General features: G+C 71.6%; 158 protein-coding genes, 5 pseudogenes and 1 riboswitch. Of the genes and pseudogenes, 68 read left to right on the top strand and 95 right to left on the bottom strand.

Features of this window, described 5'->3' with window-relative positions; all coding sequences use genetic code 11:
• Positions 1 to 387: 387 nt before the first annotated feature.
• The 3 genes from ACFYVL_RS17090 to thyX all read right to left on the bottom strand — a co-directional run bounded on the left by ACFYVL_RS17090 (position 388) and on the right by thyX (position 4,047).
• Positions 388 to 2,073 carry a ribonuclease J gene (locus ACFYVL_RS17090; protein ID WP_389245379.1) on the bottom strand — a complete coding sequence of 562 codons (1,686 nt, stop codon included), beginning with the start codon at positions 2,071 to 2,073 and terminating at the stop codon, positions 388 to 390.
• 124 nt (positions 2,074 to 2,197) lie between these two features.
• Positions 2,198 to 3,097 carry a 4-hydroxy-tetrahydrodipicolinate synthase gene (gene dapA, locus ACFYVL_RS17085; protein WP_389245377.1) on the bottom strand — a complete coding sequence of 300 codons (900 nt, stop codon included), beginning with the start codon at positions 3,095 to 3,097 and terminating at the stop codon, positions 2,198 to 2,200.
• A 197-nt stretch (positions 3,098 to 3,294) separates the two neighbouring features.
• Complete coding sequence (thyX, locus tag ACFYVL_RS17080) at positions 3,295 to 4,047, bottom strand: FAD-dependent thymidylate synthase (protein WP_389245375.1); 753 nt, start codon at positions 4,045 to 4,047, stop codon at positions 3,295 to 3,297.
• Between the two features lie 348 nt (positions 4,048 to 4,395).
• Between thyX and ACFYVL_RS17075 the strand changes: the two genes are divergently transcribed.
• Both ACFYVL_RS17075 and ACFYVL_RS17070 read left to right on the top strand, forming a co-directional pair.
• A complete protein-coding gene (locus tag ACFYVL_RS17075; RefSeq protein ID WP_389245373.1) occupies positions 4,396 to 4,635 on the top strand; it encodes a hypothetical protein in 240 nt (79 codons plus the stop codon).
• Positions 4,636 to 4,748: 113 nt separating this feature from the next.
• Positions 4,749 to 5,300 carry a hypothetical protein gene (locus ACFYVL_RS17070; RefSeq protein ID WP_389245372.1) on the top strand — a complete coding sequence of 184 codons (552 nt, stop codon included), beginning with the start codon at positions 4,749 to 4,751 and terminating at the stop codon, positions 5,298 to 5,300.
• Positions 5,301 to 5,398: 98 nt separating this feature from the next.
• On the opposite strand, the gene ACFYVL_RS17065 is transcribed toward ACFYVL_RS17070, so the two are convergent.
• The 6 genes from ACFYVL_RS17065 to eccD (ACFYVL_RS17040) form a co-directional block, all read right to left on the bottom strand.
• A complete protein-coding gene (locus ACFYVL_RS17065; RefSeq protein ID WP_389245370.1) occupies positions 5,399 to 5,842 on the bottom strand; it encodes a hypothetical protein in 444 nt (147 codons plus the stop codon).
• Between the two features lie 12 nt (positions 5,843 to 5,854).
• Positions 5,855 to 6,607: a 4-hydroxy-tetrahydrodipicolinate reductase gene (gene dapB / locus ACFYVL_RS17060; protein WP_389245368.1), complete on the bottom strand. Its 753-nt coding sequence runs from the start codon at positions 6,605 to 6,607 to the stop codon at positions 5,855 to 5,857.
• Between the two features lie 23 nt (positions 6,608 to 6,630).
• A complete protein-coding gene (locus ACFYVL_RS17055; protein WP_389245366.1) occupies positions 6,631 to 8,010 on the bottom strand; it encodes a M16 family metallopeptidase in 1,380 nt (459 codons plus the stop codon).
• Positions 8,007 to 10,220: a polyribonucleotide nucleotidyltransferase gene (locus tag ACFYVL_RS17050; protein WP_389245364.1), complete on the bottom strand. Its 2,214-nt coding sequence runs from the start codon at positions 10,218 to 10,220 to the stop codon at positions 8,007 to 8,009. The genes ACFYVL_RS17055 and ACFYVL_RS17050 overlap by 4 nt, the downstream gene beginning before the upstream one ends.
• Before the next feature lie 385 nt (positions 10,221 to 10,605).
• On the bottom strand, positions 10,606 to 10,896 hold the full coding sequence (gene rpsO / locus ACFYVL_RS17045) for a 30S ribosomal protein S15 (protein WP_389245362.1): 291 nt from the start codon (positions 10,894 to 10,896) through the stop codon (positions 10,606 to 10,608).
• Positions 10,897 to 11,094: 198 nt separating this feature from the next.
• A complete protein-coding gene (eccD, locus tag ACFYVL_RS17040; RefSeq protein WP_389245360.1) occupies positions 11,095 to 12,654 on the bottom strand; it encodes a type VII secretion integral membrane protein EccD in 1,560 nt (519 codons plus the stop codon).
• Between the two features lie 197 nt (positions 12,655 to 12,851).
• Between eccD (ACFYVL_RS17040) and eccCa (ACFYVL_RS17035) the strand changes: the two are divergent.
• The 3 genes and pseudogenes from eccCa (ACFYVL_RS17035) to ACFYVL_RS17025 all read left to right on the top strand — a co-directional run bounded on the left by eccCa (ACFYVL_RS17035) (position 12,852) and on the right by ACFYVL_RS17025 (position 19,856).
• Positions 12,852 to 16,857 (top strand): annotated as a pseudogene (gene eccCa / locus ACFYVL_RS17035) (type VII secretion protein EccCa).
• Positions 16,858 to 16,950: 93 nt separating this feature from the next.
• Positions 16,951 to 17,502, top strand: coding sequence for a hypothetical protein (locus tag ACFYVL_RS17030; RefSeq protein ID WP_389245358.1), 552 nt, complete (start codon positions 16,951 to 16,953; stop codon positions 17,500 to 17,502).
• Positions 17,499 to 19,856, top strand: a complete 2,358-nt coding sequence (locus ACFYVL_RS17025; RefSeq protein WP_389245356.1) for a hypothetical protein — start codon at positions 17,499 to 17,501, stop codon at positions 19,854 to 19,856. Before ACFYVL_RS17030 ends, ACFYVL_RS17025 begins: the two co-directional genes overlap by 4 nt.
• Positions 19,857 to 20,509: 653 nt before the next feature.
• Here ACFYVL_RS17025 and ACFYVL_RS17020 read toward each other — a convergent pair.
• The 6 genes from ACFYVL_RS17020 to eccB (ACFYVL_RS16995) form a co-directional block, all read right to left on the bottom strand.
• On the bottom strand, positions 20,510 to 20,809 hold the full coding sequence (locus ACFYVL_RS17020; RefSeq protein ID WP_389245354.1) for a WXG100 family type VII secretion target: 300 nt from the start codon (positions 20,807 to 20,809) through the stop codon (positions 20,510 to 20,512).
• 28 nt (positions 20,810 to 20,837) lie between these two features.
• A complete protein-coding gene (locus ACFYVL_RS17015) occupies positions 20,838 to 21,203 on the bottom strand; it encodes a WXG100 family type VII secretion target (RefSeq protein WP_389245352.1) in 366 nt (121 codons plus the stop codon).
• A gap of 13 nt (positions 21,204 to 21,216) precedes the next feature.
• Positions 21,217 to 22,554, bottom strand: a complete 1,338-nt coding sequence (locus ACFYVL_RS17010) for a WXG100 family type VII secretion target (RefSeq protein ID WP_389245350.1) — start codon at positions 22,552 to 22,554, stop codon at positions 21,217 to 21,219.
• Positions 22,551 to 22,958: a hypothetical protein gene (locus ACFYVL_RS17005; protein ID WP_389245348.1), complete on the bottom strand. Its 408-nt coding sequence runs from the start codon at positions 22,956 to 22,958 to the stop codon at positions 22,551 to 22,553. Before ACFYVL_RS17005 ends, ACFYVL_RS17010 begins: the two co-directional genes overlap by 4 nt.
• Positions 22,959 to 23,068: 110 nt before the next feature.
• Entirely contained in the window at positions 23,069 to 24,652 is a 1,584-nt protein-coding gene (gene mycP / locus ACFYVL_RS17000) for a type VII secretion-associated serine protease mycosin (protein ID WP_389245346.1), read from the bottom strand.
• A 14-nt stretch (positions 24,653 to 24,666) separates the two neighbouring features.
• Complete coding sequence (eccB, locus tag ACFYVL_RS16995; RefSeq protein WP_389245344.1) at positions 24,667 to 26,208, bottom strand: type VII secretion protein EccB; 1,542 nt, start codon at positions 26,206 to 26,208, stop codon at positions 24,667 to 24,669.
• A gap of 168 nt (positions 26,209 to 26,376) precedes the next feature.
• Between eccB (ACFYVL_RS16995) and ACFYVL_RS16990 the strand changes: the two genes are divergently transcribed.
• Positions 26,377 to 27,417 (top strand): type VII secretion protein EccE, encoded by a 1,041-nt coding sequence (locus tag ACFYVL_RS16990; RefSeq protein ID WP_389245342.1) that lies wholly within the window; start codon positions 26,377 to 26,379, stop codon positions 27,415 to 27,417.
• On the top strand, positions 27,390 to 28,100 hold the full coding sequence (locus ACFYVL_RS16985; RefSeq protein ID WP_389245340.1) for a hypothetical protein: 711 nt from the start codon (positions 27,390 to 27,392) through the stop codon (positions 28,098 to 28,100). The genes ACFYVL_RS16990 and ACFYVL_RS16985 overlap by 28 nt, the downstream gene beginning before the upstream one ends.
• 743 nt (positions 28,101 to 28,843) lie before the next feature.
• Here the strand turns inward: ACFYVL_RS16985 and eccD (ACFYVL_RS16980) are convergent.
• On the bottom strand, positions 28,844 to 30,307 hold the full coding sequence (eccD, locus tag ACFYVL_RS16980; RefSeq protein WP_389245411.1) for a type VII secretion integral membrane protein EccD: 1,464 nt from the start codon (positions 30,305 to 30,307) through the stop codon (positions 28,844 to 28,846).
• Between the two features lie 435 nt (positions 30,308 to 30,742).
• On the opposite strand from eccD (ACFYVL_RS16980), the gene eccCa (ACFYVL_RS16975) reads away from it, so the two are divergent.
• The 5 genes and pseudogenes from eccCa (ACFYVL_RS16975) to ACFYVL_RS16955 all read left to right on the top strand — a co-directional run.
• Positions 30,743 to 34,708, top strand: a complete 3,966-nt coding sequence (gene eccCa, locus ACFYVL_RS16975; RefSeq protein ID WP_389245338.1) for a type VII secretion protein EccCa — start codon at positions 30,743 to 30,745, stop codon at positions 34,706 to 34,708.
• Entirely contained in the window at positions 34,705 to 35,115 is a 411-nt protein-coding gene (locus ACFYVL_RS16970) for an SseB family protein (protein ID WP_389245336.1), read from the top strand. Before eccCa (ACFYVL_RS16975) ends, ACFYVL_RS16970 begins: the two co-directional genes overlap by 4 nt.
• Complete coding sequence (locus ACFYVL_RS16965; protein WP_389245334.1) at positions 35,112 to 35,789, top strand: hypothetical protein; 678 nt, start codon at positions 35,112 to 35,114, stop codon at positions 35,787 to 35,789. Before ACFYVL_RS16970 ends, ACFYVL_RS16965 begins: the two co-directional genes overlap by 4 nt.
• Positions 35,789 to 40,492 carry a putative T7SS-secreted protein gene (locus tag ACFYVL_RS16960; protein WP_389245332.1) on the top strand — a complete coding sequence of 1,568 codons (4,704 nt, stop codon included), beginning with the start codon at positions 35,789 to 35,791 and terminating at the stop codon, positions 40,490 to 40,492. The genes ACFYVL_RS16965 and ACFYVL_RS16960 overlap by 1 nt, the downstream gene beginning before the upstream one ends.
• Positions 40,410 to 40,751: pseudogene (locus ACFYVL_RS16955) on the top strand (Imm50 family immunity protein); the annotation flags it as partial. The gene ACFYVL_RS16960 and the pseudogene ACFYVL_RS16955, both read left to right, overlap by 83 nt.
• An 18-nt stretch (positions 40,752 to 40,769) precedes the next feature.
• Here ACFYVL_RS16955 and ACFYVL_RS16950 read toward each other — a convergent pair.
• On the bottom strand, positions 40,770 to 40,940 hold the full coding sequence (locus ACFYVL_RS16950; RefSeq protein WP_389245413.1) for a hypothetical protein: 171 nt from the start codon (positions 40,938 to 40,940) through the stop codon (positions 40,770 to 40,772).
• Positions 40,941 to 40,992: 52 nt separating this feature from the next.
• Here ACFYVL_RS16950 and ACFYVL_RS16945 point away from each other — a divergent pair, with 52 nt between their 5' ends.
• Positions 40,993 to 41,394, top strand: coding sequence for an Imm50 family immunity protein (locus ACFYVL_RS16945; protein WP_389245330.1), 402 nt, complete (start codon positions 40,993 to 40,995; stop codon positions 41,392 to 41,394).
• Positions 41,395 to 41,840: 446 nt separating this feature from the next.
• On the opposite strand, the gene ACFYVL_RS16940 is transcribed toward ACFYVL_RS16945, so the two are convergent.
• From ACFYVL_RS16940 to eccB (ACFYVL_RS16905), 8 genes are all read right to left on the bottom strand, one after another.
• Positions 41,841 to 42,053 (bottom strand): hypothetical protein, encoded by a 213-nt coding sequence (locus ACFYVL_RS16940; protein WP_389245328.1) that lies wholly within the window; start codon positions 42,051 to 42,053, stop codon positions 41,841 to 41,843.
• A gap of 410 nt (positions 42,054 to 42,463) precedes the next feature.
• Positions 42,464 to 42,766, bottom strand: coding sequence for a WXG100 family type VII secretion target (locus ACFYVL_RS16935; RefSeq protein WP_389245326.1), 303 nt, complete (start codon positions 42,764 to 42,766; stop codon positions 42,464 to 42,466).
• A 74-nt stretch (positions 42,767 to 42,840) separates the two neighbouring features.
• Positions 42,841 to 43,203, bottom strand: coding sequence for a WXG100 family type VII secretion target (locus tag ACFYVL_RS16930; RefSeq protein ID WP_389245324.1), 363 nt, complete (start codon positions 43,201 to 43,203; stop codon positions 42,841 to 42,843).
• A gap of 58 nt (positions 43,204 to 43,261) precedes the next feature.
• The gene (locus tag ACFYVL_RS16925) at positions 43,262 to 44,494 is read right to left on the bottom strand and encodes a S8 family serine peptidase (protein WP_389245322.1); all 1,233 of its coding nucleotides are present in this window, start codon (positions 44,492 to 44,494) and stop codon (positions 43,262 to 43,264) included.
• A 26-nt stretch (positions 44,495 to 44,520) separates the two neighbouring features.
• Positions 44,521 to 46,407 carry a hypothetical protein gene (locus tag ACFYVL_RS16920; protein WP_389245320.1) on the bottom strand — a complete coding sequence of 629 codons (1,887 nt, stop codon included), beginning with the start codon at positions 46,405 to 46,407 and terminating at the stop codon, positions 44,521 to 44,523.
• Positions 46,404 to 46,874 carry a hypothetical protein gene (locus tag ACFYVL_RS16915; protein ID WP_389245318.1) on the bottom strand — a complete coding sequence of 157 codons (471 nt, stop codon included), beginning with the start codon at positions 46,872 to 46,874 and terminating at the stop codon, positions 46,404 to 46,406. Before ACFYVL_RS16915 ends, ACFYVL_RS16920 begins: the two co-directional genes overlap by 4 nt.
• A 235-nt stretch (positions 46,875 to 47,109) precedes the next feature.
• The gene (gene mycP / locus ACFYVL_RS16910; protein WP_389245316.1) at positions 47,110 to 48,444 is read right to left on the bottom strand and encodes a type VII secretion-associated serine protease mycosin; all 1,335 of its coding nucleotides are present in this window, start codon (positions 48,442 to 48,444) and stop codon (positions 47,110 to 47,112) included.
• A 107-nt stretch (positions 48,445 to 48,551) separates the two neighbouring features.
• The gene (eccB, locus tag ACFYVL_RS16905) at positions 48,552 to 50,126 is read right to left on the bottom strand and encodes a type VII secretion protein EccB (protein WP_389245314.1); all 1,575 of its coding nucleotides are present in this window, start codon (positions 50,124 to 50,126) and stop codon (positions 48,552 to 48,554) included.
• 181 nt (positions 50,127 to 50,307) lie between these two features.
• On the opposite strand from eccB (ACFYVL_RS16905), the gene eccE reads away from it, so the two are divergent.
• The 10 genes and pseudogenes from eccE to ACFYVL_RS16855 all read left to right on the top strand — a co-directional run bounded on the left by eccE (position 50,308) and on the right by ACFYVL_RS16855 (position 65,316).
• On the top strand, positions 50,308 to 51,762 hold the full coding sequence (gene eccE, locus ACFYVL_RS16900) for a type VII secretion protein EccE (protein ID WP_389245312.1): 1,455 nt from the start codon (positions 50,308 to 50,310) through the stop codon (positions 51,760 to 51,762).
• A gap of 56 nt (positions 51,763 to 51,818) precedes the next feature.
• Positions 51,819 to 52,517 carry a hypothetical protein gene (locus ACFYVL_RS16895; protein WP_389245409.1) on the top strand — a complete coding sequence of 233 codons (699 nt, stop codon included), beginning with the start codon at positions 51,819 to 51,821 and terminating at the stop codon, positions 52,515 to 52,517.
• Positions 52,518 to 52,693: 176 nt separating this feature from the next.
• The gene (locus ACFYVL_RS16890; protein ID WP_389245310.1) at positions 52,694 to 52,927 is read left to right on the top strand and encodes a DUF397 domain-containing protein; all 234 of its coding nucleotides are present in this window, start codon (positions 52,694 to 52,696) and stop codon (positions 52,925 to 52,927) included.
• A gap of 675 nt (positions 52,928 to 53,602) precedes the next feature.
• Positions 53,603 to 53,725, top strand: a pseudogene (locus tag ACFYVL_RS16885) (SCO5717 family growth-regulating ATPase); the annotation flags it as partial.
• Positions 53,726 to 54,961: 1,236 nt separating this feature from the next.
• Positions 54,962 to 58,483, top strand: coding sequence for an AAA family ATPase (locus ACFYVL_RS16880; protein WP_389245408.1), 3,522 nt, complete (start codon positions 54,962 to 54,964; stop codon positions 58,481 to 58,483).
• 323 nt (positions 58,484 to 58,806) lie between these two features.
• Positions 58,807 to 60,744, top strand: a complete 1,938-nt coding sequence (locus ACFYVL_RS16875) for an ABC transporter substrate-binding protein (RefSeq protein ID WP_389245308.1) — start codon at positions 58,807 to 58,809, stop codon at positions 60,742 to 60,744.
• Between the two features lie 127 nt (positions 60,745 to 60,871).
• Positions 60,872 to 61,945: an ABC transporter permease gene (locus ACFYVL_RS16870; protein ID WP_389245306.1), complete on the top strand. Its 1,074-nt coding sequence runs from the start codon at positions 60,872 to 60,874 to the stop codon at positions 61,943 to 61,945.
• Positions 61,942 to 62,928 carry an ABC transporter permease gene (locus ACFYVL_RS16865; protein WP_389245304.1) on the top strand — a complete coding sequence of 329 codons (987 nt, stop codon included), beginning with the start codon at positions 61,942 to 61,944 and terminating at the stop codon, positions 62,926 to 62,928. The genes ACFYVL_RS16870 and ACFYVL_RS16865 overlap by 4 nt, the downstream gene beginning before the upstream one ends.
• Positions 62,925 to 64,016 (top strand): ABC transporter ATP-binding protein, encoded by a 1,092-nt coding sequence (locus ACFYVL_RS16860; RefSeq protein ID WP_389245302.1) that lies wholly within the window; start codon positions 62,925 to 62,927, stop codon positions 64,014 to 64,016. Before ACFYVL_RS16865 ends, ACFYVL_RS16860 begins: the two co-directional genes overlap by 4 nt.
• Positions 64,017 to 64,248: 232 nt before the next feature.
• Positions 64,249 to 65,316 (top strand): oligopeptide/dipeptide ABC transporter ATP-binding protein, encoded by a 1,068-nt coding sequence (locus tag ACFYVL_RS16855; protein ID WP_389245300.1) that lies wholly within the window; start codon positions 64,249 to 64,251, stop codon positions 65,314 to 65,316.
• 147 nt (positions 65,317 to 65,463) lie between these two features.
• Here the strand turns inward: ACFYVL_RS16855 and ACFYVL_RS16850 are convergent, their stop codons facing one another.
• The 10 genes from ACFYVL_RS16850 to rimP all read right to left on the bottom strand — a co-directional run bounded on the left by ACFYVL_RS16850 (position 65,464) and on the right by rimP (position 77,839).
• On the bottom strand, positions 65,464 to 65,670 hold the full coding sequence (locus ACFYVL_RS16850) for a CsbD family protein (protein ID WP_389245298.1): 207 nt from the start codon (positions 65,668 to 65,670) through the stop codon (positions 65,464 to 65,466).
• Positions 65,671 to 65,811: 141 nt separating this feature from the next.
• A complete protein-coding gene (locus tag ACFYVL_RS16845; RefSeq protein WP_389245296.1) occupies positions 65,812 to 66,765 on the bottom strand; it encodes a bifunctional riboflavin kinase/FAD synthetase in 954 nt (317 codons plus the stop codon).
• 85 nt (positions 66,766 to 66,850) lie between these two features.
• Entirely contained in the window at positions 66,851 to 70,453 is a 3,603-nt protein-coding gene (locus ACFYVL_RS16840) for a trypsin-like peptidase domain-containing protein (protein WP_389245294.1), read from the bottom strand.
• A 278-nt stretch (positions 70,454 to 70,731) separates the two neighbouring features.
• The gene (truB, locus tag ACFYVL_RS16835; RefSeq protein WP_389245292.1) at positions 70,732 to 71,637 is read right to left on the bottom strand and encodes a tRNA pseudouridine(55) synthase TruB; all 906 of its coding nucleotides are present in this window, start codon (positions 71,635 to 71,637) and stop codon (positions 70,732 to 70,734) included.
• Positions 71,634 to 72,083: a 30S ribosome-binding factor RbfA gene (rbfA, locus tag ACFYVL_RS16830; protein WP_389245290.1), complete on the bottom strand. Its 450-nt coding sequence runs from the start codon at positions 72,081 to 72,083 to the stop codon at positions 71,634 to 71,636. The genes truB and rbfA overlap by 4 nt, the downstream gene beginning before the upstream one ends.
• Positions 72,084 to 72,121: 38 nt before the next feature.
• Entirely contained in the window at positions 72,122 to 72,415 is a 294-nt protein-coding gene (locus ACFYVL_RS16825) for a DUF503 domain-containing protein (protein ID WP_189825910.1), read from the bottom strand.
• Positions 72,416 to 72,594: 179 nt separating this feature from the next.
• Complete coding sequence (gene infB / locus ACFYVL_RS16820; RefSeq protein WP_389245287.1) at positions 72,595 to 75,705, bottom strand: translation initiation factor IF-2; 3,111 nt, start codon at positions 75,703 to 75,705, stop codon at positions 72,595 to 72,597.
• Positions 75,706 to 75,869: 164 nt separating this feature from the next.
• On the bottom strand, positions 75,870 to 76,160 hold the full coding sequence (locus ACFYVL_RS16815) for a YlxR family protein (RefSeq protein ID WP_389245285.1): 291 nt from the start codon (positions 76,158 to 76,160) through the stop codon (positions 75,870 to 75,872).
• A 120-nt stretch (positions 76,161 to 76,280) separates the two neighbouring features.
• Positions 76,281 to 77,324, bottom strand: a complete 1,044-nt coding sequence (gene nusA / locus ACFYVL_RS16810) for a transcription termination factor NusA (protein WP_389245283.1) — start codon at positions 77,322 to 77,324, stop codon at positions 76,281 to 76,283.
• A gap of 2 nt (positions 77,325 to 77,326) precedes the next feature.
• A complete protein-coding gene (rimP, locus tag ACFYVL_RS16805) occupies positions 77,327 to 77,839 on the bottom strand; it encodes a ribosome maturation factor RimP (protein WP_389245281.1) in 513 nt (170 codons plus the stop codon).
• 153 nt (positions 77,840 to 77,992) lie between these two features.
• Here rimP and ACFYVL_RS16800 point away from each other — a divergent pair, with 153 nt between their 5' ends.
• Genes ACFYVL_RS16800 through ACFYVL_RS16790 form a run of 3 tightly spaced genes read left to right on the top strand, consistent with a single transcriptional unit; the run spans position 77,993 to position 79,897 of the window.
• Positions 77,993 to 78,490, top strand: coding sequence for a hypothetical protein (locus ACFYVL_RS16800; protein WP_389245280.1), 498 nt, complete (start codon positions 77,993 to 77,995; stop codon positions 78,488 to 78,490).
• Positions 78,487 to 78,921, top strand: a complete 435-nt coding sequence (locus ACFYVL_RS16795; protein WP_389245278.1) for a DUF4439 domain-containing protein — start codon at positions 78,487 to 78,489, stop codon at positions 78,919 to 78,921. Before ACFYVL_RS16800 ends, ACFYVL_RS16795 begins: the two co-directional genes overlap by 4 nt.
• Before the next feature lie 31 nt (positions 78,922 to 78,952).
• Positions 78,953 to 79,897, top strand: coding sequence for an aminoglycoside phosphotransferase family protein (locus ACFYVL_RS16790; protein WP_389245276.1), 945 nt, complete (start codon positions 78,953 to 78,955; stop codon positions 79,895 to 79,897).
• Between the two features lie 27 nt (positions 79,898 to 79,924).
• On the opposite strand, the gene ACFYVL_RS16785 is transcribed toward ACFYVL_RS16790, so the two are convergent.
• On the bottom strand, positions 79,925 to 80,836 hold the full coding sequence (locus tag ACFYVL_RS16785; RefSeq protein ID WP_389245274.1) for an NAD(P)-dependent oxidoreductase: 912 nt from the start codon (positions 80,834 to 80,836) through the stop codon (positions 79,925 to 79,927).
• A gap of 90 nt (positions 80,837 to 80,926) precedes the next feature.
• On the opposite strand from ACFYVL_RS16785, the gene ACFYVL_RS16780 reads away from it, so the two are divergent.
• A complete protein-coding gene (locus ACFYVL_RS16780; protein ID WP_389245272.1) occupies positions 80,927 to 81,532 on the top strand; it encodes a TetR/AcrR family transcriptional regulator in 606 nt (201 codons plus the stop codon).
• Between the two features lie 591 nt (positions 81,533 to 82,123).
• Here the strand turns inward: ACFYVL_RS16780 and ACFYVL_RS16775 are convergent.
• The 11 genes from ACFYVL_RS16775 to xylB all read right to left on the bottom strand — a co-directional run bounded on the left by ACFYVL_RS16775 (position 82,124) and on the right by xylB (position 97,254).
• Positions 82,124 to 83,824, bottom strand: coding sequence for a proline--tRNA ligase (locus ACFYVL_RS16775; protein ID WP_389245270.1), 1,701 nt, complete (start codon positions 83,822 to 83,824; stop codon positions 82,124 to 82,126).
• A gap of 144 nt (positions 83,825 to 83,968) precedes the next feature.
• Positions 83,969 to 84,529: a GNAT family N-acetyltransferase gene (locus tag ACFYVL_RS16770; protein ID WP_389245268.1), complete on the bottom strand. Its 561-nt coding sequence runs from the start codon at positions 84,527 to 84,529 to the stop codon at positions 83,969 to 83,971.
• A 91-nt stretch (positions 84,530 to 84,620) separates the two neighbouring features.
• Positions 84,621 to 85,463, bottom strand: coding sequence for a GNAT family N-acetyltransferase (locus tag ACFYVL_RS16765; protein WP_389245406.1), 843 nt, complete (start codon positions 85,461 to 85,463; stop codon positions 84,621 to 84,623).
• 213 nt (positions 85,464 to 85,676) lie between these two features.
• Positions 85,677 to 86,834 carry a flavodoxin-dependent (E)-4-hydroxy-3-methylbut-2-enyl-diphosphate synthase gene (ispG, locus tag ACFYVL_RS16760; RefSeq protein WP_389245266.1) on the bottom strand — a complete coding sequence of 386 codons (1,158 nt, stop codon included), beginning with the start codon at positions 86,832 to 86,834 and terminating at the stop codon, positions 85,677 to 85,679.
• A 140-nt stretch (positions 86,835 to 86,974) separates the two neighbouring features.
• Complete coding sequence (locus ACFYVL_RS16755) at positions 86,975 to 88,279, bottom strand: M50 family metallopeptidase (RefSeq protein WP_389245264.1); 1,305 nt, start codon at positions 88,277 to 88,279, stop codon at positions 86,975 to 86,977.
• Positions 88,276 to 89,550, bottom strand: a complete 1,275-nt coding sequence (gene dxr / locus ACFYVL_RS16750; protein WP_389245262.1) for a 1-deoxy-D-xylulose-5-phosphate reductoisomerase — start codon at positions 89,548 to 89,550, stop codon at positions 88,276 to 88,278. The genes ACFYVL_RS16755 and dxr overlap by 4 nt, the downstream gene beginning before the upstream one ends.
• Before the next feature lie 64 nt (positions 89,551 to 89,614).
• Positions 89,615 to 92,314 (bottom strand): preprotein translocase subunit SecA, encoded by a 2,700-nt coding sequence (gene secA / locus ACFYVL_RS16745; protein ID WP_389245260.1) that lies wholly within the window; start codon positions 92,312 to 92,314, stop codon positions 89,615 to 89,617.
• A gap of 173 nt (positions 92,315 to 92,487) precedes the next feature.
• The gene (locus ACFYVL_RS16740; RefSeq protein ID WP_389245258.1) at positions 92,488 to 93,240 is read right to left on the bottom strand and encodes a hypothetical protein; all 753 of its coding nucleotides are present in this window, start codon (positions 93,238 to 93,240) and stop codon (positions 92,488 to 92,490) included.
• A gap of 75 nt (positions 93,241 to 93,315) precedes the next feature.
• Entirely contained in the window at positions 93,316 to 95,274 is a 1,959-nt protein-coding gene (locus ACFYVL_RS16735; RefSeq protein WP_389245256.1) for an acyl-CoA dehydrogenase family protein, read from the bottom strand.
• 201 nt (positions 95,275 to 95,475) lie between these two features.
• Positions 95,476 to 95,685 carry a hypothetical protein gene (locus tag ACFYVL_RS16730; RefSeq protein WP_389245254.1) on the bottom strand — a complete coding sequence of 70 codons (210 nt, stop codon included), beginning with the start codon at positions 95,683 to 95,685 and terminating at the stop codon, positions 95,476 to 95,478.
• 48 nt (positions 95,686 to 95,733) lie between these two features.
• The gene (xylB, locus tag ACFYVL_RS16725; protein ID WP_389245252.1) at positions 95,734 to 97,254 is read right to left on the bottom strand and encodes a xylulokinase; all 1,521 of its coding nucleotides are present in this window, start codon (positions 97,252 to 97,254) and stop codon (positions 95,734 to 95,736) included.
• Between the two features lie 204 nt (positions 97,255 to 97,458).
• Here xylB and xylA point away from each other — a divergent pair, with 204 nt between their 5' ends.
• Both xylA and ACFYVL_RS16715 read left to right on the top strand, forming a co-directional pair.
• On the top strand, positions 97,459 to 98,628 hold the full coding sequence (gene xylA / locus ACFYVL_RS16720; RefSeq protein ID WP_389245250.1) for a xylose isomerase: 1,170 nt from the start codon (positions 97,459 to 97,461) through the stop codon (positions 98,626 to 98,628).
• 232 nt (positions 98,629 to 98,860) lie between these two features.
• On the top strand, positions 98,861 to 100,120 hold the full coding sequence (locus tag ACFYVL_RS16715) for a MalY/PatB family protein (RefSeq protein ID WP_389245248.1): 1,260 nt from the start codon (positions 98,861 to 98,863) through the stop codon (positions 100,118 to 100,120).
• Here the strand turns inward: ACFYVL_RS16715 and ACFYVL_RS16710 are convergent.
• The 4 genes from ACFYVL_RS16710 to ACFYVL_RS16695 form a co-directional block, all read right to left on the bottom strand.
• On the bottom strand, positions 100,104 to 101,390 hold the full coding sequence (locus ACFYVL_RS16710) for an ROK family protein (protein ID WP_389245246.1): 1,287 nt from the start codon (positions 101,388 to 101,390) through the stop codon (positions 100,104 to 100,106). The two genes, ACFYVL_RS16715 and ACFYVL_RS16710, sit on opposite strands and share 17 nt — an antisense overlap.
• A gap of 54 nt (positions 101,391 to 101,444) precedes the next feature.
• A complete protein-coding gene (locus tag ACFYVL_RS16705) occupies positions 101,445 to 102,890 on the bottom strand; it encodes an aldehyde dehydrogenase family protein (RefSeq protein WP_389245244.1) in 1,446 nt (481 codons plus the stop codon).
• A gap of 276 nt (positions 102,891 to 103,166) precedes the next feature.
• Positions 103,167 to 104,753, bottom strand: a complete 1,587-nt coding sequence (locus tag ACFYVL_RS16700; protein ID WP_389245242.1) for a PucR family transcriptional regulator — start codon at positions 104,751 to 104,753, stop codon at positions 103,167 to 103,169.
• Between the two features lie 113 nt (positions 104,754 to 104,866).
• Positions 104,867 to 107,233 (bottom strand): ATP/GTP-binding protein, encoded by a 2,367-nt coding sequence (locus ACFYVL_RS16695; RefSeq protein ID WP_389245240.1) that lies wholly within the window; start codon positions 107,231 to 107,233, stop codon positions 104,867 to 104,869.
• Positions 107,234 to 107,512: 279 nt separating this feature from the next.
• On the opposite strand from ACFYVL_RS16695, the gene gabT reads away from it, so the two are divergent.
• Positions 107,513 to 108,844 (top strand): 4-aminobutyrate--2-oxoglutarate transaminase, encoded by a 1,332-nt coding sequence (gene gabT, locus ACFYVL_RS16690; RefSeq protein ID WP_389245238.1) that lies wholly within the window; start codon positions 107,513 to 107,515, stop codon positions 108,842 to 108,844.
• 269 nt (positions 108,845 to 109,113) lie between these two features.
• The gene (locus tag ACFYVL_RS16685) at positions 109,114 to 109,803 is read left to right on the top strand and encodes a phosphatase PAP2 family protein (RefSeq protein ID WP_389245236.1); all 690 of its coding nucleotides are present in this window, start codon (positions 109,114 to 109,116) and stop codon (positions 109,801 to 109,803) included.
• 59 nt (positions 109,804 to 109,862) lie between these two features.
• Here ACFYVL_RS16685 and ACFYVL_RS16680 read toward each other — a convergent pair whose 3' ends face one another.
• The 7 genes from ACFYVL_RS16680 to ACFYVL_RS16650 all read right to left on the bottom strand — a co-directional run bounded on the left by ACFYVL_RS16680 (position 109,863) and on the right by ACFYVL_RS16650 (position 117,780).
• Positions 109,863 to 110,348, bottom strand: coding sequence for a hypothetical protein (locus ACFYVL_RS16680; protein ID WP_389245234.1), 486 nt, complete (start codon positions 110,346 to 110,348; stop codon positions 109,863 to 109,865).
• Between the two features lie 178 nt (positions 110,349 to 110,526).
• Positions 110,527 to 111,945, bottom strand: a complete 1,419-nt coding sequence (locus ACFYVL_RS16675; RefSeq protein WP_389245232.1) for an NAD(P)/FAD-dependent oxidoreductase — start codon at positions 111,943 to 111,945, stop codon at positions 110,527 to 110,529.
• A gap of 22 nt (positions 111,946 to 111,967) precedes the next feature.
• Entirely contained in the window at positions 111,968 to 112,771 is an 804-nt protein-coding gene (locus tag ACFYVL_RS16670; RefSeq protein ID WP_389245230.1) for an ABC transporter permease, read from the bottom strand.
• Positions 112,771 to 113,691: an ABC transporter permease gene (locus ACFYVL_RS16665; protein ID WP_389245228.1), complete on the bottom strand. Its 921-nt coding sequence runs from the start codon at positions 113,689 to 113,691 to the stop codon at positions 112,771 to 112,773. The genes ACFYVL_RS16670 and ACFYVL_RS16665 overlap by 1 nt, the downstream gene beginning before the upstream one ends.
• Positions 113,688 to 114,839 carry an ABC transporter ATP-binding protein gene (locus tag ACFYVL_RS16660; protein ID WP_389245226.1) on the bottom strand — a complete coding sequence of 384 codons (1,152 nt, stop codon included), beginning with the start codon at positions 114,837 to 114,839 and terminating at the stop codon, positions 113,688 to 113,690. The genes ACFYVL_RS16665 and ACFYVL_RS16660 overlap by 4 nt, the downstream gene beginning before the upstream one ends.
• Positions 114,840 to 114,941: 102 nt before the next feature.
• Positions 114,942 to 116,219: a spermidine/putrescine ABC transporter substrate-binding protein gene (locus ACFYVL_RS16655; RefSeq protein WP_389245224.1), complete on the bottom strand. Its 1,278-nt coding sequence runs from the start codon at positions 116,217 to 116,219 to the stop codon at positions 114,942 to 114,944.
• Positions 116,220 to 116,265: 46 nt separating this feature from the next.
• The gene (locus ACFYVL_RS16650; RefSeq protein WP_389245222.1) at positions 116,266 to 117,780 is read right to left on the bottom strand and encodes a gamma-aminobutyraldehyde dehydrogenase; all 1,515 of its coding nucleotides are present in this window, start codon (positions 117,778 to 117,780) and stop codon (positions 116,266 to 116,268) included.
• Between the two features lie 206 nt (positions 117,781 to 117,986).
• Here ACFYVL_RS16650 and ACFYVL_RS16645 point away from each other — a divergent pair, with 206 nt between their 5' ends.
• Positions 117,987 to 118,541 carry an NADAR family protein gene (locus ACFYVL_RS16645; RefSeq protein WP_389245220.1) on the top strand — a complete coding sequence of 185 codons (555 nt, stop codon included), beginning with the start codon at positions 117,987 to 117,989 and terminating at the stop codon, positions 118,539 to 118,541.
• A gap of 71 nt (positions 118,542 to 118,612) precedes the next feature.
• On the opposite strand, the gene ACFYVL_RS16640 is transcribed toward ACFYVL_RS16645, so the two are convergent.
• Complete coding sequence (locus tag ACFYVL_RS16640; protein WP_389245218.1) at positions 118,613 to 119,266, bottom strand: DUF4190 domain-containing protein; 654 nt, start codon at positions 119,264 to 119,266, stop codon at positions 118,613 to 118,615.
• 160 nt (positions 119,267 to 119,426) lie between these two features.
• Between ACFYVL_RS16640 and ACFYVL_RS16635 the strand changes: the two genes are divergently transcribed.
• From ACFYVL_RS16635 to ACFYVL_RS16610, 6 genes are all read left to right on the top strand, one after another.
• A complete protein-coding gene (locus ACFYVL_RS16635) occupies positions 119,427 to 120,455 on the top strand; it encodes an adenosine deaminase (protein WP_389245216.1) in 1,029 nt (342 codons plus the stop codon).
• Between the two features lie 26 nt (positions 120,456 to 120,481).
• Positions 120,482 to 121,222: a glycerophosphodiester phosphodiesterase gene (locus tag ACFYVL_RS16630; protein ID WP_389245214.1), complete on the top strand. Its 741-nt coding sequence runs from the start codon at positions 120,482 to 120,484 to the stop codon at positions 121,220 to 121,222.
• A 57-nt stretch (positions 121,223 to 121,279) separates the two neighbouring features.
• Positions 121,280 to 122,053: an SAM-dependent methyltransferase gene (locus ACFYVL_RS16625; protein WP_389245212.1), complete on the top strand. Its 774-nt coding sequence runs from the start codon at positions 121,280 to 121,282 to the stop codon at positions 122,051 to 122,053.
• Between the two features lie 7 nt (positions 122,054 to 122,060).
• Positions 122,061 to 123,359 (top strand): sensor histidine kinase, encoded by a 1,299-nt coding sequence (locus ACFYVL_RS16620; protein WP_389245210.1) that lies wholly within the window; start codon positions 122,061 to 122,063, stop codon positions 123,357 to 123,359.
• Positions 123,356 to 124,015, top strand: a complete 660-nt coding sequence (locus ACFYVL_RS16615) for a response regulator (RefSeq protein WP_389245208.1) — start codon at positions 123,356 to 123,358, stop codon at positions 124,013 to 124,015. Before ACFYVL_RS16620 ends, ACFYVL_RS16615 begins: the two co-directional genes overlap by 4 nt.
• 134 nt (positions 124,016 to 124,149) lie before the next feature.
• The gene (locus ACFYVL_RS16610) at positions 124,150 to 125,322 is read left to right on the top strand and encodes a serine hydrolase domain-containing protein (RefSeq protein ID WP_389245206.1); all 1,173 of its coding nucleotides are present in this window, start codon (positions 124,150 to 124,152) and stop codon (positions 125,320 to 125,322) included.
• Between the two features lie 17 nt (positions 125,323 to 125,339).
• Here ACFYVL_RS16610 and ACFYVL_RS16605 read toward each other — a convergent pair whose 3' ends face one another.
• The 3 genes from ACFYVL_RS16605 to ACFYVL_RS16595 form a co-directional block, all read right to left on the bottom strand.
• Positions 125,340 to 125,876: a hypothetical protein gene (locus ACFYVL_RS16605; protein WP_389245204.1), complete on the bottom strand. Its 537-nt coding sequence runs from the start codon at positions 125,874 to 125,876 to the stop codon at positions 125,340 to 125,342.
• Positions 125,877 to 126,000: 124 nt separating this feature from the next.
• On the bottom strand, positions 126,001 to 127,206 hold the full coding sequence (locus ACFYVL_RS16600) for a PotD/PotF family extracellular solute-binding protein (protein ID WP_389245202.1): 1,206 nt from the start codon (positions 127,204 to 127,206) through the stop codon (positions 126,001 to 126,003).
• A 71-nt stretch (positions 127,207 to 127,277) separates the two neighbouring features.
• Positions 127,278 to 128,717 carry a gamma-aminobutyraldehyde dehydrogenase gene (locus ACFYVL_RS16595; RefSeq protein ID WP_389245200.1) on the bottom strand — a complete coding sequence of 480 codons (1,440 nt, stop codon included), beginning with the start codon at positions 128,715 to 128,717 and terminating at the stop codon, positions 127,278 to 127,280.
• Between the two features lie 176 nt (positions 128,718 to 128,893).
• Between ACFYVL_RS16595 and ACFYVL_RS16590 the strand changes: the two genes are divergently transcribed.
• The 8 genes from ACFYVL_RS16590 to ACFYVL_RS16555 all read left to right on the top strand — a co-directional run bounded on the left by ACFYVL_RS16590 (position 128,894) and on the right by ACFYVL_RS16555 (position 136,577).
• A complete protein-coding gene (locus tag ACFYVL_RS16590) occupies positions 128,894 to 129,385 on the top strand; it encodes an Lrp/AsnC family transcriptional regulator (RefSeq protein WP_389245198.1) in 492 nt (163 codons plus the stop codon).
• A complete protein-coding gene (locus ACFYVL_RS16585) occupies positions 129,370 to 130,773 on the top strand; it encodes an aspartate aminotransferase family protein (protein ID WP_389245196.1) in 1,404 nt (467 codons plus the stop codon). Before ACFYVL_RS16590 ends, ACFYVL_RS16585 begins: the two co-directional genes overlap by 16 nt.
• 241 nt (positions 130,774 to 131,014) lie before the next feature.
• Positions 131,015 to 131,761, top strand: a complete 747-nt coding sequence (locus ACFYVL_RS16580; RefSeq protein WP_389245194.1) for an ABC transporter ATP-binding protein — start codon at positions 131,015 to 131,017, stop codon at positions 131,759 to 131,761.
• Positions 131,743 to 132,912 carry a hypothetical protein gene (locus ACFYVL_RS16575; protein ID WP_389245192.1) on the top strand — a complete coding sequence of 390 codons (1,170 nt, stop codon included), beginning with the start codon at positions 131,743 to 131,745 and terminating at the stop codon, positions 132,910 to 132,912. The genes ACFYVL_RS16580 and ACFYVL_RS16575 overlap by 19 nt, the downstream gene beginning before the upstream one ends.
• A 78-nt stretch (positions 132,913 to 132,990) precedes the next feature.
• Positions 132,991 to 134,115, top strand: a complete 1,125-nt coding sequence (locus ACFYVL_RS16570; protein WP_389245190.1) for an LOG family protein — start codon at positions 132,991 to 132,993, stop codon at positions 134,113 to 134,115.
• A 33-nt stretch (positions 134,116 to 134,148) separates the two neighbouring features.
• Complete coding sequence (locus ACFYVL_RS16565; RefSeq protein ID WP_389245188.1) at positions 134,149 to 134,526, top strand: VOC family protein; 378 nt, start codon at positions 134,149 to 134,151, stop codon at positions 134,524 to 134,526.
• 142 nt (positions 134,527 to 134,668) lie between these two features.
• Positions 134,669 to 135,592, top strand: a complete 924-nt coding sequence (locus ACFYVL_RS16560; RefSeq protein ID WP_389245186.1) for a hypothetical protein — start codon at positions 134,669 to 134,671, stop codon at positions 135,590 to 135,592.
• A 202-nt stretch (positions 135,593 to 135,794) separates the two neighbouring features.
• Complete coding sequence (locus ACFYVL_RS16555; RefSeq protein WP_389245185.1) at positions 135,795 to 136,577, top strand: hypothetical protein; 783 nt, start codon at positions 135,795 to 135,797, stop codon at positions 136,575 to 136,577.
• A 481-nt stretch (positions 136,578 to 137,058) separates the two neighbouring features.
• Here the strand turns inward: ACFYVL_RS16555 and ACFYVL_RS16550 are convergent, their stop codons facing one another.
• From ACFYVL_RS16550 to rlmN, 4 genes are all read right to left on the bottom strand, one after another.
• Positions 137,059 to 138,093: an ABC transporter ATP-binding protein gene (locus ACFYVL_RS16550; protein ID WP_389245183.1), complete on the bottom strand. Its 1,035-nt coding sequence runs from the start codon at positions 138,091 to 138,093 to the stop codon at positions 137,059 to 137,061.
• 1 nt (position 138,094) lies between these two features.
• Complete coding sequence (locus ACFYVL_RS16545; protein ID WP_389245404.1) at positions 138,095 to 139,714, bottom strand: ABC transporter permease; 1,620 nt, start codon at positions 139,712 to 139,714, stop codon at positions 138,095 to 138,097.
• Between the two features lie 125 nt (positions 139,715 to 139,839).
• Positions 139,840 to 140,934 carry a thiamine ABC transporter substrate binding subunit gene (locus ACFYVL_RS16540; RefSeq protein ID WP_389245181.1) on the bottom strand — a complete coding sequence of 365 codons (1,095 nt, stop codon included), beginning with the start codon at positions 140,932 to 140,934 and terminating at the stop codon, positions 139,840 to 139,842.
• An 89-nt stretch (positions 140,935 to 141,023) separates the two neighbouring features.
• Positions 141,024 to 141,128, bottom strand: a riboswitch (TPP riboswitch).
• 39 nt (positions 141,129 to 141,167) lie between these two features.
• A complete protein-coding gene (rlmN, locus tag ACFYVL_RS16535) occupies positions 141,168 to 142,274 on the bottom strand; it encodes a 23S rRNA (adenine(2503)-C(2))-methyltransferase RlmN (RefSeq protein ID WP_389245179.1) in 1,107 nt (368 codons plus the stop codon).
• A gap of 336 nt (positions 142,275 to 142,610) precedes the next feature.
• On the opposite strand from rlmN, the gene ACFYVL_RS16530 reads away from it, so the two are divergent.
• A complete protein-coding gene (locus ACFYVL_RS16530) occupies positions 142,611 to 144,398 on the top strand; it encodes an HNH endonuclease (protein WP_389245177.1) in 1,788 nt (595 codons plus the stop codon).
• A gap of 786 nt (positions 144,399 to 145,184) precedes the next feature.
• Entirely contained in the window at positions 145,185 to 145,973 is a 789-nt protein-coding gene (locus tag ACFYVL_RS16525) for an NUDIX domain-containing protein (RefSeq protein WP_389245402.1), read from the top strand.
• Here ACFYVL_RS16525 and ACFYVL_RS16520 read toward each other — a convergent pair.
• On the bottom strand, positions 145,957 to 146,964 hold the full coding sequence (locus ACFYVL_RS16520) for an XRE family transcriptional regulator (RefSeq protein WP_389245400.1): 1,008 nt from the start codon (positions 146,962 to 146,964) through the stop codon (positions 145,957 to 145,959). The two genes, ACFYVL_RS16525 and ACFYVL_RS16520, sit on opposite strands and share 17 nt — an antisense overlap.
• Positions 146,965 to 147,683: 719 nt before the next feature.
• On the opposite strand from ACFYVL_RS16520, the gene ACFYVL_RS16515 reads away from it, so the two are divergent.
• The 18 genes from ACFYVL_RS16515 to ACFYVL_RS16430 all read left to right on the top strand — a co-directional run bounded on the left by ACFYVL_RS16515 (position 147,684) and on the right by ACFYVL_RS16430 (position 159,842).
• Positions 147,684 to 148,067: an ATPase gene (locus tag ACFYVL_RS16515; RefSeq protein WP_389245175.1), complete on the top strand. Its 384-nt coding sequence runs from the start codon at positions 147,684 to 147,686 to the stop codon at positions 148,065 to 148,067.
• A 104-nt stretch (positions 148,068 to 148,171) separates the two neighbouring features.
• Complete coding sequence (locus tag ACFYVL_RS16510; protein ID WP_389245174.1) at positions 148,172 to 148,357, top strand: hypothetical protein; 186 nt, start codon at positions 148,172 to 148,174, stop codon at positions 148,355 to 148,357.
• Between the two features lie 238 nt (positions 148,358 to 148,595).
• Positions 148,596 to 148,865: a DUF6284 family protein gene (locus ACFYVL_RS16505; RefSeq protein WP_389245172.1), complete on the top strand. Its 270-nt coding sequence runs from the start codon at positions 148,596 to 148,598 to the stop codon at positions 148,863 to 148,865.
• Positions 148,862 to 149,308 (top strand): Pycsar system effector family protein, encoded by a 447-nt coding sequence (locus tag ACFYVL_RS16500; protein WP_389245170.1) that lies wholly within the window; start codon positions 148,862 to 148,864, stop codon positions 149,306 to 149,308. The genes ACFYVL_RS16505 and ACFYVL_RS16500 overlap by 4 nt, the downstream gene beginning before the upstream one ends.
• Positions 149,305 to 150,444: a conjugal transfer protein gene (locus tag ACFYVL_RS16495; protein WP_389245168.1), complete on the top strand. Its 1,140-nt coding sequence runs from the start codon at positions 149,305 to 149,307 to the stop codon at positions 150,442 to 150,444. The genes ACFYVL_RS16500 and ACFYVL_RS16495 overlap by 4 nt, the downstream gene beginning before the upstream one ends.
• A 53-nt stretch (positions 150,445 to 150,497) precedes the next feature.
• Entirely contained in the window at positions 150,498 to 150,839 is a 342-nt protein-coding gene (locus ACFYVL_RS16490) for an RRQRL motif-containing zinc-binding protein (RefSeq protein WP_389245166.1), read from the top strand.
• 29 nt (positions 150,840 to 150,868) lie between these two features.
• Positions 150,869 to 151,327 carry a hypothetical protein gene (locus ACFYVL_RS16485; protein WP_389245164.1) on the top strand — a complete coding sequence of 153 codons (459 nt, stop codon included), beginning with the start codon at positions 150,869 to 150,871 and terminating at the stop codon, positions 151,325 to 151,327.
• 11 nt (positions 151,328 to 151,338) lie between these two features.
• Complete coding sequence (locus ACFYVL_RS16480; protein ID WP_389245163.1) at positions 151,339 to 151,530, top strand: hypothetical protein; 192 nt, start codon at positions 151,339 to 151,341, stop codon at positions 151,528 to 151,530.
• A complete protein-coding gene (locus ACFYVL_RS16475) occupies positions 151,527 to 151,724 on the top strand; it encodes a DUF6257 family protein (RefSeq protein ID WP_389245161.1) in 198 nt (65 codons plus the stop codon). The genes ACFYVL_RS16480 and ACFYVL_RS16475 overlap by 4 nt, the downstream gene beginning before the upstream one ends.
• A 1-nt stretch (position 151,725) precedes the next feature.
• Positions 151,726 to 151,917, top strand: coding sequence for a hypothetical protein (locus ACFYVL_RS16470; protein ID WP_389245159.1), 192 nt, complete (start codon positions 151,726 to 151,728; stop codon positions 151,915 to 151,917).
• Positions 151,918 to 152,004: 87 nt separating this feature from the next.
• Positions 152,005 to 154,146, top strand: coding sequence for an FtsK/SpoIIIE domain-containing protein (locus ACFYVL_RS16465; protein WP_389245157.1), 2,142 nt, complete (start codon positions 152,005 to 152,007; stop codon positions 154,144 to 154,146).
• A gap of 207 nt (positions 154,147 to 154,353) precedes the next feature.
• Positions 154,354 to 154,542: a hypothetical protein gene (locus ACFYVL_RS16460; protein ID WP_389245155.1), complete on the top strand. Its 189-nt coding sequence runs from the start codon at positions 154,354 to 154,356 to the stop codon at positions 154,540 to 154,542.
• 11 nt (positions 154,543 to 154,553) lie between these two features.
• Positions 154,554 to 154,718 carry a hypothetical protein gene (locus tag ACFYVL_RS16455; RefSeq protein WP_389245153.1) on the top strand — a complete coding sequence of 55 codons (165 nt, stop codon included), beginning with the start codon at positions 154,554 to 154,556 and terminating at the stop codon, positions 154,716 to 154,718.
• Between the two features lie 90 nt (positions 154,719 to 154,808).
• A complete protein-coding gene (locus ACFYVL_RS16450; RefSeq protein ID WP_389245151.1) occupies positions 154,809 to 155,525 on the top strand; it encodes a DNA methylase in 717 nt (238 codons plus the stop codon).
• The gene (locus tag ACFYVL_RS16445) at positions 155,522 to 156,352 is read left to right on the top strand and encodes a bifunctional DNA primase/polymerase (protein ID WP_389245148.1); all 831 of its coding nucleotides are present in this window, start codon (positions 155,522 to 155,524) and stop codon (positions 156,350 to 156,352) included. Before ACFYVL_RS16450 ends, ACFYVL_RS16445 begins: the two co-directional genes overlap by 4 nt.
• Before the next feature lie 3 nt (positions 156,353 to 156,355).
• On the top strand, positions 156,356 to 157,831 hold the full coding sequence (locus tag ACFYVL_RS16440) for an ATP-binding protein (RefSeq protein ID WP_389245146.1): 1,476 nt from the start codon (positions 156,356 to 156,358) through the stop codon (positions 157,829 to 157,831).
• Between the two features lie 453 nt (positions 157,832 to 158,284).
• Positions 158,285 to 158,509, top strand: coding sequence for a helix-turn-helix transcriptional regulator (locus tag ACFYVL_RS16435; protein ID WP_389245144.1), 225 nt, complete (start codon positions 158,285 to 158,287; stop codon positions 158,507 to 158,509).
• Between the two features lie 70 nt (positions 158,510 to 158,579).
• Positions 158,580 to 159,842: a tyrosine-type recombinase/integrase gene (locus tag ACFYVL_RS16430; RefSeq protein WP_389245142.1), complete on the top strand. Its 1,263-nt coding sequence runs from the start codon at positions 158,580 to 158,582 to the stop codon at positions 159,840 to 159,842.
• Positions 159,843 to 160,032: 190 nt separating this feature from the next.
• Here the strand turns inward: ACFYVL_RS16430 and ACFYVL_RS16425 are convergent, their stop codons facing one another.
• The 5 genes from ACFYVL_RS16425 to rpsB form a co-directional block, all read right to left on the bottom strand.
• Entirely contained in the window at positions 160,033 to 161,190 is a 1,158-nt protein-coding gene (locus ACFYVL_RS16425) for a phosphatidate cytidylyltransferase (protein ID WP_389245140.1), read from the bottom strand.
• Positions 161,190 to 161,747, bottom strand: coding sequence for a ribosome recycling factor (gene frr / locus ACFYVL_RS16420; RefSeq protein ID WP_389245138.1), 558 nt, complete (start codon positions 161,745 to 161,747; stop codon positions 161,190 to 161,192). Before frr ends, ACFYVL_RS16425 begins: the two co-directional genes overlap by 1 nt.
• Positions 161,748 to 161,923: 176 nt before the next feature.
• Positions 161,924 to 162,691: a UMP kinase gene (pyrH, locus tag ACFYVL_RS16415; protein ID WP_389245136.1), complete on the bottom strand. Its 768-nt coding sequence runs from the start codon at positions 162,689 to 162,691 to the stop codon at positions 161,924 to 161,926.
• A 181-nt stretch (positions 162,692 to 162,872) separates the two neighbouring features.
• Positions 162,873 to 163,709 (bottom strand): translation elongation factor Ts, encoded by an 837-nt coding sequence (tsf, locus tag ACFYVL_RS16410; RefSeq protein WP_389245134.1) that lies wholly within the window; start codon positions 163,707 to 163,709, stop codon positions 162,873 to 162,875.
• A 177-nt stretch (positions 163,710 to 163,886) separates the two neighbouring features.
• Positions 163,887 to 164,789: a 30S ribosomal protein S2 gene (gene rpsB, locus ACFYVL_RS16405; protein WP_389245132.1), complete on the bottom strand. Its 903-nt coding sequence runs from the start codon at positions 164,787 to 164,789 to the stop codon at positions 163,887 to 163,889.
• 292 nt (positions 164,790 to 165,081) lie between these two features.
• Between rpsB and ACFYVL_RS16400 the strand changes: the two are divergent.
• Positions 165,082 to 165,618, top strand: a pseudogene (locus tag ACFYVL_RS16400) (peptidoglycan DD-metalloendopeptidase family protein); the annotation flags it as partial.
• A 437-nt stretch (positions 165,619 to 166,055) separates the two neighbouring features.
• On the opposite strand, the gene ACFYVL_RS16395 reads toward ACFYVL_RS16400, so the two are convergent.
• The 17 genes and pseudogenes from ACFYVL_RS16395 to ACFYVL_RS16315 all read right to left on the bottom strand — a co-directional run bounded on the left by ACFYVL_RS16395 (position 166,056) and on the right by ACFYVL_RS16315 (position 179,300).
• Positions 166,056 to 166,616 carry a TetR/AcrR family transcriptional regulator gene (locus ACFYVL_RS16395; RefSeq protein ID WP_389245398.1) on the bottom strand — a complete coding sequence of 187 codons (561 nt, stop codon included), beginning with the start codon at positions 166,614 to 166,616 and terminating at the stop codon, positions 166,056 to 166,058.
• Between the two features lie 110 nt (positions 166,617 to 166,726).
• Positions 166,727 to 167,563, bottom strand: coding sequence for an RNA polymerase sigma factor WhiG (gene whiG, locus ACFYVL_RS16390; RefSeq protein ID WP_389245130.1), 837 nt, complete (start codon positions 167,561 to 167,563; stop codon positions 166,727 to 166,729).
• A 255-nt stretch (positions 167,564 to 167,818) separates the two neighbouring features.
• Entirely contained in the window at positions 167,819 to 169,018 is a 1,200-nt protein-coding gene (dprA, locus tag ACFYVL_RS16385; RefSeq protein ID WP_389245128.1) for a DNA-processing protein DprA, read from the bottom strand.
• A complete protein-coding gene (locus ACFYVL_RS16380; protein WP_389245126.1) occupies positions 169,015 to 170,658 on the bottom strand; it encodes a YifB family Mg chelatase-like AAA ATPase in 1,644 nt (547 codons plus the stop codon). The genes dprA and ACFYVL_RS16380 overlap by 4 nt, the downstream gene beginning before the upstream one ends.
• Positions 170,658 to 170,963, bottom strand: a complete 306-nt coding sequence (locus ACFYVL_RS16375) for a YraN family protein (protein ID WP_389245396.1) — start codon at positions 170,961 to 170,963, stop codon at positions 170,658 to 170,660. The genes ACFYVL_RS16380 and ACFYVL_RS16375 overlap by 1 nt, the downstream gene beginning before the upstream one ends.
• A gap of 294 nt (positions 170,964 to 171,257) precedes the next feature.
• Positions 171,258 to 171,566 carry a DUF2469 domain-containing protein gene (locus ACFYVL_RS16370; protein ID WP_185034425.1) on the bottom strand — a complete coding sequence of 103 codons (309 nt, stop codon included), beginning with the start codon at positions 171,564 to 171,566 and terminating at the stop codon, positions 171,258 to 171,260.
• Between the two features lie 55 nt (positions 171,567 to 171,621).
• Positions 171,622 to 172,122: an NUDIX hydrolase gene (locus ACFYVL_RS16365; RefSeq protein WP_389245394.1), complete on the bottom strand. Its 501-nt coding sequence runs from the start codon at positions 172,120 to 172,122 to the stop codon at positions 171,622 to 171,624.
• A 65-nt stretch (positions 172,123 to 172,187) separates the two neighbouring features.
• Positions 172,188 to 172,922, bottom strand: coding sequence for a signal peptidase I (lepB, locus tag ACFYVL_RS16360; protein ID WP_389245124.1), 735 nt, complete (start codon positions 172,920 to 172,922; stop codon positions 172,188 to 172,190).
• Positions 172,923 to 172,968: 46 nt separating this feature from the next.
• Positions 172,969 to 173,856 (bottom strand): signal peptidase I, encoded by an 888-nt coding sequence (gene lepB / locus ACFYVL_RS16355; protein WP_389245122.1) that lies wholly within the window; start codon positions 173,854 to 173,856, stop codon positions 172,969 to 172,971.
• Positions 173,837 to 174,995: pseudogene (gene lepB / locus ACFYVL_RS16350) on the bottom strand (signal peptidase I). Before lepB (ACFYVL_RS16350) ends, lepB (ACFYVL_RS16355) begins: the two are co-directional and overlap by 20 nt.
• On the bottom strand, positions 174,988 to 175,755 hold the full coding sequence (gene lepB, locus ACFYVL_RS16345) for a signal peptidase I (protein ID WP_389245120.1): 768 nt from the start codon (positions 175,753 to 175,755) through the stop codon (positions 174,988 to 174,990). Before lepB (ACFYVL_RS16345) ends, lepB (ACFYVL_RS16350) begins: the two are co-directional and overlap by 8 nt.
• Before the next feature lie 44 nt (positions 175,756 to 175,799).
• Positions 175,800 to 176,150, bottom strand: coding sequence for a 50S ribosomal protein L19 (gene rplS, locus ACFYVL_RS16340; RefSeq protein WP_389245118.1), 351 nt, complete (start codon positions 176,148 to 176,150; stop codon positions 175,800 to 175,802).
• A gap of 128 nt (positions 176,151 to 176,278) precedes the next feature.
• A complete protein-coding gene (gene trmD / locus ACFYVL_RS16335) occupies positions 176,279 to 177,100 on the bottom strand; it encodes a tRNA (guanosine(37)-N1)-methyltransferase TrmD (protein ID WP_389245116.1) in 822 nt (273 codons plus the stop codon).
• Positions 177,100 to 177,702: a ribosome maturation factor RimM gene (gene rimM, locus ACFYVL_RS16330; RefSeq protein ID WP_389245114.1), complete on the bottom strand. Its 603-nt coding sequence runs from the start codon at positions 177,700 to 177,702 to the stop codon at positions 177,100 to 177,102. Before rimM ends, trmD begins: the two co-directional genes overlap by 1 nt.
• 127 nt (positions 177,703 to 177,829) lie before the next feature.
• A complete protein-coding gene (locus tag ACFYVL_RS16325; protein ID WP_389245112.1) occupies positions 177,830 to 178,069 on the bottom strand; it encodes an RNA-binding protein in 240 nt (79 codons plus the stop codon).
• 2 nt (positions 178,070 to 178,071) lie between these two features.
• Positions 178,072 to 178,515, bottom strand: coding sequence for a 30S ribosomal protein S16 (gene rpsP / locus ACFYVL_RS16320; protein WP_389245110.1), 444 nt, complete (start codon positions 178,513 to 178,515; stop codon positions 178,072 to 178,074).
• Positions 178,516 to 178,706: 191 nt separating this feature from the next.
• Positions 178,707 to 179,300, bottom strand: a complete 594-nt coding sequence (locus ACFYVL_RS16315) for a hypothetical protein (RefSeq protein ID WP_389245108.1) — start codon at positions 179,298 to 179,300, stop codon at positions 178,707 to 178,709.
• 538 nt (positions 179,301 to 179,838) lie between these two features.
• Between ACFYVL_RS16315 and ACFYVL_RS16310 the strand changes: the two genes are divergently transcribed.
• Entirely contained in the window at positions 179,839 to 180,702 is an 864-nt protein-coding gene (locus ACFYVL_RS16310; protein ID WP_389245106.1) for a methyltransferase domain-containing protein, read from the top strand.
• 60 nt (positions 180,703 to 180,762) lie between these two features.
• On the opposite strand, the gene ftsH is transcribed toward ACFYVL_RS16310, so the two are convergent.
• The 6 genes from ftsH to ACFYVL_RS16280 form a co-directional block, all read right to left on the bottom strand.
• Positions 180,763 to 182,691, bottom strand: a complete 1,929-nt coding sequence (gene ftsH, locus ACFYVL_RS16305; protein ID WP_389245104.1) for an ATP-dependent zinc metalloprotease FtsH — start codon at positions 182,689 to 182,691, stop codon at positions 180,763 to 180,765.
• Positions 182,692 to 182,792: 101 nt separating this feature from the next.
• A complete protein-coding gene (ffh, locus tag ACFYVL_RS16300) occupies positions 182,793 to 184,346 on the bottom strand; it encodes a signal recognition particle protein (protein WP_389245102.1) in 1,554 nt (517 codons plus the stop codon).
• A gap of 187 nt (positions 184,347 to 184,533) precedes the next feature.
• Positions 184,534 to 186,996 (bottom strand): [protein-PII] uridylyltransferase, encoded by a 2,463-nt coding sequence (locus tag ACFYVL_RS16295; RefSeq protein ID WP_389245100.1) that lies wholly within the window; start codon positions 186,994 to 186,996, stop codon positions 184,534 to 184,536.
• A gap of 252 nt (positions 186,997 to 187,248) precedes the next feature.
• The gene (locus ACFYVL_RS16290; protein WP_389245097.1) at positions 187,249 to 187,587 is read right to left on the bottom strand and encodes a P-II family nitrogen regulator; all 339 of its coding nucleotides are present in this window, start codon (positions 187,585 to 187,587) and stop codon (positions 187,249 to 187,251) included.
• Positions 187,584 to 188,969, bottom strand: coding sequence for an ammonium transporter (locus tag ACFYVL_RS16285; protein WP_389245095.1), 1,386 nt, complete (start codon positions 188,967 to 188,969; stop codon positions 187,584 to 187,586). Before ACFYVL_RS16285 ends, ACFYVL_RS16290 begins: the two co-directional genes overlap by 4 nt.
• A gap of 276 nt (positions 188,970 to 189,245) precedes the next feature.
• The gene (locus ACFYVL_RS16280; RefSeq protein WP_389245093.1) at positions 189,246 to 190,721 is read right to left on the bottom strand and encodes a hypothetical protein; all 1,476 of its coding nucleotides are present in this window, start codon (positions 190,719 to 190,721) and stop codon (positions 189,246 to 189,248) included.
• Positions 190,722 to 191,035: the final 314 nt, after the last annotated feature.

The raw sequence follows: 191,035 nt of genomic DNA, 5'->3' as shown, positions 1-191,035 counted from the left end.
GGTATCAACATATCTGGCGTTGACTTTTGGCACGCTGTTGAGTTCTCAAGGAACGGACGCTTCCTTCGTACTCACCCCTGCGGGCTTTCCTCCGGACGTTTTCGTTCGGTGTTTCTTTTGTGTTGTTGCGTTTCCGACTCTATCAGACCGTTTCCGGTGCTGATTTCCTCGACGCTTTCCAGGTTCTTCGCTTTCGAGTTTTCCCTTTCCGGCGGCTCCGACTTTATCAGAAGTTCTGAGTCGGAATTTCCAACCTCCCGCCGGAACTCATGGACGCACGAGTGCGACCGGATTCCCGCTGGGGTGGAGCCGTAAACGTACTGGAGCGGGGTGCCTCGATGCAAATCGAGGTGCCCCGCTCCAGAAGATGAGGTACGGAGACCTCGATCAGACCTCGACGACGACCGGAAGGATCATCGGGCGGCGGCGGTAGGTGTCGGACACCCACTTGCCCACCGAGCGGCGGATGAGCTGCTGGATCTGGTGCGCTTCCATGACTCCGTCGGCCGCCGAGCGTGCGAGGGCGTCCTCGATCTTCGGGGTGACGGCGTTGAACGCCGAGTCCTCGATGCCGGAGCCGCGGGCGTGGAAGGTCGGGCCGCCGACGATCTTGCCGGTGGAGCTGTCGACCACGACGAAGACCGAGATGAAGCCCTCGTCGCCGAGGATGCGGCGGTCCTTGAGGTGGGTCTCGGTGACGTCGCCGACGGACAGGCCGTCGACGTACACGTAACCGGCCTGGACCTTGCCGACGATCTTGGCGCGGCCGTCGATCAGGTCGACGACAACGCCGTCCTCGGCGATGACGATGTGGTCCTTGCGGACGCCGGTGAGGGCGCCCAGCTCGGCGTTGGCGCGCAGGTGGCGCCATTCGCCGTGGACCGGCATCAGGTTCTTGGGCTTGCAGATGTTGTAGAAGTACAGCAGCTCGCCGGCCGAGGCGTGGCCCGAGACGTGCACCTTGGCGTTGCCCTTGTGGACGACGTTGGCGCCCCAGCGGGTCAGGCCGTTGATGACGCGGTAGACCGCGTTCTCGTTGCCCGGGATGAGGGACGAGGCCAGGATGACCGTGTCGCCGGGGACGATGCGGATCTGGTGGTCGCGGTTGGCCATCCGGGACAGGGCGGCCATCGGCTCGCCCTGCGAGCCGGTGCAGACCAGCACGACTTCCTCGTCCGGGAGGTCGTCGAGGGTCTTCACGTCGACGACCAGGCCGCCGGGAACCTTGAGGTAGCCCAGGTCACGGGCGATGCCCATGTTGCGGACCATCGAGCGGCCGACGAAGGCGACGCGGCGGCCGTACTCGTGGGCGGCGTCCAGGATCTGCTGGATGCGGTGCACGTGGCTGGCGAAGCTCGCGACGATGATGCGCTTGTTGGCGCTCGCGAAGACGTTGCGGAGCACGTTGGAGATGTCGCGCTCGGGCGGGACGAAGCCGGGGACCTCGGCGTTCGTGGAGTCCGAGAGGAGAAGGTCGATGCCTTCCTCGCTCAGCCGCGCGAAGGCGTGGAGGTCGGTGAGGCGACCGTCCATCGGGAGCTGGTCCATCTTGAAGTCGCCGGTGGCGACGACCATGCCCGCGGGGGTGCGGATGGCCACGGCCAGCGCGTCCGGGATGGAGTGGTTGACCGCGACGAACTCGCAGTCGAAGGGGCCCAGACCCTCGCGGTCGCCCTCGGCCACCTCAAGGGTGTACGGGCGGATGCGGTGCTCCTGGAGCTTCGCCTCGATGAGGGCGAGCGTCAGCTTGGAGCCGATCAGCGGGATGTCGGGCTTGAGGCGCAGGAGGTACGGGACACCACCGATGTGGTCCTCGTGGCCGTGGGTGAGGACGATGCCCTCGATGTCGTCGAGGCGGTCCTTGATGGACGTGAAGTCCGGCAGGATCAGGTCGATGCCGGGCTGCTCCTCCTCCGGGAAGAGGACGCCGCAGTCGACGATGAGCAGCCGGCCGTCGAATTCGAAGACCGTCATGTTGCGGCCGATCTCGCCGAGACCGCCCAGCGGGGTGACGCGCAGGCCGCCCTTGGCCAGCTTCGGCGGGGCGCCGAGTTCGGGATGCGGATGACTCAAAAGACTCTCCTCACCATGCGCGTGGCGGATCGCTCTGATCTCGGGCGCATGTTGTGTCGTGCACGGGCTGAATGTCTGTGCGAGGTGTTTCCGGGTGGTGCTTGTTCAGTTGTGAAGTCGGTGTTCAGAGCTGTACCCCGCCTGCGGCGAGATCGATCTTGAGCTGGTGGGTTTCGTCCGCGGACAGCTCGACGAGCGGCAGACGCAGCGGGCCGGCGGGCAGGCCCTGGAGGGCGAGCGCGGCCTTCGTGGTGATGACGCCCTGGGTGCGGAACATGCCGGTGAAGACCGGGAGCAGCTTCTGGTGGAGCTCGGTGGCCTTCTGCACGTCGCCCGAGAGGTGGGAGTCCAGCAGGGCGCGCAGTTCGGGGGTGACGACGTGGCCGACGACGGAGACGAAGCCGCAGGCGCCGACGGAGAGCAGGGGCAGGTTCAGCATGTCGTCGCCCGAGTACCAGGCGAGGCCGGAGCGGGCGATGGCCCAGCTGGCGCGGCCGAGGTCGCCCTTGGCGTCCTTGTTGGCGACGATCCGGGGGTGCTCGGCGAGCCGGACGATCGTCTCGGTGTTGATCGGGACACCGCTGCGGCCGGGGATGTCGTACAGCATCACCGGGAGGCCGGTGGCGTCGGCGATGGCGGTGAAGTGCCGGTACAGGCCCTCCTGCGGGGGCTTGTTGTAGTACGGCGTGACCGCGAGGAGGCCGTGGGCGCCCGTCTGCTCCGCGGCGCGGGCCAGCTCAAGGCTGTGGCGGGTGTCGTTGGTGCCGACCCCGGCGACGACGTGGGCGCGGTCGCCGACCGCTTCCAGTACCGCCCGTACCAGGTCGTTTTTCTCCGCGTCGCTGGTGGTCGGGGACTCGCCGGTGGTGCCGTTGACGACGAGGCCGTCGTTGCCGGCGTCCACCAGATGGGTCGCGAGACGCTGTGCGCCGTCGAGGTCGAGTGCGCCGTCCGCCGTGAAGGGCGTGACCATGGCGGTGAGGACCCGCCCGAAGGGGGTCTGCGGAGTGGAGATCGGAGCCATGGGTAACACGCTACTCGCTGCTCAGCGCGGGGTGTCCCCTCGGGGGACCGTGTGCGACGGGGGAAGAGGACACCGGCACTGCCTGCTCGGGGGTTCAAGCAGTGCCGGGTCCGTTTGATCAGCCTAGATGAACTTCTCGAAACGCCGCAATACGGACACCTCGTGCAGCCCATCCGTACATGTGTGCCTGCGTACGGCTACGGGGCGACGCGGCCGTTCTTGTTGAAGGCCGCGTGGGTGAGCGGCATGAGCTGCTCCCAGTGCGCCTCCATCTGCTCGCCGACCATCTCGATCTCGCGCTGCGGGAAGGACGGCACCTTGGCCAGCTCGTGCTGGGTGCGCAGTCCGAGGAAGTGCATCAGGGAGCGCGCGTTGCAGGTGGCGTACATCGAGGAGTACAGGCCGACCGGGAGGGTGGCGCGGGCGACCTCGCGGGCGACGCCCGCGGCGAGCATCTCCTGGTAGGCCTCGTAGGACTGGCGGTACGAGTCCTCCATGACGCGGGCGGTCAGCTCCTGCTGCGCCTCGGTGCCCTCGACGAACTCGTACTTGCCGGGGCGGCCCTGCTGGACCAGCTTGCGGGCGGCGCCGGGAACGTAGAAGACCGGGTCGAGACGGCGGTAGCGGCCCGACTCCTCGTTGTAGGACCAGCCGACGCGGTGCCGCATGAACTCACGGAAGACGAAGATCGGGGCGCTGATGAAGAAGGTCATCGAGTTGTGCTCGAAGGGGCTGCCGTGGCGGTCGCGCATCAGGTAGTTGATGAGGCCCTTGGAGCGCTCGGGGTCCTTGGTGAGCTCCTCCAGGGACTGCTCGCCGGCCGTGGAGACGCGGGCGGCCCACAGGACGTCCGAGTCCTGCGCGGCGTGCTTGACCAGCTCGACAGTGACTTCACTGCGGAAGCTGGGCTTCTGGGTCTCTTCGGGGGTGCTGTCCGGGGTCACGGTCACCGGCGGGTCCTTCCACTTGCGTCGCTCTGGGCGGCGTCCACTCTACGGGCCACGCGGGGCCCGTTACGCCGCTCGTGGGGTCCGACGGGCCGTCAGGACATTCTTTGAGGAAATCGGGGAAATCGGGCACCAAGTGACGGGGTTGTACGTCTCTCTCTGTAGAGGCGCCCGAATGCCGGGTGCGTCGGTGGAGCGGGTCGCCGGAGCCAGACCGCGACCGCGTCCACGGAAGGCGGGCGCGGCACCCGTTTCCGCAAGTACGCAAGACGCTTTCCGCAAGCACACAGCACGTTCGGCAAGCAGTTCCAGCAATCGGGCCCGGCCCGATGATCGAAAGGAGCGACACACATGTTTCGCCGGCGAGAAGCCGTCCCGTTCGCCTTCGTTGCCGAGGCCGACCGCTTCCGCAGTAATGTCACCCCGCCCCCTCCCGAACGCGCCAGCACGGCGCAGCTCCTCGGACGTTCGCTGGTCGGCCTCACCGTGGTCGCCGGGCTGGTCGGTTCCCTGATGTTCGGGCTTCCCGCGCTGGATCCGGGGAACGCGCCGGGCAAGACCCAGCAGTCCGAGGCCTCCGAGAGCCACTGATCCCACGGCCCGTCAGGACTCTTCCGGCCCCCCTGAGGTGGCTAGGGGCGGGACCTCTCGGTAGCCTCACCGGGCACTGCCCAATCGAGCGTGCTTGTGAGTGAGGACCAGTCGTGCCCCTGTCTTTCCTGACGGCCGACCGCGCTTTTGAAGCCGGCGCGGACGATGTTGCACTGCCGTACGACGACCATGACCAGTGGCGACGGCCGTACCGGCCCGGTCCCTACCGGGTCGGGATCGCGGCCCTGTTGCTGCTGCTGGCGTCGTTCGTGCTGCTCTCGGCGATGATCATCGCCTTCGCGGCCGAGCTGACCGGTGCGTTGATCGTGCTCGGTGTCGGCGCCGTCGTGATCGCGTGTGCGCTGCGGATCCTGCGGATGGGGGTCTGGGTCAGCCGGGCGGGGCTGCGGCGGGTGGGGTTCCTCGGGACCGTCACGGTGCCGTGGGGCCAGACCTCGAACGTACGGACCGTGCAGCAGCCGGTGCGGTGGCTCGGGCTGCCGAGGACCGTGCAGGGGCAGGCGTTGGTCATGGAGCGGCAGGGCGGGGCGCAGCTGCCGCCGCTGCTGACGGACCACAACGCGGATTTCCTGTCGCGGCCGGAGGCGTTCGAGCGGGCCACGGACACGGTGGAGGTGTGGGGCGACGAGTACCGGCAGCGGTAGGAGTACCGCGCGCGGCCGGTGTTCGGCCGAGATGCGACAGGGCCCGTCCCGGGTTGGTTCCGGGGCGGGCCCTTTCCGTGGTGCGGGCCGCGGCCGGCTCAGGGGTTGGTGGTGTGCAGGGCGATGGCCTTCTGCATGGCCTTGCGGGCCCTGGGGGTGTCCCGGGCGTCCTGGTAGGCGATGGCCAGGCGGAACCAGGAGCGCCAGTCGCCCGGGGCGTCCTCGGTCTCCGCGCGGCGCCTGGCGAAGACCTCGTCGGCGGAGTCGCGGTCGATGCGGCCGGCCGGGGTGCGCCTGAGCTCGTCGACCGGGAGGGCGCCCTCGGCTTCGAGGATCGCCGCCAGCCTGTTGGCCTTGCGGACGAACTCGGTGTTCTTCCAGAGGAACCAGACGCCGATGAGCGGGATGATCAGCGCGGCCACGCCGAAGCCGATGCCCAGCGCCGTACCCAGTTTGATCATGGCGACGGCACGGCCGCCGACCAGGACGAAGAAGACGACCAGGACGGCTGCCGTGATGATGTAGGTGATCTTTGCGCGCATGGCTGGGTGCCGTCAGTTCAGGTCGAGGAAGTGTTCCAGGCCGAAGGTGAGGCCGGGAGTGCTGACCACGCGGCGGGCGCCGAGCAGGATGCCCGGCATGAAGCTGCTGTGGTGGAGGGAGTCGTGGCGCAGGGTGAGGGTCTCCCCCTCGGTGCCCAGGAGGACCTCCTGGTGGGCCAGCAGGCCGCGCAGACGGACCGAGTGGACGGGGATGCCGTCCACGTCCGCGCCGCGGGCTCCGTCCAGCGCCGTCGCGGTGGCGTCGGGCATCGGGGCGCTGCCGGCCTCCGCGCGGGCTGCCGCGATGAGCTGGGCGGTGCGGGCGGCCGTGCCGGAGGGGGCGTCGGCCTTGTTGGGGTGGTGCAGCTCGATGACCTCGACCGACTCGAAGTACGGCGCGGCGATCTGCGCGAACTTCATGGTGAGGACGGCACCGATGGAGAAGTTGGGGGCGATGAGCACACCGGTGGAGGGGGAAGCCTCCAGCCAGGAGCCCAGCTGCGCGAGGCGGTCGTCGGTCCAGCCCGTGGTGCCGACGACGGCGTGCATTCCGTTGCGTACACAGAATTCGAGGTTGGCCATCACCGAGTCGGGGGTGGTCAGCTCGACGACGACCTGGGCGCCGGAGTCCTTGAGGGTCTCCCGCTCGTCGTCGCGGCCGAGGGCGGCGACCAGTTCCATGTCCTCGGCCGCCGTCACGGCTCGTACGGCCTCGGAACCGATCCGGCCCTTGGCACCCAGGACCGCCACGCGCAGCTTGCTCATGTGTGTTTCCTTCACAAAAGGGGTTAGGCGACCGCTTCGTCGAGGCGGGTGGCCTGCTTGTCCTTGAGCGGGCCGATGACCGACAGGGACGGCCGCTGTCCCAGGATGTCGCGGGCGACCTCGCGCACGTCGTCGGGGGTGACCTCGGAGATGCGGGTGAGCATGTCGGTGACCGACATGTGCTCGCCCCAGGCGAGTTCGCTCTTGCCGATCCGGTTCATGATCGCCCCGGTGTCTTCGAGTCCGAGGACGGTGGAGCCCGACAGCTGGCCGATGGCGCGGCTGATCTCGTCGTCGGTGAGGCCGTCGGCCGCCACCTTGTCGAGTTCGTCGCGGCAGATCTTCAGTACGTCGTGCACCTGGCTCGGGCGGCAGCCCGCGTACACGCCGAACAGGCCGCAGTCGGCGAAGCCGGAGGTGTACGAGTACACGCTGTAGGCCAGCCCGCGCTTCTCACGGACCTCCTGGAAGAGCCGGGAGGACATGCCGCCGCCGAGGGCCGTGCTGAGCACGCTGAGCGCCCAGCGGCGCTCGTCGGCGCGGGCCAGGCCCGGCATCCCGAGGACGACGTGGGCCTGCTCGGTCTTGCGGTTGAGCAGTTCGACGCGGCCCGCGGTGCGGAGCCTGCGGGCTCCGGTGCGCGGGGCGACGGGGACGCTGCCGGGGTCGCCGAGTGCGCCGGCCTTCTCGAAGGCGCGGCGGACCTGGCGCACCACCGTCGCGTGGTCGATGTTGCCGGCGGCCGCGACCACCAGGTGGGTGGGGTCGTAGTGCTTCTTGTAGAAGCGGCGGATGCGGTCGGCGGTGAGCGCGTTGATGGTGTCGACGGTGCCCAGGACCGGGCGGCCGAGGGGGGTGTCGCCGAGCATGGTGTGCGCGAACAGGTCGTGCACGCAGTCGCCCGGGTCGTCCTCGGTCATCGCGATCTCTTCGAGGATGACGCCGCGCTCGGCGTCCACGTCCTCCTGGCGGATCAGCGAGCCGGTCAGCATGTCGCAGACCGTGTCGATCGCGAGCGGGAGGTCGGTGTCGAGGACCCGCGCGTAGTAGCAGGTGTACTCCTTCGCCGTGAAGGCGTTCATCTCGCCGCCGACCGCGTCGATCGCGGCGGAGATGTCGAGGGCGCTGCGCTTGGCGGTGCCCTTGAAGAGGAGGTGTTCGAGGTAGTGCGTCGCGCCGTTGAGGGAGGGGGTCTCGTCGCGGGAGCCGACGTTGACCCAGATCCCGAAGGTGGCGGAGCGGACGGAGGGGAGGGTTTCGGTGACGATGCGCAGGCCGCCGGGGAGGGTGGTCCTGCGGACCGTACCGATGCCGTTCTCACCCTGGAGAAGCGTTTGGGTACGGGCGACGGCCCGCCCCTCCGAGGAGGTGCGGGCCGTCGTCACGGAACTGCGCGACGTCACTTGGCGGCGTCGTCCTTCTTCTCGTCCTCTTCACCCTCGATGACGGGGATCAGGGAGAGCTTGCCGCGGGAGTCGATCTCGGCGATCTCGACCTGCACCTTGGCGCCGACCGCGAGCACGTCCTCGACGTTCTCCACGCGCTTGCCACCGGCGAGCTTGCGGATCTGCGAGATGTGCAGCAGGCCGTCCTTGCCCGGCATGAGCGAGACGAACGCACCGAAGGTGGTGGTCTTGACGACCGTACCCAGGTAGCGCTCGCCGACCTCCGGCATGGTCGGGTTGGCGATGCCGTTGATCGTGGCGCGGGCGGCCTCGGCGGCCGGGCCGTCGGCGGCACCGATGTAGATGGTGCCGTCGTCCTCGATCGTGATGTCGGCGCCGGTGTCCTCCTGGATCTGGTTGATCATCTTGCCCTTGGGGCCGATGACCTCACCGATCTTGTCCACCGGGATCTTGACGGTGATGATGCGCGGCGCGTTCGGGGACATCTCGTCCGGAACGTCGATGGCCTCGTTCATCACGTCGAGGATGTGCAGACGCGCGTCACGGGCCTGCTTCAGCGCGGCGGCCAGGACCGAGGCGGGGATGCCGTCGAGCTTGGTGTCGAGCTGGAGGGCGGTGACGAAGGTCTTCGTACCGGCGACCTTGAAGTCCATGTCGCCGAACGCGTCCTCGGCGCCGAGGATGTCGGTCAGCGCGACGTAGTGCGTCTTGCCGTCGACCTCCTCGGAGATGAGGCCCATGGCGATGCCGGCGACGGGGGCCTTGAGCGGCACACCGGCGTTCAGCAGCGACATGGTGGAGGCGCAGACCGAGCCCATCGAGGTGGAGCCGTTGGAGCCCAGCGCCTCGGAGACCTGGCGGATCGCGTAGGGGAACTCCTCGCGCGTCGGCAGGACCGGCACGATCGCGCGCTCGGCGAGCGCGCCGTGGCCGATCTCGCGGCGCTTGGGGGAGCCGACGCGGCCCGTCTCGCCGACGGAGTACGGCGGGAAGTTGTAGTTGTGCATGTAGCGCTTGCGGGTCACCGGGGAGAGGGTGTCCAGCATCTGCTCCATGCGCAGCATGTTGAGGGTGGTGACGCCCAGGATCTGGGTCTCGCCACGCTCGAACAGGGCGGAGCCGTGCACGCGCGGGATGGCCTCGACCTCGGCGGCCAGCGTACGGATGTCCGTGACGCCGCGGCCGTCGATGCGGACCTTGTCCTTGATGATGCGCTCGCGGACCAGCTTCTTGGTCAGCGCACGGTAGGCACCGGAGATCTCCTTCTCGCGGCCCTCGAAGGCCGGGAGGAGCTTCTCGGCGGCGATCTCCTTGACGCGGTCCAGCTCGGCCTCGCGCTCCTGCTTGCCGGCGATGGTGAGCGCCTGGGCCAGCTCGGTGCGGACGGCCTTGGTGAGGGCCTCCAGGACGTCGTCCTGGTAGTCGAGGAAGACCGGGAACTCGCCGGTGGGCTTGGCGGCCTTGGCGGCGAGGTCGGCCTGCGCCTTGCAGAGGACCTTGATGAAGGGCTTCGCGGCTTCCAGGCCGGCGGCGACGACCTCTTCGGTCGGGGCCTCGGCGCCGTCCTTCACCAGCTGGATGGTCTTCTCGGTGGCCTCGGCCTCGACCATCATGATCGCGACGTCGCCGTCCTCCAGGACGCGACCGGCGACGACCATGTCGAAGACGGCGTCCTCGAGCTCGGTGTGCGTCGGGAACGCGACCCACTGGCCCTTGATCAGGGCGACGCGGGTGGCGCCGATCGGGCCGGAGAAGGGCAGGCCGGCCAGCTGCGTGGAGCAGGAGGCGGCGTTGATCGCGACCACGTCGTACAGGTGGTCGGGGTTGAGAGCCATGATCGTCTCGACGATCTGGATCTCGTTGCGCAGGCCCTTGGCGAAGGACGGGCGCAGCGGCCGGTCGATCAGGCGGCAGGTGAGGATCGCGTCCTCGGAGGGCCGGCCCTCACGGCGGAAGAAGCTGCCGGGGATCTTGCCGGCGGCGTACATGCGCTCTTCGACGTCCACCGTGAGGGGGAAGAAGTCGAGCTGGTCCTTGGGCTTCTTGGAGGCGGTCGTGGCCGACATCACCATGGTGTCGTCGTCCAGGTACGCCACGGCGGAGCCGGCGGCCTGCTTGGCCAGGCGGCCCGTCTCGAAGCGGATGGTGCGGGTGCCGAAGGTGCCGTTGTCGATGACGGCCTCGGCGTAGTGGGTCTCGTTCTCCACTAGCGTTTTCTCCTCGTCTTCGTCCCCAGTCGCCCGTGTGGCGGTGGGACGGTGGCGGAGAAGCGCGCGCTCCGTGGTGCGGGCCGGTCTTCGATCGAAGCACCCGGGGTCATGTTCTCCGGGGGCCACTACCGAGGACCGGCGGGCTGGGCGGCGCCGCTTCTCGCTCTTCGTGTTGTGTCGTGCTCGCACGGGGCTGGTCTCGTACGTCTCGTACGGTGCCCGTGCGTCGTGCTCGTGCGCCCCGCGGTCGGTGCGGGGGGTGCTGCGGGTACCAGCCTAATTGGCGTCCGGTACGTCCCGCACGTACACGGGGCTTCGCGCCTGTCGTACGTACGGCAAAGGGAGCGGCTCCCCAGGCGGGAACCGCTCCCTTAGTGGCGTACTACTTGGCGCCGCCGGCCGCACCGCGGCGGATGCCGAGGCGGTCGACCAGCGCACGGAAGCGCTGGATGTCCTTCTTGGCGAGGTACTGCAGCAGGCGACGACGCTGACCGACCAGGATCAGCAGACCCCGGCGGGAGTGGTGGTCGTGCTTGTGCGTCTTGAGGTGCTCGGTCAGGTCCGAGATGCGACGGGAAAGCATGGCGACCTGGACCTCGGGGGAGCCGGTGTCGCCCTCCTTCTGGCCGAACTCGCTCATGATCTGCTTCTTCGTAGCGGCGTCGAGCGCCATGCGTACTCCTCGTGAGTCATTGACTTGCCACCGAGTGCCCCTGGTCTTGGTCTCAGGGGAGCTTCCGTTACTCGGGAGGCGGGATCCGCTGGGCGCAGCCCGCAGAGGTGGTGACACCTCCGGTGGGCGCGTACACAAACGGCCGTAGGTCAGAGTACCAGGCCCCTGAAGGTGGCCGGTCCGGTGCTCCGCGCCGCCCTAGGCGGACATCGAGCGCAGTGCCCGGTACACGTCGAGGACGGCGAGGCAGAGCGGGACGAGGGTGAGCAGGACGCAGCTCTCGGCGATCTCCAGGAAGCGGCCCCAGAACGGGGTGACCCCCTTGCGGGGGACGACCAGCGCGATCGTACCGAGCACCGCGGCGACGGTCGCGGTGGCCGCCGCGACGACGGTCGTACGCAGGTCCAGGGCGCCCGTGCTGCCGGCGAGGGCGTCGCGGACCGCGGCGGGCGGCGGGCACAGGGCCAGTCCGAGGCCGAGCAGCAGGAGTGTGCCGAGTCCGGCAGCGAGGGTGGCGGCGGCCTGTGCCGCGCAGCGGAAGAGGTGTGCGCGCAGGAGCAGGGCGGCGCCCAGGGCCAGGGCGAGGAGCTGGGCGCGCGGGTTGCCGGAGAAGCCGAGGACGCCGGCGGCGGCGACGGCGGTGAGGGCGCAGCCGCCGACGAGTCCGGTGAGGAGTTCGTGGCCGCGGCGGGTGCGGGCGGCGGTCCGGGCGGCGTCGACGGGCGGCTGCGGGCTCTGCGCCTCTTCCGCGCCGTATCCGCTGGTGGCGGGGGTGGGAGGTGGTGCGAAGCCGACGGGGATGCGGGCGAAGCGGGCGGCGAGGCCGGGGAGGAAGGCGAGGGCGCCGACCAGGAGCGGGGCGGCGAGGGCGGCCGTCCGGGTGGGGTCGAGGTCGGCGACGGTCCCGGTGAAGACGAGCAGGAGGGCGACGGCGGAGGCGGTGGCGGTGGCCACGAAGGGGGCGTCGGTGGGGGCGGGGGTGCCGGGCGGGGCCGGGGCGGGGGCCGCGGAGTCGTGTGCGGCGCGGGAGGGGGAGGCGAGCAGCAGGAGTACGGAGGCGACGAGGACCGCGGCGCAGGCGGTCAGGAGGTGGAGGCGGCCGGGGCCGCCGCCGGGCGGGAGGGGCAGCAGTGCGGTGCCGGCCACGGCGGTGTGGGCGAGGGCCGCCGTGCCGAGGGCGACGGCCGAGCCCTGGTCGTCGTACACCCGGGTGCGGATGGCGGCGAGGGCGAGCAGGAGCAGGGCGGTGAGGGCGGCGAGCGCGCCGGGGAGGCCGTGGGTGTGGTGGTGGGGGCGGGCGTTCCAGAGGGTGAGGGCGAGGAGGGTGAGGAGGGCGGAGGTGGCGAACAGGCCCGTGGTGCGGGTGAGCCGGTCGTTCCAGAGGGTGCGGTCGCGGGCGACGGCGGTGGCGACCGCGTCGGTGACGTCGTCGAAGACGGGTGGGGCGAGGGATTCGGCGAAGGGCCGCATCACCAGGATCTCGCCGTCGAGCACGCGCTGCGCGGTGAGGGTGCGGGAGCCGTCGAGCACACGGCCGTCCCGGCGGACGAGGTGGTGGCCGACGGGGGCATAGGGGGCGGGGCGGTCCCCGGCGAGCCGCAGCAGCTCGGGGTGAAGGTCGGCGAGCGGGAGGTCGCCGGGAAGGCCCACGTCGATGCGGCTGGTGGGGGTGACGACGGTGAGCCGCAGGAAGGGGGCGGGGGTCCGGGGTGCGGCGGGGGCGGGGGCGGCGTCCGCCCGGGGTGCCTGGAGCGTCAACGGGGGTGTTCCTTCGGTCGGTTGGCGGGAGCGCAGGGCGAGGGGGTCTCGTCCGTCAAACGCGACAGGGGCGGGAAGGTGGCGGCGCGCGGGTGGGGCCGAGGGGGTCGGTTCGGGCAGTAGGATCCGTCGGCGGCGAGGTCCGGATCATTGGGATTTGGCAGTAACACGCCTGTTCGGTTGGGGAATTGGGGATCGTGGGGCAGATCGTCGTCAAGCGTCCGGCTCGTGCGGTGCCGCCCGGTTCGGGCGGGGACGAAGTGGTGCTGCCGCCGCCTCCGGAGTTGCCCAGGGGGCAGCAGGAGGGCGTGCTGATGCAGCTCCTGCCGTTGCTCGGGATGGGCGGGTCGGTCGTCTTCCTCTTCATGAGCAAGAACCCGGTCGCCCACGCGATGGGCGGGCTGATGGTGGTCTCCACCCTCGCCATGACCGTCGCCATGCTGGTGCGGCACCGGCGCGGCGCCCAGGGGCAGTTGGCCGATCTGCGGCGGGACTACCTGCGGCAGCTGGCCCAGGCGCGCAGGCGGGTGCTGAGGACCGCCCGCCGCCAGCGGGACGCAGTACTACCTGCACCCCTCCCCCGACCAGCTGTGGGCGCTGGTCGCCGGGGGCAGCCGGGTGTGGGAGCGGCGGCCTGCCGACCCCGACTTCGTACAGGTGCGGGTGGGGCTGGGCGGTCAGGGGCTGGTCACGCCGCTGGTGGCGCCCGAGACCGCGCCGGTGGAGGAGCTGGAGCCGCTGTCGGCGGGGGCCCTGCGGCAGTTCCTGGCGACGCACAGCACGGTGGACGCGCTGCCGATGGCGGTGTCGTTGCGGGCGTTCTACCACCTGGTGGTGAGCGGCGATCCGGAGTGCGTACGGTCCACCGCGCGCGCCGTGGTCGGCTCACTGGCCGCGCTGCACTCCCCCGCCGACCTGGTGGTCGCGGTCGCGGCGGGTGAGCGGGGCGCGCCGGAGTGGGAGTGGGTGAAGTGGCTGCCGCATGTGCGGGGTGCGGGTGCGGCGGACGGGGTGGGCAGTCCGCGGCTGTTCGCGGGCGGGGTGCGGGAACTGGAGGAGCTGCTGGGCGGGTTGCTGGCGGACCGGCCGCGGTTCCGGGCGGAGGGCCCGCCGGTGGCCGACCGGCCGCATGTGGTGGTGCTGCTCGACGGGGTGGGTGTGCCCGCGGGTTCGGTGCTGGCGTCCGGCGACGGGCTCCAGGGGGTGACCGTCGTCGAGGTGGTCCCCGGTGAGCTGGGCGAGGGCGCCAGGGGCGGGCTGTCCGTCGTCGTACGGGACGGGACGCTGCGCCTGGAGTCGGAGCACGGGGTGGCGTACGAGGGGGTGGCCGACCGGCTGAGCAAGGAGTGCGCGGAGGGGCTGGCCCGGCAGCTGGCGCCGCTCGGGGTGGCTTCGGGCCCGGACGCGGGGGAACCGCTCCTCTCCGACCTGGAGTTCACGGAGCTGCTGGACCTGGGGGACGCGGAGAGCGTGGAGGTGGCCCGGACCTGGCGGGCCAGGCCCCGGGCGGACCGGCTGCGGGTGCCGATCGGGGTGGGCGAGGACGGGACGCCCGTACTGCTGGATCTGAAGGAGGCGGCGCAGGAGGGCATGGGCCCGCACGGGCTGTGCGTGGGCGCGACGGGGTCGGGGAAGTCGGAGCTGCTGCGGACGCTGGTGCTGGGCCTCGCGGTCACCCACTCCTCGCAGGCCCTGAACTTCGTCCTCGCGGACTTCAAGGGCGGCGCGACGTTCGCGGGGATGGCGCAGCTGCCGCACGTGGCGGCCGTGATCACCAACCTCGCGGACGACCTGACGCTGGTGGACCGGATGGGCGACTCGATCCGGAGTGAGCTGAACCGCCGCCAGGAGCTGCTGCGGGACGCGGGCAACTACGCGAACGTGCACGACTACGAGCGGGCTCGGCTGGCCGGGGCGACGGCGCACGGAGCAGCTCTGCACCCCGTGCCGTCACTCGTTCTGGTGATTGACGAGTTCAGCGAGCTGCTGACCGCGATGCCCGACTTCATCGAGATGTTCGTCCAGATCGGCCGCATCGGCCGCTCCCTCGGCGTCCACCTGCTGCTCGCCTCACAACGCCTCGAAGAAGGACGACTGCGCGGCCTCGAAACGTACCTCTCCTACCGCATCGGACTGCGCACCTTCTCCGCCGCCGAATCACGCGCGGCGCTGGGGGTGCCGGACGCGTACCAACTGCCCAACGTGCCGGGCTCGGGCTATCTGAAGTACGGGACGGACGACATGGTGCGCTTCAAGGCGGCGTACGTGTCGGGGCCGTGCCGGAGCGCGGAGGTCCGGCGGGACGCGCCGGCCGGGGCGGTACGGGGGGACCGGCGACCGGTGCTGTTCACGGCGGCGCGGGTCCCGTTGCCCACGGAGCGGACGGCACCGGCGGACACGGCGGAGGCTGTGCCGGAGGCGGAGGTGGCGCTTGCGGTGCCCGGGGCTCGGGCCGCCGAGGACGAGGCGCTGGCCGACTCCGTACTGGAGGTGATCGTGCGGCGGCTGGAGGGCCGGGGGCCGGCCGCGCACCGGGTGTGGCTGCCGCCGCTGGACAGCCCGCCGCCGCTGGACGAGCTGGTGGCGTCGGCGGAGGGTCCGGGCGCCGTGTCGGGCGGCGGGCGGGGGCTGCTCCGGGTGCCGCTCGGGTTGGTCGACAAGCCGTTCGAGCAGCGACGGGACACGCTGTGGCGCGACTTCTCGGGCGCGGCCGGCCACATGCAGATCGTCGGCGGCCCGCAGTCCGGCAAGTCGACGCTGCTGCGCACCCTGATCTCGGCGTTCGCGCTGACGCACACGCCGCGCGAGGTGCAGTTCTACGGTCTGGACTTCGGCGGCGGCGGCCTCTCCGCGGTCGCCGGACTGCCGCACGTCGGCGGCATCGCCTCCCGCCTCGACCCCGAACGGGTGCGCCGCACGGTCGCCGAGGTGTACGGGGTGCTGACGGAGCGGGAGGAGTACTTCCGTACCGCGGGCATCGACTCGATCGCCGCGTACCGGACACTGCGCGCCGACGGCGGGATCCCGGACTCCGAGCAGCCGTGGGGGGACGTCTTCCTGGTCGTCGACGGGTGGGGCGGCTTCCGTACCGAGTACGAGGGTCTGGAGTCGGCCGTCGTGGACATCGCGGCGCGCGGCCTGGGCTACGGCATCCACGTCGTCCTGACCGCCTCGCGCGCGATGGAGGTGCGCGCCCAGCTCAAGGACCTTCTGATGAACAGGCTGGAGCTGCGGCTCGGTGACGTCATGGACTCGGAGCTGGACCGGCGGGCCGCAGCGCAGGTGCCGGTCGGGGTGCCGGGCCGGGGGCTGACGCCTCAGAAGCTGCACTTCATGGGGGCGGTGCCGCGGGCCGACGCGTCGGCGTCGGCGGACGGCCTGCCGGAGGCGACGGCCGCTCTGGTGCGGGAGGTACGGGCGCGCTGGGCCGAGACGGCCGGGGCACCGGAGGTACGGCTGCTGCCGCGTCGGCTGGACGTCGCAGAGCTGCCCGCCGGGGACGCGCGGCCGGGCGACGGGGTGGCGTTCGGGCTGGACGAGGACCGGCTGGAGCCGGTGTTCGTGGACTTCGAACGGGACCCGTTCTTCCTGGTCTTCGGGGAGAGCGAGTCCGGCCGGACGAATCTGCTGCGGCTGCTGATCCGGCAGTTGAGCGCGCGGTACCCGGGCGAGGAGTGCAAGTTCTTCGTCATCGACAACCGGCGCGGTCTGCTGGACGCGGCTCCCCCGTCGCACCTCGCGGAGTACGTGCCCATGTCGCACACGATGGAGCACCACGTGGAGGCGCTGGCCGAACTGATGCGGCGGCGGGCCCCGGCGGCGGACGTCACGGCGCGGGAGCTGCGGGAGCGGAGCTGGTGGAAGGGGCCGACGGTGTTCGTGGTGGTCGACGACTACGACCTCGTGTCGACGTCGGGCGGCAATCCGCTGGCGCCGCTGACGGAACTGCTGCCGTTCGCCCGGGACGTGGGGGTGCGTTTCGTGCTGGCGCGGAACACGGCGGGCGCGAGCAGGGCGGCGTACGAGCCCTTCGTGCAGCGGATGGTCGAGCTGGGGGCGCAGGGCGTGGTGCTGTCCGGCGATCCGAACGAGGGCGATGTGTTCGGCGGGGTGCGGCCACGGGCGATGCCGGCCGGACGGGGCGTTCTGGTGGCGCGGCGGCGCGGGAACTCGTTGGTGCAGACGGGGTGGGTGGAGGAGTGAGCGGAGCGGCGGAGCCGCGGAGTGGCGGGATGACGGGATGACGGGCGGGATTCGGGGTCCGCGGGTGGTCGGGACGGGACGGAAGGGCTGCTGATGGTGTGGGACGAGTGGGAGAAGTTGAAGGGCGAGACCGCGGAGAGGAGGGCCGGGGCGGGTGGCGGCATGCAGCTCAACCAGCTGGTGGGCCGGCCGCTCGGCGCGGACGGCGGAGGTGCTCAGGGACGCCTCGCGGTCGACCGCAAGGCGCTGGCCGCCATCGCGCACGACGCGTACGTCCTGTTCGACCGGCTGGGCCGGGAGGGCCGCACGCCGATCGCGGCGAGCGCGAAGGCCGCGGGCGATCTGAAGGGGCAGGGGTTCGCGCTCGGCGGCGGGATGCACCGGGTGCAGGAGAGGTGGGAGCAGCAGGTGAGGTCGCTGGTGGACGCGTGCGCGCACATCTCGCACCACATGAAGTTCACCGCGAAGGTGCACCGGGACGACGAGCACTCGGTGAAACGGGCGGTGAGCAGCATCAAACAGTTGGAGACGAGTTTCGACGAGCGCTCGGAGCGGGGTGGGGTGCGGGGGTCCGTGGAGGGGACGGTGTCGGCCTCGGCGCAGGGGCCGGAGCTGCGCGCGGAGCGGGGTGAGCGGGGCCGATGAAGCTGGACGCTCTCCGTCACGGGAACTTCGCCTCGCTGGACGAGGCCGTACGGGACTGGTCCCGGGTCGTCACCCAGTTGCGGACGCTGGAGAGGGAGGCCCGCGACGGGATGTGCGCGCGGGCGGAACGCGCCAACTGGGAGGGCGCCGCATCGGAGATCTCCCGCGCCTTCGTCACCAAGACGGCGGGCGAGTTCGCCGACGCGGCGACCCAGGCCACGAGCATCCGCAACATTCTGAGCGACGTACGCGGCGAACTCGCCTCTAAGCGGGACGAGTTGAACCGGGCGATCGAACGCGGACGGGCCAAGGACCTGTTGGTGGTCGGGACGGCGGGAGGCGGCTTCGAGGTGAAGTCGGTTGCCCCGTGCGACGCCACGGCGGGTACGGGTACGGGTACGAGTTCTGGTGCTGGTTCCGGTGCCGGGGCAGGGAAGGGTTCGGCGGCGGACGCCAAGGTCGTCGCGGCGGCCGAGGCGGCAGCGGCCCTCCAGCGGGAGCGGATCGTCAACCGGGAGATCCACGCCCTGCGGGACGAGTTGCAGCGCATCCTCAACGCCGCGACCGAGAGCGACACCACGGCGGACCGGGTGCTGCGGACGCTGGTGGCCCAGGCGGAACGCGGCTTCTCCTCCGGCCCTGCGTACCGCGACCGGGACACGGCGGCAGCGGCGCTGCGCAGTGCGGACTCGATGGCCGCGCTGATGAAGAAGGGGCACCTCTCCGAACCCGAACTCGCCTCCCTGAAGGCGGGGTTGAAGAAGTACGCGTCGGACCCGCTGTTCGCGGAACAGTTCGCGGTACGGAGCGGGGCGCGGGGCACGCTGGACTTCTGGGCCGACCGGGCCCGCTTCGAGAAGGACCACGAGCTGCAGAAGTACCTGGGACTCACCCTGGCGGAAGCTACCCGCTCGGACAGTCCTCAGATGCGGGCGTGGGAACGGGGAATGGTCGACCTGGGCGATGAATCGATCTCGGCGGGCCGGCGGGAGGCGAAGGGGTTCCAGGTGATGAGCAACCTGATGCGCTGGGGCCAGTACGACAACGAGTTCCTGAAGGGGTACGGGGCCGAGCTGATCCGGGTCGAGAAGGAGCTGGGCGAGAACGGCCGGGCCTCGGCGGAGGACATCTGGGGCGACTCACTGCCGCTGAACCGCAGCAGGACGGATGCGGGGCACGACCCGATGACGGGATTCATGCAGGCGCTGTCGAAGAGTCCGGACGCGGCTACGGCGTTCTTCAACGGGACGTTCGTCACGGAGAAGGAGGACCACGAGTTCTTCGTCGACCCCGAGAACGAGGACAAGGGGAAGAAGGGGCTCAGTAATTTCGACTACTTGTTCAGCGAGCGGGATTGGCCGGTCACGCATCATCCGGGGGGCGAGGAGAGTTTCGCGGGGCCGGAGTTCATGGCCAGTGCGTTGGAGGCGGCGGCGACGGGGCGCATGGCGGGCGAGGCCCCGGGCCCGCATTCCCTGCCGCACACGGCGGAGCAGGCCAAGATCATGTCGGCTGTTGTGACGGCGGTTAGTGAGAGCGAGGAGCGGCTTACGCATCGCAAGTATCTGGGGGATAATTTGGGGAGAATTGCGGCGGATTATCTTCCGGATATCAATCGGACTTTGGTCGGACCCAGCTTGGGCGAATCGGCCAAGCTTTTTCCGCTGATCGGCACTCAGGCTGAGATCACAAAGAACGACCTCATGCGATTTCTAGTAACCATGGGGCAGACACGTGAGGGAAATGCAGCCCTGGAGTATGGCCACAAGGCCTACATGGCAAGTTTGATGGACTACCATCTCAATCCAAACCTTTCTTCCGAATTGCGTCATTCATCTGACAGCTCAGACACCCTCTCAAAGGTCTCGTTCAGAGCAGGGGAGATTGGTGGAGCCTTGACAATCGGCCGCCAAGAGGCCGCACTGATAGGGCCCACAGAAGAGGATAAAGCCTTCTCAAACGAAGTGAGTCAGGGGAAGAATACTTGGGCCGGATTGGTGGGAGCTGGAGTAGGTGTCGGCGTGAGCTTCATCGGCACTCCAGTATTGGGCGCAGTGGCGGGTGGGGCAGCGACAACGGTAGGCAGCATGGCAATCGAATATGTCTCACAACAGGCTGAAGCTGAAACGACAAGAAAGACTTTCCGCAGCGTCGGGGAAATTTGGGAAGAACAGCAGGCTTCAATCATGATCGCCAGTCAGAACTCTGTACTTAAGCTAGGGGAAGCACACGAATACTCCGACTCCGTAGCGCTTGCTAACACTGCAGGCAGTAGCGCACAGGCAGGATTTACCGCCGCCTCCGCCAACTTTGAAAGAATGTCCAAAGATCTGGAAACCGATGTTCACCGCTGACCTCCAGAAGATTCCAAAATATCGCCGCCACTGGGCTGTGAATTTCGCCGCCACAGCAGCAACGATTGCGGGAGTGCTCTTGCTTTCGTCCTGCGGGACAAAAGAGGAGCGATCTTATCCGGCACCACACACTTTGTGCGGAACGCCGGTATCCCCCACGATAATCGAACCTCTCCTCCCTCCCGGGAAGTCAATTACCGAGGATCTACAAGAATGGAAGAGCCCCTTCGACCGGTATTCATTCTGCCGAATCAATGTCGATGGGCAGAGGATTCTATCGGTCAATAAGCAGTGGTACGCTAGAGGTTTTACATTGACACAGGTAGCCTCAAGCCCACGGGGCGTCAGAGTGGACGACCATTATTCTGAGGACGGTTCGTACGCCTACTCCGACAAAGGAGGAGTCAGCCGCGCGACTTGCCCACGACCAGATACGGTTTGGAAACGAGAACAGGGACAACTCTTTGTCGTCGTACGTTCGAGCGACCCCGTTCAACCCAACAAGTCCGCAATGAAGAACCTGGTTCTCGGGTACGCCAAAGCCGTCGGCGCCTCCAGCGAGTGCAACTGACGTCCAGTGACACGCGGAGCGCCCCTCAGCTGAGGCAGCTGAGGGGCGCTCCGTGTGTGTGGGGGGGCGCAGCCCGTCGGGGCTACATGAAGCCCTGGGCTGCTCTCCTGTCCCCCGCCTGGTAAGCCGGAGCCGCTTCCGCCACCGCCCGGGAGATCTGGAGGAGGGACGTATGGATCGCCCTCGCCTCGTTGTCCCACTGGGCCTGCGCCGTGTTGTACGCGTTGCGTGCGTCGCCCGCCCAGAGTTCCGAGATCGTGGCGATCTTGGCCTTGATCGCTCGCAGGCTCTCGTCCAGGCCGTCCGCCTGGAGCTTGATAGTGCGTGCGGCTTCGTCCAGCGCCGCGTAGGTGACCAGCATGGTGCCGTCGTTGTGGGGCATGGGGTGGTGTCCCGTTCAGGTTGGGGGATCAGTAGCTGCTGAAGCTTGAGGTGGGGGTCTGGGGCGTCGGGGGCGACGCCCCCGCGTAGCCGGGGGTCACGTCGATGCCCCGCATCGCCGCGAGCACCTCGTCCTCCGTGTTGCCGGAGATCGTCCGCGCCGCCTCGATCGCTTCCTGGAACTTCAGGAGGAGCTTGCCGATGCGGACCATGTTGGCGTTGATCTGCGCCTGCTTGGTGTTGAACGCACCCGCCCCGATGCCCTTCCACTGCCCTTCGAGGCTGTCGATCGTGGCGTTGAGGCGGTTCAGCTGTCCCTTCACGCTCTCGAAGCCGCTCGTCAGCTCTACCTGGAGCTGCGCGAGCGCGACTCCGTTGACCTTCTGGACTGCCATGGGTGGGGTCTCCTCAGTGCGGATGCGTGGGTACGTGGGTGACCACGGGCGGGGCCGCGGCCGGTTGGGCGGAGGTCCAGGTCTCCTCGTCCTCCGTGAGCGGGGAGGCCGTAGTGGGGGTGTGGCCGGTGCGGTTCGGGCGCGTGGCGTTGCCCTGGGGCGGGATCGCCGAGGTCATGGCGGGCGCGGCCGGGCGGACCAGGCCCGCGCCGCCCTGCGTGAACGTCCCCCCGCGCGGCGCCGCGGCCGTCCGCGCGGGGGTGCCGCCGGTCACTCCGTACGTACCGGTGGGGGCCGGCCTCCCGCTGCCGCCCGTCACGCCCGAGGCCGAGACCGGGCCCTGGCCCGGGATGCCCGGTGTGCCGCCCAGTGGCGGCGGGGGCAACGGGATGCCGCCCGAGATTCCGCCCGGGACGCCGAACGCGGGGCCCGCCCAGCCGGTGGCCGGGGTGCCGACCGGTGGCTGCGTATGTGCGGCCAGGGCGGCCGGGGCGACTGGTGCGGAGGCCGGGGGTTGGGACGCAACAGTGTTGAGTTCCATGGTGGTTGGGGCGTGGGCGGGGGTGTCCGGCGCGGCCGTACGGGGGCCGAGGGGGGTGGTGGGGTCGGGTGGAGTGGGGAGAGTTTCCGGTGGGCTGGTGGCTGATGGGGGGTGCGGGGGTGGGGGTGGGGGTGGGAGTGTCGTCCCGGTGGGTTCGGTGCCGGGCTCGTGTCCGGTTGCGTACCAGGCTCCGTACCCGGCGCCGGGTCGAGCGCCGTTCGCGGACCCGGGTGCGGGGCGCGAGCCGTCGCCCGGTGAGGTGCCGGAGCCCTCGCCCGGTGCGGCCCGTGTGCCCTCGCCCGGTGTCGTGCCGCCGCCTCCCTCCCCCGAAGGACGCGGCACGTCGGCCGTCAGGTGCTCCTCGAAGACGGGCGGGTGTTCGGCCGCCAGGCGGTCCGTCGAGACCCGGTAGTACGAGGCCAGCCGGTTCAGCTGGTTGACGGCCTCCTGGCGGTGCGGTTCCGACGGCAACGTCCCCGTGGCGGGCGAACCGTCCTTCGGGGGCAGGGAGTTGCGTACCGAAGTGAGGCCCGCGCTCGCCTCCTTCAGTTCCGCGCCGACCCTGAGCGCGTACTCCCCCAGTTCGTCCGCGTGCTCCGCCAGGCGCGCCCCGAACCTGCGGAACCCGTCCGCCGATTCGCCCTTCCACTCCACGCCCGCGAGGTGCCCGCGCAGTTCCCCGGCCGCTCCGTGGAACGCCGCCCGCACCCCCAGCAGCGCCCGCCCGGCCGCCTCCAGGGCCTGCGGATCTCCGGCATCGACCAGGTCGATCATGGTGTTGAGGTCGTGGGACTCGAAGCGGGACGTCATTCCCCGGCCCCCCGCTCCCCCGCGCCGTACCGCTCCTGTTCCGTACGGGAGCGGATGGCCCAGAAGCGGCGGCGGAGGTCCTCCTCCAGGTTGTCGAAGCCGATCTCCGCGCCGTGCACGGCGATGTTCAGGTACTCGATCTGCTCGGAGAGGTTGCGGGACAGTTTCACCAGGCCGGTATGGACGCGGCGGTACTGCGCGTGCAGGTCGTCGGCCTCCGGGAAGGGGATGCCGGGGGCGCCGAAGTGCGCGCGGGTGAGGGTGTGGGTGGCCACCTTCCGCCGCCCGGCATCGCCGTCCTCGAAGTCGGCCAGTATCGCCTGCACCCGGGCGCGGAACTGTTTCAGTGCGCCCACTCCTCGTTCGAGGTCGCTGCCGCCGGTCGGGCCGCCTCCGTCGGGCACGGCACTCCCTTCGTTCTGCTGCCGTCGGCCGGTGCCGGCCCGGCACGCATTGCCGCTGATCACTTGAGCGTGCCATCGGACCGGACCGGTGGAATCGGTCAAGTGGCAGGTCAGAGGCGGTGGTTGCCCGGGGTTCCGGCGATCGGGGGCCGGGCTTCCGACACCCGTTCGGCGGGTGGCATCGGCATCGGCCGTCCCCCGGCGTCCGCCCCGCACTGCCCCTCGGCGTCCGCCCCGAGCCGTCCCTCGACATCCGCCCCGCGCCGTCCTCCGCTGTCCGCCCCGCGCCACCCCCGGCGCCGCCGTGCGTCGCGGGCCGCCACCGCCGACCCGGTGAGTACGGCGACGGCCACGGCGCTGCCGACGAGGACGTACGTGGCGCGGCGTACGTCCCGCTGCTGCGCGGTCTCGCCCCAGCGGGCCCGACTGGCGTCGGGTGCGTCCCCGTCCGGCCGGCCCGCGCGGGACTCCTCGGTGACGGGGCCGGGCGGTGGGCGGGTGTCGTCGGTCAGGGCGCGCAGCGGGTCGGCCACGCCCCAGCCGACCTGGGGGTCGCGGCCGGGAGCGGCGCGCTCGGCGGTCCGCTGGATGTGGTGGACGATCTCCTCGCCGGACCAGTCCGCGTGCTTCTCCTTGAGGAGCGCGGCGATCCCGGCCACGTACGGCGCGGAGAAGCTCGTACCGCTGTCGGCGCAGTGGCCGCTGCCGGGGACCGTGGAGACGATGTCGGTGCCGGGGGCGGCGATGCCGACGAAGGTGCCGGACTGGGAGAAGTAGGCGCGTTCGTTGTCGCGGTCGGAGGCGGCCACGGCGAGGACGCCCGGGTAGGAGGCGGGGTAGGTGGGCCGCGTATTGCCGTCGGCGCCGTTGTTCCCGGCGGAGGCGATGACGATGCGGCCCGCCGCGAGCGCTTCCGCGACCTCGGTCTCCAGCTGCCTCGACGGCCTGATCGACTTCGCCGTGTCCTGGCTGATGTTGATGATGTCGGCACCCTTGTCGACCGCGTGCTGGACGGCCTGGGCGAGCAGTTCGGGGGTGCCGTTGCCCTCGGCGTCGTTCTGGTCGATGGGGATGATCGTGGCGGCCGGGGCAAGACCGACGAAGCCCGTTGCGGGGTCGGGGCGGGCGGCGATGATGCCCGCGACCTTGGTGCCGTGTCCGACGGTGTCGGTGGTGCCGTTGGCGGCTCCCAGCTGCGCGGGCGAGAGACCGGCGTCCCGGGGGAGGAAGTTGTGGCCGAGGCGGACGTCGACCGCGTCCCTGAGCTGCGGGTGGCGGTTGTCCACGCCGGTGTCGATGACCGCCACCCGTACGTCCCTGCCCCGCGCCTGCTCCCAGACCTCGTCGAGCAGCACCCGCTGGAGCGGCCAGGGCCGGCCGGAGTACGGCTTCGAGCCGAAGGTGCACGCACCCGGATCGGCCGTGCCGCTCGCCTGGTTGCGGGCCTGGGCGGCAGGGGCGCAGAGCACGGCCAGTGCGACCGTCGCCGCGCCCCGGGCCAGTCCGGTGCGGATGCGCCGCCACCGGACGGGAATGCCCCGCCACCTGAGGAGCGTGTCTGGGAGGCGGAGGCGGATGTCTCGGAGCCGGGGACGGCTGCCTCGGCCCCGGGTACACATGTATCGCCGCCCGAAGGGCTCGCCGAGGAGCCGGGCGCGCATGTCCCGCAGCCGGGTCCGGTACATCGGCGCCATGGGCCGCACCTCCCTCACGAGCCCTGCATCCGCACGGCGGCGTCCGTCGACAGGCGCGGTCCGGTGGGCAGGAGCGAGGACCAGGCGGCGGGGACAAGGGCGGCCTCGACGTCCTGGTAGCCGAGGAGTTCGCGTGCCGTCTTCAGCGGTTGGCGCCCGCCTCCCCCGCCGTCGCCGGGGCCCGTCGGGTACGGCCCTTCGCCGTGCGCCGCGCCGCCCTCCGCCGGGGACGCGCCGACCTGTACGGAGTGCCGCAGTCCGGCGTCCGTGACCAGGAAGAACGGCCCGGTGTCGGTTCGCGTGCCGGAGATCTGGCGGAAGTACTGGCCCGATCCGGGGGTGACGTACGCGGAGGTGGCCCCGGTCGCCAGCGGCCGGGGGAAGCCGGGGCCCGCCCAGGTGCTCAGGGTGGTGGTGCCGCGCGAGCCGTGCACGGAGCGCAGGACGTTGCACACGGTGTCGCGGTGGCCGCCGCCGGGCACCGGCCGGTTGACCGCCCGGGGGCCTGGCGCCTGCTCGGGCCACTTCGGGTAGGGGCGGAACTCGGCGCGCGGGTCGAACACGATGCCGGTGTCGGCGGGCCTGCCCGCCTGCCCCAGCCCGGCCAGTCGCGGGCTGTTGAGCAGCAGGCTCGCCGTGAAGGGAGACACCCGGGCGACCTTGTCGCGCAGCACCAGGAAGTACGAGCCGCCCGCCCTCAGCACCGATCCCACCCGCTTCCCGTTCGCCGGGAGGCTGGGGACGCGGCTCGGCCCGCCGGGCTTCTCCGGAAGCTCCGGCCGGACGATCTCGTTGCCCTCGTGCAGCGTCTCCAGCCACTCCCGTGACACCCGTTGCGGCACCTGCCCCACCCCGACGACATGGGAGAGCAGCGGGACATCGCGGTCCTTGATGCGGTACTTGGTACCCGTGGCGTCCACCACGTAACGCGCGTGCCCTTCTTCCGCACTCTCCACATAGAGCAACTGGCCCCCACGCAGCCGGTTCCCGCCGCCAAGCGGGGCCCGGTCCCGGCCCGCGAGGACGAAGACGGCCGTCTGCACGGAGCGACCGCCCGGTTCGGCGCGTTCGCAGGCAGCCCAGAGCTTCGGCCTGCCCACCTCCGCCGCCCCGGGGATCCGGTCGGGTGCGTACGGGATGCCGACGGTGGCACCACGCTGGAGTCCGCTGCTGTCCAGGACGTCGTCGGCGACCTTGACGATCTGGCTGTGCCGGTCGTCCACCTCGACGAGGAGGCGCGCCGAGGCCATGTTGAGGACCGGGTGGAGCCTGTGCCGGCCCTTGGTCGTGAGCACCACGTAACGGGTGGTCGACCCGCTCGCCACGATGACGTGCGCGTACGGTTCCTGCCAGCCCGCCGGGGCCGCGGGTCTGAACATCCCCCACGCCCCGAAGCCCGCCAGCAACACCGCTCCCACGAGCATCCCCGGCAGCACCGCGCGCAGTGGTCGCGGTGCTCCCTCCTCGGAACCGGTCGGACTGGGCCGCAGGAACTGTGCGACCAGCCTCCGTTTCGCGAAGGCATAGGCGTTGAGCTCGTCCCGTCGTGATGCCATCGGACCGCCGTCACTTCCCCCGGAGGACCCTGAATTCCGTCACTCACAGCTCGGATAGGGTGAACGCTCGGTCAACTCCCGCGTGGACGCGGTGGTTACGGTCGCGGGAGGCGGGCGACGATGAGGACGTGCACATTCGGCCCCAACAGGCCGACATTTGCTGGCAGGTTGACGGAGCGACTGGTGGTGGGCGAGCTTTCGCTGGCGCTCGTGGCGGCCGGGGCGGTGTGCGGTTCGCCGTGGCTGGCGCCGGCTGCCGTGGTGGCCGCCGCCGGACTGTCCGTGGCCGCCACCGGGGTGCTGCCGCCCCTGCCGCGCGCACGCCGACGGGATTCCGCTTCCGGCTCGGACGGGCCTGCCGGGACCTTTCCGTACGGTCGGGGGCCGACGACGTCGTACCCATACGAGGACCGTGGCCGTCGGATCGTCGGCATGGCCGGCGACGGAACCTCCCTCACCACAGTTGTCCGGGTCGATCCCGCCGACGGTACGGGGCTGCAACCGGCGCACGGGGCAGGGCAGTTGCCCCTCTCCCTGCTCCCGGAGGCGCTCGACGTGGACGGCATCGCGCTCGCCTCCGCGCAGGTGGTGCAGCAGGTACGGGGCGGGGGCCCGGCGGGTGCCCCGGCGGTGCGGCTGACCTGGGTGGCGCTGCGGCTGGAGCCGGGGCTGAGCCCGGTGGCGGTGGCCGCGCGCGGGGGCGGGCTCGGCGGGGCGCAGCGGTGCCTGGTCAGGGCCGCCGACCAGATGGCCGCCTGGATCACGGGGGCGGGACTGCGGGCCGTGGTGCTCGATCAGGAGGACTTCGATACGGCCCTCGGCACGGCGCGCTGCGCTGCCGCCGCTGCGGGGTCGAATGCTTCCGGACAGGCAAGCTCCGGGCAGGTGGGCCCCCCTCCGGGCGAGGGCGGGCACCTGCACGGCACCTACGCGGTGCGCGGGGCGTGCGAGGGGGCGGCGGCGCTGCTCGCCGCACCGCCGGGGCGGGCGACCACCCTCGGGATCACCGTGCGTCGCGGGGCGCTGCGGGGGCCGGTCGAGACGGTCGGGCACGTGCGGATCACGGCAGCGGACGAGCGGGAGCTGGGTGCGGCCCGGCAGGAGCTGGAGCGGGCGGCGCGGGCCGCGCGCATCACGCTCGTACGCACGGACCCTGCCCGGCGGTCCGGGGTGCTCGGCGCGTGGCCGTGGGGCGGTGCGGCCCGGTGAGGGGGTTGCGGCGGGCACGGCGGATTCCGGTGGACGGCGGCGGAGCGGCAGGGGTGGCCGATGGTGCGCCGGTGGCGGGTGTTCCGGTCGGGGGTGACGGGGTGCTCGTCGGGACCGACGCGGCAGGCAGGCCGCTGTTGCTCGGGGTGCACCGGCCGGTGCCGTACGAAGTGCTGCTGATCGGCGGACTGTGGACGGCCCAGCTGTTGGCGGTGCGGGCGGCGGGGGCCGGGGCGGGCGTCCGGGTGGCCGTCGAGACGGCACGGGCACAGGCGTGGGCGGGGGTGAGCGGGGTGGAACTGTTCGAGGTGGGGCGGGTGCCCGCGCTCGGGGCCGCCGAGGGGCGGCCGGTGCTGGTCGTGCGCGACTGCGGGATGCGTCCGCCGCGCGGGCGGGTGGTGCCGGCGCCGTGGCAGACGGTGCTGACGCTGCTGCCGTACCTGAGCGCGGTGGCGCCGGGGCTCGTACGGGGGGCCGCGCTCGTCGGCGTACAACGGGTGTCGCCGGAGGAGGCCCAGCGGCTGGGACGGCTGCTGTGGCTGTCACCGGAGGAAACGGCCGCCCTGCCGGAACTCGGCGACGGGGTCACCCTGTGGTGCGCGGGACCGGATCGGCACTGGGTGACCAGCACGGCCGACGCCCCCGAGACGGAGCTGCTGGGACGGGCGCGGCGGATGGACTGAGGGGGCCGGGGGCGGGGAGGGAGTCTGCCCGGGGCGGGGCGGGGTGTTCCAGCGAGCGTCCGGTGCGGGGCGGGTTGTTCCAGCGTCCGGTGCGGGGCGGGGAGTAGACCTGGGCGGTGCGGGACGGGACGTGCACCTTCCCGGTGCCGGGCGAGGTGTGCGCCTGCTCGGGGCAGCAATTTCCCCTGTCCGGTGCGGGGCGGGGGTGCACCTGCGCGGCGCGGGGCGGGGTCTGCGCCTGACCGGGTGCGGGGCGGGACGTGCACCTGTCTGGTGTGGGCGGGGAGTACACCTGCGCGGGGCGGGACGTGCCCTCGCCTGGTGCGGGACGGGGTGTACGCCTGTCTGTCGCCCGCCGAGTGTCCCGGCCGGCCGGAACCGGCGAGTTCGCCGCAGGTCAGCGGGGCCTACCGAGTGAGCCACGTCCGCCGCGAGTCAGCGGTGCCGCCCGGAATCCACAGGCCGTCCGGGGTCACCAGGCCCCCTCGGGATCCGCGCGGGCCCCTGGCGCCCGCCGGGTCACCGAGGCCCGCCCGCACCGGCCGAGGATCCACCCGAGCAGGTCGGGGATCCGCCCGGACCGGCGAGGATCCGCCCGGACCAGCCGACGATCTGTCCGGACCGGCCAGGATCCACCCGAACCGGCCGAGCATGCACTCCGCCCAGCTGTTGGCCCACCCCGCCCGGCCACGGAGGCACCCCGAACCGGCCACGGCAACACCCCGCCCTCCCCCGGCCCCCCGTTACGACGTCAGTGCCCTGATCGAGTGGTAGACGTCGAAGACCGCCAGGCACAGCGGCAGCAGCGTCAGCAGGACGCAGGTTTCGGCGATTTCCAGGAAGCGGCCCCAGAACGGGGTGACCCCCTTGCTGGAGACGACCAGGCCGGTCGCCGTGAGCACCGTCGCCACCGCGCCGATCGCGGCGGCCAGCCACACGGTGCGGATGTCGAGGCCGGTGGAGTCGCCCGTGAGGGCCTCGATGATCAGGGTGCGGGGCGGGTTCAGGGACAGTCCGAGGCCGAGCAGCACCAGCGCGCCGAGGCCGGCGGACAGGGCGCAGGCGACCTGGGCGGTGTAGCGGAAGAGGTGGGCGCGCATCAGCATGGCGAGCCCGGTGGTGAGGGCGAGGGCCTGGGCCCAGGTGTCGCCGGAGAAGCCGAGTACGGCCGCCGCGCCGACGGTGGCGAGGGAGAAGCCGCCGACCAGACCGAGGAGGAGTTCGTGGCCCCGGCGGGCCTGGGCGGTGATGCGGGCGGCGTCGACGGGCCCCTGTGGGGCGGGCTCGGCGCCGGTGCTGTAGTCGCCGACGGTGGTGCGGGGCGGTTCGAAGCCGACCGGGAGGCGGGCGAAGCGGGTGGAGAGGCCGGGCAGGAAGGCCAGCGCGCCGACCGCGAGCGGCGGCAGCACGGACGCCGTCTCGACCGGCCTCAGGTCGGTGAGGATGGCGGCGAAGGTGACGAGCAGGCCGAGCGCCGAGGCGACGGCGAAGGCGACGAACGGTCCGTCGCCGTACGGGGAGACGAGCACCAGGATCACCGAGACGACGAGCACGGCGGCGCAGGCGAGCAGGAACTGGAGGCGGCCGGTCCCGGTCTGTCCCGCGGCGAACGGCAGCAGTCCCGCTCCGGCGACGGCGGCGTGCACCAGGGCGCCGGTGCCCAGGGCGACGGCCGAGGCCCGGTCGTCGTACACCCGGGCCCGTACGCAGGCCAGGGCGAGCAGCAGGGTGCCGGTGACGGCGGCGAGGATGCCGGGCAGGCCGTGCATGTCGTGGCGGGGGTCGGCGTTCCACAGCACGAACGCGAGGAGCACCAGCAGGACGGCGCCGCCGAGGAGGCCGGCGCCGCGCATCAGGCGGTCGTTCCACAGGGTGCGGTCGGCGGCGACGGCGGTGGCCACGGCGTCGGAGACGTCGTCGAAGACGGCCGGCGGGAGGGACTGGGAGAAGGGGCGCAGCGAGAGGAGCTCGCCGTCCAGGACGCGCTGGGCGGCCAGTGTGCGGGCGCTGTCGAGGACGGTGCCGTCGCGGCGGACCAGGTGGTAGCCGACGGGGGCGCTCGCGGTGGGGCTCTGGCCGGAGAGCCGGAGTATCTCGGGGTGCAGGTCGGCGACGGGGAGGTCGTCGGGGAGGGCCACGTCGATGCGGCCGTCGGGGGCGACGACGGTGACCCGGCAGAATCCGGTGCCGTTCGCGGCGGTGGTGATCGCGGGGGCCGGACGGCCGTTCGCGGGGCCCGGGTGGCCGCCGGTGGGCGGCGGTGCGGAGACCGTCGTACTCAACTTCTGCTCCCGTCGGATGCGTTCGCTCAGATTTCTTCACGAGTCGTTCACCGGTTGCTCACCGCGTGCGTCGCGCGCGCGGCGAACTGCCCCGGTTCCGCCGGATGCGGCGCCGGGGCGCACCGAAATGCCCCCGGGGTCGCCGGATCGGTGGACTAATCACCAGTTGTCCCGAACTCATCCTGAACAACACCGTTTGCTCTGATAGTTCGCGGGTGCATACACCCCTCGTGTCGACCCGTGCGCCACCCTACCTTCGCCGCACCACCCCCCGGTCAAGTTAAGATCCCCGCGGGCGGGGTCGGCCATCAGGAAATGTGCAGGAGGAACGACTCTTCCCGGTAGGGGAATTGAGGAGCTGTGAGCCAGATAGTCGTCAAGCGCCCACCTCGTGCGCTGCCATCCGAAATTCCCGCCGAGCCGGTGCAGTTGCAACCGCCACCGGAATTGCCGCGCGGCCAGCAGGAGGGCGCGCTGATGCAGATCCTGCCCATGCTCGGCATGGGCGGGTCCGTCGTGTTCTTCTTCATGACGCCCAACCCGATCATGCGGATCATGGGCATGGTGATGATCGCCTCGACGGTCGCCATGGCCGTCGCGATGCTGGTGCGCTACCGGCGCGGCACCCAGGGGCAGCTCGCCGACCTGCGGCGCGACTATCTCAAGTACCTCACCAGGACGCGGCGCACGGTCCTGGAGACCGCCCGCCTCCAGCGGGACGCCCAGTACTACCTGCACCCCTCCCCCGAACAGCTCTGGGCGCTGGTCGCCGAGGGCAGCCGGGTGTGGGAGCGGCGCGCCGGCGACGCCGACTTCGGCCAGGTGCGGATCGGTCTGTGCGGCCAGCAGCTCGCCACCCCGCTGATCGCGCCGGAGACCGCGCCGGTCGACGAGCTGGAGCCGCTGACCGCGGGGGCGATGCAGCAGTTCCTCGATGTGCACAGCACGCTGGACGGGCTGCCGATGGCGGTCTCGCTGCGGGCCTTCTACCACCTGACGGTGAGCGGTGATCCGGAGTGCGTACGGTCCACCGCGCGCGCCGTGGTCGGCTCGCTCGCCGCGCTGCACTCGCCCGAGGACCTGGTCGTCGCGGTCGGCGCGGGCGCGTCGAGCGCCGCCGAGTGGGAGTGGACGAAGTGGCTGCCGCACGTGCAGGCCCCCGGCGACGGGGACGGCGCGGGCTCGCGGCGGCTGATCGCGCGCGGCGTCCAGGAGCTGGAGGACCTCGTGGCGGGCCGGCTGGACGGGCGGCCCAGGTTCCAGCCCGGCGGGCAGCCGCTGGTCGAGCAGCCGCACCTGGTCGTGGTGATCGACGGCCTGTCGGTGCCGCCGATGTCGGTGCTGGCCTCCCCCGAGGGTCTCCAGGGCGTGACCGTGATCGAGGTCGTGCCCGGCGAGAACTCGGGTGCGCGGGGCGGCCTGTCCATCGTCGTACGGCCGGACGTCCTGCATCTGGAGTCCGGGGACGGCATGGTCTACGAGGGTGTGCCGGACGGACTGAGCCGGGAGGGCGCCGAGGCGCTGGCCCGGCAGCTGGCGCCGCTGCGGATGGCGTCGGGCGGGGACGACGACGAGCCGCTGCTTGCCAACCTGGAGTTCACCGACCTGCTCGGGCTCGGCGACGCCGCCTCCGTGGACGTCGCCCGCACCTGGCGGCCCCGTTCCCAGGCGGAGCGGCTGCGGGTGCCCATCGGGGTCGGCGAGGACGGCAGCCCGGTGATGCTGGACCTCAAGGAGGCGGCGCAGGAGGGCATGGGCCCGCACGGGCTGTGCGTGGGCGCGACCGGTTCCGGAAAGTCCGAGCTGCTGCGCACCCTCGTGCTCGGTCTCGCGGTCACCCACTCCTCGGAGACCCTGAACTTCGTCCTCGCGGACTTCAAGGGCGGTGCCACCTTCGCCGGAATGTCGCAGATGCCGCACGTGGCGGCCGTGATCACCAACCTCGCGGACGACCTGACGCTGGTCGACCGGATGGGCGACTCGATCCGCGGCGAGCTCAACCGCCGCCAGGAGATGCTGCGCGACGCGGGCAACTACGCCAACATCCACGACTACGAGAAGGCGCGCGCGGCCGGTGCCCCGCTGCAGCCGATCCCCTCGCTCGTGCTGGTCATCGACGAGTTCAGCGAGCTGCTGACCGCGATGCCCGACTTCATCGAGATGTTCGTCCAGATCGGCCGCATCGGCCGCTCCCTCGGCGTCCACCTGCTGCTCGCCTCACAACGCCTCGAAGAAGGACGACTGCGCGGCCTGGAGACCTACCTCTCCTACCGCATCGGACTGCGCACCTTCTCCGCCGCCGAATCACGCGCCGCCCTCGGCGTCCCCGACGCCTACCAACTGCCCAACGTCCCCGGCTCCGGCTACCTCAAGTTCGGCACGGACGAGATGGTGCGCTTCAAGGCGGCGTACGTCTCGGGCGTCTACCGGAGCGGTTCGCAGCGGGCGCTGCCCGGCGGGACGCTGCCGGTGGACCGGACCCCGGCGCTGTTCACGGCCGCCCCGGTGCCGGTGCGCTACCTGGCGCCGGCCGCCGTCGCGCCCGCGGATCCGGCGGCGCCGGGCGCGAAGGACGACGCGCTCGCCGACACCGTCCTCGACGTGATCGTGCGCCGGCTCGAAGGGCGCGGCGCGGAGGCCCACCAGGTGTGGCTGCCGCCGCTGGACAACCCGCCCACCCTGGACGAACTGCTGCCCGGCCTCTCGGAGGTCCCCGGCCGCGGTCTGACCCAGCCCGGTTTCGAGGGCGCGGGTCGTCTGGTGGTCCCCCTGGGCGTCCTGGACAAGCCGTTCGAGCAGCGCCGCGACACCCTGTACCGGGACTTCTCCGGCGCGGCCGGCCACATGCAGATCGTCGGCGGCCCGCAGTCCGGCAAGTCGACGCTGCTGCGCACCCTGATCTCGGCGTTCGCGCTCACCCACACCCCGCAGGAGGTCCAGCTCTACGGTCTGGACTTCGGCGGCGGCGGCCTCTCCGCGGTGGCCGGACTGCCGCACGTCGGCGGCATCGCCTCCCGCCTCGACCCCGAACGGGTGCGCCGCACGGTCGCCGAGGTGTACGGGGTGATGGCCCGCCGCGAGGAGTACTTCCGCTCCGCGGGCATCGACTCCATCGCCACGTACCGCAGGATGCGCGCCCGCGGCGAGATATCGGTGACGGACCAGCCGTGGGGCGACGTCTTCCTGGTCGTCGACGGCTGGGGCACGTTCCGCACCGAGTACGAGGGCCTGGAGCAGCTCGTCGTGGAGATGGCCGCCCGCGGCCTGGGCTACGGCATCCACGTCGTCCTGACCGCCTCGCGCTCGATGGAGGTCCGCGCGAACCTCAAGGACCACCTGATGAACCGGCTGGAGCTGCGGCTCGGCGACGTCATGGACTCCGACATCGACCGCAAGGTGGCGGTGAACGTGCCGCCGGGCGTCCCCGGCCGCGGCATCGCCCCGGAGAAGCTGCACTTCATGGCGGCGGTGCCGCGCATCGACGGCATCAACTCCGACACCGACCTCTCCGAGGCGTCCACCGCGATGGCCCGCGAGGTCACCCGCCACTGGACGGCGCCCGGCGCCCCCGCCGTCCGCCTGCTGCCGCGCGAACTGCCCGCCGTCTCGCTGCCGCACGGCAACGCGCACCCGGAGCAGGGCATCGCCTTCGGCATCGACGAGAACCGCCTCGAACCGGTCTTCCTCGACTTCGACGCGGACCCTTTCCTCCTGGTCTACGGCGAGAGCGAGTCCGGCAAGACGAATCTCCTGCGCCTCCTGATCCGCCAGCTCACCGAGCGGTACGACCCCTCCGCCTGCCAGTTCTTCGTCATCGACAACCGGCGCGGCCTGCTGGACGTGACCCCGCCCTCGCACCTGGCCGAGTACGTGCCCATGTCCAACAACATGGAGCATCACATGGAGGCCCTGGAGGGCCTGATGCGGCGCCGCACCCCGGCGGCCGACGTCACCGCGCAGCAGCTGCGCGACCGCAGCTGGTGGCAGGGCCCGAACGTCTTCGTCGTCGTCGACGACTTCGACCTGGTCTCCACCTCCAGCGGCAACCCCCTCGCCCGTCTCACCGAACTCCTCCCGTTCGCCCGCGACGTGGGCGTCCGCTTCGTGATCGCCCGCAGCACGGCGGGCGCGAGCCGGGCCGCGTACGAACCCTTCCTGCAACGCATGCAGGAACTGGGCGCCCAGGGCCTGGTCCTGTCCGGCGACCCCAACGAGGGCGAGGTCCTGGCAGGCCTGAAGCCGAGGCCGATGCCGACGGGACGGGGAATCTTCGTGTCGCGGAGGCGGGGGAATCCGCTGGTGCAGACGGGGTTGGTGGAGGGGTGAGCGACGGGGCGGACATCCGGTCGGCGAGACGGGAGTTCGCCGCTCTGCTCGGCGAGTTCCGCCGCACCACCGTGCTGGTGCCCCTCGATCCGTACGACAGCCTGTGGACCGCGGAGTGGGGCGGGGTGCGCTGGATCTGCGCGTTCTCCGACGAAGGGGCACTCGCCCGGTTTGCGCACGCCCAGGGCGACAGCGGGCGCGCGTGGACGTACCGGACGGTCTACGGGGCCCGGCTCCTGGACGTGGCGGTGCCCGCCCTGGGGGTGCCCGCCGGGGTGGCGCTGGACGCGGGCAGCGAGGACGGGATGCTCTTCCCGCCCGTCGCCGGTGTCGTACCGGACGAGGCCGCGGTGGACCTCGGCACTGCCGATCAGAGCGGAACCGAGCGACCCGGGGGTGGCGCATGAGCGGGGAACAGCCGGATCTGGCGGCGGCGAGGCCGGCGCTGGCACTGATCGCGTCGGGGATCAACGGCGCGCTGGCAGAACTGCACGAACAGGGCATGACCGGCCGGGCGACCGCGGGCCGCGGCTTCGCCGACCTGGCCCTCTCCGGGCTGGAGCTGGGGCACGCCGGACTGACGAAGGAGTTCGAGACCTTCTGCGACCGCTGGGAGTTCGGCGTCCGGAACCTGATGATGCGCGGCAACGTCTTCGCGCAGGGCGTCGGGCTCTCGGCGGGCTCCTTCCACGAGCAGGAGCAGTACGTGAAGGACTCCTTCAAGGTCGTGGTCAACGGCGTGAACGGGAATCCGCACCTGACCGAGGACCAGGTCAAGGAGAAGAGCTGGGCCGAGATCAGCACTCAGCAGCCGACGGACAACGCCGACTGGAGTGCCGAGTCCTTCCGGCAGGCCGGCACCGAGATCAAGGAGACCTGGCAGAACACCGGGTACGACGTGACGGCCACCAACGCGGACTGGATGGAACGGACCGGAATGATCGACGAGGGGCAGCGCGACGCAGCCCGGTCGAAGCTCCGCGAGTTCTTCGAACCGACGCCGGAGGCGGTGGCGCAGCAGCTCGGCGACGACCCTCCCGCGCAACAGGGCGGGGGCCAAGAGGCTGGGGGTGGCCGCTGATGCCGGACCTCGGGGACATGTTCGGCAAGGCCGTCGGCGCCGGTTACGACAAACTCCGCGAGGGCGTCGACTGGGGCAAGGAGAAGCTCGGCGAGGGCGTCGACTGGGGCACCGAAAAGGCCGGTGACTTCCTGGAGGAGGCCGGTCTCGACAAGGCCGGTGACGTCGTCAAGGACTGGGGCGACGGGGTCGCGTCCGATCTGGGCGCGGAGATCGGCGAGCAGCAGTTGGGGCAGACCGAGGACGCCGACGAGCTGATCCACGGGAAGCCGGCCGAGATCCGGGCGACGGCGAAGAACCTGCGGGACTTCGGGACGGCGTTCGGCCGGGTCGGCGCGGGCATGAAGCAGCTGGACTCCAGCCACTGGAAGGGGCAGGCGGCCGACACGTTCCGGCAGAAGTTCGCGCCGCTGCCGACGGACTGGCTGCACGCCGCGGACGCCTGCGAGGACGCGGCGAAGGCCCTGGAGACGTACGCGACGACCGTGACGTGGGCTCAGGGCAGGGCGAGGGAGGCGGCGGCCCTGTACAGGGAGGGCCGAGAAGCCTCCGAAACGGCGTCCACCGCGTACCAGGAGAAGGCCGCCGCCTACAACGCGGCGCGCACCGGTCCGCATCCGCTGCCCGACCCGGGGCCCTACGTGGACCCGGGCACGGCGATGAGAGCGCGCGCGCAGGAGATACTCACCGCCGCCCGCACCCAGCGCAACACCGCTGCCGAAACGGCCAAGGCGCAGGTCACCGCGGCGCTCGCGCACGCCCCCGAGGAGCCGAAGGGCCTGGACCGGCTGAAGCTGGACGGCGCGGACTGGGCCATCGCCTCGAACGTCGAGGGCACGCACTTCCTCGGCGGCGTCACCAAGGGCGTCATGGGGCTGACCAACTTCGTCCGCAGCGTCAACCCCCTCGACCCGTACAACATCACCCACCCCGCCGAGTACCTCAAGGCCACCAGCACGACCCTGGCCGGCCTGGCCACCACGGCGGCGCACCCGGACCGGGCGCTGAAGAGCATGTGGGAGACGGCCAAGTCGGACCCCAGCGAATTCCTGGGCACGCTGGTGCCGGAACTCATCGGCACGAAGGGCGCGGGGGTGGCGCTGAAAGGGGCCAACACGGCACGGAAGGTGGCGCAGGACCTGAGCCACGTCCCGGACGGCGGCGGAAGACCGGGGACTGCGCGGGGGCCGGTGGAGGCGGACCCCGCCAAGCCGTCCAAGCCCGAGTCCCCCGTCAAGAACGACCCCACGGACCCGATCGACCTCGCCACCGGCGTGATGTACCTCCCCCAGTGGGACATCGCCCTGCCGGGCTCCCTCCCGCTCGTCTTCACCCGCCGGGTGGCCTCGGACTACCGGGTGGGCCGCTGGTTCGGCCCGTCCTGGGCCTCGACCGCCGACCAGCGCCTGGAGATCGACTCCCAGGGCGTCATCCTGGTACGCGAGGACGGGCTCCTCCTCCCCTTCCCGCACCCGGCCCCCGGCGTCCCAGTCCTCGCCACCCACGGCGCGGCGCTCTCCCTGGACACCGACGCCGCCGGCGACTACACGGTCACCGACCCGGAAACCGGCCGGGTCCAGCACTTCACCACCGTCGCCCCCGACCTGGCGCTCCTGACCCAACTGGACGACCGCAACGGCAACTGGATCACCTTCGAGTACGACGATTCGCACGCCCCGACGGCCCTGATCGACCACGCCGGCCGCCACCTGAAGCTCACCACCGACGAGTGCCGCGTCACCGCCCTCCACCTCGCCGGCGCGGCCCCCGACGGCTCGGACCAGGAGATCGTCCGCTACGGCTACACCGACGGCCACCTCACCTCGGTCACCAACTCCTCGGGCCTCCCCCTCGTCTTCACCTACGACGAACGTGCCCGCGTCACTTCCTGGACCGACACCAACGACAGGCGTTACGCGTACGAGTACGACGAGCGGGACCGGTGCATAGCCGAGGGCGGCACCGAGGGCCACGTCGCGCTGCACGTCACGTACGACGACATCGACCCGGAAACGGGCCTGCGCGTCACCACGGCCACCACCGGCTCCGGCGCCGTCCACCGCTACTTCGTCAACGACGCCCATCAGATCGTCACCGAGATCGACCCGCTGGGAGCGGTCACCCGCTACGAACGCGACCGCCGCCACCGGCTCCTCTCCCGCACGGACGCCCTCGGGCGCACGACGCGCTTCGAGTACGACGCGGAAACGGGCGGCGTGACCCGGGCCGTCCGCCCGGACGGCCGCGAGGCCACCGCCGAGCACAACGCACTGGGCCTCCCGGTACGGGTGACCGGCCCCGACCGTCTGACGACCCGCCAGGAGTACGACGCACGCGGAAACCGCACGGCGGTGACCGACGCGTCGGGCGCCACGACCCGCTTCTCGTACGACGAGACGGGGCGCTTGACCTCCGTCACCGACCCGCTGGGCCATACGACCCGGGTTAGTACGGACGCGACAGGCTTGGCTGCGGAGATCATCGACCCCTTGGGCGCGGTGACACGCTACATCCGGGACGCTTTCGGCCGCCCCGTGGAAATCACGGATGCACTCGGCTCGACCACCCGCCTCGAATGGACGGTCGAGGGGCACCTGGCGCGCCGCACCTCCCCGGACGGCTCCACCAGCACCTGGACGTACGACGGGGAAGGCAACTGCACCACCCACACGGACCCGATGGGCGCCGTTGCCCACTTCGAGTACACGCACTTCGACCTGTTGGCGGCCCGCACAGGCCCGGACGGCGTCCGCTACGAGTTCCAGCACGACATGGAACTCCGCCTGACCCAAGTGCGTAACCCTCAGGGCCTGACCTGGGACTACTCGTACGACGCCGCAGGTCGACCGGTCTCGGAATCGGACTTCGACGACCGCACCCTCACCTACACACACGACGCGGTGGGCCACCTCCTGACCCGCACGGATGCTCTGAACCAGACTGTTCGCTTCACCCGCAACGATCTGGGCCGGATCCTCTCCAAGGACGCCGCGGGCGCCATCACCACCTATGCCTACGACCACTTCGACCAACTGGCGGAAGCCTCTGGACCCGACAGCACCCTCATGCTCCTCCGCGACCGCTACGGCCGCCTCAAGTCAGAGACGGTGAACGGCCGCACCCTTGTCTTCGGCCACGACGCGATGGGCCGCCGCACGTCCCGCCGCACGCCCTCGGGTTCAGTCAGCACCTGGACGTACGACGCGATGGGCCGCCGCGACACCCTCACCGCTTCGGGCCGTACCCTCACCTTCGAGCACGATGCGGCAGGGCGTGAACTGACCCGCCACATGGGCGAGGCAGTCACCCTCACCTCTGCGTACGACGCCTTGGGTCGCCTCACCGAGCAGCAGGTCACGCATTCGGGCCGCAGTGTGCAACGCCGCGCGTACGCCTACCGCCCCGACGGCAGCCTCACCAACATCGACGACCAACTGGCCGGCCCGAGCACCTTCACCCTCGACCGCACCGGTCGCGTCACCGCTGTCAGCGCCCACAACTGGACCGAGAACTACACCTACGACGCGGCAGGCAACCAGGCTTCGGCAACCTGGCCCGCCGCCCACCCCGGCCAGGAATCCACCGGCACCCGGGACTACACCGGCACCACTCTCACCCGTGCCGGCACCGTCCGCTACGAACACGACGCCCTCGGCCGCACCACCCTCCGCCAAAAGCCCCGGCTTTCCCGCAAGCCGGACACCTGGCTCTACACCTGGGACGCGGAGAACCACCTCACCGCCGTCACCACCCCCGATGGCACCTGCTGGCGCTACTTCTACGACCCCTTTGGCCGTCGCACCTCGAAGCAGCGCCTTGGCCCGGACGGCGTAACCGTCGCGGAACAAACTGACTTCGTTTGGGACGGGACCACGCTCTGCGAGCAAACGACGACGTCCGCCGATCTCCCCCACCCCGTCACACTCACATGGGACCACCGGGGCCTCCACCCAGTGGCCCAGACCGAGCGGATCTCGGCGGTGGACACGCCGGCAAGCGAGATCGACACCCGCTTCTTCAGCATCATCACCGACCTGGTGGGCACACCACGAGAACTGATAGACGAAGACGGCAACCTCGCCTGGCAGGCACGCAGCACTTTGTGGGGCACGACCACTTGGTCGGCCAACAGCAGCACATACACACCATTGCGCTTCCCAGGTCAGTACTTCGACCCTGAGACCGGGCAGCAGTACAACGTACACCGGTACTACGATCCGGAGACGGCTCGGTACTTGACACCGGACCCGTTGGGATTGGCTCCTGCGTCTAACCCCGCAACGTATGTGGAAAATCCACATACTTGGGCCGACCCGCTCGGACTGGCTCCTACCGAATGTCCAAAACTTCCCAAGGTTGGAATCGATCTTTCAGGAGCCAAAGCAAATGCCCTCCGAGATGCCGGGATCCCGGAAGGTGCAACACCCCTGGACGTCAATGACTACGTACCGGTGACAACGCCCGAATGGGCCGGCTCGAAACAAGTATTGGGTGACGACATGCAGCCCATGTATTTTACGGAAGAGGTGTACGAGCACCCCAACGGGCAAGACCTCATCGTCTTCCAGGACCATTGGATGGGCCATCGGAAGCCCGGAGAAGACGGATATCAGCGCCCCCATGTACATGTACGACCATACGAGAACACTCGAAATGGCCAGATCCCAGGATGCGAGGAACACTACCCATATGACCCCGAGTAGATTTCGCGTAGCGAATGGGCAGTATCTGGCATCACTCTACGGCGAGGAACTTCCCCCGCTGGATCGAGTGAGGTTGCGCTCACTGCAACTGAACTGGCGTGGCCCAGCTCTCACCTTGCGCATTGACCTACCCAGCCCTCCGCCGGCTCTGCCGGAAGAATGGGCTGGCTCCGCAGTTGATACCTTCCAGTGCCACCTCCGGTTCACCGATGTGCAAGACCTCTCTGTGACCAATTGGGAGCCACCGATTACGGCCCGCCTATCCGCTTCCCCTCCTTCAGCGGACAACAGGATCGAGGTGACGGTCGAACAGAACGAGATCACCTTTCTGAAGTTCACGAGCCTGAGTGAAATCATTGCAGGCCATTTGAGCGCGTTTCAGCTGTCTCCGGATGGAACGGATCAGGGTCCACACCTTTTTAAGAACAAGCTCGACAAGTTGATCCACAAATCGAGCATCCCAGAGCCCCACAAGGCGAATTTCTATGAACGTTAAAAATATGCCAGACCCAAGCGACGCTTACAGCGCTCTGACTTCTCCCAAGTTCCTGAGCGAATGCGACCTCTTTTATGTGCAGGTCGACGAACGGCAGACCTCACTGACTCTCGGGTTCGAGGTATCAGATTTCGACATCCCCGAGGGAGGAATCGGTTTCGAAGTTCTGAGAAAATTCAGAAGCGACGAGGGCCACAACGCAATGCGGTTCTTCATCTCGTTCACGGATGTTCTGAACTTTTCTGTGAACGGCTGGGAAAATCCAGGACAGAAGCACATACAAATGGTAGAAGAGCGGGGCCACTTCTCCGTATCAGCAGAATCACCAGGATCGTCCCTCCGATTCGAGGCTTCGTCGTTCTCGATTCCACATATCCATTCGTACCTCGCAGGCCAGTCGTTTTGAGACCCGCCCTCCGACCGCCTGCCCGCGCAATGAACGCCCTCTCGTGCTCCACCGCCACGTCGAACCGCTACAGCATCGGCCCCTACGAAGGTCGGGCGATCCGACGCAGGCGCACGGCCGTGGATTCGATAGGGGTTTGGATGCTGCGAGAGGTGCACCGAAGTGACTCTCCGCGTATTTCGCCTTTGCCGCTCTGATGATTCAGCCACAAGGTTTCGGGGACGAAGAGAAACTGACAGGTATTTAGTTCACCTCGGCTCCGTTGATCACCCTAATAACTCGAAGCGCATACGCAGCAAAGGTCGTGCGGAACTTTGCGAAAATTGAGTGGTTCAGGTCACGAATGCGGTGGTCGAGGCGTGGCACGAGATTCTGGGCGATCACCCTCGGAAAGCTCAGCAGCAGCTGGCGGACCCGCGCGAACCGTTCAAACACCCCCTGGCTTTTCAGGCCGGGGAGTCCACCGTGATCGCGCGGCCGTACTCGGAGGTCTGCGAGAGGCCCAACGGCACCTGGAGAGTTTTGATGCTGCCGCTGATGGCCTCCGTCTCGATGCAGTCCGGGCAGGTAACACCGACCAGCTCGCCGTAGTCGTCCCCCCGCCCGTCCCTGCGCTGGCAGTTCTCCCTGCGCGCAAGGTTGCCCAGCCGTTCACGCAACTCGGGATCGTGCACACGTTGCCCTGGAGAAGTGCGGCAAGGTCGGGCGTTCGGATGAGGGTGTGGCCGTTCTCGATCCGGCTGCTCTTCCCTGAGTGCAGCCGAGGAACTCCCTCGGCGGTCGAGAGGTACCCACCGTCGCGGAAATGCGGGCCGTATTCGGGAGGTACAGGTGTGGGGAACCTGGCACGTGTCGCGCAGTGTGCGGATTTGCCGTGGCCGGGTGGGGTGTCGCTGTCGGGCTGGACGACGGGCCCGTGCTCTGGCTGCGTGGGGCGGAGCCGGTGGCTGTGCGGGGTGGGGAGTGAGTGGTGGGGGCTGGGTGGTGGCCTCTGGGCACGACTGAGGGTGGGCACCTCCCGCGCGTACCCACCCCTGGTCGTGCTCGGTCCGTGGGACCGTTCCGGCTGCTAGAGCGTGAAGTAGCTCGCGGCCTTCGCGTCGCCCGACTTGTAGCGCATGACCGCTTCGTCGATCTGCTTCGATATCTGGGCCAGCGAGTTGTGGATGTTGCGGGCCTGCTGGTCCCACTGCGCCTGCGAGGTGTTGTACTCCTCGCGGGCCTTGCCCACCCAGAGCTCCGAGACGCTGGCGATCTGCGCCTTGATGGCGGCGAGGTCGCCTTCGAGGTTCTTCGCCTGGGCGTGGACCTCGCGCGCGGCGAGCTCCAGGGCGTGGTAGGTGACGAGCATCGAGCCGGGGTCCTGCGGCATGAGTGCCTCCGGTGAGGTGGGTTGGGAAGGGGTGTAAGGGGTGTGGAGAGTGGTGCGCGTGGTGCTGGTCGGGCTCAGAACTTGTTGAGGTTCGAGGTGTTGGCCTCGACCTTCGCGTCGCCCTGGTAGCCGTCCACCACGTCGACGCCGCGCATCGCCTGGAGGATCTCGTCCTCCGTGTTGCCGCCGATGGTGCGGGCGGCCTCGATCGCTTCCTGGAACTTCAGGAGCAGCTTGCCGATGCGCACGATGCTCTGGTTGACCTCGGCCTGCTTCTTGTTGAAGGCGCCGGCGCCGATGCCCTGCCACTGGCCTTCGAGGTTGTCGATGGTCCCGTTCAGGCGGTGCAGCTGGCTCTTCACGCTGTCGAAGCTGTTGGTGAGGGTGGTTTGCAGGCGGGTGAGTCCGTGATCGTCAAGCCTCTGGCGGTCTGACATGGGTGACTTCCTCTCGGGTGGGTGAGTGGTAAGTGGGGTGGTTCTGATGGGGCGGGGGTCAGGGGGTCCGGCGGCGGCGGATTACCACGGCGGCGCCGGCGGCCAGGGCCAGGGCGGCTGCGATGCCGCCGACAAGGAAAGGCGTGTTGGTGCTGTTGCCGGTGTCGGCGACCTGGGAGGAGGTGGCCAGGGCGGGCTTCGTTTGCGCGGGGCTGGGTGAGGCGGTATCAACGGGTTCGTAACGGAACACCGGCCACACGAAGACAGCGTCCGCGTTGGAGTCCGCCTTGCCGGGGTTTCCCTTGCCCTCCAGCACCACTGCGCGCGGACGAATGACACCGAACCCGAAGTTTGGATTGTCCTGCTTCATTCCCCAGCTCCGGTCAGCCGTGTCATAGAGAACACGCAGCACCTGCGCACCGGTCCAGTCCGGGTGCTGGGACCACACCAGGGCAGCCGCTGCCGAGGCCAAAGCGGCTGCGGCGACAGTGCCCTGACCCTCGCAGTACTTCTTGAACGTCGCGTCGCACCAGCGAGGAACCTTCACGCCCGGCGCAGTGAGATTGACGTCCTTCCCCCGATGCGAGAAGTCCGCAACTTTGCCGTCCGGTCCCATCGCGGCGACGCCGACAACACTGCCCCGGGCCGCCGGATACTGCGCCTTGTTGCCCGTCTTGGCGTTGTCTCCCACACCCGCAATCACCAATTTGCCCTTTTTCGCGGCATATTGGTATACGTCTTCTTCCATGACGCTACTGCCCAGAACATGATCACTCACCAATGAGATGTTGATGATCTTGGCATCGCTGTCTGCCGCGGCTTTGATCGCGGCGTGGACCGGGTCGCGCAGAGGGGCGGGTTCCTTCAGGGAGCGAACGGGCACACGGTAGGGAACGATCTTCGAGCCGGGCGCGAGACCACGGATGCCCCCTCCGTTGCCCGTGCCCGCGATGAGTTCTGCAGTGGTAGTTCCTTGGCCGTCGCGGTCGTCGGTCTCCGTCCCCGCTCCGTTCTTGGTGATGTCCTTCCCCGGCAGAACCTGGCCTTGCAGGGAAGGGGTGCTCGCGCTTACGCCAAAGCCGATCACGGCGACCTTGACGCCCTTACCCGTGGACACCTTCCACATGGCCTCCGCCTGCATCGGGTCCAGGTACCACTGCTCCGGCGCCGGTTGGGCGGCAACGGCAGGCGGCGCCGCAGCCGCGAGCCCGATGGCACACGTTCCGATCGCGGCCAGAACGCGCGGCATCCGTCGCCGGTGCCTGCGCTGTTGGCTCGTTCCTGCCGTCATGCTGACTTCCGTGCCTTTCGTCGTACTCAGCCGATGACTGGAGGCGCGGAGTCCCTGCGCCCTGCCGTCCACGTCTCTTCGTCTTCGGTCAGGTGATCAGGCCGCTTCGCGCCCTCCTGATCACCGGATTCTTCGGACTTGCGCGAACCGGACGGGCTCCGGACGAGTCCCGCCCCGCCCTGAGTGAAGCCACCGTTGTCGGGGCGGCCGGGACGGCTTCTCTGCGATGCGGCGTCGCTTCGCGGCATACCGACGACGCCGTTGGTGGCAGGAGTTGTTCGGCCCCGTGACGTCGTACCGGCTGCGGGCTGTGCGCCGATGGCTCCGTTCGTGGGGACACGGGTGCCTGCGGTACGCGGCTGCGAAGTGCTTTCGCTGCCGATGACCGTCCCGCGGGGGATGCGCGAGCCTGATGTACCGGCGGGTGTGCGCTGCGGTTTGCCGCCCGTGATGCCATCGGCACGACCGACCCGACCGGTCGGGGGCTGACCTGTGGTGCCCGCGCGACCCGTCGGCGTCTGACCCGTGGTTCCCGCGCGACCCAACGGCGGCTGCCCCGTGGTACCGGCACGGCCCATGGGCGGCTGACCTGTCGTGCCGGCACGTCCGAGCGGAGGCTGGCCGGTGGTCCCAGCGCGGCCCATCGGGGGCTGCCCCGTGGTTCCCGCGCGGCCCATGGGCGGCTGCCCCGTCGTCCCAGCACGTCCGAGCGGAGGCTGCCCTGTCGTCCCGGCACGGCCCAACGGCGGCTGACCCGTCCGGCCGATCTGGTTGCCCGGCATGCCGGGCGGTCCGCTCCGCACCGGCGGCACGTAGCCGGGGGCCATCGGCGGAGGTGTGCCGAGGACCTGGCCCGGGGGCGCGGTGACCGGTGCCTGCGGAGGTGCTCCCGTGACGGGCGTGGGCGTCGGAGCAGGCGGCACCGCGGTCCTGGCGAGTTCCATCGATGCATCGTCACCGGGCGACGGGGAGACGCCGACCGGAGCACCGATCGTCCCACCGGGCGCCGTAGGAGCCGGGGTACCGAGCGGGTCGACCTGCCGCTCGGTCGAGCCCCGGACGGCATCAGGTCGGGCGGTGGCGGGCGGGGCGGTTGCCCGGGACACACCCATCTCCCTCGGATTGCTCCGGGTAGGAGCCTCGGACGGCCCTCCGCCACCGCTGGGCGGCGGCACGTTCGCCTTGAGGATCTGCTCGAACCGAGGAGGTTCCTGGAGCGCGAGGGTCTGCTGGGACACGGCGTAGAACGACGACAAGCGGTTCATCTGGTTGATGGCCTCTTGGCGGTCCTTCTCGACCTTCACCGCTCCGTCGTAGGACGCGTTGCCCTCGACCTGGCTGACCATGGGAAGGTCTTCAACCTTGCTCTTGACGAATCGGCCATCACGCGGAGGCATCGACTTGTGCACCGAGGCCAGTCCCGTGCCTGCGACCGTGATCTGCGTACCTGCGACGTCGGCGAAGTCGCTCAGGCTCCTGGCGTGAGTGGCGAGCCCTCGCCCGAACTTCTGGAACTCGGTGGCGCCCTGGCCCTTCCAGTCAACCTTGTCGACGTAGTCCTGCAGTTCCTTCGCCGCCGCCCGTAGCGCGTTCCTGGCCTTCCAGAGCGCCGCGCCCGCGTTCTCCAGGTCCGTCGGGCTGGCCTGTTCCACCAGGTCGATCATCGCGTTGAGATCGTGGCCCTCGAAGCTGGTACGGGTGGCGAACCCCGGTATGCCCTGCGGCACGAGCAGCGGAGTGGGCACGGGCGCGGGTCGCGTGCCTGGCGGAGTCAGGAGGGCGCGCATCTCCGAATAATTGCGGTTCCAGTCGGCACCGTCGACGCCGTTCTTGACCCCCTCCAGGTCCCGCGCCCGCTGTTCCTGCTGTTCCTCGGGGCTCTGCTCTCCCAGAACCTTGTCGGGCGTTGTCACAGCGCACCCCCGTCATCCTTGCCGCTGGTGCCGGCTGTGGGCGCCTGACCGGCTCGGTCTCGCTCCCGTATCGCCTCAACACCCCTGCGGTACTCGGCGTACCTCTCCCTGTCCTCGTCCTGCGCCTTCTCAATGCGCTCCTGAATCAACGCGTAGCGCCGCCGCACGTCCTCATCCACGTTGTCGTAACCGACCTCGGCCGCATGCACCCCGATGCTCAGCGCCTCGATCTGGTCCCCCAACGACTTCGACAGCGAAGTCAGCGACTGGTGCACGCGGTTGTACTGCGCGAACAGCCCGTCCGCCTCCGCGAACGTCGCGTTGCCGCCGCTCAGCGACGCCCGTGAGACTCGCTGGGCCGCGAGTTTCGTACGGCCCCCGTCGCTGTTCTCCAGCACAGTCAGCAGGTCATTGACCCGCTTCTGGAAGAGACGCAGCGCGCCCACTCCCTTTTCAAGATCGCTCACGATCCCATGTCCTCCCCGTCCCCGTTTGCACTTCCCACACCGGTTGCGATCGCAGTCGTCGCAAGCCCCACCCGTCACACAAGCATCACTGTATCCAGATACCTGGCTATGCCAACCGCCTTAACTGGACTGGTTGTTTCCGGGATTGCCCGAGTTTCGCAACCCTTGATGACCACTTGTCCCACCCGTCCCGACTTGCGGTGATCCCGGTTCGCTACTGCTACTTCCGGGGGCTTCATCGCGGTTCTCCCGGCCGGCCACGGCGTCGGCGGGCGTCCCGTGTCGCCACCGCCGCTCCTCCGATCGCGGCCACCAGTACGCCGCCGCCCACCACCACGTAGGTCGCCAGCCGTGCGTCGCGTTCCTGGGGGGTTTCGCCCAGGGTCAGGCGGGCCGGTTCGGGGGCGCGGACGTCGGGTGGGCCCGTGTCCGGCGCCGGGGTGGCGGGTGGGGGGTGTTCGTCCTCCGTGAGGGCGCGGACCGGGTCGACCACGCCCCAGCCGACCAGACGGTCGTGGCCGGGGACCGCGCGTTCGGCGGTCTGCTGGATCTGGGTGACGATCTGCTGGCGGGTCCAGTCCGGGTGCTTGGCCCGCAGGAGTGCGGCGACTCCGGACACGTACGGGGCGGAGAAGCTCGTGCCGTTGTCCGCGCAGTGGCCGCCGCCGGGCACCGTGGAGACCATGTCCACGCCCGGCGCCGCGACCCCGACGAAGTCGCCGGACTGGGAGAACGCGGCGCGCTCGTTGTTGCGGTCGGAGGCCGCCACCGCGAGCACGCCCGGGTACGAGGCGGGGTAGGTCGGTTTGACGTTGCCGCCCAGGCCGTCGTTGCCCGCGGAGGCGACGATGACGATGCCCTGGCTGAGGGCCTTGTCGACCGCCCGGCGCAGGATCGGGGTCGGCTCGGTCGCGTTCGCCGTGTCCTGCGAGATGTTGATGATCTGCGCCCTCTTGGCGATGGCGTGCTCGATCGCGGTGGCCAGGGTGATCGCGTTGCCGTGGCCCTCGGCGTCGTTCTGCTGGATCGGGATGATCGTGGCGCCGGGGGCCAGTCCGACGAAGCCCGTGCCGCGTGCCGGGCGGGCGGCGATCAGGCCGGCCACCTTCGTGCCGTGGCCCACGGTGTCCGTGGTGCCGGACTCGTTGCCGCGCGGGATGGGGGTGCCCTGGTCGTCCTTGATGCCCGGGGGCAGTACGTTGCGTCCGCTGGAGACGTCGACGGCGGGCTTGAGCTGCGCGTTCTTGGTGTCTACGCCGCTGTCGATGACGGCGACCCGTACTCCCTTGCCGGTGGACTGCCGCCACAGTTCGTCGAGGAGCACGCGCTGGAGCGCCCAGGGGCGGCCCGCGTACGGCTTGCTCGGGTACGTGCACTGGCCGGTGTCCGCCGGTGGCGGCGGCGCCGCGACGGCGGCCGGGGCGGCCAGGCCCAGCAGCGGTACGGCCACGAGCGCGGCCAGAAGCGGCAGCGCCGGCCGCGCGGAAGACGCCGGCCGTGCGGACAGCACAGGCCGGGCGCGCAGCACCGCCCGAGCGGGCAGCGCGGGCCGTGCCGTCGACGCCCGCATGTTCGTGCGGAAACGTACTCCCGTGCGGATACGCGTGTACGTGCGGAACGCGTCCGCGCGCGAAGCGGCTCTCCGCCGCCAGGTGCCCCTCACCTCCCTCATCCCCCTCACGACCCCTGCGGCTGGCTCGCCGCGCCCGTGGACAGGCGTGGGCCCGTCGGCAGGAACGCCGACCAGGCCATCGGCACCGGCGCGGGCTCGACCGTCTTGTAGCCGAGGCGGTTCTGCGCCTGGGCGGCCTCCTGCTGGCGGACCTGCTGCTGCTCCTTGGTGCCGCTCCTGCCGATGCCGCCCTCCGGGTCGCCGGTCGCGCTGTCGCCGTTGGACTGCATCGCGTACCGCAGCCCGGTGTCGGTGACCAGGAAGACGAAGCCGGTGCTGGTCGTGGAGCCCTGGAACTGGCGGAAGAGCTGGCCCGAGCCCGGGGTGACGTACGCGCTGCTCGCGCCCGTCGGCAGCGGGGCCGGGAAGCCGGTGCCGGCCCAGGTGCTCAGCGTGGTGGCGCCGGTCGACTTGTTGACTCCGCGCAGCACGTTGCAGACGGTGTCGCGGGCGTCGTCGCCGGGGGCCGCGGTGCCGGGCGTCTGCTTCGCGGCCGAGGAGTTGACCGGCTTCGGGGCGGCCTGCGGCCACTTGCGGTCCGAGCCGAAGGGCGCGCCCGGTGCGAAGGCGCCGCCGCTGACCTCGGTCGGGCGGCCCGCCTGCCCGAGCCCGACCATGGGCCGGCTGTTGAGCAGGAGCTTGGCGGTGAAGTCCGAGACGGGGGCGACGCGGCCCTTGAGGACCACGTACTGCTGGCTGCGGGTGCCGTCGGTGGCGCGCAGCACCATGCCCACCTTGTTCTGCTCGGGGCTCAGGGCGCCCGGCGCGCCCGCCGGGGTGTTCGGTACGCCGTCCGCCGCGGAGAGGGTGGGGAAGCCGACCGGGTCGCCGCGGTGCAGGGTGGCCAGCCAGCCCGCCGAGACCCGTTGCGGGACCCGGCCCTGGCCGACGAGCTGGCGCAGCAGGAGTTCGTCACGGCCGACCGGGTACGCGGTTCCGGCCGCGTCCACCAGGTAGCGGGTGCGGGCCGGGCCGGGGCCCTCGACGTACAGCAGGTCGCCGCCGGTGAGCCGGGACGGGCCCTCGGTCCTGGCCGCCTCGCGCTCGGCGAACAGGAACACCGCCTTCTCGATGGCCCGGCCCCCCTCGCCCTGGCGTTCGCAGACCGCCCAGCGCTTGCTCGCGCCCGCTTCCTTCGGGTCGGGCAGCCGGTCGGGGCCGTACGGTATGCCGAGGGTCGCGCCGTGCGGGATCTTGCCGCTGTCCAGCACCGATTCGTCGACGTTGACGACCTTGCCCTTGTCGGGGTCGAGGAGAAGTCGTGCGGAGGACATGTTGAGCACGGGGTGGAGCTGTGTCTTGCCGCCGGTCTTCAACACCACATAGCGAGTGGTCGACTTGCTGGCAATGATGACGTTCTCACCCGGCTTGTCCCATTCCTTCGGGGCGACCGGCTTGAACATCCCCCAGGCGCCGAACCCCGCGAGGACCACCACACCGACGATCACACCCGGCAGGACGGCGCGCAACGGACGGGGCGCACCTTCTTCCGAACCGGTCGAACTGGGCTGGAGGAACTGTGCGATCAGTCTCCGCTTCGCAAATGTGTAGGCGTTGAGTTCGTCCCGACGTGATGCCATCTGTCCGCTGTTCCCTCTCCCCGCTCAAGGCGCGTTTCCCCCGGTCCGCACCGAGCCTCCCGCTGTGGTGCCGGGCCCCACTATGCCTGCCGGTCCCGGTAACTCGCTGCTCCGGTACTGTGATCGCCCGATCCAGTATCCCGGCGGGGACTACTGGCAGAGGCGGGACGGGGAGGCTGCGATGGCGACGACAACGCGCGGGCGCGAGGGGCGGAACGCACCGCAAACACCCGGAATCAGACGAACCACTTCCCGTCGGCAACGAAGCAATGAATCGAACGCGGCAGTACGGGGCGACACTTCGGCGGGCGACGTTGGCCCCCGCGCGGGAGCCGCCGGAGCTGCGGCGGCCGGCTCCGGGAGCACGACGGCCCCGGGAACACCGCCCGCGAAGACCGGACTGCGTCCGCTGTCCCGCACCGGCCGCACCCTCGCGCTGCCGCTGCGCCAGCTGGTGCTGCTGGAACTGGCCCTGGCGGCGGCCGGGCTGGGCTGGCTGGCCGGCGGCGCCTGGCTGATCGTCGGCCCGGTGGTGGCGGTCCTCCTGCTGCTGTTCGCCGTGGTACGCCGCCGGGGCCGCGCCGGACTCGACTGGCTGACCGCGGTGCTGGCCTTCCGGGCCCGCACCCGGCGCGCCGCCGCCTTCGGGGCCCCCGCCCCCGCACCGGGCGCGTCCCCCGAGTCCGCGCCGGACCCGGCGCTCGCCCCGGTCGCCGAGAACGTCCCCGGCTTCGGCCCGTACACCTACGTCGACCGGGACCGGCGCACCGTCGGCATGCTCGGCGACGGCACCTTCCTGACCGCGGTCGTCCGCGTCGAGGCGAGCGGGGAGGCGCTGCGGCCCGCCTCGGGCGCGCGGGCGCTGCCGCTGTCGCTGCTGGGCGACTGCCTGGAGGTGGACGACATCGTGCTGGAGTCGGCCCAGCTGGTCCAGCAGGTCCGGGCGGCTCCCGCCCCGCACCTGCCGGAGCAGTCGGCGGCCCGGCGCACGCACGCCGCCCTCCAGCTCCAGGCCGCGGCACCCGCGCTGCGGATGACCTGGATCGCGCTGAAGCTGGACCCCCGGGCCGCCCACGAGGCGGTCGAGGCGCGCGGCGGCGGTGTGGCGGGCGCGCAGCGCTGTCTGGTGCGGGTGGCCGACCACGTGGCGAGCCGGGTCACCGGTGCCGGGTTCCGGGCGGCCGTGCTGGACCAGGAGGAGCTCAACTCGGCCCTGGCGACCGCGACCTGCGCACGGACCGTGCACGCCCCCGACCCCGCGGGGCGCCCCCGCCGCAGCGCCGAGACGGCCCGCGTGTGGACCTGCGACGACCGCTGGCACACCACGTACGCGGTGGGCCGCTGGCCCGAGCTGGGGCGGGCCGCGACGCCGCTGCCCCGGGTGCTCTCGGCGCTGGCCGAGGTCCCCTCGTACGCCACGACGGTGAGCCTGACCGTGCGGCGCGGTCCGCACCGGGGGGCGACGGCGGTGGCTGGGCACGTCCGGGTGACCGGCGACACCGACACCCAACTGATCTCCGTACGCAAGGAGTTGGAACGCATGGCGGGCTCCGCGAAGGTCGCTCTGGTACGGCTCGACCGGGAACAGCTGCCGGGCGTGCTGGCGACGCTGCCGCTGGGCGGTGCGTCGCGATGAGGCGGACGGGTACGGCACGGCGGACGGGCGGGGCCGGGGTGCGGCTGCGGGACGTCATGCCGCGCGGGCTGCGCGGCCCCCGGCACCCCGGGCACACGGTGGACACGGCGGGGCTCGGCGCGCTCGCCCTGCCGGTCGGCGACGACGGCATCCTGCTCGGCGAGGACACCGGCGGCACCGCGCGCGTGCTGGGGCTGCACCGGCCCGCCCCGTACGAGGTGCTGCTGATCGGCGGTGTCTGGACGGCGCAGGTGCTGGCGCTGCGCACGGCGGGCACCGGTGCGCGGGTGCTGGTGGAGACCGGGCGCGCCCCGATGTGGGAGCAGCTCGCGCAGGCCGCCGGCAGCGGCGGCGGGCTCGACCCGATCGCCCTGCACGGGGTGGGCCGGGTGCCGCCGAGCGGCGCGGTCGGCGGTTCGCCGGTGCTGGTGGTGCGGGACTGCGGAATGCGTCCGCCGCGCGGCCGGGTGCTGGCGTCGCCGTGGCAGGCGGTGCTGACGCTGCTGCCGTACCTGAGCCCGGTGGCGCCCCGGCTGGTGCGGGAGGCCTCGCTCGTCGGGGTGCAGCGGGTGTCGCCGGACGAGGCCCGCCAGATCGGCCGGCTGCTGGGGCTGACACCGGAGGAGACGGCCGCGCTGCCGGGCCTCGGGGACGGGGTCACGCTGTGGGCGGCGGGCCACGAGCGGCACTGGGTGACCACCGCGCCCACCGACGTGGAGGGCGCGCTGCTGGGACCTGCCCGCCGGATGGACTGAGCCCCTGCACCACCTTGGCCCACTGCGTCCGCCCGCCGGTGACACTCCACCCGTACGGGGATCACGATCGTGGCGATGGCGCAACCCCCCGCCTGCCCATCGGGCACGATGGGCTTGGCAACGGCGTTCGCGAGAGCGACGGTTGGGTCGTACGGACAGCGAAGGGGACAGCCGGTATGGGAACTCAGCAGGAGAAGGACGCGCTCTACGCCCTCGACATCTCGGACGTGGAGTGGCTCGGCGCGCCGGGCACCGAGGACGCCGAGGAGCGGGTCGAGATCGCCCGGTTGCCGGAGGGCGCGGTCGCGATGCGGTCGTCCGCGGACCCGGGGACGGTGCTGAGGTACACCGAGGCGGAGTGGACGGCGTTCGTGCTGGGAGCGCGGGACGGCGAGTTCGACCTGACATAGCTTCGGTCGGGCGCAGCTGCGACCGGACATGGCTACGGGGCTACGGGCTTCGGGGCTACGGCCGGACGCGGACCCGGTGCGCCGGCCGCCGGTACGTGGCCGGCGGGTGGCCCCTACGGGGACGACGGGTGACCGGTGCGGGACAGGTTCGTGCGAGCGGTCGTCGGGGCGCGGGACGCCCGGACGGCCGCTCGGTCGTGCGGTGCGCGCGTACGTCCGCGGGGTGCGGCGGCACCGACCATGACGCTCGCCACAGGTGTCGACACCCGATTGTTGACTGGCGCGGGGTCCGGCGGACGAGCGGCTCTCTTTCCGTACGGAGATGTCGAGTTGTGACCGTTTTGACCGTCACACTGGGGTGCGGGGAAGTCACTTCTGGGCAACAAGTGGCGTCGGAGGCACGGTTCGGCGGTTGATCGGGCCTGCCGCAGGGGCAGTACTGACGACTAGGCTGACGCACGGGCGCGGCAGGCGGCGCCGGCGGACCTGCGAACGGGCAGGGAACCGGGCGGGCCGGCGGCCCCGGAGTCATACGCGGGCAGCGGCACGCAAGCGGTCGCGTGCAGGCGGTGACACGGCAGGACACGGGGAAGTGCCGAGCGGATCGGACGACGGAAGCGGTCACCCCACCCACTACGCACGGCACCAGGGTGCTCGACCACAGCAGGAGGCAATGTGAACAGCGAGCGGGACGAGATCCGCGAGGGCTGGAACGTGCCCGTAGACGAGACGCCCGACTCGGAGGCCGACCAGACGGGCGAGTTCACGATCGACTACACGCCGCCCGCTTGGTACACGCAGAACGCGAACCCCGCGGGCCCCCCTCCGGCCCAGGCACCGGCAGCCGCTCCGGGTACGGCACCGGGGGCGGTCGACGCCTCCGGTACGGGCGCAACCGCGAGTGCCGCGAGTGGTGAGCCGGAGGCGTTCGGGGGCGGCGACCTGGAGAGCGGGGCCACGATGCGGTTCTCGCCCGCGGCCCTCAAGCGCGAGTTCGCGAAGATGGCCGCCGAGGAAGAGGCCGCCGCCGGCACGAACACGGCGAAGGACGACAACCCGGGCGGCGACGGGTCCGGTACGGACCTGAATGCGGCGACCGGGGACGGGGACAAGGACAGGAACGCGGCGACCGCCGCCGGTCCGGACGCCTCCGCGGGTCCCGGCACCGCGGCCGGTGAAGCCGCTTCCACGGGCCACGGCTCCTCCGCCGGTCACGAATCCCAGACGGGTCACGACTCCTCGGCCGATCACGACTCCTTGACCGATCACGATTCCCTGACCGGCCACGACAGCTCCGCCGCTCACGACGCCGGGGCCGACGAGGCGCGCGACCCCGCGACTGCGGCCGGGAACTCCGCCGGTTTCGGTACGGAGCCGGAGGCCGCGGCGCCCGGTGCCGGGGAAGCGGCGGAGGGCGCACACGACTCCGCCGACGACTCCGAGGACCGGCCCGGCAACGCCTCCTCCGCCGAGGACCGCCCGCTGGGCCTGAACTGGGGCTCCGACGACCCGGACCGTCCCTCCGGCGAGACCCCGGACCTCACGGACCGGGCCGCCGAAGGCACCGCATCGGACGACCTGCCGTCCGGCGCGGACACCGCCGACGCCGCCGCCCCCTTCGCGGACCGTGCCGGGGACGCGTACGACGGCTTCTCGCCGGACTCGGACAAGACCCCGGCCACGGACCCGGACCCGGCCCCGTTCGCAAGCACTGCCCCCGACCCGGCACCGGCCGCGCACTCGGCCCAGGACGCGGCCTCGGACACGGGCTCGGGCTCGTACGCGGACGAGCCGAGCGACTCCGTCCCGGCCGCCTTCACCTCCGAGCCCGCCACTGCGGGTACGACACCGGACGTCTCCGCGCCGGACGGCTTCACCACCCCCGGCCCGACGGCCGACGCCGCCGCGAGCGCTTTCGCCGCTGACGAGGCCCCCGGGAACGACGGAGAACCGAAGGACCGCCCCTCCGACAACCCCGCGCCGGTCGGCTCGGAACCGAGCGACTCCGTACCGCCCGGCTACCTCGCGGACGCGGTGCCCACGGACGCACCGACGGCGGACGGCACCGCCGGGGACGGCTCCCCCGCCGACACCGCCGATGGCGGTGCCCCGGCCCCGTACGACGGGATCACCGACGCCGTTCCCGGGGACGCGCGGCCCCAGGCTCCGCAGGACTCGCCCCAGGACGCCGTCGCCGCGTCCGCTGCGAGTGACCCGCAGGACGCCCCGGCCGGTACGGCGGCGCCCGCCGCACCGTCCTGGACTCCGCCGGCGCCGCCGCAGGGCAGCCTGCCGCCGCTTCCCCCGTCCTTCCAGCCGGCGGCACCCGCCACGGCACCGCAGTGGCCCACCCCGACCGGCACGCCGTCGTCCTGGAACTCCCCGGCTCCGTCGAGCGAGACGTCCGGTCAGCAGGCGCAGGGCTCCCCCGGGTTCCCGCAGGGCCCGGAGCAGCCGGCCCCGGGCGGCCACGGCTTCCCGCCGCAGCAGAACTACCCCGCACCGCAGGGCAGTTACGAGGTCGCCCAGCCGCAGGCACCGGGCACCCCCGGCACACCACAGGCCGGCTACGGCTTCCCGCAGCCGACCAACACCCCGGCGCCGCAAGACGGTTACGGCTTCCCACAGCCCGCAGGCCAGCCCGCACCCCAGGCCGCCCACCCGGGCGCCCAGCCGCAGGCACCAGGCGCCCCCGGCGCACCACAGGCCGGCTACGGCTTCCCACAGCCGACCAACACCCCGGCACCCCAAGACGGTTACGGCTTCCCACAGCCCGCAGGCCAGCCCGCACCCCAGGCCGGCCACCCGGGCGCCCAGCCGCCCGCGCCGCAGGCGCCCTTCCCCGGTGCTCCGGGCGCGGGCTTCCCGCAGCCGCTCCCCGTACCGGGCGCACCGGCACCTGGCACCCCCGCACCCGGCGCACCGCAGAGCGGCTACGGATTCCCGCAGCCCGGCACCCCGGCACCGGAGGCGTCAGCGGCCCCCGCCGCACCGAGCACCCCGGGCAGTCCCGACGCTCCCGGCGCGCCCCAGGACGGCTACGGATTCCCCCGCCCCGACGGCACCCAGCCCGCGCCGCAGCCGGGCACCGGGCCCGCCGCCCCGCAGGCACCTTTCCCGGGCGCTCCCGCTCCGGGACCGCAGCCGGGCGGGTACGGATTCCCCCAGCCGCCCGCCGCGCCGCAGGCCACCTCGGCCGCACCCGCCGCACCCGCCGCACCCGAGAGCGTGCAGCAGCCGCAGCCCGGTGCGCCCGGCACCCCGGCCGCGCCTCAGCCGCCGTTCGGCGCGCAGGTCCCCGGCCAGCAGGCAGCGTCTCCGGCGCCGGGCGTCCCGCAGCCGAGCGGATACGGGTTCCCGCAGCCGCCCGCCGCGACGCAGGCCCCCTCGGCCGCCGGTCCCGGCGACGCGCAGCCCGGGTACGGCTTCCCGCAGCCCGCCGGGATCGCCAACCCGGCCGCTCCGCAGGGCAGTTCGGCGCCCGACGCCTCCGGCCCCGTACCGCAGGAGGCCGCGAACGCCGCTCCGGCACCGCAGGGTTACGGGTTCCCGCAGCCCGCCGCTCCGGGGCTGCCCGCACAGCAGGACCCGGCCCAGGCCGCACAGGCCGCCCAGGCCGCCCACCCCCAGCCGGGGCAGGCGCCGCACCAGGCCCCCGTACCGCAGCAGCAACAGCCGCACCCGCAGGGGCAGCAGCCCCCGCAGGCACAGCAGGCGCTGCCCGCCCAGCAGCCTCCGCAGGCCCAGCACCCCGAAGCCGCCGGGGCCGCTCCCGGTGCTCCGGTCGACCCCCGTACCGGGGCGGCCTGGCCGTCGCCCGTGGCGCACGACCAGCGGCAGGCCTCGCACGCGGGCGCTCCGCTGGGGTACACCGCCGCCGTCGAGCTGTCCTCCGAGCGCCTGCTGCGCAACAACAAGCAGAAGCCGAAGAGCAGCCGCAACGCCTCCGCCGGGTCCCGCTTCAAGTTCGGCGGGAAGAAGGAGGAGGCCGAGCGGATGCGCAAGCTCGAACTCATCCGCACCCCGGTGCTCTCCTGCTACCGCATCGCGGTGATCTCGCTGAAGGGCGGCGTCGGCAAGACGACGACCACCACCGCCCTCGGCGCGACCCTCGCCACCGAGCGCCAGGACAAGATTCTCGCCATCGACGCCAACCCGGACGCCGGCACGCTCGGCCGCCGGGTGCGGCGCGAGACCGGGGCAACCATCCGCGACCTCGTCCAGGCGATCCCGTACCTCAACTCCTACATGGACATCCGGCGGTTCACCTCACAGGCCCCCTCCGGCCTGGAGATCATCGCCAACGACGTCGACCCGGCCGTGTCCACGGCCTTCAACGACGAGGACTACCGGCGCGCGATCGACGTGCTCGGCAAGCAGTACCCGATCATCCTGACCGACTCGGGCACCGGTCTGCTCTACAGCGCCATGCGCGGGGTGCTGGACCTGGCCGACCAGTTGATCATCATCTCGACGCCGTCCGTGGACGGTGCGAGCAGTGCGTCGACGACGCTGGACTGGCTCTCCGCGCACGGGTACTCGGACCTGGTGCAGCGTTCGCTGACCGTGATCTCCGGGGTGCGCGAGACCGGCAAGATGGTCAAGGTCGACGACATCGTGCAGCACTTCGAGACGCGCTGCCGGGGCGTGGTGGTCGTACCGTTCGACGAGCACCTGTCGGCGGGTGCCGAGGTCGACCTCGACATGATGCGGCCCAAGACGCGCGACGCGTACTTCCACCTGTCGGCGCTGGTCGCCGAGGACTTCGTACGGGCGCAGCAGGCGCAGGGCCTGTGGACGGCGGACGGCAACCCGCCGCCGCACCTCGCCCCGCCGATGCCCGGCCACCAGGGCCACGGGCAGGTGCCGGGCCAGGTGCCGGGCCAGGCCCAGGTACCTGGCCAGTACCCGCAGCAGCCGTACGCTCCCCAGCACCAGGGGCAGCCGGAGCAGCCGGGCCAGCAGTGGCAGCCGCAGCCCGGACAGCCGCAGCCGGGCCAGTTCCAGCCGGGACAGCCGGGACAGCCCGGACAGCAGGGCTACCCCGGCCAGCCGCAGGCGCCCGAGCACGGTCAGCCGCAGCCGGGGCAGTACGCCCCCGGTCAGCAGCCCGTCGGCGGTGCCCCGCAGCCCTACCCGCACCAGCATCCGCACCCGCAGCAGCCCCAGTCCCCCGGCGGCTGGCAGCAGGCCCCCGCACCCCAAGGTCCGCACGCACCCCAGGGTCAGCCCGCACCCCAAGGCCCGCACGCACCACAGGGCCAGCCCGCACCTCAGGGCCAGCCCGCGCCTCAGGACCCGCACGCGTCCCAGGGCCAGCCCGCGCCCCACGCGCAGCCGCTGCCCCCGAGTGTCCCCGGGCAGCTTCCGCACGCGCAGCCCCAGCCCGCCGGTCAGCAGCCGATGCCGATGCCGCTGCCCGCGCAGCAGGGTCAGCCCGGCGGTCAGCCGGGGCAGCCGGAGGCAACCGGTCGGCCGGTCGTGCCGGGGCAGCCCGGCGAGCCGGGCGACGCGGCCCAGCAGCCGCCACAGGCTCCGCCAGCCCCTCAGCAGTAGGGCTTCAGCGGTATATACCAATGAGGGCCCGCACCACGGTCGCAGGAGGACCGGGTGCGGGCCTTCCGCTTGTCCGCCCCTACACCCGGACAGCCTCCCGCCGCGCGTCCGACGCGCCCCGAATCGCGCATTCCCGCAGGACACACGGCAGTTGACACGCCGTTGACACGTCCCGAAGACCGCTGGTAGACCTTCGCCACACCCCTCGGCCGACCCATGATCCAGCTGCTGTCCGGGCATGCATGGCAAACACGGACCAGCAGAAGCAAGCACAGGCAAGTACGAGCAAGTGACGCGCAAGTGACGACGCGAGGTCTTCGACCATGGACACACAGGGCACCACCACCCAGGCTCCGCCGTACGACCCACCACCCCGGCCCGCCCGCACCCGCCGCCTGCTGGCGACCGGCGCCGCCGCCTTCGCCCTGCTGGCCACCGCCGCCGCGCCCCTGAGCCCGGCCGCCGCCCGGGAGGCACGGACCCCCGCGAACCAGAGCCGACCCGAGGCCCAGGGACAGGCACAGGTGCAGGCGCCGGCCGCCCAGGCCAAGGCCGCCGACCAGAACCTCACCGTCGCCGTCTCGCAGAGCGTCGACTCGCTCAGCCCGTTCCTGGCCACCCGTCTCGTCAGTACGACGGTGATGCGGCTGGTGTACGACTTCCTGACGAACTACGACGTCAAGGACGCGCACACCGTTCCGGCGATGGCCACCGAGTGGAAGCCGTCGGACGACAAGCTGACCTGGACGTACAAGATCCGCAAGGATTCCCGGTGGACCGACGGCAAGCAGGTCACCGCCGAGGACGCCGCCTGGACCTTCAACAAGATGATGACGGACGAGAACGCCGCCACCGCCAACGGCAACTTCACCGCCAACTTCAAGAAGGTCACGGCCCCCGACGCCGAGACCCTGGTCGTCGAGCTGAAGAAGCCGCAGGCGACCATGACGGCGCTGGACGTGCCGATCGTGCCCAAGCACATCTGGGAGAAGGTCGGTGACTTCTCCAAGTTCAACAACGACAAGACCTTCCCGATCGTCGGCAACGGCCCGTACTACATCGCCGACTACAAGACCGACCAGTACGTGAAGCTGAAGGCCAACAAGCAGTACTGGCGCGGCGCTCCGCAGTTCGAGGAGCTGACGCTGAAGTACTACAAGGACAACGACGCGGCGGTCGCCGCCCTGCGCACCGGCGAGGTCGGTTTCGTGCAGGGCCTCACCCCGGCCCAGGCCGCCTCCCTGAAGTCCGAGCCCGACATCAAGGTCAACGACGCGCCGGGCCGCCGCTTCTTCGCCCTCGCCACCAACCCGGGCGCCCGCGACAGGACCGGCAAGAAGTTCGGCAACGGCAACCCCGCGCTGCTCGACCCCGCCGTGCGCAAGGCGCTGTTCCAGGCCGTGGACCGCAAGGCGATCGTCGACAAGGTCTACCAGGGGCACGCGGTGGAGGGACAGGGCTACATCCCGCCCAGGTTCGCCGAGTACCAGTGGAAGCCCACCGCCGAGCAGCAGATCGCCTACGACCCGGACCGCGCGTCCAAGACGCTCGACGACGCCGGCTACCGGAAGAACGCGGCGGGCAAGCGGGTCGGCAAGGACGGCAAGCCGCTCGACTTCCGCATCCTGTGCCACGCCACCGACCCCAACGACAAGGCGATCGGCAAGTACCTCCAGGAGTGGTGGGGCGCGCTCGGCATCGGCCTGAAGGTCGAGTGCCTGGACAACGTCAGCGACCCCTGGCTGGCCGGTGAGTACGACCTCGCCTTCGACGGCTACTCGGTCAACCCCGACCCGGACTACGTCCTGTCGATCCACACCTGCGCCGCCCTGCCCGCCACCCCCAAGGACAAGGGGCAGACCGACAACTTCATCTGCGACAAGCAGTTCGACGACCTCTACGCGCGGCAGACCGTCGAGTACGACAAGGCCAAGCGCGCCGACCTGGTGAAGCAGATGCAGTCCCGGCTGTACGACACCGGCTACATGAACGTCATGGTCTACCCGAACGCGGTGGAGGCCTACCGCACCGACCAGATCAAGTCGATCAAGACCATGCCGGAGGCGGCGGGCAACATCTGGGGCCAGGACGGCTACTGGAGCTGGTGGTCGGCGGTACCGGCGGCCAACGGGACCGAGGACGGTGACGGCGGCGTGAACCCGGCCGTCTGGATCATCTCCGGAATCGGAGTGCTGCTGGTCGCGGCCATCGCCTTCGTCGCCGTCCGGCGGCGCGGCGCGAGCGCCGAGGACCGCGAGTAGCAGCCACCGGCCCTCCGGGACGCCCCGCGCCTCCCGGCGTACCTCGTAGCCGCTGCGCCACTCGTACCTCCCGCGTACACAGTCCACCGCACGTACACGAAGGACCACAGAGGACCACAGGCACCCCATGAGCACCGCAAGCACCCCCGCCGTGCTGCGGGAGCCGGACGGCGGCCCGGTGAAATCCGGGCCGTCCTCCGGCCTCTCCCGCCGCTCGGGCCCCAGGCTGACCTATCTGCTGTACGTCGCGGGGAAGCTCGGCGGCGCCGCCGTCTCCCTCCTCGCCGTACTCGTCACCAGTTTCTTCTTGTTCCGGATCATCCCGGGCGACCCGGTCAGTGCGATGACGCACGGACGGCCGGTGTCCGCCGAACAACTGGCCCAGCTGCGCAGGCAGTTCGGGCTCGACCTGCCGGTGTGGCAGCAGTTCACCGAGTACTGCGGCAAAGCTCTCACCGGGGACCTGGGCGTCTCGTACCAGTTCCACGCCCCGGTCGGGGAGCTGATCGTGGAGAAGTTCCCCGCGACCCTGCTGCTCACCGGGGTCGCCGTGCTCCTGTACTCGCTGCTCGGCCTGTATCTGGGCACCCGTGCCGCGTGGCGGCACGGCGGGCTCGCGGACCGGCTCAACACGGGGGTGGCGCTGACCCTCTGGTCGATCCCGTCGTTCTGGCTCGGGCTGCTGCTGATCATCGTCTTCTCGGTGGGCATCGGTCCGATCCCGGGCCTGTTCCCCACCGGCGGCATGGAGTCGGGCAACACGACGGGCTTCGCGCACGTCCTCGACGTCGCGCACCACATGGTGCTGCCCGTCGTCACGCTGGTCGCGGTCGGCTACGCGCAGACCCTGCTGGTGATGCGCTCCTCGCTGCTCGACGAGATGGGCAGCGACTACCTGACGACCGCACGGGCCAAGGGACTTCAGGACGCGCTGGTGCGGCGCAGGCACGCGGTGCCGAACGCGCTGCTGCCGACCGTCACCATGATCTTCATCAACCTGGGCCATGTGGCGGCCGGTTCGATCCTGGTCGAGACGGTCTTCTCCTGGCCGGGCCTCGGCGGCCTCTTCTACCAGGCGCTCAGCGTGCCCGACCTGCCGCTGGTGCAGGGCCTTTTCGTGGTGTTCGCGGGGGCGATGATCCTGATGAACCTCCTTGCCGACCTGCTGTATCCGCTGCTCGACCCCCGGGTGGGCCGATGACGACCGAATCCGCGTCCGTACCTCCGCAGAACCCGGCACCGGGCGACGGCCGGGGCAGCACGAAGGGGCAGGGGCCGAAGGCCGCCGCTCCGGCCACCGCACGGTCACTGGCCAGGGCGCGGCGCCGCGCGTCCGCCGCCCGCTTCTGGCGGCAGTTCCGCGCCCAGCGGGCGGGCCTGGCCGGGCTCGCGACGCTCGTCCTGATCGCGCTGCTCGCCCTGGCGGCCCCGCTGCTGGTCGGCGACGACGTGCAGAACGTCACCGACGCCCCCGGCAAGGCGCTGGAGTCGCCGAGCACCGAGTTCCCGCTGGGCACCGACCAGTTCGGCCGGGACCTGCTGGGGCTGCTGCTCTGGGGCACCCGCGTCTCGCTCGCCGTCGGGCTGATGGCGGCGGCCCTCTCGGTGGCCATCGGCACTCTCGTCGGCATCCTGGCCGGACACTTCGGGGGCTGGTTCGCGACGGTCGCGATGCGGATCACCGACTGGTTCCTGGTGATGCCCGCGCTGGTGCTGGCCATCGTGCTCGCCACGGTGATGGCGCACAGCATCTGGACGGTGGTGCTCGCCATCGGCATCACCTCCTGGCCGACGACGGCACGTCTGGTGCGGGCGCAGACCCTGGCCGTCGAGTCGCGTCCGTACATCGAGCGGGCACAGGCGCTGGGCGGCGGGCACGCGCACATCATGTCCCGGCACGTGCTGCCCAACGTGATGCCGCTGGTGCTCGCCCAGACCACGCTGCTCATCTCCAGCGCCATCCTCACGGAGGCCACACTGGCCTTCCTCGGCCTCGGCGACCCGACCGTCGTCTCGTGGGGCGGCATGCTCCAGGACGCCCGGCAGGCGGGCGCGGTCTCCTCGGGCCACTGGTGGTACCTGGCGCCGCCCGGCATCGCCATCGCCGTGGTCGCACTGGCCTTCACGCTCTGCGGCCGGGCCATCGAGACCGTACTCAACCCGAAGCTGGGGGTGGCCCGTTGAGCCCCGCACCGAACCCCGCGCCGAACCCGGCACCCCACCCCGCACCCGTCCCCGGGCCGGACACCGCCCCCGGCGGCCCCGCGCCCGCGCCCGGCACCTCCGCGCCGCCGCTGCTCGAACTGCGGAACCTGTGCGTCACCTACGGCGAGGACACCCACGCCGTCCGGGGCGTGGACCTCACCCTGGCGGCCGGCCAGAAGCTCGGCGTGGCGGGCGAGTCCGGCTGCGGCAAGTCCACCCTCGCCCTGGCACTGCTCAGGCTGCTGCCCGCGTCCGCGCGCATCTCGGGCGAGATCCTGCTCGACGGCGAGGACGTGCTCACCATGAAGTGGGGCCGGCTGCGGGCGGTCCGCTGGGCGGGCGCCTCGGTCGTCTTCCAGGGCGCGATGCACTCCCTCAACGCGGTGCACCGCATCGGCGACCAGATCGCCGAACCGATCCTGGTGCACCGGCAGGCGGGCCCGGCGGCGGCCCGCAAACGCGCCGCGGCCCTCCTGGAACAGGTCGGCCTGCCCGCCGCCCGCGCCGACGCCTACCCGCACGAGCTGTCCGGCGGGCAGCGCCAGCGCGTCATGATCGCCATGGCGCTGGCCTGCGACCCGCACCTGATCATCGCCGACGAACCGACCACGGCACTGGACGTCATGATCCAGGCCCAGATCCTGCGCCTGATCGAGCAGTTGGTCGCGGACAAGAACATCTCGCTCCTCATGATCAGCCACGACCTGGCGGTGCTGGCCGACACCTGCGACCGGCTCGCGGTGATGTACGCGGGGCGGGTGGTGGAGGAGGGGCCGGCCCAGGAGGTCTACCTGCGGGCGCGGCACCCGTACGGCAAGGCGCTGTCGGCGGCCTTCCCGCGCATCGGGGACCCCGCGTCGCGCCGGGCACCCGGCGGACTGCCGGGCGACCCGCCGGACCCGACGGCGCTGCCGGAGGGCTGTACGTTCCATCCGCGGTGCCCGGTGGCGCTGGACGTGTGCCGTACGGAGGACCAGGTGCTGCGGGAAGCGGGCCCGGCACACCGCGCGGCCTGCGTCCACGTGCCGGCGACCGCACCGCAGGGCCGACCCCGCCCGCCGTCCTGACCCGACCGCCGCGCGGGGCCCTCCCCCACCCCGCCCCTTGCCGACATGGCGGGCGAGCCCTCCCCGGCCGAGTGCGAACCCGCGGGCAGCAGGTGCCCGCCCGCGCGGTTCCCCGCGCCCCTGAAGGGGCGCGGGGAGGGGCACGGCCCGCCGCGGGCGCGGCACACCCGCACGGCACCCGGGGTGCGGCACCACACCCCCGGCAGCACCACACCCACCCCAGGAAGGCCCCATGCAGACCCCCACGACCACCCCGCCCCTCCTCTCCGCCGACGCGGTCCACGTCACCTTCCCCGGCCGCCACGGCGCCCCGCCCGCCCGCGCCGTGGACGGCGTCGACCTCGCCCTCGCCCCCGGCGAGATCGTCGCGCTCGTGGGCGAGTCGGGCTGCGGGAAGACCACCCTGGCCCGGACCCTCCTCGGCCTGGTCCGCCCCACCTCCGGCGAGGTGTCCTTCGCCGGCACGCCCCTCGACCACCGCGCGCAGGCCCTCAAGGCGTACCGCAAGCGCGTGCAGCTCGTCCTCCAGGACCCGAGCGGCTCCCTCAACCCCCGGCACACGGTGTACGACGCCGTCGCGGAGGGCCTGCGCATCCACGGCCACACCGGCGACGAACGCGCGGCCGTCGCGAACGCCCTCTCCCGGGCCGGTCTGCGCCCGCCGGAGCGGTTCTTCCTGCGCTACCCGCACGAGCTGTCCGGCGGCCAGCGCCAGCGCGTCGTCATCGCGGGCGCCCTGGTCCTCGGCCCGGAACTCATCGTGGCCGACGAACCGGTCGCCTCGCTTGACGCCTCCGTACGGGGGGAGATCCTCGCCCTGCTCCTCGGGCTCCGCGACGACCTGGGCCTGTCCGCCCTGGTCGTCACGCACGACCTCGGCCTCGCCTGGAACATCGCGGACCGGGTCGCGGTGATGTACCTCGGCCGCATCGTGGAGTCCGGGCCGGTCGAGCAGGTCCTGACCGCACCTCAGCACCCGTACACGCAGGCGCTGTTGTCGGTGCTGCCGGAGGCGGAGCGCGAACCGGTGGTCCTCACCGGTGAGCCGCCGGACCCCTCCCGCATCCCGTCGGGCTGCCGGTTCCACGCCCGCTGCCAGGTCCTCGCCTCGGGGAGGGCGGCGCAGGCGGGTGTCGCGGACCGGTGCCGTACGGAGGAGCTGCCGGTGCTCCCGGCCCACGGCGACGGCCCCCAGGTGGCCTGCCACTGGGCGACGGCGACGGGCGGAGCGGAGGCCGGACCCCGGCCCACGACCGGCCCCGGCCCTGAACCCGGCCCCGGCCCCGACCCCGAGGAATGACACCGGGGCCCGGTGCGCATCCATCGCACCGGGCCCCGGAAAAGCCCGTCGGGGCGAGCGGACGGCCCGTCAGCGGCGGGACACCGTCAGGCGTCACCGCCCCGCACCCGGCCGCCCCCAACCGTCACCGTCCCAGGCGTCGCCGGCTCAGGCGTCGCCGTCCTTCTTGTCACCGGTGAGGGAATCCTTGATCCCCTCCAGCTTGCCCTTGACCTTGTCGCCCAGTTCCTCGGCCTTCGCCTTGAGCTGGTCGGTCTGACCCTCGGCCTCCATCCGGTCGTTGCCGGTGGCCTTGCCGCCCATTTCCTTGGCCTTGCCCTTGAGCTTGTCGAACGTGCTCTCGCCGTCAGTCATGGATTCCGCCTTTCGAAGGGGTACACAGCGGGACATGTCCGCATTTACGTTGCCGTAGATGCGACTACCCCGCATGTGGAGGAATCCCCTCCGCATGGGCGAAAAGAGTGAATCACCACATTTTCAGGTGTGGCCGAGCGCTCAGCCCGCGTCCGCGTCCGCCACCAGGGCCCGCGAGCGCTTCACATCGTCGGCCATCGCTTCCAGCAGCGCCTCGATGGACTCGAACTTCGCCATCCCGCGCACGTACGCCAGGAAGTCCACGGCCACGTGCAGCCCGTACAGGTCGAGTCCCACCCGGTCGATGGCGTACGCCTCGACGGTCCGCTTCTTCCCCTCGAACTGCGGGTTGGTGCCCACCGAGATCGCCGCCGGCATCCGCTCCCCGTCGGCGGTCAGCCAGCCCGCGTACACGCCGTCGGCCGGAATGGCGGTGTGTGGCAGGGTCTCCACGTTGGCGGTAGGGTAGCCCAGCTCACGGCCGCGCTGCTCGCCCCGTACGACCACGCCCTCGACCCGGTGCGGGCGGCCGAGGATCTCCGCGGCGCCCGCCACGTCGCCCTCGGCGACCAGACGCCGGGTCAGCGTGGAGGAGAAGGGGTCGCCGCCGCCGGCCGTACCGCTGACGAACAGGTCGATGACCTCGACGTCGTAGTCGTACGTCGGTCCCAGCTCGGCCAGGAACTGCACGTTGCCGGCGGCCCGGTGGCCGAAGCGGAAGTTCGGACCCTCCACGACCAGCCGCGCGTGCAACTTGTCGACCAGCACCTTCACCACGAAATCGGCGGGCGACAGCTTCGAGAACTCGCTGGTGAACGGCAGGATCAGCACCGCGTCCACGCCGAGTTCCGCCATCAGCTCCGCGCGCCGGTGGTGCGGGGCGAGCAGCGGCGGGTGGCTGCCCGGCCGCACGACCTCGCTGGGGTGCGGGTCGAAGGTCACCACGACGGACTGGACGCCCAGTTCGCGGGCGCGCTCCACGGTGCGCCCGATGATCAGCTGGTGCCCGCGGTGCACGCCGTCGTAGGAGCCGATGGTGACGACGCTGCGTCCCCAGTCCTGGGGGATGTCCTCCAAGCCGCGCCAGCGCTGCACTGTGACCGCTCCTTGTACGTCTCTTGAACGTGATGTTGGCTGCCCCACGGGTTCACCCGAACCCCGAAGCCTGCTCTACGCAGGTCTAAGACTGCCATGCCCACGCCCGGTGCCCCGCATCGGTGCCCCCGTCCCGTGGGTGCGGCACCGCGGCCTCGGCCAGCGTCTGCACCATCCGGCGGGAACTGGGGCCGACGACCGCCGCCCAGTCCTCGGGCGCGGTGGCCAGCCAGCCGGCCAGCTGGGCGCCGAACCGCGGCACCTCACGGGCCAGCGCGACCAGCCGCCGGTCGAAGCAGGCCGCCCCCTCCGGGGTCCTGACCAGCAGCTTCCCGGCCCGCCGCACCAGTTCCCTGGTCCGCTCCGGGTGCCGCTCCGCCGCCCCGTGCGCGGCGGAGCGCAGCACCGCGGCCAGCACGGGGAACTCGTAGTCCCGGGCATGCTCCTCGTGCGGGAACTCCTCGTACTGCAGGAGTACGTCGAGCAGCTCGGCCCGCAGCGGCCCCGACCGCGGTGTCCCGGGCGCGGCGAGCACCGGCGCCAGCGCCTCGCGCACCTGCCGGGGGCCGCTCCGCAGCATCCCGCTGACCAGCGGGAAGAGCACGTCGCGGACGCCCGGTCCGCTCTCCAGGCGCTCCTCGACGAAGGAGGCGGCGAGGACCGCGCCCTCGGGGCGGCGGGCCACGTACTCGGCGACCAGGGCCGCCGCCCGGCGGGCGAGCGCGGGGGTGTCCACGGCGGCCAGCGCCCGCAGCACCTCCCTGGTCCGCTCCTCGCCCGGGAGCGGACCGTCGGCGCCGGGGCCGCCCGCGCCGGGGCCCGGCGTGCGGGGGCCCGGGGTGCAGCCGTCGGCGTACAGCCCGCCGCGCAGGGCGGCCAGCACCGGGTCGGGGTGCGTGGCCAGGGCCGCCGCCAGTGCCCGCGCGGGCACCCGGGGCTCCCCGACGGTGAACGCGGCCACCGCCCTCGGCAGGAACCGCGACCGCGACACCGGGTCGCGCACCAGCAGCGCCAGGGCGGCCCCGTGCAGGCTGAGGTCCCCGGGCCTGCCCAGCAGCGCGGTGCAGCCCGACCGGAGCAGTTCGCGGTCCGCGCCGAGCACCGCGTGCGGATCGACGACGGACGCGTAGGAGGCGGCGGCCACCCGGCGCTCCGCCCGCTCGTCGTGCGCCCACCGGCCGACGGCCCGGCACATCGCGGACGGCTCGTCGGCGCACAGCACCCGCAGCAGTTCGTCGGCGCGCGGGTGGGCGGCCTCCACCAGGGTCTCCGCGAGGTCGTCGACGGCGGGCCCGCGATGGGTGTGCAGCAGTGCCTGGGCCACCTCGGCGACGGTCACCCCGGCCCCGCCGGGCAGTTCCCGTCCGTCCCCGAACCAGTCGCACAGCAGCAGCTGCGTCCGCCGTACGTCGGCCACCAGCAGCCGGGCGACGGAGTCCAGATAGCGGTCGTCCGGTGCGGCGGTGGGGGTCCGCGGCGCGCCGTCGGCGAGCACCAGGATCCGCAGCAGGTCGAGCCGCTCGGCCCCGTCCAGTTCCAGCCGCTCCCAGAACCAGGGCCCGAACGAGCCGAGCCCGCCGAGCCCGCGCGGTCCGCCCTCGCGCAACGAGCGGGCGGTGACGGCCTCGGCCAGCTCCCGCAGGACGTCGCCGTAGGCGCCCACGTCACGCACCCGCAGCAGGGTCCCAAAGAGCAGCCGCGACCCCCACCACTGGGCGTCCGCGCTGTCCGTCGTCTCCAGGGTGGCGATCAACTCCCGCAGTCGCAGGGCGAGTTCCGTGACGCCGTGGTGCCTCTCCAGGAGCAGCATGGCCTCGATCACGGGGCCGATCCGGTGCCGGGGCACGGGCACCTCGCGGGTTCCCGGCCGGTGCACCAGGTCCTCCGTGGCCTCCGCGAGGTCGAGGTGGGCTCCCTGCACCCAGTCGGCCAGTTCCTCGTGGGCGAACCGGTAGCCGCCGCCCGCGGGCACGATCAGCCCTTCGGTGAGCACGGCCGACGCCCAGCCGGTGCGCCAGGGGAAGATCTCCTCGAAGGCCCGGCGCGCCAGCTCGCCCTGGCCGGGGCCCAGGCACCGGCGGGCGGCCTCGTGCACCCGCCCGGAGGTCTCCGCCGCCAGCCGCCGTACCGCTCTGCCGCGCACGGCGGGCCGCCGGGCGGCGGCCACCCGGACCGCGATGCGCAGGCACAGCAGGGCGAGGTGGGCCTCGAAGACCTCCTCCCGGTCGGGGCGGGCGGGCGCGGCGGGTCCGTCCGGCAGGGCCGCCCGTACCTCGGCGAGCAGCCGCAGGGTGAGCGGGTGGCGGCCGTCGGCGGGGCCGAGCGCGTCGTGGCCGATCCCGTACCGCTCCCGGGCGACGGCGGCCTCCGGCTCGTCGAGGTCGCCCACCAGGACGGCGGGCGGCAGCCGCGGCGCGGGCACGGGGTGCAGTGCGTGCCGGGGGTAGAGGGCCCCGGCCTGCTCCCAGTGCTCGGGGCGGCAGGCCACCACCAGCCGGGCGGCGTGCGTGCGCAGCCAGTCGGCGGTGCCGGCCGTCCACTCGGCCAGCCGGTGCGCCAGGACCGGCGGCATCTCCTCGGGCGCGTCGAGCAGTACGAGCAGGGGCCGTCCGGCGTCCCCGGCCAGCCGGGCGACCCGTTCGGGGGTGGCGACGGTCATGTCCCCGGGTGTTCCCGAGGCGGCCACGACGCGGCCGGCCCGTGCGAGGGTGCGGGCCAGCGCGTCGGCGACGGAGGTGTCCTCGTCCCGCAGGTCGGCGCCGCGCAGCCACACGGTGGGCCCGGGTACGGGGCCGTGGGTGCGCCGGGCGGCCAGTGCCCGCAGTTCGGTGGTGCGTCCGGTGCCGGGTGCGCCCACCAGGCCGAGCACCTGGGCCGGGCCGGTGGTGAAGGCGTCGAACTCCCGGCTCAGGCAGTGCCGTTCGACCGGTTCTGGCCACTGCGCGGGCCCGCCCTCGGAGCCGACGGAGGTGGCGGTCAGCTGGAGGGCGCCGGCCAGGTTGAGGTCGGCGCCGTAGGCGGGGACGGTCGCCGCGTTGCGCCGCAGCAGTGTGCCGAGCGGGCCGTCGTGCGCGCCGCCGGGGCCCAGGGGCACGGCCAGTCCGGCGGCCCGGGGCTGCTGCGGGGCCTGGTCCGCCGGGACGGTGCCGGGGATCTGGGGCAGCAGGGAGGTGCCGATGACCGCGAGCACCGCGCCCGTCGCCGCGTCCAGCACCGGTCCCCCGGCCGCCTCCCCGCCGAGCCGCAGCGCGTCGCTCCCGGCCGTTCCCATGGCCAGTTCCATCGCGGAGTCCAGCAGGTGGAAGCGGTCGGTGGCGGTGTAGGTCACGGGTGCGGTGCCGAGCACCCGGGCCTCGCGCCAGCCGCCCGCGACCAGCCGTACGTACGTTCCGGCGGCCACCTTGGCCCGTGCGGTGACCGGCAGCGGGCGCACCCCGAGGTCCTCGGTGCGGACGAGGGCGAGGCCGTGTTCGGGGAGCGGGGTGATGGCGTCGGCCTCGGCGAGGCAGGTGCGGTCGCCGGGGGCGTGCAGCACCAGCCGGGTCAGCCCGTCGACGACCTCGTGGCCGGTGACGACGGTGCCGAGTTCGTCGGCGACGAAGCCGGTGCCGCGCAGCCGTCCGGCCAGGTCGCAGATCCGTACCAGCACGGCCGCCGGGACCGGCCGGGCCGCGTCGTGCGCCGTCATCAAGGAACACCCCCTGGCCACGACCGTAGGCAGAGGATGATCAGTGCGAGAAGAACGCCTGCCGAAAGCGCCCCCTGTCACTCCCCGCATTCACTCCGAGCGCCTGCCCGAAGGGGTGAATCACGGGCCGGGAACGGACAGACCCTTGCTCGGGGGAGAGTGCACGGGGGAAGCGGGAGGGGAACCGTGGGACGGCCGGCGCGTCGACCGGCCGTCCCACGGTTTCGCCCGGGGGGCGCGGCGCGTCGGCCCCGCGCGCCTCCGGGCGGTGTCCGGCGTCAGCCGAAGACGGCCAGGCTCTTGGCCTTGCCGCGCTGGTCCTCGACCAGTGCGAGGAACCTGCCGTCGGGGCCGTAGACCGCGACGGGGTTGCGTTCGTGCGCGGGCATGTCGATCCGTACGCCGTTCATGATCAGACCGGCGCGCTTCTCGTCCACGTCCCAGCGCGGGAAGGCAGCCGCCGCCGCGTCCGCGATCGGCATGACGGTCAGCTCCTCCTGATGCGCGTCCAGCGTCCGCGCCGCGTCGAGCCCGTACGGGCCGACCCGGGTGCGGCGCAGTGCGGTCAGGTGGCCGCCGACGCCGAGCCCGGCGCCCAGGTCGCGGGCGAGGGCGCGGATGTAGGTGCCGGACGAGCAGACCACCGAGACCACCAGGTCCACGACGGCCGTGCCGTCCTCCGCGACGGCGGGCCGCACGTCGTACACCTGGAACGAGGAGACGGTCACCGGGCGGGCCGGGATCTCGAAGTCCTCGCCCTCCCGGGCCCGCTTGTACGAGCGCTTGCCGTCGATCTTGATGGCGCTGACCTTGGACGGCACCTGCATGATGTCGCCGGTCAGCTCGGCGACGCCCGCGTCGATGCCCTCGCGGGTCACGCCGGACGCGTCCCTCGACGTGATGATGTCGCCCTCGGCGTCGTCGGTGAGGGTGTTCTGGCCGAGCCTGATGGTGCCCAGGTACTCCTTCTCGGTCAGCGCGAGATGGCCGAGGAGCTTGGTGGCCTTCTCCACGCCGAGTACGAGCACGCCCGTCGCCATGGGGTCGAGGGTGCCCGCGTGGCCGACGCGGCGGGTCCTGGCGATCCCGCGCATCTTGGCCACGACGTCGTGCGACGTAAAACCGGACGGCTTGTCGACGATGACAAGGCCGTCCGGCGTCTTGCTCACGCTTGCGTTGCTCATGCGGTGGCGTCGTCCTCGTCGTCGTCACCGGGCTTCTTGTACGGGTCGGCGTCGCCGGCGAACTTCGCGCCGGAGGAGGTCTCGCGCACCTTGGCGTCGGAGGCCCGCGCCTTGTCGAGGAGGTTCTCGATCGTCTTGGCGTTCTCCGGGAGGGCGTCCGCCACGAAGGTGAGGGTCGGCGTGAACTTGGTGCCCGCCGCCGCCCCGACCGCGGAGCGCAGGATGCCCTTGGCGCTCTGCAGTCCGGCCGCCGCGCTGGCCCGGTCCTCGTCGTCGCCGTACACCGTGTAGAAGACCGTGGCCTCCCGCAGGTCACCGGTGACGCGGGTGTCCGTGATGGTCACGTGCGTTCCCAGGCGCGGGTCCTTGATGCCGCGCAGCAGCTTCTGGGCGACCACCTCCTGAATGAGGTCCGCCAGCTTCTTCGCCCGAGCGTTGTCGGCCACTGGTCCTTCTCCTTGTGTATTACGTTTTTCCGCTTGGTTCAGTCTTCGTCACTGTGCAGCCGCCGCCGTACCGACAGCAACTCCACTTCGGGCCGGGCGGCGACCATGCGCTCGCACCGGTCCAGTACGTCTGTGAGGTGCCCCGTGTCGCCGGCCACCACCGCGACGCCGATCTCGGCCCTGCGATGGAGGTCCTGGTCCCCCACCTCCGCCACGCTCACCGCGAACTTGCGGTGCAGCTCGGCGACGATCGGGCGGACGACGGAGCGTTTCTCCTTCAGCGACCGTACGTCGCCGAGCAGGAGGTCGAAGGACAGAGTCCCCACATACATGTGTGTCCGGATGTCCCGCCGGTTCGGGTTCATGTGCCGCTGCCACTGCTTGGCAGGGACACCAGAACCGTACACGCAACGGCCGGGGCCGCTCGACGGAAATAATCTCCGCCGAGCGGCCCCGACCACGGTGCGCATCAGGGGCGGGGCCCCGGGTGCGCGATGTCGCTGCGCGGTGATCAGCCGCGCGGCTTCTCCCGCATCTCGTACGTCGCGATGACGTCGTCGACCTTGATGTCGTTGAAGTTGCCGAGGTTGATACCGCCCTCGAAGCCTTCGCGGATCTCGGTGACGTCGTCCTTGAAGCGGCGCAGACCCTGGATGTTGAGGTCCTCGGCGATGACCTTGCCGTCGCGGACGAGGCGCGCCTTGGTGTTGCGCTTGACCTCGCCGGAGCGGATGAGGACACCCGCGATGTTGCCGAGCTTGGACGAGCGGAAGATCTCGCGGATCTCCGCGGTACCGAGCTCGACCTCCTCGTACTCCGGCTTGAGCATGCCCTTGAGCGCTGCTTCGATCTCCTCGATGGCCTGGTAGATCACCGAGTAGTAGCGGACGTCGACGCCCTCGCGCTCGGCCATCTGCTGAGCACGGCCGGCCGCACGGACGTTGAATCCGATGACGATGGCGTCGGAACCCGTCGCCAGGTCGATGTCGGACTCGGTGACCGCACCCACACCGCGGTGCAGGACGCGGATGTCGACCTCGTCGCTGACGTCGAGCGCCAGCAGCGAGGACTCCAGCGCCTCGACGGAACCGGACGCGTCACCCTTGATGATGATGTTGAGGTCCTGCACGAGACCGGCCTTGAGGGCCTCGTCCAGGTTCTCCAGGGAGAACCGGACGCCACGGCGGGCGAACGCCGCGTTCCGCTCACGGGCGGCACGCTTCTCGGCGATCTGCCGGGCCGTGCGGTCCTCCTCGACGACGAGGAAGTTGTCGCCGGCGCCGGGGACGTTGGTGAGACCCAGCACCAGGACGGGGGTCGAGGGACCCGCTTCCTGCACGTTGTTGCCGTTGTCGTCGAGCATGGCGCGCACGCGGCCGTAGGCGTCGCCCGCGACCATCGTGTCGCCGACGCGGAGGGTACCGCGCTGGACGAGGACGGTGGCGACAGCACCGCGGCCCTTGTCGAGGTGGGCCTCGATCGCGATGCCCTGCGCGTCCATCTCGGCGTTCGCCCGGAGGTCGAGCGAGGCGTCCGCGGTGAGGACGACCGCTTCGAGGAGCTCCTCGATGTGCAGGCCCTGGCGCGCGGAGATGTCGACGAACATCGTGTCGCCGCCGTACTCCTCGGCCACCAGACCGAACTCGGTGAGCTGACCGCGCACCTTGGTCGGGTCGGCGCCCTCGACGTCGATCTTGTTGACCGCGACGACGATCGGGACACCGGCGGCCTTGGCGTGGTTGAGCGCCTCGATCGTCTGCGGCATCACACCGTCGTTGGCCGCGACCACGAGGATCGCGATGTCGGTGGACTTCGCGCCACGGGCACGCATGGCGGTGAACGCCTCGTGACCGGGGGTGTCGATGAAGGTGATGGCGCGCTCTTCGCCGTTGACCTCGGTGGCGACCTGGTAGGCACCGATGTGCTGGGTGATGCCACCGGCCTCGCCCGCGACGACGTTCGTCTTGCGGATCGCGTCGAGGAGGCGGGTCTTACCGTGGTCGACGTGACCCATGACGGTCACGACCGGCGGACGGGAGACGAGCATGTCCTCGCCGCCCTCGTCCTCGCCGAACTCGATGTCGAAGGACTCCAGCAGCTCGCGGTCCTCCTCCTCCGGGCTGACGATCTCCAGGACGAAGTTCATCTCCTCGGCGAGGAGCTTGAGCGTCTCGTCGGAGACGGACTGCGTGGCAGTGACCATCTCGCCGAGGTTCATCATCACGCCGACGAGCGACGCCGGGTTGGCGTTGATCTTCTCGGCGAAGTCGGTGAGCGAGGCACCGCGCGACAGGCGGACGGTCTGTCCGTTGCCGCGAGGCAGCATCACGCCGCCCACGGACGGGGCCTGCATGGCCTCGTACTCCTGGCGCCTCTGACGCTTCGACTTGCGACCGCGGCGCGCGGGGCCGCCAGGACGGCCGAAGGCGCCCTGCGTGCCACCACGTGCGTTGGGACCACCGGGACGACCGGCGAAGCCGGGACGGCCACCGCCACCGGGACGACCGGCGAAGCCGCCGCCACCGCCACCGGGACCGGCCGGACGGCCTGCGAAGCCGCCACCGCCGCCACCGGGACGACCGGCGAAGCCGCCGCCACCGGGACGACCGCCGCCACCCGGGCGACCGCCGCCGCCACCGGGACCGCGACCGCCGCCACCGGGACCGCCGCCGGGGCGGGGACCGGCAGCCGGACGCTGCGGCATCATGCCCGGGTTCGGGCGGTTGCCGGACGGAGCGCCCGGACGCGGGGCACCGCCCTGCGGACGGGGCATGCCACCGGGGGTCGGACGACCGGCGCCGCCCTGGCCGCCCTGCGGACGCGGAGCGCCGCCGGGACCGCCCTGCGGACGCGGGGCGCCACCGGGCGCACCGGCACCGCCGGGACGGGGCGCGCCACCGGGACGGGGCGCCTGCGGGCGCGCCATGCCGGTGGAACCGCCGGAGGTGAAGGGGTTGTTGCCGGGGCGGGGACCCGAGGGACGGGCACCGCCGGGACGCGGGGCGCCCTGGCCGGCCGGACGCGCGGGACGGTCGCCGCCGCGCTCGCCGCCGCGGTTGTCGCGCTGGCCGCCCTGCTGGCCGCCGTCACGCTGGGCCGGGGCCGGACGTGCCGGACGCGGGCCGGGGGTGGCGCCGGTGGGGCGCGGGGCCTGCGGCGCCGGAGCGGCGGGCGCGGGCGCCGAGAACTCGGCCTGCGGCACCGGGGTGACCGGGGCGGGCTTGGCGGCGGGCTTGGGGCCCGGACGCGGACCGGCGGCCGGGGCCGGGGTCGCGGCGGGGGCCGTGGGCTCGCTCTTGGCGGCCTCGGCGGGGGCCGGCTTGGGGGCCGGTGCGCCGGGCTTGGGGGCGCCGGGGCGGGGAGCCGCCGGGCCGGGGGTCGCCGCGGACGGGGCCGCGGGCTTGGCAGGCGTCGCCTTGCGGGGCGCGCCGGGCTTCGCTGCGGACTTGCCGGCGTTGCCGCCGGGGCCCTGCAGTGCGTCAGTCAACTTGCGTACAACCGGCGCCTCGATCGTCGAGGACGCCGAACGGACGAATTCACCAAGTTCTTGGAGCTTGGCCATGACGACCTTGCTCTCAACACCGAACTCCTTGGCGAGCTCGTATACCCGGACCTTAGCCACTTCGCTCCTTTTAGGTCCGGGTTGAACGCCGGACCGTCGCTACTTCATGGGCGTACTCATCGCGTACTCATCGAGTGCTCATCGCAATCTCGACCTACTTCCAACTCGCGAGGTACCTGACCGCACGGGGACCCGTGCCGTTCACTTCTTCTAACCAGTGGTGCTTACGGTGTCGCCTGCTCGGCGTACCGCGCCACGTATTTCTCCAGTGACGCCGTACCGAGCGGACCCTGGCCCCGGAAGGCCCGGGGAAACGCCCGGCGGCGGACCGCCAGGTCGTAACAGGCAGAGGCGGGGTGTACGTAAGCACCCCGGCCGGGCAGCGTACCGCGAGGATCGGGGACACACTCACCCTCGATCATCACGATGCGCAGCAGATCGGTCTTGGCCGCTCGCTCCCGGCAACCCACACAGGTTCGCTCAGGGCATGCGCCGGTTTGCGTTTGGCCAGACACGACTAAGTCTACCTCCCCGCACCGACCTCACCCCTTTGGGGCAAGAATCGAAAACCTGTTGGTCCAAAAAGTGATGTGGCCCGGGTCTCAGCCGGGCTCACCTCACTGCACGCGGCACTCTCAGCCGCGGTCGTCCCGCGCGTCGCGGTCGTCCCTGCGGTACTCGCCGCGCTCCTCGCCCTCACCGATCTCCTCGGTGTCTGGCCGGATGTCGATGCGCCAGCCGGTGAGCCGGGCGGCCAGGCGGGCGTTCTGCCCCTCCTTGCCGATGGCGAGCGAGAGCTGGTAGTCAGGCACGGTCACCCGGGCCGAGCGGGTCGACATGTCGACGATCTCGACCTTGGAGACCCGGGCCGGGGACAGCGCGTTGGCCACCATCTCGGCGGGGTCGTCCGACCAGTCGACGATGTCGATCTTCTCGCCGTGCAGCTCCGCCATGACATTGCGCACACGGCTGCCCATCGGGCCGATGCAGGCGCCCTTGGGGTTGATGCCGGAGCGGGTCGAGCGGACCGCGATCTTGGTGCGGTGACCGGCCTCGCGGGCGATGGCCTCGATGACCACCGAACCGTCGGCGATCTCCGGGACCTCCAGCGCGAAGAGCTTCTTCACCAGATTGGGGTGGGTGCGCGAGAGGGTCACGGACGGACCGCGGACACCCTTGGCCACCCGTACGACGAACGTGCGAAGGCGCAGACCGTGCGTGTACTCCTCGCCGGGGACCTGCTCCTGCACCGGCAGGATGGCCTCCAGCTTGCCGATGTCGACAAGTACGTTCTTCGGGTCCTTGCCCTGCTGGACCACGCCGACGACGACATCGCCCTCGATGCCGGCGTACTCGCCGAAGGTCTGGTCGTCCTCGGCGTCGCGCAGCCGCTGGAGGATGACCTGCTTGGCGGTGCTGGCGGCGATCCGGCCGAAGTCCGAGGGGGTGTCGTCGAACTCCTTGGCCTCCTGCCCCTCCTCCAGGTCGGCCGGGTCCTCCTTCGCCCACACCGTCACGTGACCGTTCTCGCGGTCGAGCTTCACGCGGGCCCGGCGGAAACTGCCTTCGGTGCGGTGGTAGGCGATGAGGAGGGCCTGCTCGATCGCCTCGACCAGCAGGTCGAAGGAGATCTCCTTCTCCCGTACCAGACCCCGCAGGGCGCTCATGTCGATATCCACGGCTACGCCTCCTCTTCCTTCTCGTCGTTCTTGTTCTCGTTCTTGCGGTTGAACTCGACCTCGACACGGGCCTTCGCGATGTCCGCGAACTCCACCCGGCGGGCGGTGGGCCTGCGCCCCTTCACGCCCGGCACTTCGAGGTCGAGCCCCTTCTCGTCCACGTCGAGGATGCGGGCGACCAGCTCGGTGCCGTCGGCCAGCTGGAGCTTGGCGAGGCGGCCGGTGGCCCGTACGTAGTGGCGGTGCTCGGTGAGCGGGCGGTCCGCGCCCGGGGAGCTGACCTCCAGGACGTACTCCTCGTCGCCCATCGCGTCGCTCTCGTCGAGCTTCTGGGAGATGTCCCGGCTGACCTCGGCGCACGCGTCGAGCTCGACGCCCTCCTCGGAATCCACGACGATCCGCAGCATGCGGCGCCTGCCTGCCTTGGACACCTCGATGTCCTCAAGGTCCAGGCCCTTGGCGGCGACCAGCGGTTCCAGCAGTTCGCGCAGCCTGTCGCTCTGGGTGGTGCTCATCCGGGTGACTCCTCGGCCGCGTGTGCTGTTGTCTGTTTCGTCGTGTGTCAGGTCAAAGGGTATCCGGTCCGGAGGGGTGTTGCCGTCCGTCCGCCCCATGCCGCGGGTACGCTCGCCAGCGGTGATCAACCGGGGACCGAGGGAGACGGACAGTTGCGCACGCCCACCACTCGCAGACGTGCGCTGGCCTGGAGCGGGGCCGCCGCCGCGGGCCTGCTGGCCGGCTGCTCGAACAGTTCCGGCACGTCCGGTTCCGCCGGTACGCAGCGGGACACGGCCGTACGGAAGGCCGCCGTCCGGCTGCGCGAGAGCGCCACGCGGACCAGCCTGGACCTGCTCGCCCACTACGACGCGCTGCTGAAGAAGCACCCCGGCGAGGCGGAGCGGCTGCGCCCGCTGCGCGCCGAGGTGGCCCGGCAGGCGAAGGTGCTGCGGGGCGAGGGCCGGGCGGCGGTCGGCCGCCCGCCGGTGACGGTGGCCGCGGACCCGAAGGCCGCGGTGAAGGAACTGGCCGCCGCCGAGCAGCGGACCTCCGACGCGCATCTCGCGGCGCTGACCGGCGCCACCCCGGAGCTGGCCAGGCTGCTGGCCTCGGTGGCCGCAGCGGGCGCCGGGCACGTGTTCCTGCTGACCGACGGGGAGCCGAAGTGAACGTGACAGCCGTACAGGCCGCACTCGCCGCCGAGCACGCCGCCGTCTACGGGTACGGAGTGGTCGGCGGCCGGGTCGGCGCCGGACGCCGGACCGAGGCGAAGGAGGCCTGGGACGCGCACCGCTCGCGGCGGGACGCGCTGGCCAGGACGGTGCGCGACCTGGGCGGGAAGCCGGTGGCCGCTCAGCCTGCGTACGCCCTGCCGTTCGCGGTGCCCGACGCCGCGGCGGCGGCGAAACTGGCCGCCGTACTGGAGGACCGGGTGGCCGGGGTGTACTCCGACCTGGTGCGCGCGGCGGACGGGCCGCTGCGCCGCGAGGCCGCCGCGGCGCTGCGCGAGGCGGCGGTGCGGGCCGTCCGCTGGCGGGGCAGCAGCGTAGCCTTTCCTGGGCTCGCCGAACTGACCACTTCGGTACGCGAAGGCGTGTGAGCCTTACGAATCGAAGGAGAACACCCCACCTATGGCTTTCGAACCGCCGCAGCGCCTCGTCAGGGCGCTGGGCGAGGCGTACGGGGAACAGGCCGCCGGCGACTGGCTGGGGCGGCTGCCTCGGCTGGCCCAGGAGGCCCTCGCCGAGCGGGAGTTGACCTGCGAGCGGGTGCAGGCTCCGGGCGGGCGCAGCTCGCTGGTGGTGCTGGCGCGGCGCCCGGACGGCGGGCAGCGGGCACTGAAGCTGGCCCCCGGTCCGGCCCGTCCCGAACTGGAGCGGGCGGCGCTCGCGCACTGGAACGGGTGGGGTGCGGTGCAGCTCACGGACGCGGCGGGATCCCTTCCGGGCGGCGCGGGGGCCGTCCCGGGAGATCCGGCCGCGGCCGGTGACGGGGTGCTGCTGCTGGAGCGGCTGCACTGCGAGGTGTCGCTGCGCTCCCTGCCCGAGGCGAAGGCCCTGCTGGAGGCCGCGGGCGTGGTGCGCAAGCTGTGGGTGGCGCCCGCGGACGGGCACCCCTTCGAGACGGTCGAGGAGCGCACCGCCCGGCAGGCAGAGCCGATGGGCAAGGCCCCCGACGAGTTCTCCCCGCTGGTGGAGGCGGCCCTCGCCGCCCGCGCCGAGCTGATCGCCGGCGCCCCCGAACTCCTGCTCCTGCACGGCAACTTCCGGCAGGGCAAGGTGCTCGCGGGCGACCGCACCCCGTGGCTGGCGGTGGGTCCCGACCCGCTCGTCGGCGAGCGGGCGTACGACCTGGCGCGGCTGGTCCGCGACCGGATCGAGGACCAGATCGCCACCGCGGCCGGCGCCTCCGCGACCCGCCGCCGGATCAACCGGCTGGCCGACTCCCTGGACGTGGAGCGGGAGCGGCTGCACGGCTGGACGCTGTTCCGTGCGGTCGAGTCGGGGGTGCGGGCGATGGCCGCGGGGCGGCGCCAGGACGGCGAGATGCTGCTGGAGTTCGCCGGCTGGCTGTAGGCCGGCCGGGAGGGCGGCGGGCCGGGACTACGCGGCGCCCGCCGCTTCCGCGTCCGCCCCCTTCCTGCCGAACACCTCGAACAGCCGGGTCAGGCTGTCCTCCGCGTAGCCCTCGGCGACACCGCGCCGGAAGGTCTCCAGTACGGCGGCGGGCAGCGCCGGGTCCACCCCGGAGTCGCGGGTGGTGTGCACGACGTGGTCGAGGCTGGCGACGGCCATCGACATCCGCTCGACCTCGCCGGAGTGCTGCCCGGACTCGATGCGCGGGGTGTAGTAGTCGAGGAACTGGTCCATTCCGCTCAGCACTTCGGACGCGTACGGCTTGATGTCCGAGGCGGTGAGGCCGTTGGCGTGCGCCACGGCGAGGGAGTGCAGCCAGGAGGTCAGGGCGGTCCAGAAGATGTCCATCTGGAGCTGGTAGTAGAGGGCCGCCAGGCCGGGGTCCTCGCCCCGGTAGTCGGTGTTGGAGATGACCTTCAGGACGTCCTCGTGGCGCTCGAAGACCTCGCGCGGGCCGCTGTAGTAGGTGGCGAAGTCGTCGGTGCCGATGCCGGACGGGGGTGTCCGTACGCCGCCGGTGATCTGGACGGCGCCGTGCCCGGCCGCCCAGGCGGCGCCCTCGCGGGCCCGGTCCGGGGTGTCGGAGCTGAGGTTGACCAGGACGCGGCCGTCGAGGGCCGCGGTGGCGGGCTCCAGGATGGCGTACATCGCGGCGTAGTCGGTCAGGCTGAGAATGATCAACTCGTTCGCGGCGAGGGCCTGTTCGGCGCTGTCGGCGCGGACCGCGCCGCGTGCGACGAGGTCGTCGGCGCGGCTCGCGGTGCGGTTCCAGACGGTGACGCGGTGACCGGCGTCGAGGTACGCGGAGGCCATGGCGTGCCCCATCGGGCCGAGGCCGATGACGGTCACCGAGAACTGCTTGTCCTGCTGTGCACTCACAAGAATATCCCCTCTAGAACGAACGCTCTATCTAGGGATCAAGCTAGCACACCTTCTAGAGCGAACGCTCTAATTGGTTAGACTTCCGCTGTGAAGACGAAGCCAGAACAGCAGCAGCCGCACGCCGACGCCCTCGGTACGCGCGAGCGGATCGTCCGTACGGCCTCACGGCTGATGCAGCGTCAGGGCTACCAGGGCACCGGCATCAAGCAGATCGCCAAGGAGGCGGAGGCCACGCTCGGCTCCGTGTACCACTTCTTCCCGGGCGGGAAGCAGGAGTTGGGCACGGCGGCCGTGCGCCACGGCGACGAGGAGTTCGCGGACATCCTGCGCCGGACGCTGGACGCGGAGGAGGACCCGGCGACGGCCGTGCTCGTGCTGACCGGGGAGCTGGCCGAGGGGCTGCGCGATTCGGACTGGCTGGACGGCTGCCCGGTGACCTCGGCCGTGGTGGGCACCGCGCCCGACTCCCCCGGCATCCAGCAGGCCGCGGCCGAGGCGTTCGCCCGCTGGCGGGGCCTGGTGGCGGACGCCCTGGTGCGGGCGGGGTTCGCCGAGGGGGACGCCCGGGACCTGGCGTACACGGTGATCAGCGCGCTGGAGGGCGCGGAGATGGCGGCGCAGGTGGGGCGGAGTGTGGAGCCGCTGGAGACGGTGGGCCGCCACTTGGCCCACTTGCTCCGCACCTACCGCTAGCGCGGGGCGGGGCTCCGGCGGGCGGGGCCTTCCAGGGTGCCGCGGGGCCGTACCCACGGGGCCGCCCGACGCGCGCCCTTCAGGGCCGCAGGACTGTGTCACTGTGCGACTACCGCCACGCGGGCACGAGCGTGACGTGCCCCCTCAGGGGCGCGGGACTGTATCACTGTGCGGCTACCGCCGCGCGGGCGCGATCAACCTCCCCCGTCCGGTGCAGGAGTGCCCCTTCAGGGGCGCGGGGAACTGCGCGAGCAACCACACTCCACCCGCACACCCCCACCCACCCCTGGAGGGCCCGCCACCCGGGGTCCGGGGCGGAGCTCCGGCTTCGGGAAGGGGCGGGGTGGGGTGAAGCCCCGCGCAGCGGGCCACTCCGGTACGGAGCAGCGGGCCGGGGCCGGGCGGGACCGAGGGGGTGCGGCTCCGCCGGGGGCCGCACCCTTGCCCGCCCGTTCCGCCCCCGGGGGGCGGCCCCGCCGCCCAAGCGGGCGGGGGCGGGGGTGGGAAAGGGCCCGGCCCGGCGCCCAAGGGGGGGTCGGTGCCCGGCCCCGGCGCACAACGCGGTGGGGCCGGGCGCGTCCGGGGAGGGGGTTAGGCGGGGGTGGTGAGGTGGGTGATGGCTTCGGCCACCGTCAGCTCCTGCCGCTCCCCCGTACGACGGTCCTTCAGCTCCAGGACACCCTCCCCCGCACGCCGCCCCGCGACCAGGATCTTCGGGCAGCCGATCAGCTCGGAGTCGGTGAACTTCACGCCCGGCGAGACGCCCGGACGCTCGTCGACCAGGACGCGCAGCCCCGCCTCGCCCAGCTTCTCGGCGACCTCGACGGCCAGCTCCGTCTGGAGCGCCTTGCCCGCCGCGACGACGTGCACGTCGGCCGGGGCGATCTCGGGCGTCCAGCACAGGCCCTTGTCGTCGGCGGACTGCTCGGCGAGGGCGGCGACGGCGCGCGAGACGCCGATGCCGTACGAGCCCATGGTGACCCGGACCGGCTTGCCGTTCTGGCCGAGGACGTCCAGCGAGAAGGTGTCCGCGTACTTGCGGCCGAGCTGGAAGATGTGGCCGATCTCGATGGCGCGGTCCAGCTTGAGGCCGGTGCCGCACTTGGGGCACGGGTCGCCCTCTTCGACGACGACCACGTCGAGGTAGTCGTCGACCTCGAAGTCACGGCCGGCGACGACGTTCTTCGCGTGGGTGTCGGCCTTGTTGGCGCCGGTGATCCAGGCGGTGCCGGGGGCGACCCGCGGGTCGGCGATGTAGCGGACCTTGGCCAGGCCCTGCGGGCCGACGTAGCCCCGTACGAGGTCGTCGCGGCCCTCGAAGTCCTCGGCGGTGACCAGCTCGACGACGGCGGGGGCGAGGTGCTCGCCGAGCTTGCCGAGGTCGACCTCGCGGTCGCCCGGGACGCCCACGGCGACGATCTCGCCGTCGACCTTCACCAGGAGGTTCTTCAGGGTGGCCGAGGCCTCGACGCCGAGCTGGGCGGCGAGGGTCTCGATGGTGGGGGTGTCGGGGGTGGCGATGTCCTCGGCGGCCGGGTGCCCGGCGCCCTCGACGGCCTTCAGCGCGAAGGTGACGGCCTCGGTGTTCGCGGCGTAGTCGCAGCTCGGGCAGTCGGCGAAGGTGTCCTCGCCGGCGGCGGCCGGGGCGAGGAACTCCTCGGAGGCCGAGCCGCCCATGGCGCCGGAGACCGCGGACACGATGCGGTGGTCCAGGCCGAGGCGGTTGAAGATCTTGATGTACGCCTCGCGGTGCAGGCGGTACGACTCGGCGAGGCCCTCGTCGGTGGTGTCGAAGGAGTACGAGTCCTTCATCTGGAACTCGCGCCCGCGCAGCACGCCGGACCGGGGGCGGGCCTCGTCGCGGTACTTCGTCTGGATCTGGTACAGCATCACCGGCAGGTCCTTGTAGGACGTGCACTGGTCCTTGACCGTCTGGGTGAAGATCTCCTCGTGGGTGGGGCCCAGGAGGTAGTCGGCGCCCTTGCGGTCCTTGAGGCGGAAGAGCAGGTCGCCGTACTCCTCCCAGCGGCCGGACGCCTCGTAGGGCTCCTTGGGCAGGAGGGCCGGGAGGAGGACCTCCTGGGCGCCGATGGCGTCCATCTCCTCGCGCACGACGCGCGAGATGTTGTCGAGGACCTTCTTGCCGAGCGGCAGCCAGGTCCAGATGCCCGCGGCGTTGCGACGTACGTAACCGGCGCGCACCAGCAGCTTGTGGCTGAGGGTCTCGGCGTCCGCCGGGTCGTCGCGCAATGTCTTGACCATCAAACGGGACATGCGCTGGACCTGGGCCATGGTGAACTCCTGCTCGGAAGGGTGATGTCAGGAGGTTAGCCGGGGGGTGGGGGCGGGTGGAAATCGGTTAGTGCCCGGCCGGCCGATCCGTCGGGCGGACCCCGGGCGGCCGGCCGGCGCGGTGGCCGGCCGGGCGGGCGGGCCTCAGGCGGCCGGCGGGCGCAGCAGCGGCAGGGGGGCGCCCATGACCGCGTACGGGCGCGGGGCGCTCGGGAAGTGCACCTGGCCGGCCAGGTCCGCGTAGCCGAGGGAACGGTAGAGCGCCCGTGCGGGGCTCTCGATGTCGATGGCGGAGAGGATCGAGCGGGGTTCGGCGGCGGTGTCCGTGATGCTGGTGATCAGTGTGCGGCCGATGCCCCGGGCCTGGAAGTCGGGGTGCACATGGAGTTCGGTGATCACGAAGGAGTGGTCGAGCCAGGCGTCGAGTCCGCTGTGGCGCAGATACGGCTCGACGATGGTGGACCACCAGTGGGTGCGGTCGTTGGGCATGCCGTAGACGAAGCCGACGAGGCGTCCGTCGGGGGTGGTGGCGCCGAGTGCGCGGGCGCCGGGCGAGGTCATGTGGCGCAGCACGATGTGGCGTCGTACGCCGACCTCGTCCGGGCCGAGGCCGAAGGCGAGGGCCTGCACGGCGAGCGCCTCGTCCACGCGTGCGGCGAGGTCGAGCGGGCCGATCACTGCGGCGTCGTCCGTACGGGGCTTCATGGGCGAACACTAACCGGCTCCGGGGTGCCGGGGGACGCCGGAATCCGGCGCGGTGGCCGGGGTTCGCGGTGGGCCGGGCCGTCGGGGCGCGCTAGAAGAGCACGCTCATGAAGGCGCCGACCTCCTGGAACCCGACGCGCCGGTACGAGGCCCTGGCCGGGGCGTTGAAGTCGTTGACGTAGAGGCTGACGACGGGGGCGACGTCGGCGAGGGCGTAGCGCAGGACGGCGGCCATGCCGGTGACGGACAGGCCCTTGCCCCGGTGTTCGGGGGCGACCCAGACGCCCTGGATCTGGCAGGCGGTGGCGGTGGCCGCGCCGATCTCGGCCTTGAAGACGACCTTGCCGTCCTCGATACGGGCGAAGGAGCGGCCGGCGCCGACGAGTTCGGCCACCCGTGCCTGGTAGAGCAGTCCGCCGTCGCCCGCCATCGGCGAGACGCCGACCTCCTCGGTGAACATGGCCACGCACGCGGGCATGATCGTTTCCATCTCGTTCTTGCGGATGCGCCGTACGAGCGGGTCGGGGGTGATGTCGTCGGGCATCCGCTCGGCGACCATCAGGGGCTGGTGGGCGCGGACCTCGCGGGCGGGGCCCCAGCTCGGTTCGAGCAGCCGCCACAGCTGGGCGGTGGGTTCGGCGGGGCCGACGATGGAGGAGCAGCGGCGGCCGGTGCGGCGGGCCCGTTCGGCGAAGCCGCGGACGGCTTCGGGGGTGGCGCAGATGGGGACGAGGTTGGCGCCGGAGTAGCAGAGGCTGCGCAGGGTGCCGCCCTCGTACCAGCCCCACATCTCGCCGCCCAGGCGCCAGGGGTCGAGTCCGGCGACCTGGACCCGGGAGGTGACGAAGGCGTTGTTGACGGGCTCGCTCTCCAGCAGGGCGAGCGCCTCGCCCAGCTCGCCGGGTGCGAGGACGCGGGTGGTGGTCGTCGTCAACACGTGGAGGGCCTCACCGGTACGGTTCGCTGATCTCCGCACTGTACCCGTCGCGTTCGAAACCACCCAGCCGGACCGAAAAGCCGTGCTCCCGGGCGGGACGGCCGGGGCGGGCGACGGCGCCCGGAGCCGCTCGGTACACGGACAAGACCGTGCCCCGCGTTCCTCGGGGAGCGCGGGGCACGGGCCGGGGCGGGCGGGGCCCGCCGGGGGCTACTTGCCGATGGCGACCGTCGGCTCGCCGGAGGCGACGCCGTCCTTCTCCATCTGCTCGGCGATCTTCATCGCCTCTTCGATCAGGGTCTCGACGATCTTCGACTCAGGGACGGTCTTGATGACCTCGCCCTTGACGAAGATCTGGCCCTTGCCGTTGCCGGAGGCGACGCCGAGGTCGGCCTCGCGGGCCTCGCCGGGGCCGTTGACGACGCAGCCCATGACGGCGACGCGCAGCGGCACCTCCATGCCTTCGAGGCCTGCGGTGACTTCCTCGGCGAGCTTGTAGACATCGACCTGGGCACGGCCGCAGGACGGGCAGGAGACGATCTCCAGGCGGCGCGGCTTGAGGTTGAGGGACTCCAGGATCTGGATGCCGACCTTGATCTCCTCGACGGGCGGGGCCGAGAGGGAGACGCGGATGGTGTCGCCGATGCCCTCGGAGAGCAGGGCGCCGAAGGCGACGGCCGACTTGATGGTGCCCTGGAAGGCGGGGCCGGCCTCGGTGACGCCGAGGTGCAGCGGGTAGTCGCACTGGGCGGCGAGCTGGCGGTAGGCGTTGACCATCACGACCGGGTCGTTGTGCTTGACCGAGATCTTGATGTCGCCGAAGCCGTGCTCCTCGAAGAGGGAGGCCTCCCAGAGGGCGGACTCGACGAGTGCCTCGGGGGTGGCCTTGCCGTACTTCTTCAGCAGGCGGGCGTCCAGCGAGCCGGCGTTGACGCCGATGCGGATCGGGGTGCCCGTGTCGCGCGCGGCGTGCGCGATCTCCTTGACCTTGTCGTCGAACTGCTTGATGTTGCCCGGGTTGACGCGGACGGCCGCGCAGCCGGCGTCGATCGCGGCGAACACGTACTTCGGCTGGAAGTGGATGTCGGCGATGACCGGGATCTGCGACTTCTTGGCGATCGTGGCCAGCGCGTCGGCGTCGTCCTGGGTCGGGCAGGCGACCCGGACGATCTGGCAGCCGGACGCGGTGAGCTCGGCGATCTGCTGGAGCGTGGCGCCGATGTCGGACGTGCGCGTGGTCGTCATCGACTGCACCGAGACGGGGGCGTCCCCGCCGACGGCAACGGTGCCGACCTGGATCTTGCGGCTGATCCTCCGGTCGGCGAGCTTCGTCGGAACGGACGGCATTCCGAGAGAAATTGCAGTCATCTGCTGTGCAACCCCAAGTGTGGATCTAGATGTGCCGAGATCGGCGGCCTCCGGACTTCGAGCGTACGGCACCTCGAAAGTCCGGAGTACACCACGTCGACAAATCCACTCAATGGTGGTCCGAAGTTGTGACGAAGGCGTCAGGAGATGCGAACGGGGTTCACCACGTCCGCGATCAGCACCAGCACCGTGAAGCAGATGAAGATGCCCGCGACGACGTACGCGACCGGCATCAGCTTGGCGACGTCGAAGGGGCCGGGGTCGGGCTTGCGGAAGACCTTGGCGATGCCCCGCCGCAGCGACTCCCACAGGGCGCCCGCGATGTGCCCGCCGTCGAGCGGGAGCAGCGGGAGCATGTTGAACAGGAACAGCGACAGGTTGAACCCGGCGACCAGGAAGAGCACCATCGCGACGGTGTTCTCCATGGGCAGCCCCATGCCGAGGATCTCGCCGCTGACGCGGGCCGCGCCGACCACGCCCATGGGTGAGTCCGCCTTGCGCTCCTCGCCGTTGAACGCGGCGTTCCACAGGTCGGGGACCTTGGAGGGGAGCGCGATCAGGGAGTCCACACCGGACTGGATCATGGTGCCCATCTGGTCGATGGACTCGGTGAAGGACAGCGGGGTGGTGGCGGAGGCGGGGCCGAAGCCGAGGTAGCCGGCGTCGACGTAGGCGTCCTTGACGACGTTGCCGTCGGCGTCCTTCTTCAGGACCTTGTTGGTCAGCACCTTGGTGGTGAGGACCTTCTGCTCGCCGCCGCGCTCGACGGTGATGCTGACCTCGCCGCGGGAGGCGCGGATGCGGTCGGAGAGGGCGGCCCAGTCGGCGACCGGCTCCCCCTGGTAGGCGACGACCTTGTCGCCCTTCTGCAGGCCCGCGGCCTTGGCCGGGGAGGCGGGGTCGGTGGACCGGCAGGCGTCGCGGTTCTCGCTCTGCGAGATCACGCAGGGGACGACCGAGTCGACCGTGGTGGTGGCCTTGTTCAGCCCGATGAACATGAACACGCCGAGGAACATCACGACCGCGATGATCAGGTTCATGGCCGGTCCGGCGAACATCACCACGACGCGCTTCCAGGGCTTGCGCGTGTAGAGGAGCCGGTGCTCGTCACCCGGCTGGAGCTCCTCGTACGAGGCGGCGCGGGCGTCCTCGATCATGCCGCGCCACGGCGAGGTGGAGCGGGCCTCGATGCGGCCGTCCTTGCCGGGCGGGAACATGCCGATCATGCGGATGTAGCCGCCGAGCGGGATGGCCTTGATGCCGTACTCGGTCTCGCCCCTGGTCCTCGACCAGATGGTGGGGCCGAAGCCGACCATGTACTGGGGCACCCGGACGCCGAAGCGCTTGGCGAAGGTGAGGTGGCCCAGCTCGTGCAGGGCGATGGAGAGGAGCAGCCCACCGAAGAAAATGACTATCCCGAGGACCGTCAACAGGATGGTCGTCATGCGCGGGCCTCCGCCGATGTGTGCCGTGCCGTGGTCTGCGGCACCGCTGCCAGTTCTCGGGCGCGGGTGCGCGCCCAGTTCTCTGCCTCCAGGACGTCCGCGACCGTGAGCCGGGTTCCCCCGCGGGGGGTTCCGTGCTCGGCCACGACCTCGGCGACCGTATCCACGATTCCTGTGAAGGGCAGCCGTCCCGCGAGGAACGCGTCGACGCATTCCTCGTTCGCGGCATTGAACACCGCCGGGGCCGTGCCCGCGAGTTCCCCGACGTGACGGGCGAGTCCGACCGACGGGAAGGCCTCGGTGTCGAGCGGGAAGAACTCCCAGGTGGAGGCCTTGGTCCAGTCGAAGGCCGGGGCGGCGTCCGGAACCCGTTCGGGCCAGCCGATGCCGAGGGCGATCGGGCCGCGCATGTCGGGCGGGGTGGCCTGGGCGAGCGTGGAGCCGTCGACGAATTCCACCATCGAGTGGACGTAGGACTGCGGGTGGACGACGACCTCGATGCGCTCGAAGGGGATGTCGTACAGGAGGTGCGCCTCGATCACCTCCAGGCCCTTGTTGACCAGGGTCGCCGAGTTGACGGTGATGACCGGGCCCATCGCCCAGGTCGGGTGGGCCAGCGCGTCCTCGCGGGTGACGTCCGCCAGCTCGGCCCGCGTACGGCCGCGGAACGGGCCGCCGGACGCCGTGACGACCAGCTTGCGCACCTCGCTGCGCCTGCCTCCGGCCAGCCCCTGGAAGAGCGCGGCGTGCTCGGAGTCGACCGGGATGATCTGGCCCGGCTTGGCGAGGGCCTTCACCAGGGGGCCGCCGACGATCAGCGACTCCTTGTTGGCCAGCGCGAGGGTACGGCCCGCTTCGAGGGCGGCGAGGGTGGGAGCGAGACCGATGGAGCCCGTGATGCCGTTGAGGACGGTGTGGCAGTCGGAGGCGGCGAGGTGGGTGGCGGCCTCGGGGCCGGCCAGGATCTCGGGGAGCGGCTCGCTGCCGTACCGGGTCCGCAGCGCCTCGCGCAGGGGGCCCGCGGCTTCCTCGCGGGCGACCGCGACCTGACGTACCCGCAGCTGGTGGGCCTGGTCGGCGAGCAGTTCGACCTGGGACCCGGCGGCGGAGAGCGCGGTGATCCGGAAACGGTCGGGGTTGCGCAGGACCAGGTCGATGGCCTGGGTGCCGATGGAGCCGGTGGAGCCGAGGACGACGATGTCGCGCGGCCCCTCGGTGACGGCGCCGTAGCGCAGGTGCGGGTCGGCGAGCGGGGCAGGGCTTTCGGTCATCCCCCCATTGTGTCCCGGCCCGGGGGTGCTGTGGACAGCGCGCCCCCGCATCACGCTTCCGGGGTCACCGTCCGGACCGCGGTTTCCGGTCCCCCCTGCCGCGCCCGGACGGCTGCCGCCCGCGCTCGGGGCCCTGGTGGGTGACGACGCCCTCCTCGGTGTCCATGGTGGGGGCGGTGAAGCTGAGCCCTTCGTCCTGGCGGGGGGCCAGGTCGGCCACGGGCGCGTCGGTCTCGACCTTGAGGTGGAAGAGGAACCCGACGGTCTCCTCCTTGATCGCGTCCATCATGGCGGTGAACAGCTCGAAGCCCTCGCGCTGGTACTCGAAGATCGGCTCCCGGCCGAGCATGTAGCGCAGCCCGATGCCCTCCCGCAGGTAGTCCATCTCGTACAGGTGCTCGCGCCACTTGCGGTCCAGTACGGCGAGCAGGACGCGCCGCTCCAGTTCGCGCAGGGCGTCGGAGCCGAGCCGGGCCTCGCGCGCGGCGTACTGCTCGTGGATGTCCTCGCGGAGGGCTTCGGCGAGGTCGTCCGGGGTGAGGTCGGGGTGGGCGCGCAGTTCGGCGACGGTGCGGGTGATCGGGTACAGGTCGCGCAGCGCCCGCCAGAGCCGGTCGAGGTCCCACTCCTCGGCGTACCCCTCGGCGGTCTCGGCCCGGACGTAGGCGTCGACGGTGTCGTCCATGAAGTGGCCGATCTGGCCGGTGAGGTCCTCGCCGTCGAGGACCCGGCGGCGTTCGCTGTAGACCAGTTTGCGCTGGCGGTCCATGACCTCGTCGTACTTCAGCAGGTCCTTGCGGGCCTCGAAGTTCTGCCGTTCGATCTGCGACTGGGCGGACGCGACGGCGCGGGTGACCAGCTTGTTCTCGATGGGCACGGCGTCGGGGAGGTTCGCCATGGTCATCACGCGGTCGACGGCCTGGGCGCGGAAGAGGCGCATCAGGCTGTCCTCCAGCGAGAGGTAGAAGCGGGAGGCACCGGGGTCGCCCTGGCGGCCGGACCGGCCGCGGAGCTGGTTGTCGATCCGGCGGGACTCGTGACGCTCGGTGCCCAGGACATAGAGCCCGCCGAGCGCCTTGACCTCGTCGTGGGCGGCGGTGGCGGCGGCGTCCCCGGCGGCCGGGTCCTTGGAGGCGCGTGCCGCGTCGTCCTGCGGTTCGCCGTCCTCGGTCACCGGTTCCGGGCTGCCGCCGAGCATGATGTCGGTGCCCCGGCCGGCCATGTTGGTGGCGACGGTGACCGCTCCCCGGCGGCCGGCCCCGGCCACGATCTGCGCCTCGCGCTGGTGGTTGCGGGCGTTGAGGACCTCGTGCGGAACGCCCCGGCGGCGCAGCAGCGCGGACAGGTGCTCGGACTTCTCCACCGAGACCGTGCCGACGAGCACCGGCTGGCCGGTGGCGTACCGCTCGGCGATGTCGTCGACGACGGCCGCGTACTTGGCGTCCTCGGTGCGGTAGATGAGGTCGGCCTCGTCGCGGCGGACCATCGGCCTGTTGGTCGGGATGGGCACCACCTGGAGCTCGTAGATCTGGTGGAACTCGGCGGCCTCGGTCATCGCGGTGCCGGTCATTCCGGACAGGCCCCGGCCGTAGAGCCGGAAGAAGTTCTGGAGGGTGACGGTGGCGAGGGTCTGGTTCTCGTTCTTGATCTCCACGTGCTCCTTGGCCTCGATGGCCTGGTGGAGTCCCTCGTTGTAGCGGCGGCCGGGCAGCAGCCGTCCGGTGTGTTCGTCGACGATCAGCACTTCCTCGTCCAGGACGACGTAGTCCTTGTCCTTGCGGAACAGCTCCTTGGCCTTGATGGCGTTGTTGAGGTGGCCGATGAGGGGGGTGTGCACGGAGTCGTAGAAATTCTCGATGCCGAGCTGGTCCTCCAGGAATTCCACGCCCCGGTCGAGAATGGCGACGGTGCGTTTCTTGGGGTCGTACTCGTAGTGGTGGGCGGCCCGGATTTCGACGAGCTCGTCCTTTTCCGCCTGGGTGACGTAGCGCTCCTCCTGGACCAGTACGCCCGTCATGCGCGCGACGAGCTTCACGAAGGCGCCGTACCACTGGGTGGGCTGGTCCGCGGGGCCGGAGATGATGAGCGGGGTGCGCGCCTCGTCGATGAGGATGGAGTCCGCCTCGTCGACGACGGCGAAATGGTGGCCGCGCTGGACGAGTTCTTCGTGCGACCAGGCCATGTTGTCGCGCAGGTAGTCGAAGCCGAATTCGGTGTTGGTGCCGTACGTGATGTCGCAGGCGTAGGCGGCGCGCCGGTCGGCGGGGTCCATGTCGGCCTTGATGACGCCGACGCTCAGGCCCATGAAGCGGTACGCCCGGCCCATCCAGGCGGCGTCGCGCTCGGCCAGGTAGTCGTTGACGGTGACGAGGTGGGCGCCCTTCCCGGCGAGGGCGTTGAGGTAGAGCGGGAGGGTGGCGACGAGGGTCTTCCCCTCGCCGGTGCGCATTTCGGCGACGCACTGGAGGTGGAGTGCCGCCCCGCCCATGACCTGGACGTCGAAGTGGCGCATTCCCAGGGTCCGGCGGGCCGCTTCGCGCATCGCGGCGAAGGCCTCCGGCAGCAGGTCGTCGAGGGATTCGCCCTCCGCGTACCGTTCCTTGAACTCCTCGGTGAGTGCCTGGAGTTCCGGGTCGGAAAGATCGCGGTATTCGTCCTCGACGAGGGCGACCTGCCGGGAAATTCCCTGGAGTTTGCGCAGGACACGTCCCTCGCCGGCCCGCATTATCCTGTTGGTGACGCTTCCCAGACCGAGCCCTGGCATCGTGATTCCCCCACCCGCCGCACATCCGGACTGCACATTGTCGGCGTGAAATTCCGTTGCCGCAAGGAGAGTTATGGCGGAAGGGAAGCAGGAGGGGCGGGGGAACCAGTGGAGTCAGCGGGGCGGGTGAATTTCCTTTCGTCCCCGCATTTCCCGCACTTCTGCCACGTTCCTCACTTCGCCCACTTCTCCCACTGGGCGTCGACGATTTCCTTCGGCACGCCGCCGAGGTCCGCGGTGCCCAGCGTCTCGGCCCGGAAGGACAGGGTGGTCGCGCCGGTCCGTACGACGGTCAGGTACTCGTACGCCGTCCCGGTGCCCCGCACCTCGCGCACCGCGAGGCGGTACGCCTGGGCCTCGTCGCCGGTCCCGGCGGGTGCGGGGAGCTTCTCGACGGCGGTGTAGCGGGCGGCGACCGGGGCCGCTCCCGCCCGGCCGCGGTTCTCGGTGAAGCCCCCCTTGCACTTCTCCCCCGCCGTGCGCAGCGCCGCCATCACCCCGGCCGCGCCGCCGGGCCGGTAGGAGCGGAGCTGCACGGCGACGTCGGCGCCCTGGGGCCGTGCGGGGTCGGCGAGCCTGCGGTGCACCTGGGAGTGGGGGCCGCCCTCGGCGGACCTGAGGCCGACGAGCGGCTGGCAGAGGGCGGGGGCGGCGGTGTACTCGTCGCTCGGCGGGCTACCGGAGACGGTGTACTCGGTGGTGCGGTAGGGGCCGGCCTGCTCGCCGGGGGCGAAGGCGCGGGCGTTGAGCGCGGTCTGGGACAGGGGCTGCGGGGCCGCGGCGGGCGCGGGCCTGTTCCGGGGCTCCTCCGGGGGGCCGCCGCAGGCCGTCAGTGCCGCCGCGCAGCACACCGCTCCCAGGGCCGCCCCGCCTGCCGCTCGTATGCGCGTGCGTACCGCCGTGTTCTTCCCGTACCCCTTGTTCATGTGCTCATCGTGGGGCACGGGAAGAGCCGGTGTCACCCATTCCGTTTTTCGCCGGCCCGCGCGGGCCGGCGCCGGTCAGCGGATCGGCCGGTGCACGTTGTCGTGCTTCGCCGGGCCGGGGGTGGCGTCGGCGATCCACGGCCCGTCGCCGCTGGGGTCGACGATGCCCTCCTCCAGCCAGGAGTACGTGCCGGAGAGCACTCCCCGTACGACCTTGCCGTCGAGGTCGTCGGTGTTGGTCCACAGCCGGTCGAGGAGTTCCTCGGTGCGGATGCGGGACTGGCGGCAGAAGACGTCGGCGAGCTGGTAGGCCTCGCGGCCGTGGTCCTCGGTGGTGCGCAGGAGTTCGGCCCGTACGCACGCGGCGCTCATCGCGAACAGCTCCGCGCCGATGTCGACGATCCGCCCCAGGAAGCCCTGCTTGGTCTCCATGCGGCCCTGCCAGCGGGACATCGCGTAGAAGGTGGAGCGGGCCAGTTTGCGGGCGGTGCGCTCGACGTAGCGCAGGTGTCCGGACAGGTCGGGGTGGCCCGCCGGGTGGAACTCGCCGTACGAGCGCGGCAGCTGGCCGGGGCCGGTGACCAGCTTCGGCAGCCAGCGGGCGTAGAAGCCGGTGGCCCTGCCGCCCGCCCTCGCCTTGTCGGACAGGGACTTCTCCGGGTCGATGAGGTCGCCGGCCACCTTGAGGTGGGCGTCGACCGCCTCGCGGGCGATCAGCAGGTGCATGATCTCCGTGGAGCCCTCGAAGATCCGGTTGATGCGCAGGTCGCGCAGGATCTGCTCGGCCGGCACGGCGCGTTCGCCGCGTGCGGCGAGCGACTCGGCGGTCTCGAAGCCCCGGCCGCCGCGGATCTGGACCAGTTCGTCGGCCATCAGCCAGGCCATCTCCGACCCGTACAGCTTGGCCAGCGCGGCTTCGATGCGGATGTCGTTGCGGTCCTCGTCGGCCATCTGGGAGGACAGGTCGAGCACCGCCTCCAGGGCGAAGGTGGTGGCCGCGATGAAGGAGATCTTGGCGCCGACGGCCTCGTGGTGGGCGACCGGCTTTCCCCACTGCTCACGCACCGACGACCACTCGCGGGCGATCTTCAGACACCACTTGCCCGCGCCGACGCACATGGCGGGCAGCGAGAGCCGGCCGGTGTTGAGGGTGGTGAGGGCGATCTTGAGGCCCGCGCCCTCGGGGCCGATCCGGTTCGCGGCGGGCACCCGGACCTGGTGGAAGCGGGTGACGCCGTTCTCCAGACCGCGCAGGCCCATGAAGGTGTTGCGGTGCTCGACGGTGATGCCCGGCGAGTCGGCCTCGACGACGAAGGCGGTGATGCCGCCCCTGCCGCTCTCCGTCCTCGGCACCCGGGCCATGACGACCAGGAGATCGGCGACGACCCCGTTGGTCGTCCACAGCTTCACGCCGTCCAGGAGGTACGCGTCGTCGCCGTCGGGCACGGCGGTGGTGGCGAGGCGGGCCGGGTCGGAGCCGACGTCGGGCTCGGTGAGCAGGAAGGCCGAGATGTCGGTGCGGGCGAGCCGGGGAAGGAAGGTGTCCCGCTGCTCCTGGGTGCCGAACAGCTTGAGCGGCTGGGGTACGCCGATGGACTGGTGGGCGGAGAGCAGCGCGCCGATCGCGGGGCTGGCGGAGCCGACCAGGGCGAGCGCCTTGTTGTAGTACACCTGGGTCAGCCCCAGGCCCCCGTACTTCCGGTCGATCTTCATGCCGAGCGCGCCGAGTTCCTTGAGCCCGTTGACCGTCTCGTCCGGGATGCGGGCCTCGCGCTCGATCCGGGCGCTGTCGATGCCGGTCTCGCAGAACGCGCGCAGCTTGGCGAGGAAGGCCTCGCCGCGCTCGGCGTCCTCGGTGGGGGGCAGCGGGTGCGGGTGGATGAGGTCGAGGCGGAAGCGGCCGAGGAAGAGTTCCTTGGCGAAGCTGGGTTTGCGCCAGTCCTGCTCGCGCGCGGCCTCGGCGACCTGGCGGGCCTCGCGCTCGGTGACTTTGGGGGGCTGGCCGGGCTTGTCGTGGGTGTGTGGTGCGGACATGAGGCTCACCTCGCCGCGCGTCGGGATCAAGGACCCGGAAGGTGGTGTACCGCCGCAAGGAGCCGCGTACGGCTACCGACCGGTTCTACCCACTCGTATCTACCCCATCGCGCTCATTGCCACCAGCCCGCGCGCACGTGGTCCGGCTGGTTGCGCGGGTGAGTCGCCGGCGGGCGCCGGGTCCGCCGCGCTGTCCTCGCGCTACTCGCCGCCGCTCGACCTGCTGGGCGGGCCGCCCAGCCTCCGGCGCCGCTTGTTGCGCTTGGCGGAGGAGACCACCAGGTCGCTCACGCCGATCGTGACGGCGGCGACCGCACGGGTCCAGCGGGGGCCGCCGCGCTCCGCCCACACCACGCACACGCATCCACCGACGGCGAGCACCACGAGTCCCGCCAGTACGAGCATCATCATCGCCCCACTATCGCACCGGCCCCGGAGCGCGGGCGGTCCGGGCGGGGCTCAGCCGCGCCACGTCCGCGACGCCTGCCCCAGCACCTCCTCGACGCGGTCCCAGGTCGCCATGTCGCGCTCCACGGGCGGCAGTTCGCGGCTCTCGCCACTCGCGGCCCAGCCCGCGGCGACGGCGACCGGGTCGGCGCCGGTGTCCGCGCCGCAGGCCAGCGCCGCCGCGCCCAGGGCGACCAGCTCCGGTGCGGCGGGCAGGACCACGGGGCGGCCGGAGAGCCGCCGTACCGTCTCCACCCAGACGCGTCCCCGGGCGCCGCCGCCGATCACCCGCAGCGGGCGGGCCGCCACCGAGGGGTCGTGCGGGTCGGTGCCGCACGCGGTGAGGAGTTCGTCGAGGGCGCGCAGCACGGTGAAGACCGCGCCCTCGTAGGCCGCGCCGAGCAGTTGCTGCGGGGTGGTGGCGTGGCGCAGGCCGGTCAGCAGACCGGTGGCGTGCGGCAGGTCGGGGGTGCGTTCGCCGTCGAGGTAGGGCAGCAGGACCGCGTCGCCGCCGGGCACGGCGTCCTCCCGCTCCAGGCCCAGCAGTGCGGCGATCCGGTCGACGGCGAGCGTGCAGTTGAGGGTGCAGCCCAGCGGGAGGTAGCTGCCGTCGGCGGCGGCGAATCCGTTGATGCCGGGGCTGGCGGGGCGGGTGCGGGTGGCGGCGAAGACGGTGCCGGAGGTGCCGAGGGAGAGCACCGGGTGGTCGAGGAGGCCCTCGCCGCCCAGGCCGAGTCCGACGGCGGCGGCCATGTTGTCACCGGTTCCGGCGGCCACGGCGATGCCCGCGGGCAGGCCGAGCGCGGTGGCGGCGCCCGGGGTGAGGGAGCCGACGCGGGTGGCTCCGGTGGGGGCGACCTCGGGCAGGAACTCCTTTTCGATATGGAGGAGTTGGAGGATCTCGGGGTCGTACCCGCCGGTGGCGGTGGAGTACCAGCCGGTGCCGGAGGCGTCGCCGGGGTCGGTCGCGGCGACGCCGCAGAGCCGTTCGGTGAGGTGGTCGTGCGGGAGGCGCAGGGCGCGGGCGGCCTCCACGGTGTGCGGCTCGTGGGCGCGCAGCCACTGCCAGGTGGTGGCGGTGATCGAGGCGACCGGTACCGATCCGGTCCGCTCCAGCCACCAGGGGGCGCCGTGCCGCTCGGTGAGCGCGGCGGCCTTTGGGGCGGAGCGGGTGTCGTTCCACAGGACGGCGGGGCGCAGCGGGCGGCCGTCCGCGCCGAGGACGACCAGCCCGTGCTGCTGGCCGGCGACCGCGATGGCGGTGACGGCCCCGGCCGGTACGTCCGCGTCCGCGAGGGCGGCGGCGACGGCGGCGCCCAGTGCCCGCCACCACTGTCCGGGGTCGCTCTCGCGGGCGCCCGGCCCGCCGGTGACGGTGTGCGGGGCGCGGCCGGTGCCGAGGACGGTGCCGCTGTCGCGGTCGACGGCGAGCACCTTGGTGGACTGGGTGGAGCTGTCCACGCCGAGGACGACGGGGGCGTGCGGGCCGCGGCCACCGGTGGCGCCGGCCGGGGCGCTGCGACTGGGGGGCATCGGACGGCTCTCCTTGCGGTCGGGGCCGGCCCGGTGCCGGTCGGGCGGGTTTGATCGTACACAGAACAAATGTGTTTCGGCGGGAGTCGGGAGAAGGTCTAGTCAAGCGTCGGGCGCGTCGTACAGTATTTGCCATGTCAGCAAACAAATACCGCTGACCAGCAGGGCGAAGCCGCGAGGACCAAGACGAAGAGGTGCCCGACGATGACGGACCGCTACACCCCCACCCCCGAGGACCGGTTCACCTTCGGCCTGTGGACGGTCGGCTGGCAGGGCCGTGACCCCTTCGGGGACGCCACCAGGCCCGCCCTCGACCCGGTCGAATCGGTGCACCGGCTCGCCGGTCTCGGGGCGCACGGAGTGACCTTCCACGACGACGACCTGATCCCCTTCGGGACGTCCGACGCCGAGCGCGACGCCCTGGTGAAGCGGTTCCGGCGGGCGCTGGAGGAGACCGGCATGAAGGTGCCGATGGCGACCACGAACCTCTTCACCCACCCCGTCTTCAAGGACGGCGGCTTCACCGCCAACGACCGCGACGTCCGCCGCTTCGCGCTGCGCAAGACGATCCGCAACATCGACCTCGCCGTGGAGCTGGGCGCGACGACCTACGTCGCCTGGGGCGGGCGCGAGGGCGCCGAGTCCGGCGGCGCCAAGGACGTGCGCGTCGCCCTGGACCGGATGAAGGAGGCCTTCGACCTGCTCGGCGAGTACGTCACCGAACAGGGCCTCGACCTGCGCTTCGCCGTCGAGCCCAAGCCCAACGAGCCGCGCGGCGACATCCTGCTGCCGACCATCGGCCACGCGCTGGCCTTCATCGAGCGGCTGGAGCGCCCCGAGCTGGTGGGGGTCAACCCGGAGACCGGACACGAGCAGATGGCCGGGCTGAACTTCCCGCACGGCATCGCGCAGGCCCTGTGGGCGGGCAAGCTCTTCCACATCGACCTCAACGGGCAGACCGGCATCAAGTACGACCAGGACTTCCGGTTCGGCGCGGGCGACCTGCGTCAGGCGTTCTGGCTGGTGGACCTGCTGGAGACGGCCGGGTACGAGGGTCCCCGGCACTTCGACTTCAAGCCGGTGCGCACCGACGGCTTCGACGGGGTGTGGGAGTCGGCGGCCGGCTGCATGCGCAACTACCTGATCCTCAAGGAGCGCGCGGCGGCCTTCCGTGCGGACCCGGCCGTCCAGCAGGCGCTGCGGGACTCGCGGCTGGACGAGCTGGCGCGGCCCACGGCGGCGGACGGGCTCGCGGGGCTGCTGGCCGACCGGAGCGCGTACGAGGACTTCGACGTGACGGCGGCTGCGGAGCGGTCGATGGCGTTCGAGCGGCTGGACCAGCTGGCGATGGAGCACCTGCTCGCGGTGCGGTAGCGGGCGGGGGCGCCGGTCGGCAGTCCGCGCGGCGGCAGCGGGCTGCGGGAGGGGCCGGGGGTCGGCCGCCTGCTGTGGGCCCCGGCCCGCCGCGTGCCCCGTGCCGCGTGCCCCGTGCCGCGTGCCCCGTGCCAGGGTCGAAAGACCCTCGTGTCCGGCCCGTTCCCATCCGATGCTTGCGGGACAGGGGGCGCGGGAGCCGGGCCCGGGACAGCAGCAGGGGAGCAGCGGGATGTACGACTTCGACACCGTCGTCGAGCGGGCGGGCACCGGCGCGGCCAAGTGGGACACCCCGCTGGCCGCGTACGGCGCGGGGATCATTCCGCTCTCCGTGGCCGACATGGACTTCCCCGCGCCGCCCGCCGTCGTCGACGCGGTCGCCGCCCGTGCCCGGCACGGCATCTACGGCTACACCGACCTGCCGGCCGACTACTTCCCCGCGGTCGCCGACTGGCTGGCGGGCCGTCACGGCTGGCACACCGACCCCGGCCTGTTCGTGCACGTGCAGCGGATCGTGGAGGCCGTACCTCTGCTGCTGCGCGCCGAGACCGCCCCCGGCGACGGCGTCCTGGTGCACACCCCGTACTACGCGCCGACCGCCTCGGCCGTCGGGCTCAACGGCCGCCGCCTGGTGGAGAGTCCGCTGCGGTACGACTCGGGGCGCGGCAGGTACGAGATGGACTTCGCCCACATGGAGCGGGCGGTCCGCACCGAGGGCGTACGGGCGCTGCTGCTGTGCTCCCCGCACAATCCGACCGGCCGGGTCTGGGAGCGCGCCGAACTGGAACGGCTCGCCGAACTCGCCCTGCGGCACGACCTGCTGGTGATCTCCGACGACGTGTACGCCGACTTCACCGGCTTCGCCGCGCCGGGCACGGACCGCGGCCGGCGGCACACCTTCCTCGCCTCCCTCGGTGCGGACATCGCCGCGGCCACCGTCACCTGCGTCTCCCCCAACAAGACGTTCAACCTGGCCGGCCTGGAGATATCCAACCTCCACGTCCCCGACCCGCTCCGGCGCGAGCGGCTCACCGCGGCGATGCGGGCGGCCGGGATGCTCAACCCCGCCTTCTTCGCGGCCACCGCGACCCTGGCCGCGTACCGCGAGGGCGCCCCCTGGCTGGACGCGCTGCTGGCCCACCTCGACGGCAACCTCGCGCTGCTGCGCGGCACGCTGGCCGCCAGGATGCCGGGGCTGCGGCTCGTCGAGCCCGACGGAACCTGTCTGGCCTGGCTGGACTGCCGGGACTGGGCGGGCGCCGACGACGCGCGGCTGACCGAGCTGACCGCCCGGCGGGCGCGGGTCGCGGTCAGTGCGGGCGGCTCGTTCGGCGCCGGGTACGCCGGGTACGCGCGGCTGAACCTGGCCACCCCGCGCCCGCTCCTCGACGAGGCCCTGGACCGGCTCGCCCGGACGTACGGGGAAACGGCCGGCACCTCGCAGGGGGCCGCCGCGGCCCGCGCCACGGGCCCGCTCACCGCGGCGGGCTGACCCGCTCCCCGTACGCCACGGGGTCGGCCAGGACGTCCCGCACCACCAGGGCGGCGGCCCCGCGCGCGGCGTCGCCCGCCAGCGACGAGGGGCGCAGCCTGCCCGATCCGGCGGGCCACAGCCCGGACACCACGCGGACGGCGAGTTCGGCGTCGACCGCCGGGACCAGCCAGGGAGCGAGGCCCCGGTAGATGCCGCCGAGGACGACGGCCTCCGGGTCGAGGAGGTTGACCGCGCCGGACAGGACGAGGCCCAGCTTCTCGCCCGCCGTGCGCAGCGCGCCCAGCGCGGCGGCGTCCCCGGCGGCGGCCCTGCGCTCCAGTTCGGCGACGCCGGGCACTCCGGCGTTCTCGTCGAGGCCGGCGTTGCGCAGCAGGGCGAGCTGACCGGCGTACTGCTCCAGGCAGCCGCGCGCGCCGCAGCGGCACGGGGGGCCTTCGGCGTGCGCCACGACGTGGCCGATCTCGCCGGCGAAGCCGTGCGCGCCGCGCAGCAGCCGGCCGTCCAGGACGAGGGCGCCGCCGACGCCCACCTCGCCGGTGAGGTAGAGGAAGGAGCGGGCGGCACCGGGCCCGGCGCACCAGAGTTCGGCGAGGGCGGCGAGGTTGGCCTCGTTGTCGGCGCTGACCGGCAGGACGGGGTGGCCGGGGCGCAGGGCGGCGAGCGCCTGGGCGAAGAGCCCCTCGACGGCGACCCGGCTCCAGCCGAGGTTCGGGGCCTGCCGTACGGTGCCGCCGGAGACCAGTCCGGGCAGCCCCAACTGCACTCCCACGACGCGCAGTTGCTGCTCCCGCGCTGATTCCAGGGCGCGTTGGGCGATGCGGGCGACCCGGTGGAAGACGTCGGCGGGCGGGGTGCCGCGGTTGTCCAGGTGCTCGGTGAGGCGGACCCGGTCGGTGCCGGCGAGGTCGGCGACGCACACGGCGACGTAGTCGATGTTGATCTCGACGCCGAGTCCGGCGGCGCCGGTGCGGGCCACCTGGAGCACGGTGCCGGGCCGTCCGGCCTGGCCGCTGAAGGTCTTGCCGGACTCGGCGAGGAAGCCGCCCTCCAGGAGCTGTTCCACCAGCGAGGACACGGCGGCCCTGGTGAGTCCGACGCGGGCGGCGACCTTGGCCCTGGTGATCTCGCCCTCGTCGTGCACGGCCCGCAGCACCAGGCTGAGGTTGTGCCGCCGCACGGTGTCCTTGTCGGCCTTGGCCCCCAGGGAACGCGGGGGCCCGGCCGGGGGCGGGGACGCCGGAGGGGAGGCCGGTGAGCTGATCGTCATGATGACGACGAGCCTACTGGCCTCCCCTGGGCGGCACCCGGACCGTCCCGCGTCCTACAGGTCGATGCCGGTGAGGACCATGACGCGCTCGTACGTGTAGTCGTCCATGGCGTAGCGGACGCCCTCGCGGCCGACGCCGGACTGCTTCACACCGCCGTACGGCATCTGGTCGGCGCGGTACGACGGGACGTCGCCGACGATCACGCCGCCGACCTCAAGGGCGCGGTGGCCGCGGAAGGCCGCCTGGATGTCGTGCGTGAACAGGCCCGCCTGGAGGCCGTACTTGGAGGAGTTGACCGCCTCGAAGGCCGCGGCCTCGCCGTCCACCTTCTGCACGGAGAGGACCGGTCCGAAGACCTCCTCGCAGGAGAGGGTCACATCGGCGGGCAGGTCGGCGAGCACGGTGGGGGCGTAGGCGGCCCCGTCCCGCTTGCCGCCGGTGAGCAGCTGCGCACCGGCCTTGACGGCCTCGTCCACCCAGGACTCGACGCGCTTGGCCGCGTCCTCGCTGACCAGCGGGCCGACGTCGGTGGCGGCGTCGGACGGGTCACCGGTGACCTGCGCCTCGACGGCGGCGACGATCTTCGGTACGAGCCGGTCGTACACGGACGCGTCGGCGATCACCCGCTGCACGGAGATGCAGGACTGGCCGCCCTGGTAGTTGGAGAAGGTCGCGATGCGGGTCGCGGCCCAGTCCAGGTCCTTGTCGGAGGCGAAGTCGGGCAGGACGACGGCCGCACCGTTGCCGCCGAGCTCCAGGGTGCAGTGCTTGCGCGGCACCGAGTCCATGATCGCGTAGCCGACCTTGTCGGAGCCGGTGAAGGAGATGACCGGCAGGCGCTCGTCCTGGACCAGGGCGGGCATCTTCTCGTTGGCCACAGGCAGCACCGACCAGGAACCGGCCGGGAGGTCGGTCTCGGCGAGCAGCTCGCCGAGGACGAGCCCGGAGAGCGGGGTGGCCGGGGCGGGCTTGAGGATGATCGGGGCGCCGACGGCGATGGCCGGGGCGACCTTGTGGGCGCACAGGTTCAGCGGGAAGTTGAACGGTGCGATGCCCAGGACGACGCCGCGGGTGAAGCGGCGGGTGAGGGCGAGGCGGCCGACGCCGCCGGCGTCGGTGTCGAGGCGCTGGGCCTCGCCGCCGTTGAACCGGCGGGCCTCCTCGGCCGCGAACCGGAACACGGAGACGGCCCGGCCGACCTCGCCGCGCGCCCACTTGACGGGCTTGCCGTTCTCGCCGGAGATCAGCTGGGCGATCTCCTCGGTGCGCTCGACCAGACGGTCGGCGACGTGGTTGAGGGCGGCGGCGCGGACGTGGGCCGGGGTGGCGGAGAACTCGTCGCGCACGGCGTACGCGGCGGCGACGGCCTCTTCGACCTGGGCGTCGGTCGGCACACTGGCCCGGCCGACGAGACGGCCGTCCCACGGGGAGGTCACGTCGAAGGCGTCGTCGCCGGTGGCCTGGCGGCCGGCGAGCCAGAAGGCGTGGGTGGAAGTCATAGGGGTATCCGGCCCTTCCGAGTACGGGGATGTGCGGAGGTGGTTCTTCGGTTCCACCGTAGGGGCGGGGACGGGGTGCGTCGCTTGTCCAGGGTGGAGTGTTGGCGATCGGCCCCGTGCCGGATTGGTGGACGCCCACGCCGCCGGGCCCGCTGCGCGGAGGCTCTCCCCCAGCCCGCCCCACCCCGCCCCTTCCCGGAACGGGTGGCGGGCCCTCCCGGGCCGGGTGCCCGTCCGCGGCTTTCGTCGTGCCCGCTCGCGTGGTTCCCCGTGCCCCTACTCCCCCGCCCCCATCGACGTCGCCTTCAGCGCCAGCCACAGCTCCATCCGTACGTCCGGATCGTCCAGGGAGCGCCCCAGGATCTCCTCCACCCTGCGCATCCGGTACCGCAGCGTGTGCCGGTGTACTCCCAGTTGGGCCGCTGCCGCGTCCCACTGGCCGTGCCGGGAGAGCCACGCGCGCAGCGAGGCGACCAGGTCTCCGCGGCCCGTCGCGTCGTGCTCGTGCAGCGCGCGCAGCATCCCGTCCGCGAAGGCGCGCACCGCGTCGTCCGCGAGGAGCGGCAGGACGGAGCCGGTCGCCAGTTCCTCGTGCTCGACCAGGGTGCGGCCCCGCCGGCGGGCCACCGAGAGGGCCTGTTCCGCCTGTTTGAAGGCGGTGGCGGCGGCGATCGGTCCGGCCGGTGCGGACAGGCCCACGACCAGGTCGTCCTGCTCGGCGGGCTCCAGCGGGCGGGCCTGGTCGCCGCCGCGTACCGCCGTCGCCGTGTGCACCGCGCACGCGGCCACCGCCTCGCCGCCGTCGGCCGCGAGGATCACCACCCGTACCCCGTCCGGTACGACGAGGATGGCCTCGCCGGCCCGCGCCGCCGCCGATTCGAGTGCGTCGACCAGGGCCTGGAGGGGTTCGGCCGCGTCCGCCGCGTCGCCCGCCGCCTCGGCGATCAGCAGCCGGAAGGGGGCGTCCAGCAGACCGCCGTACAGGTCTCCGGCGACCGCGCGCGCGTGGTCCGGTTCACCGGCCAGCAGCATCCGCAGCACGGCGGCGCCGAGCCGGGCCTCCGCTGCCTGGAGGGCGCGGGTGCGTTCGGTGGTGAGGGTGAGGAGCGCGATGGCGGAGTGCACCGCGTACCGCTCAGCCGTGCCCAGCGGGGCCGCCGTGCCGACCGCGAGCGCCCCGCGCGCCCGCCGGCCCGCGCCGAGCGACTGGAGCTCGACCCGGTCGTCGGTGCCGCCGACCACCGCGCTCGCGGGCGCGGGCCGCAGCCGGAGCCGTTCCACGTCGTCGGCGAGCCGGGTGGCGCGGCGGCCCGCCCAGTCGGGGGCGGCGGCCACCACCGCGCCGGCGGCGTCGTACACGGCCGCCCAGCCGTCCACGTGCGCGGCGAGCCTGGCGACCAGCTCGGCGGGGCCCGCCAGCGCGGCCCTGGTCAGTTCGCGCTGGGCCTCGAAGCCCGCGGTGACCGCCCGGTACTGGTCGGCGGCGATGGCGGCCGAGACCGCCTTGGAGATCGCCAGGAAGGGGGTGCGCCGCGGTACCTCAAGGAGCGGGAGGTGCTCCTCCTCGGCCGCCTTGAGGAGGGCCTGCGGGATGTCCTCGTAGCTGACGCCCACCGCGAAGCCGAGGCCCACCACGCCCGCCCCGACCAGTCTGCGCACGTACCGCCGCATCGCCTCGGGGTCCTCGGCGTCGAGCTTCATCGCGGTGATGAGGAGGAGTTCGCCGCCCTCCATGTAGGGGACAGGGTCGGCGAGCTCGCTGACGTGCGCCCAGCGCACCGGCGTCTCCAGCCGGTCCTCGCCCGCGCGCACGACGAGCTTGAGTGCGGAGTGGTGGACGAGGGAGGCGAGCGTGGGCGGCATCGGGGGCCTTCGGCAGTGGGCGGCGCAGTACGCCGTCCCGTACGAACGGCTCCCCCGATTCTGCCATTGCGTACCCCCGGCCGGCGCTGCCGAGCCCGCCTCCCGGGGCCCGCTCAGTCCCGCAGGTCCACCAGCAGCGGCGGCGCGTGCTCCCCGCGCACCGTGGTCAGGGAGAGGACGGCGTGGCCGGCGGGCACGCCGCGGGCCAGCTCGGACGCCGACCAGCGCTCCCGCTCCACCTTCTTCACGGTGACGGCGCTGGTGACGACGGCCTTGCCGGTGACCATCTTGCGGAAGGCGTGCATGGCACGGGTCAGCGGCTGGTTGGCGAAGACCGTGTGCTGGGCGACCTCCGTGGTCTCCACCCACTCGGTGCCCCACGCCTCGGTGAAGCGCCGGCCGTCCCAGGTGGTGACCCCGGAGAACGCCATGTGGCAGCCGACCGCGCCGAGCAGCGGAATGTGCAGCGCCTCGGGCACGTCGTCGACGGTACGGAGGCCGAGCACGACGCCCGCGTTGGCGGAGCGCAGTTTGCTGATGCCCCGTACCGTCTCGGCGGTCAGCGTCGCCGTAGCGTCGTCGAGCACCAGGCAGCCGAACAGGGCGCGGTCCGCGCGGGAGGTCATCGCGCCGAGGAACTGCGCCAGGACCAGCCGGGCCAGCAGCCGGGAGGCCTCCGGGTATCCCCGCTCGGGCAGCTCGATGCGGACTCGCATGGGGTGCTGCTGGAGGGCGCGCAGCGAGAAGGGGCGGGCATCGGCGCCGGTGTCGAAGAAGTCCGCGAAGACGGGCCGGTCGAGCAGGGCCAGCCGGTCGGCGAGGGCGGGGCAGGGGTCGGCGGCGGTGCCCATCTGCCGCATCCGGGCGGTGAGGTCGCGCAGCATCGAAGGCGGTCCGGCCGCTTCGAGCCGCTCCTGGAGGGAGCGCAGCACAGCCGGGTCGGCGCGCAGCAGTTCGTACAGCTCGGGCACGCCGGGGAAGCGGCCGTGCACGGCGTGGAACGGGCCGATGAGCTGGGCCAGCGCGGTGGCGGCCCGCCCGGTGTCGACCGTTTCCAGGTCGCCGACCAGTCCTTCGGCCAGGGCGGCGGACGCGGCCTCGGTGTCGCTGGTGCCGCCGTACAGGTCGAGGTCGTGCACCGAGGTGCCGTCGCCCAGCCGGACGACGACGTCGTACGCCGCGTCGTCGGCGAGCGGTGTCCCGGCGGCGCACACGGCGATCACGGCGCACTTCCCGGCGAGCGCCTGGAGGGCGAGGGACTCGACGACGGGGGCGACGAGCCGCCGGGTCTTGCCGGCGCCGGGCGGACCGACGGCGAGCAGGGACGTGCCGAGGACCGCGGGTTCCAGCGCGGTGCCGGCGCCGCAGCGCTGGTACGGGTTGGGGTCGCCGTCGACGTAGTGGCCGATGCGCACCTGTGAGGTGAGCAGGTCGTGGACGGCGGTGCGGTGGGGCAGGTCGCGGGCGCCGGAGGGGTGGGTGAAGGCGGCGGCGCCGTCGCGCAGGACGGTGGCGTCGAAGGCGGCGCGGCGGGCGGGGTCCTGGCCGACGGCGTGCCAGGCGGTCCGGATGCGGACCAGGTCGACGTCGTTCATCCGGCCGCCGCGGACCTCGGCGGTGAGCCGGTCGGCGGCCTCGGTGCCGCCGGCCGCGCGCAGCTCGGGCCAGCGGCCGGGGTCGGCCTCGGGGTGCACGGGCGCGGCGGGGGTACTGGGGAGCCTGCGCCGGAAGAGGGAGCGCAGGGCGGCGCCCCAGGCGCCCATCCTGGCGAACGGCCAGAGCAGACCGAGGAAGATCAGCGCGTAGACGGTGTAGACGACGAGGGTGTTGAGGGTGCGGTCGCCACTGGCGATCCAGGACCGGGGCAGTGCGGTGAGCACGGGGTCCAGGACCGGCAGTTTCCCCGTCCAGACCAGGGCCTGCACCAGGAAGGCGAGCGAGGCCGCGGTCAGCGCCCGGAAGGGCTGGGCGCGGCTGACGACGAAGCGCCGCCAGATCTCCCGCCAGTTGGCGAGCCTGCCGAACCCGTACACCAGGGCCGCGCCGAACACCCCGGTGTAGATGATCACGGCGTCGCGGGCCTGGTTGTTGACCGGGCCGCCGTTGATGCCCAGGCCCCACCAGTCGCCGGGGGTGACCAGTTTCAGGGGGACCAGCCAGTAGGGGATGTAGTTGTTCCACCACATCGACCACACCAGCATTCCGGTGAGCAGCGAGATGACCGCGCCGACCACCAGCGAGCGGTTGGTCACCGCGTCCTCGGCGGGCAGCTCGGGGCGCGGCACGTGCCCGTACCGCCAGTACCCGGGGTCGGCGGCCGGCCGGGACTTCCGCAGCCAGTCCTCCACCCGGGACAGCGGCGGTGCGGCGGCCGGGGCCCGCGGCACCGGCGGCAGGTCCGGCGGCGGTGGTCCGGCAGGCCTCGGCACCGCGCCCGCACGGGTGGTGTGCGCGCCGTCGTGCCTGTCACCGGTGTTCATGTGCTGCCCCTCGTCCCCACGAACCAGCTGTACGTCCCTGACCGGGCCCCGTGGGGCCCGCTGCCGGGGCCCAACCTAGTCGCCCCGCCCCCGCGTTCGGCGCTCCTCGTACGCGCGGCCCGCTATGTCCGTGGCGGACAACGCGACGCGCGTACTTCTCCGAGACGGAACATGCCCGCGCGCCCGCCCCGCCCCTAGCCTGCGAAGTAGCCAAAGCGTCCGATTCACCCCTGTATTCAATTGAAGTGCAGGGCCCCCACCCCACCCGAGGAGCCCCTCATGAGCGCAGTCCCGCAGGAGCGCCGCGTCGTCACCGCCATCCCCGGCCCGAAGTCGCAGGAGCTTCAGGCCCGCCGCACGGCCACGGTGGCCGGTGGGGTGGGTTCCGTCCTTCCCGTGTTCACCACGCGCGCGGGCGGCGGCATCGTCGAGGACGTCGACGGCAACCGGCTGATCGACTTCGGTTCCGGCATCGCCGTGACCTCGGTCGGCGCGTCCGCCGAGGCCGTGGTGCGCCGGGCCTCCGCCCAGCTGCAGGACTTCACCCACACCTGTTTCATGGTCACCCCGTACGAGGGCTACGTCGAGGTCTGCGAGCAGCTCGCCGAGCTGACCCCGGGCGACCACGCGAAGAAGTCCGCGCTGTTCAACTCGGGCGCCGAGGCCGTCGAGAACGCGGTGAAGATCGCCCGCGCGTACACCAAGCGCCAGGCCGTCGTCGTCTTCGACCACGGCTACCACGGCCGTACCAACCTGACGATGGCGCTGACGGCGAAGAACATGCCGTACAAGCAGGGCTTCGGCCCGTTCGCGCCCGAGGTCTACCGCGTCCCGGTGGCCTACGGCTACCGCTGGCCGACCGGTGCCGAGAACGCCGGTGCCGAGGCGTCCGCCCAGGCCATCGAGATGATCAACAAGCAGGTCGGTGCGGAGAACGTCGCGGCGATCATCATCGAGCCGGTGCTCGGCGAGGGCGGCTTCATCGAGCCGGCCAAGGGCTTCCTGCCGGCCGTCGCGCAGTTCGCCAAGGACCACGGCATCGTCTTCGTCGCGGACGAGATCCAGTCCGGCTTCTGCCGCACCGGCCAGTGGTTCGCCTGCGAGGACGAGAACGTCGTCCCGGACCTGATCACCACCGCCAAGGGCATCGCGGGCGGTCTGCCGCTCGCCGCCGTGACGGGCCGCGCCGAGATCATGGACGCCCCGCACTCCGGCGGCCTCGGCGGCACCTACGGCGGCAACCCGGTGGCCTGCGCCGCGGCGCTCGGTGCCATCGAGACGATGAAGGAGCTGGACCTCAACGCGAAGGCCAAGCGCATCGAGGAGGTCATGAAGGGCCGCCTGGCCGCGATCCAGGAGAAGTTCGACATCGTCGGCGACATCCGCGGCCGTGGCGCCATGATCGCGATCGAGCTGGTCAAGTCCGGTACGAAGGACCCGAACCCGGAGGCCACCGCGGCCCTCGCCAAGGCCTGCCACCAGGAGGGCCTGCTGGTCCTGACCTGCGGCACCTACGGCAACGTGCTGCGCTTCCTGCCGCCGCTGGTGATCGGCGAGGACCTGCTCAACGAGGGTCTGGACATCCTGGAAGCGGCGTTCGCGGGCGTCTGAGGACGTTCACCAGGGGCCCGATCGCACTCGTGCGCGAGCTGCGGCACACTGGCGCTGTGAAGAACGTGTGGGGGGCCAATGGCGGGATCGCACTCCCGCTGTCGGTCCCCTTCTTCCTGTCGTACGGTTCCTGGCAGATGAGAGAAACACCCCGTCCGCAGGGGACTGCGGACGAGACCAGGACGACGCTTTCCCGGCTTCGACCTGGTCGTGCCTTCGCGCACACTGCCGGGGCCGACGGCTCCGGATCTCCTCACCGATCGGACGGCGTGACGCCCCACACCCCCCGGGGCGTCCGTCCCTCCGGTCCCACCGACTGCCCCGGAGCCACCCCCCCTGCTCCGGGGCAGTCGGCTTTCGCGCGCACCGTCGCGCTGAGCGCGCTGCTCTTCGCGCTGATCACCTGGCAGGTCGTGACCAGGGGCCCGCTGCTGCGCGCCGACGAGCGGCTGAGCCGGGCCGTCGTCGGCCGCGGGCCGCGCCCCGTCACCGAGTTCCTCGCGGACCTGGGCGCCGTGCAGGTCGCGCTGCCGGTGCTCGCGGTGGCGCTCGGGTACGCGCTGTGGCGCGGGCAGCGGCTGCCGGTCCTCGCGGCAGCGGCGGCGACGGCGCTGGTCCCGGCCGTCGTCGTACCGCTGAAGGCGCTGGTGGGGCGGCCGGCGCCGACCGGCCCCGCGGCGAGCGGCTACTTCCCTTCCGGGCACACGGCGACGGCGGCGGTCGCGTACGGCGGGGCCGCGCTGCTGGTCGGGGCGTGCGTGCACCGCCGGTGGCCGGTGGCCGTCGCGCTGGTGCTCACCGCGGCGACCGGCGTCGGGCTGGTACTGCGCGGCTACCACTGGCCGTTGGACGTCGTGGGCAGCTGCTGTCTGGCGGTGCTGCTGCTGGCGCCCGTGTGCCTGGCCGTACGCCGCGCGCCCGGCCGGGGCACAGCGGGGCGTCCGCCACCGCCGCGGTAGCGGCGGCTCGGGCACCGCCTCCGCGGTGCCCGGTTCGAGCGCCGCCGGTCGGCGCCCGCTCAGGTGTCGTACGGCTTCCCGTCGTCGGGGCGCCCGTCGTCCGCCATCCGGCTCGCCGCCTCGTGCATCGCGAGTTCCAGCAGGGTCGGGTCGGTGAGGGTGCCGCGGCCGTCCGGGGCGACCAGCCAGCGGACGCCGCCGGTGGCGGCGCGGCGCGGGTGGGGCACCACGATCCAGGTGCCGCGGCCCGCGCCCCGCACCCCGGTGCCGACCCAGCGGGCGACCGTGCCCGCGGGGACGAAGAAGCCCATGCGGCTGTCCCCGAAGTCGGAGAGGACCGGGCCGGGGCGGTCCACCAGCCGGGCCAGCACGTCGAGCGTGGGGTAGCCGAGGGTGCCCGGCAGGATCAGTACGTCCCAGCGGCGGCCGGCCGGGAGCAGGGCGACGCCCAGCGGACTGCGCTCCCACTCCCAGCGGCACGCGTCGGGGTCGGGGGCCACCGAGACGAGCCACTCCACCGCGGTCTTCGCATCCGAGCCAGCCATCGTGCCCGGCCTCCCTCGCTTCGTCTGTGCACCGGAGTTGCGTACACAGGTGAGAGCGCGGCGGGGGCGGATCATGACGCGGGTTTCACCACTTGTCGGTGGTGAGTGGCGGCACCCGGCGGACACGGTTGTGCGCCCCCGGAGCGGCCGGGGGCGCACAGGTGCCGTGCGCGGTGGCTCAGCTGTCGAAGCCGAGGCCCAGCCTGTCCATGGTCTTCAGCCAGATGTTGCGCCTGCCGCCGTTGTCGTCGGCGCGGGCCATCGAGCGCTTGGTGATCTCGATGCCCGCCCAGGCGACCGGCTCGGGCGGGAAGGGGAGCGGCTTGCTGCGGACCATCTCCAGCTCGGTGCGCTCGGTCTTCCTCCCGTCCAGGAGGTCGAGCATGACCTCCGCGCCGAAGCGGGTCGCGCCCACGCCGAGGCCGGTGTAGCCGGCCGCGTAGGCGACCTTGCCGGCGTGCGCGGTGCCGAAGAAGGCGGAGAAGCGGGTGCAGGTGTCGATGGCGCCGCCCCAGGCGTGGGTGAAGCGCAGTCCCTCCAGCTGCGGGAAGCAGGTGAAGAAGTGCTCGGCCAGCTTGAGGTAGGTCTCCGGGCGGTGGTCGAGCTCGGCGCTGAGCCTGCCGCCGTAGTGGTAGACCGCGTCGTAGCCGCCCCACAGGATGCGGTTGTCCGCGGAGATGCGGAAGTAGTGGAACTGGTTGGCGCTGTCGCCGAGCCCGGCCCGGTTCTTCCAGCCGACGGAGGCCAGCTGCTCGTCGGTGAGCGGCTCGGTCATCAGGGCGTAGTCGTAGACCGGGACGGTGAAGTGCCGCAGCCGCTTCACGAGCGAGGGAAAAACGTTCGTGCCCAGTGCCACGCGGCGGGCGAAGACCCGGCCGTAGGAGGTGCGTACGGCGGTCCCGTTGGCGTCCGAGGCGAGTTCGGTGCCCTTGGTGTGCTCGTAGACGCGGACGCCCAGGTCGAGGCAGGCGCGCTTGAGGCCCCAGGCGAGCCGGGCCGGGTTGAGCATGGCCACGCCGCGCTTGTCCCACATGCCGCCCAGGAAGGTGGGCGAGTCGACCTCGGCGCGCATCGCGTCCGCGTCCAGCATCTCGACGTGCTCGGTGAGGCCCAGCTTCTCGGCCTCGGCGTACATCTCGTGGAGCTCTTCGAGCTGGTGCGGCTCGGTGGCCACGTCGATCTCGCCGGTGCGCTCGAAGGCGCAGTCGATCCCGTACCGGGCGACGGCCTCCTCGATGGCGTCGAGGTTGCGCTCGCCCAGTTCCTCCAGCTTGCCGATCTCCTCGGGCCAGCGGGCGATGCCGTTGCCGAGGCCGTGGGTGAGGGAGGCGGCGCAGAAGCCGCCGTTGCGTCCGGAGGCGGCCCAGCCCACCTCGTTCGCCTCGATGAGCACCACGTCGCGCTGCGGGTCGCGCTCCTTGGCGATCAGCGCGGTCCACAGGCCGCTGTAACCGCCGCCGATGACGAGGAGGTCGCAGCGCTCGTCCCCGGTGAGGGACGGCTCGGGGGCGGGACGGTCGGGGTCGTCCAGCCAGAACGACACCGGCTTCGCGCCGGAAAGGGATCGTGCGGCACTACGCATGGCAACCGGGGCCATGGTTTCCAACTCCTTCGGGGACTTACTTGGGTGTTGCGCTCTTGCGGCGGTTGGCGACGAGCTGACCGCCGAGGACCACCAGTACGGCGATGACGAACATAGCTGTACCAATGACGTTGATTTGTACGGGTGTGCCGCGCTGTGCCGAGCCCCAGACGAACATGGGGAAGGTGACGGTCGAACCCGCGTTGAAGTTCGTGATGATGAAGTCGTCGAACGACAGCGAGAAGGCCAGCAGCGCTCCCGCCGCGATGCCGGGCGCGGCGATCGGCAGGGTGACCCGTACGAAGGTCTGGAAGGGTCCCGCGTAGAGGTCGCGGGCGGCCTCCTCCAGCCTCGGGTCCATCGACATCACGCGGGCCTTCACGGCCGTGACGACGAAGCTGAGGCAGAACATGATGTGCGCGATCAGCACGGTCCAGAAGCCGAGCGGGGCACCCATGTTGAGGAAGAGGGTGAGCAGGGAGGCGGCCATGACGACCTCGGGCATCGCCATCGGCAGGAAGATCAGCGAGTTGATCGCGCCGCGCGCCCGGAACCGGTAGCGGACCAGCGCGAAGGCGATCATCGTGCCGAGCACGGTCGCACCCAGCGTCGCCCAGGCGGCCAGCTGGAGCGACAGGGCGAGCGAGCCGCACAGGTCGGCGACGCCGCACGGGTCCTTCCAGGCGTCCAGCGAGAACTGCTGCCAGGCGTAGTTGAAGCGCCCGTTGGGCTTGTTGAACGAGAACACCATCACGACGATGTTCGGCAGGATCATGTACGCGAGCGTCAGCAGTCCCGCGATGACCACGAGATTGCGCCGGACCCACTTCAGTGCGGCCATCAGACGAGGTCCTCCGTCCCGGACTTGCGCATGTAGACGGTGACCATGACCAGCACGATCGCCATGAGGATGAAGGACAGCGCGGCGGCCGTCGGGTAGTCGAGGACCCGCAGGAACTGCGACTGGATGACCGAGCCGACCATCTTGGTGTCGGTCGAGCCGAGCAGTTCGGCGTTGACGTAGTCACCGGCCGCCGGGATGAAGGTCAGCAGCGTGCCGGAGACGACGCCCGGCATGGACAGCGGGAAGGTCACCTTGCGGAAGGTCGTCGCCGGCGTCGCGTAGAGGTCGCCGGCCGCCTCGTGCAGCCTGCCGTCGATCCGCTCCAGCGAGGTGTAGAGCGGCAGGATCATGAAGGGCAGGAAGTTGTACGTCAGACCGCAGACCACCGCGAGCGGGGTGGCGAGCAGCCGGCTGCCCTCGGTCCAGCCGAGGAAGTTGGTGACGTCCAGGACGTGCAGGGTGTTGAGGACGTCGACCACCGGGCCGCCGTCGGCCAGGATCGTCTTCCAGGCCAGCGTGCGGATCAGGAAGCTGGTGAAGAACGGCGCGATGACCAGTACCAGCACCAGGTTGCGCCAGCGCCCCGCCTTGAAGGCGATGAGGTACGCCAGCGGGTAGCCGAGCAGCAGGCACAGCACGGTCGCCGTGCCCGCGTACAGCAGCGAGCGGACGAACTGCGGCCAGTACTCGCTCAGCGCGTCCCAGTAGGTCTGGAAGTGCCAGGTGACCTTGAAGCCGGCCTCCAGCGAACCCTGCTGGACGGAGGTCGAGGCCTGGTAGACGAGCGGCAGCGCGAAGAAGACGAGCAGCCACAGGATGCCGGGCAGCAGCAGCCAGTAGGGGACCAGGCGCTTGCGCGTCGAGACCCGGTGGACGGGTGGGTCCACGGTCTTCGCCGGGGCTTCGGTGACGCTCACGAGGCGTCCTCCACCGACTGCACGCCCGCGTCGATGGCCTGGTCGGCGTCGAGCCCGAAGGTGTGCTCGGGGTTCCAGTGCAGGACGACCTCGGTGCCGTGGGCGAGCCGGGCGTCGCGCTCGACGTTCTGGACGTACACCTCGAAGTCGGCGCAGGCCGGGCTGTCGACGATGAACTGGGTGGAGACGCCGATGAAGCTGGCGGCGACGATGCGTCCGGTGAGCCGGTTGCGGCCCTCGGGGATCCGGGCGGCGTCGTCGCCGTGGACGATCGACACCTTCTCCGGGCGGACGCCGACCAGGATCTTGTCCCCGGCCGCGGTCCGGGTGCGACATCGTTCCGTGGGCAGCTTCAGCTTGGTGTCGCCGCAGGTCACCGTGGTGATGTCGGAGGAGGTCGCGGCGACCTGGGCCTCGATCAGGTTCGAGGTGCCGAGGAAGTTGGCGACGAAGGTGGTGCGCGGGTTCTCGTACAGGTCGGCGGGGGCGCCGAGCTGCTCGACCCGGCCGCCGTTCATCACCGCGACCTGGTCGGCCATCGTCATGGCCTCCTCCTGGTCGTGGGTGACGTGCACGAAGGTGATGCCGACCTCGGTCTGGATGCGCTTGAGCTCCAGCTGCATCTGACGGCGCAGCTTGAGGTCGAGCGCACCCAGCGGCTCGTCGAGGAGCAGCACCTGCGGGTGGTTGATCAGTGCGCGGGCGACGGCGACGCGCTGCTGCTGGCCGCCGGAGAGCTGGTGCGGCTTGCGCTTCGCGAACTGGCCGAGCTGGACGAGGTCGAGCATGTCGTCGACCTGCTTCTTGACCGACTTGATGCCGCGGCGGCGCAGCCCGAAGGCGACGTTCTCGCTGATGTCGAGGTGCGGGAAGAGCGCGTAGCTCTGGAAGACGGTGTTCACCGGGCGCTTGTAGGGCGGCAGGTGCGTCACGTCGGTGGCGCCGAGCGAGACGGTGCCGGTGGACGGCTCCTCCAGGCCGGCGATCATGCGCAGGGTCGTCGTCTTGCCGCAGCCGGACGCGCCGAGCAGGGCGAAGAAGGAGCCCTGCGGAACGGTCAGGTCGAGCGGGTGCACGGCCGTGAACGAGCCGTACGTCTTGCTGATCCCGGCGAGGCGGACGTCGCCGCCTTCGGTCTTCTGAGTCATGGGTTGCGGTCCCAGGGGGAGTCGGGTTGCGGCAGGGGTGCGGGGCCCCGGGGCACGTGCGGGGGATGCGCGTGCCCCGGGGGCGGGGGCTGCTCGGGCGGCTCAGGCGCCGATGAGCTTGGCGAACTTCTCCTCGTAGCTCTTCTCCTCGGCCTCGCTGAGCGGCCGGAAGGCGTGTGCCTGGGCGGCCGTCGCCCTGTCGGGGAGGATCAGCGTGGAGGAGGCGAGTGCCTTGTCGAGCTTGGCGAGTTCCTCGCGGACCCCGTCGACCGGGCAGACGTAGTTGATGTACGCGGCGAGTCGGGCGGCGGGGCCGGGCTCGTAGTAGTAGTCGATGAGCTTCTCGGCGTTGGTCTTGTGCCGCGCCTTGGCGGGGACCAGCAGGTTGTCCGAGGAGGAGACGTAACCGGCGCGCGGAATCGCGAACTTGACGTCCGGGTTGTCCGCCTGGAGCTGGACGATGTCGCCCGCCCAGGCGAGACAGGCCGCCAGGTCGCCCTTCTCCAGGTCGGAGGTGTAGTCGTTGCCGGTGAAGCGGCGGATCTGCTGGGAGTCGACGCCCTTCTGGAGCCGGGCGACCGCCGCCGCGTAGTCGTCGTCGTCGAACTTCGCCGGGTCCTTGCCCAGGTCCAGCAGGGTCATCCCGATGGTGTCGCGCATCTCGGAGAGGAAGCCGACCCGCCCCTTGAGCCGCGGGTCGTCGAGCAGCTGGGAGACCGAGTCGACCTTGCGCCCGCCGGTGGCCTTCTCGTTGTACGCGATGACCGTGGAGATGCCGGTCCAGGGGTACGAGTAGGCGTGCCCCGGGTCCCAGACGGGGCTGCGGAACTGGGCGGTGAGGTTGGCGAAGGCGTGCGGCAGGTTGGCGGGGTCGAGTTTCTGCACCCAGCCGAGCCGGATCAGCCGGGCGGCCAGCCAGTCGGTGACGCAGATGAGGTCCCGGCCGATGGGCTGTCCGTTGTGCAGCTGTTGCTGGATCTTGCCGAAGAACTCGTTGTTGTCGTTGATGTCCGCCGTGTACTTGACGGATATCCCGGTGCGCTTGGCGAAGGCCTCCAGGGTCGGATAGCCCCGGTCGTTCTCCCCCACGTCCATGTACTCGGTCCAGTTGGAGAAGACGACCTGCTTCTCCTTGGCCGAGAAGTCGTCGGAGACGCCCGCCTGCTTGTCCTTGCCTGCGGCGGGGATGCCGCAGGCGCTCAGCGCGCCGATGCCACCGAGGGCGAGGGCGCCACCGGCGGCGGCGCGCATCAGCGAGCGCCGGGTGAGCGCACCCCTGCCGCTGGTGATGCTGCGTCGCATGGCGCTCTCCACCGCGTCCCCGGCCGCCACGTGCGTGGCGCCGGCGGCGGAGAGCCTCCCGTGCTGGAACTGCTCCATGCGCAATTGCCCTTCCGGGTGGGTTGCCGCTGGTCGAGCGGACTCTTTATCGGTCCCCGAAGATCGTGCGGTGCCAGTCCTTGCGTGCCACCGCGGTGTTGTCGAACATCACGTGCTTGACCTGCGTGTACTCCTCGAAGGAGTACGCCGACATGTCCTTGCCGAAGCCGCTGGCCTTGTATCCGCCGTGCGGCATCTCGCTGAGGATCGGGATGTGGTCGTTGACCCACACGCAGCCCGCCTTGATCTCGCGGGTGGCGCGGTTCGCCCGGAACACGTCCCGGGTCCAGGCCGAGGAGGCCAGACCGTAGGGGGTGTCGTTGGCCAGGGCGATGCCCTCGTCGTCGCTGTCGAAGGGCAGCACGACCAGGACGGGGCCGAAGATCTCGTCCTGGACGACCTCGCTGTCCTGGGCGGCGTCGGCGATCAGGGTCGGACGGTAGTACGCGCCGTCCTTGAGGTCGCCGCCGGGGGCCTCGCCGCCGGTCACGACGCGGGCGTAGGAGCGGGCCCGGTCGACGATGGCGGCGACCCGGTCGCGCTGGGCGAAGCTGATCAGGGGCCCGAGGTCGGTGGTCTCCTCGAAGGGGTCACCGAGGCGTACGGACTCCATCAGCTCCGCGACGCCGGTCACGAAGGCGTCGTACAGCGGGCGCTGCACATAGGCGCGGGTGGCGGCGGTGCAGTCCTGGCCCGTGTTGATGAGCGCGCCGGCGACGGCGCCGTGGACCGCGGCCTCCAGGTCGGCGTCGTCGAAGACCAGGAAGGGGGCCTTGCCGCCCAGTTCCAGGTGGAGGCGCTTGACGGTGGAGGTGGCGATCTCGGCGACCCGCTTGCCGACCGGGGTGGACCCGGTGAAGGAGGTCATCGCGACGTCGGGGTGACCGACGAGGTGCTCGCCCGCGTCCTTGCCCGCGCCGGTGACGATGTTGATGACGCCGTCGGGAAGACCGGCCTCCTTGGCCGCCTGCGCGAACATGATCGAGGTGAAGGGGGTCAGCTCGGCGGGCTTCAGCACGATGGTGTTGCCCGCGGCGATGGCCGGGAGGATCTTCCAGGCGGCCATCTGGAGCGGGTAGTTCCAGGGCGCGATGGAGCCGACGACGCCGATGGCCTCGCGGCGGACGTACGAGGTGTGGTCGCCGTCGTACTCACCGGCCGACCTGCCCTCCAGGTGGCGGGCGGCGCCCGCGAAGAAGGCCACGTTGTCGATGGTGCCCGGGACGTCGAACTCCCGCGACAGCTTGATCGGCTTGCCGCACTGGAGCGACTCGGCGTACGCGAAGTCCTCCGCCTGTTCGGCGAGGACCGCCGCGAAGCGGTGCATGGCGTCGGACCGCTCGCCGGGGGTGGCCCCCGACCAGCCGGGGAACGCCGCCTTCGCGGCGGCCACCGCCGCGTCGACGTCGGCGGTTCCGGCCAGTTCGTAGGTGTAGGTTCCCTCGCCCGTGGCGGGGTCGACGACCGTGTGGCTGCGGCCCGAGGTACCGGGCCGCAACTGCCCGCCGATGTACTGTGCGCCGCCTTCGAAACGGTCCCGCACCTGGAAGCGGTTGCCCATGACGCTCTCCTCCGCCGCTCACCCCGTCATACGGGGGTCGGCGTAGCTCCAGCTTGATTTGATTGCCGATCCTGACAGAGCAGGAAGCCACCAACAAGTGATTCCGTAGTTGCCTTTTGGTTAAGCGACGGATTCGGTCGACCGTGTGTCGAGTCGGCGCGGAAATACCGTACGGAGTGTCAGTGGCGGATGCCAGACTCGCATGCATGGGGAAGATCGAAGAGCTCGCAGCGCAGGTCAACGGGGGAACGCGGGTGAAGTTCCTGCACTTCTGGGGTCACCGTCCGCGACCGGACGGCTCGCTCGGCCCGAGCATTTTCAGCCAGTGGTGGGAGTCGCCCTTCACCGTGGACGGCGTGCGGTACGCGACGGCGGAGCACTGGATGATGGCGCGCAAGGCCGTGCTGTTCGGCGACGAGGAGGCGCGGGCCGCGGCGCTGGCGGCGTCCTCGCCCGCGGCGGCGAAGAAGGCGGGCCGGCTGGTCCGCGGCTTCGACGACACGGTCTGGGAGCGGGAGCGGTACGCGATCGTCGTGGAGGGCAGCGTCCACAAGTTCCGGCAGCACCCGGACCTGGGCACCTATCTGCGCGGAACCGGCTCCCGGGTGCTGGTGGAGGCAAGTCCGCTGGACCGGATCTGGGGCATCGGCCTGGCGGCCGACGACCCCCGGGCGGAGGATCCGGCCCGCTGGCGCGGGCTGAACCTGCTGGGCTTCGCACTGATGGACGCGCGGGAGCGGCTGGCGGCGGAGGCCGCCTGACAGGATGCGGGCCGCCCGGGGCCGCCGCCGCGGTGGCGGCCCGTCCGACGGGCGGCCCGGCGGTGGGCGGCCTAGCGGTGGGTGGCCACGGCCCAGATGATCAGGCCGATGATCGTCAGGCCGATGGCCAGTCCGATCGAGCCGGTGATGATGCCGGCCAGCGCCATGCCGCCGTTGTTCGCCTCGCCCCGCTGGGCCTTCTTGCGGCCCAGGATGCCGAAGATCAGCCCCAGCGCGCCGAGGATGATGCTCAGGACGCCGTACATGCAGAACAGGCAGATGGAGAGGATGCCGAGCACCATCGCCGCCACGCCCATGCCGTTCTGCGGGGCGGTCTGCCCGGTCCAGCCGCCCGGACCCGGGTAACCCGGGTAGCCGGGGTATCCCGCGCCGTACGGCGGCGCCCCCGCGCCGGGGTAGGCGGGCGGGTAGCCGTACTCGCCGGGGGTCGCGGCCGTGGGATAGCCGTACTCCCCCGGGGTCGCGGCCGTCGGGTAGCCGTACTCGCCGGGGGTGGGCACGGCGTCCACGGGGCCGGGCGCGGGGGTCGGCGCGGACGGCACCGCGGCGGCGCCGGGCATCGAGGTGACCGTCGGCTGGTCGTGCACCGGGTTCGCGGCGGGCGCGCCAGGGCCCGGCTTGTCGAGCGGCACCCGGTTGCCGGAGCTCTCCGGCGGGGCCCACGGGTCCGGCGCCCCCGACGGCTGCGGCGTGTTGTCTGACATGCGCTCTCCCCCATCACGTTTCCCCGTCATGCTACGGCGTACCCCCGAACGGCCGAGCGCCCCGCCTACGATGACCCCGAGCCGCCCGGCACCACCACGCCGCCGCGCCAGGACCCACTCGTCGGTACCCCCGGGTACCGCGCCGTACCAGGAGGACCCGATGTCAGACCTGCGCCCCTTCATCGCGGGCCTGCCCAAGGCAGAACTGCATGTGCACCACGTCGGATCCGCCTCCCCGCGCATCGTCGCCGAACTGGCCGCCAGGCACCCGGACTCCAAGGTGCCCACCGACCCGGACAAGCTCGCGGAGTTCTTCACCTTCACCGACTTCGCGCACTTCATCGACGTGTACCTGTCCGTCGTCGATGTGATCCGCACGCCCGAGGACGTCCGCCTGCTCACCTTCGAGGTGGCCAGGGACATGGCCCGGCAGAACATCCGGTACGCGGAGCTGACGGTCACCCCGTACAGCTCGACCCGGCGGGGCATCGACCCGCAGGCGTTCATGGACGCCATCGAGGACGCCCGCAAGGCCGCCGAGTCCGAGCTCGGGGTGGTGCTGCGCTGGTGCTTCGACATCCCCGGTGAGGCGGGGCTCGAATCGGCCGAGGAAACGGTCCGTCTCGCGCTGGAGCACCGCCCCGAGGGCCTGGTGTCGTTCGGGCTCGGCGGTCCGGAGATCGGCGTGCCGCGCCCGCAGTTCAAGCCGTACTTCGACCGGGCCATCGAGGCCGGTCTGCACTCCGTCCCGCACGCGGGCGAGACCACCGGTCCGGAGACCGTCTGGGCCGCGCTGAACGACCTGCGGGCCGAGCGCATCGGCCACGGCACCAGCGCCGCCCAGGACCCGGAGCTGCTCGCGCACCTCGCCGAGCGGCGCATTCCGCTGGAGGTCTGCCCGACCTCCAACATCGCCACCCGCGCCGTCGCCACCCTGGACGAGCACCCGATCAAGGAGATGGTGGCGGCGGGCTGCCTGGTCACCATCAACAGCGACGACCCGCCGATGTTCGGCAGCGACCTCAACAACGAGTACGCGGTCGCGGCCCGGCTGCTGGAGCTGGACGAGCGGGGTCTGGCGGCGCTCGCGAAGAACGCCGTCGAGGCCTCCTTCCTCGACGAGGCGGGCAAGACGGCGCTGGCCGCCGAGATCGACGCGTACACCGAGCGGTGGCTTGCGGAGCACTGAGCCGCGCCGTACCCAACAATGGCTCCATGAGCCTCGACAGCACCGACCGCACACTCCGTCGCGACGCCGCCGTCCTCGCCGTGGGCCATCGCGGGGACCCCTACCGGTTCCGTGAGAACACGCTCGACTCGATCCGCTCGGCGCTGGAGCACGGCGCCGATGCGGTCGAGGTCGACGTCCGGCTGACCCGGGACGAGGTCCCGGTGCTGCTGCACGACGAGACCCTGGAGCGGATCTGGGGCCACGACCGCTGGCTGGTGGACCTCGGCAAGGCCGAGCTGGACGAACTGACCGGCGGCGCGGTGCCCACCCTGCGCGAGGCGATCCTCGTCGCGGGTGCGCGCCGGCTGCTGGTCGACCTGCCGGACGGCGCGCACGACGCGATGGTGCGCAAGGTGGTGGGTGTGGTGCACGAGGCGGGGGCGGGAGAGCGCACGTTCTACTGCGGGGGCCCGACCCCGATGCTGCGGGTGCGGGCCGCCGATCCGCACGCCGAGATCGCGCTGACCTGGAAGTCCTGCGCCCCGCCGCGTGCCGAGGTGCTGGCGGCGATCGGTCCGCGCTGGCTGAACTACCGCTTCGGCCTCGTCGACCGCGCGCTCGTCGACCGGGCCCACCGCGACGGCCTGCTGGTCGGTGCCTGGACCCCGGACACCGCGGGCAGCATGCGCAAACTGCTCGCCGCGGGCGTCGACGCGATCACCACCAACCGCCTCGACCTGCTCGCGAGGACGGCCGCCAAGTACGCCGGTGGGCTGCGAAGTTGATCCTTCATGCATGATGGCCCTCGCCACCTGCGCACCGGAGGAAAGAGGGAACCACGGATGCCCGAAGCAATACGCACCGACATCGCCCACAACGCCCGTGTCTGGAACTACTGGCTCGGCGGCAAGGACCACTACCCCGTGGACACCGCGGTGGGCGACCAGGTCACCTCCTTCTACCCGAGCATCGGCGAAGTGGCGCGCGCCGACCGGGAGTTCCTGGGCCGCGCGGTGTCGTACCTGGCGGGCGAGGCCGGGCTGCGCCAGTTCCTGGACGTCGGCACCGGTCTGCCCACCGCCGACAACACCCACCAGGTCGCCCAGCGCATCGCCCCGGACTCCCGGATCGTGTACGTCGACAACGACCCGGTCGTCCTGGCGCACGCCCGCGCCCTGCTGACCGGCACCCCCGAGGGCCGCACCGCGTACATCGACGCGGACGCGCACGACCCGGAGCTGATCCTCCGGGAGGCGGCCCGGACGCTGGACCTGGACCGGCCGGTGGGGCTGATACTGCTGGGCATCCTCAACTTCGTGGCGGACACGGCCGAGGCCCTGGAGATCGTCCGCACCCTGCTGGACGCCCTCCCCGCGGGCAGCCACCTGGCCCTCACCCACCCGACCCTGGAGCTGGACGGCGAGGGCAACAAGGCCGCCATGGCGTTCTGGAACGAGCACGCCACCCCGCCCATCACCGCCCGCACCGGCGCCGAGTTCGCCTCCTTCCTGGACGGGCTGGAGATCCTGGAGCCGGGCATCGTCTCGTGCGCCCGGTGGCGCGGCGAAGGCCCCTCGGTGGCGCAGTTCGGCGCGGTCGCCCTCAAGCGCGGCTGAGCGGCCGGTGCCGGCGAACGGGACCCTTGGGACGCGGCTGACGGCGCACCCCCGGGCCGCCGACGTGGGGGTCGCGGTGCTGGTCCAGCTGGTGGTCAGCGTCCCGTGGCTGATTCCCCGGCCGCCGGGCCAGGAGCCAGCCACGCTCGCCGCGTACGGACTGACCACGCTGACCGTGCTGCCGCTGGTGTGGCGCCGGCGCGCGCCGCTGACCGTGCTGGCCGGGGTGATGTGCGCGCAGGGCCTGTACGGGGTCGCGGTCGACGGGCCCGGTCAGACGCTCCCGTACACCAGCATGGTCGCGCTGTACTCGGTCGCGGCGCAGGCGCCCGCGCCGCGCAGGCAGCTCGCGGGGTCGCTGACCCTACTGATCGCGGGCGTCTCGGTGGTGACGCGCGGCCGGGACGACTGGCTGCGGGAGCTGATGTTCACGCTGGTCGTGTTCTGCGCCTCGTACGCCTTCGGCCGGCTGGCGCACATCCGGCAGGCGTACACCCGGGCGGTCGAGGAGCGGGCGCGGGCCGTGGAGGAGCGGGCGCGGGCCGTGGAGGAGCGGGCGCGGGCCGTCGAGGAGCGGGCCGCCCAGCTGGAGCGGGCGAACCGCATCGAGGCCGAGCAGGCGGCGGCCCGCGAACGGGCCCGGATCGCCCGGGAGATGCACGACGTCCTCTCGCACGCGGTGAGCATCATGATCGTCCAGGCGGAGGCGGGTCCGGTGGCGGTGCGGAGCGCGCCGGAGCGGGCGGAGGCCGCGTTCGACGCGATCTCCGAGACGGGGCGGGACGCGATGGCGCAGCTGCGGCAGATGCTGGGGGTGCTGCGGGAGACCCCGGCGGCACCCGGCGACGACGCGGGGCCGGCCGGGCTGCCCGCGCCGCGCGCCCCGCAGCCCGGAATCGGTGAACTGCCGGGTCTGGTGGAGCGGGTGGGGCGCACCGATCTCACCGTGTCGTACGAGGAGAGCGGCCTGGTCCGTCCCCTCTCCCCCGCGCTCGGGGCGACGGCTTTCCGCGTGGTGCAGGAGGCGTTGACGAATGTGGTGAAGCACTCCGGGGCGCGCCACGCCGGCGTACGGCTGCGGTACGCGGAGCGGGAGTTGCGGATCACGGTGACGGACGACGGGCGGGGCCCGGCGGTCGCCCCGGCGCCCGGCGGACCCGGGGCGCCGGGCGGTCACGGCCTGATCGGGGTCCGCGAGCGGGCGGCGGCGCACGGCGGCTCGGCGTCGGCCGGTCCGGGCCCCGGGGGCCGGGGCTTCCGGGTGGACGTACGGCTTGTAGTGTCCGGGCCGGAGGTGGGGAGTTGACGATCCGTGTGGTGGTGGCGGACGACCAGGAACTGGTGCGCAGCGGGTTCGCGATGATCCTGGACGCGCAGCCGGACATCGAGGTGGTCGCGGAGGTGGGGGACGGCGAGGCCGCCGTGGCGGCGGTGCGCCGGCTCGGTCCCGAGGTCGCGCTGCTGGACATCAGGATGCCGCTGCTGGACGGCATCGAGGCGTGCCGGGCCATCACGTCCTCGGGTCCCACCCGCACGGTGATGCTCACGACCTTCGACTCCGACGCGTATGTGTACGACGCGCTGCACGCGGGGGCCAGCGGCTTCCTGCTGAAGGACGTGCGCCGGGACGATCTGGTGCACGCGGTGCGGGTGGTGGCGGCCGGGGAGTCGCTGGTCGCGCCGACGGTGGCGCGCCGGCTGATCGCGGAGTTCACCTCGCGGCCGGCCGCCCCGGCGCCCTCGGACCGGCTGGAGGTGCTGACGGCGCGTGAGCGCGAGACGCTGCTGCACCTGGCGAAGGGGCTGTCCAACGCGGAGATCGCGGCGGCCCTGACGGTCAGCGAGCACACGGTGAAGACGCATGTCGGCAACGTGCTGTCGAAACTGGGGCTGCGGGACCGCATCCAGGCGGTGATCTGCGCGTACGAGAGCGGCCTGGTCGCTCCCTCGGGCGAGGCGTAGCCCCCGCCTCCTCCCCCGCACGGGGGAGGAGGTGCTCCGCGAGGACCGCTCGCACCGGCGATCCGCCGGGGCCCCGCGATCACCAGGATGGAGTCCACGAGCAGTCACCGACTCCGCACCCGGAAGGCCCCGCCATGAGCCCCCTCTCCTCCCGTACCCGTATCGCCCTGGCCACCGCGCTGGCGGCCACCCTGGCCGTGGGTCCCGTCGCGGTGTCCCAGGCGGTCGCCGCTCCGCCCGCCGCCTCCGCGCGGCAGGAGACCGGCCCGGACGCCGGGGCGCTCCGCGAGGCGCTCGCCGGACTGCCGAACGCCGACACGACGGCGGCGCTGGTCCGGGTCGGCGGCAAGGGGCCCGACTGGCACGGCAGTGCGGGCGTGCACGACCTGGTCTCGGGCCGGCCGGCCGACCCGGACGCCCGCTTCCGGGCGGGCTCGGTCACCAAGGTCTTCACCGCCGCGACCGTGCTGCGGCTGGCCGCCGAGGGGAAGGTCGACCTGAACCGTCCGGTGCGCCACTACCTCCCGGCCGACATCCCCGCCTCCTACGGCACGGTGACGGTCCGCCAGCTGCTCAACCACACCCACGGCATCCCGTCCCCGGACTTCCCGGGCACGAACCCCTCCGAGTGGTACGAGCACCGCTTCGACGTCCACACCCCGCGCGCCATGGTCGCCTCCGCCACCTCGCCCGCGAAGGAGAAGGAGCGGACCGGGCCGGGCACCGTGCAGCACTACACCAACATCGGTTACACGATCGCCGGGCTGCTGATCGAGAAGGTGTCGGGGACCTCGTACGAGGAGGCCGTCGCCCGCCGCGTCCTGCGCCCGCTGGGTCTGCGCGACTCGTACTTCCCCGGCGGCGACCCGCGGATCGCGGGCCCGCACAACCACGGCTACCAGGTGTTCCCGAAGCCGGACGGCTCGACGGAGCTGCGCGACGTGTCCGTGTGGGGCACCACGGACGGCTGGGCGGCGGGCGACCTCGTCTCGACCACCGCGGACCTGGAGCGGTTCCTGAAGGCGCTCTTCCGGGGGAAGGCGGTGCGCGGCCCGCTGCTGGAGGAGATGTTCACGGTCCCCGACATCGCGGGGGCGACCATGAGCGCGGGTCTGCAGCGCTTCGACGCGGGCGGCGGGCAGATCCTCTGGCTGAAGACGGGCGGCCGGTGGGGCTACAACGCGGTGATCGCGGCCCCGCGCGACCTCTCCCGCACCCTGGTCTACTCGGTGAACTCCACCGACGCCAAGGGCAAGGGCATGAACCCCACCGCCGAGCGCGTCCTGCGGGCCGCCTTCAGCAGGTGACTCGCGCGGGGGCGCCGCTACTTGAGCGCCGCGAGCGCCGGTCCCCTCACCGTGACCGGCGCGGTCAGCGCCTCCAGCCGCTTGATCTTCCGGCGGACCACCGCCAGCGGGATCACCCCGAACACCCCGAAGGAGATGTCGATGAGCGACCAGCCGAAGGGGATGCCCCGGATCGGCCCGCAGATCAGCGCGAGCGGGACGATCCCGGCGCAGGCGATCATGCCGAACTCGACGACCCAGATGTTGCGCACCGGGTCACGGTAGGGCCCGTAGAAGGCGACGGCGATGACCAGGTGCGCGAAGGCCAGCCAGTCCGTCCCGTACAGCACGAAGGGGTACTTCGCGTCGGTGGCGGCCAGCCCCTCGCGGCAGCGCTCGATCCACTCCATGAGGCCGGGCAGGACGTCCGGCAGCGGGGAGGACCGGAGCACCCGGGCCAGCCAGTCCAGCTCGGTGACCAGCGGGAAGGCGGTGAGCCCGCTGAGCACCAGGCACACGATGAAGAAGATCAACCACACGCGGATGCGCCTCAGTTGCGCGACTGGATCAGTCATGTCCGCAGCGTACGAGGGCCTTTACCGCGGCTTTACAGGACCCCCACACCCATGGCGCGGAGGTGTGCGGGGGACACTGGGGGTTTACCCGTGAAGGGGCCGGGCCGCTCCGGTCACCGGCCCGCTACAGCCCCACGATCCCGTTCCACGTCTTCGCGAACTCCAGCCGCTCGTCGGCGGTGATGTCGCGGGCGATGGCGAGCCGCTTGCGCATCTGTCCGTCGGGGAAGATCAGCGGGTCCTCGGCCAGCGCGGCCGTCTCCTCGTCCTTCGACGAGGCGATGATGTCGCGGGCGGCCGGCACCGGGCAGACGTAGTTGACCCAGGTGGCCAGTTCGGCGGCGACCTCGGGGTCGTAGTAGTAGTCGATCAGTCGCTCGGCGTTGCGCTTGTGCCGGGCGAGGTTGGGGATCATCAGGGACTCGGCCCACAGCTCGGCGCCCTCCTCGGGGACCACGAACTCGATGTCCGGGTTGTCCGCCTGGAGCTGGACGACGTCGCCGGAGTACGCCTGGCAGGCCAGCACGTCGCCCGAGGCGAGGTCCTTGACGTAGTCGTTGCCGGTGAAGCGGCGGATGTGCTGGGACTTGACCAGCTTGTCGATGTGGTCGCACATCCGGTGGAAGTCGTCGGCGGTCCACCTCGTGACGTCCACGCCCTCCCCCTGCATCAGCAGCGAGAAGCTCTCGTCGAGGCCGGAGAAGAGGGTGACGCGGCCCTTGAGGTCGGAGCGCCACAGGTCGGCGGTCCGCCTGATCTCGCGGCCGAGCTTCTTGCGGTTGTACGCGATGCCGGTGATGCCGGACTGCCAGGGCACGGCGTGCAGCCGTCCCTCGTCGAAGGCGGGGGTGCGCAGTTGCGGGTCGAGGTACTTGGCGACGTTGGGCTGCTTGGCCCGGTCCATCTCCTGGACCCAGCCCAGGCGCACGAAGCGGGCGGCCATCCAGTCGCTGATGACGATGAGGTCGCGGCCGGTCTCCTGGTGGTTCATCAGCGCCGGGCTGACCTTGCCGAAGAACTCGTCGTTGTCGTTGATCTCCTCGGTGTACCGCACGGAGATCCCGGTGCGCCTGCGGAACTCCTCCAGGGTGGGCCGCTTGGACTTGTCGTCCTCGTCGGTGTCGATGTAGAGCGGCCAGTTGGCGAACTGGAGGCTCTTGTCCCGGTCGGAGGTGTCCTTGCCGGACCTCTCGCCCGGCTTGACGTAGGCGGCGGGTACGCCGCAGCCGGTGAGCGCGCCGAGCGCGCCCGTCGCAGCGACTGCGTACCCGGCTCCGCGGAGGAGCGTACGACGGGAGAAACGACGCGGAACGCGACCAAGATCAGCCATGCGCACACCTTCGCCGACGCGATGGGGGCGGGCAATAGACACTGTGCCTACCGCCCGCCCCCCAACCCTGCTCAGCCGTCGAGGGACGTCATGACGTGCTTGATGCGGGTGTAGTCCTCGAAGCCGTACGCGGAGAGGTCCTTGCCGTAGCCGGACTTCTTGAACCCGCCGTGCGGCATCTCGGCGACCAGCGGGATGTGGGTGTTGATCCACACGCAGCCGAAGTCGAGGTTCTTGGACATCCGCATGGCGCGCGCGTGGTCCTTGGTCCATACGGAGGAGGCCAGCGCGTACTCGACGCCGTTCGCCCACTCCAGGGCCTGCGCCTCGTCCGTGAAGGACTGGACGGTGATGACGGGGCCGAAGACCTCGTTCTGGATGATCTCGTCGTCCTGCTTGAGGCCGGAGACGACGGTGGGGGCGTAGAAGTAGCCCTTGTCGCCGACCCGGTGGCCGCCCGCCTCGACCTTGGCGTGCGCGGGGAGGCGCTCGACGAAGCCGGTGACCTGCTTGAGCTGGTTGGCGTTGTTGAGCGGGCCGAAGGCCACGTCCTCGTCGTCCGGGAGGCCGGTCTTCGTGTCGGCCGCGGCCTTCGCGAGCGCGGTGACGAACTCGTCGTGGATCGACTCCTGTACGAGGACCCGGGTGGCCGCCGTACAGTCCTGGCCCGCGTTGAAGAAGCCCGCCTCGGAGATGCCCGCGACGGCGGAGGCGATGTCGGTGTCCTCGAAGACGACGACCGGGGCCTTGCCGCCCAGCTCCAGGTGGACCCGCTTGAGGTCCTTGGACGCGGACTCGGCGACCTGCATTCCGGCGCGTACCGAACCGGTGATGGAGGCCATCGCCGGGGTCTTGTGCTCGACCATCGCGCGGCCGGTGTCGCGGTCGCCGCAGACGACGTTGAAGACGCCCTTGGGGACGATGGAGCCGATGATCTCGGCCATCAGGACGGTGGAGGCGGGGGTGGTGTCCGACGGCTTGAGGACGACCGTGTTGCCCGCGGCGAGCGCCGGGGCGAACTTCCACACGGCCATCATCATCGGGTAGTTCCACGGCGCGACCTGCGCGCAGACGCCGACCGGCTCGCGGCGGACGATGGAGGTCAGGCCCTCCATGTACTCGCCCGCGCTGCGGCCCTCCAGGAGGCGTGCCGCGCCCGCGAAGAAGCGGATCTGGTCGACCATCGGCGGGACTTCCTCAGTGCGGGTGAGGCCGACCGGCTTGCCGCAGTTCTCCGACTCGGCGGCGATCAGCTCCTCGGCGCGCTCCTCGAAGGCGTCCGCGATCTTCAGCAGCGCCTTCTGGCGCTCGGCCGGCGTCAGGTCGCGCCAGGCGGGGAACGCCTCGGCGGCGGCGGCCATCGCGGCGTCGACGTCCTCCTGGCCGGAGAGCGGCGCGGTCGCGTACGCCTCGCCCGTCACCGGGTTGATCACTTCGGTGGTCCGGCCGTCGGCGGCGTCCCGGAACTCCCCGGCGATGTAGTTGCGCAGACGGCGCAGCTCGGTGGTCACGGCGGCTCTCCCTCTCAGATGTCCGATGGATGAGACACCACCCTAGCCAGAGGGGCCCCGTATTCGACATACCTCCCCCTCCACAACTTCGGATTCAGTTAAATCACGACGCCCGGACAACGAAATTCATCGGTTTCCACTTGCGGGACGGGCGAGACCTCATGCACAGTGGCCTCGTGGTCAGTCGTAGCGCAGAACCCAGGCCCGGCAGCGGCAGCTCCCCGGCGATCGATGCCGTCTCCCTGGCGATCATCGAACAGCTCCAGGAGGACGGCCGCCGTCCGTACGCCGCCATCGGCAAGGCGGTCGGCCTCTCCGAGGCCGCCGTGCGCCAGCGCGTACAGAAGCTGCTCGACCAGGGCGTCATGCAGATCGTCGCCGTCACGGACCCGCTCACCGTGGGCTTCCGACGCCAGGCGATGGTCGGCATCAACGTGGAGGGAGACCTCGATCCGGTGGCCGACGCGCTCACCGCGATGGCCGAGGTGGAGTACGTCGTCGTGACGGCGGGCTCCTTCGACCTCCTGGCGGAGATCGTGTGCGAGGACGACGACCACCTCCTGGAGATGATCAACAAACGCATCCGGACCCTTCCCGGAGTGCGCTCCACCGAGAGCTTCGTCTACCTCAAGCTCAAGAAGCAGACCTACATGTGGGGAACCCGATAGCCGTGAGTGCCACAAGCAACCCTGCCGCCGGCAAGGACCTCTCGAAGACCGCGTACGACCACCTGTGGATGCACTTCACCCGCATGTCGTCGTACGAGAACGCCCCCGTGCCGACCATCGTGCGCGGCGAGGGAACGTACATCTTCGACGACAAGGGCAAGCGCTACATCGACGGCCTGTCCGGCCTGTTCGTGGTGAACGCCGGTCACGGCCGCCACGAGCTCGCCGAGACCGCGTACAAGCAGGCGCAGGAGCTGGCCTTCTTCCCGGTCTGGTCCTACGCCCACCCGAAGGCCGTCGAGCTGGCCGAGCGCCTCGCGCACTACGCGCCCGGCGACCTGAACAAGGTCTTCTTCACCACCGGCGGCGGCGAGGCCGTCGAGACCGCGTGGAAGCTGGCCAAGCAGTACCACAAGCTCACCGGCAACCACACGAAGTACAAGGTCATCTCGCGTGCGGTCGCCTACCACGGCACCCCGCAGGGCGCCCTGTCCATCACCGGTCTGCCCGCCCTGAAGGCCCCCTTCGAGCCGCTCGTCCCGGGCGCGCACAAGGTGCCGAACACCAACATCTACCGCGCCCCGATCCACGGCGACGACCCGGAGGCCTTCGGCCGCTGGGCCGCCGACCAGATCGAGCAGGAGATCCTCTTCGAGGGCCCCGAGACCGTCGCCGCCGTCTTCCTGGAGCCGGTGCAGAACGCGGGCGGCTGCTTCCCGCCGCCGCCCGGCTACTTCCAGCGGGTCCGCGAGATCTGCGACAAGTACGACGTGCTGCTCGTCTCCGACGAGGTCATCTGCGCCTTCGGCCGCCTCGGCACGATGTTCGCCTGCGACAAGTTCGGCTACGTCCCGGACATGATCACCTGCGCCAAGGGCATGACCTCGGGCTACTCCCCGATCGGCGCCTGCATCGTCTCCGACAAGGTCGCCGCCCCCTTCTACGAGGGCGACAACACCTTCCTGCACGGCTACACCTTCGGCGGCCACCCGGTCTCCGCGGCGGTCGGCCTCGCCAACCTCGACATCTTCGAGCGCGAGGGCCTCAACCAGCACGTGCTGGACAACGAGGACGCGTTCTACCAGACGCTCCGCAAGCTCCTCGACCTGCCGATCGTCGGCGACGTCCGCGGCAACGGCTTCTTCTACGGCATCGAGCTGGTGAAGGACAAGGCCACCAAGGAGACCTTCACCGACGAGGAGACCGAGCGCGTCCTGTACGGCTTCCTCTCCAAGGCGCTGTACGAGAACGGCCTGTACTGCCGGGCCGACGACCGCGGCGACCCGGTCGTCCAGCTGGCCCCGCCGCTGATCTCCACCCAGGAGACCTTCGACGAGATCGAGGGCATCCTGCGCGCGGTCCTGACGGAGGCCTGGACCAAGCTCTGATCCCGGCGGCCCCGGCCCCGGGGGCCTTGTCCCCGGGGGACCGAAGCCCTGTGGGCTGATCTGTTCGTACGGCCCGGATGCACCCGTTCCAGTGAGAACCGGGAGCCTCCGGGCCGTACGTGTGCCGCGCCACGCCCCACTCGGCGCCCCGAATACCTAGCGTGCCCAGTGACCGATCGGCTCCGTCTTTCGTTCCCCCGCAAGGGGGACGGGAAATCTGATCTGAACCGAGGTGTACGCCATGGCGGTCCCGCCGGACAACGCCCCGCCGGACAACGACGTCCTGTGGGCGCGTTCCCTGCACCACGCCCACAGCGGGTCCCCCGCGCTCACCGGTGTCTCGCTCGGCATCCGCGAGGGCGAGATCCTGGCGGTGACCGGGCCGCGCGGCAGCGGCAAGACGACCCTGCTGTCCGCGCTGGCCGGGCAGCTCGTCCCGGACGAGGGCGAGGTGTGGTTCAACAGCATCCCCGTGCACGCCATGGGCGCCCTCGCCAGGGAGCGGCTGCGCCGCGACCGGTTCGCCTGGATCGCCCCGGAGCCCGAACTCGTCCCCGAGCTGACCGCCTGGGAGAACACCGCGCTGCCCCTGCTGCTGCGCGGGTACGGCCACCGCGAGGCCAAGAGCACCGCGCTGGACTGGCTGGAGCGGCTCGACATCGGACCGCTGGCCCGCAAGCGCCCCCACGGACTCCTCCAGTCGCAGCGCCAGCGCATCTCCATCGCCCGCGCCCTGGCCGCCGCACCCACGGTCCTGTTCGCCGACGAGCCCACCGCCCCGCTGCACCGCGGCGACGGCACCCAGGTGCTGCGCACGCTCACCACGGCGGCCCGCTCGCACGGCATCACCGTCGTGCTGGCCACCCAGGACACGCAGGCCGCGGCACTCGCCGACCGTGCGGTGGCGCTCCTCGACGGCCGCCTCGTCGGCCCCGTACCGCCGGCCGCGGGTGTGGAAGGCCGGGCCGCGTGCTCGCTCTCCGTCTAGCCCGCGGCAGCCACCCGGTGGTGCTGCTGCGCCGGCTGCTGGTCGCGGCGGCCTCGGCCGGGGTCGGGTTCCTCCTGCTGTGCACCCTCGGCTACGCCATCGGCCACCCCGCCCACGCGGTGCCCTCGCTGCTACGGCTGCTCTGGTGCCTGGCGCCGCTCGCCGCGACCGTGCAGTTCGCGGTGGCGGTGGCCCGTACGGATCCCAGCACCCGGCCGCGCACCGGGCTGTCCGCGGTGGGCCTGGGCCCCCTCCGGCTGGCCGCCACCGCGGCTGCCTCCACCGCCCTGTCCTGCACCCTCGGCAGCATGGTCGCCCTGCTGGTCTTCCTGCACCTGCGGGGCGACCTCTCCGGGCTCCCCTTCGACGGCGCGGCCACCGAACTGCTCGCCGCGGACCGCCCGTTGCCGCTGGCCGCGGTCGTCGTACTGCTCGCCGTCGTACCGCTCACCGCCTCGGCCGCCAGTGCGCTGACGCTGCGCCGGCGCACCGCCGAACAGCCCACCGCCGAGGCCGCGTCCGCCGCCCCCACCGCGCCTCCCGCCGGACTGCCCTGGGGCGTGGCGCTGACCGCGGTCGGCCTCGCCGTCGAGACGTACGCGAGCCGGAGCGCCGGAGCGCACCCGGCGCTGCCGCTGCCCGGCCACCCGGACATCGCCCCCGCGGGCGTGCTGGCCGGCTGGGTGCTCACCGCGCTGGGCCTGGCCCTCGCCGGTCCCGGCCTGGTGCACCTGTGCGGGTTCCTGCTCCAGGCGGTACGGCCCGGGGCGGTGCGGCTCCTGGCCGGGCGCGCGCTGCAGAGCGAGGCGGGCCGGATCGGCCGGCCGCTGGGCGTGGTCTGCGCGACGGCCTCGGGGGTGCTGGCGGCGACGGCCCTGTACGCCCCGGCCGCCGCCACCGCACCGTCCTTCGGCCCGCTCACCGCGCTCGGCGCGGCCCTCGTCCTCGCCTGCACCACGGCGACGCTGCTCTCCGTCGCCCTCGAAACGCGCCAGTCCCGCGCGCCGCTGACCCAGGCGCTGCTGCGCCAGGGCGCCCCCGCCCAGGCGCTGCGGGCCGCGGCGGCGACGCGCACCCTGGCACTGCTCGCCCTCTTCACGCCCCTGACGTGGGCGGTCGCCACGCTGGCGGCGGCCCCGCTGACCGCCTAGCGGGGGCGGGGAGTTGCGGGGGCCCGGGGGCGGCCCCCGCCGCGGTGGCCCGGAAACCGGCACCCCTACCATGACCCCGTGCCTCCACACCCCGACCACGACCACGAGATCGAGACCCTGGCCGAGTTCGACCGGGTCACCGCCCAGGGCCCTCTCGCCGGCTACCGGATCCAGTCCGTCGACCTGACGGCCCGTACCGCGCTCCTGCTCTCCGTCCCGGCCGCCGAGGCCGTCTTCCTCGGCTGCCCGATGGAGGAGGAGGCCGCCGTGAAGGTCAGGGCGGACGGGGCCCTGGTCTTCCCGCCGGTGCCCGACCTGCCCTTCGACCCGTACCGGGGGCTCCTCTACAGCCCCGGCCACCTCTTCGAGGGCCTGGCGGACGGCGGTTACGAGGCGACGCCCGACGCCCTCGCCTACGCCTGGTTCGAACGCACCAAGGCCGACGGCGACATATTCGCCTCGATGCTGCGCTCCATCCACGACGACGCCGTCTCCGACGCCCTCGACGAACACCTGGTGGTGCTGGACACCCAGGTGGTCGGCGTCATGGGCGGCCACGCGATGGCCCGCGGCACCGACGCCTACGCGGGTGCGGCCCGCCTCGGCCGCTCCCTCGCCCGCTCCGGCCTCACCGTCGCGACCGGCGGCGGCCCCGGCGCGATGGAGGCGGCCAACCTCGGCGCGTACACCGCCCCGCAGCCGGACGCCGTGCTGGACGAGGCGCTGGAACTGCTCGGGAAGGTCCCGTCCTTCACGCCGTCCGTCACCGACTGGGCCGCGGCGGCCTTCGCGGTGCGTTCCCGCTGGCCCGACGGCGGCGGCTCGGTCGGCATCCCGACCTGGTTCTACGGCCACGAGCCGCCCAACGCCTTCGCCTCGCACATCGCCAAGTACTTCGCCAACGCCACCCGCGAGGACGGTCTGCTGGCCCGCTGCACCGGCGGTGTCGTCTTCCTCCCGGGCGCGGCCGGCACCGTCCAGGAGATCTTCGACAACGCGACCCCGAACTACTACGAGTCGCGCGGCGAGCCCACCCCCATGGTGCTGGTGGACCGCGTCCACTGGACCGAGCGCCTCCCGGCCTGGCCGCTGCTCCGCTCCCTGGCCCAGGAGCGCGCCATGGAACCCCGTATCGCGCTCGTCGACACCGTCGACGAGGCCCCGGCCGCGCTCGCACGCCTGCGGGCCGCCGAAATCCGCTAGGAACGCGCCGCGCCACCGTTCATAGTGGCGCGCATGTCCTCTCTCGTACGCCATGTGACCATCGACTGCGCCGACGCCCACAAGCTGGCGAGTTTCTGGGCGGAAGTCCTCGGCTCCGCCGTTTCCGACGACGACGTGCCCGGTGACCCCGAGGCCCTGGTGAGCACCGCCGGGGGCCTCGGGGTCCTGTTCGTTCAGGTCCCGGAAGGGAAGGCGGCCAAGAACCGGGTGCACCTGGACATCCAGCCGCAGGACCGCACCCGCGACGAGGAGACCGAGCGGCTGCTGGCCCTCGGCGCCACCCTGGTCGAGGACCACCGCAAGCCGGACGGCCTCGGCTGGGTGACCCTCGCCGACCCCGAGGGCAACGAGTTCTGCGTCGAACGCTCGGCCGCGGAACGCTCCGTCTGAGGGGTCTTCACCACATACGGCCGCACCCGAGGCAACGTTCACGGCGATTCCCACGTCTGGTAGTCGGAGAACGACGCGCGTTCAGGCGCGCGCGCCGTTCCCGCGCACAGACGCACAGCCCCATCCGTGAACGGAGCTTTTGGTGCTCATCGGCCTCATCACCGCCATCGCGGCCTCGGTCTGCTACGGCACGGGCTCGGTCCTGCAAGCCGTCGGATCGCGGAAGTCCGCCCGCCGGGAGGCGGCCACGGCTTCCACCTCCGGTGTCACCCAGCACGGCGGGCCCAGCCTCTCGTCCACCGCGAAGGCGGCGATGACCTGGGAGTTCATCGTCGGGACGATCCTGGACTTCGTGGGATTCGCCCTCGGCGCACTGGCCGCGCGGCTGCTCCCCCTCTTCCTGTCCCAGACCGTGATCAGCGCCAACCTGGTGATCACGGCGGTGCTCAGCGTCAAGATGCTCGGCATCAAGCTCTCCCGCAAGGAATGGACCTCGATCGCGGTCGTCTGCGGCTCACTCGTGCTGCTGGCGACCGCGGCGGGCCACGAGGGCAGCGGCCACACCGAGATGGCCACCCACTGGTGGCTGCTGGGCATCTCCGTCCTGCTGATGGTCGGCGGCACGGTGGCGGTCCGGCTGATGGGCGCGGGCGCCGCGATCCTGGCCGGTCTGCTCTCCGGGCTCGGCTTCGGCGCGCTGGGCGTGGGCGTGCGCATCCTGAACGGGGTGGACCCCTTCGACCTGGGCGCCCTGCTCACCGACCCCGCCCTGTACGCCATCCTGATCGCGGGCATCGGCGGCATGTACCTGCACACGGTGGCGCTCCAGATCGGCTCGGTCAACGGCGCCACCGCCGCACTGGTGGTGGGCGAGACCGTGCTGCCCGGCATGATCGGCGTGGTCTGGCTGGGCGACGCCTCGCGGCCCGGCTTCGCCTGGGTCGCGATCATCGGTTTCGTCCTGGCCGTGGCGGGCGCGGTGGCCGTCGCCTGGTTCGGGAAGCACGGCGAGGAGGCGGGTACGGAGGCGGAGCAGCCACGTCCGCTGGTGGACACCGCCCGGTAGCGGGCGCCCGCGCCACCCGATGCCGAGCAGCACCAGCGGGTAGACGAGATAGCCGAACCTGCTGGCCGGCATCAGCGTCATCGCCAGGGCCATCCCGCCCGCGAGCCTGACGGCCGCCGCCCGCACCGTGCGCGGCGGCCGGAGCACCAGAGAGCCCGCGACGAGCAGGGCGCCGACGGCCAGCAGCACGGCGGCGACGAGCGTGCCGCCCGGCACGTACTGGGCGAGCAGCCGTCCGGGCAGCGGGCTCGCGGCGGGCGAGGCGACGTCGGTCATGCCCAGCGGGAAGGCCACGGCGTTGCGGAAGAACCCCGCCGGATCCACGAGAGCCACCGGCACCACCAGCACCCCGGCCACCAGAACCGCCACCCCACCACACCGCAGGGCCGCCCACCCCCCACCGGAATCCCGCAGGCCGGGCCACCACCGGGCCCCGGAATCCCGCAGGACCAGCCACCATCGGGCCCTGGAATCCCGCATTCCCTGCCACCCCCACCGCACGCCGGAGGCCCGTCCGCCCACCGTCGCCCCGCCCGCCCCGCGCGCCGCGAGCAGTGCCAGGGCCACCGGGAGTGCGGGCCACGCGGTCCATTTCAGGGCCGCGGCCACTCCCAGAAGCAGCCCCGCCGGGCCCGGTCGGCCGTGTCCGGCCAGTACGAGCCCGAGGCACATCAGCCCCACCACCGGCAGGTCGATCCCGCCCACCGCCAGCGGCAGCGCCACCAGCGGGCACACCAGCACCCAGCCTGCCGCCCGCCGCCCCAGCGCGGGCAGCACCGCCGCGACGAACCCGCCCGCCATCCACCACCGGGCGTCCCCCAGCGGCCCGTCGCCCAGCAGCGCGTGCGGCAGCCCGAAGACCGCCATGCCCGGCAGGTACGGGTTGAAGTCAGCGACCACCGCCGGATCCGGGACGTACGGGCTGCCGGTGGCCAGCAGCAGCCGCGCCGAACGCTCCACCACCCGTACTTCCAGCTGCTCCTGACCCCGTGCCACCAGCAGCACCAGAGGCAGTAGCACGGCTCCCGCGACGGCGACCGGCACCGGCCCCCGCCACCCGCGCAGGGCCGTGGAACGGGGCGTCCGACGACCGGCCGGGCCGATTGCCGGGCGGGCCGTCCTTCGGGCCGCGACCAGCGCCGCGGCCCCGTATCCGACGGCCGCCGTCAGACCCCACAGGCGGTGCGGGCCCAGGGCCGAGGCCAGTCCGAAGCCCAGGGTGAGGACGGCGCACCCCGCCCACCAGCCCCAGCCGTACCCCGTGCCCGCCCCCCGCGCACGGGTCCGCCGAACCCCTTGCGCGCCGCCAACCGCCATGGACCTGTTCATGCGGACAAGGTGGGCGAGGCCCCGTCCGCGGGGCATCACCCCGGGGAGCCAACCCCGATGTCACCCCGTGGCACGACAGGGGTCAGGACCGAGCACCGGGCACCCCGCGCCGCCCGTCGCGGGACCCGGGCCCCGCCTCACTCCGGCAGCAGCACGACCTCGTCCGCCACGAAGGCAGCACCCACCTCGGCGCCCTCCTCGGGCGCGTCCCGCAGCGCGACCTCCGCCTCCAGCGGCGGCCCGCCGTCCGCCGGACGCAGCCGCACGGCGACATGATGGCCGCGGAAGGTGCGGGCCAGGACGGTGCAGGGCAGCCCGTCGGCGACCGGCACCAGCCGGACGCCCGCCGGGCGCACCAGCAGCCCGGTCTCCCCCTGGGGTGCGCCGGCCGGGACCGGGATCTTGCCCCAGACCGTGTCGGCGGCCTCGCCCGAGACCGTCGCCGCCACCACGTTGTCGAAGCCCAGGAAGCGGGCCACGAACTCCGAGGCGGGCCGCTGCCAGACGTCGAGCGCCCTGCCCGCCTGGGCGATCCGGCCCTCGCTCATGACGACCACCCGGTCGGCGAGCGCGAAGGCCTCGCCCTGGTCGTGGGTGACGGCCAGGACCGTGGTGCCGAGCCGGCCGAAGAGCTGGCGCAGTTCCACGACGAGGCGCTCCCGCAGCCCCCGGTCGAGCTGTCCCAGCGGTTCGTCCAGCATCAGCAGCCGGGGCTGCGGGGCCAGCGCGCGGGCGAGCGCGACCCGCTGCTGCTCGCCGCCGGACAGGGCGGCCACCGCGCGCCGCTGTGCGCCCGGCAGTCCCACCAGGTCGAGCAGTTCGGCGACGCGGCGCGCCTGTTCGGATCGGCCCTCGCCGCGCATCCGCAGCCCGAAGGCGACGTTGCCGGCGACGTCCCGCTGCGGGAAGAGCTGGTGGTCCTGGAACATCAGGCCCACCCCCCGCCGGTGCACCGGGACCCCGCTCTGGTCGGCGCCGTCCAGCAGCACCCGCCCCGCGTCGAGGCCCTGGAGTCCGGCCACCACCCGCAGCAGGGTCGACTTCCCGCTGCCGCTGGGTCCGAGCACGCACACGATCTCGTGCGCGGCGACCCGCAGGTCCACCGCGTCGAGCGCCGCCCGCGCCCCGAACCGTACGGTCGCGCCCTCCAGGGAGAGCAGCTGGTCGGTCATCTCAGAACTCCCCGGATACGGATCGGTCGGGCCGTACGCGCTCCAGCGCCAGCAGCGACACCGCGCACACCACCATCAGAATCGTGCTCAGGGCCATCGCCTGCCCGTAGTTGAGGTCGCCGGCCCGGCCCAGCAGCCGGGCCACGGCCACCGGCAGCGTCGGGTTGTCGGGCCGGGCGATGAAGACGGTCGCCCCGAACTCGCCCAGCGACACCGCGAACGCGAAGCCCGCCGCGACCAGCAGCGCCCTGCGCACCAGCGGCAGGTCGACCTCCCGCCAGGCCCGCAGCGGCGACGCCCCGAGCACCGCCGCCGCCTCCCGCAGCCGCCCGTCCACCGCCCGCAGCACCGGCAGCATCGTCCGCACCACGAACGGCACCCCCACCAGCGCCTGCGCCAGCGGTACGAGGATCCAGGAGGTCCGCAGGTCCAGCGGCGGCCGGTCGAGGGTGATCAGGAAGCCGAAGCCGACCGTCACCGCGGACACCCCGAGCGGCAGCATCAGCAGCGCGTCGAAGCCGCGCACCAGCCGTCCTGCCCGCCGGGTCAGCGCGGCGGCGGCGAGCCCGCCCACGACCAGCGCGATCACGGTCGCGACGAGGGCGTACTGGAGGGAGTTCCAGACCGCTTCCAGCGGTGGTACGAGGAAGGTCCCGCCGCCCTCGTCCACCGTCTGGAGCGCCCGGTAGTAGCTCAGCCCGTAGCCGTCGGGGCCGTCCAGCGACCGTTCGACGAGGACGCCGAGCGGCAGCAGGACCAGCACCAGCACCGTCAGCAGCACCCCGCCGAGCAGCGCCCACTGCCCCGGGCCCTTCGGCCGGCGCGAGGTCCGCTCCGGGTCGACCAGCTTCAGCGTGCTCTCCCGGCGCCGCACCGTCCACCCGTGCACGGCGAGCACCGCGCCGACGGCCGCGAACTGCACCAGGGTGAGCACGGCCGCGGTCGGCAGGTCGAGGAGCTGGGCGGTCTGCCGGTAGATCTCCACCTCCAGGGTGGAGTACGCGGGTCCGCCGAGGATCTGCACGACGCCGAAGGAGGTGAAGGTGAAGAGGAACACCATCAGGGCCGCCGCGGCCACGGCGGGCCCCAGCGCGGGCAGGGTGACCCGCCGCCAGGCGGTGAAGCGCCCCGCGCCCAGCACCCGGGCGGCCTCCTCCTGCCGGGGGTCGAGCTGGGACCACAGCCCCCCGACGGTCCGCACCACCACCGCGTAGTTGAAGAAGACGTGGGCGAGCAGGATCGCCCACACGGTGGTGTCCAGCCGGACGCCCCACAGTTCGTCGAGCAGCCCGCCGCGCCCCAGCATCGCGAGGAAGGCGGTGCCCACGACGACCGTGGGCAGCACGAACGGCACGGTCACCACGGCCCGCAGCAGCTGCTTGCCGGGGAAGTCGAGCCGTGCGAAGGCGTACGCGGCGGGCAGGGCGAGCAGCAGTGTCAGCAGGGTCGAGGCGAGCGCCTGCCAGGTGGTGAACCAGAGCACGCCGCGGATGTCCGCGTCGCCGAGCACCTCGGCGATCCGCCCGAACTGCCAGCCGTCGCCGGTCCGCAGGCCGCGCCCGACGATCGCCACGACCGGCCAGGCGAAGAACAGCGCGAAGAACGCGACGGGCACCGCCATCAGGCCGAGCCGCACCGCCGCCCCGCGCCAGGAGCCGGGCCCGGCCCGGTGCCCGGTGGCCCCGGCCGGGCCGTCGGGCGCCGGGCCGCCACCGCCGCCGCTTGCCGGGCTCCCTGGGCCGTCCGCTACTTGTTCACCAGCGAGGACCACGTCTTGACCCACTTCTCGCGGTTCTCGGCGATCTTCTTCGGGTCCACGGTCACCGGCTTGTCGACCTTCGCGCCGAACTTCGCGTACGCCTCGGGCAGCTTGGTGTCCTTGACCGCCGGGTTGACGAACATCTTCAGCGGCATGTCCTGCTGGAACTCGGCCCCGACGAGGAAGTCGAGCAGCGCCTTGCCGCCGGCCTCGTTCTTCGCGCCGCCCAGCAGGCCCGCGAACTCGATCTGGCGGAAGCAGGTGCCGGTCAGCACCCCGGTGGGCGCCTCGGCGGGACGCGGCTGGGCGTAGAGCACCTCGACGGGCGGGCTGGAGGCGTAGGAGACCACCAGCGGCCGGTCCGCCTTGGCCTTCTTTCCGCCGGCGGACCCGGAGAACTCCTCGTTGTAGGCCTGCTCCCAGCCGTCGACGACCTTGACGCCGTTGTCCTTCAGCTTCTGCCAGTACCCCTGCCAGCCGTCGTCGCCGTACTTTCCGGCGGTCGCGAGGAGGAAGCCCAGGCCGGGCGAGGAGGTCGCCGCGTTCTCGGTGACCAGCAGATTCTTGTACGCGGGCTTGGTCAGGTCGTCCAGGCTCTGCGGCGGCGCCAGCTTCTTGTCGGCGAAGTACTTCTTGTCGTAGTTGACGCAGATGTCGCCGGTGTCGACGGGCGTGACCCGGTGTTCGCCCTTGTCCAGCTGGAGGTCGGCCGGGATCCCGGCGAGGCCCTTGGCCTCGTAGGGGGTGAAGAGGCCGTTGTCGAGGGCGCGGGAGAGGAGGGTGTTGTCGACGCCGAAGAAGACGTCGCCGCGCGGCGAGCCCTTGGTGAGGATCTCCTGGTTGAGCGCGGCCCCCGCGTCGCCGCTCTTCAGCACCTTGACGGTGTAGCCGGTCTGCTTGGTGAACTCCTTGAGCACGGAGTCCGAGACGCTGAACGAGTCGTGGCTGACCAGCGTGACGGTCTTCGGCCCGTCCCCGTCGGTCTGCCGGTCACCGGCGGACTTGCCGCCGCAGGCGGCCAGCGCGCTGACGCCGAGCGCGGCGGCGAACGATATCGCCGCGTACCTCTTGATGGTGCTCACTGGTGTTTTCCTCCTGGAAATGACCAGGAAGAGACGCGGCCCCGCCCGCTCGCGGAGAACACCTCCGGAAAACGGGCAGGGCGCAACAGCTTGAGTAACGACCGAACTTCCTACCCAGAATGACCTGGGCAAGGTTCAGAGGGTCTGCAGCAGGACTGCACTCTCAGCGCTGTGGCGCTCCCCTGTCGGAATATGCAAATGTGCGCTCAAGCGTACAACCAGATTCGAACGTGCTACCGCTCGGACGCCGCCAGCTGGCCGCAGGCGCCGTCGATCTCCTGACCGCGGGTGTCGCGCACGGTCACCGGCACCCCATGGGCCGCGATGGCCTCGACGAACGCCTTCTCGTCCTCGGGACGCGAGGCGGTCCACTTGGAGCCGGGCGTCGGGTTCAGCGGGATCAGGTTGACGTGCACCCGCTTGTTCTTCAGCAGCCGGCCGAGCCTGTCACCACGCCAGGCCTGGTCGTTGATGTCCCTGATCAGGGCGTACTCGATGGAGATGCGGCGGCCGGACTTCTCCGCGTACTCCCACGCCGCGTCCAGTACCTCGCGCACCTTCCACCGGGTGTTGACCGGCACCAGGGTGTCGCGCAGCTCGTCGTCCGGCGCGTGCAGCGAGACCGCGAGGCGGCACTTGAAGCCCTCGTCGGCGAACCGCAGCATCGCGGGCACCAGGCCGACGGTCGAGACGGTGATGCCGCGCTGCGACAGGCCGAGCCCGTCCGGCTCCGGGTCGGTCAGCCGGCGGATCGCGCCGACGACGCGCTTGTAGTTGGCCAGCGGCTCGCCCATGCCCATGAAGACGATGTTGGACAGCCGCGCCGGTCCGCCCGGGACCTCGCCGTCGCGCAGCGCGCGCATGCCGTCCACGATCTGGTGCACGATCTCCGCGGTCGACAGGTTCCGGTCGAGCCCGGCCTGTCCGGTCGCGCAGAACGGGCAGTTCATCCCGCACCCGGCCTGCGAGGAGATGCACATGGTCACCCGGTCCGGGTAGCGCATCAGCACCGACTCGACGAGCGTCCCGTCGTGCATCTTCCACAGCGTCTTGCGGGTGGTGTCCTGGTCGGTCGACAGGTGCCGCACGACCGTCATCAGCTCGGGCAGCAGCGCCTCGCGCAGCTTCTCCCGCGAGCCGGCCGGGATGTCGGTCCACTGGGCGGGGTCGTGGGCGTACCGGGCGAAGTAGTGCTGGGAAAGCTGCTTGGCGCGGAACGGCTTCTCACCGATCTCGGCCACGGCCTCCTTGCGCTCGGCGGGCGTGAGGTCGGCGAGGTGCCGCGGCGGCTTCTTGGCTCCGCGGGGCGCGACGAAAGTGAGTTCTCCGGGCTTAGGCATGGTCAAACCAGTGTCTCAGATGTGTGCGGATGGGCCCGGCGGCCACCTGCTCAGGCAAGGTGACCGCCGGGCCTGTCCTGGTGGTCGCCGGCTGTTCGTGGTCGTCACTGGCGGCCCTCAGACGGCCCACAGACGGCCCAGCCCTCGCAGCGTTTGAGGTGGTCAGGGCCCAAAGGGTCAGCCCTGCTCCCTAAGAGTCGCCAGCTCGCGACACGGGCACCCGCGGCCGACTCCCAGGCGATTCCCCGTGGCCGAACGCACAGCGACCAGTCCGGTGTCAGAGCCACCTGGCAGGATCGACCATCCGGAGTCGCATGGAGCGCAGGGGGAAACTCGGTGGGGAAGCAATTGCGTGTCGGTGAGGTCCTGCGATCTGCTCGCAAGAGGGATCACGAGCCAGCCTTCATCGACGGCTACCCGAACATCCACCACGTCACTGCCTCGCAGATTCTCCCGCGGGTGCAGTTGAGCAAGGGCATCAACCCGACGGCCAAGATCAAGGCAACAGACGGGCACCGGCGTCCAGCAATCCTGATCCGATCCAGCCCCTGGAAGGCCGGCACGTCCGAGACGCCCTGGCATGACGTGTTCGATCTAGACAACGGTCGTGTGCGCTACTACGGCGATCACAGGGCTGACCACAATGTTCCGGTGGGAACCACGGACGGCAACGCCGTTCTTCTCTCGACAGCACTGCACCACCTGGGGACGACACCAGACGAGCGTGCCCTGGCTGAACCGCTACTGCTCTTCGCTTCGGTTACTCGCAACAAGACCCCGAAGGGGTACGTCCAGTTCTGCGGTTTGGCGGTCATCGAGACTGTTGAAGAGATTGATCAGGAGTCGAACGGCCACCCCTTCCGGAACTACCGCTACGACCTGGCCGTCCTGGACCTGAAGGATCAGAACGGCGGAGTGGACTGGTCGTGGGTCGAGGCGCGAGGGAACAAGAATCTCTCGACCGCGGGAACGCTGGAGCACGCACCACGGTCATGGCGCCAATGGGTGGAGCACGGCCCTGCCGTCCTTCCCGAGGTACGGCACCGATCTACCCAGCCCGAGGAGAACAGGGGCACCGACCCGAACGGCGCTGTCGACGGCTCTGAGCCTCCTGGCCTGTTCCCGGTGCCCCGTCCCCCCGAAACGTCGGCCTCGGGTGGTCGGAAGGGCACTGCACCTTTGGAGGAACTGACTGCAAGCGCGCTCATGCGCAGCCTGACTGACCTGCGGGTGCACCAGACAAGGGGGCGGCGGAGCCGACACAAGCCGTTGTCGCTTCTGTGGAGTATCTCCAGGGTTGCCACAGGGAAGCCCCGGCTTGCTCCCTGGAAAGAGTTCCGCGACGAGGTAGGCGGTCTCATGGCGGAGTTCGGGCACCCCGACTCGTCCGTGTCACCCGAATACCCGTTCTGGCACCTGCACACGAGCGGAGTGTGGGAAGTTCGCGGCATCTCGGCTGATCAAGCAGCCAAAACTCAAGCCGCGACTTTCGATCGACTGGCCCCAGAAGCCGGCATGACCGAACAGGCCGCACAACTGCTGGGCGACCCCCTCGTACGGTCGCAGGCGGTGGCCGTCCTGCGAGAGACCCACCTCGCCGATATCGATCAGCACGTGCTGATGGAACGTCTTGGGCTGGCCGGCTACGAGAGCGCGAGCGGCATCGGCGCGCCGGACGGCGTTGTAGATCAGGACGAGGACACCCGCCCTGCTGAGCGGCGCGACTACACCGGATCGCGCGTCACCCGCGACAGCCGGCTGGTCCGAACGGTCAAGAGTCTGCACGCCGATCGGTGTCAGGTCTGCGGTCTGCAATTGGCGACGCGGTTCGGCACCCACAGCCAAGGCGCCCACATCCGGGGGCTCGGCCGCCCGCACAACGGCCCCGATGAGCTGCCGAACCTGCTGGTCCTTTGTCCGAACCATCACGTCCAGTTCGACTCACTGGCGATCTACGTCGACACCAACGGCATCGTTCGCCAGACCGGAGACGACAGCACTATCGGTGAGCTCCGCCGGCATCCCGCCCACCACATCAGCGAAAACCACCTCCGCTACCACCGCGCGCTGTGTGGAAGAGATACGGCCGGGTTGGAACCTCAAGACGTAGTCACCCGAGCATGAGGACCCATCACCTTGGCACGACGAGTGTCTTGGATCGCACGCACTACTGCTGAACCTTCGAGATCCGCAGCGTCACCCCTCGTTTAGAACAGAGAAGACTGTCCTACCTGCGCAGGAGTGAAATTTGCGAGAACCGCTTGAGACGCCTAGCCCGCAGTCGGGCCGAAAGTCAGCTCAGCAGACAGACCCTGGGACGCTTGGCATCGAGCTCGGAGCACACTGCAGCCATCCCAAGTGTCGGAGGCGAGTCCGCGCGGAACTGATGACCCACTCTAACCTTCTCAGCTGATGTCACGACAGCACCGCTGATCAGCGAGCTAGGGGCCGTTGCCAGTCGCTCACGGTCGTTGTGGGCCGCTCTTTTACGGCCCACGGACAGCTCAGGTTTGGCGCTTCCCTCGCTGGCCAACGCTGCTGGACACATAGCGGTGTGGGACATGGCGCGTTCATCTCGCTTACCCTCCCCTGGCTCCCAATCTCGCGCTTAAGGGCGCGCTAACCGGGGGCTCAGACAACCCGGTCTCCGGCGGTGCTTCGTGCCTCGCGGCTTGCTTCTTCGCATCCGCGCGCGTTCGCCAGAGTCCGCCTCGTGTTGTGTCGTGTGACTCCCCGGGGAGCCGCGCGTACCGCCCACTGCCCCGGCTCAGGGCCGCTCTGGACCTGAGGAGATCCGACACGTCGCAGGGGTGCATCAATCGATATCGCACCCAGAGAACACCCGGAGGATGCATGGCGCTGGCCCGCTACGCTGGTACGCACCACCTCAGAATGGAGAGTGCGCCGCGGATGGGACCGAAGACGACCAGGGTTTACAACACACTTCGCGAACGACTCGAATCCGGCGAATACGCTGCTGGATCGAAGTTTCCGTCCGAACGCACGCTGGTCGACGAACTGGACATTGGCCGCACTGCGCTGCGGCAAGTCCTTGCTCGTCTTGTTAGCGAAGGCGCTTTGGAAGTGCACGGACGTAGCGCGTACCGGGTCCCGGGTGGTGTAACTGTTCCGGTGCCCGGAGTGTTGCAACCGTGGCGAATCCATGGTGAGCGCGACCTCTACGACAACCCGTGGGTGAAGCTCCAACTGTGGGACGTAGAGCCGCCGGGGGTAGAGCGGTTCGAACATCACGTTGTCAAGCTTCAGCATGTCGCCATTACTGCTGTGCTCGATGACGAGGACCGCGTCTTGATGATGTGGCGGTATCGATTCGTCCCGCAGCGTTTTGGGTGGGAGTTGCCCGGTGGCATCGTCGACGACGGAGAGGAGCCGGCGGAAACGGCGCTCCGGGAAGTTGTCGAGGAGACGGGCTGGCGCCCGAAGAACATCGAGCATGTCGTGACCTACCAGCCCATGGTTGGCATGGTGGACTCGCCTCACGAGATCTTCACTGCGCATGGCGCTGAGAAGGTGGGTGAGCCTACCGACGTGGAAGAGGCGGGCCACATCGCTTGGGTGCCGCTTGCCGACATCCAAGGTCTGATGGCCCGCGGTGAGCTTCTTGGCTCTGGGACCCTCGTTGCGCTGCTTCACATCCTGGCTACCAGGAACAAGAAGGGGATCACAGCTTCTCGCTGAGGAGATCGACGCGACGGCGTTGCCGCACCGAGCCGGTGCGGCTCGCCAGTAACCGTGCCTGCCGCAGATGCTTCTTCGCATCGTCGTATTCGGATCGGGCAAGGTGTGCTTGCGTCAAATCGGTGTGGAGCCCAGCGCGAGCCCGGACGAAGGTCGGGTCCATGACTTCAAGCGCATCGTAGAGATCAGTCACGGCCTCACCGTCCCCCATCAATCCGAGCACGTTGCCGCGCCAGCGGGTGAGGTGGGCGTCGTTCAGGAAGATGCTGCGCATCTCCGGGTCGCGGTCCTCGGGGCCCTGCGGAATGGCCGCCGTGGCCGCGTCCAGTGCGCGTCTACTGTCCCCTGCCATTCCTGCGTGTGCGCAGAACTCGGCTTCAGCTGCGAAGAGCCACGCTCGGAGTCGAGGTGAGCCAGCTTGCCCCAGAGTGCGGCGAGCGTCGCGCACAAGCTCCACGGCGAGCGCTGGGCGCCCTGCGTCGCATAGGACGTATGCCTGTTCGCCCGTGGCGTGTGCGAGATACATCGGTGCTTCAGCGTCCCGCGCTGCGCTCTTTGCTAGCTCATAGTGTCGCCAGGCTCGTTCAACGGCACCGGAGTCAATTGCTTGCCATGCGGCGAGGGTGGATGCGCCGGCGAGCGCGAGTGCAACGGGGCGGCGCGCGCTGGGCAGTACGGCAAACTTCAACGCTTCTTCAAGAGCACTGAGGTGGCCCGCCATCTGATCCACTAGGCTCGCGGCGCCCATCTGCCGGTCCATTGTGCGGATTAGCTCTGTCTGGTCGTTGAAAGCCTGGACCATCGACGTACTTACAGAGCTGGCAGAGTCGATCCTGCCCAACAGATCGTCATACCCATCGGCCGTGGGCGCTGCTGGCCTACGAGCCTCGCCTCGCAGCTCTTCATCGGTCGTGCCGAGGACGTTTCTAAGGATCGCCGCATAGCGGTCCGAGATGGGGCGTCGTCCGTTCTCCCACTCCGACACGTACACGCGCAGACTCGCCGTTGATGCCACGTCGGTGATGTTCCGTCGGGCGTACTGCTCGACTTCGCGGATCAGCCGTTCCTGTGACCAGCCGCGCGCCGCTCGTGCTCGACGCAGCTCTGATTCTGGGCTCACAAGGCACTCCGTTCGGCGTTAGTCCGATCGTTGCTCGCTCATGCTGCCTCCCATTGTCGCAGCTCATGAGGGGTTAACAACAACCCTAACTAGATCTCTATGAAGGTCAGTTGGCTGCCGCAACCCCCCTGCTGCGCGGCCTTCTAGAGGTGCACCGCGAGGGAGCCCGCCAACAAGTTTTGCGAACCAGCTTGACTCTGGTGCGCACCAGTTGCAGTCTATTGGTGCGCACCAGATACGGACTGGCTCCGAGAACGGTGTGAGTACACAGCTCGATCAACTCAAGAGCGTGATCCACCGCAGTACGACGGCCGTGACCACACCGGCCGAGGGCGAGTGGAGACCAGTCGGCCGAGACCGGGCCCCCGTCACACCGGGGCCCCACACCTCACATGAGGGACACGCCACCGACTCAAAGCAACCGCACGGCATATGGCCTCACTGACTTCCGGGACTGCGGAACTCCCCGGACCGAGAGGCACCGTGCGAATCAGGAGATCCGCGCAAAGCCCCGATGGTCGCAGGGCCGGTTCGACTCCGGCCCGGGGCGCTTCATCCCCCAGTGTCCCCGCTTCGACTCTGGAGTCCCCATGCGTACTGCTGTTGAGATCGTGTCGTTCGGTTACCTGCACGAGGCGCCGCCCGCCGCGCACCTGACCATCGATCTGCGCCAGCACTTCCGCGACCCGCATGTGTCGCCGGAGCTGCGCTACATGACCGCGCACGACGACCCCGTTCGTCACGCGGTGCTGAACACGCCGGGCATCACCGACCTGGTCGCGGCCACCGCGACGGCCGTGTCCGCGTTCGCGTCCGGCCCGTCGGCCGGGACGGTCACCGTCGCCGACGGGTGCGCCGGCGGCCGTCACCGCGCCCCGACCTTCGCGATGGAACTCGCCGCCCGCCTGGAGCTGGACGGGTTCGCCGTCACGGTCGTCCATCGCGACCTGGCCAAGGACGTCGTTCAGCGCTGACCTGCTCGTTCCGCCCCGGTATCGCCGTGAGGGCGCGGGATCGAATCCCGCCCGGGGCACTGCCCGCAGCAAGTTGCTGCGGGCCCTCACACAAGGAGTTGGCCATGGGCCTGTTCGACGGCAAAGCACCCAACAGGGACGCCGACGGAGCTGAGTTGGACCAGTACCAGTACGGCAGGCACGACGCCTACATGAAGCACGGCCGAGGCAGCTTCGAATACGAGCACGCGGATCTCGCCGCTGCTGAGGCCTACAAGGTCTACAGGGACCGCCACGACCCGGACCGGTAGCCCCGAGTGGGCCGCCCCGATGGTCGCAGGCCGGGTTCGACTCCCGGCCGGGGCACTCTCCCCACCGCACCAGCGGCGGGGTTTCCCACGCGCGGGCCCTGCCTCCGTACGCCAGGCAGCAGCCCCCGCCGACTAGCACAGCGGACCTTCCTACCCGTCCCCTCACGCGGCGCGGCCCCGGTGCTCGAACACCGGGGCCGCTTCGGGCCGCCCACCTGCTTAAGGAGAGACACGACCCATGGACCACATCGTCACACTTCAGGACGCTGTTACCGCGTTCGCCGACTTCATGGAGCCCACGGACGCGGAACTGGCCGCGATCGAGGAGGAGATGCCCGTCATCCTGGCGGACGTCGACCTGCTGGACGCCCACATCGTCACCCTGGACCGCACCCCGAGTGAGCTGGACGACCGGCGTATCCGCCGGGCCCGCCGCCGCGCCCTCGCCGCCCGCGTCGCACTCCTCAACCGCACCAACGCCGCGAGCCTTGCCGGGGGTGCCGCATGAGCGCCACCGACACCGGTCTTCGCACGCAGCACGCCGAGGTGAAGGCGGAGATCACGCGGACGGACACCAAGACCGCCCTGCTGTTGGCGTTCGTCGGCGCGGTCACCGCCGGGGCCTGGACGGCGGGCCGGGACCTGCCGCTGACCTGGCCCGCCGCCATCGTCGGCGTGGCCGGTCTGCTGCTGATGGTGGTAGCGGCCGGAATGCTGCTGGGGTCGGTGCGCCCCAGCTTGAAGGGGGGCCACGGGTTCCCGCTGTGGGCCACCCTCACCGCCGAGGAGATCAGCGCACTGGACGCCGACGACCTCGCGGCGGACATCGCCGGACTCTCCCGGCTCGCCGTCGCCAAGTTCACCCGCCTACAGCGCGCGGTCGACCTGACCCGTGCCGGTGGGGCCCTGCTCATCCTGGCCGCCCTGCTCACCGCGGGCGGTGCGCTGTGAGCGCCCGCACCCCGCTGACCCGGTTGCAGAAGGTCGTCCTCGGGGTGGCGTTCGCGCCCATGCTCGCCACCGGCGTTGCCGGTGGCGTCGGCACCTACAGCAACATCTCCGGCGCCTACGGGGCAGGGACCGCGCTCGGTGCGGTCGCTGCCGGTGAGGGTGCCACCGCCGTACTCGCGCTCGTGCTGCTGGGGCTGACCATGCTGGGGCAGGCTTCCCCGCTGGTGGTGCGGATCGGGCTGTGGGCGCTGCCGGCCGCCGCGTCCGTGATGGCGTTCACCGCCGCGGACGACCCCGGCAAGGCGGTCATCTACGCGGTGACCCCGATGGGCATGTGCGTGTCCGCCGAGGGCATGGCGTTCTTGGCCCGGCGGATCGTGGTGCACACCGACGGGCGGGACGCGGAAGCCGAACGCCGCGCGGCTGCGATCGTGCAGGCGCTGGCCTACCACCGGGCACGGGCCGCGAACCACCCCGACAAGAAGGCGCGCACCCGCTCCGACAAGGTGTCGTGGCGGCTCGCCCGCAAGGTCGGCGCCGGGGACGTCTCGCTCGGGGATCGACTGTTGGAGGTGCAGCGTGATCGGGTCACCGCGGGTGCGAACGCCGCGTTGGCCGACATGCTGTGCGTCACCCCGGGCCCCGATGCCCCTCGATCGATCGAGCCCGCACATGCGGAGGAATCGGAACAGATCAAGAGGAATCGGTCTACCTCTGACCTGGGGAAGTCGACCCCCTCGCCCGCTCCGGCGGTGGTGAACGTCAAGCCGATCCCGCGCGCGGTGCAGGTCGGGTTCTTCAAGCCGCTCATCCCCGTCAAGCCGATGCCACCCGTCGCGCCCGCCATGCCGGTGGTCTCGATCGATCGACCTGACCGGGTCGACGCCGCCGCATCGACCCGGCCCCGCCGGGCCACCGGTCGGGTTCCTGATGTCGCCCGATCGACCCGCCCGCGCCGTACCGATGCCGAACTCCTGACGGAGGCGCGCAAGGAGACGGCTAAGTGGCCGGTGAAGAACCTGACCGGAGAAGCGATCCGTAAGGCGCTGCACACCTCTCCGGTCAAGGCCCGCGTCCTGCGCGACACCCTGCGCGCGGAGCGCGCCGCTACGGCTGCTGCTGCCAAGGCCGCGTGATGGGCGCCGTCCTTCGGGCCTGCCTCACCACGGCCCCTGCGGCTGTCCCGGCGGTGTCGGGGCAGATACCGCGGGTGCTGTGGCGGTGCGCCCCGACCGGCTACGCCACGCTGCGGCAGTTGGACGCGATGGGGTTGCGGCCCGGCGGGCAGGGCGTGCAGATCGAGCTGTTCCGCCCCCGCTACCGGCGTGGCCCGCTGATCGCCTACCTGTACCGGGTCGATCTGGCCAAGCCGAAACGGCCGATGACCCCCGCGAAACGGGCCGCGCTCGCCAAGGCGAACGCCGCCCGCCGCACCTGCCCCGACTGCCGCCGGGATGCCGGATACGTCATCCCCACCTCGCTCGGCATGTGCGTGCCCTGCGCCTACCCCGAAGACCAGCACGCCTCCTGACCTCCCTGCTTCAGGAAGGAAGACCCGTCATGGAATCCGACTCCCCGCCCGCACCGCCCGAGGTGCAGGCACAGCACCTGATCGACGCCGTGAACCAGGCCCTTGACCGGCCGACCTCCTACCGGGACCCCAGCCCGGTGCCGCTGGTCGGTGACGCCCCGCCGGTTGCCCAGCCGGGGCGTGCGCCGATGTCCCAGAAGGCCACCGACGCCAGCGCGTTGATGCTGTCCGGCGGTCTCGCCTCCCTCCCGGCCGGCGCCGCGGTGACCGGGGTGCTGTGGGCATCCGGGCACGCCGACCCGCTGGTCATCGCCTGCCTGTGCGCCGCACCTACCGCCCTGCTGCTGGCCGTGGGCCGCCTCGTACGCCGGGCCGGACAGGCGGCCCCGGCGGTGCACCACCACACCTACACCGGGCCGGTCACCCACCACCAGCGCACCGTCACCACCCACACCCGCGGGGTGTGGGCGAACACCCGCCAGAAGTGAGGACACCTGCTGTGACCAGCAAGGAGTACCGGGAGCGCGCCGAACAGCTCCTCACCGGCCGCCACCCGCACGACCTGCCCGACCGCTACATCCGCCAGGCCGCGGTGTGGGCGCAGCTCGCCACCGCCGCCGCGATCGAAGAGACCACCCAGCCCGCCATTGCCGTGCCGGGCACCACGACCGGATCGGAGATCGCCGCATGAAGAACACCAAGGACCCGCGTCTGACGGCGGGCGAGAAGGCCCGGATAGCCGTACTGACCGCGCGGATGTGCAAGCGGGAGTTCGCCGGTGAGGACGTCGACCGCCGCGACCTGGAACGCAAGATGGACCGCATTTTGGACGGCGCCCGCAAGCGCGAGGAGCGCGAGGAGCGGCAGGCCGGACGGGGGCGCTGACATGACCTTTTCTGCTGGTGACCAGGTGCGCATCGTCGCCTGCCAGGACGACCCCCGCGCGGTCGGCCGCGTGGGGCGGATCGTCGACGAGGTGCCGCCCGGCCCGCTCACCGGCGGACGCTGGACGGTCGACCACATCAGCTGGCTGATCGCCCCCGTGCTGTGCGAGACCCACGAACTGCGCAAGACCTGACTGTCCCCGGGGCTGCCGCACCCGGCCAAGGAATCCGGCAGCCCCGGGCCCCTGCCCACCGACGTAGAGAAGCAGGAGAGACCCATCATGTCCGACAACGTCATTGATCTGTTCAAGACCGGCAGCACCCCCGCCGAATCCAGCCACGAAGAGACCCCGGCCAGCGAGCCCCCGGCCGGTACGCCCGCCGGGCCGGTGGCCAAGCCGCTGCCGTGGTGGGTGCGCTCACGCGCCGCGACGCAGGAACTGCTCCGCAACGAGCGGGCCCGCACCACGGCCCGTCTGGTCGCCCGGCACAGCATGTACGTGATCGGCGGTAGCCGGATCGTGGCCCGCCGCGCCTGGGACGGCCGCACCGCCTCCCGCTACGAGCGGATGCTGCGGGCCGCGGAGGTGGCGGGCAAGTATGAGGTGGCCTCGGAGTGGGAAGAGCGGGGACGGCAGTTCCGGGCGGCCCGCCACCAGCGGCGCATGGACCTGCTCGCCGCACCGCAGCGCATCGCGAAGGGCGCCCTGTACGCCACCGCCACCACCGCCGGCGTCGCCCTGCTGCTGGGCATCGTGCTGGCCATCGCCAACGAGAACGTCGCGGACGTCCTGGCCCCCGCGCGGGCCATCGTGGAACTCGTGCGGTGGCTGGTCGTGATCGTGTCCGTGGTGTGGGGGCCGCTTATCACCCTCGGCCCCTGGCTGGCCCTGCTCGCCCTGTGGGGCGTGGGACGCCACCAGCAGGCCGCCCCGCAATGGGCACTTCCCGCAGACCAGCGCAGCACCGACGGCGCCCCGATCACGCCGTCCGTGGTCGTAACCGCCCTGCGCGATCTGGGCGTTGCCCCGCTGCGGACGGCGATCAAGGACATGGGGGACGCGGGCGCGGCCATGCTCGGCCCGATCCGGATCGCCGGATGCGGTGTCGAGGTCGATGTCACGCTCCCGTCCGGGGTGTCGACCGCGGAGGTGCAGAGTCGGCGGCGCAAGCTCGCGGAGAACCTGGCCCGGCATGAGCACGAGGTGTTCATCACCATCGCGCAGGCGGCCCGCACGGTCCGGCTGTGGATCGCCGATTCCGGCGCCCTGGACGAGCCCATTGGCCCGTCCCCGCTGGTCACCGACCCGGACCTGACGGCCGACTACAAGAGCGGGCGCGCCTCGTGGGGCCAGGATCTGCGCGGGGATGCCGCGCTGCTGAGTCTCTTCCAGCGGCACATGCTCATCACAGGTCTGTCCAACCAGGGCAAGACCGCAGCACTGCGCGCGCTGGCCCTGTGGCTGGCCTTGGACCCCCGTGTGGAGTTCCGGGTGGCGGACCTGAAGGGGGCCGGGGACTGGGCCATGTTCGACCAGCTCGCCACCACCCTCATCCAGGGGCCCACCGACGACCACGTCATCGACGCCACCGAAATGCTGGAAGGCGTGGTGGAGGAGATGGAGCGGCGGCTGATGGCCCCGCCCGGCACCGTGTTCACCCCGCTGGTGGCGCTGGTGGACGAAGCGCAGGTGGCGTTCATGTGCCCGGCCGTCACCCCCGGCAAGGACAAGCGCCCCTACGGCGGTTCGAAGGCCACCAGCCGCTACTTCATGGCCGCCCGCAAAATCCACAACCAGGGCCGCGCCGTGGACGTCCTGCTCTTCCAGGGCACTCAGGACCCCACCGACCAGAACCTCCCCAAGCTGGTCCGCGAAGGCGCCCACACCCGCGCCTCCCTCGCACTGGGCACCGAGTCCCAGGCCCGCATGGCACTCGGGGACAAGGCCGTCGACGGCGGCGCGGCCCCCAACCAGCTCCGCCCCGGGCTCGACAAGGGAACCGTGGTCGTGGCGTCCGACGGCATCGACATTCCCGCCGGCCAGGCGTCCATCACGGTCCGCACCCACTACATCGACACCGAGCAGGCCACCGAGATCGCCGAACGCGCCAAGGCCCGCCGCTCCGGCGTCACCACCCAGCACACCAGCACCCCCGACGGCGAACAGCGCGACGCGCTCACCGACATCCTCACCATCCTCGGAGACAGCCCGCGGGTCCTCACTCAGGACGTCCTCAAGCGGCTGTCCCAGCTCAGTGAGGACACCTACGGGGAGTGGACCAACACCGACCTGACCCGGGTGCTGACCGACGCCGGGGCCAAGCCCCGCAAGTCCGACGGACGCATGGTCGTGGACCGCGAACGCGTCGCCCGCGCCCTCACCAACCGGGGCGACGACGGTTCCGCTTCCGCCGCTTCCTAGCCAGGGAGGCAACCCGCCCGCCGTCAGGGAGGCAGGGAGAACTCCCTGACCGCCTCCCTGACCCGCATCCCTCCCGCTGACCTGCGAAAACACCGGTTCAGGGAGGCAGGGAGGCAGTCCGTGAACGCCCCGGAAACCCCCTCGGAACAGTGCCCCGTACCCCCCCTGCCCGCGCCTCCCTGATTCCGCTTGGAAGGAGGTCCGGCCATGGCCGTGACCATTCCGCTTGTCCTCGTCTTCGCCGGTCTGCTCGCCCTGATCCTGCGCCTGTCGCGCACCGGCTACGGCACCGCGATCGTCGCCGCGCTCTTCGGGTTCTTCCTCGCCGCCACCGGCGCGGGCGGGCCCGTCACCGACTTCATCCGCCACGCCATCAACGCCATCCCCGAACTCTGAGGAGCCTCCCCATGGACGAAGAGACCTACTGCGACGAGTGCGCCGACTACGGCTGCCCCGGACACGAAGCGTGCGAGGAGTGCGGCGGCGACATCTGCGCCGAGTGCAGCGGGTGCGACTGTCCCGACGCCCCGTGCCCCGGCTACATCGCGCACTACACCGGCACCGACGCCTAGACGCGCCAAGGGCGGCCCCCGCATCTCGCCAAAGAACTGGGGCCGCCCTTGTCCAACCACTTCTACTGAGAGAAGCAGGTGACCCCCAGCATGACGCAACCCACCGACAATGGGCGACCCCGCCTGTTGGATCTGTTCTGCTGCGCCGGCGGCGCGGCCATGGGCTACCACCGGGCCGGTTTCGACGTCACCGGCGTCGACATCGTCGCCCGCCCCGCCTACCCCTTCACCTTCCACCAGGGCGACGCCCTGGAGTTCCTGGCGGACCTGATCGCCACCGGGGAGATCCGCCGGTACGCGGCCGTGCACACCTCCCCGCCGTGCCAGCACGGATGCGCGCTCACCGTCGGCACCAACCGGGCCATGGGATGGGGCCGCACCCACGTCCAGCTCATCCCCACCCTGCGGGAGCTGCTGGACACCACGGGGCTTCCGTACGTGATCGAGCAGCCCAACGGGCGGGCCCCGGTCCGCAAGGACCTGAACCTGTGCGGGGAGATGTTCAGTCTCGGAGTCCTGCGCCACCGCACCTTCGAGCTGGGCGGCTGGACCACCGCACAGCCCGTCCACCGTCCGCACCGGGGCAGGGTGCGCGGTTGGCGGCACGGCCGGTACTTCGACGGCCCCTACGTCGCCGCCTACGGCTCCGGCGGGGGCAAGGCCACCGTCCCCGAGATGCAGCACGCCATGGGCATCGACTGGACCGACGTCCGCGAAGAACTGACCGAAGCCATCCCCCCGGCCTACACCCACCACATCGGCACCGCCGCACTCACCCACCTCACCACCAGGGCGGTGGCCGCATGAACACCCTCCTGAACACCGCCCTGGATCTGGCCCGCACCGGGCTGCCCGTGCTCCCCCTGCGCGCGGGCAAGGTCCCCTTCGGGAACTGCCCGGACTGTTCCCGCAACGCCTGCGGTGGGCGCCCCCACATGAAGACCCCCGGCCCCTGCAACTGCCCCCGGCCCTGCCACGGGTGGGCCGCCGCCACCACCGACCCCGACGTCATCACCTCCCCGCCATGGGCCCGCGCCTGGGAGCGAGCGGAGGCGGTGGCCTACCACCCCGGCGACGCCGGCCTCACCGTGGTCGACCTCGACACCCCGGACGCCATGGAATGGGCCCATACCACCCTGCCGCCCACCCGGACCGTGGTTACGACCCGCGGTGAGCACTGGATCTACCAGGGGGCCATGCGGTCAGCGAACGGTGTGCTTCCCGGGGTCGACCTCAAGTCGTCGATGCAGTACGCCCGGTGGCGCGGCCACGGCACCGGCACCGCCGTCCTGCTGCCGGACGCCGTGCGGGCACTAGCCGACAAGCCGACCATGGTCCGTCCGGTGCCCTCCAACGTGGTGCCCGCACCGGCGGGCGGCGGGTGCCGCCACCGCTCGCCCGCCTACCTGGAGCGGGGCATCACGATGGCGGAACAGCGCATCACCACGGCGTGCAGCGAGGTGCACACCACCGTCTACCGCACCTTCCTCGCCGTGCTCTCCACGCACGGCCGGTGCGGGTGCCTCACGGACGGCCACGTCACCCGCCTGTTCAGCGCCGCGCAGGCCAAGGGCGAATCGCCGCGGCACTGCGCGGACGCGTGGGCCAACGCCCGCACCGCACTGGGGATGTGAGCCATGGCGGAGGAAGAGAAGACCCCGGCGCGTGAGGTCATCGCGGACTACGCGCAGGCGCATTTCCGGTACTTCCGCACCGCGGACGGCACCGTGTACGCACAGAAGAACGGGCACCCCGTCGCCCGCCCGATCCGCTCGCAGGGCACCGCGGGCAGTCACCGCCAGGAACTCATGGTGGGGCTCTTCCGCGACGGGCGCGGCGCCTTCAACGGAACCGCTCTCAAGGAGGCACTCGACTTGATCGAAGCACTGGCAATGAGTGAAGCCGTCCAGACCGTGCACATCCGTGTCGCCCCCGGCTTCGACGGGGCCACCTGGCTGGACCTGGGCCGCAACGACGGCCAGTCCGTGCGGATCCACCCCACCGGGTGGGACATCCTCACCCCCAAGTCGGAAGAGGTGCGCTGGCGCCGCACTCAGCTCACCGGGGAACTGCCGCTGCCCGTCAAGGACACCGACGGCAAGGGCATCGACCAGTTGCTGCGGCTGTGCAACTTCGCCACCGCGGAAACCGAGTGCCTGGCGCTGGCCTGGCTGATCGGCTGCCTCGGCCCCTCGGTGCCGGTTCCGGCACCGTTCCTGACCGGGCCGCAGGGGGCGGGGAAGTCCACCGCCGGGCGGATGCTCGTGCGGATCATCGAGGGCATGAGCGGGGACCTACGCCGCGCCCCGAAGGACGAAGAGAACCTGATCACGGCGGTGGCCGCGGGATGGGTGACCGCGCTGGACAACCTGTCGTTCCTGCCGCCGGACCTCTCCGACCTGATGTGCTGCATCGTCACCGGCGCCGAGACCGTGAAACGGGCCCTGTTCACCGATGGCGACGTGGTGCGTTCCCGCTACCGCCGCCCGCTGCTGATGACTGGCATCGACGTCGGCGTCATCCGCCCCGACCTCGCCGAACGCCTCCTGCCGCTGCGGCTCGAACGCCCCCGCATCCGCCGTACCGAAGCGGAGCTGTGGGCGGAGTTCGAACAGGTCCTGCCCACCGTCCTCGGCTCCCTCCTCGACCTCACCGTCAAGGTGCGGGCCGCGGACGCCGACATCCCCACCGACCTGCGCATGGCCGACTTCGCCCACCTCTGCGCCCAGCTCGACGCGGCCACCGGGCTCGGGGCGCTCAACGCCTACCGCTCCAGCCTCGACGACCTCAACGACGACGTCATCGAAGGTGACCTGCTGGCACAGACCGTCCTCAAGCACGCCGCCGGCCTGGATACCGGGGTGGCCGTGCGGATGACGTCGGCGGAGTGTCTGCACGCCCTCACCCAGCTCTACACCGGCGAGGACTACCACCCGCTGCCCAAGGGGTGGCCCACCACCGGAAAGGTCCTCTCCGACCGTCTCAAGCGCCTACAGCCCACCCTCGCCGCCCGCGGGGTGCTGGTCGACTGGGGGCGCACCAAATCCGCCCGCTACATCGAACTGACCCGCCCCGCCGCACCGCCGCCGCACCAGCAGCAACCGGCCTTCTGACCGCGGGCACCAACAGAAAAAGCAAGAGGAGCACCCCGGCCCGGGTGCTCCTCTTGTTGTTCCGGCGGCACCGCCGCCGCTGCACAGGACGCGCCGCGAAGCGGCCCGCTCTTCACGCCCTGAGAAGCACCGCACCACGGACAGAAACCCCGCCCTCTTTTCCTAAGTAAGGAAAGAGTGCGTCACCCGCGTCACGACCACCCGAAAACTGGCCGCCACCAGCCACAACACCGGTGACGCAGACGCCCGAACCTGCGTCATTCACCGTCACCCGCGTCACCCACCAGTGACACACCCCCGCCGCCGGTGACACGCCCCGCCAACCCTGCGTCACTCAAAACCACAGGTCAGAAGCCTGAATGACGCAGATGACGCGATGACGCAGAAATCCGCACCTAGGACACACGCACCGCCACGGCCCGCCAAAACCCCCTGCCAGCGAGGAGACACCGCATGGCTCCCCCGCCAGCCACCGACGCCCTGCGCGCCGGCCTCCCCGACCGCTACCTCACCCCCGATGACATCGCCGAACTCTTCGAGGTGCCCAAGGAGACCGTCTACGCCTGGAGCAAGAAGCGCACCGGCCCGCCGGGCTTCCGTATCGGCAAACACCTCCGCTACGACCCCGCCGACGTGCGCGACTACGTAGCCCAGCAGAAGCACAGCGCCGCCGCCTGACAACACCCTCCGAGGGGCGCGACCAACCACCACGGTCGCGCCCCTCCCCCATGCCCCAAGGAGCCCCCGCATGGCAGGCCACATCCAAGACCGCTGGTACAAGACCGAACCCGGACCCGACGGCAAGCCCCGCAAGGTCAAGAGCGACCGCCACGGCACCGGCATGCGCTACCGCGCCCGGTACATCGGCCCCGACGGCACCGAGAAGTCCAAGAGCTTCCCCGACGGCAAGAAGCGCATGGCGGACCAGTGGCTGGCCGACACCGCGTCGGACATGTCGCGCGGCCACTACGTCGACCCGCGTGCCGCCCGGATCACCTTCAAGGCGTACGCCAAAAGGTGGCTGGCTGCTCACAGCGCGGGCCTGTCCAGCCAGATCGTCACCGAGACGCGGCTCAGGCTCCACGCGTTCCCCGTCATCGGCACGCGACCGCTGGACTCGTTCCGGCCCGAGCACGTCCGCCAGCTCACCAGCGCCCTGGAGGCGGACCCGGCGGTGAGTGGCGCGTACGCGCGCAACATCTACGGCGACGTCCGCGCCGTCCTAAGCGCGGCCGTGGACGACGGTCTGTTGCCGCGGAATCCATGCTCCGCGAAGTCTGTGCGCCCGCCGACAGCCATGCGTCGGCACGTCGTCCCGTGGCTGCCGACACAGGTACAGGCTGTTCGCGCCGCGCTCCCCAAGCGGTACAAGACGATGGTGGACACGGGCGCGGGGTGCGGACTCCGGCAGGGTGAGATCTTGGGTCTCGCCGAGGACGCCGTCGGCTTCGAGTACGGCGTCTTGCGCATCGTCCGTCAGGTGAAGCTCATCCGAGGCAAGGCGGTGTTCGCTCCGCCGAAGTCCGGCAAGGAGCGGGATGTCCCGCTGCCCTCGTCCGTCGCGGAAGCCCTGCGGATCCACATGGACGCCTTCAAGCCGGTAGAAGTCACGCTGCCGTGGTGCAAGCCGGACGGTCCGAAGGTGACCGCGCGCCTGCTGTTCACGAACACCGCGGGCGGAGTGGTGTGGCGGAGCAACTTCAACATCCAGGAGTGGAAACCCGCTCTCGCGCTCGCAGGGCTCATCCCCGGAGCCGGACCGAACGGCCGGTACGCGTCGGCGCGCGAGCACGGCATGCACGCGCTGAGGCACTTCTATGCGTCCCTGCTGCTGGACGCCGGGGAGAGCGTCAAGGCAGTGAGCCAGTACCTTGGGCACGCCGACCCGGCGCTGACGCTGAGGGTGTACGCCCACCTGATGCCGTCGAGCCAGGAACGCACCCGCAACGCCGTGGACCGGGTGTTTCTGCCCGCTCCGCACGACCCGGACGGCCCAGAGACGGCCCAGTAGCCAAAGAAGGGCACCTGATCCGCGCTTCAACCGCAGGTCAGGGGCCCTTCTCATGCCGGATCACTGCGAGTTCTCCGGGCTTAGGCATGGTCAAACCAGTGTCTCAGATGTACGGGAAGGGGCCCGCCGTCCTGTGGACGGCGGGCCCCTTCCCGTACTCGTACAACAACTCAGCAGGTCAGGCCCACTCTCAGGCCGAGCCCACGAAGATCACCATCATCAGCCAGACCACCGGCGCGGTCGGCAGCAGGGAGTCGAGGCGGTCCATGATGCCGCCGTGGCCCGGCAGCAGCGTGCCCATGTCCTTGATCCCGAGGTCGCGCTTGATCATGGACTCGCCCAGGTCGCCCAGGGTCGCGCTGGCCGCGACCGCGAGGCCCAGCAGCATGCCCTGCCACCAGGTGCCGCCGTCGACCAGCAGCGTCATGCACAGCACGCCCGCCACCATCGCGAAGGCGATCGCGCCGAGCAGTCCCTCGCGGGTCTTGCCGGGGCTGATCCGCGGCGCCAGCTTGTGCTTGCCGAAGCGCCAGCCCACCGCGTACGCCCCGGTGTCGCTGACCACGGTCAGCAGCAGGAACGTCAGCACCCGCTGCGGCCCGTCGTCGGCGGTCAGCATCAGGGCGACGAAGGTGGCCAGGAAGGGGACGTAGAACGCGGCGAAGACGCCCGCGGTGACGTCCTTCAGGTACCCCTCGGGCGGTTCGGTCATCCGCCAGACCAGGACCGCGAGCGCCGTGAGGGCCATGGCCACCCACGCGCCCTCGGGTCCGCGCACGTAACCGGCGACCACCATCGCCGCTCCGCCGACCGCGAGCGGCACCAGCGGAGCCTTGATGCCCTTGCGCTCCTCCAGGCGGGAGGTCAGCTCCCAGAGCCCGACGACCACGGCGACCGCTATGACGCCGACGAACGCGGGCGGCCAGATGAACAGGGAGACCACGATGACCGCGCCGAGCCCGAGGCCCACCCCTATGGCGGCGCGCAGGTCGCGGCCGGCGCGCTTCTTCTCGGGCGGCTTCGGAGCCGGTGACGGCGGGGTGGGCATGGGCTCCTGCGGCATCTCGTCGCGGAGCGGGGGGCCGCCGTGCGCTGCGAAGCTCGTGGCGTCCGCAGCGGAAGCGGCCCCCCGCGTCCGGTTGTCGCGGTCGTCGGCGTCTCCGCCCGACAGTGGGCCTGACTCGGGACCTGACGGGGGACCTGTCTCGGGCACGATGGGCATGGGCCGAGTGTGCTGGGCGTCATGCGCATCGTACGCGGGACCCGCCGGGAGGGGCCCCTGGTCGGGGGCGGTCCATTCACCGGCATAGCCCGCCCTTGGCTGGGCCCCCCAGGAAGAGTCGTTCATCAGACCTCGAGCAGCTCGGCTTCCTTGTGCTTGAGCAGCTCGTCCACCTGCGCCACGTACTTCGCGGTGGTGTCGTCGAGCTCCTTCTCCGCACGGCGGACCTCGTCCTCGCCGGCCTCCTTGTCCTTGACCAGCTTGTCCAAGGAGTCCTTGGCCTTGCGGCGCACGGAGCGGATGGAGATCCGGGAGTCCTCGCCCTTGTTGCGCGCGACCTTGATGTACTCCTTGCGGCGCTCCTCCGTCAGCTGGGGGAACGTCACCCGGATGATGCGGCCGTCGTTGCTCGGGTTGACGCCGAGGTCCGAGTCGCGGATCGCCTGCTCGATGTTGCGCAGGGCACTCGCGTCGAAGGGGGTCACCACGGCCATGCGCGGCTCGGGGACCGAGAACGACGCCAGCTGGTTGATGGGGGTGAGCGCGCCGTAGTAGTCGGCCACGATCTTGTTGAACATCGCCGGGTGCGCACGGCCGGTGCGGATCGCGGCGAAGTCCTCCTTGGCGACCACGACGGCCTTCTCCATTTTCTCCTCGGCCTCGAGGAGGATCTCTTCAATCACCACGTACTCCTGCGTGTCTTGAACCGAAACAGCTTCACGCCGAAACGACTCGAACCGAACAGCTCGAACCGGGAATCACGGACCTGCTGCTTGCGTGCGTCTTCTCCTGCACGGTGTCCGACCGGCAGGACATTGTCCATCCCCCGGCCGGGCCGGGGGTGCGAACCCGAAACCGGTCAGGCGCGGGTGCCCTGCGCGTTGACGAGCGTGCCGATCTTCTCACCCTTGACCGCGCGGGCGATATTGCCCTCGGCAAGCAGCTCGAAGACCAGGATCGGCAGGTCGTTGTCGCGGCACAGCGTGATGGCGGTGGCGTCGGCGACCTTGAGGTCGCGGGACAGCACCTCGCTGTACTCCAGGGCGTCGAACTTCACCGCTGCCGGGTTCTTCTTGGGGTCGGAGTCGTAGACCCCGTCGACCCCGTTCTTGCCCATGAGCAGGGCTTCCGCGTCGATCTCCAGGGCGCGCTGGGCGGCCGTGGTGTCGGTGGAGAAGTACGGCATGCCCATGCCCGCGCCGAAGATCACGACGCGGCCCTTCTCCAGGTGCCGTACGGCGCGCAGCGGAATGTACGGCTCCGCGACCTGGCCCATGGTGATGGCGGTCTGGACGCGGGAGTCGATGCCCTCCTTCTCCAGGAAGTCCTGGAGGGCGAGGCAGTTCATGACGGTGCCGAGCATGCCCATGTAGTCGGAGCGGGCCCGGTCCATTCCGCGCTGCTGGAGTTCGGCGCCGCGGAAGAAGTTGCCGCCGCCGATGACGACCGCGATCTCCGCGCCGTCGCGTACGACCGCGGCGATCTCCCGTGCGATGGCGTGCACGACGTCGGGGTCGACGCCGAGGGCACCGCCGCCGGCGAACGCCTCGCCGGACAGCTTCAGCATGAAGCGGCCGGTCCTCTTGCCGTTGTCGTTGGACTGGTTGGCGTCCGCGCCCTGATTCATGGGGATTCTCCTCGTGCACATACGAAGAAGGCCATTGCCGGTGGAACTTTGCGGTTCCCGCTGCGGCAATGGCCTCCTCGTCAGATCTGCGGCTCTCCGGCGCGTGCGCCGGGCGGCTGCATCAGACCCTATCCGGGTCTGGCGATGTTCGCGTTACGTCGACGAAGTCGGCGTGACGGACTCAGATGCCGACCTTGATGCGCGAGAAGCGCTTCAGGGTGACACCGGCCTCGTCCAGGACCTTCTGGACGGACTTCTTGTTGTCCAGCGCGTACGGCTGGCCAAGCAGGGTGGCCTCCTTGAAGAAGCCGTTGACGCGACCCTCGACGATCTTCGGGAGGGCGGCCTCGGGCTTGCCCTCGGCGCGCGTGGTCTCCTCGGCGACACGACGCTCGGCCTCGACGACCTCGGCCGGGACGTCGCCCTTGTCGAGGTACTTCGGCGCGAAGGCGGCGATGTGCTGGGCGATGCCACGGGCCAGCTCGGCGTCGGCCTTGTCGAGCTCGACCAGAACACCGATCTGCGGGGGCAGGTCGGGCATGGTGCGGTGCATGTACGCGGTGACGTACGCGCCCTCGAACTGGGCGAAGCGGTCCAGGACGATCTTCTCGCCCAGGTTGGCGTTGGCCTCGTCGACGAACGCCTGAACCGTCTTGCCGGCCTCGATCTCGGAGGCGAGCAGCGTCGCGATGTCGGCCGGCTTGGTGGCGGCGACGTGCGCGGCGAGCTGGTTGGCGACGGCCTGGAACTTCTCGCCCTTGGCGACGAAGTCGGTCTCGCACTTGAGCTCGACGATGACACCGGAGGTGTTGTCGTCGGCGATCAGGGAGACGACGGCGCCGTTCTCGGCCGAACGGCCCTCGCGCTTGGCGACGCCCTTCTGGCCCTTGATGCGGAGGGCTTCGACGGCCTTGTCGACGCTGCCGTCGGCCTCGTCGAGGGCCTTCTTGCAGTCCATCATGCCGGCGCCGGTGAGCTCGCGGAGCTTCTTGACGTCAGCGGCGGTGTAGTTCGCCATGAGTCTGTGAATCTCTTCTCGGAAGTCGTGATCTACGAGTGTTTGATCGACCGGAGTCTGGAACAGACCAGAGTCTGGATCTACGAGTCGTGATCTACGTGATCTACGGGTGAACGGCGGGGGCGGGAACGCCGGATGGCGCGCCCTCCCCCGCCGTCAGTCAGCCGTGGGGCTGGGTCAGGCCTGCTCGGCGTCCGCGGCCGGAGCCTCGGCAGCGGCCTCGGCCGGCTTCTCGGCCTCGGCGGCCGGGGCAGCCTCGGCGGCCGGAGCGGCGTCGGCGGCCGGAGCCTCGTCGGCCTTCTTGTCACCCTCGAGCAGGTCGCGCTCCCACTCGGCGAGCGGCTCGCCGGCGGCCTTCTCGCCCGGCTTGGAGTCACCGGTGGCGGCACCGGAGCGGGCGATGAGGCCCTCGGCGACGGCGTCGGCGATCACGCGGGTGAGCAGGGTGACGGAGCGGATCGCGTCGTCGTTGCCCGGGATCTTGTAGTCGACCTCGTCGGGGTCGCAGTTGGTGTCGAGGATCGCGACGACCGGGATGCGGAGCTTGCGCGCCTCACCGACGGCGATGTGCTCCTTCTTGGTGTCGACGATCCACACCGCGCTGGGAACCTTCGACATCTCGCGGATACCGCCGAGGGTCTTCTCCAGCTTGGCCTTCTCGCGCGAGAGGACCAGGAGCTCCTTCTTGGTGAGGCCCGACGCGGCCACGTCCTCGAAGTCGATGAGCTCCAGCTCCTTCAGGCGCTGGAGGCGCTTGTAGACGGTGGAGAAGTTGGTCAGCATGCCGCCGAGCCAGCGCTGGTTGACGTAGGGCATGCCCACGCGCGTCGCCTGCTCGGCGATGGCCTCCTGGGCCTGCTTCTTCGTACCGACGAACATGATGGAACCGCCGTGGGCGACGGTCTCCTTCACGAACTCGTAGGCGCGGTCGATGTACGACAGCGACTGCAGGAGGTCGATGATGTAGATGCCGTTGCGCTCCGTGAAGATGAAGCGCTTCATCTTCGGGTTCCAACGACGGGTCTGGTGACCGAAGTGGACGCCGCTTTCCAGCAGCTCCCGCATCGTGACGACGGCCATGGCCGTACTCCTTGAGGTACTCGGTTACCGCTTCCGCCGGACGGCGGTCGCGCCTGACGCCCCACGCGTCGTGACCGTTGAGGAGTGAACCCTTGAGGACCGAGCGACGCTGCCACTGACCGCTGGAGGGTGGTGGCGGGACGTGCGAAGTCGACCCGGTGACCCGGATCGCCACAAGAAGTGTACGGGACCGGCACAGTGCCGGGTGACGGCGTTGTCCACAAGCGTCCGGCCGTCCACAGTTCCGGTCCATGATCCCCGCGATCGTGCCCGTTGCGGGACCGTTCGGGGCATGTACCGACCGGTGATCACAGCGCTGTTGTCCCTGACCGTCTGCCTGCTGCTGGGACGGGCTCCCGCGGCCCTCGCCGCGGAGGGTCCCGCCCGTGCCTGGCCGGTGGGCGACCGTCCCGCGGTGGTACGGGGCTGGGAGCCGCCGCCCACGCCGTACGCGGCCGGGCACCGGGGCGTGGACCTGGCCGCCCGGCCCGGTGACGAGGTGCGGGCGGCGGCGCCGGGCCGCGTCTCGTTCGCGGGGCCGGTGGCCGGTCGCGGCGTGCTGTCCGTCACGCTGACCGGCACCGGGGAGCCCCCGCTGCGGACGACGTACGAGCCGGTGCGCGCGGTGGTGGCGGAGGGCACGGAGGTGGTCGCGGGACAGGTGGTGGCGGTGCTGGAGCCGGGGGCCCGGCACTGTCCGGCGGCGGGCTGTCTGCACTGGGGGCTGCTGCGGGGCGAGCGCTACCTGGACCCGCTGTCACTGCTGCCGCCCGCCCTGCTGCGCCGGGGACCGCCCCGACTGCTCCCGGTGTTCGGCATCCCACCACCGGGGCCGCCGAGCCCACCGGGCCCACCGGGCGCTTCCGGACCGGCCGGGCTGCTGGACCTTGGCGCGGGTGGGCTGCTGGGCTTGGGCCAGGGTGTGCGGATGAACCTGGGCGCGGGTGGGCCGCCGCCCCCTTCCGGACCGGCCGGGCCGCCGGGCTCCGGGGCGGGTGGGGCGCTGCGCGGGGCCAAGGCGGCGGCACTGGCTCCGGACGCGCTGCACGGGCTGGCCCTGACGGCCGCCGCGGCCGTGGCGTACGCGCTGCGGCGGCGGGCGCCGTCGGCGAGGGGCCGTCCCCGGACGCCGGGGCGGTGTCCCGGTGGGCCTCCGGTATGGGGGCGGGGTCCCGGTCGATCCCCGGTCGCCGGAGCGGTGTCCTGGCCGGTCCCCGGTACGGGGGCGGGGCCCCGGTCGGTCCCGGGTGACTGGCGGGGTTCCGGTCAGCCGCGGACGCCGCGCAGGGCCATCGCGACCGCGGCCTCGGTGATGACACCGGGCTCCTCGGCGGCACCGCCCAGCTCCATGCGCCGCACGGCGGCGTCGACCACGCCCTGCAGCATCATGGCCGCGAGCCGGGGCTGCTCGTGGCCCAGCTCGCGCAGGGCGTCGCCGATCATCGTGATCAGCCCGCCGTGCGCGGCACGGATCTTCTCGCGGGCACCGGCGTCCAGCTCGCTCGCGGAGATCGCGACGACGGCACGGTGGCGCCGGTCGCCGACCAGTTCCAGCTGCTGCCGTACGTACGCCTCGACCTTGCCCTCGGCGGTGTCGGCCCCGGCCATCGCGTTCTCGACCTCGGCGGCCCAGACGGGGAAGTCGACGGCGCACAGCTCCTCGACGACCGCCGCCCGGGAGCGGAAGTACTCGTATACCGAGGAGCGGGCCAGGCCCGTGCGCTCGGCGAGGGCGGGGAAGGTCAGAGCCTCCGTACCGCCTTCGGACAGGAGGGAGCGTGCGGCGTCCAGCAGGGCGCTGCGCTGCATCATCCGGTGCTCGGCCACGGAGGCCGCTCGAATCCTTGGCACGGTTCCACTCTACGGATGCGCGCCCGGGATGACGACGGGTACACCCGGCAGGGACGATTCGGCGCCGCCGGGGCCCGCCGGCCGGATCAGCGTCCGACGTCGGCGAGCTTGGCCCTGAGCTGCAGAACCGACTTCGTGTGGATCTGGCTGACCCGGCTCTCCGTGACGCCGAGCACATTGCCGATCTCGGCGAGGGTGAGGCCCTCGTAGTAGTAGAGGGTGATCACGGTCTTCTCGCGGTCGGGGAGGGTGTTGATGGAACGGGCGAGCAGCCGGCGCAGCTCCCGGTCCTCGGCGACCTCGACCGGGTTGTCGGCGCTGGTGTCCTCCAGCGTCTCCATCAGGCTGAGCCGGTCGCCGCCCTCGCCGCCCGCGTGCAGCAGCTCCTCCAGGGCGACCACGTTGGCGAGCGACAACTGGCTGAAGACGGCGTGCAGTTCCTCCACCGCGATGCCCATCTCGGCGGCGACCTCGCCCTCGGACGGGGTGCGCCGCAGCTGCGCCTCCAGGGTGGCGTACGCCCGCTCGACGGACTTCGCCTTCTGCCGCACCGAGCGCGGGATCCAGTCCAGCGCGCGCAGTTCGTCGATCATCGCGCCGCGGATGCGGGTGATGGCGTACGTCTCGAACTTGATCGAGCGCTCGATGTCGAACTTCTCAATGGCATCGATCAGCCCGAAGACCCCGGAGGAGACGAAGTCCGCCTGCTCGACGTTGGACGGCAGCCCCACGCTGACCCGGCCCGCGACGTACTTCACCAGCGGCGAGTAGTGCAGGATCAGCTGCTCCCGCAGCCGCTCGTCGCCCGTGGTCTTGTACGACCGCCACAGCTCGTCCACGGACGAGGGCGCCTTGGGCCGTACGGGGCCGCGGGCAGCGGGGGGAGCTGCCGCGCGGTCAGACCCGGAGGTGTGCTGGGGCATGCGTTGCCTTGAGCCGTTCTGCTGTGATGTGAGGGGGACTTGATGCCGTGTGGTGCCTGAGCGGGGCGAAATCCTTGCGAGCGTAGCGTGACTGTGGCGTCGCAGTGCGCGAAGGATATGGGACGGGGCCGTCCGGTTGACGCCCCCGAGCCGCGCCCCCGCACCGGCACCACAGCCGCGCACGGCTGCTCCACCCGTGGTCCGGGGCACGATTCAAAGGTCATCGTCTTAACCTTTTCACTCGGACGCCCCTGGTCAAGCACCGCCTCGCCGGACGTGTGCCGCGTGTACGGCGCTTGACGCCAACTGCCAGTTGTCGCCCTGCCGTTCGACGAACCCCAGGGAGTGCAGTTCGTACAGCCTGGCGAGCGCCTCGTCGCCGGTGGTCCCCGCTTCGCGTGCCACGCTCCGCGTGTCGACGGCCACCTTGGCGGGCAGCGCTTCGAGTACGCGTGCGGTGACGGGATCGAGCAGGTCGCGCGGGAGTACGGGCCCGCGCCGGGCCGGGGCGAGGTCGCCGATCTCCCCGACCAGTTCGACGATCTCGGCGGCGTCGGTGACCAGGACTCCCTCGCCGCGCAGGAGTTCGTGCACACCGGCCGAGAGCCCGCTGGTGACCGGTCCCGGCACGCCCATGGTGAACCGGCCCAGGCGCTGGGCGCCGCGCGCGGTGACGAGCGATCCGCTGCGGTACTCGGCCTCCACCACGACGGTGCCCCGGGTGAGGGCGGCGATGACCCGGTTGCGCAGCACGAACCGGCTCGGCGTCGGATGGCTTCCGGGCGGCAACTCGCCGACCACCAGTCCCTGTTCCGCGATCCTGCCGATCAACTCGGCGTGCCCGCGCGGGTAGACGGTGTCGATCCCGCAGGCCAGCACGGCGACGGTCGCACCGCCCGCGGCCAGCACCCCCCGGTGGGCCGCCCCGTCGATGCCGTACGCGGCCCCGGACACCACCACCCAGCCCCGCTCCGCGAGCCCGGCTCCCAGGGCCGCCGCCACATGGGCTCCGTACGGGGTACAGGCGCGGGCGCCGACGACGGCGACGGAGCGCAGCGCCCACATCCGCAGCCGGGGCGCGCCGCGCACCCACAGGGCGACGGGCCGGGCGTCCCCGAGGTCGTCCAGCTGGCTCGGCCACTCCTCCTCGCCGGGGCACACCAGCCGCCCGCCCACCTCGGCCGCCGCCTCCAGGTACCGCGCGGGGTCGACGCCCCGGGCCCGGTCGCGCACCCCCGCCAGCCGTTTCGCACTGGCACCGGAGAGTGCCTCGCCCGCTCCCGGGTCGGCGGCGGTCAGTCTGCGCAGCAGTTCCACCGGCCCGTGCTCGCGCAGCCAGCGCCCGCCCGTCTCGTCGCCCGGCTCGACGATCCCGGTCAGGGCCGCCCTGGCCAGCCGCTCGGCCCCGTCCACCGGCCGGTCCGCCCCGCCGGGCACCGGCCCCGACGCCCTCACCCGGTGCCTCCGCCCACCAGCAGGCCGCCGGCACCGACGCGGGCCCTGAGCGCGCCCCGGTCGACGCCGGTGCGCAGTTGGAGCGCGATCTCCAGGTCGGCCTCGTCGGGCCGCTCGTGCCCGGCGAGGTCGGCCACCGTCCAGGCGACGCGCAGCACCCGGTCGAAGCCTCGTGCGGTCAGCAGTCCCCGGTCCATGTCGCGTTCGGCGGTGCCGAGCGCGCCGGGGTGCGGCTGCCAGCGGGTGCGCAGTTCGTGCCCCGGCACCTCGCTGTTGTGGGTCCACGGGGTGCCGGCCAGCCGGAGCGCGGCCCGGTCCCTGGCGGCCCGGACCCGGGCGGCGACCTCCGCGGTGCTCTCGCCGCGCCCGCCCCGCCCGGTGAGGTCCGCGCGCTGCACCGCCTCGACCCGGACCTTCAGGTCGACCCGGTCGATCAGCGGCCCCGACAGCCGTGCCTGGTAGCGCCGGACGGTCGCCGCGCCGCAGTCGCAGGCGGCCTCCGCGGAACCGTGCCGCCCGCAGGGGCACGGGTTGGCCGCCAGCACCATGAGGAAGCGGGCCGGCAGCCGCACCACTCCGGCGCTGCGCGCCACCACCACGTGCCCGGACTCCAGCGGCTGCCGCAGGGAGTCGAGCGCCTTGGCGGTGAACTCCGGGGCCTCGTCCATGAAGAGGATCCCGCGGTGCGCCAGCGACACCGCCCCGGGCCTGGGCAGCCCGTTGCCGCCGCCGATCAGCGACTGCATGGTCGCGGAGTGGTGCGGTGCGCAGTACGGCGCCCTGGTGACCAGTGGTTCGCCCGGTGGCAGGATGCCCGCCACCGAGTGCACGGCCGTGACTTCGAGGGACTCCTGGCGGGTGAGCGGCGGCAGCAGCCCCGGCAGCCGTTCGGCGAGCATCGTCTTGCCGGCTCCCGGCGGCCCGTACAGCAGGAGGTGGTGGCCGCCCGCCGCGGCGACCTCCAGAGCGAACCGGGACACCTCCTGTCCGCCCACGTCCGCGAGGTCGGGCCCGTCGTCCGCGCAGCCCGGCGACAGTCCGGTGCCCGCCCCCGCGCCGGGCACCATGAGTCCGGCCAGCATGGCGTCCGGCCGCCCCTCCTCGGCCGGTTCCTCCTCGGGCACCTCCTCCCCCGCGAGCACGGCGATGAGCTGGCGCAGGCTGCGGACGCCGAGCACCGAGATGCCCGGCACCAGGGCGGCCTCGGCCGCGCACTGCTCGGGCACCACCACCTGCCGGTACCCGGCCTCCGCCGCGGCGAGCACGGCGGGCAGGATGCCGCGCACCGGTCTGACCCGGCCGTCCAGGCCCAGCTCGCCGACCGTCACCAGGTCGGCGATCTCCCTCGGGTCGATGCGTTCGGCCGCTCCCAGCACGGCGACGGCGACCGCGAGGTCGAATCCGCTGCCGCTCTTGGGCACGGACGCCGGGCTCAGCCCCACGGTGAGCTTCTTCTGCGGCCAGGCGACGCCGGAGTTGACCACGGCGGCCCGCACCCGGTCCCTGCTCTCGCACAGGCTCTTGTCCGGCAGGCCCACCAGGGCGAAGGAGGCGATCCCCGGCTCCAGGTCGGCCTGCACCTCGACCACCACGCCCTCGACGCCGACCAGCGCCACGGAACAGGTACGTGCGAAGCCCATCAGGCCACCCCCCTCGCGTGCTCCACGACCGGGGATCCGCGCCGGGGCAGGGTGACGCCCACGAGGTCGATCCGGGCGCCGCCCGGCGGGGGTCCGCCGTGCTCGTGCAGCCAGATCTCGGCGAGGGCGCGCAGGCGCCGCGCCTTGCGCGGCGGGACGGCCGCCATGGGGTGCTGGAAGGGGCCGGTGCGGCGGGTCTTGACCTCGCAGACGACGAGTGTGTCGCCGTCCCGGGCCACGATGTCGATCTCGCCCGTCCGGCAGCGCCAGTTGCGCTCCAGGACGGACATCCCGGCTTCGGCCAGAGTGCGGGCCGCGAGGTCCTCGCCGTACCGGCCGAGGCCCCCGCGTCCGGTACGTGGGGGCCCGACGGGCCGTGCGGTCCCGGCGGGACGTGTCCCCCGGGACGGTTCATTGGTGCCTGCTGGGCGTGCGGGACGGGCGACAGGTGCGCCCTGTCCGGGATCCCCTGTACGTGCGGTGTGTGCGTTCATTCGGTTCCACCTCCGGAACCGAATGTGACGCAGACCCCGCGAACCTGTGGATCTTGGTGGACAGCCTCGTCCTTGTGGAAAACTCCGTCACCCCCTCGGGGGGTCTCAGCCTCCCGGAAGCTCCAGATCGCTCTTGTTGAGCTCTTCCACGTTCACGTCCTTGAACGTGAGCACCCTCACCTGCTTGACGAACCTGGCGGGCCGGTACATGTCCCAGACCCACGCGTCCGCCATCGATACTTCGAAAAACACCTCGCCCTGGACCGAGTGCACCTGCATCTCGTAGTCGTTGGTGAGGTAGAAGCGCCGTTCGGTCTCGATCACATATTTGAACAGACCGACGACATCGCGGTACTCCCGGTAGAGCTTCAGCTCCATCTCGGTCTCGTACTTTTCGAGGTCCTCGGCGCTCATGGCATGTTCCCCTTCAGCCGTGCGTCCCCCTATTGTGCGCCAGCCCCGTACGCCCCTATGCGATTTCCGGGGCCAGGACGATCGGCGTACTCGGAGGACCCTCGTCGAGCAGCGTGCGCAGCAACTCGGCGAGCCTGGTCGGGTACACCGTCTCACGCGTCGCGAGAAGTGCGGTGGAGGACCACCACCGCAGACCGGCCACGCTGCGCCGCTCCAGCTCCGTCAGCCCGGTCATCACCGTCGCGGTCTGGTTCGTTCGCGCCACATAGAACCATTCGTCCTGGTTCCAGCGCCGCCCGTCGAACGCGAAGGAACACTGCCGCCGCCACACCACGGGTCCCAGCTCGACGTCCGTGATCCCGGTCTCCTCGGCGATCTCGCGCAGGGCCGCCTCCTCCCCGCTCTCGTCGCCCTCCAGACCGCCGCCCGGGGTGAACCACCACCGGCGGTCCGGATCGGCGGGCTCGAAGCCGTGGATGAGCAGCACCCGGTCCTCGGGGTCGAGCAGGACGACCCGTGCGACCTTCCGCAACGGTTTCCGCGCCCCGCCCGTCACCGCCGCCTCCCCGGTACCGCCGGCCGCCCCGGTCCCACCGGTCCCGTCCGCGTTCTCCACCGTGCTCACACCCGCGCCTTCCGCCGTCCGGCCAGCTTCGCCAGCGGGCCGTACGCCGCCCCGCCGAAGATCAGCACCACACCCGCCACGACCGCCACGACCAGCAGCTTCACCGGACCCGGTTCGGACACTCCGCCGGGCAGCGAGGCGAAGGCCGCCGGCCGCTCCAGCACACCGCCCACCGGCCAGGCCACGGCGTCCACCCGCGCGTCCACCTCGCCCACCGGAACGGTGCCCTTGCCCGCGTCCATGAGGTGCCCCCGGGAGTCCACCGAGGTGCGCCGCTCGTCGCCGAGGAGGAAGAGCTGCCCCTCGGGGACCGTGGCGCTGAATGCCTGGGTGGCCGTGTCGGCCTGGGAGCGCAGATACGGTTCGTCGAGCGGCTTGCCGTTCAGCAGCAGCCGGCTCTGCTTGTCGCAGCAGACGACCTTGTCGCCGCCGACGCCGACCACCCGCTTCACCATCGGCATCGCGGCCCACGTCCGGTCGGTGAAGATCACCACGTCCCCGCGCCGCACCTCGTCGCCGGATATCCGCTCGGCGAGCACCCGGTCCCCGGTGTTGATCGAGGGAGTCATCGAGTCCGAGGGCACCGTGTACGGCTTGTACACCACCGCTCCCCAGGCGAACCCGCCGAGGAAGAGCACACAGCCGACGGCCACGGCCAGCCCCGACAACACATTGCCGAGGCGGCCGCGGCCGTCTGCCGTACGTCCTGACGCACGTCCTGCTTCGCCCATCCCAGCGCTCCCCCTGATTCGGAGATCAACGATCTGGGACGGCACCCTACCCGTCGGTACGCCGCGCGGTCAGCTTCCTGCGGCGCCACATCACCAGCGGAACCGCACCGGCCAGACCGAGCGCGCCGGGGGCGGCCGAGGCCGCGGCGGCGGTGGCGCTCGCCAGACCGGGCTGGTCGAAGGTGTCCGGCACCGGCAGCGTCGCCCAGCGGCTGATCGGCCAGGCCACGACGATCGCCCGGCCGACGACCTCGTTGTTGTCGACCATGCCGCCGCCCTTGATGTCCTGGTGGTAGCGGGAGTCGAGCGAGTTCGCCCGGTTGTCGCCCATCACCCAGATCTTGCCCTCGGGCACCTTGAGCGGGCCGAACGGCTTGTCGTCGCACGGCGCGCCCCGGGGCGAGATGTACGACTTGTCGTCGAGCTCGTGCCCGTTGACCTTGACCGAGCCGCCGGTCTTGCACTCCACGGTGTCACCGCCGATCGCGATGACCCGCTTGATCAGGTCCTTGTCCTCGGTGGACGGCATCAGGCCGATCCAGCTGAGGAAGGTCTGCACGGCGTTGGGCTCGGCGACCTTGGTGTCCAGCAGCCAGCCGCCCGGGTCGTGGAAGACGACGACCTCGCCGCGCTCCGGCTCGGCACCGAACCACGGGGTCAGCTTGTCCACCAGGACGCGGTCGCCCTTCTGGAGGGTCTCCTGCATCGACTCCGAGGGAATCGAGAAGGCCTGCACCAGGAACGTCTTGATCAGCAGCGCGAGGAGCAGCGCGATACCGATCAGCAGCGGCAGTTCCTTCCAGAAGGACCGCTGCTTGCGCGCGCCCTTGGCCCCGTCGCCGACGGCGCCACCGTCATGGCCGCCGCCCTGGTCGCCGCTGTCCTGCGGGCCGTTGTCCGAGTCGCTCACCGGTTCACCATTCTTCTGCTCCATCGCCACGCCCGTGGAGGCCGCGCCCACCGGAGCCGCACCCGCCGGAGCCGCGCCCGCGGGGGCGCCGCCCGGGGCACCGGGCGAAGGGACTTCGCTGCGCCGCTTCGGCTCGGGATCTTCCTCGGGTCCGTCGTGCCCGGACCGGGCCCCGACCGCCACATCCCCCACGTCCACTCCTCACTCCGTGCCGCCGCCCGCGTCCGTCGGGACGCGGGCCCACCACTCCCATAACGAGCGGGAGTTCCCCTGGGCTCGGGAGTAGGACCTCATCGATCCCGGGACGCCACCCTATTCGACGGTTCCCGTGCGGAGGCCGTCCCGGCACGCGGCTCGGGCACCCGTGCGTACGTCTCGGGCACCTCCAGCTTCCGCCAGTGACCGATCGGCCAGCCGATGACGACCGCCCGGCCGACGACATCCTGCTCGGAGACCGTTCCGTGGTCCTTCTCGTCCAGGTGGTAACGGGAATCGGCGGAATTCGACCGATGGTCCCCCATGACGAAGATCCGCCCCTCGGGCACCTTCACTTCGAACGGAATCTTGGAGGGCCGGTCGTTCGGAAAGACATAGGGTTCACTGAGCGGTACGCCGTTGACGGTGATCTGACCATTTTTGTCACAGCACTTCACGGTGTCGCCGCCCACCGCGACCACCCTCTTGATCAGGTCCTGCTCGTCCGCGGACGGCAGCAGCCCGATCCAGGTCAGCCCCTCCTTGACCTGCTTGACCCCCACCGGGTCCGGCTTCTCGGGCTTCTTCTCGTGCTCCAGCCAGCCGCCCGGGTCCTTGAAGACGACGACCTCGCCGCGCTCGGGACGGGACCCGAACCACGGGGTCAGCTTGTCGACCAGGACGCGGTCGCCGATCCGGATCGTCTGCTCCATCGAGCCGGACGGAATCACGAACGCCTGCACCAGGAACGTCTTCAGTACGAGCGCGATGAGCAGCGCCACGCCTATGAGGACGGGTATCTCCTTGATGGCGGACCTGCGCCGCCGCCGTTTGACCCGGCGGGCCAGCTTCCGCCGCTCGGCCCGGCCGGGCCCGGCCGGGGCCTCGGGCGCGGTGGGTCTGCTGCCGGTCGGCAGCGGGGCCTCCTCGGGCGCGGGCTGCACCCGGTTGCGCCCGCGGCTACCCATGGGACGCGGCCGGCCGTCGTACGTCGGTGAAGGCGTCGGACCGGGCCACCGAGCCCCACCGGCCGAACGGCCAGCCGATCCAGTCGGCCCGCCCGATCACGCGCGCTACGGGGACCATGCCGCCCCCCGGGCTGCCCAGGTGGTCACGCGAGTCGCTGGAGCGGGAGCGGTGGTCGCCGAGCATCCACAGCGTCCCCTCGGGCACGACGATGTCGAAGGGCACTTTCGACGGAGGGTTGCCCGGATACAGATAGGGCTCCTCCACGCTCGTCCCGTTCACCTGGATCCTCCCCCGCTTGTCGCAGCAGACCACCCGGTCGCCGCCCACGCCGACCACCCGCTTCACGAAGTCCGTCTCGGCGGGCTCCGCGAGACCCAGTGCCGCACCTGCCCAGTGCAGCGCGCCGGTCACCGGGTTCGCCCCGGGCTCCTCGCGACGGAACGAGCCCGTCCCGTCGAAGACGACCACGTCCCCGCGCTGCGGCTCGGCCCCGAAACGGTACGCGAGCTTGTTCACCAGGATCCGGTCGCCGACCTGGAGGGCGGGCTGCATCGAGGTGCTCGGGATCAGGAAGGGCTGCACCACGAAACCGCTGATCAGCAGCAGGAGGGCGACGCACCCGGCGACGAGCAGCAGCGGCCGTCGTCCCAGCGCGCGCAGCGGGCCGGGAAAACGCGCGGAGCGCGACCGCTGCGCCTGTCCCTGCGACGGGACGGGCGCGCGGTCGCGCTCCGTGTGCTGTGCTGCTTCGGTGTCCATCGGGCCCGAGCCTATCCGGCCGGTCCCGGACGCCACAGGCGCGCTCAGTTGTCGCGCTTCTCCTTGATCTTCGCGGCCTTGCCGCGCAGCTCACGGAGGTAGTACAGCTTCGCGCGACGGACGTCACCGCGGGTCACGACCTCGATCTTCTCGAAGATCGGGGAGTTCACCGGGAAGGTGCGCTCGACGCCGACGGAGAAGGAGACCTTGCGGACCGTGAAGGTCTCGCGGACGCCCGCACCCTGGCGGCGGATGACGACACCCTTGAACTGCTGCACACGGGAGCGGTTGCCTTCGATGACGCGCACGTGCACGTTGACGGTGTCACCGGGGCGGAAGGCCGGGACGTCGCTGCGGATCGAGGCAGCGTCGACGGCGTCGAGCAGGTGGGACATGATGTCTGCTTTCTTCGCTGATGCCACAGGTCATCAGCGGCAAATCGAAACTGGAAGGAGTGCTGGTCACGTCCTGACGGGCGTCGTTCCCCCTGTGGCAGGGGCGCACGTGGACGGACAGCAGCGGCCTATTCTTCCACGGCCTCGGGGCTCGGCCCAAATCGGCCGTCGGGGCCCGGCCGCCAGCCCAGGATGGAGAGCATCTCGCGGTCCTTCTTGTCGAAGGCGGCGGGGTCGGTGCGCTCGATCAGGTCGGGCCGGTTGGCGGTCGTACGGCGCAGCGCCTCGTCCCGCCGCCAGCGCGCGATCTTCCCGTGGTGGCCGCTGAGCAGCACGTCGGGGATGGTGCGACCGCGCCACTCGGGGGGCTTGGTGTAGACGGGCCCTTCGAGCAGGTTGGCCATCGCGCCGGGGGCGAAGGAGTCGTCCTGGTGGGACTCGGCGTTGCCGAGGACGCCGGGGAGCAGCCGGGCGACGGCCTCCGTGACGACGAGGACCGCCGCCTCGCCGCCGGCCAGTACGTAGTCCCCGATGGACACCTCGTACACCGGCATCCGGGTCGCGTACTCGTCCATCACCCGGCGGTCGATGCCCTCGTAGCGCGCGGGGGCGAAGAGCAGCCAGGGGCGGGCGGAGAGTTCGACGGCGAGCTCCTGGGTGAAGGGGCGTCCGCTGGGGGTGGGCACGACCATGGCGGGGCCGTGCGCCCCGGCCTCGTAGCCGTCGGCGAGCGCCTGGTCCAGGCAGTCGCCCCAGGGGCCGGTCTTCATGACCATGCCGGGGCCGCCGCCGTAGGGGGTGTCGTCGACCGTGTTGTGCCGGTCGTAGGTCCAGGCGCGCAGGTCGTGCACCTGGACGTCGAGGACGCCGCGGGCGCGGGCCTTGCCGACCAGGGAGACGTTCAGCGGTTCGAGGTACTCGGGGAAGATCGTGACGACGTCGAGCCGCATCAGCCGGCGTCCTTGACGTCGGACCGGGCGTCACCCTCGGGGTCGCTCCCGGCCGCCTCCTCCGCGTCCCTGGCGGAGGCGATCACGGCCTGGCTGTCGTCGATCAGGCCGGGCGGCGGGTCGACGACCGCGCGCTGCTCGTCGAGGTCGATCTCCGTGACGATCTCCTCCACGAACGGGATCATCACCTCGCTGCCGTCGGGGCGCTCCACGATGAACAGGTCCTGCGAGGGCAGGTGGGTGATCTCGGTGATCCGGCCGATCTCCGTGCCGTCGGCGAGCACCACGTCGAGGTCGACCAGCTGGTGGTCGTAGAACTCCTCGGGGTCCTCGGGCCGCTCATCGGGATCGACGTCGGAGATGAGGAGGGTGTTGCGCAGGGCCTCGGCCGCCGTGCGGTCCTTGACGCCCTCGAAGCGCAGCAGCAGCCGGCCGCTGTGCACCCGGCCGGTCTCGACGGTCAGCGGGCCCACCCCTGCGGGCTCGGTGGCCAGTACGGCGCCGGGCCCCAGCCGCAGTTCCGGCTCGTCCGTGCGCACCTCGACGGTGACCTCGCCCTTGATTCCGTGGGCGCGGCCGATCCGCGCGACTACCAGCTGCACTCTCGTTCTCTCCTGTTCGTACGCGATACGACGACGGCATCGTGGGGTGCCGACACACGACAAGGGGCCGGGGCGGGCCTCTCAGCCCCTCCCCGGCCCCTGCCGGTAATGCTCTGTTTCCCGATGCTCAGCGGGCGGCGTCCACGTCGACGAGGTCGACGCGGATTCCACGGCCGCCGATGGCCCCCACGACGGTACGCAGGGCGCGGGCGGTACGGCCGTTGCGGCCGATCACCTTGCCGAGGTCGTCGGGGTGCACCCGGACCTCAAGGACACGTCCGCGACGCAGGGTGCGCGAGGCGACCTGCACGTCGTCGGGGTTGTCCACGATGCCCTTCACGAGGTGCTCAAGAGCCTCCTCGAGCATGCTCAGGCCTCGGTCGACTCAGCGGCGGCCTCGGCCGGAGCCTCGTCCGCCTTCTTGTCGGCCTTCTTCGCCTTCGGGGTGATGGCCTCGCCCTTGGCGTCGCCACCCTCAAGGGCCTTCGCGAAGGCGTCGAAGGAGGCGCGCTTGTCTTCCTTCGTGGCCGGCTGCAGCAGCGGCGCCGGGGCCGGGAGGCCCTTGTGCGCCTGCCAGTCGCCGGTGAGCTTCAGGATGGCGAGAACGGCCTCGGTCGGCTGGGCGCCGACGGAGAGCCAGTACTGCGCGCGCTCCGAGTTGACCTCGATGCGCGACGGGTTCTGCACCGGGTGGTACAGGCCGATCTCTTCGATGGCACGGCCGTCACGGCGGACACGGGCGTCGGCGACGACGATGCGGTAGTGAGGCGAACGGATCTTGCCCAGACGCTTCAGCTTGATCTTGACTGCCACTGGAGTGGTCTCTCCTGGTGTTGACGTGGTTGGGCACAACGGGATGCCACGTGGGGTTGCGGTACTCGTCAGTGCCCGATGGACGCGTCAGCCGGAGGAGAGAGGGGTCCTGTGCGGCTGTCGAGTACAGCTGCCCATTGTGCCACAGCTGCGGCACTCGCCGATCCCCGGCCTGGTCACGCACCGTCGCCTCAGCTCGCGGCGCCCACCACTTCCGGGATGCGGAACGGCTTGCCGCAGCCGCCGCACACGATGGGGGCCTGGGCCAGCACCGAGGGGACCACGCGCACATTGCGCCCGCAGTCGCAGACGGCCTTGACCCGCACCCCTCCCCCGGACGACCCGTGCCGGGCGGCGGGGCCGCGGAAGGAGCGCTTGGTGTCCGCGGCGGTGGCCACCGTGTGCGCCTTGAGCGCGCGGGTCAGCCGCTCGATCGTGGGCCGGTAGCGGCGCTTCGCCTCGGGGTTGAGTGCGACCAGCGAGAACCCGCTGCTGGGATGCGGCTCCTCCGGGTGGTCGAGACCCAGCTCCTCGGCGATCGCGAGGAATCTGCGGTTGTGGTAGCGACCGGCGCGCGAGGTGTCACGGACGCCGCGGGCTGCGGCGATTCCGTGCACTGCCTCGTGCAGCAGTCGTTCGAAGGAGAGAGCCACGCCGCAGGCGGACGATGACTCTCCGATCAGGGACTCGGGCGCGGCAAGATCGGGCAGCTCGGGGTGGTACCGCTGGATGTCGGCCCACGCCTGCGCCAGCTCTGCGGCGAGGACAGGTGGTGTCGTGCTCACGACGTGACAACGAGCCGGAGGGCTCCCGTGTTCCTATTCCGGGGCATCCCAAATAATTTGCACGTACCAGTCAGTTCCCGCTGATGCGTCACGACGAGGGCGACTGCGCCGATCCGGGGAGCGGTCGCCCGGCCCGCGGCACCCTGGGACGTATCCCCGCGTACGTTCCCACGCGTATGCGAACCGGGCCCCCGGGGGCGGTGGTCGGCACCCGGGGCACCTGTGCCGGCCCCGGCCCCTGCCCTGCCGCGACGGTGCGCGGGCGGTGCGCGCCGCCCGCCCCGGCCGGGCCGCGGGCCGCCGGGCCGGTGCCGGGGCGCCGCGGCCAGACGGCGTACGGCCGGCCACCGGCGCGTGCCGCGCCCCGCCGGTGCGCCGGGGCACACCCGCGGAGTACACCGTCAATTGCCCTGCTGCCCCCTGGACTTGGGCACGGATGCGGAGTTCCCTGACTTACGGGGGGAGTGCCGACGCGCACGCAGCACGGGGGTTGCCATACCGGGCACGACCGACCTCTCGGCGGATTGGGGCGCTTTCGATGACACCAACGCTCGTCCAGCACCACCCGAGCGCGGGCTCGGCTCCGCGGGGTCCGCGCGCGCGGGCGCGCGCGCGTGACTGGGCCGAGATCCAGGAACGGATGCTGGTTCCGCTCTACGAAGCGGTGTACGAGCGGCTGGAGGTAGGCCCTGCCACCCGGCTGCTCGGCCTCGGCTGCGGCGCGGGGCTGGCCCTGTTCGTCGCGGCCTCCCGGGGCGCCCGGGTCGCCGGGGTGGACTCCGACCCCGCGCGGATCGCGCTGGCCCGCACCCGGCTGCGCGGCGACGGGACGTCCGAGGGGCGCGGCGGCGCGGACGTGGCCGAGGCCGTGCTCTGCGGCGGTCCGTCCGCCACCGCGGGCGCGGGGGTGGCCCCGTACAACCTGGTGACCGCCTTCGAGCCGATCGGCTGTGCGGCCGGGGACACCGACGACCTGACGCCCGCGCTGCACGACGCGGTGGCGCTGGCGGGCCGGGGCAGCGCGGTGGTGCTGACCGGCTGGGGTCCGCCCGAGCGCTGTGCCACCGCGGCGGTGCTGCGGGTGGCGTGCCGGCTGACGGACCCGCTGCGCACCTCCGGCGGCTGGCGGCAGACGCTGCGCGACGACCTGGAGGACATGGCCGCCCGGACCGGCCTGAGGCCGGACGGCTCGGGCCGGGTGGCCTGCCCGTTCGGGTACGGCGACATGGACAGCGCGGTACGGGGTCTGCTGTCGACCGGCCTGTTCGACGCCGCGGCGTCGGCCACGGACCCGGGTCAGGTGGAGAAGGAACTGGTGGAAGCGCTCCATCCGTTCCTCCGCGGGGACGGCACGGTGTGGATGCCGAACGTCTTCCGCTATCTGATCGCCCGCAAGCCCTAGGGGCTGCGGGGCGGGGCGGGGTGGGAGGCGCCGCGGCGGACACACCCACCCCGGCTCCGTTCAGGCCCCCTTGTGGAGCCGGGCGATCCCCGCCGCCTCGTACGCCGCGGCCTCCTCCAGCGTCTCGTTGGCGAGCAGCGCCTGCGCCAGCGCGTCCAGCCGGGGGCGGTTCTCCTCCAGCAGCCGGATGGCGTCCGCGTAGCACTCGTCGACGATCCGCCGCATCTCGCTGTCGACCGCGTCCAGGGTCGCGGGCGCCGCGGAGAGTCCGTACGCCTGCTGCGCATCGGACGGGATGGCGGTGAGACGGCCGACCCGCTCGCTCATCCCCCACCGTCCGACCATTCCCCTGGCCAGGTTGGTGACCTGCTCCAAGTCGTTCTCGGCACCGGTCGTAATCACGTCGAAGACGACCTGTTCGGCGGCCATTCCGCCGAGCGCGCCGATGATCCTGCCGCGCAGGTACTCCTCGGTGTACGCGTACTTGTCCGCGTCCGGGGTGGACAGGGTGACGCCCAGCGCCCGGCCGCGCGGCACGATGGTGATCTTGCGGACCGGGTCGGCGCCCGGCTGGAGCATGCCGAGCAGTGCGTGGCCGCTCTCGTGGTAGGCGGTCCTGCGGCGCTCCTCCTCCGGCATGACCAGCGGGCGTTCCGCGCCGAGCTGGACCTTCTCCAGGGCGTCGGAGAGGTCCGACTGCGTGACGGCGTCCTGCTTGCGCCTGACCGCGAGCAGGGCCGCCTCGTTGGCCAGGTTGGCGAGGTCGGCGCCGGTCATTCCCGGGGTGGTGCGGGCGACCTGGGCGAGGTCGACGTCGTCGGCGAGCGGGATGGAGCGGGTGTGGATCCGCAGGATGGCCTCCCGGCCGCCGCGGTCGGGCGGGCTGACGGTGACGACGCGGTCGAAGCGGCCCGGCCGGGTGAGGGCGGGGTCCAGGACGTCGACGCGGTTGGTGGCGGCGATGACGACGACGCCCTCGGAGCCGGAGAAGCCGTCCATCTCGGTGAGGATCTGGTTGAGCGTCTGTTCGCGCTCGTCGTGGCCGCCCATGCCGGAGCCGCCGCCGCGGGCCCGGCCGATGGTGTCGATCTCGTCGATGAAGATGATCGCCGGGGCGACCTTGCGGGCCTCCGCGAACAGTTCGCGGACCCGTCCCGCGCCGACGCCCACGATCATCTCGATGAACTCCGAGGCGGAGGCGGAGAAGAACGGAACCCCGGCCTCACCGGCCACCGCCCGCGCCAGCAGCGTCTTGCCGGTGCCGGGCGGGCCGGCCAGCAGCACGCCGCCGGGCATCCGGGCGCCCAGCCTCCGGTACTGCTCGGGGTTCTTCAGGAAGTCGACGACCTCGGAGAGTTCGCCCTCCACCTCGTCGATGCCCGCCACGTCCTCGAAGGTGGTGCGCTTGTCGGCGGCCAGCTCGACCGGCTTCGGCGGCGCCTTGCGGCCGAGTCCGCCCATGCCGCCGCCCATGCCCCGGCTCATCCGGCGCGCGATGAACACCCACAGCGCGACCAGCAGCAGCATCGGGGCCAGCGACAGGAGCAGGTTGGCGAGGAAGCTGCGCTCCTCGACGACCGGCTTGGCGGTCACGGTGACGCCGTCCTTGGTCAGTTCGTCCCACAGCTTGTCGTCGGCGAAGGCCGGGCGCTGGGTGAGGAACTTGGTGTACTTGGCGTCCTTGTCCTTGGCGTCCGGGACGGGCTGTTCCTTCTTCAGCTCGCCCTGGATCGCGTCTCCCTTGGAGTAGATCCTGGCGACGTTGTTCGAGGTGACCTGCTTGCTGAACTCGGTGTACGCGATCGTCGGCTCGTCGCCCTCGTTGAACAGGCCCAGCACGATGTTGGTGAGCAGATAGACGATCAGCGCCGTCAGCGCGAGCCGGCCCCAGCCGCCGGGCATCTTCCGCTTCTCGGGCGGCGGTGGCGGCGCGCCCTCCGATCGCCACGGCTGGTCAGGGGTCTGGCGCGGCGGCACGGGGTTGCTCATACCGGGACGTTACGTCACAAAAACGCCGTGGGCACCCTCGAAGGAGGGTGCCCACGGCGTCGTACGCCCGGGACCGCCGTGCGGCCGGCGAGCGGCGGTGATCAGCCCATGAACTTCTTGAACTCGTCCGGCAGCTCGAAGTCCTTGCCGCCCTGGCCCGCGGGGAGGCCGAACGCGCCGCCGCCCTGCGCGGCCTGCTCGCGCCGCTCGGCGGCGGCCTGCTCCTCGGCCTTGCGCTTCATCGGGTTGCCGCTCTTGCGCTTGCCCTTGGCCTGCTTGACCTGCTTCTTCTGCCGGCCGGGGCCACCACCCATGCCGGGCATCCCCGGCATACCGGGCATTCCGCCGCCCTGGGCCATCTTCGACATCATCTTGCGGGCCTCGAAGAACCGCTCGACCAGGCTCTTCACCGCGCTGACCTCGACACCGGAGCCCTTGGCGATACGGGCCCGGCGCGAGCCGTTGATGATGGTCGGCTCGGCGCGCTCGGCCGGGGTCATCGACTTGATGATGGCGCCGACGCGGTCGACTTCCTTCTCGTCGATGTTGTTGATCTGGTCCTTGATCTGCCCCATGCCCGGCAGCATGCCGAGCAGCTTGGAGATCGAGCCCATCTTCCTGACCTGCTCCATCTGGGCCAGGAAGTCGTCCAGCGTGAAGTCCTTGCCCTTGGAGGACGCCAGCTTGGAGGCCATTTGAGCGGCCTCTTCCTGGCTGAAGGTCTTCTCCGCCTGCTCGATCAGGGTGAGCAGGTCACCCATGTCGAGGATGCGCGAGGCCATGCGGTCCGGGTGGAACGCGTCGAACTCGTCCAGCTTCTCGCCGTTGGAGGCGAACATGATCTGGCGGCCGGTGACGTGCGCGATGGAGAGGGCCGCACCACCGCGGGCGTCGCCGTCCAGCTTGGACAGCACCACGCCGTCGAAGCCGACGCCGTCGCGGAACGCCTCGGCGGTGTTGACCGCGTCCTGACCGATCATCGCGTCGACGACGAAGAGGATCTCGTCCGGGCTGACGGCGTCGCGGATGTCCGCGGCCTGCTGCATCAGCTCCTGGTCGATGCCGAGGCGGCCGGCGGTGTCGACCACGACCACGTCGTACTGCTTGGTCTTCGCGTACTCGACGGAGTCCTTGGCCACCTGGACCGGGTCACCGACGCCGTTGCCCGGCTCGGGCGCGTAGACCGCGACGCCCGCGCGCTCGGCGACGACGCTGAGCTGGTTGACGGCGTTGGGGCGCTGGAGGTCGCAGGCGACCAGGAGCGGGGAGTGGCCCTGCCCCTTCAGCCACAGACCGAGCTTTCCGGCGAGGGTCGTCTTACCGGCACCCTGGAGGCCCGCGAGCATGATCACGGTCGGGCCGGACTTGGCGAAGCGCAGACGGCGGGTCTCGCCGCCGAGGATGCCGACCAGCTCCTCGTTGACGATCTTGACGATCTGCTGGGCCGGGTTCAGCGCCTTGGAGACCTCGGCGCCGGACGCCCGCTCCTTGACCTGCTTGATGAAGGCCCGGACGACGGGCAGGGCGACGTCCGCTTCGAGCAGTGCGATACGGATCTCGCGTGCCGTGGCGTCGATGTCCGCCTCACTGAGGCGGCCCTTGCCCCGGAGGTTCTTGAAAGTCGCGGAAAGGCGATCGGAGAGGGTATCGAACACGGTGGTCGCGGATCCTCGGGTCGGGGGCGGGGAGACAGTGGCACCCAGGGTATCCGGACCGGGGTGGTGCGGTCTGCCCCTGGGTGGACGTCCGGCCGCCCCGGCCACCCACCGCACCGCACACCCCGCTCACCGCGGCGCCGCAGCCGCACCGCACGCCCCACTCACCCCGGCGTGCGCACCCCGCTCACCGCAGCGCCGCCTCCACCTCCCGGGCCACCCCCGTCGCGTCCGCCGCCGTCAGGGGTGCTCCCACCGCTCCGGTCACGTAGAAGGCGTCGACCGCGCTCGCCCCCAGCGTCGACACGTGCGCACTGCGCACCCGCACCCCCGCGCCCTCCAGCGCCCGGCCGATCCGGTGCAGCAGACCGGGGGCGTCCTGGGCCCTGACCTCCAGCACCGTCGCCAGCCGGGAGGCCGCCGGGGCCACCGTGACCCGGGGCGGCGGGGCCGCGGCCCTGCGCCGGGCGGGCCCCGCCGCGTACGCCTTCTCCCGCTCCGCGAGCCGCGCGGGGATGTCCAGGCTGCCCGCCAGCGCCCGTACGAGATCGGCGCGCAGCCGGTGCGCCTCGGGCAGTGCGCCGTACGCCGCCGCCACCCGCCAGCTCAGCAGCAGTACGGGGCCGGGCTCGGGCTCCGGCACCGGGGGCCGCACGGCCCGCAGCTCCGCCGTCCGCACGGTCAGCCGGTGCATGGCCAGCACTCCGGCCACCGCGGGCAGCACCCCCGGCTGGTCGGGCACGGCGATCAGCAGTTCCGCCCCGAGCGGCCCGGACGGGTCACCGGCGTCCGCCGGGCCCGCGCCCGACGGGTCCTCCTCGCGCGCCCGCAGCGTCAGTACGGGGCCGCCCGTCCGGTGCGCCTCCACCGCGAGGCGCTCCTGCGCGACGCTCGGCGGCGCCGGTTCCGGATCCGGCAGCGGGTCGCCCGCCAGCACCGCGGCCACCCGCTTGACCAGGTCGGCGACCAGGGACGCGCGCCATGCCGACCAGGCGGCGGGCCCGGTGGCCAGCGCGTCCGCCTCGGTCAGTGCGTGCAGCAGCTCCAGCGTGGATACGGAGCCCACCGCGTCCGCGACCGCCCGCACCGTCGCCGGGTCGTCCAGATCGCGCCGGGTGGCGGTCTCCACGAGCAGCAGGTGGTGGCGCACGAGAGTGGCGACGACCGCCACGTCCGGCTGCCCGAAACCGATCCGGGCGGCCATGTCCCGGGCGATGGTCTCGCCCGCCACCGAGTGGTCGCCGGGCCAGCCCTTGCCGATGTCGTGCAGCAGGGCGGCCACCAGCAGCAGGTCCGGGCGGCCGACCCGGCGGGTCATCCCGGCGGCCCGCACCGCCGTCTCGACCAGATGACGGTCCACGGTCCAGGTGTGCACCGGGTTGCGCTGCGGCCTGCACCGCACCCGTTCCCAGTCCGGCAGCAGCCGGGTGACCAGGCCCTCCGCCTCCAGCGCCGCCCACACCTCGACCGCAGGCTCGCCCGCGCCGAGCAGCGTGATCAGCTCCTCGCGGGCCTCGGCCGGCCAGGGCACCGGCAACTGCGGCGAGACCTTCGCCAGTTGGCGTACGGCGTGCAGGCTGACCGGCAGTCCGGCCTGGGCGGCGGCAGCCGCGGCCCGCAGCACGAGCACCGCGTCCCGGTCCGGTCTGGCGGTGCGGGCGAGCACCGCCTCGCCGTCCTGCTCGACGACGCCGTCGGCCAGCGGGCTGCGCTCGGGCGCGGGCCGCCCGCCGAGCAGTGCCTTCAGCCGGGGCCGTACGGAGCGGGCCCGCACCACCCTGTGGACCTCCCGCCAGGTCACCTCACCGGCGTAGGAAACGGTGCGCGCGGCCTCGTACACCTGGCGCAGCAGGACGTCCGCGTCGAGCACGCCGAGCTCCTCGGCCACCTGGTCCTGCTCCTGGAGGGCCAGCCGGTCGGTGGCCCGCCCCGAGGTCAGATGCAGTGCGTCGCGTACGTCGAGGAGGGTGCGCCGGGCGTCCGCGAGGCCCTCGCGGGGCGCGTCGGCGATCCAGGATGCGGCGACGGCGCGCAGGGCGGTGGCGTCGCGCAGGCCACCGTGGGCCTCCTTGAGGTCGGGTTCCAGGAGGTACTGCAGCTCGCCCGCGCGCTCGGCCCGCTCCCGGCACAGCTCGTGGAGTTCGGGGAGGCGCCGGGGGGCCTGGTTGCGCCAGTCGGCGAGGACTGAGGTGCGCAGGGCGGTGGTGAGGCCGAGGTCGCCGGCGAGGTGGCGGGCGTCCAGCAGGCCGAGGTGGACCTTGAGGTCGTCGCCCGCCACCTTGCGGGCCTCGGCGGGGGTGCGCACCGAGTGGTCGAGGTCGAGACCGAGGTCCCAGACGGGGTACCAGAGCCGGTCGGCGAGGGCGGAGACGGCGGCGGACGGGGCGCCGTCGTGCAGCAGCAGGAGGTCGAGGTCGCTGCGCGGGGAGAGTTCGCCGCGGCCGTAGCCGCCGGTGGCGACGAGGGCGGCCCGGGGGACGCCGGCCTCACGGCTCGCGGTGGTGAAGAGGGCTTCGAGCCAGGTGTCGGTGAGCTGGGCGAGGGCGGTGCGGCGGGAGGGGGTGGGCGGCGGCTTCTCCTGGAGGAGCCGCAGCCGGGCGGCGGCATAGCCGCGGGGATCCGGCAGGCCCGTGTCGTACTTGCTCGTCACCGAGAAACTCCCTTGCACGTCAGAAGACCCAACCCCACCCAAGACCACTCCCCCCACCCGAGCCCCCTTGGGCAACGGGGCCGCCCCGCCCCCTTGGGCGACGGGGCCGCCCCCCGGGGGCGGAACGGGCGGGCAAGGGGGCGGCCCCCGGCGGAGCCGAACACCCCCCGCCCCGGACGCCCCCGGCAGAGCCGCAAGACCCACCCCCGAACGCCCCCGGCGGAGCCGCACCCGCCCCGTCCCCCCGCGGAGCTACAACGCGTCCGGCCCCCGCTCCCCCGTCCTCACCCGTACCGCCGTCTCCACCGGCACGCTCCACACCTTCCCGTCGCCGATCTTCCCGGTGCGGGCCGCCTTGACCACCACCTCGATCAGCTGGTCCGCGTCCTCGTCCTCCACCAGCACCTCGATGCGGATCTTGGGGACCAGGTCCACGGTGTACTCGGCACCCCGGTACACCTCCGTGTGCCCCCGCTGCCTGCCGTACCCGCTCGCCTCCGTGACCGTCAGGCCCTGGACCCCGAAGGACTGGAGGGCCTCCTTGATCTCGTCGAGTCGGTGCGGCTTGACGACCGCCGTGATCAGTTTCATGCGTCCACCTTCTTGGTCAGCTCCACCGTCGCCGCGGCCGAACGCTCCGGCGGTCCCGGTACCTGGGGGGTGCGGGGCGCGGCGCCGCCGCCCGCACCGGTGAAGTCGTACGCCGTCTCCGCGTGCTCGGTCCGGTCGATGCCGGAGACCTCGACGTCCTCGTCGACCCGCATGCCCATCACCTTGTCGACGGCGAAGGCCAGTACCGCGGAGACGACCAGGGAGTAGGCGAGGACGGCGAAGACCCCGGTGGCCTGCTTGCCGAGCTGCTCGAACCCGCCTCCGTAGAAGAGGCCCTTGGCCTCGGACTGTACGCCGCCGGTGGCGAAGAGGCCGACGAGCAGCGAGCCCAGCACACCGCCCACCAGGTGGACGCCCACGACGTCGAGCGAGTCGTCGTATCCGAGCCGGTACTTGAGGCCCACCGCCATCGCGCAGACCACGCCCGCGACGACCCCGATGGCGATGGCGCCGAGCGGCGAACAGGAACCGCCGGAGGGGGTGATCGCGACCAGTCCCGCGACCGCGCCGGACGCCGCGCCCAGCGTCGTGAACGCGCCGTGCCGGATCTTCTCGTACGCCAGCCAGGCCAGCATCGCCGCCGCCGTCGCCACCTGGGTGTTGACGAACATGACCGCGCCGACGCCGTCGTCGTTGCCGAGCCACGACCCGGCGTTGAAGCCGAACCAGCCGAACCACAGGAGTCCGGCGCCGAGCATCACCAGGGGCAGGCTGTGCGGGCGCATCGGGTCCTTCTTGAAGCCGACCCGCTTGCCGATCACCAGGATGACGCCGAGGGCCGCCGCGCCCGCGTTGATGTGGACGGCGGTGCCGCCCGCGAAGTCGATGACGCCCATCTCGAAGAGCCAGCCGCCCGCGCCCCACACCCAGTGCGCGACCGGGAAGTAGACGAGCGCCGCCCACAGGGTGATGAACAGCGCCCAGGCGGTGAACTTCACCCGGTCCGCGAGCGCACCGCTGATCAGCGCCGGGGTGATCACCGCGAACATCAGCTGGAAGACGGCGAAGACGTACACCGGGATGGTGTAGCCGTCCCAGAGCTGGGTGAGGCCGATGCCGCCGAGTCCGACGAAGTCGGAGTTCCAGCCGATGACCGAGCCGAGGTCGTCGCCGAAGGCGAGGCTGAAGCCGAAGAGCACCCACAGGATCGTGACGATCCCGAGGCTGATGAAGCTCATCATCAGCATGTTGAGGGTGGATTTCACCCGGACCATGCCTCCGTAGAAGAAGGCCAGGCCGGGTGTCATCAGCATCACCAGGGCGGAGCAGATGAGCATGAAGCCGGTGTTGGCGGCGGACAGCGTGGGTGCGTCCGCGGCGAGCGTCACCGTCAGGGCTTCTGTCGGGATGCCTGGAGGCATCGGAATCTCCTCGTCTCGGGGGCCGGTGCCGGGTGGCTTGTTATGGACCCAGAGAGTGGCGGAGCGCGGTTTCGGCCGATGCCGCTCGATGTTTCGCCGCAGTGACGATGACGGCGTGCGTGTTACGCGGGAATGAACGGGCCGATCACCCGCGGCGAACGTACGGGGCGGCCCGGTCCTGGCGCGGGCCGGCCGCGACAGCTTCCCGGATGACCTGGCGGCGGGGGAGCCGAATCGGGCTTTACGGGATCGCTGTCGCGGCCGGGTACGTGGGCCCTAGACCGCCTCCGCGGCCTCGGGCAGCTGGGCCCCCAACTGGTCGGTGAGGTCGATGACTTCGGCGACGTCGCCGTACTCCCGCACGGCGCCCTCGACGGTCTTGCGGATGCGGTTGTTGACCCGCTCGGAGCGGACCTTCGAGGCGACCTCCAGGGCCCGCTGGGAGAAGTCGACGGCCTGCTCGGGCTCCTTCTTCAGCAGGTGCACGGTGGCCATGCCGATGAGGTTCAGCGCGTACGACCGCTGGTGCTCAGTGTCCTTCTCGAAGAGCTGTACGGCCCGGTCCATGACGGGCTCGGCGAGCGAGGCGTACGTGGGGCTGCGGCCCGCCACGTAGGCGAGGTCGCGGTAGGAGTGCGAGTTCTCGCCGTTGAGTTCGGCCTCGGAGAAGAAGCGGATCCAGTCGGGGTCCGTCTCGTCGTCGAGCCCGGCGTCGGTGAAGGTGTCCTCGGCCATCCGCACGGCCCGCTTGCACTTGCTGGGCTGGCCCATGTTGGCGTACGCGCGGGCCTCCATCGCATACAGCATCGACTGGGTGCGGGCGGTGGCGCAGTCGCGGCTGCCGTACTGCGCGAGGTGGACCAGTTCGAGTGCGTCGTCGGGACGGCCGAGGTGGATCATCTGGCGGCTCATGCTGGAGAGGATGTACGAGCCGAGCGGTTTGTCGCCCGCCTCCTTGGCGGCGTGCAGCGCCAGCACGAAGTACTTCTGGGCGGTGGGCTGGAGCCCGATGTCGTAGCTCATCCAGCCCGCCAGCTCCGCCAGTTCGGCGGCGCACCGGAACAGCCGCTTGGAGGTGGCGGCCTGCTGGGGCTCCTGGAGCAGGTCGGTGACCTCGTGGAGCTGGCCGACGACGGCCTTGCGGCGCAGTCCGCCGCCGCACTGGGCGTCCCACTGGCGGAACATCATGGTGGTGGATTCCAGCAGCTGCAGTTCCGGTTCGGAGAGCCGGGAGGGGCGCCGGGAGGCGGTGGACTGCTCCTGCGGGGCGGGGTCGTTGGCCGGGGCGGGCACCAGCCAGCGCTGCATCGGCTCGATGAGGGTGGGGCCCGCGGACAGGGCGAGCGAGGAGCCGAGGAAGCCGCGGCGGGCCAGCATCAGGTCGCTGCGGGAGAACTCGCTCAGCAGCGAGACGGTCTGCGGTCCGGCCCACGGGAGGTCGACCCCGGAGACCGAGGGCGACTGGTGTGCGGCGCGCAGTCCGAGGTCCTCGATGGCGACGACCGCGCCGAACCGCTCGGAGAACAGCTCGGAGAGGATGCGCGGAATGGGTTCGCGCGGGTTCTCGCCGTCCAGCCAGCGGCGCACCCGGGAGGTGTCGGTGCTGATGTGGTGGGCGCCCATCTGCCGGGCCCTGCGGTTGACCTGGCGGGCCAGCTCGCCCTTGGACCAGCCGCTGCGCGCGAACCACGATCCGAGTTGCTCGTTCGGGCGCTTTCCAGCGTGTCCGTCGCTACCGCTGCTGCCGCCCACGGGAACGCCCCCATTCCGTTGTCGCCACCGTCCGCACCGTCCGCGCCGGCGTCATTGCCGGGCGTCCGTACTGCCCACCCGGAGCGGGCCGCACACCGCACCCCGGGAAATCTCCTCGGTTCATCCGCGTGAACCCCTTACAGAATGCCGCCGTTCGGGGGCTGCTGTCCGCAGGATGCGCCCCCTCGAACGGGAATCCGGCTTGCCTCCGGCATACCCGTGAACGCGCGCACTTCCGGGTTCATGCACTGAAAGTAATCCTACGATCACCCCTCCGGCGAGGGCACTTGCGGAAACGCCACCATTCGCCACCC

This window comes from Streptomyces sp. NPDC004111 (genome assembly GCF_042874215.1).
In the GTDB taxonomy this organism is placed as follows: domain Bacteria; phylum Actinomycetota; class Actinomycetes; order Streptomycetales; family Streptomycetaceae; genus Streptomyces.
This window is presented reverse-complemented; position numbering and strand designations above follow the sequence as displayed.

Bases quoted from the DNA above. Each gene is read 5' to 3' on its own strand.
- dapA (WP_389245377.1), bottom strand. From the start codon at position 3,097: ATGGCTCCGATCTCCACTCCGCAGACCCCCTTCGGGCGGGTCCTCACC.
- ACFYVL_RS17075 (WP_389245373.1), top strand. From the start codon at position 4,396: ATGTTTCGCCGGCGAGAAGCCGTCCCGTTCGCCTTCGTTGCCGAGGCC.
- ACFYVL_RS17065 (WP_389245370.1), bottom strand. From the start codon at position 5,842: ATGCGCGCAAAGATCACCTACATCATCACGGCAGCCGTCCTGGTCGTC.
- dapB (WP_389245368.1), bottom strand. From the start codon at position 6,607: ATGAGCAAGCTGCGCGTGGCGGTCCTGGGTGCCAAGGGCCGGATCGGT.
- rpsO (WP_389245362.1), bottom strand. From the start codon at position 10,896: ATGGCGCTCGACGCCGCTACGAAGAAGCAGATCATGAGCGAGTTCGGC.
- ACFYVL_RS17030 (WP_389245358.1), top strand. From the start codon at position 16,951: ATGGTGTGGGACGAGTGGGAGAAGTTGAAGGGCGAGACCGCGGAGAGG.
- ACFYVL_RS17025 (WP_389245356.1), top strand. From the start codon at position 17,499: ATGAAGCTGGACGCTCTCCGTCACGGGAACTTCGCCTCGCTGGACGAG.
- ACFYVL_RS17020 (WP_389245354.1), bottom strand. From the start codon at position 20,809: ATGCCCCACAACGACGGCACCATGCTGGTCACCTACGCGGCGCTGGAC.
- ACFYVL_RS17015 (WP_389245352.1), bottom strand. From the start codon at position 21,203: ATGGCAGTCCAGAAGGTCAACGGAGTCGCGCTCGCGCAGCTCCAGGTA.
- ACFYVL_RS17010 (WP_389245350.1), bottom strand. From the start codon at position 22,554: ATGACGTCCCGCTTCGAGTCCCACGACCTCAACACCATGATCGACCTG.
- mycP (WP_389245346.1), bottom strand. From the start codon at position 24,652: ATGGCGCCGATGTACCGGACCCGGCTGCGGGACATGCGCGCCCGGCTC.
- eccB (WP_389245344.1), bottom strand. From the start codon at position 26,208: ATGGCATCACGACGGGACGAGCTCAACGCCTATGCCTTCGCGAAACGG.
- ACFYVL_RS16965 (WP_389245334.1), top strand. From the start codon at position 35,112: ATGAGCGGGGAACAGCCGGATCTGGCGGCGGCGAGGCCGGCGCTGGCA.
- ACFYVL_RS16960 (WP_389245332.1), top strand. From the start codon at position 35,789: ATGCCGGACCTCGGGGACATGTTCGGCAAGGCCGTCGGCGCCGGTTAC.
- ACFYVL_RS16945 (WP_389245330.1), top strand. From the start codon at position 40,993: ATGCCAGACCCAAGCGACGCTTACAGCGCTCTGACTTCTCCCAAGTTC.
- ACFYVL_RS16935 (WP_389245326.1), bottom strand. From the start codon at position 42,766: ATGCCGCAGGACCCCGGCTCGATGCTCGTCACCTACCACGCCCTGGAG.
- ACFYVL_RS16930 (WP_389245324.1), bottom strand. From the start codon at position 43,203: ATGTCAGACCGCCAGAGGCTTGACGATCACGGACTCACCCGCCTGCAA.
- ACFYVL_RS16925 (WP_389245322.1), bottom strand. From the start codon at position 44,494: ATGACGGCAGGAACGAGCCAACAGCGCAGGCACCGGCGACGGATGCCG.
- mycP (WP_389245316.1), bottom strand. From the start codon at position 48,444: ATGCGGGCGTCGACGGCACGGCCCGCGCTGCCCGCTCGGGCGGTGCTG.
- eccB (WP_389245314.1), bottom strand. From the start codon at position 50,126: ATGGCATCACGTCGGGACGAACTCAACGCCTACACATTTGCGAAGCGG.
- eccE (WP_389245312.1), top strand. From the start codon at position 50,308: ATGGCGACGACAACGCGCGGGCGCGAGGGGCGGAACGCACCGCAAACA.
- ACFYVL_RS16895 (WP_389245409.1), top strand. From the start codon at position 51,819: ATGCCGCGCGGGCTGCGCGGCCCCCGGCACCCCGGGCACACGGTGGAC.
- ACFYVL_RS16890 (WP_389245310.1), top strand. From the start codon at position 52,694: ATGGGAACTCAGCAGGAGAAGGACGCGCTCTACGCCCTCGACATCTCG.
- ACFYVL_RS16875 (WP_389245308.1), top strand. From the start codon at position 58,807: ATGGACACACAGGGCACCACCACCCAGGCTCCGCCGTACGACCCACCA.
- ACFYVL_RS16870 (WP_389245306.1), top strand. From the start codon at position 60,872: ATGAGCACCGCAAGCACCCCCGCCGTGCTGCGGGAGCCGGACGGCGGC.
- ACFYVL_RS16865 (WP_389245304.1), top strand. From the start codon at position 61,942: ATGACGACCGAATCCGCGTCCGTACCTCCGCAGAACCCGGCACCGGGC.
- ACFYVL_RS16855 (WP_389245300.1), top strand. From the start codon at position 64,249: ATGCAGACCCCCACGACCACCCCGCCCCTCCTCTCCGCCGACGCGGTC.
- ACFYVL_RS16850 (WP_389245298.1), bottom strand. From the start codon at position 65,670: ATGACTGACGGCGAGAGCACGTTCGACAAGCTCAAGGGCAAGGCCAAG.
- ACFYVL_RS16840 (WP_389245294.1), bottom strand. From the start codon at position 70,453: ATGACGGCGCACGACGCGGCCCGGCCGGTCCCGGCGGCCGTGCTGGTA.
- truB (WP_389245292.1), bottom strand. From the start codon at position 71,637: ATGAGCAACGCAAGCGTGAGCAAGACGCCGGACGGCCTTGTCATCGTC.
- ACFYVL_RS16825 (WP_189825910.1), bottom strand. From the start codon at position 72,415: ATGTATGTGGGGACTCTGTCCTTCGACCTCCTGCTCGGCGACGTACGG.
- rimP (WP_389245281.1), bottom strand. From the start codon at position 77,839: ATGAGCACCACCCAGAGCGACAGGCTGCGCGAACTGCTGGAACCGCTG.
- ACFYVL_RS16790 (WP_389245276.1), top strand. From the start codon at position 78,953: ATGGCTTTCGAACCGCCGCAGCGCCTCGTCAGGGCGCTGGGCGAGGCG.
- ACFYVL_RS16775 (WP_389245270.1), bottom strand. From the start codon at position 83,824: ATGGCCCAGGTCCAGCGCATGTCCCGTTTGATGGTCAAGACATTGCGC.
- ACFYVL_RS16770 (WP_389245268.1), bottom strand. From the start codon at position 84,529: ATGAAGCCCCGTACGGACGACGCCGCAGTGATCGGCCCGCTCGACCTC.
- ispG (WP_389245266.1), bottom strand. From the start codon at position 86,834: ATGACTGCAATTTCTCTCGGAATGCCGTCCGTTCCGACGAAGCTCGCC.
- ACFYVL_RS16755 (WP_389245264.1), bottom strand. From the start codon at position 88,279: ATGACGACCATCCTGTTGACGGTCCTCGGGATAGTCATTTTCTTCGGT.
- dxr (WP_389245262.1), bottom strand. From the start codon at position 89,550: ATGACCGAAAGCCCTGCCCCGCTCGCCGACCCGCACCTGCGCTACGGC.
- secA (WP_389245260.1), bottom strand. From the start codon at position 92,314: ATGCCAGGGCTCGGTCTGGGAAGCGTCACCAACAGGATAATGCGGGCC.
- ACFYVL_RS16740 (WP_389245258.1), bottom strand. From the start codon at position 93,240: ATGAACAAGGGGTACGGGAAGAACACGGCGGTACGCACGCGCATACGA.
- ACFYVL_RS16735 (WP_389245256.1), bottom strand. From the start codon at position 95,274: ATGTCCGCACCACACACCCACGACAAGCCCGGCCAGCCCCCCAAAGTC.
- ACFYVL_RS16730 (WP_389245254.1), bottom strand. From the start codon at position 95,685: ATGATGATGCTCGTACTGGCGGGACTCGTGGTGCTCGCCGTCGGTGGA.
- xylB (WP_389245252.1), bottom strand. From the start codon at position 97,254: ATGCCCCCCAGTCGCAGCGCCCCGGCCGGCGCCACCGGTGGCCGCGGC.
- xylA (WP_389245250.1), top strand. From the start codon at position 97,459: ATGACGGACCGCTACACCCCCACCCCCGAGGACCGGTTCACCTTCGGC.
- ACFYVL_RS16715 (WP_389245248.1), top strand. From the start codon at position 98,861: ATGTACGACTTCGACACCGTCGTCGAGCGGGCGGGCACCGGCGCGGCC.
- ACFYVL_RS16710 (WP_389245246.1), bottom strand. From the start codon at position 101,390: ATGACGATCAGCTCACCGGCCTCCCCTCCGGCGTCCCCGCCCCCGGCC.
- ACFYVL_RS16705 (WP_389245244.1), bottom strand. From the start codon at position 102,890: ATGACTTCCACCCACGCCTTCTGGCTCGCCGGCCGCCAGGCCACCGGC.
- ACFYVL_RS16700 (WP_389245242.1), bottom strand. From the start codon at position 104,753: ATGCCGCCCACGCTCGCCTCCCTCGTCCACCACTCCGCACTCAAGCTC.
- ACFYVL_RS16695 (WP_389245240.1), bottom strand. From the start codon at position 107,233: ATGAACACCGGTGACAGGCACGACGGCGCGCACACCACCCGTGCGGGC.
- gabT (WP_389245238.1), top strand. From the start codon at position 107,513: ATGAGCGCAGTCCCGCAGGAGCGCCGCGTCGTCACCGCCATCCCCGGC.
- ACFYVL_RS16680 (WP_389245234.1), bottom strand. From the start codon at position 110,348: ATGGCTGGCTCGGATGCGAAGACCGCGGTGGAGTGGCTCGTCTCGGTG.
- ACFYVL_RS16675 (WP_389245232.1), bottom strand. From the start codon at position 111,945: ATGGCCCCGGTTGCCATGCGTAGTGCCGCACGATCCCTTTCCGGCGCG.
- ACFYVL_RS16670 (WP_389245230.1), bottom strand. From the start codon at position 112,771: ATGGCCGCACTGAAGTGGGTCCGGCGCAATCTCGTGGTCATCGCGGGA.
- ACFYVL_RS16660 (WP_389245226.1), bottom strand. From the start codon at position 114,839: ATGACTCAGAAGACCGAAGGCGGCGACGTCCGCCTCGCCGGGATCAGC.
- ACFYVL_RS16655 (WP_389245224.1), bottom strand. From the start codon at position 116,219: ATGGAGCAGTTCCAGCACGGGAGGCTCTCCGCCGCCGGCGCCACGCAC.
- ACFYVL_RS16650 (WP_389245222.1), bottom strand. From the start codon at position 117,780: ATGGGCAACCGCTTCCAGGTGCGGGACCGTTTCGAAGGCGGCGCACAG.
- ACFYVL_RS16645 (WP_389245220.1), top strand. From the start codon at position 117,987: ATGGGGAAGATCGAAGAGCTCGCAGCGCAGGTCAACGGGGGAACGCGG.
- ACFYVL_RS16640 (WP_389245218.1), bottom strand. From the start codon at position 119,266: ATGTCAGACAACACGCCGCAGCCGTCGGGGGCGCCGGACCCGTGGGCC.
- ACFYVL_RS16635 (WP_389245216.1), top strand. From the start codon at position 119,427: ATGTCAGACCTGCGCCCCTTCATCGCGGGCCTGCCCAAGGCAGAACTG.
- ACFYVL_RS16630 (WP_389245214.1), top strand. From the start codon at position 120,482: ATGAGCCTCGACAGCACCGACCGCACACTCCGTCGCGACGCCGCCGTC.
- ACFYVL_RS16625 (WP_389245212.1), top strand. From the start codon at position 121,280: ATGCCCGAAGCAATACGCACCGACATCGCCCACAACGCCCGTGTCTGG.
- ACFYVL_RS16610 (WP_389245206.1), top strand. From the start codon at position 124,150: ATGAGCCCCCTCTCCTCCCGTACCCGTATCGCCCTGGCCACCGCGCTG.
- ACFYVL_RS16605 (WP_389245204.1), bottom strand. From the start codon at position 125,876: ATGACTGATCCAGTCGCGCAACTGAGGCGCATCCGCGTGTGGTTGATC.
- ACFYVL_RS16600 (WP_389245202.1), bottom strand. From the start codon at position 127,206: ATGGCTGATCTTGGTCGCGTTCCGCGTCGTTTCTCCCGTCGTACGCTC.
- ACFYVL_RS16580 (WP_389245194.1), top strand. From the start codon at position 131,015: ATGGCGGTCCCGCCGGACAACGCCCCGCCGGACAACGACGTCCTGTGG.
- ACFYVL_RS16565 (WP_389245188.1), top strand. From the start codon at position 134,149: ATGTCCTCTCTCGTACGCCATGTGACCATCGACTGCGCCGACGCCCAC.
- ACFYVL_RS16550 (WP_389245183.1), bottom strand. From the start codon at position 138,093: ATGACCGACCAGCTGCTCTCCCTGGAGGGCGCGACCGTACGGTTCGGG.
- ACFYVL_RS16545 (WP_389245404.1), bottom strand. From the start codon at position 139,714: ATGGCGGTGCCCGTCGCGTTCTTCGCGCTGTTCTTCGCCTGGCCGGTC.
- rlmN (WP_389245179.1), bottom strand. From the start codon at position 142,274: ATGCCTAAGCCCGGAGAACTCACTTTCGTCGCGCCCCGCGGAGCCAAG.
- ACFYVL_RS16525 (WP_389245402.1), top strand. From the start codon at position 145,185: ATGGGACCGAAGACGACCAGGGTTTACAACACACTTCGCGAACGACTC.
- ACFYVL_RS16515 (WP_389245175.1), top strand. From the start codon at position 147,684: ATGCGTACTGCTGTTGAGATCGTGTCGTTCGGTTACCTGCACGAGGCG.
- ACFYVL_RS16510 (WP_389245174.1), top strand. From the start codon at position 148,172: ATGGGCCTGTTCGACGGCAAAGCACCCAACAGGGACGCCGACGGAGCT.
- ACFYVL_RS16505 (WP_389245172.1), top strand. From the start codon at position 148,596: ATGGACCACATCGTCACACTTCAGGACGCTGTTACCGCGTTCGCCGAC.
- ACFYVL_RS16500 (WP_389245170.1), top strand. From the start codon at position 148,862: ATGAGCGCCACCGACACCGGTCTTCGCACGCAGCACGCCGAGGTGAAG.
- ACFYVL_RS16485 (WP_389245164.1), top strand. From the start codon at position 150,869: ATGGAATCCGACTCCCCGCCCGCACCGCCCGAGGTGCAGGCACAGCAC.
- ACFYVL_RS16475 (WP_389245161.1), top strand. From the start codon at position 151,527: ATGAAGAACACCAAGGACCCGCGTCTGACGGCGGGCGAGAAGGCCCGG.
- ACFYVL_RS16470 (WP_389245159.1), top strand. From the start codon at position 151,726: ATGACCTTTTCTGCTGGTGACCAGGTGCGCATCGTCGCCTGCCAGGAC.
- ACFYVL_RS16465 (WP_389245157.1), top strand. From the start codon at position 152,005: ATGTCCGACAACGTCATTGATCTGTTCAAGACCGGCAGCACCCCCGCC.
- ACFYVL_RS16460 (WP_389245155.1), top strand. From the start codon at position 154,354: ATGGCCGTGACCATTCCGCTTGTCCTCGTCTTCGCCGGTCTGCTCGCC.
- ACFYVL_RS16455 (WP_389245153.1), top strand. From the start codon at position 154,554: ATGGACGAAGAGACCTACTGCGACGAGTGCGCCGACTACGGCTGCCCC.
- ACFYVL_RS16450 (WP_389245151.1), top strand. From the start codon at position 154,809: ATGACGCAACCCACCGACAATGGGCGACCCCGCCTGTTGGATCTGTTC.
- ACFYVL_RS16445 (WP_389245148.1), top strand. From the start codon at position 155,522: ATGAACACCCTCCTGAACACCGCCCTGGATCTGGCCCGCACCGGGCTG.
- ACFYVL_RS16440 (WP_389245146.1), top strand. From the start codon at position 156,356: ATGGCGGAGGAAGAGAAGACCCCGGCGCGTGAGGTCATCGCGGACTAC.
- ACFYVL_RS16435 (WP_389245144.1), top strand. From the start codon at position 158,285: ATGGCTCCCCCGCCAGCCACCGACGCCCTGCGCGCCGGCCTCCCCGAC.
- ACFYVL_RS16430 (WP_389245142.1), top strand. From the start codon at position 158,580: ATGGCAGGCCACATCCAAGACCGCTGGTACAAGACCGAACCCGGACCC.
- ACFYVL_RS16425 (WP_389245140.1), bottom strand. From the start codon at position 161,190: ATGAACGACTCTTCCTGGGGGGCCCAGCCAAGGGCGGGCTATGCCGGT.
- pyrH (WP_389245136.1), bottom strand. From the start codon at position 162,691: ATGAATCAGGGCGCGGACGCCAACCAGTCCAACGACAACGGCAAGAGG.
- tsf (WP_389245134.1), bottom strand. From the start codon at position 163,709: ATGGCGAACTACACCGCCGCTGACGTCAAGAAGCTCCGCGAGCTCACC.
- rpsB (WP_389245132.1), bottom strand. From the start codon at position 164,789: ATGGCCGTCGTCACGATGCGGGAGCTGCTGGAAAGCGGCGTCCACTTC.
- whiG (WP_389245130.1), bottom strand. From the start codon at position 167,563: ATGCCCCAGCACACCTCCGGGTCTGACCGCGCGGCAGCTCCCCCCGCT.
- ACFYVL_RS16380 (WP_389245126.1), bottom strand. From the start codon at position 170,658: ATGGGCTTCGCACGTACCTGTTCCGTGGCGCTGGTCGGCGTCGAGGGC.
- ACFYVL_RS16370 (WP_185034425.1), bottom strand. From the start codon at position 171,566: ATGAGCGCCGAGGACCTCGAAAAGTACGAGACCGAGATGGAGCTGAAG.
- lepB (WP_389245124.1), bottom strand. From the start codon at position 172,922: ATGGGCGAAGCAGGACGTGCGTCAGGACGTACGGCAGACGGCCGCGGC.
- lepB (WP_389245122.1), bottom strand. From the start codon at position 173,856: ATGGAGCAGAAGAATGGTGAACCGGTGAGCGACTCGGACAACGGCCCG.
- lepB (WP_389245120.1), bottom strand. From the start codon at position 175,755: ATGGACACCGAAGCAGCACAGCACACGGAGCGCGACCGCGCGCCCGTC.
- rplS (WP_389245118.1), bottom strand. From the start codon at position 176,150: ATGTCCCACCTGCTCGACGCCGTCGACGCTGCCTCGATCCGCAGCGAC.
- trmD (WP_389245116.1), bottom strand. From the start codon at position 177,100: ATGCGGCTCGACGTCGTCACGATCTTCCCCGAGTACCTCGAACCGCTG.
- ACFYVL_RS16325 (WP_389245112.1), bottom strand. From the start codon at position 178,069: ATGCTCGAGGAGGCTCTTGAGCACCTCGTGAAGGGCATCGTGGACAAC.
- ACFYVL_RS16310 (WP_389245106.1), top strand. From the start codon at position 179,839: ATGACACCAACGCTCGTCCAGCACCACCCGAGCGCGGGCTCGGCTCCG.
- ftsH (WP_389245104.1), bottom strand. From the start codon at position 182,691: ATGAGCAACCCCGTGCCGCCGCGCCAGACCCCTGACCAGCCGTGGCGA.
- ACFYVL_RS16290 (WP_389245097.1), bottom strand. From the start codon at position 187,587: ATGAAACTGATCACGGCGGTCGTCAAGCCGCACCGACTCGACGAGATC.
- ACFYVL_RS16285 (WP_389245095.1), bottom strand. From the start codon at position 188,969: ATGCCTCCAGGCATCCCGACAGAAGCCCTGACGGTGACGCTCGCCGCG.